A 230,686-nucleotide genomic window follows, 5' to 3' on the forward strand; every position below is an offset into this window, starting at 1 on the left:
ATTCACTACCCCATCTCGGTCTAAAAACACAGCTTGATTCATTTTAACAACTTCTTATCATTTGTATATTTTCCGTAATCTGGTATAGAAACACGATCAAAATCCTTAATAAGGACTTCCAAACTATCCTTAAATTCTGTACCAAACATTGGCAGACCATGCCCTGGTGCAATAAAATTTGGGTTTAGATGTTTAAGTCTTTCAGCCGACTGCTTAGCTTCTTCCCAGTCGGTTGTAAAATAACGAGGTGGGCCTTGCAGATGCTCAGATTGCGTCAAAACATCATATAAGGAATCTTGTTTAACGGTTATAATCGCATCCGCTGATAATAACGCCCGATCACTCTCACGATATAAGGCAATTTGTCCTGGAGAATGACCAGGTGTATGAACCCACTGCCATTCAGTGAAGCCATCTATTGTCCCGTCACTCGGAAGTACCTTTACAAAAGGGGTTAAATCAATGGATTTATATGGAAAAGCACCTGATAATTTTGCGATCATTCCCCCCTCAACTGACGGATCTGGTTTTGCATAGTCCTTCTCCCCACTTAAATAGGGTAACTCAAGCTCATGGCAGAATAGATTAACACTCCAGTGCTTAGCCAGTTCATATGCCGCCCCTACATGATCGAAATGTCCATGTGTTAAAACGATCATTTTAGGAGGATAGGCATCCCCAAACTTCTCAGTTAAAATGGATAAAATATGATCACTTGAACGACTAATCCCACAATCAACTAAAAACCATTCACTTGATTTTTTTGGATCTCCTATAAAATAAACATTTACTATCTTATCAGTAAAACAAAATATATCGTCAGTAATCGCTTGAAAAAAACCGTCATGTGCCGAGGTTAGCGGTAGGGTTGGTTGAGGTTCATTACTTATATTCTTGTTCATTTCATACTCCTTTTGTATCTAAATATGATTTATCTTAGTTTGGCTTGGAACGACAAGACTATTCAATTTACTCATGTCTACAAAGGGAATGGAGGTCTTGTACAAAAAGAAGAGATTTTCATATTAAGTTTTATTTGGAGTATTATTATTAGTGGATTAATCGGATGGAAGCAGGAGAAATAACTGGTAAAGGCGTTCCATTTGGTATTATTGGTAATATTATTGCCGGTTTTATTGGAGCGAACTTAGGAACAGCCCTTTTAGGAAGCTGGGGACCTTCTTTAGGTGGTTTTGCGATTTTACCTGCTTTAGTTGGTGCGATAATCTTAATACTAATTGTAAGTCTTGTATTAAGAGCTATCAAAAAATAAATGAACGACCTCGGCCCTGTTCCGAGATCGTTTTTGCATTTACTCAAGGATGTGCGCTACGATTGTTTAACACGAGTATGACTATTCACACGTTTATAAAGGGGTTGTCAAATTGAAAAGTAAAGGTAAGCTATTAGCCTTTCAAATCATTTGTTTTACATTCTTCTTTGTTTTACTGTTTGGTATATCATCACAAATTTTAGATGTGTTTTTCTCTAATAGAGGGTTTACTCTATTCCTAAGTGCCGTTTTATTTATTGCTACATTTTTGTTTTCCTCACTGCTCACAAAATTCTTAAGTAATAGAATAAGGATGAAACGCAAGTAAAAGTCACATTCTCACATACCTCTTCTCGTATTATCAAAGATAAAAAAGTAGGGAGCAAATCAATGGATTTGCTCCCTACTTCCTTTAATTAACGACTTTCTAAATAGTTATTCAAGTGCTCTTTTACTTTCTCTGGATCAGCCTGTAAAACGTTGTAATGCAGGTAAGTTTAAAGAAAATCTCTTTCAAAGCCGGTTCTTAAGTACTTCAAATTTTCTTGAAATCAATACACTATCCATGGACTTTTAAATGTTTAATCCTATTTTCCACCGGGTAATTTTCTATTATTTAGTAAGTTTAAAAATTATCGGCGGTGAATAATATGGGAAATAAAAGCATGAAAAATAGTATGGATTTGAAGATAACAATTCCTTCTTTTCTTATAGTTGGAGCTGTTAGCCTTATATTTGCACTCTACACAGATGAATCAACAAACAAGCTTAATGCAATTTTCGATTATATTGTCGAGCAATTTCGATGGGGCTACATCTGGTACGGTGCTCTCATAACCATCGCTGCAATATATTTTTCATTTTCAAAATATGGACAAGTTGTCTTGGGTGATCCAAATGAAAAACCACGCTTTACATTGTTTGAATACTCTTCAATCCTAGTCGCTATGGGGCTTGGAGCAACTATTATGAGAACAGGTATGATTCAATGGAGTGAGGTCGCATCTGATCCTCCATTTGGTTTAGAACCAGGTTCAGCAGATGCTGTTCTTGCTGGTAATTCATATAGTATGTTCTTGTGGAGCTTTCAAACATTTGCAATCTTTGTGATGGCCGCTCCGGCCATGGGATATATTCTTCACGTTCGAAAGAAACCTAAGATGCGAATTTCAGAGGCGTGCCGGTGTATATTCGGTGACTCATTTACTGATGGTCTAGGGGGAAAGGTTCTAGATTCACTTTTCTTAGTGAGTATTCTTTCAGGAGCTGCTGTGACATTAGGATTAGGAACACCAATCATTACATATAATTTAGCTGAATTATTTCAAATTGAAGTGTCTTTTTTGTTAACAGTAGTTATTACTCTCATTTGGGTAACTGGATTTACAATCAGTGCATACGTTGGCATTGATAAAGGTATAAAACGTCTAAGTACACTGAATATGTACCTAGCTTGTTCTTTCGCGATTTTTATTATTATTATTGGTCCTGGCATGTTCATTTTAAATTATTTTACTGATTCCATTCGATATTTGTTTTCACATTATATCGATTTTTCCTTTTACACTAACTCATTAACTACTAACAACACCACTCACATTGAAAGTCATACTGTTTTCTGGTTTGCCTATAACGCCACATGGGCAATGTTACATGGTGTCTTTGCAGCCATGATTTCTAAAGGACGAACCATCAAGGAAATGATACTTACTTATTTATTCGCACCCACTTTACTTTCTTGGGCAGCCACTGGTTTGTTAGGCGGTGTTGGAGTTCAACGATTTATAAAAGGCGACTTGGCAGTTCTAGATTTAATTCAGGGCCAGGAACCTGTAGCTGCTGTACCCGCTATTTTAGCTACTCTTCCAATGTCACAAGTTATAATAGTCGTTTTCATCGTCATCGCGGCAATATTCATGGTAACGACACTGGATTCGACCACTTATACAATTGCAACGTATATGTCTGAAAGAGATATGAGTAAAAATACGCCATCAAGACATTTACGAATCTTTGTCTCTCTTATCATTACTGCTTTAGCACTAACCTTATTGAGTGTTGGAGGTCTGGCACCATTAGAGGTTCTTTCAGGACTAATGGGTATTCCGATCATTATCATTCAAATTTTAACGGTGTATGCTGCTAAAAAAATGATGGATCAGGACCACGCATGGTTAACTAACGTTCGCAAGAAAAAGTAATTGGATTATATAACAAAAAGGCTCCAACCGTCTTCAGACAGTTAGGAGCTTTTTGTGCTATTTTAATTCGATGGCATTTCACTCTCATTTATTAATGTATATTCTATTGTATGGGTCCCTTTGGCGAGCACTCTCACGAATGTGCCTTGATCGAGTCTTGTGCTTGGTACTAAATACCACTCGTTTTGTTTCATTGCTTTCATTTATACCTTTCAAGTTATACTTATATCTTCCGTCATCATCTGAAGGGTCATCTTGCACCTCAACATAGACATATTCCTCCGCAATCATTGGATTAAAACGGTCGATGGTTTCTCGAAAGAAAAAGTATAGGCTCGTAATGACAACGACTAAAACTAGACATGAGATAAGGATCTTTTTCATATACACATTTCCTTTCTATAAAGCACTTTTAACAATGCTTTTGTAGTATTGAACGGTGAACACAGCAAATAGTAAGTAGATGAGAATATACGCTACCATACTAATGATGATTGGTGTGAGCATACTTGAAGCCATGAGAACAGAACCTACGTTAAGAGCAAAAGCAGCGTGTACTAACCCAATGACCAGAGGAATCAAATAAACAAAGAGTTGCTTACGGATGATCCCTTTCATCATGTCGTTCACTTGAAATCCAAGTTGTCGTAGTGTTCGATAATGGGCTTTTTCTTGTTCAGCCTCTGTCATTTGTTTAAAGTACAAAATACTTCCCGTTGAAAGGATAAACACAAAGCCTAATAAGCCAACGATGAAAATGAGGAGCCCAAAGGTTTGAATAGATCCCTCGTATGCGGAATAAAAGTCAGTGATATACTGATCACTATCCACATTCGCTAGAAAAATGTCAGAGGCCGTATCTGATTTCTCCGTATCCAATAATTGAAACACATCAAAGGTCAAAAATTCTGTGTACTCTTCCTCCTGTATCGTGTCACTCAATCTCTCAAAGGTTGCTTCAGAAACAAGTAACTGTTCGCCATAAAATCTGTAATTCATCACGTTTTCAAGCATAAACTCAGAGACTGTTAGTCGATTTGCTTCATCGTTTGATGCGTACTGCACGTCTTTCGGAAATGAAATATCTATTCCTTCTATAATAGCCCGCGTATTATAATAGATGGCTTCACCGTCTGGAGGAATCTCAACATCTAATCCTGCCTGCGCCATCTGCTCTGCCGAGAAAAACATAAACGTTCCTAGACGATGTTCTACATTAGAATCCTGCTCCATCCATGTGCCATCAAATCGTATGGCATCTAGTTGATTTTGATCAAATTCAATTTGCTCCTCTTCCAACCCGCTTGAAATGATAACGGCTTCCTCCTGCATATTTTCTACTGCAAAATCAAAAGGCATCGCCAATCTCACATCTTTTTCGGTTGAATAATATAAGGAGTAGGAAAGTGAAATCATTGTAATCGTCATAGCAGATAATACAGTGATTAAGGTTAACGAATTGGCGTGACCTTTCATTCTGTGCATTAATGGCGCTACCGACAAGCTATTATACAAGCCTAGATTTCCATTTTTCTTTTTTCGAAACACATATAATATCCAGCTTATTGTCGTATGGAAGATTAAATAAGTTCCGAGTATGGTACTAGCGAGAACGACTAACATAAGAAACAACAGCATATCTGCATTGTCTACGATTAAGGTAGACACATAATAACCAACCCCTATTAGAACTAATCCTGTTAATCCTAAAATACCTGAAACGATGCTTGGACGTTTGACAAAGTAATCATTTTTATTATTTGCCTGAAACAATTGCAGTAGTGTACTACGATAAACCGTCCATGTAATTTGTACGGATGTGACAGCAATTAGGCACGTAAAAACGACCAGTGTTTGGATGACTGCTTGACCGGAGAAGGATAAGCCAATGACAGCTTCGAAACCTATTAAGTTCATAAACAGTAAAAGAAAGAGTCGTGAGAGCAAAGCTCCAACTAGCAATCCAATGATTAAAGCTCCTAGACCAAGAATCGTGTGTTCCATGATCAGTACCCGAGCGACCCAAGCCTTAGATAAGCCAATTAACTGATACAATCCAATTTCTTGACTACGCCTCCTAATAAAAATATTCGTAGCGTACATCGTAAACACAATGGTAATGAGAATGAGTAATATTCCAGCGACTTGAAAGGCTGTTGAAAAGTTCACGCTAGCTTCAACCATAGTAACAACGGTTTGGTCATTTTGTAGGGTAGAAAAGATAAAATACAAGCTTATGCTGAAAATCATCGCGAAAAAATAGAGGTAATACATTTTGATGTTTTTTCGCATGCTACGGATCACTAATTTCCGTATGGTCATCTCTGATCGCCTCCTCCAAGAACGGCTTGCATGTCTAGAATGTCCTTAAAAAAAGCTTCTCTTGTTTTATCTCCTCGATGTAACTCAGAGAAAATGCGACCATCCTTTAAAAATACAACACGGTTACAATAGCTCGATGCTAACGGATCATGAGTGACCATAACAATTGTCACTTGTCGTGCTTGGTTAATCTCGTGCATGTTCTCTAATAAATTGGAGGCTGCTTTTGAATCAAGCGCACCAGTAGGCTCATCAGCAAACACAATGGAGGGCGAATGAATTAATGCCCGTGCTGCAGAGGTTCGTTGCTTTTGGCCACCTGAAATTTCAGAGGGATACTTATTTGCTAATTCTTGGATATCCAAGATCTCTGCAATGGAGTTAAACTCTGACTCAGCCTCATCTTTGCTAATTTTTGTTAACGAAACAGGTAGTAATATATTTTCTTTTACCGTTAATGTATCAAGTAAATTGTAATCCTGAAAAATAAAGCCTAAATGCTGGCGGCGAATACTTGAAAGTTGGCTATCCTTCATTTTTGATATCTCATGCTCGTTTATGAAAATACGTCCATCCGTAGAGCGATCAATTGTGGCTAACGTGTTCAGAAGCGTTGTCTTACCTGAACCCGAAGGTCCCATGATGCCAACAAACTCACCTTCTGTCACACGAAGATCAATTCCTTTTAAAACTTGCTTGGGCACTTCCCTTTGAACCAAAGGATTTACGTACCCCTTCAGCCATTAAAATAGTTTTAGGTGTCTTATCTATCGTCATTTCTTACACTCCAATCAAGTTGGTATAGACACAGTATAGTTCTTTTCAAACTCTAGGTCGTAAGCTTTAGATGATAAAACAGCTTTGAATGTGATATTTTTGTCACCTAGACAAATAAAAAGTAGTCAGGTAATAACTATCTCCTGACTACTTCGTTATGGTTCACTTTATAATACTGATTGCCTAATCTGTTCAAATGAATTTTTGCGTGTAAATAGTAATGAAATGGATGTGCCTTCGCCAACGGTTGATGTAACATCAATTTGTATATGTAACTTCTTGCTTATTTCTTTTGCAAGATAAAGTCCCATTCCGGTAGCTGTATGCTGTACTCGACCGTTTTCCCCCGTAAAGCCACGATCAAATATACGAGGTAAATCATGTGCTTGAATGCCCGGTCCATCATCTTTAATGGTTATGACGGTGGATTGATTTGCATCTGTTTCCACGTTAATGACGATTGTCCCATTCGTAGGACTGTATTTAATGGCATTTGTTAGAACCTGTCGCATGACAAATCCACCCCACTTTTTATCCGTGAAAGCGGTAGATGTGGTGTTTCCCGTTATATCAATGGCTATATTTTTTTCCATACACCAAGTTGAAAGCTCCCGTATCTCTTCTCTTAGCAAATCGTTCACTTTCAGCTCTTCTGGCAGTAAGTCTGAGTCTGAGTTGGCTAATCGTGAAATATAAAGTTGGCGGTCAAGTAATAAGTGTATCTTAAGCCAAGTTGTATGGAGCCTTTGAGCTAACTCATTTGAACGATGAGCATCTATCGTTATCTTCATCGCTGTAAGGGGTGTTTTCATTTCATGGACCCAAGATACAAGATCATTATGGTCCATTTGTTGCGTTGATTGATCCTCACGTCGTTTTATTTGATCTTGCTCATAAATGTTTTCTAAAAGGTTATACACAATACGGTCAGGAAACTGATAACGAGGAGCAGGCATACGCTCAAACCAGTCATCTCCCAGGTCATCGGAAAGCGCAAGCAAGGATTTATAATAGGAGGTTTCCTTTTTATATCTCCAAATAAAAAAAACAACACAGGTAGTTAGAAACAACACATTCAAATAAACGATTGAGTAAGGTTCAACCTGAATACCCGCATCAAATAGCAGTAAAGCGTTTGTCAGTAGAAGGACTAACCCCATTAAACCAATCCAACTCTTTTTATAAACAAGATAAGCGATAAACAAATCTGACCCTCCTAAAGTGTGACGGCCATATACCCAAGGCCTTTTTTCGTCACAATTCCATCGGCTAAATTTAAAGAGAGGAGCTTTTGGCGTAACCTTGTAATGTTTGCTGTAAGCGTATTGTCATTAATAAATTGATCATCATCCCAAAGCATTCTCATCAATTCATGACGCGAGATAATCTCATTATTTGATTTAATCAATACGGAAAGAATAAAGAATTCATTTTTGGTGAGGTCAATCGTTTTCCCATCCTTATAGATTCCACCCTTTTTTAAGTCAATAATGGCTTGATTCCATTCAATGACATCGGAGGATGCTTCTTCATACGTATAGGTTCGACGAAGGGTAGCCTGAATTTTTGCAAGAAGGACATCCATATGAAAAGGTTTCTGAACATAATCGTCTGCCCCCAAATTCATGGCCATCACCATATCCATTGGATGATCTCTTGATGAAAGAAAGATTATGGGCACTTTGGACACTGCACGTATTTCTCTACACCAATGAAAGCCGTCAAACTTAGGAAGCTGTATATCAATCATGACTAGGTGAGGTTGCTGCTCTACAAAGTCCTCCATTACTTGAGAGAAATCACTTGGGTTACTTACCTCATATGACCACTGACTTAATCCTTCCCTAAGGGCATCTAAGAGAAGAGAGTCATCCTCAATAATAAAGATATTCATATTCATTTGTTAGCCTCCTTCCTACATACTCACGATTTGAATACAATTTGTTTTTGCATGAACAATTAAAAATCCCTACAAAAAAACTGACATCGTAGCCTGTAAAGAATTAATATATGAGCAAGAGTTAAGCTCTCTACAGAGAAGGAGTTAACTTATATAGTAACGCCTTCTATGACGTCTTTTCTCAGATATGCTCTGATTTGTTTTCTATCTCCATCCACGTCTCGGCATACTTTTCCATTTCTTTCATTATAGGTTCAAGCGCAAGGCCCTTTTCTGTTAATGAATATTCAATCCTAACAGGAGTTTCTGGAATAACATTCCGTTTGACGATTCCTTCAGCTTCTAAATCTTTAAGTCGCTCTGAAAGAACTCTGCCGCTGACAGCCATGGAGGATTCAATATTACAAAAGCGCTGAGGTCCAGGTAAGAGCTGATAAATGATTAAGCCAGTCCACCTCTGACTTAGGATTCCCATTGCTTTTTCAAATCTTGGACAAATTGTCGTATCCATTTCAATCACTCCTCACCTCTATTATATACCCGCTCAGCAAAAAATAAATTACTTTTTATAAAAAAGTTACTTGACACCACTAAGTATTAAAAATATAATTACTTACATAAAGTAAGTTACTTACAAGATTTTATTTGAGTAACTAGACATACGTTTTACAACTTTAGAATATATATCGCAGGCGGTGCATCACACATGAGTTTCTTAAAAAAGTTATTTGGCAATGACCAAAAGGAGGAAGTAAACATGGCACAAGAATCATTGAAGATTGGAATTATCTTAGGAAGTACAAGACAAGGACGCGTAAGCCCTCAAGTAGGAGAATGGGTGAAAAAGCTCGCTGACGAACGTGGAGATGCGACGTATGAAATTGTAGATATAGCGGATTATGAGCTTCCGTTCCTTGGTACAACGGATGGAACAGAGCCAGGAATCGCAGCATGGAATGAAAAGCTAGCTAGCCTTGATGGATTTGTTTTCATCGCTCAAGAATACAACCACAGCATCTCAGGTTCATTAAAAAACGCATTGGACTTTGCTCGTGATGCATGGTATAACAAAGCAGCTGGTATCGTCAGCTACGGTTCAACAGGCGGAGCACGTGCAGCAGAGCATCTTCGCGGAATTCTAGGAGAGCTAAAAGTTGCTGATGTACGCACTCATCCTACACTTTCACTATTCTTGGATTTTGAGAATGGGCAGGACTTTAAGCCACAAGATCTTCATCACGCCAACATCACAGGGATGCTTGATGAAGTTAATGAGTGGAGCACAGCGCTAAAAACCATTCGCAAGTAAATTTTGAGGCGATTTCTTATATAAAACAAAGGCGACCTAGACATGTTTAACATGTTCAAGTCGCCTTTTTGTTTACGATAGTCATTTTTCACCTCTGAACAGAACTTATTTCGCCTTGATTTCACAGCAAATTTCTTGGTTTCGTCACCTTGCTCTTGCTAAAGAACTGATCTTTCTTGGTCTTGTCTTATGCTCTTGGTCCAGCTCCGATCTTTCTTACTATTGCCCTCTTCCTCTTGTTACAGCTCCGATCTTTCTTGGTTTCATCCTCTCCTTCTTGCTATAGCTCCGATCTTTCTTGGTTTCGTCCTCTTCCTCTTGTTACAGCTCCGATCTTTCTTGCTATCATCCGCTTCCTCCTGCTCCATCATCAATCTTTCTTGGTTCCACTCTCTCCGTCATATCTATACCTCTTCCCCGCCAACAAACCCCATCCTTTTCACTTCTTGTACTGACTTCAAATAATCAGTTATCCATTCATCTCTTAATTTTTCATTGGATAGCTCTGGCACTCCCGCAATATAGGTGACTACATGATACAGTCGTTCAAGGTTCATTTCGCCGCCAATGAAACAACCTTTGATTGTTTGGTGATCTTCCGTTTCAAGGACAACGAGTGCTCCAATCGTCAGGATTGTGTCAATATCATCTAAATTATAGCGAGTGCTCTTTTTTGTCAGTAACGAAAACTCCATATCATGAATACTCTCCACTCTACCTTGTAGAAGATAGAGAATCGCTTGATCATAAATTCCATATACTCCTGCGGTATTCTCTTTTGAAGGCATAAAGACATCATGATAGAGCTCTGGGTGATCAAAAGGAATTCGTACTGCTAACAATTTCTCTTGGAAAAAATGATCTACGTCTTTGATGGACCAGGGAGGATATTTACGCTGATAGGTTTGATACATCTGAACCTTTTTCATATGGTAGCACTCCTTAATGTCATATATACCCATTATATAACAAAAAGCCTGTATGACAGATATTCGTCATACAGACTTTTGGATTGTTTATAGTTCTTCACCATTTGTTTTTATTACATTTTGGTACCATGCGAAGGAATCCTTCTTAGAACGTTTAAGTGTTCCATTTCCTTCATCGTCTTGGTCTACATAAATGAAGCCATAGCGCTTAGACATTTCTGAAGTCGAGAAGCTGACAAGGTCGATTGGACCCCATGCAGTATAACCCATTAAGTCCACGCCATCTTTTACTGCTTCCTTCATTTGTTCAACGTGCTTGCTTAGGTAATCAATACGATACTGGTCATGGATAGAACCATCTTCTTCCACTTTATCATATGCTCCTAAGCCATTTTCAACGATAAAGAGTGGCTTGCCATAGCGATTATGGAAATCACGCAATGTTACACGTAAGCCTTTTGGATCGATCTGCCAGCCCCAGTCTGATGATTCAAGGTATTGGTTTTTAACTGCACCTTTAACCAAATTACAGCAGTCTCTTCTTGCTCACCCTGTGTTGTAACTGAAATAGACATATAGTAGCTAAACGAGATGAAATCAACTGGATTATTTTTAAGAATTTCATCGTCGCCTTCTTCTTTGTTCACAACGATATCATTATCTGCAAAGTGACGATCCATATAAGCTGGGTATTCCCCTTTTGCATGTACATCTGTAAAGAACAGGTTTAAATCATTATCATGCTGAGCTTTTAGGATATCGTCAGGGTGGTTCGTTACAGGATATGTTTGCATACGAGCCAGCATACAACCTACCTGTGAACCCGGGATGATTTCATGAGCAAGCTTTGTAGCTAATGCACTTGCTATAAACTGATGATGAACAGCTTGATACGCAATTTGGTCGCTTGTTTTTCCTGGAATTTTATCAATAAGCACGCCACCACCCGTGTATGGGCTATGAGTGATTACGTTAATTTCATTAAACGTCAACCAATATTTCACTAGATCCTTATAACGAGTAAATACTGTTTCAGCATATCGTGTATAGAACTCGATGACTTTACGGCTGTACCACCCATTATACTTAAGAGTAAGTCCAAGTGGGGTCTCGTAATGAGACAACGTAACAAGTGGCTCAATGTTATATTTTTTTAATTCATTAAAGACATTTTCGTAGAACTGAAGTCCAAGCTTCGTTCGGCTGTGCATCATCACCATTTGGAAAAATACGGGACCAGTTAATGGATACACGGAACACTTTAAAGCCTAGCTCTGCAAACAGCGCAATATCTTCTTTATAGGTATGATAGAAATCAATCCCAAATCGCTTTGGATACACATCATTGATTTTCCCATCTAATACATCTTGAATATATTCAGAATTCACATCAATTGCAAAGTTTAAACCGCGCTTCTCTTTTGGAATAAATGGGACCATATCTGCAGTTGACAGACCCTTCCCATCTTGGTCAAACGCCCCTTCTACTTGGTTGGCCGCTGTTGCGCCTCCCCATAGAAAATCTGGTTTGAATCCTTTGATTGCTTTAGTCATCTTCTCCACGTCCCTTTCTCTTTCTATATTCTTTGGAGGCTACTGCTCTGCAGCCCCCAAAGTAAATTGATTACTTAACTAATGTTAGTAATTGTTCGCCTTCAAAAATCGGACCAGAATCGTTAATACTTAACACGTCTAAATAATCAGGTGTGTTTGTTACAATGACCATTGTCACCGTTTGGATATTAGCTGCTTTGATTGCTTCACGATCAAATTCAATTAATTTTTGACCAACTTCAATTCGATCTTCTGCTTTTACTAGCGCATTAAAATGCTGACCTTTGAGTGATACTGTATCTATTCCAATATGGATTAGAATCTCTTCCCCATTATCCCCTTTAATACCAATGGCATGCTGTGAATCAGGTAATACCATAACTGTTCCGGATACTGGTGCAACAATATGATTTTCACTTGGTTCAATAGCAATCCCTTTACCCATAATCTCTTGGGCAAATGTCGGGTCAGATAGATCTTTTAAAGGTACTAATTCTCCTTTTAGTGGAGACTTAACAATGGCTCCTTTTCCAGTTACAGCTACTTCTTTTTTCTCTTCTGAAACTGGAGCTTGTGCGACTTCTTCAGGAATGTCGTTAAATCCAAACACTAGAACTAAGATGAATGGAATGACTAAAGATAGAACAAACAAGATAATCGCTATGACGAGCGGTCCTGCAGCTCCGCTAGGATCAGCAAATACTGGAATAGAGAATACACCTACTAGACCACCCAACGCAAATGCCTTAAAGCCGTACCATCCTGCAAAAGCACCCAGAATACCACTTGAAATCATGGCAAAGATAAATGGTTTTTTCAACTTCATATTAACCCCATACATAGCAGGCTCGGTAATACCAATCATTGCGGAAATACCTGAAGATACAGCTAACTGTTTCATTGCTTTGTTTTTTGAACGTACAGCTACACCAAATGACGCTCCTGCTTGAGCTAAGTTACTGATAAACATCATTGGCTGCAGAAATGTATCCGTTCCATTGTTGTTAAGGTTTTGAATAGCAATCGGTACAAACGCATAGTGCATACCAGTCATAATGATCAGTGGCATAAACCCACCAAGTAATAGACCAGCAACAGGGCCAGCGACATCAAATAACCAAACAAATATCGTTGAAAGTCCTTCTCCAAGGTTTGTTCCAAGCGGACCAATTAACCAAAGAGTAATAGGTAGAACAATTAAAAATGTAATCATTGGTGAGAACATTAGTGAAATAACGGATGGAACAACTTTCTTAACAGCATTGTATACGTATTTAAGAAGGAGCACCGCAAGGATAATTGGCACTACACTCGATGAATAATTCAAAACTGGAATCGATATGAAACTTATACCAAACAACGAAAAACTCGTTACGTCTGTAATACCATTTGCCGCATCAATAAATGTTGGATACATTAAAGTACCAAGCGATAATGAGCGCTAGATATTCATTTGTTTTTACCTTACGAGCAGCAGAAACCGCTAGGAAGAATGGTAAGAAGTAGAATACACTGTCCCCAATCGCATTTAAGATTGCGTACGTATCACTAGCATTATTCAACCAAGCCAACTGTCACAAACAACGCAAGGAAACCCTTCAGTAGACCCGCTCCAGCAAGTGCAGGCAAGATTGGTGTAAACACACCAGAGATAAAGTCCATTGTAGCTGAGATGATCCCCTGCTTTTCACCTTTTCTCTCACCGCTACCTGAGCCACCACCTTCAACCATTGGCTCTAATTCAGCAAAAACATCAGAGACTTTGTTCCCAACAATCACTTGGAATTGATCTCCTGAGAACTGCGCACCAAGCACTCCATCAATTCTTTTAATCGATTCAATATCTACTTTTTCTTTATCATTCAGATTGAAGCGAAGGCGTGTAATACAGTGCCATGCTTGGTCTACATTACTTGCACCGCCAATATTCCCAAGAACTTTCTCTGCAATTTCTTTATACTTTGACATGGTAAATCCCCCTTTTTTCCATAAAAAAATACCCAAACAGACGGCCAGTGGCTCGTTCCATTTGGGTAATGCCTGATTACATCAGTAACAATCCGCCGTGATCTATTTAGTTATTTGCCTATTAGTCACACGCCATACATGAAGCGTTAAATAAAGTCGTTCATTTGAAGATAAACTCCAACCATATCGCTTCTCAAGCAAGTTAGAAATCTTCTCAACTGCTTGATATGCCTTTTCATACTTTGTTTTCACTAGTTCTAGAAGGGTTAAATCCACTTCCTCAGACTCCGTTTGATCCTGCTTATATTGCCGGATAAAGAAATAACGGAGATGTGTGATAAATCTAGTGTAATTTAGAGAGTCTTCATCGAGCTTAAGCTGAAAGTGATATTGCACAATCTCAATAATCCGATTAATAACCTCTGTCATTTTTAGTGTTTCTTCAATCTTTGTCTTTTTGGCCTGCTGTCCATTTACAAAATGATAGGTGATAAATGTTTCTTCACTTTTTGGAAGCAGTACATCTAGACGATCAAACACCTGACGAATGGCCGTTTTAGCTGATTCATATTCCTTTGGGTATAGGTTTTTAACTTCCCATCGGTTTGTATCTGCATAATCAATCCGTTCATTTGCTCGCTTTACGGCAAAGTTCAAGTGATCAGCAAGTGTTAAGTATATATTGTTGTTAAATGTAACGCCCAGCTGTGCTTCTGCATTTTTAATAATTTCAACTGAAACATCAAGGACCTCAGAATCAATTTCATCCAATACCTGTAGCAACGGCTTGCGAGTTGACGATTGCTCAGCAACAAACTTGCGACGGATACTCTCCTCAGGAATGGAATCTCCCTTATTCTTTTGATATCCAACGCCAGTGCCCATTACAATCCATTCTACTCCAGATGAATCTTTAACCAGTGCCACATTATTATTGAATGCTTTTGTGAATTTCATGGAATGTCCTCCATATCTCATAACACAACAAAATCCCATCTTAAAAACACATTTTAAAAAGTGTGTTCTTAACATAGGTAATGCCTGATCGAATCAGTAACAATCCTAATATGATGTTGTATCCATACTATACATCCCAATGTAAACGATGTCAATCTCTTTCAAAAAGAATTGTATGTAATAAAAAAGCTGAAAGGATAAAATCCCTTCAGCTACACTCCTTACTGCTTCTCATTCACTTCTCTACTCTTTAATAAGAAGAACGTAATGGCAAAACCAATTGATAATGTTAATATGACTCCGATAATCGCATACCAGAAATAAGGACCGACATACGCTACAAGACTAACGATACTTGATAAGATATACCCATAGATGCGAACACCTAATAAAGCGAAGAATGTAGCACCAATCATACTGGCAACCGTACAAGCAATAAAGGCCTTCCTATGTTTAATCAAAACACCAAACAATGCTGGTTCTGTGATTCCAAGTAAAGCAGATATTGCAGCAGACAAGATGACCGATTTTTCTTTTTTATTTTTCACTTTAAAGAATACCGCAAATGTTGCCCCTGCTATCGCCATATTGGTCATCAAGAACATTGGCATCATCATATCAAAACCGTTGTCCGCGAAGTTTTGTAAGGCAATAGGTGTCATTGCGTGATGCATCCCAAACACAATCGCAATTGGGCGAATCCCACCTACAACAGTGCCCGCAAGTATCGCAGATAAACTAAAGAGCATCTCTATAAATGATGCAAGCAAGCTTCCCATATAAGCGCCTAGCGGACCCGTAACAATTAATGCAAGTGGGATCGCGATAAACAGAGTTACCGTCGGTGTAAAAACGGTTCGAAGTACATTTGGCATATATTTATCCACATACTTTTGGATATAGCTTAACGCCCAGATGGATAAAATAATTGGGATAACGGTTGCACTATAATTAATAACCGGTACCGGTAACCCTATAAAAGTAAACTGACTAATCTCACCTAATTTTGCTGCATCAAGTAGGGATGGATACATAAATCCACCAGCAACCGCAAGAGCGAGATATTGATTGGTTTTAAAGATATTCGCAGCTGATGCCGCTAAGAAAAACGGTAGAAAATAAAAGACTGCGCTTGCAACTAAATCAAGAATGATCACTGCATCACTCTCAGCGTTTAATACCTCAAGAGCAATTAATCCTGCCAATATCCCTTTAATCATCCAAGCTCCAAGCTATCGCTGGAACAATTGGCCCAAATACACCTGAAACAACATCAAGCAACGCACCAAAAAATCCTTTTTTCTTCGTTGATGCCGATTGGCTTTCTTCTGAATTCTCTTCTATATTAAGCTCATTCGTTAAAGCTTCATGGACTTTTTGAACATGTGTACCAATGACAATTTGATATTGATCATTCGTCAGTTGGTCTCCCATTACTCCTTCAAGTGCTTTTATCTCTTCTCTATTTATTTTCGAGAAATCATAAAGATCAAATCGAAGTCTTGTCATACAGTGCCATACTTTTTTAATATTATGTTCTCCGCCTACATACTCAATAATATGTTTGACGTTCTCTTTTTCATTCATACTGCCAAGCCTTCCTTCTGCTCAATTAGATGATCATCTTTACACGCTAATCGTAGCATAAGACCCCATTTTTGAAAACGGTTTATAAAATACCAATATTAATAACAAACGTTGATATATAAAGGTTTATAACGATTATTATACAAATTGGTATGGTAAATATCGAAATTACACATATAAAATCTGACCAAATTGACTGTGTAAATACGGTATGCTTTAATCAAATTAATTAAGAATATCGTTTAGTATTTCAATATAGTATAAACTCATTCGATCGTTTCCATCATTCGGATGTAAAGGAGTATGGATAATGAAGCCTAATCTGATTACAAATGTAGAAGCATTTGTAACAAATCCACAGCGACATAATTTGGTCGTTGTTAAAATTGAAACAAGTGAAGGTGTAACAGGCTACGGGTGCGCAACCTTTCAACAAAGACCACTTCCAGTTCAAATGGTAGTTGAAGAATACCTCAAACCTGTTTTACTAAATCGAGACGCGCATGATATTGAAGATCTATGGCAAATGATGATGGTAAATTCCTATTGGAGAAACGGCCCTATCTTAAATAATGCCATTGCAGGAGTAGATATGGCTCTTTGGGATATTAAAGCAAAGCTAGCCAACATGCCTCTGTATCAATTATTTGGAGGGAAATCTAAAAGCGCTATTGCAACCTATAGTCATGCGGATGGATTAACTCTAGATGAACTTTTTACAAATGTGGACAAGCTTATTCAACGTGGTTTCAAACACATCCGATGTCAGCTCGGATTGTATGGCGGTAAAAATCATGACATGCACCTGCCCCACACATTAATGGAGGGCGAGTACTATGATCCTGACATCTATGTAAAAGATGTAGTACGCATGTTCAAAGCATTGCGAGAAAAATATGGGTATGACATTCATTTTCTACATGATGTACATGAGCGTCTATCACCTAACCAAGCTATTCAGCTCGCTAAAGACTTAGAGCCCTATAAGCTATTTTTCTTGGAAGACATCCTTCCACCTAACCAAAATGAATGGTTAACACAGTTAAGAAGCCAGTGTACAACTCCTATTGCCACAGGAGAATTGTTTAACAATCCAATGGAGTGGAAGGAACTCATTGTAAATAGAAAAATTGATTATATCCGCTGCCACGTCTCACAAATTGGCGGGATCACACAAGCTCTGAAGTTAGCAGCCTTATGTGATACATTTGGAGTACAAATTGCATGGCATGGTCCATCTGATATGACACCAATTGGAGTAGCTGTGAATACTCATCTGAATATCCACCTTCATAATGCAGCCATTCAAGAGGTTCAAGAACCAGGAGACACCATTAAAAAGATGTTTCCACACTCTGTAGAAGTAGAAAATGGATATATTTATCCGATTGAGCGTATTGGCATTGGTGTAGACTTTAATGAAGACATGGCAAAGGAATATCCCGTTGTCTACCGAAAGCACGAATGGACCCAGTCAAGAGTGCCTAACGGAACCATTCATACGCCATAATAAAAGAGCCTGTTCCGAATACAGCAGTATGTGCTGACTTTTGGAATCGGCTCTTTTTTGATAATATAAATGAAAGTAAACGTAACCTTAATTAGGGGGAACCATGACTAAAACTGAGTTTGTTTCGGATGATCTCCTTAGCAAGATCTATCAAAATAAATATCATCCTGGTGAAAAACTTCCGACTGAAAGAGACCTTGCACAACAGTATCAGGTCTCCCGCTATACAATTCGTCACGCGATTAAAAAGCTTCTTAACATAGGGTGTGTTCGTGTTATCCAAGGCTCAGGTATTTTTGTGACGGATACAAAATATAAAAGCCCTCTCATCTACAACTCTTTAACTGAAAAAAAATTTAACGAAATAGAGTCGAAGATCATTCATCTAAAAAAGGTAAAAGCAAACCCTTCACTCGAGAAAACATTTGATTTAAAAAACCAGGAACTTTGGGAATACAAACGCATTCGTATAGTAGATTACCAAAAGGTGCAGATTGAGACGTCTCTTCTCCCTTATGATTTATTCACTGATCTCAACGAGAAAATTTTAGCGAAGTCTGTTCACGACTACGTGCAACAGTGCGGCTACCAGATTTCTCATTTCATTACCACATATAGTGCCGTCTCTGTTACAAAAGATGACGCAGCTCTACTGAACTGTAAAAAAGGTCTACCCGCGATGAAAATTATGAATCGAGGCATATTAGACGATGGTCGAGTATTCGAATATAGTGAACTGATTAACCTTGATTATACTGTTTCGTATTTTACACCGTTTAATAGTCACCACCATCAACAAAGACTGGATTACTAGGTAAGCGTGCATCCGCAGAACCTTCAAAAAACGGTACCCCTATAAAAATAGGAGTACCGTTTTTTTGTTTCTCTAATTATCTTTGACACAACTCATTGGGAGATGAAGATACACTTCTACTTCTACTGCTGCTCCTGAACCGCTCGCCCACCTCGGGCAAGGAATGTAAAGGACAAGAAAGCACCAACACTCATGACAAATATAATTAAACCCATTGGTACGGCGGTTTCCTCACCTGCTATACCAACTAAAGGTGCAGTCGCTGCCCCAATTCCGAATGGAAGTAGGCCAAGTAAGGCAGAGGCACTACCAGCTTGTTCTCCTTTGGTCTCCATTGCCAAGGCAAAAGAGGTTGTTCCAACCATACCAATCATAGATACAAAGAAGAAAATTGGTATCACAATTGAAATAAGCGGCCCGCCAATTAGCGTCATGACGAATAAAAATCCACTTGCGATCATGGAGATTGTTAAGCCTACTCGCAAAAATACCCTCTCTGGTACGATGCCGGCATAGCGTCCAACTAAATGTGTACCAAAAATAATTCCTAATCCATTTACCCCAAATAAAATACTAAACATCTGTGGACTTACTTCATAAATATTTTGATAAACAAACGGTGTACCTGAAACATACGCAAAGATGCCACCTGTCATTAAGCCTTGAGTTAGGGCAAGCCCCATAAACAGGCGATCTTTTAATAAACAAGCGAAAGTTCGTAACGTTTCACGTATGGAGCTAGGTCTACGCTTCTCAACTGGAAGAGATTCCTTAAGCTTGATGGATACTGCTGTCAGGATGAGAATACCTAAAATGCCTAACACGATAAAAACCCAGTTCCATGTTGCGCCTGGTACAAGCAACACAGCTGCCCCAAATACAGGTGCCATGATCGGGAACAGTCCGTTAATTAACATGAGTAGAGAGAAGAACTTGGTTAATTCACGTCCACTAAATAAATCGCGAACGACAGCGCGCGAAATAACAATTCCAGCTGCTGCAGTCAAGCCTTGCAAAAATCTCCCTATGATTAAGAAATAGATATTCGGTGCAAATGCACACGCAAAGGACGCAACTACGTACAAAGCAATAAAAAGCAGCAACGGCTTTTTCCGTCCACGCGCATCACTGAGAGGACCAACCACAAGCTGACCTGCAGCTAAGCCCAAAAGACAGGCTGTTAAACTTAGTTGTACTAATGAAGCTGAAGTATCTAGCCCCCTTGTAATATCCGGAAAGCTCGGTAAATACATATCGATGGTAAGTGGTCCAAACGCCGCCAGCATTCCTAAAAGAAAAGCAAGTCCTATTCGTTTTTTTCCTATTATTTGTTGCTCCAACATAACCCCTTCTCTCTAAAAAAATCATCTATTTATTTTTGTCTATTGATTTTATTTCAGGTGGTGATACACTTAATAAAACAACTTAATAAAGCCATTTTATTAAGTGTGCATGTTCTCCACTACATTCATTTACAAAAAATTGGTATATGTGTCATTGAACTCAGGTATTTTTTGTTTTTTTACTACTTAATGAAAGGTTGTTGTTCATTATGCGTTATTTATCTTTAACTTCTTGGAGTTTAAACCGAATTCTCGGTCCACTACATTGGACAAAGTGGGACCAACATAAAAAAGAAATTGTGACGTCTGTTATTGAGCAGCCTGAGATTCACAGTTTGCTTGATCTCCCTTTCTTGTTAGCTAAAAAAGGCTATCAAGCTATGGAAATTATTCATCCGCACTTTCCTTCTACAGACACAGAGTACCTCAAAGAACTACGTAAAGCTACTGAAAAAGCTGGAATTCGTTTTTATAATTTATTAATTGATTATGGAGACATCACAAATGAAGATCCTATTCGACGAAAACACGATATGGAATTTATAAAAGCTGGATTGATATTGCGGCTGAGGTTGGAGCCGAGCATGTCCGTGTCATCGGTGGAGATGCACAACCAGATAATCCGAAGGCCCTACAGCTTGCCTCTCTTCAGCTAATGGAGCTGTGTGCGTATGCGAAGAAAAAAGGGGTAGGTGTGCTCACCGAAAATTTTCATTCACTCACTTCTACTTCAGCTAATTGTTTGTATCTGTATGAACAGACGGATATCACTGGTTTAATTAGTGACTTTGGAAATTTTAATGGTCCTTCTAAATTCCAGTCACTAAGTGAAACCATTCCAAAAAGCACATCTATTCATGTAAAAGCTCTTACTAATGAGGATGGTAGCATAAATAAACCTGAACTACTTCAATGCTTGGATCTGGTTAATCAATTCAATTATTCAGGCCCTCTAACAATTGTATATGATGGTCCAAATGATATGTGGGATGGTATCGAAGAAGTTCAACAGATTGTACAGAGCTACATCGTATGAACAAAAACATTGTAAAAGAGCTTAACTTAAATAAGGTACGAAGTGTGTTGCAACAACTCAGGATTGCCACAAAACCTCAAATTGCAGAAGCTACAGGTCTAAGTGTTGTCACTATAAATTCTCTTGTAAAAGAGCTCCTAGCTAGTTGTGAATTGTATGAGGATAATATCGTGCCTTCTAATGGTGGTCGACCTGCTTTAACATACCGGTTTAACTTTAATTACAGCTTAGCATTGATTTTGCTTTTTAATGAGAACCATTGGAGAGACGAGGTTGTTGCTTCCATCATTAATTTGAATGGTGACACGTTAATAAAAGAAGATCATCACATACCTGTATTTGATTTACAGTATTTTGAGCAGATTATTGCCAAACTCGTAAATGAGTACCCCACTGTAAAAATAATTGGGATCGGCATTCCAGGACAAGTAGTAGATGGAGAAATCACCGTAAGCAGTCATGAAACTTTAATGGGTGTTAGAATGGCTGATTCGATACAAGAAACATTCGGTCTACCTGTTTTAATAGAGAACGATGTAAATGCAGCAGTAAGTGGCTACTCTGCCTTAGAAGATAAGGGGGAAAGTGACTGCGTCATTGGAATCTACTTTCCTGACAAATATCCACCTGGTGTCGGTATTCATTTGAATGGAACAGTTGTAAAAGGAAAAAACGGCATGGCGGGTGAAATTAAATTCCTTCCTTTAGATGTTAACTGGAACGGTCATTGGGATCCGTCCGAATTTATGAAAGTCACATGCCACGTCATCCAAACACTGAATGCTGTCCTCGCTCCTGATAAAATCGTTTTTTATCAAAATGTCGTGCCTGATGAGCTATGGTGCGCCTCTTGGAGTACCTATCAAACGCAGCATGAGATGGCTTCAGTTCCACAAGTTATTTTATCACGTTCATTTTCTATTGATTTTTATGAGGGTATAAAGGCACTCGCTTTAGAAGAGCTAAATCCTTCACTCTCAATCTAAACACACTCACCGGGGGATTGTATGAGAAAACTTATTTGGATGGCCTGTCTTGCATACCTGCTCACAGGCTTTGGGCACATCATTATTGGATCTGTTCTTGAACCCATGATTCACCATTATGACCTGAGTTATAGTGATGGTGGTCAACTCATTATGAATCAGTTTCTAGGGTTTTTAGTTGGGGTATTACTCGCACCTTTTATTGTAAAAGCAATTGGACGTCGAGCGATACTATTACTTGCACTATCACTTTTCGCTGTATCTCAACTTGCATTATTTTTTCTAATTCCATGGGAGATCCTCTTAATCATTATTCCGTTTGGCGGAGCAGGATTCGGTATGATTGAAACGGTTTTAGCCGGAATGATTATTGGGAAGCTTAAAGAAAAAAAAGCCTCCATTATGGTGCTTACAGAAGTGTTTTTTGGTGTCGGTGCACTTGCCATACCTGCACTTGCTGCTTTTTTTATAGCAAGTGGTCAATGGAATATGATTTTTATGGTAGTTAGTCTAATTGTATTCACTTGCATACTATTATGGATGTTTCTACGGTTCGATGAATATGAGCCTTTATTTAAAAAAGAGCTTGTCGACAAACACGCACCAGCTCCAATAAAGCTATCTTACCCTAAAGTCACGTGGCCTTTAATTGTACTTGGTTCGTTCTTTTTCTTTTTATATGTTGGTGTGGAGATGACATTTCCTAACTATCTTCCATCCATTTTGTCGATGACATCAGATCTCACACCTGCCATTTTAGCCATAAGTATTACCGTTTTTTGGGGAGCCATGACCATTGGACGCTTCATTATGTTCTTTACAATAGAGCGGATCGGTATCAGTCGATTATTTGTGATCACCGTCATTGGTCAGTTAGTTGCACTTGGATTGTTTGCAGCATCCCCCCATTACATCGTTAGCTTTATTGTAATCTTTTTTGCTGGATTATTAATGGGAGGTATCTTCTCACTTGGTTTACTTGTGTTGAATGAAGGCATTCCTGGGCTCGAGGATCGAACAACAAGCTTGTTAATCGCAATGGGCGGATTAGGCGGTGCTTTTTTACCAAGACTGACAGGCAGTTTGCTTGATCAATATCCCATCGAAGTGACTCTTTGGACGTTATTTGGATTTTCTGTATTAATGGCTATTCTTATGCTTCTGATCTTTGGTTTTAGAAAAAGGCTTATCTAAAAAAAGGAGAGTACGATGAAATCCGAAAAAGAAAAAATGCTAGCAGGTACTTTGTACAACCCTCAGGATGATGAGCTACAGGTAGAACACGATAATGCCCGTAAACTCACACGTCAATTTAACCAAGCAATCGAACAAAACGAACGAACAAAACTCATAAAAGAGTTGTTTGGCACCACTGGTCACACTTTGCATATTGAAGGTAACTTTCACTGTGATTATGGCTATAACATTCATGTCGGTGAAAACTTCTTTGCTAACTTTGATTGTGTCTTCTTAGATGTATGTGAAATAAAGATTGGTGACAACTGTATGCTTGCGCCCGGCGTTCATATCTATACAGCAACTCATCCTCTTGATCCAATTGAACGAGCATCAGGTCTTGAATATGGAAAACCAGTCTCTATTGGACATAACGTATGGATGGGTGGCAGAGCCATTATTAATCCGGGTGTCACCATTGGAAACAATGTCGTTGTTGCTTCAGGAGCCGTTGTAACAAAGGATGTACCTGACAACGTAGTGGTTGGCGGGAATCCAGCTAGGGTGATTAAGGTGATTGAAGAAGGTCTTTGAATACGAATAAAGAAGTGGGCATTTTATATGTCCACTTCTTTAGAGTTTCAACAGTTCTATTTAAAGACTAACTAGCGAGTAAATTTGGTTTTTCTCAGTCTCAAAATGGATAAGATTCGATTCATTTTGAATGACCTCCACAATAGCTTCTCCTTTTTGAACTCGTATAGGGGTTGTGCTTCTTATCACACATGGACCACCTAGATAGCTTTTTATTTCACCATAAACCAGCTCATGATCTTCCCATTTTAGTTCTAACTCAAAACCACCTCTAGCTTTTATACCCCGAACCAAACCTTGTGACCATGCTCCAGGGAGTGCTGGAAACAAATGAATTTCTTGATTATGACTTTGTAGGATCATTTCAGCTACAGCTGCAGTACCTCCAAAATTCCCATCGATCTGAAATGGAGGATGATTATCAAATAAATTTGGTAATGTTGAGTGACTCAGTAATGCCACTATGTGTTCGTAAGCACGATCTGATTCACCAAGACGCGCCCACATATTTATGATCCAAGCTCGGCTCCAACCTGTATGACCCCCACCATGCTCAAGTCGATTTTCCAACGTTTTAATCGCTGCATTAGCTAACTCTGGCGTCTTTTCGGGGACGATTTGATTACCTGGGTGCAAGGCAAATAAATGAGAGATGTGACGATGCCCTGGCTCTGCTTCCTCATAATCTTCTAGCCATTCTTGAATTTGTCCATTTTTCCCTATTTTTGTGTCAGGTAACTTCTGCATTAGTTCCTTTAATTCAGTAGCAAATTCATGATCATCATCTAAAATTTCTGTAGCAGAGATACAATTAGTAAAGAGAGCATATAAAATCTGATTATCCATAGATGGACCAACACAAAGTGTGCCTGACTCTCCATTTGGCAGGATATAACGATTTTCAGGAGAAACAGAAGGAGCTGTTACAAGCCTTCCCTTTTCGTCTTGTACTAGGAAATCAACAAAAAATAAAGCCGACTCTTTCATTGTTTCATACGCTTTTTCGAGAAACTGAACATCCCCTGTGAATTGATAATGCTCCCACAGGTGAAAACATAACCACGCAGCTCCAAGTGTCCAGTTGGTCGCTGGCATATACAAATCTTGAGGTGCGGTATCCGCCCAGATATCTGTGTTGTGATGTGCTACAAACCCTCTACATCCATACATAGACTGAGCTGTTTCTCTTCCTGTCACTCTCATTCTTTCAATTAGATCAAATAAAGGTAAGTGACAATCAGATAGATTACATACTTCCGCTGGCCAATAATTCATTTGAGCATTAATATTTATTGTATATTTACTATCCCAAGGAGGTAACATATCCGCATTCCATATACCTTGAAGATTAGCAGGTAGAGAGCCAGGTCTACTTGAAGAAATGAGCAAATATCTACCAAAATGGAAATAGACATTCATTAATCCGTTATCTATCTTTCCATCCTTTATTCGTTGAAGCCTCTGATCTGTCGGTAATGTTCTAAGAGACTTATCGCTATCAAACAATTCAAGATCCATCTTAGAATAAAGAGATTGATAATCTTGAATATGATCTGAGAGCAACTGATCATACGGTTTAAGAATGACTCGATCTATTTGTTCTTGGCACCATTGTTCGGGTTCCTTATGTCTGAAGGTGGTGGCTGCTACAAGAACCAAGGTTAGTGAATGGACTTCATTCACAACCAGTCTATTTCCAATCGTATAAACATGCCCGCCCTCCGGTATAGCTTTTAGTACACTATGAAACGTAATGCCATCTTGTCCCCCAGTAACACCAGTCATACTTATACAATCGTCTGAGCTCGCCACTGATTCATCTAAACATGTTGCTTTTTCTCTATCTAACAATATTTTTAATGAGATTGATCCGGGCTTCGACGCAGTCAATCGCATAATCAGTGATTCATCTGGATTACTAGCAATCACTTCTCTTTTGTATATAATCCCATTAGATTCATAGGTACTGGTTACTACCGCTTTTTTTAGATCAAGCTCTCTTCTATAATTTACGATCTCTTTACTCTTATGCTTAAAATTTAGACGTAATTCTCCTAATGGCTCATAATGGCGTTGTCTAAATGGCACACCTGTTAAAGCTAATTCTGCAAGTTCCTCTGCCTCTTTTAATCGGCCCGCAAACAACAGCTCTCTCACTTTTGGTAGATTCGCTAACGCATCAGGGTTATTTCGATTTCTTTTCCCTCCATACCATACGGAATCTTCGTTTAAATAAATTCTCTCATTAAAGACATCTCCAAACACCATACCTCCTAATTTTCCGTTTCCAATCGGTAATGCTTCATTCCAATCCTTAGCGGGTTGTTCATACCACAGCTTATCTTTTGACATTTAGTAACAATCTCCTTTTCTACTTACCATCATATAAAATTTTTATTCAGTAAACAGTTAAAGTAAAACGCTTTCATTTTAATTTATCTTTATGCTACCATTGTGTAAGTATCAATAAAAGCTTGAATCGGAATATTCAGAAGATAATAGGGGTGATTTCTTGAAAATATGTACGATACAAAAGAACAATGAATTCAGTTTGGGCCTCTATCATAATGAAAAACTTATTGATATAGCTGAGGCACTCCATGACCATCCTAAAGCAGGAATTCCGAAAACAGTTGATGAGCTTTGCAAAGACTTTAGAGGATCACTATCACTTATTCAAGATTATCTAAATTCACTTAAGGATTTAGAACCCTACCAACTATCTGAAGAGCACAGCTCTTTTGGACCGGTTGTATCCAACCCAGAGAAAATTATCTGTGTGGGGCTGAACTACCGCCGTCATGCCGATGAGACCGGCGCGACCTATCCGGAGGTTCCAATCCTTTTTAATAAGTTTAATAATACATTGACTGGCCATAAGCATGAGATTGTCATTCCAGATGTAACAAAACAATTAGACTATGAAGTTGAGCTTGCCATTGTCATAGGCAAAACGGCAAAACAGGTTTCTGAAGATGAGGCGCTCGACTATGTGTTTGGTTATACCGTAGCCAATGATCTGTCTGCTCGTGACCTACAGATGAAAACTCCCCAGTGGCTGCTTGGAAAAACCTGCGATGATTTTAACCCTATAGGTCCTTACTTAGTCACTTCAGATGAAATTGATGATCCACAATCCCTCTCTTTGCAAACAACAGTAAATGGGGAGATTAGACAGGACTCCAACACATCGGATATGATTTTTTCGTGCAAAGAAATAATCAGCCACATCTCGCATCATTTTACATTAAAGCCTGGGGACGTCATTTTAACAGGTACTCCAGAAGGGGTTGTTCTTGGTCTGCCTAAAGAAGAACGCGTCTACTTACAAGAAGGTGACTCCGTTTCTGTCAGCATCGAAAAAGTTGGAACCTTAACCAATACCTTTATAAAAGAATGATTAAAATTAGGCCTGACCATTTCGCCGCATTGGCAAAATGTCAGGTTTTTTCCCAATGTCTGCTTTTTACAGATCATGCTAAGCTTAACGTATCTTTCAAATGAGGGGTGAGGCTTATCGTGTTCACGTAAATCGCTAGTAGGAAAAGCTGTTTAACTGTTGAGTTGTCTGTTCCTTTCCATTTTAAAACTAATTTGCGAAAGTAGGGATGAAAGTTGAAGTCAATCTTCTCCGTATTCATTGCCATGGTGCTCATGTTGAGTGTGTTTACTGCTCCAGTCGAGGCAGAAAATGAAAGCGCTAACATAACGAATGCTAATTTTGCTATGCAAGGTTTTGCGACACTTAATGGCGGTACAACCGGTGGTGCTGGTGGTACAACTGTAACCGTGACAACAGGAGATCAACTACTTGCAGCTTTAAAAAACAAACCAAGTAATACCCCTCTAACGATTTATGTGAATGGTACGATTACCCCATCCAATACATCAGCTAGTAAAATTGACATCAAAGACATAAACGACGTCTCCATTCTAGGTGTGGGAACAAACGGTGAATTTAATGGTATTGGAATTAAAGTATGGCGTGCAAACAATATCATCATTCGAAACTTAAAGATTCATCATGTGAATACAGGTGACAAAGACGCCATCAGTATTGAAGGACCTTCTAAAAACATCTGGGTAGATCACAATGAGCTGTACAATAGCTTAGATGTTCATAAGGATTATTACGACGGGCTTTTTGATGTAAAACGAGATGCTGATTACATCACATTCTCATGGAACTATGTACATGATAGCTGGAAAAGCATGTTGATGGGATCATCTGATTCCGATTCTTTTAATAGAAAAATCACATTCCACAATAACTACTTTGAGAACTTGAACTCTCGTGTCCCTTCTGTGCGCTTTGGTGAAGCCCACATCTTCAGTAACTACTACAGTAATATCGTTGAAACAGGCATTAACTCACGAATGGGAGCAAAGGTACGTATCGAAGAAAATGCCTTTGAGAACGCACGGAATCCAATCACCAGTCGTGACAGCAGACAGATTGGTTATTGGCATTTAATCAATAATACATTTAGTCAATCAACTGGTGACATTCCGACATCTTCAACAATCACCTATAACCCTCCATATAACTACCAAGTTACACCTGTAAGTCAGGTTAAGAATGTTGTACAACAAAACGCTTGGGGTAGGAAAGGTTTCACCATAGTATAAGCTCAAAAGAATAAGCCGTTCTCCCTTTGATTTTGCATAAAGGAGGACGGCTTTTTATCGTTCCATTTGTATGAAGAACTTATATCGATCTGCTCTATAGATTGATTTGACAAGCTCAAATGGCTTTTGATCCTCCATATAGCCTGTGCGATGAAATAAAAGAACAGGGCTCTGTTCCTCAATCTCTAAAATAGATGCTTCTTCTTTAGTTGCTGCGCTTGCCTCAATGGATTGAGTTGCTTTTTTGATTGTTTGCTTTAGTTCTTGTTCCACATACTCATATAACGAGTTCGGAACCCTTTCCTCAATTAAATGAGGGAGAAGGACTACAGGCAAATAAGAAATTTCATAAGCCATTGGAATAGAGTCAGCAAGACGGATTCTTTTGATCTTATAAACCTCCGCGCCCTCATCTAACTCTAATTTACTCGTTATTTCATTTGTTGCTTTAACCCTCTGAAAGCTAAGAATATGGGAGCTTGGTTCCATCCCTCTCGCTTTCATTTCTTCCGAAAAACTAGTTAACCCTTGTAAGGATTGCTCAAGCTTATACTGGGCTACAAACGTACCTTTGCCACGCTCTTTTTCAAGGATTCCTTCACTCGTTAGATTATTAATCGCTTGCCTAACCGTCATCCGACTGATTGAATGCATTTCAGAGAACTCTCGCTCCGAGGGGATCAGATCTCCAGGCTGTAATTGCTTATCTTTAATAAGCTTCTTTATTTCTTCCTCAAGCTGATAATAAATTGGCACATGAGACTTTTTATTAATCATCGTAACGTTACGCCTCCGATTTTTCTTTCACAATGGTTAATGCCTCCTGATCGGCAATAACCGTTACATGCGGGTGTGTCTGTAAAATAGTTGCTGGAATTTGTTCATCTACTTCCCCAAATAGACATTGGTACAAAATCTCTGCCTTATCTATACCACTCACTAGTAACAAGATCTGACTCGCTCTCATGATTGTTGCAATCCCCATTGTAATGGCCTGCGTTGGAACGTCTGACTCCGTTGAGAAATACGTAGCATTAGCCTTACGGGTAGAAGCAGTTAGGTGCACTAGATGGGTCTCTGAATCAAAGCTTGTTCCCGGTTCATTAAATCCTATATGACCATTTTTCCCAATACCTAATACTTGTAAATCCACTCCACCGAGAGTTTGAATGGTTTGATTGTATCTATCTGCTTCATCTTTTAGGTTCACCGCCAAACCATCTGGTAAGTGGGTCTGTGTATGTGGTATACCCACTGGCTTAAAAAGATGTGTGTTCATATAATACGCATAGCTTTGCTGATGATCAGCAGCTTTCCCGACATACTCATCTAAGTTAACTGTATGTACCTGCGTGTAAGATGTCTGATTCAATTGATGGTCTCTGGCAAGATACTTATAGGTGCCAAGCGGAGTTCCACCCGTAGCTAAACCTAAGACAGTTCGTGGATTAGAACAAACGGCTTCACTAATGATCTTAGCAGCCTCCTGACTCATTTGATCATAGTGATCGACCTCAATAATTTTCATCCTTCTTCCTCCATTCTATTATACACAAGCTGACCTCGGCAAAAAGTTAGTAGCACCCCATTATTTTCATTCAGGATCACGATATCGGCATCTTTTCCAACTGCGATACTCCCCTTACGATCATATATATTAAGCTGCTTTGCTGGATTGGTAGAAGCCATTTTTAACGCATCTTCTAGGGAACAATCTGTAAAATCCATCATATTTCTAATTGCTTGATCCATTTGGAGCACGCTCCCAGCAAGCGTTCCATCTGATAGTAGCGCTTTTCCATTCTCCACCTTTACGTCTTGCCCACCAAGATCATACGTCCCGTCTTCTAATCCCTTTGCACGAATTGAGTCCGTAATTAAGATGATCTTCTCGGATGATTTTTGCTTGAGAGATAATTTTATGATTTTAGGATCTACATGAATCCCATCTGCAATAAGCTCTGCATTTAGTTCATCCTTTAAAAAACAAGCTCCCACGACACCAGGCTCACGATGATGCAGACCACTCATTTGATTAAATAAGTGCGTAACCTGTGTTGCTCCGGCTATAACAGACGTCTCTACTTCATCAAAGCTTGCATTTGAGTGCCCAATTGAGGCAACGATGCCTTGTTTCTCGAGATATTTTATGAGCTCGATCCCGCCTTCTTGTTCTGGAGCTAATGTAACCAGCTTTATATGATCTCTCGATATCCGCTGCCATTTTTGAAATAAACTTATATTGGGAGGGATTATGTGCTGCTTCGGTTGCGCTCCTGCCATAACGGGATTGATAAAGGGACCTTCCAAATGAATACCAAGGACTTCTGCTCCATTGGCCTTTTTCTGCTGAATAATGTACTCTCCAGCCTGCTCAAGACTATTAGTAATAGCTTCGACACTTTGAGTCATTGTCGTGGCTAAAAAACTTGTTATTCCCTCTTGCGTTAGCATTCTCGCCATTCTATCGAATGAATCCTGCTTACCGTCCATCGTGTCTGCTCCACCTGCACCATGTGTATGGATATCTATAAAACCTGGAACAGCTTTTACATGTTGTAGGTTGAAATCAACTAGTTCATAAGGTAATTCAGGCGCTTCAAACTGATTCATTGGACCATAGGATTGAATCGAGTCACCAGCTAAAACAAGATAACCGTCCTCTATCAATTGATTTTCTGTATATAGGTCAATGTTTATTATAGCCGTTACTTGTTCCATATAAGCCTCCATAAATATAGTTGTCTATACCAGTTGTATCATTTGAGGTGCCCTTAGTCAAACCAATAAAAGTGTGTAAGAAAATCTCTGTTTCCCAATAACAGCATGTACCCTAAATGGTACGGTTATCAGATCTTAAAAATCGAGAGGGGAACATCATGAATACAAAGAATACGATTTTTAACTTAGTATGTATAAGTACACTGGCACTAACCATCTACCATCCATCAACGGCAGCAGCAGAATCCATTCCATTTCCCTTAAACAAAGAAAACTCGTATAAGTTAGATGGAGACCATTTTCTTCCTTCTTCACTTGATACCATTACGTGGGGGCATTTACCAAACCGAAACTCAGAACCAGTCATGGAGATCACATCAGGAGAAACTCTCACAGTTGATACGGTATCGCACGAAGGTATTTTAGACGATCAAGGTAGAAATCCCATCGAGTATTTCGGTGAACATGGAGTAAGTGAGGACGAGATTCTTGAAGAAGCAAAAACCATTGCTTGGTTCAGATATTGATCACGACTTTGATAACCATGGACCACATGTTGTTACCGGCCCGGTTGCAATTGAAGGGGCTGAACCAGGGGATGTATTAAAAGTCGAGATTCTTTCCCTAACACCACGCGTACCATATGGAGTTATCTCGAACCGTCATTATAAGGGGGCACTTCCTGAAGAATTCCCTGAAAATGATGGACCACAAGAAGGCGCAAGTGCTGACAATCCTGAACTATATAATAATGTTTCACTATTTACACCAATTGAATACATAGATGAGCAATGGTATGGTCAAATTCTAGGTGAGGACGTTCAATTCCCAATTGATCCCTTTATGGGCATGATGGGAGTAGCAACAGACACAGAAGATGAAGTTCACTCTGTCCCTCCGACTCATACTGGCGGGAACATTGATATCAATGATCTGACAGAAGGTTCTACTCTCTATCTACCCATCGAAGTGACGGGTGGTCTTTTTTACACAGGTGATCCTCATTTTGCCCAAGGTGATGGCGAGGTTGCCTTAACAGCCTTAGAAGCATCTCTTCGTACTACCTTCCGTCTTACAGTCTTAAAAAATGGTGACGAATCCATCCCTGGCAACGCCTCAGAATTCACACATCCGTTCGGAGAAACAGATGACTTCTGGATTCCAATAGGACTAGACGAAGATTTGAACGAAGCCATGAAAGACGCTACAAGAAGGTCGATTAATTTTCTTGAAGATGAATTAGGAATGGATCGGGCAAAAGCCTATGCTTATCTAAGTGCAGCAACTGACTACGAGGTCTCTCAAGTTGTTGACCAGACAAAAGGTATACATGGAATGATTAGAAAAGCTGATTTTTCAAATAAACTTGCAAGCATTGATTCCAATCAATCTGAGAATCAAGAGGGTGGATCTCTCCCGAATACCGCAACCAACACAACGATCTGGCTTCTTCTGGGATCAGGACTTTTATTGGCGGGGATTGCCTTTTATTTTTTTACAATCAGACGGAAAACTTCGATAAAATGATCACCGTTATACATGGCAAAAAAGCCCGTTCGATTTGAACGGGCTTTTCTGTGTGAGGATTAGGGTACGTGCAAGCGCATCGCTCCTCTATTCCCGCGCATTCTCAAATTTCCCGCTAATAGCGGCCACTGTGTGATTGTAAGGATGAAAGGTTTACACAGGTATTAACGGTGTAAAGACCTCAAAGTGAATACATTCTCTTGGTACTCCAGCTTGGTGCAAGTATTCTTCCATTTCATTCACAAATGAAACCGGACCACAAATGTAGAACTGTTGAGGCTTGTCATGTACGATTCTTTTTATACAATGTGAGGTTAATACTGCTTCTTCCCCACGCTCCGTATAGCGAAAATCATATTGAAATGAAGAATGATCGAGACATAGCTGCTCCACTTCTTCTCGAAAAACATGAGTGCTCTCATTTCTAGTGGCATGGGTAAATTGAACAGCACGTTCTGGCTGAGCTTGTAATGCACCCTTTGCCATGCTCATTAATGGAGTTACGCCAATACCTGCGCTAAGCAATACGAGTTCATTATTAGAGTTTAGATCGATAGTAAATTCGCCTGCTGGTGCAGTTAGCTCTACAAACGCACCTTCTTCCACTTGATGATGCATATATTCGGACACAGTTCCTTCTCGTTTAATTGATAAGCGAAAATAATCCTTACCAGGCATGTCAGATAAGCTGTATTGACGTAGGTGAGTATACTCATCTTTTTTATTGTAGCCTTTCACTGTCACATACTGCCCTGGCAGAAAATTAGGGAGCTTTTGACCATCCTCAGGTACTAAGTAAAAAGACGTCACTAGGTCACTTTCCTTTTGTTTCTTCTTCACGACAAAACGTCTGTAACCATCCCAACCTCCTTTTTCAGATTGAGCCTCCAGATACATTTCTTTCTCGACTAAAATAAAGATATCCGCAATGATCCCATAAGCAGCTTCCCATGCTTGTAGCAATTCATCAGTCGCTGCATCACCAAGTGTTTCCTTAATAGCATGTATTAGATAATGACCAACAATTGGGTAGTGCTCTGGCTTCACCTGTAGACTGCGGTGTTTTTGTGCAATCTGCCTCACAATAGGAAGCAGAGACTCTAAGTTTTCAATATTAGCAGCTGCAGCATAGAGAGTATTGGCCAATGCCTGCTGCTGTTTCGACTGCTTCTGATTAGATTGATTAAACATGTTTAATAGCTCCGGATGCGCTTTAAATAGATTTGAATAAAAACATTTCGTAATCGATGTTCCATGTTCAGCAAGAACGGGTACACTCGCTTTTATTAATTCAACTTGATTGGTCGTCAAAGAGTTTGTCATAACTCCGTTCACCTCATCTTTTAAAGTTATATTTAAAATACAACTTAATTGTACTAGGAAATGAATGGTAAACAAGCGAATCGAGCAACTCTTCACAAATTCGAGATATCTTTGAGAAAAAAGAGTGAAAATCTATGTGTTATACTACTAACATCATATAAAGAAAGGTGTGATTTTTATTCAATTAACCAATTACACCGACTACTCATTACGGACCCTTCTGTATGTTGGGAGTCTTTCACCAGACGAACGTGCCCAAGTAAAAGACATTGCTGGTGCTTATCAAATTTCACTTAACCATCTCCAAAAAATTGCTTACGACTTAGGTAAACAAGGACTATTAAAAACAACCAGAGGCAAAAACGGCGGTGTTGCACTAGCCGTTCAACCAGAAAGTATTAATATAGGTGCCCTCGTCCGTTCATTAGAGGACTTCGGGATCGTTGAATGTTTTACTAATAAGGACAATTGCTTGATTAGTTGCTCCTGCAAACTAAAATCCGTCCTTCATCAAGCCAAATCTGCTTTTATCTCCGTATTAGACCAATACACATTAGCCGATTTGCTTGAGAACAAGAATGAATTGTATGAGTTATTTAAAGAAGGCCAAACGAAATAAGCTCGTTTTTGATAAACGAGCCTATTTTGATAGGATATGAGCACATGCGGTACGTTTGCGCATGTTTTTATTTTGTTTCGCGCACCAGACCTTCATTCCCGTGCACTTCTTCTAGTTTCCGCGCACCAGACCTTCATTCCCGCGCACTTCTTCCAGTTTCCGCGCATCAAACCTTCATTCCCGCGCACTTATTCTAGTTTCCGCGCATCAGACCTTCATTCCCGCGCACTTCCTCTAGTTTCCGCGCACCAGACCTTCATTCCCGCGCACTTATTCTAGTTTCCGCGCATCAGACCTTCATTCCCGCGCACTTCCTCTAGTTTCCGCGCACCTTACCTCCATTCCCGCGCATTCATTTCATTCATAATAACCTGGTGTCTCGTCGTGGCCCCCGACTGAACTCATACCATTTCTTCTAATTTCATAGGTCCAGTACCAAGAGCCTTTTTCTTCACCCTTTTCCCACGTTTCACGGAAAGTGACATGGTAAACTTCTTGCTCTTTTTCTTCTACAGACACTTCCTGTTTGACATCATACCCTTTTATCTTTCCTGTCCATACCCCTTCTTCCTCAGGGAAATGGTCATAGTATACACCACGAGACTCATGAGCTTCGAGGATGGCTTCTTCTTTTGTAAAAGGCGGTCTTTCTGGTGAAACGAAAGCAAAGATGGTTGTCATAATGACAACTATGACAATTGGAATCACAAGAGTAATTGTTTTACGTGGTAGTTTTAATTTACTACGTTGTCTTAGCCAGAGATCAGTCATACCAAATACTAAAGCAGTTCCACCACCCATTAAAGCTCCTGCTCCATATGTAAAAAGACCAAATGGTAGTCCCAACATCGCATGTAGGCATAAATAGATTAGCCAATGTAGCTTCATTAACTTTGTACTAATAAGCTCTAATACAATTGAAACGAAGCCTCCATAAATAAAAATAACCACACCACTATAGGCAAAATAAATGACGAACCACCCTAAAAAAGTTGAATGCAAATCGTATGGAAATCTTTCACTCTCTATAGTTGTATACCACTGTGCAAGATAAATAGATAACAGACTTGTTGAAAAAAAGGCCGCTAGCAGCTTCCGAACGAACCAAGCCTTTTTGCATCTTTCCCTCACCTCACTCCATTACCATTTTCTTCATATTAACACATGTGATTTATTGAGCAAATTTTTATTATAAATTTCCCTACGAAAAAAGAAATAGACACTCTACATGCCCATCTCTCTCATTTTAATATCGGCGAGAACAACTACACTAACACTAGCCATAATCCCATAGCTACCAAAATCGTCACCACACCCTGTAGCAATGTAGCCATCGTTTGCGCCTTATAGGCATCGGTTACTTTCATGCCAGTGAACTGAGTGACTACCCAGAAGTAGCTATCATTTACATGACTAACGGTCATCGCTCCTGCGCCAATTGCCATGACGACTAAGGCCAGAGGAACCGCTCCTTCAATACCCATTACAGGTAAAAGTGGTGCAACGAGAGATGATGTAATCACAAGAGCTGTTGTTGAGGAGCCTTGGGCTGTCTTCAGTGCTGCTGCGATTAGGAATGGAACAAGTAAGAAAAAGGCACCTGTAAAAATTCCTGCTAGATCTAAGCCTTGGATAAGCTCTTCTACTCCTGAATTACGAATAACTGTTCCAAATGCGCCACCTGCACCTGTTATTAATAGAATCGGCGCAGCATCTACTAGACCTTTCCCCATCCAACCAGTAAGGGTTTCTTCATCGTATTTTGGCAGTAAAGGCAAAGCCGCAATCACGCCACAGAGTAGAGCGATCATTGGGTTTCCAAGAAAGATGAGAAAGGAAACAAAACCACTTTCTGAGCCAACTACTGAGAGGGTTGAACCAATACCTATTAATACAATTGGAAGAATAATAGGTAGGAACGCTGAAAAAGTAGAAGGCATTTTTCCAAAGGAAGCTACCACTTGATCGTAATCAAGATGCTCCTCACCCTCTTCTTCTGGCACTTCAATTTTTGTCGCAACTTTCACAGCCCAAAGATAGCCTACTAGAGTTGCGGGAATCGCCACGATTAATCCGATCAATATAACCGTTCCTAGATAGTTATCAGCACCTATATTTCCAGCTGCTGCAATTGGGCCCGGCGTTGGGGGAACCAATGTGTGTGTGGCATACAAACCTGTCGCAAGAGCAACAGACATGGACGCTACAGCTACCTTTGCCCGTTTGGCTAATGCTTTTCGAAGACTAGATAAAATGATAAATCCTGAATCACAGAACACAGGAATTGAGACGATAAAGCCAATTAAGCTCATGGCGAGTTGAGGCCTTTTGGGTCCCATAATCCTGAGAACGACCTCTGCCATCCTGTAAGCAGCACCAGCTTTTTCTAAGATCACTCCAATAATTGTCCCAAAAACAATGACAAGCCCGATACTCGTCATCAACCCACCAAATCCATCATTAATGCTTTGAATGAGGTCAGTCAGTGGCATACCTGAAGTAAAACCTACAAACAGTGTTCCCAAAAGCAAAGAAAGGAATGGATGAACTTTAAACTTAGTGGTTGCGATTACAATTAGTAAGACACTAGCAGCAATTAAAACGAGTAGTAACATGACAAGCCCCCTAGTGTATAGATTCCAAAAGTAATTATAGCGCTTACATTGTAAATTACAAAAGGAAAGAGGAAATAAGAACAACAATATCATAGGTTGACAATGAAATTATCAGAAAATAAACAGGATCTTCTAGCATTAATACTATTTTATCAGTATGATATTCATATAAACTAGACCTATTTGATCAGTAGAACTTAAGGAGGGAACGCCATGGATCAAAAAATAGAAAACGATTTGATTCACTATGAGCATTCTTTTTCAAGTGATGACACGTCCGAGACGATTGTTTTAATTCATTGCAACGCCGCTGATATGACTGTATTTGACTGGGTTGTTCCTTATCTACGGCAGTCCTTTCATGTGGTACGCTATGATTTGCGTGGATTTGGTCAAAGCGCAAGAGGCACTCATCCTTTATCCCTCGACACATTTGCAAAAGACTTACATTCGTTACTTAAAGAAATCGGTTTAGAAAAGGCTCACATAGCTGGTCTTCAACTTGGTGCATTGATTGCTATTCGATTTGCACATATGTATAAGGATATGGTTAACTCTCTAGTTTTGATGTCAATTCCTTGTTTCCCCCCTGAGTTACTAGAGAAAATTACTACACATCGAATGGCTATAAGGCCTGAGGGAACTGAGATCCCAACGGATTATATTTTAAGGCAGGCAAGCACATTGCCAGCAGGACATCCAGCAATTGAACAAGCGGCCAAAAGCGCTTTAGCTTGTGATGTGAATGTTTGTAAGGAGATTACCCAACTGACCATGATGTCTAATCCACTTGATGAGTTGGCAAACATTTCACAGCCTACTCTCATCATCTCTGGGGCAGAAGATGTATTTTTTCCTTATCACTATCTTCATGCTGTTGTTAGGGGATTTTCTCACTGTCAATCTATCGTTATGCCAAATGCATCGAGTCTAATTGTATTAGATGATCCCAAAATGCTCTCCTCTATTCTTATTTCCTATTTTCAACTAGAATCCTACTCAACAGAACAGACAGATCCATTTTTAACTAGTATGAAGGAAGCCATTCGTTCTTCAGTAACGTCCTTACAGCTACCAGCAGCTAGAGTAAATGCGATCTTGCATATTGAAACAGCCGGTGAATTTACTGTTTTTATAAATGATCAACCTATTCCAGATGGTTGGAACAAACGCTACGCAAAATCTTTGTTGCTTTTCTTTGTCATTCATCCATCAGCTAGTAGAGAGCAAATATGTGACACCTTCTGGCCAGATCTTCCTTTAGCTACAGCTAAAAAGAATCTTCGTGTCTACTTATTACATTTACGTACTTTACTTAATCAAGAACATGAAGAACCTCTACTTGATGTAGGGCGTGAACGTATCTACCTTAAAGGCACCATTAGATGTGATTTGCTTGACCTATTACGTGTAACCAAAGAAGCTTTGCTTGAGCCTAAAACAGATACACGCTTGACGTTAATAGAAAAAATAGAGACTTCTCTTCAAGGCATCCAGTCTCCCGTTTTGTATGAAGAGTGGTACATGACAATTTGGAATGACCTACAGAATCACTGGGTTTCTCTCTTTAGCTGGAGCGCAAAGGAACTTGCTCAACTAGGACATTATGAACTGGCATTACGTCAGCTCCAAACCGCTTTAACAAGTATAAAGGACGAGTATCTCATCGAGACTGCATTAGAAATTGCTTATAAAAGTCAATCCCAACTACTTATCGATCAATGGACAAGAACTCATGACGGATTCTTAAGCAATGAATCGTTAAACTAAAAAAGGTAGTTGCCCACATGTGGACAACTACCTTTTTTCACTCTTACCATCTTATCCACATGTGTATAACCTAAAGCTTCATACCCATGCGACTTTTGTATCGTTTTAAAAGCATCTGACAATCGACACTGACAACACCTTTTAAAGGATATAGTGTCTTAATGAGGAACTGCTCCATCTCCTGTTGATCTGAGAAAATGCCGTGCATATGGAGCTTACTTGGCCCGGACATAAGATATAGGCTGGATACCGCATTTTCATTTTCTAGCTTTTCAGCAACTTCGTCCAAAAATTGTGGTTCCACTTCTACGTTAAAAAAAGCGGAGACCTGAATACCCATTTTTGCAGGGTTCACAACGACTGTGAATTTCTCAATCACTTCATCTTCAACTAAATTCTGAATTCTTATTTGTACAGCAACTCTTGATAAACCAACCCGTTTTCCGATGTCTGTGTACGAAACACGTGAGTTCTCATGTAGCATCGAAATAATCAACTTATCAATTTCATCTAATGAAGAGTTCGGCATTTGATACATATCACTCATGACAATCCCCCGTAACTATTGAAGGTCTAAATGTTCTTTTAACATGGCTCTTATAGTTTGCAAAGAGTCTTCATCCACTCTCACATAACTGATACCATCACTACCACGGAAAGGTTCGCCACTCAATTGAACTGTCTCCACCTTCTCAAGTGATGTTGCATAGCCGTGTAATGATAGAATGTTAGCAAATGAAAGATCTGTTCGTAAGTTACCACCAAGACTCTCAAATAGTTTATCATAATTTTGAATACTGCTTATAGACGCCGCATCATTAATAATTGACTCTATAACCTGTTGCTGCCTCTGACCTCTACCGAAATCTCCACCCGCTTTTGGGTTTTTTCGTTCTCTCGAATAAGCAAGAGCTTCCTCACCATTCAAATGAGATGGTCCCTCTGTAAAATGAAGTGTTTTTCCTTTTTCAGTGAAATCAAACGTAAAGGCAACGTCTACATCAATTCCCCCTAAAGAATCGACAATATCCTTTAGTCCATCAAATTTAGCAATCGCATAGTGATCAATTGGAATTTGTAGAAGGTTCTCCACAGTATCCACTGCCATATCCACACCACCAAACGCGTTGGCATGGGTTATCTTATCTGATTTTCCCTTTCCTACAATTTCAACATAGGAGTCTCTCGGAATACTAGTTAAAATAATCGACTTCTTTTCTCTATTAAAGGTCGCAACTAACATTGCATCTGAACGTGCATGTTCCTCACCTGGTCTTGCATCATCACCCATAATTAACACGGAAAAATTATCTTTACCTACATTAACGGGCTCCGTACGAAGCTCAGACTTTTCACCACGATCTAGCTCACTATAAGACTCAGTAGCTACTTGATTAGCTTTTACATATAAGTATCCAGCTCCTGAACAAATCAACAAAACAGTGAACAGCAAGACAAGACCCGTTATTCTGACCCATCTTCGTTTCTTCCGTTGTACTCTTGTTTTACGTTCCAATTTTAACCCTTCTTTCTATACTAACCACTCGTATTCTAATGTTTAATTCTAATAGTAATAGGAATTATATAATGATAATATAATTGAATACAAAATGGAAGATAGAATTACAAATGGAAATAAAAATCGCTTTATTTCATACTAAAAGAAACCCCCTTCCTTTTAGAAGAGGGTTGTAATACCAGGTCCTGTTTATTCAATTTTCTTCAACTCTACCTCACCAATACCTTCAATCTCGAAAGTAAATGAATTCAAGTTGTCATAAGATGAGATTTGGAAGGTGGTCGAAATGGTTGTGGTTTGATATTGATCACCAAAGTACCACCTGAACAAATCAATTCCATATTGATCACCCGCTGAATCCACAATAACCATCTCCGAAAAGACATGCTCTTGTTCACGATAATCCCCTTCAACTTCAAACTCAAGATATAAAGAGGTTGGATTAGCTGTCGCTTCTTTTATTTTAATTGGTGCTGTTTCATCCACAGCTACATACTGAGCCGGTTCACTATTTCTTCTTTGTTCCATATCATTCATTGAAATAATCCACTCGCCATCGATACTTTCAAAATCTCCATTACTCCATAGATGAATCGATTCTACTTCTAAAGTTGCATTTTTTATGTCAGGTATCGTTTCTTCACCAATATTGTCATACAATGCTTCAATCTGAACAAGTCCATCACTATTATGTAATACGGCTTCTTCGGCACCACCACTAAAATATGAGGTCCCATTCCCCTTACGTGTTTTTGTATCAGGTATGCTTTCTTTTAAGTACGTTCCATCTCCGTTTTTCAGTCGATAATCAAACTCTACTCGCTCAATATCTTTTAACTGCTTTACATCCTCAAACTCCATCTTAATATTCATCCCTAACTTCCGATCGTCATAAAAATGGTCCTCGAGGGTTATTTCAATTCCTTGATCACTTGCTTTGCTACCATCCGTTTGCACATAACCCTCTGAGATGGCCTTATTTACACCTCGATCACCTTGAAACAACTGTGAAAACGAAGCCTGCACATCTTCATTCATTAATATGAATCCAGCCAACACAGCTGCTGCAGCCGAAATAATTGTGCGTCGAACGTATCTTCTCTTTTTACGTTGAGATGATTTTAATTTAATTTCTTTATAGGTATCATCTAATGTAGAACGAACCTTCTCTGGAAGATTAGCCAATGGTTTTCACTCCTTCAAATGTATAGTAGGTATCTCGGAGAATTGCTTTTCCGCGAGAAAGTCTAGATTTAATCGTACCTTCTGGCTCATTAATCATCGTACTGATTTCTTTTGTCGTATAGCCAACGACATAATAAAGAGTAAAAACCAATCGATATTGATCCGATAAGCTATTAAGCGCATCTGCCAATTCTATATCTTTAAACGAATCTGCTGCTTCTAATAGCTGATTTGGGAGATCAAGCACTTGTGTTTTTTGTTTCTTTTTCACTAGACTTGTACATTTATTAAGCAATATTTTGCAAAGCCACGTATGAAAATACTCATTCTTTTTTAGTGTGTGTAGCCGTTCAAATGCCGTTAAAATCGTATCCTGCAAGAGATCTGCTGTGTCTTGCTCATCTTTAACAAATCGAATCGCTGTACGATATAGAACTTCCTCATACTGCTGTATAAGCTGTACAAAGGCATCTCCATCGCCTTTTTTAGCTTTTTTCACCAACCGTTCCATCGCCGTCCTCCATTCCTGTTTTTCTTTTACATTTATTAGACAAACTTGTGGTTCATTTAGTTGCACTTTTTTTGAATTTTTTTATTGTAAACACTTTAGTCATTACTTACAATTATTATACAGAATGTTGAGGAGGGTCATCATGAATATCTATAAAGCTACCATTCATGATCTTGCGCATGTAGCTAGATTATTTAATGCCTATCGCGAGTTTTATCATCAGAAGACTGATTTAATCGGAGCCACTACTTATATTACCGAGCGACTTAATCAAAACGATTCTGTTATTTTTGTAGCCGTTCATGAAGGAGAGCACGTAGGGTTTGTGCAGCTGTATCCAACCTTTTCATCTATTGCAATGCAAAAAGCATTTATTTTAAATGATTTATTTGTCGCAGAAACAGCTCGTAAAAACGGTATTGGTGATTTGTTGCTACATAAAGTAAAAGAATATGCCTTAGCAGAAGATGTGCTGCGGCTTAGTCTAAGCACCGCCATACATAACAAAGCCGCCCAACGATTATATGAAAAACACGGATATGAGCGCGACACTGATTTTTATCATTATCAACTGACGCTTGAGGATTAATGAGCCAAATTAAATAACCTGGCTCCATATAAATATGGAGCCAGGTTGCATAGGTGTTTTTAAGTTTCAAGTATGATTTAGATTAGTCGTTTTTTTCATGTCCTTATATTTCTTATAGGTTTCAAAAACTGTATAGATAACTAGTATGAAGAACACCGGGCTTACGAGACCCGATTGAGATTTAATTCCCTGAAGAGAACATATCAATACAAATAAAAGGAACAAAGAAAACGCAATAATATTTATCCAGAAATATTCTTTATCTAATTTTATCTTTATCGTGTAGATGAGAATTGTCTCAAGTAAGGCAAATATAATGAGAGATACAGCAATATAAAAAGTAGTCAGTGAATCAAATATCATTAAGTTTGGAAAGAAATCTTTAATGGCTAATAATAAGAATAAAGAGTATATGATAATGTGTACTGCCATTATGACTTTTTTCACAGGAACCTCCAATTAAAGAAGATATATACGTAGTTTTAGCTTATCATAAGATACGATATGAACGAAATCTTAATTAAATTGTAGGCAGAAACATTATACAAGTCCGTTGCGCTAAATCCATTTTAACTACTGTCCCTTCCTTCACCTCCAAGATCATCTCTCCAAAACTCATCAGCATCACCATGATTATTTTTTCTGATTTCACTAGGTTTACATCCATATTCATTTTTAAAAGCCGCGTAGAAAAACGTTTTATTTGTATAACCAACTTCATCCAAAATACTATCCAAACTTAATTCCGTTTTAATCAATAATTCATAGGCCAATCTGATACGCTGTTTTTTTAATAACTCGCTGAACGTGTACGACGTTTTCCTTTTGATTAATGTACTTAAATAAGATGAGTTGTAGCCTAGTTTCTTTGCAATATCAGCTAAATTGCAGCCTCTTGTATCCTTTATCATGTATGAGAGAACTTCCATGACGAGATGGGACTGAGTATTAATTGAATTTTGATGCCATTCATAGTCGTACACTCGCAACAATTCAGTAAACAGAATCGTCATATAATGATCAATAATGATTTCTGCGTATTCGTCTTTATCATAATACTCTCCAAGTACAGAAAGCATAATTTGCTTTAAATTTGGATTCTTAGCTGAATGAAATACAATATAGGAATCTCTATTTGTATGTTGATAGATAATATTTGATAAAAATTGAGTGATCACACTTTTCTTTTTTAATTTATCAATAAAGGAATAGGAAAAATAGTTTTCCCTTAATAAAATATTGATAATAATATCATTCTCGTTTGTTTCAAGTACTTTGTGAGGAACTCTTTTATCTAATAAACAAAACTCCCCTTCTAATAAAGCAACGTCCTCTCCCTTAATGATCTGCTTACATTCTCCTTTGTAGACATAGATCAATTCAATATATGAGTGAACATGCATTGGCACTTCGGAATAACGAGTATGCGGAAGAATGGAAAGCTTTTCTTTTTGTATAAATAGTGACTCATCAAATAAAAACACTTTTTTATCATCCGTCGTAACCTTTAATTCTTTTATGTCTGCAGAAGCGGCACGATTCCGTAATTGTTTCTCTTCATCATTCAGTGGAAATAGCATCTTTTCGATTTCGTTTTTTGTTAGCATATGATCACCTCCGTTTAGGAATACATTTGGAATTAAGACCTAATAATCTGTTACTTTTTAATAATCTAACGACATTGTGAAAGCGCTTTAATTAATGTACATTTAGTACGATAAATTCAATGTTTAGAATTTCAAATATGTATAGGCTGGTGATATGGATGGGATTTATTAAACAAGTATTATGCGAATATTTAGATAAACCAATTGGCATTGATCATGATGCACCACGTATTAGTTATACTATCGAGGAAACGGGCCGGTCCATTTTCCAAGAATATTATCAGATACAAACCAGTACTGACGATACATTCTCAGAAATTCTCTCAGACAGTGGTCGGGTGCATTCTTCCAACACAACTCACATAGAGATCCCGAAATTAAAATTAGAATCTTTCACTCGATATTACTATAGAATCAAAGCTTGGACTACTAAAAGTGAAACAGCTTGGACAACAGCACACTGGTTTGAGACCGGTTTCTTATCAACAACCTGGCAGGGAAAATGGATAACGGTTAATATCGATGAACAAGTTCCACAATTTAGAAAAGAATTTGAATCTCGCTCTGATATAAAAAAAGCGAGACTTTATATAACGGCTAGAGGGCTCTATGAAGCCACAATCAATGGTTCTAGGGTAGGAGATTTCTACTTGACTCCTGGTTGGACAAATTACAATGATCGTATCCAATATCAAACATATGACGTAACTGACATGATTAAAAATGAGGGTAACGTTCTTTCTGTTATGCTTGGAAAAGGTTGGTACAGTGGGAATATCGGCTTTAATGGCGGTGAAGACGATTACTACGGAAAAGAACAATCCTTCCTTGCAGAACTTCATATTGTTGATGCTCATGGAGAAAAGACCATTATTACATCTGATTCTAGCTTGGGGTTGGCTTGAAAGCCCCATACTACACTCTGAAATTTATCACGGTGAAGAATACGATGCTCGCTTAGGGCACGACGGGTGGCACGAACATGGGTTTAATCAGGCCCTACATCCTGCTATAGAAGTAGATGCACCTCTTGCCAAAATCGTTGCTCAAGAAAATGAACCAGTAAAAAGACAAGAACTGATCACGCCAATTGAGATCATTCAGACACCAAGAGGGGAAACCGTTCTTGATTTTGGTCAGAATATGGTCGGTTTTGTGCAATTCAAAGTACGAGGGAAAAAGAGTAGTGTGGTTACACTTAAGCATTTTGAGGTCTTAGATTCAGAGGGAAATGTCTACCTAGATAATCTCAGACGAGCAAAGCAAACCGTCACATATACGTTAAACGGTGACCCCGAAGAGACATTTGAACCCAGGTTTACCTTTCAAGGATTCCGTTATGTCCAGTTAGATGGCTTTAATGATGACATACTTGCAGAAGATTTTGTGGGAGTTGTTCTTCATTCAGATATGAGAAAAACCGGTCACTTCTCATGTTCAGATGAGCGAATTAATCAGCTTCATCACAATATTGTATGGGGCCAAAAAGGGAACTTTGTTGATGTACCAACTGATTGTCCTCAAAGAGATGAACGCTTAGGTTGGACTGGTGATGTGCAAATGTTTATTAGCACCTCTTCCTACCTCTATAATGTCGGCTCCTTCTTCACAAAATGGCTCCGAGATTTAAAGAGTGAACAAGGAGTAGACGGCAGTGTTCCATTTGTTATTCCTAATGTACTCGATTCTGAGTCACATTCTTCCGCCGCCTGGGGTGATGCGGCCGTTATTAGCCCATGGGTCTTATACCTAAATTATGGAGATGAACGAATTTTAAGAGATCAGTTTTCGAGTATGAAAGCGTGGGTGGAGTATATTTATAACCAAGGGGAAGATCCTTATTTATGGAATACAGGATTTCACTTTGGTGACTGGGTTGCCCTTGATGCTCAGCCTGGTAGCTATATCGGCGCGACGGATCGCGATTTGATTGCGACAGCTTTTTATGCGTATTCTACTAGTCTGTTAAGTAAGGCTGCCTATGTATTAGGTTATGAAGCTGAGGGCTTACGTTATGAACTATTATATAATGATGTGAAGCAAGCGTTTAATAAAGAATTTGTCACTGAGAATGGTCGTTTATCGGTTTCTACACAAACCTCGCACCTATTAGCACTTCAATTTGATCTAGTTGAAGGCACTGCTAAAAAGCGCACAGAGCAACGGCTTGAGCAATTACTTAAGGATAGTGACTACCATTTGAAAACTGGATTTGTTGGTACTCCGTATCTAAATCTGGTCTTAACAAAAGCTGGAATGGATCAGATCGCTTCGAAACTTCTATTTCAAAATGATTATCCATCCTGGTTGTATCAAGTTGAGAATGGTGCTACAACGATTTGGGAACATTGGGATGGCATAAGGGAAGATGGTAGCTTCTGGAGCGCCGATATGAATTCATTTAATCATTATGCATATGGATCTATAGGAGATTGGCTCTATAGAAAAGTAGCTGGCATTGATTGTGATGAAAGCAAACCAGGCTTTAAGAACATTCATTTTGAACCACATTTTATTAACAAATTGGATTGGGCAGCATCTTCATTATATAGTATGCAAGGCAAAATCACTTCTCGTTGGAAAAAACGTCCGATTCAACCGTTAAGTGGGATATTGAGATTCCAGCAAACACAAGTGGAACATTAAATTTCCCTGTAAATCCATCATTTATTAAGGAGTCCTCTACACCATTAGAAAAAATAGAAGGTGTTCATTTAGTCCGTAAAACCGAAAATGGAACAGTTGCCCATGCGGATTCTGGAAACTATTCGTTTACAATCACTTTAGAGGCATAGTGAGCTTTCATAAAATGCAGAGTCAAATTGGCTCTGCATTTTATGACCTACTTCACTCCTTCAAGCATAATCCCCGACATCCCCGTCACCCGCAGGATATCCCCTTCTTCAAGTGATAGCGTAATGGTGGCGCCTTCCACTTCGTCGCCGATGACTTCATATACTCTTGGTTCTGCTTCTTCTGAGAATAATTCGATAGTTGCGATGCCTGGCATTGTAGGAATGATTTGATAGGTGCCTGGTTCGATATCGAGTCCTACTTCCCAGATGCCCGAAGAAATGGTTGCTGTAAATTCTTTAGGAAATGGTGTAAGCAATAGAATGTCAAATCCATCAAATGATATCGTGTCAGTCTCATCAATTGTTACTGTTATTTCGTAAGGGGCAAAAGGCGGCCCATATAAAATGTCATGAAAAAGTAGTTCCCCTGCTTCATTATGGACGGATACATTTCCAGCAGATCCTCCACCGTCTACAATCGTATATCGGCCGGTCGGAACTTGGAATTCGTGGAACCTTTCATTGTTCTCCATCTCAGCCACGATTTGCTCGCCGTTTGTTAATACTCGCTCTGACTCTTCTTTTTGAGGGACACTCATTCGCTCTAAAATCTCTGCTTTTTCTTCGTGAAGTAATTCGCCATCTTGCTCATAAGCCATCGCTTCATCCGTTTTTTGCTCACAGCCAACCAGGAATAAAAAACAGATGATGCAGAAGATCGCTTTTGGCTTATCCATAAAACTTCTCATAATATTCTAATGTCCCTAGTGGCCCGATGCTTAAATCTTTGCCTTTATAGTTTAATAAAAGCTCGATCCACTCCGTTTGTTGCTTGGCATTCATCTGCTCCAAAGGCACACATAATAAATGGTTGGCTAGATATAAATGGTTTTCAGGTAATGGATGCGATGCGCTTAATTGGCTGTATTGCTTTTGGTCCATCTCAACTTTTAAGTAATCGATTTGCTTCTCGTCGTATGTTTGTTCATGTATAAAATGACCATCTCTTAAATACAGCACTCGATCGGCGTACAAGTCTAAGTTTTTAAGTAAATGAGACGCAACAAATACAAGCTTGTTCTGTCTTTTAAAATCCAAAAGCTGCTTGGAGATGATTGAGACATTTTCGATATCTAAGCCATTCATTACTTCATCTAATAGCATGATAGACGTATCTGCGGCAGCCATCATCGCAAAACATAAGCGTTGACGCATACCTAAAGAATACGTATGTACTTTTTTCTTTACGTAATGATCCATCTTTAAAGCTGCCGTAATTGCTGGCAAATGTTCTCTAGAACCCTTCCACATATCCGCATATAATCTCAGATGGTCTACTCCGCTCAATCCTTCAAATAGTTCACTTTGATCGGGAAAGGTTGCCAATTTCCGATAAATGGCTAGTTCTTGCTTCTCCTTTTGATACGTGTACTGATTGTCAACTGTAACCGAACCGCTAGTTGGTTTGATTGCATTTGAAATGACGTTAAATAATGTTGTTTTTCCGGTTCCATTTGGTGCAACAAGACCAATAATTTCACCTTGTTCGGCTGTTAAAGAAAGATCTATTAATACTTGTTTTTCTTTATACGCAACTGATAGATTTTTTAGCTCAAGCAACTTTCTCACTCCTTTGCTTTTTTATATACGTCCTTTTTTGAATCAGATAGATGAAGAGCCATTGTACAGCCATAAAGATGATTAAAATTATGATAGTAAACGGAAAGTCGATGTAACTGTTGCCTACTTCCGTAGCTACATCACCTGATAAGACACCGGGAATATTAAATAACGTAAAGAGTTGAAGTGCCGGGTGAGTCCATCCCAGAATCATAAATAAATCAGATGTGAAATATAAGCCGATCGCTATAAAAACGGTCGCATACGCATTAGGAACTAGCTTATTTAGTAAAATGGTTAGAAGCAGAACAACACCTGCCACAACAATCAACCCTGCTAATAAGTAAATAAGATACGTACTAGTCGAGATGGCTTCGTAACTTCCATTCAAGTAGATGATTTTAGGATAAATAAAATTGCCTATGCCCGCTAACAAATAACTAACAAAAAATGCTACTCCCACCCCAAGTAATAATAGGGCTAGCAAACTTATAAAATAAACAAACAGCTTACTATGTACTTTTTGAATGGCAGAGATCGGAAAACCCGCGAGAACTGTCTGATGAGATTTTTCATAGACAATGATAGAGCTTGCTAGCACGACAACAAAGGTAAAGAAAATCAGTCCACTTAGCGCGGTAAGAACCTCTACTAGATAGCGACTCGAGCCTAAGCCCTCTTCCATTAAAGGTAGTTGATGCTCTTCAATATAAGATAAAAATGCCTCTTCTTTTTCAATGTCCTCTAATGGCACGATCAATGTTTCAAAAATTCCAACGTTATCCAGCTCATAGTTTCGAAATCTTAACTCATTAACTAAGCGTCCCTGTTCAACGTACTCCTCTAATTCGTTTTCTCGTAGATGCCATCTTTGCATATTCACAGCTGATAACTCTGCTAGCAAATTTTGATAGACTTCTTCTCCTTCCGCCTGATTTGTTAGTTCTTCGGGAAAGAAATCAATGCTTCGTTCAGCGATACCCGACTCTATCTGCTTTTCCAATAATAAGTTCTCCATATTGTCTTGATTATAAGAAAAATAAAACAAGCCAAAGAACAACAAAACGAGCAATGCAAGAAACCAGTTACGTTTATTTAGAAGAAACAACTTCCATTCGAATTTTGCAAATCGCCAAAACATAAGTACCTCCTTTCTCTCCTAGATCAGCTATAAAACCGTTGCTTTGATATGAGCTTACTGATGACTAATAGCAGAGCCTCAACAACAACCACTAACCCTAAAAGGGCAACCATGCCAGTAGTAAATGAAATTGAGTCAGTTAGAAATAAATAATTCATCTCACCCGCAGCCACTTTTCCAAAATCAAAATAGATTTGTGGCAGATAGCCTACGTCTATGCCTAATACAGTATCAGATGTGCGATCTCTGAATAATCGTTCAAAGAGTAAGAGACATGTTGTAACACCCAACACAAGCCACTCTTTTTTGAACAATAAACTAAATACCATATTTATTCTTATAAAGACGAACAATAAAATCGCCAATAAAGCGATCGCTTGAAGCAAGAATGTACTCATAGACTTATACTCATATTGTTCCATCGTCACATCGTTAAATGATTCGAGATAAGGGATTTGCAGAGACAAATCACCGAACCCATTTAAAAGTGTAAGTAAAGCAAGTCCAAAAGCTGACAGACCAACTATTACAGCGAGTGTGTAAAGAAATGCCACTCCACTTTTTATATTCATGGTTGAGTACCAAGCCAATCGGTAAGCCTTGTTTGATTGTAGGATGACGCCGATCGCGTAATAGAATATCACTGCTAAAATAAATGGCTAGGAATAGAATCAGTGGCCCACCCACTAACAACAGATGTTCAAATACTTGGATCGCTGACTTTTGTTCAATCATGGAAAAAGTCAAAGGCAAATCATTATGTAAAAGCGCTTGGTATCGGTGGTATGTATAATACTCAAAATGCATCATATCCATTCTCGGATATGTAGAACCCTCAAACATACTTGGATCAGATGTCACCGTATAAAAAAATAAATCATATTCCATTTTTAATCGCAGATAACGATTCGGATCTCCGTTCTCATAAGCATGAATAAGCTTAGATGAAAGCTGATTATAATATTGGAGTTCAGCATAAAAAGATTTTTTTGTAAACGAATTGAACCCCGTATATCCTTCTCGTAATCTGTAATCCAGCAAAACTTCATTTAGTTGAATGTCTGCTTTTAGTTGTTCATGATCAAGTACATGCACGGTTTGTTTATCTGGCAACATAATCAAACAGTATCCCAATAGAGCGATAAAGAGAAACACAATAAAAAATACGTTCTTTTTGCTCCTTATCATTAAGCCCAATTCATGATGAAACAATGATCGATACATAAAAAACCTCTCTTATCTAGATGACATCCTACAAATAAAACATTTTTATCCATTTTAATTGTACCAAAATACCGTGGGTAAGTATATGAATTTTCGCTTAGTTTAGAAGATTCGCTAATTTCTTATTTGAGATTGGATGATAGTATTGCTCAACACCTAATAAATATGGAAAATATTCATACCATCTTAGAACTTGAAGAGTATGAAATTATTTTACAAGTCAGAAGAGATATAAGCAGGATGATCTGAGGCCCGGTTCTCTGGTTTCATTTTATTTAAATATATAGGTAACATGTATAAAACTCTACTACATCACACATGGTATGTATTAGAGATAGACTAAAATAAAGGTTGTGTTTACATTTCGAGGTGTGTTTTAAATGTTTAGAAAACTAAAACAACAACGTCTTCAGCAGAAAATCGAACAGACATCAAGGGAACCCATTTATTCTTTTGAAGATCTATTAAAAACCTGCGAACTTTCTTCTGATTTTGAAGCTTTTAAGCATCAAAAAGACAGTTCTTTTACTATTTATTATTATGCGTCCATCATTAAACCAGAAATTCTTCATGATGAGGTACTACCTGCTTTAGAGAACAACCCCCATACGTCATTAACAGAATTAAAACAACTAATTCCCATAGAGAATACACTCCTAACAAATTCTATAGAAAAACTAATGGATGGCTTAATGCGTGGGGGTATCTTAATCAAAACGAACCATACATCTGATCTTTTTCTTTTTATACAGCAGAACATGTTGAGAATCGGTCCGTAGCTTTACCAGAAGTAGAGTTCAGTGTTGTTGGTCCTAAAGAAGCTTTTGTTGAATCCCTTCAAATGAATATAAATTTAGTTCGGAAGAGAATTCCAATTCCAGAATTAGTCATTAAAGAACTACTTATTGGTGATTTGAGTAAATCAAGAACAGCCATAATCTATATTCATGGCATTGCAAACAATGAGATCGTACAAACCGTTACTCAGCGCATTAACGACATTCAATTCGATGAAATTGTCGATAGCTCTTTTGTTGCTCAGCTAATCGCAGATGATGCTAATTCTGTATTTCCACAATTAATTGATACCGAGAGACCTGATCGGGTAGCCTCTCTTTTGGCAGAAGGGAAAGTAGCTATTATTCTTGATGGCTCACCTCATGCCCTAACTGGACCTACTTCCTTTGTTGAATTTTTCTCTGCTTTTGAGGATTATTTTTTACCTTGGCCAATCGCTTCTGCTTTTAGACTTATACGTCTATTTGCTATTTTATTTTCTATTCTTTCAACTGCCTTATATGTAGCTGTCTTAACATATCATTATGAAATGATTCCTACAACGTTGCTTAATACTTTAGTTTCTTCTCGAAGTGGGATACCTTTCCCTCCAGTATTTGAAGCAATCATTCTTGAACTTGTAATTGAGCTACTGAGAGAAGCGGGGGCCAGGTTACCAACTAAAATTGGTCAAACAATTGGTATTGTTGGGGGAATCGTAATTGGTACTGCAGCGGTAGATGCCGGGCTGACGAGTAATATCCTTCTTATTATTGTAGCATTGACTGCCTTAGCTTCATTCACTACACCTATTTATCAAATGGGGAATACAATTCGTCTCATTCGATTTCCATTTATTATCGCCGCTCAATGGCTTGGTTTTTTAGGTATTGCTTCTTGTTTTGCTCTTTTTATAAGTCATCTCCTAGCCCTAACATCACTTGGCCATCCTTATTTAGCGCCTGTGTATCCACTTAGAGTACTAGACCTAAAAGACTCCTTTTTTCGACTGCCATTTCATATGCAGAAAAAAAGACCTAAGAGTCTTCGTACTCAAAAACGATCACGTTTTAATAAATCTAATGAAGGAAATCATTTGAAAAAACTAGATATCGAGGAGTAAGGAGCTACATTATGCATCATTTAGATACACCAAATGAGACTAGAATGCTTTCGCCTTTCTTTAGTTTTTTTATTATTATGTCTGTACAAATCAATGTAGGAATTCTTGGATTTGAACGAATTATAACCAAATACTCGGGACATGACGCCTGGATTTCAGTTGTTATCACGGGGTTATTTGTACATTTATTCATTTGGTTAACGTATCAAATTCTAAATAAAAATCAGGGTGATCTTGTTTCTATTCACATCAAAACCTTTGGTGTTTTTATAGGTACAATAATGAATATTTACTTTCTTTGTTACTTCTTTCTACTTAGCTATACAGTGATTCGAACGTATGTTGAGATCATTCAGGTTTGGATGTTCCCTGACGTAAAAGCGTGGGTACTCTCTCTCTTATTGGTAATCTTAAGTTATTCATATGTAACAAGAGGACTGCGTGTTATTACTGGTTTTGCAATCGTAAGTCTTCTAATTACTCTCCCACTTTTATTTGCCAATTATTTTACGTTTCCACACACTCATCCATCTAACCTTTTACCAATAGCTACACACTCTGTTACTGATTTATTTAAGGGTGTAAGGGCAATGACTTTAAACATTCTTGGTTTCTGCGTTCTTTTTATGGTATATCCCTTTCTAAAGAATGCACCAACATCTCAAAAATGGTCTCATCTAGCCATTGTATTTAACATGTCTCTATATCTATTTGCAATCATTCTGACGACCGTTTACTTTAGTGAAAATCAGCTTGAACAAACCATTTGGGCAACAATTACTCTTTGGAAAGTTGTGGACCTCAGTGTAGTAGAACGTTTTGAATATATTGGTGTTTCACTCTGGCTTTTTGTTGTTCTCCCTTCTTTCTGTCTGCTTTTATGGGCGGCAAGTAGACTAACAAAAAGGATGCTTCATTGGAAGCAGCGTACCGGATTGAGACTTATTTCTATCCTTCTGTTTTTCTGTTCATTTTTTTTATTAGGACGTAGTGGAGTAGAATCACTAAACGATTTCACTTCAAACGTTGGATTCTATACCATTTATTTTTATATTCCCTTTCTATTTTTCTCCCAAAAAGTAAGCTCACGTATACAAAATTGGAGGAATGCTAAGTGAAAAAAGGAATGTTTGTCTGTTTTTGGTGTATCTTTTTGATCAGTTGCTCCCCAACTCCAAAAGTAATTGAAGAATTACAATTGATCCAAGCGCTAGGTTATGATTATGTGAGCGAAAGTGAGTTCAGAACTGTAGCTGGTTCACAAATCATTTTACCCGGGGAAGAAGAGCTACCCCAAACAGCTGTGTTTTCTGCGGTAGGAAATACTTCAAGAATCACACGTAAAAAAATGCAAACAGAGTCCTCTAAGCTTTTAGTTTTGGGTCGAGTTAACCTCATTTTGTTTCAGGATGATTTAGCGAAAGAAGGTGTCTTTTATTATTTAGATATTCTACAACGGGATCCCTTAGTTGGTCGTAATGTAAGGCCTGCCGTAGTAGAAGGAAAGGTGTTTGATCTATTATCACAAAACTATAAACTCGACATTACCGTTTATCAATACTTAAACGATCTGATTGAACAAAATGAAAAAGAAATCATTCCTCAAATCACATTGCACACTGTCTTATATGAATATTATAAAGACGGCGTTGATGTAACCTTACCAATGATAAAACAAAATGATAATCGTGCCCAAATAACTGGACTAGCTTTGTTTAAAGATGATCACTATATTCAAAAGCTTAACGTCAGAGAAGCATCATATCTTAAACTTCTTAAAGAGTCTTTTGAGGGAGGCTTTTACCAAATAGATATAGATGAGCATGACTATGTTAGCCTGGAAAATGTAAATGCCGCCCCTGTATACACGGTTAAACAAGACGAATCAGGTCTACATGTCTCAATAGACATTAAAATAACAGGAATTGTAAACGAACAAGGCGACGTTAATGGACCTAATCATTACAATAAAAATGATATCAAGCATTTAGGATCTACACAATTCGAGAAACACATGAACCAATTAATTAAAAAATTCCAGGAATGGAATGTCGACCCTATCGGATTAGGTGCTGTAGCAAGAAGTTCTGTTAGAGACTTTAATATAGACGACTGGCATAAGAACTACCCTACGTTAGATATCAAGGTTAATGTAGATCTTAGTTTTGTAAGTAGCGGAATTACGGAAGAAAACTAATGTTTTTCCACCAAAATAAATGGGAATATTCTAGTATCTTTTATTTTAAGTTTATCGTTAGAAAGGATGACTAGAAGTGCACCCACTCCGCTATTTTAAAAGGACTTTCCACCGTTTAAACAGCTTATCTTATCACCAGGTAAAGTATGAGCTTAAGTCTAATGTATGGCTTATCTGCTTATTTTATGGATTAATCGGTACAGCTATAGCAGGTATCGCTTATTATGCAGACATGCATATGTTATTTGGGTTAGACGCTCCTAATTTTTTTCAAGCTGATTATGAATTAACACGACAAATCGTTAGCTCACTTGTTGCTGGTATTATTACTCTTAATGCCTTCACTTTAAACTCCATTCTGGTCGTGTTAACTAACTTTTCTGGTCAGTTTACCCCAAGAATGCTAACAACATTTATTTCTGATCGACGCACTCAGCATTTACTTGGAATTTTTAACTTATCATTTGTATTTATATTATTAACTTTTTTCTTAATTGATGAGGAAGTAGCTTCTTATTATGCCCTAATTCCTACTCTTACGATTTTAGTGATGTTACTAGCCGTAGTTTCTTTTGTTGTCTTCATTAACCATACAATCAAATGGATGCAGGTTCCAAATATCATGCAAAATATGAAGAATGAGTCTCAACAACAAATTTTGACTACTCTAGTGAAGGATCTCGAGGAGTTTCGAACATCAGAGCCCAAAAGAAATATTGCCGATCAATTAAACGGTGAAGGTATGACAATATCCGCTACTAAATCAGGTTATATCCAAATTGTAGATTACAAACGGTTGATCAAATATGCTCAATCTGTCGATACGGTCATTCGTTTTGAAAAAAGGATTGGTGAGTTTGTTTTAAAGGGGACCCCCCTTCTCACCTATTGGAAGAATGGGAGATTCCCTATTGAGCCTAAAGAAATCAACAAGAGGGTATTTATCGGTTCTAAAAAAACAGAAGTACAAGACATTGAATTTGGTATTAATAAGTTAAAAGAAATTGCTATTAAATCCTTGGGTAATGACGATCCACACACAGCATCTAATGCAATCTTTCAGCTGACCGATCTATTACTATCAATCTCAAAAGTCTCTAGATTTTCATCCTATTTAACAGATTCAAATAATGAATTAAGAGTCATTATAAAAAAAGAGTCATTTGCTTTTTATCTTAACTCAACATTCTCGCATATTACGTTATATGCAAAAGAAGATCCTGTGATCACCAACGATATCTTAGAAGCTATGACTCTACTCGTTCAATCAATTGATAAACAGTACCATGAATGCTCTTGGAAATTCGCTTTAATGGTTGCGAAGGGCTATGCAGCACCTTTCTCATTTGAGTACAATGAACAGAAATTCTATCGTTCCCTGGAGAAGATCTCAGACACAACAGGTCATCAAGATGACTATCAAGCTTTTTTGGATGAGATAAAAGATAGCAAAAGATAAGATACAAAAGGATACAGTCTGATCTGTATCCTTTTTCTTATCGAAAGACTATTAGACAAGCTTCAAAATAGTTTCAGAAAAGGCTGCCGCCTCTTCCGATGGAGATTTTGTAAGGATATAAGTAGATACTGTTGGCAAATCTAGTTTAGGAATCTCGGCTTCCAATATTCTTCCTTCAGCGATCTCTCGCCTTACAGCTGAACGTGGTAAAATTGAGCAGCCAAGTCCTTCTTCAATAAACCTCTTGGCCACATGCACTTGTGATACCTTCATTTCCCGTATACCTGGTAATAACCGTTTACATAAAAGCAATACATCATCCCAATACATGGGGTGATTATGCGTTAATAACACATGCTCCCTGAGCACCTCTTCATAGTCTACGAATGAGCCATTTTCCTCTTCTCGCCCATCGTGCGGCACAACAAAAACCAACTTCTCAGACTGAATTTGCCTGCATGTCACTCCGATCGACTGCACTGGCATACGAGAAATTCCGATGTCCACCTTGCCTTCATCAATTGCCGGACCAATTAACATCGATTCCATTACCTCTACCTTAACTTCAGTATGTGGGTTTTCTTTTATAAAAGCCTTCACCCAATGGGGCAGATAGCTTGTAGCAATTAGAGGAGATACAGCTATCCTTATTTCTTTTTGAAAGCCTTGAACTTTTCTATCCATGTGAACCATTCCTTTATGGTAGGCATCATAAATAGATTCGGCATGTTGCACAAATTCCCGTCCATAATGCGTCAATACTACCTTTCGTCCTGTCCTCTCAAACAGATCCGTACCAACAAGCTTTTCTAGTTGATGAATATGTACAGTCACGGTTGGCTGTGAGACATATAGAGAAGATGCTGCTTTTCTGAAATTCTCATATTGAGCTGCCGCAAGAAAGCTTTCGATCCAGTGAATGTTCATACGTCCTCCCAAATATTGATTAAATATCATAATCAGAATAGGCATAATTATTTATTATTCATAATCATATCATTCTAGTAGAATGAAGAAAATGGATGAAAGGATGATGACTATGCATGCAAAAGGCTTAGAAGGTATTGTGGTTGCAGAAACAAGCATAAGTGATGTGGATGGAAAAAAGGGAGAACTCCTATACCGCGGCTATGATGCAGGGAATCTTGCCCAGATGCAAAGCTTTGAAGAAGTAGCTTACCTACTTTTAAACGGAGGATTGCCAAATCAATCAGAACTAGAGGCTTTTATTTTTGCATTAAAAGAAAAGAGAACGCTCCCAACTGAGGTACAGCACTTACTTCGCTCCTTACCAAAAGAGCTTATGATCATGGATGTCTTAAGAAGCTGCATCTCGAGTTTAAATCCAAAAGCGACGTGGCCTCCAACAAAAGAAGAAGCTATTCAACTAATCGCCCTCTTTCCCACCATTATAGCTTCATGGATACGCCATTCTGCTGGTAAAGTGCCTCTAGAACCAGATCACTCTCTTAATCATGTACAAAATTATTTATATATGATGAGTGGAAATCAGCCTGAGGCGGCGCATGTCTCCGCATTAACCTCCTATCTCATCCTTACAATGGAGCACGGCATGAACGCATCCACCTTTGCAGCCAGAGTTGTCAGCTCAACAGAATCAGATTTGCCTTCCGCTATCTGCGGAGCACTCGGCACGATGAAAGGCCCACTGCACGGCGGCGCACCAACAGGGGTCCTGCAGCTACTTAGTGACGTGCAGTCAGATACAAAAAGCCCTGAAGAAATAGTGCGTGAAAAACTACAGCGAGGCGAAAAGCTCATGGGCTTTGGCCACAGAGTCTATAAAACGACGGACCCTCGTGCGATTGCATTGCGACATGTATTGAAGTCAACAGGAGGCGCAGACCAAGTACTTTCAAACGCTGTTGACATCGAACAGCTCATCACTCAATTACTCGCGGAGTATAAACCAGGACGCAATCTTCACGTTAATGTCGAGTACTATGCTGCAGCTGTCATGGATGCCATTGCCTTTAAACCAGACTGGTTCACCCCAACCTTCTGCGTGAGTCGAATTGTTGGTTGGTGCACCCACGTCATTGAGCAATCAGAGGATAATCGAATATTCCGGCCGCAGCAGGAATACGTCGGAACGAGAAAAAACTAGATAATGATTATAAGTACAGTCCCTGGAGGGGGGACTGTACTTATTTTGATTTTAGAGAGGGGGATCCTGGATTGGTTGGATTGCGATGGTCATCGTTTTGATTCCAAGCTCTATCGTTTCACTTGATCCTCCATCGTTTTGATTCCGGGCTCTATTGTTTCACTTGATCCTCCATCGTTTTGATTCCGGGCTCTATTGTTTCACTTGATCCTCCATCGTTTTGATTCCGAGCTCTATCGTTTCACTTGATCCTCCATCGTTTTGATTCCGAGCTCTATCGTTTCACTTGATCCTCCATCGTTTCGATTCCGGGCTCTATCGGTTCATTTGATCCTCCATTGCCCCGTTCACAACTCATTCCCTCCCCACAAAACCCATCCCCAAACAAAAAAAGCAGCAAACACCACGTGTTCACTGCTTCATCATTTTTAATATGGGCTAGATGGTTCGCTTAGTTCTTGGGCTTGCTCAACGGCTGATTTTTGAGTTGATTCGGATTTGCCTAATTGCTCAATTCCTTCTTTCACTCTTCGGCCATATTCTTCATCTGCCTCAGTTAAATTTCGGATCATTTGCTCCTGCACCTGAGCGTTTGCCTGGCCAATTCCGACCACCAAATTTTTAACCAAGCTCATCTTTTTCCCAGTCTGATAATCGATTATAGGTTTCACCCGCTTGGCCAAAGTTGTTAGGGCGGTCAATTGGTGCTTTAACTACTCGGCCGCTTACTTCGGGCTCGTGGGGTTTGCCATTTCGATCGGCTTCACGTAGGCCTTCCACGGATGGTTCATAGTTAATATGTGGGTTGTGAGAAGGTGGTGTGTCTACATGATAGGCCATTTGCCCGTCTCGTTGATTGGTTGCTACTCGTTTTTTTGGAGCGTTGATAGGAAGCTGCAAATAATTTGCCCCTACTCGGTGACGTTGGGTATCGGAGTAACTAAAGGTTCTTCCTTGCAGCATTTTATCATCAGAAAATTCTAATCCATCGACTAAAACTCCGGTACCAAATGCAGCCTGTTCCACCTCAGCAAAATAATTTTGCGGATTTTTATTTAAAGTCATTTTCCCTACTTTGTGCCATGGAAATTGATCCTTATACCAAAGCTTCGTATCATCAAGTGGATCAAAATCCAAATCTGGATGCTCATGGTCTTCGATGATCTGTACATACAACTCCCATTCAGGGAAATCACCTTTTTCAATCGCATCATACAAATCCTCCGTTGCATGATTAAAGTTTTCAGCTTGAATCTTTTCAGCTACTTCCTGCGTTAAGTTTTTAATTCCTTGCAGTGGTTCCCAATGATACTTAACGAGTACAGCCTCGCCTTCTTCATTGACCCATTTATATGTATTCACACCTGACCCTTGCATTTGTCGGTAATTGGCGGGAATACCCCACGGGGAGAAAAGAAATGTAATCATGTGAGTAGCCTCTGGGCTTTGTGAAATGAAGTCGAAAATTCTACCTGGATCTTGGGTGTTTGTGACTGGGTCTGGTTTGAACGCATGAATCAGATCAGGGAATTTCATTGCGTCTCGGATAAAAAAGATTTTTAGATTGTTCCCCACAAGATCCCAGTTGCCATCTTCGGTATAAAACTTCACGGCAAAGCCTCGAGGATCTCGTAATGTTTCCGGCGAATGAGTGCCATGGGTGACTGTTGAGAAACGAACAAAGACAGGTGTTTGCACGTTTGTATTGGTAAAAACCTTCGCACGAGTGTATTTTGAAATTGGATCATCTCCAACCTTGCCATACGACTCAAAATATCCATGTGCACCAGCTCCACGTCCATGAACTACACGTTCAGGTACTCTCTCGCGGTCGAAGTGACTAATTTTCTCTAAGAAATCATAGTTTTCTAAGGTTGATGGTCCGCGATTTGTGACGGTTTTGATATTTTGGTTATCAACAATCGGCTGACCTTGGCGGTTTGTGAGCGTCTGATCCATTTCATTAGCTGCCTTACGTTGGTCTTGTGAGTCTCCTTCGTGCTGAGCATTAACCTCATTTTTTCCCAAGTGAATAAACCCCTTTTCCTGGTCAATTTTGGATCGCTCTTATTGTTGTCCAGTTTAGGGGTTTATTATTCTTCTACAGCCATTTTTCCATAATAAAATCATCCATGACAAAGCCATTTCCGATCTCTTTGACCTCCGTGCGCACCTTTTTAAAGCCTTTTTTCTCATAAATAGCTATCGTATGCTCATTCTCACGATTAACAGTAAGCCAAATCGAGCTTAAACCTCTGCTTCTGCAAAACTCTTCCAAAAACACAATAACCTCACTTGCATACCCCATGCCTCTAAACTGTTTAAGCAAATATAGTTTACTTAAAAACAACGTACCTTCTTCTTCTTTTACGCCTATATAACCAATTGGGATACCACTTTTAATTACATTAAAGTACTCATACCCCTCACTATGTATTTGACGTTGCACAGCTTCAGTGGATTGAAACTCTTTAATCATATAGTCTACCTGTTCTTTGGTAATAATCCCGATATAATGTTCATTCCAAATGCCAATTGCTAGTTCGGCTAGTGCTCCTATTTCTTCGTCGGTTTGCACCGTAGAAATTTGTATATTCATGCCTTCAGCTCCTTTATAAATAACTCCATTATACGCACTCATAGAAAAAAGAGCTAAATACATAAAGTATCTAGCCCTTAATTTCTTCGTATTGCTGCTGTAATAACTGCTCAATATCAATTGGTTTTCCACTTTTAGACGATTTCCATACAGCTTCTCCCACTGCAATGGAGTAAGCACCCGCCTCTGAACCTGCTAGTATTTCGTAAGGTCTAGTTGGATCTGATCCCAAAAAGATATCCTCTTGAATGAGTGGATCTCCACCTCCGTGCCCGCCATCATTTTTCACAACATGAATAATTTCCTTAGACCCAAACAGTGGATAAAAATCAATCGTTTGTTCAGGAACAGGAAATGGTGTCCGGTCCGGCGAGTGAAACTCTTGTGTTTCGAGTCTTCCTTTTGTTCCATTAATAGCAAGTCTGTATCCTTCATATGGCAAAGAGAAATTGATGGAATAGCTTAATAAAGCACCTTGGTCATATCGTACAGTTGCTGCATACGTATCTTCAATGTCAATTTCATGATCAAAAATACAGGCATCTGGGCGATAATTTGTGTACGCTTCTGTTTTCTGATCACTGATTAAATGATCATCCTCTGTCTCACCACTACCTCGTCCAAACAAGCGTGAATAATAAGAGCACAAGTGCCGCTCACTACAGGTTCCGCAATAACGGTTATCTGTTGGGCTTGGATTTAACTCGCCATCTTTTCCGTAGTAGTTTAATGCACCAAATGAAAAGACCTGATCAGGTTTTTGATCGATCCACCAATTAACCAAATCGAAATGATGCGTAGATTTATGAATGGATAACCCGCCTGAAAATTCTCGCATTCGATTCCACCGTTTAAAGTAACTTGAGCCATGATACGTATCGATGTACCAGTTTAAATCAATGGAAGTAATTCGTCCTAGTTTGCCATCCGCTACCAGCTCTTTAATCTTACGGTGATAAGGGCTGTATCGATAGTTGAAGGCAACTGTAACTGTTCCTTTACTTTTTTCTTCAGCTTCCACAACTCTTTTTGCATCTTTGACTGTTGTGACCATTGGTTTTTCAGTAATGACATCAAGATCATGCTCAAGTCCTCTTACAATATAGTCAACATGAGAATCATCTCTTCCAGTCACAATAATCGTATTGGCTCCTGTTTCTTTAATCATCTCTGCAAACTGTTCATATTGAGAGTAAAAAGGTATTCCAGTGAGTTCTGGGAATTTCTCACGACAAACCGCTTCTCTACGTGGATCAATATCAAGTAGACCAACGATTTGATTTTGTTTTGAGAATTGATAGACAACCGGTTCCATAAACATTTTTAATGCACGATTACTAATTCCGCATACGGCAATTCGTCTCATACTTTAGCCTCCTGTGCTTTTCTCTCAAGTGAATGATGAACTAACTTAAATATCCACATTAAGAATAATGCCGGTACAGCTGCTCCAAAGAATAAAATGAGTCCTGGAACTGTCATGAATAATGCTTGTAGTGCATACAAACCTACAAGAATTAGGATCAAAAAGTGGGGGTGGCCAAATGCGAGGGCAAGTGACGTTTTAATACGGTCAAGACCAGCTACTTCAAAACTTACGTATGTTGGAAATAGAAAGATCACCATAATGGCATATGCAATTCCTAAAGAGATCATACTGTATCGGATTACGACGTATGTCCATTCCATTCCTGTGAATAAAGTAAGATTCCAATAAATCAAAAACCCTACTAACAATAATCCAAAACCTAAGCCATTGGATTTTAGAAATTCAGTTTTATAATTGCTCCAGAACGTTTGAAAAACAGGAATGTCCAAGCTCCCCTGCATCCATTTCTTGCAAACAGTAAAAAGGGAAATTGTAGCTGGCATAAGGCCAAATGCAACCAACCCAACAATAGTAAATAACAACCATAAAAAATTTACATAAGCGAGTTTATAAATAACGGTACTGATTCGATAAAAACTTCCCCAAATTCCTGGCATCTCCATGACCATTCACCCCATTCTAGTTAGGAAATAATGTTTCCAAAATCTCTATAGCTTCTTCTGGCTGCGGACTATATACCGGTATACCAACGATGTGATTATTTTCTAGTAGTACGTCACGTTCCTCTTGTAATAGACTGCTTTCATTCAGGTTTAAAGCTTTGATTTCCTGTGCACCTTCTTCACCTTGAAGATACTCTTCATCCGCAAACCCGATATCAAAGCCTTCTAAATGAATCATTGCCTCGTATTCTACCATCTGCTTAGCGAGTCTTTGTTCCACAATCAAGAGACTTGACTGATGGCTAGCAAGCTCTGTTAATAACCGCTCTGCTATCTCTGGATAGAAAGTGATCTCAGTATCAGTACCCAGATCAAGCTTTGATTCAATCTTCTCTTTCTGCTCATAGATGTCATCAGAAAAAACAATGATTTTAAACTGGTCATCCCCTGATTGACAAGCAGTTAGAGGAATACAGAGAAACACAAACACTATTAATCTATTCACAGCTTTTTTCATCATGTATCCCTCACTCCTGTCATTCATTTATTAATCGAGCCCGCTATAATAAAACCAGTCAAAGTCTGCATGGTTCTGACTTTGAGCGCCATTACTAGTTGCAAAAGGTCCTAAGTAGGCTCCCGTGAATCCTCAGCCAAATCTGTACTAAGGATTCTTCCATCTTCCTCTATCTTCAATTCTACCCATTCATCAGGCTTCTCTCCGTAATAAAAATGATAGGACTGACCATGAGCCTCCACTTTTAAATAAACGATAGATTGTGAATAAGGATTACTTGCTACAACTGTATCCTCACCGTTCTCACGCCTGACTAATCTAACTACAGGAGCATTTTGATCAATGCCTACTTCCAACCTAAATTGATAGTTGTGATTTTGAATGAGCAGCACCCCTGCCGCTTCTTCTTTACTAGCTGGTGTGAACTCAAGAACTGTTGATGCAGAAAAGCTGAGGTGCTGCTGTCTGCGTCCTATAAAACTTGGATTCTTGTACTCAATTGTATTCTCTGGTCTCAAGTTTAATCGTAGATAACCCGGTCTTTCAGACAGTGAGTAAATGGATTCATCAGGTGTACGAAGAAAATTCCAACGAAAATCCAGTTGCTCACTTTCAAATGAATCATAAGCCGGCAAACTTGGCCATAGGTGTTCAGGAAGATCGGGACGTTCCATTTCAAGGTCGATTTTCCCTGTATCCGGACACATAACTGGCCAGTCGTCCTCCCAAATCATCGGTGCTAGGAAGGTCTCTCTACCTAAATTACGATAATGTCCTCCGTACGGTCTAGACGCTAGACATACAAGCCACCAATCACCATTTTGAGTCTCGATTATATCTGCATGCCCTACGTTAGCGATTTCTGAGTTCTTACCTAAATGTCTATGGGTTAAGATTGGATTTCTTTTAGACGATTCATACGGTCCAGTTATGGACTCACTTCTGGCCACCGTCACCGCATGTGTATAGCCAGTTCCGCCTTCAGCGATAATTAGATAATAATAACCATCTTTTTTATATAAATGGGGTGCTTCTTGTGCATGAGCGTTTTTAAGTGCGCCATCCCATATTCCCAGACGTTCTCCAACCAATTTCCCTTGGTTGATATCTAGTTCTTGCAACCAAATTTCATTTTGCTTAAGGTGTTTCTTTCCAGTAGGTGAAAGCCTATTCCCTGTATAGTACACACGTCCATCGTCGTCAAAAAAGAGTGATGGATCGATACCAGGAGCATCCTCTAACCAAACTGGGTCAGACCAAGGTCCTTCAGGATTTTTTGCTGTCACATAAAAATTCCTTCTAGCCCCTTCCCTACTCACAACAAATGTTGTAATCATATAGAACGTTCCCTCATGATAACGGATGGTTGGTGCCCATATTCCACATGAAGGAGGCGTATCCTTCAAATCTAGTTGGGAAGGACGATCTAATACATGACCAAGTTGTTTCCAATTCACAAGGTCTTTACTATGAAAGATTGGTACTCCAGGAAAGAACTCAAAAGTTGATGTAACTAGATAATAATCATCCCCCACCCTACAAATAGAGGGGTCTGGGTAGAATCCTGGAATAATAGGATTTTTAAATGTACTCACACAATCACTCCTTAAAAATATATGATTTTAGCCTTTCATTGATCCAATTAGTGCACCTTTTGCAAAGTACTTTTGTAGGAACGGATAAACCATTAATACAGGGATCGTTGCGACCACGATTACTGCCATTTTCACCGCAATCTCAGGTGGTGGAATATTTGTATACTCTGCTCCGTCATAATTTAATCCAGACGCCAACACAACTACTTGTCTCAGTAATACCTGCACGGGCCACTTAGAAGCATCATTTAGATACAAGATCGCATGCATATACGTATTCCAATACGTCACCGCATAAAATAGTGAAATGGTTGCTATCGCTGGCATTGAACAAGGAAGTACAATACGGAATAACACTCCAAAATCATTACATCCATCTATTTTTGCTGACTCTTCTAAACCAACAGGAAGGTTCATAAAGAAACTTCTAAGAATGATCATATTAAATGCATTTATTGAGACTGGAATAACTAGAGCCAATAATGTATTCATCAGGCCCGTTTGTTGTACGACTAAGAAGGTTGGAATCATCCCCCCATTAAAAAGCATAGTGAAGATAATGAAGAACATAATAAATCTTCTACCTACTAGGTCTCTTCTAGATAACCCATATGCCGTTAAAACGGATAGAAACATGCTCCATGCTGTTCCCCCAACCGTTACACCTATTGAGACAAATAGTGATCTAAGAATCGTATCCGTTGAAAAGATATATCTGTACGCATCTAAACTAAACGTAGTTGGGAAGATCAAGAAACTTCTTTGTGCAATCTCTGCGCTTGTTGCAAATGAGCTGCCGATCACATGCACAAAAGGAAGTACACACAAAAGTGCAATGACTCCGAGAATGAAGGCATTCATGCCTGTAAACAATCGGTTTGATATTGATTTTTCTCCTACCATGGTGTACCTCCTTTCTAATAAACGCCCTCTTCACCGTACTTTTTAGCCAATTTATTGGCTCCAACTACAAGAATAAGGCCGACTATTCCTTTAAAGAAACCAACTGCAGTACTATAACTGAATTGCCCCTGCTGTAGACCCGCTGTAAAAACATACGTATCAAAAATCTCTGCCACTGCACGGTTTGATGAATTTAATAATAGATAGACGTGCTCAAACCCTAACTCTAATACATCACCAATTTTTAATATGAGTAAAATGATGATGACGCTTCTAATAGAGGGCAGTGTAATATGCCAAATCTGTCTTAATCGACTCGCTCCATCAATTTTAGCTGCCTCATATAGCTGTGGATCCACTCCTGCTATTGCAGCTAAGAATATAATGGTTCCCCAACCTGACTCCCGCCAAATGATCTGCAGAATGTACATAGGCCTGAACCATTCTTCACTTAATAGGAAGTTGATTTGACCAAAACCCATCACTCGCAGGATGCTGTTAATGATCCCGCCATCCAACGTCAGCATCACATAACTAATGGATACAATAACTACCCATGACATAAAGTGAGGAATGTAGATAAGTGTTTGAACACTTCTCTTATACAAGTTACTCCGCACTTCATTTAACATCAAAGCTAGTATGATCGGTATTGGGAACGCTATGACTAACTGAAGAATAAATAAGACAATGGTATTCTTAAAAATCATCCAGAAATCAGGATCCTGGAATAATCGTTGAAAATGTTGAAACCCGACCCACTCACTTCCTGAGATACCGAGGTATGGTTTATAATCCTGAAATGCAATGATAAGTCCATACATTGGAAAGTACTTATAGATCAGAAAATAAATGATACCCGGTGCAATCATTAAATAAATGAGTTTGTTTTTCTTTATATTCTTCATTCGTTCCTTACGTCTGGCTGCTTTTAGGTCAATCTTCTGATTAGGCTCTAGTGATACTTGACTAGCCATGATACACCCCTTTCATTTAGAAGGAGCAGTTGATTTCTGCTCCTTCACTGAGTTATCCGTTTATTTCGTTATGAGACTCTGTATACTCATCCATGATGTCCTGACCACCTTGGTTGACCCAATTGTCGACAGCTTTCTCAAATCCTTCTTCATCCATTTGTCCAAGGATATACTGATAAGTTGCGTCATTAATGATCTCTTGTAAACGCTCTCCATTTTGAATATACGCATCTGAGTGCAAACCAATAGATAGATCTTGAATAAGGTAGTTTTCATTGTCTTTTTCTAACTCTGTGGCCTTTGTTTTCGGTTCGTAATCCGAGAAACCTTCATAACGACCACTGCTGTCCGCTTCACCTATTTCAAGTGACAAATATGGTTTGACTTCTCGATCAATTGCTTGTTGATTCTCTGCGATTGATTGAGCCATACCGTCTTCAACGTTGTAATGCTCGCCTTCCACTCCCCATACAAGTAAGTTGGTATTATCTGTTTCCATCAGTTGGTCATAAAAGGATAAGATTCGTTTTAGGTCATCCTCTGTTTCAACTGATGACTTAGGGAACATCAACATGCTGCCATAACCCGGAATCGACCATATTCCATATTCTCCGTGAGGACCTTCCACGTAATTATGAACGTCATATTCCAAATCAGGATTTAATTTTGACGCATCATTGTAAATAGATTCCACATCGCCCATTGAGCCAATGTACATTCCTGCTTTTCCTGTTTTAAACATATCCTGTTGATCAGTTTTGCTTGTAACAGGAAAGTCCTTATTCATATAACCGTTCTCATGAATGTCTCTAAAAAAGTTTAATGTATCAACGTACTCGTCAAACATAAACTCTGGAGTGATCACTCCATCTTTTTCTCCCCAATGGTTAGGTGTTCCGAACCATGAAGAAACAGCTTTAAAGGCTCCATACTCCAAATCACTTCTATCGGTTAAACCTATTGTGTCATCTTGGCCATTTCCATCTGGATCGTCTTCTGTAAATGCACGAACCATTTCAAACACTTCTTCGGTTGTAGTAGGAGCTTCTAAACCTAAATTTTCTGCCCAATCTTTGCGATAGATCATGCCTGACCTAGATAATGGTCTACCTTGATACAGGGAGTAGATTTTATCGTCAATCTTTACATTCTCCATAATTTCAGGCTTAAGCTTTTGTAAATTTTCGAATTCATCTAAATAAGGTCCAATCTCCCAAAATTGATCATCTCGTACAGCACCTTTAAACATGTCAGCATTTTTAATGGAAATAACCTGCGGAAGTGTTCCCGTAGCAAACGCTGCGTTTAACCGTTCATCATAGTTATTATCAGGAACCCATTGAATATCAAGAGTAACTCCCGTCTCCTCTTCAATCATATTTTGAATCTTTTTATCGGGAACTTCAGGAGTATGAAGTGTTGCCATTATAGTGATAGGGTCTGAATCACTCCCTCCTTCCGATGAAGCGCTTTCATTTTGATTACAGGCTGTGAGTCCCAGAATACCTACGCAAACACTTGTTAACACAGCTGCTTTATTTACTTTCTTCACAATAATCATTCCTCACTCTCTATTGGTGGCCATGCCGCTTAGCTTGATTGTAGCTTTTAGGAAATGTATTGAGAATAATCATTGCTTCAGGTGATTTTATATAGGTGGGATAAGTCATTGAGTCCTTACATGGGTTTATGATTACTGCTGTTATTTAGTGATTGATGCCACCAATATCAATTTAATTCATTGTAGGACTCTGTATACTCATCCATTATTATTTGACCGCCTTGATTTTTCCAATTGTCCACAGCTCTCTCAAAGCCTTCTTCATCTAACTGACCTAAAATAAATTGATACGTAGCGTCATTCATTATTTCTTGCAATCTCTCACCATCTCGAACATACGTGTCAGAGTTCAAGCCAATCGACATGTCTTGAATAAGATAGTTCTCATTGTCTTTTTCAAGTTCTGCTGCCTTAATTTTTGGTTCATATTCCGAAAGACCTTCATATCGTCCACTTGTTTCTGCTTCGCCAATTTCTATTGATAAGTAAGGCTTCACTTCTCGATCATTAGCTTGTTGATTCTCCGCTATCGGTCGAGCCATGCCATCTTCGACTGTATAATGCTCACCTTCTACGCCCCAAGTGATTAGGTTTGCAAGTTCTGGTTCCATAAGTTGATCAAAAAATTGAAGAATATGCTTTAAATCTTCTTCTGTTTCTATAGAAGATTTAGGGAATAATAACATTCTGCTATACCCTGGTATAGACCAAATACCATATTCACCATGAGGGCCCTCTACGTAGTTATGAACATCGTATTCTAAATCAGGATTTAGAGCTGAAGCGTCATTGTATAGTGTCTCAACATCTCCCATTGATCCTATATACATTCCTGCTTCTCCTGTTTTAAACATATCCTGTTGATCGGTTTTACTCGTTACTGGAAAGTCTCTATTCATGTATCCATTTTCATGGACTTCTCTAAAAAAGTGTAAGGTATCCATATACTCATCAAACATAAATTCTGGGGTGATCGTTCCATCCTTCTCTCCCCATTGATTTGGTGCTCCAAACCAAGAGGCTACAGCTTTAAATGCCCCATACTGTAGTTCATTTCGATCGGTTAAGCCTATTGTGTCGTCCCTGCCATTTCCATCGGGGTCATCTTCCGTAAATGCACGTAGCATCTCAAAGACCTCATCGGTGGTAGTTGGAGCAGACAAGCCCAATTCATCTGCCCAGTCTTTGCGATAAATGATACCTGATCGAGACAGTGGTCTTCCCTGGTAAAGGGAATAAATTTTATCGTCAAACCTCATATTGTCCATAATCTCTGGTTTGAGATTCTGTAGGTTCTCGAACTCATCTAAATAAGGACCAATTTCCCAGAATTGATCATCTCTAATGGCTTCGTAAAACATCTCTGGATTTGAAATATACAAAACTTGTGGCAAAGTACCTGTAGCAAATGCAGCATTGAGTCGTTCTTCATAGTTATTCTGAGGTACCCATTGAATCTCAAGCTCAGTATCTGTTTTCTCTTCAATCATTTCATGAATTTTTTTGTCTGGTACTTCTGGTGTGTGGAGCACCGCCATAATAGAAACAGGTTGAGATTCTTTCGCGCCATCCGAGGAAGCGCTTTCATTTTGGTTACAACCTAACAGTCCTAGAACCCCAATAAAACAACTTGTACCAACGACCATTCTCTTAGTTTTACTCATAAATTCCTCCCGACTTCGTATTTATTACATGCTAAAGGTCTTTCGGAAACTTATTAAAAGTGTATATCCAAAAAAAGAAATGATAATAATCATTTCTTCAGACTAATGTATCCCTCGTCATGTAAGGGTTTTCATATGGATGTGTGCTAATGATTATTGATTTTATAGTCAGTTATCTCCAATCGTATGATCTTTTCGGTTGGCTGCACGATACTGTCCAGGTGTCATATCTTCCTGTTTTTTAAAAGAACGAATGAAATTTTGGGAATTATTATATTGGAGCTTTTCAGCAATTTCTTTTACTGGTTTTGTTGTTTCCGATAGAAAATGCTTCGCCATCTCAAATCGATAGTACGTAACATATTCACTGAAGGTTTTCCCAGTACTTTGTTTAAAAACAGTGCTCAAATAGTTTGCATTATAATGCAAATACGAGGCACAGGATTCCAAAGTCAGTTGTTTATCATATTGCTCCTGAACAAACATAATCATTCGATCAGCTAATTGTTGATATTGAGACTCGTGAATTGTATGAAAACGATCAAGTAGTGGTGTTAGCAGTTGTTTTTTAAACCATTTCTCTACATCTTCTTTTCGATGAAGCTTCAGAAGCTCCTTGTATAGATCAGACTCCGTTCGATTGTCCAACATGTACTGATACAAACCACTTTCTTGTCTCAATCGGAGTAGTTTAGTGAGTAACTGGTTAAATGAAACCTGATACTCACCTAGATACTCTGCTTTATTAAAGATATTACTAATCCACTGATCAAATAAGGAATTTGCACTCTTGTCATTTCCCTCACGCAAAGCAAGTAATAGCTCACCTTCAATTTTCTTCGGATATTGATATTCAATGATCTTTTTACGTGAACCTGATTTTATATTTTCATAGAATATAATACTATTATTCTCGAATTTTAAACGATGTGCCAAGGCTTCTTTTCCTTCTTGGAGCGCAGATGGAGTGTCAATAAGTTCAGAAAATGGAGCACTTACGCCTATACTTATAGGTAATTTAAGATACTTTTCAATATAAGAATGGATAAGTTCAGTCCACTCATACACATGCTGATCGATATTCTCCTTCTGACCATCCATGCCAACTAATATTAATAACGAATGATCATTCCAAACAGTTGGAAGTCTATGATGCTCATGGATGACCTCCTCTACGATATTTTTAATAGCAAATGTATGCCATTCTTCATGTTGCGCCGCTGTTTCTTCATCATCGGCACTATTATAACGGTCATATCGCAGAACAATCATTGTCATAATGTCCCATGATTCGATCTTCTCATCTAATTTATAAATTTTAACCTTTTCTAAGATCTCATGTTTGTCCAATGTTTTTCCTTCATAAAAGCGAATAAGAAAAAATAATAAGGATTGCTTTAAGTGTTTATTAATATCTTTCTCAAGACCTTTTTTTGATGTGAATAGTTCATTAAGGTGACGTTCAATTTCCACTACATCATCTTTATTCTGTGTGAAAGGTACTGGCTGTGCTTGTCTTGCGAGTTTGAGAAGGTTATTAATTGGCCGATAAAGATTACGACTAATCATCCAGACAGCCACTAAACAAAATAGAATAATACCTGAGACGATTGAAAACGTAAACCACCCAATTGAGTTGGATTCTTTTGTTAATTCACTTATTGATGCACTATAAATATAGGTCCAGTTGTTAGACGATCTAGCGTATGTAAGTACATGTTCTTCTCCATTTAAATTCGTATGATATTGACCTTCGTCTAAATTAGTAGGAAGATTTTCTTCATATCCGATTTCCGTTAAGGTCTTCCCAATGTTCTCAGTATCCTGATCAATGAGAATTTTTCCTTCTTTGTCGAGAACGAACTTAGCTCCTGCTCCACTTTCGTCAGCAATCATGTCCTGTAATGTACACATCGGCACATTGGCAAGCACCATACTGGTTTTGTCGATTGTTTTTTCAGGGAGCTTTTTCACTAAACTAATGGTATAAGGACAGTCTCTATTAATGATGCTACTGCTGAACTCTGCATTATTAAGCAACACCCAACCCATATCATTCTCTATATCCATTAAAGATTGATATTCTAGTTGATCTTGATGCTGATCAAGTCTTTCTAATCCATCATTTTTAACAATCCAGTTCTGATCGGTATTAACCATTATGACCTCTTCAACCTTTGTTCCAAGTGACTGAAGCCTAATAAAATCTCCCTTTATATTGTTTAATAATTTGAAATCTTCAGCTAATAAAGGACGCCTAACCGCTTCGTTAATCGTTGGAGAATCAATTAATACGTCTATCGAATGGCTTACAATTGAAAGAGTCTGCTCTATATTTGAGCGCATTTGTTGAATGAATTCTACATTTTCATTACTCACTTTCTCCTCAACTTGCTTAACAGACTGTTGATAAGAAAAAATACCAACAATAATGACTGGAATAATACTGATAAGTGCTCCATATAAAAGTAATCTTGCTTTAAAGCTATACTTCAATTCATTTCCTCCTTTCATTTCATTTAAAAAGACCTGATAATCAGGTCTTTCGAATACTACTTATTTAATACATCCTGTGCATTAAATAGTGAACGATAGTGTAGATCGTCCGTTGCTATTTGGGTTGACCATGGTTTTCCTTCATTATCTGAAACTGCGTAATACGTACCATATTTACGATTTGACTTTAGGGCAAGCCGAAACAGTTGAACAAGATCCTGCTCAGTTAGTAACGTATGTTGAACTCGAGAATGTTTAAAAATGGCTTCTTTTGGCGTTTCTTTCGGGAATGTACCAATCCTCAAATTGATAACAGAAAGTTGCTTATGCTCTGAGAATAGAAAACCTAATTGCTCTGAAGCAAACTTTAAGACCCCATACAATCCTTTTGATTTGGGTATATCCTCAGTTGTGATCTCTCTTCCCAACAAGGAATGCCCCTCTTCTTCGTAAAAATCCGTTACGTGGTTAGAGCTGGCAAAAACAACCTTAGGTATCTTTTTCTCCGCCGCTGCTTGTAATACATAAAAACTTGAGCGAAAAAAGATATTGGTCATGTGTTCAAACTGCTCTTCCTCTAAACTATTACGTGTATTTGTATTTAAAAGGTTTAACAACGCAGTTGCATTTGGGGGTATTTTATTTAAAAGATCCTCCTTATTTAAAGCATCTGTCTCAACATATTCGATGTTAGAGTGCTTTAAATTAGGGTTCTTTTGATCTAAAATCCTAACGTTATACTCAGTTGCCAAATGCTTTGCAAGTACTTGGCCGATTGTTCCCGCACCACCAACTAGAATAATGGTTTTCATGTTGTGACCCCGTCCTTCCAATCTCCATGTAATCATCCTGTAAACGCTTATTTTCTCTTTCTACAAGACGAACTATACATAAATAGTTTAGCGAAGGTCCTAATGAAAATGACATATCCTAACTATAACATGTTAGCGTTTTCATAACAATTACATGACAGCTCGTTAATTAATGATGCCATGTTCAATAATTTCCACAGTTACTGTAGCATTCAGATCTATAGTTGGATACACATCTTTCCATTTTTTTTTTCCACTCATCATTATAGTAGGCATAAACTTTTCGTCCAATCCCGAGATAATCACAATTCGCTTCCTGAATTTTTTTAAATATTGTATTAGCCTCACTTGTTAACTGCTTAGAAAGCTCGGTGTTTAATTTTTTTACGACCTCTCTTTTATATAAATCATCATCTGGAGATTCAGTAGCGTTGAGATATAGAGTTACGTCTATATCTGCTTTTACACCATCCGGTTCTGTTAAGATGGTTAACACACGGTCCATCTTCCTGACCTCCACTGTAATATCATCATACAATTCATTTTTTATCGAATCATTCACTTTACGAGTAAAACGATGCTCTCCTTTTTTATTTCCGTCGAGTATTAACAATAAGGTCGACTCATCTGTATCTAGTTTGCCCGATAATTTAAGCCCATCAAATAAGCCAACACCAGTGAGCGCTGCTCCATTATTTGAATCCACGATCTTCATCGTAGGAATAATCGCATCTTGACCTTCATCATATAGAATCGTTAACGTGTTCTGTAAATTCACCAACGGAATAATTCCAGTATCAACCCCAGTGGTTAATAAGCCTTTAAGGTAGTCATTAATTAGAGGTACATTTTCCGTTTTAATTTGTAGCATTGGCCCGGCCCTACCTTCTATAATAGCTAAGTTAGCTGTTAATGAACTTAGTGGCGAACGATAATTTACATCTAGTACGGAGTAGATATCTTCTTTCGCTAATTCTTCACTAAGAAGAGTAACTTGGTTTTTCGATGCAAATAGTTCGTTACCTATTTTCTTATCTAATTCCGTCCTACTATCACGCGTATTGTGACCTTCTGCAGAAAGAATGACATTTTGAGTTGGTACCTTCTCATTTGGAAATTCAGTTACAATTGCTACTGTTGTGATAAGCTTACCTGATTCTTCATCTATATCAAATGCTTGGCTTTTAATTAATGTAACGTCTTTTAGTAGTTGTTCATCCAGCATCCTGTTAATGAAAGCAGAAGAAAACTATATAAAGTTAATCTACTCAAAAAACGCATCATTCTATGACCCCTCTATATGTAAGATCCATCTTAAGCTTTTATTTTCTCCTTTTTTTATTGATTCATGCATAAAAAGACCTGAACAGTTACGCGATAGGTACGCATATGTCCAGGTTTTTAAGCATGTATCGTTTAATTATTTACTGTGACAGTCTCATTTGGTTGCTCAAGTACATGTTCAATATATTCTTTTCCCCATGTATACATCGCATCCAAAATTGGGAGTAAGCTTTCTCCATGTGTTGTGAGTGAGTATTCAACTTTTGGCGGGACAACAGGATACACTTCACGGTGTAAAATCTGATGGTCTTCAAGCTCACGCAACTGAGTGACTAGCATTCGTTGTGTAATGCCTGGCATAAGTGCTTTTAACTCACCAAAACGTTTTGTACCTTCCTTACCTAAATGCCAAAGAATCAACATCTTCCATTTTCCACCTATTACAGAAAGAGTTAATTCTTTCTCACAGTTAAATTTCCGCTCACCTAAGTTTGGCATATAGCAAGCCCCCTTTCCTTGAGCATAGCACACAGTATATTTTTTCGCACAATGTTCGATTTATGTGCTATTTTGCATTTTTTGTGGGTTTTGTATGATGAATAAAATGGAGCTGGGTCAACAGTTGGAGAACGCACCAAACGACGATCGATCCTGTTTTATGGATCGGTCGTCGTTTTGGTTTCGAGATATTTGTAAAAGCATGGTTTTTGAGCGAGGGTGTAATTGATCTTATGTTACTTTCGAGTGTCTTTTCTTTTGATCACTAACCTTCTTTTTTACTTAATTTATTATTTAAGTTCTTCGGCAATTTGATCAACAACGAGATCTAGTGCAATTGGAGAGTAATACCCAACCCACAAGGCCGTATCTTTTTCATAAACGTGGTCTTCGGTAACGGCTTTTAAGCCTTTCCATACAGAAGTGTCCATAAATTCCGCTGTTAATTCTGCGTTGGTGTCATCCTGAAGTAAAAAGAAATGATCAGCATCCATCTCAGGCAAGATCTCAATGGAAATCATTGAACTGGTGTCGGTATGATCTTCTGCTAATTCAGGAGGTGTCAGCCCCAAATCATCATATAAAATTGCTGCTGTGCGATGATCGACTGTATGAAGACGAATCATATCGTCTCGTGGACGAATGAGAGCCACTGTCTCTCCACCACCGTTTTAGCAAGTTCCTCTTTAAGTCCACTCACTTTTTCATTGTAATCATCAACAATTTTTTGTGCTTGCTCTTGTTGCCCTAACAACTCTCCCATTTTTAGCTGAACAGTCTTCCAGTCCTCCATACGGTCTAGCACAATTGTATCTGCAATGCTTTCTAATTGATCATGGATCCCTTCTTGAGCGTCAGTTGCAATGATAAGATCAGGTTCTAGGGAAAGAATTTGTTCAATATTAGGCTCTTCATACGTTCCAAGTAATGTCGGATCACCTGGTAAATCGCCAAGATAATCTGGAAGTGCTTGGTCCGTTCCAAGCGTATACCGTTCCAATTGGTTGTGTACCTAATGCCAATAGATGATCTAAATATTGAACATCAAGAACCACTATGTTCTCAGGTATTTGATCAAAGGTTATTTCCCCTTTGAGGTGTTCAATCGTCACTTCACCCTCTGATGAAGATTGAGCTTCAGCTTCATTTTCCTCATCTGTTGTATTTCCGCATGCTCCAAGCAATATAGCAAGACCAAGCTAAAAGATTTATCGTCCATCCTCTTTTTGTTTTAGCATTCATAAAATCGATCTCCTTCACCCTAATTGATATTGATAATCATATCCACTTGTACTACTATAAAGATTCAGCCACCTATCGTCCATGCACATTTCTGTTTTTCCATGTATGATAGCGGAAAAGGAAAGGATATTTCTATGACTTTTAATGACAACATAAAAAACGAACTTTCCTCTTATGTATATAAATTAGAAAGCGTTACCTATTTTGATTCACAAAAAAGTATCATGCAAACTCCGTCTCACCATAGTTTCATTCTATTTAAAGAATCCATTGGACAGATTGAACTAAACGGAACTAACTATTCTATTAATGAGGATTCTGTCTTTTTTTCACATGCCAACAATCATAAAAAGCAGGAGATCCACTTCACAGAACGCCTACAAGGATATCATTTTCAATTTTATTCTTTAATAGATCAAGTGGCCGGAGAGTACAAACAAAGTCCTCTTTCTTGCCCTCAAAAGCTCTATACAACACAACACTCGTTACTACAGACAAAAGCAGAAGAGATCTTCAATCTACAAGACCACGATAAGATGATGGCGAATATCTTATTTCAAAAATGGATCTACACAGTATTTAACGAATTACAAACTGGACAGTCCTTATCTATTGAACAACTCATTCATAAAAGCCGTGAATACATAAACACCCATTACCACTTAGAGATTACACGTGACCAACTTGCTCAAATGACTGGACTGAATGTTGATTATTATTCACGTAAATTTAAGCAATACTTTCAAAAAAGTCCGATCACGTACTTAAATGATGTCCGTCTGTGGCAAGCCAAGCAACGGCTGATTCAAACAAATGAACCAATTCGCTCTATTGCTAAACAAGTAGGGTTCACTGATGAGTTTTATTTTAGTCGAAAATTCAAAACAAAAGAGGGGTACTCCCCTACGTTTTATATAAATAAATTAAAACAATCGAGACGTTTGGCCTCACTTAACCATGTTGTTACTGGTCACTCGCTTGCACTTGGTATTGAGCCTTACGCCGCTATACGGAATCAATCTTTTCCTCTTACTAGCGAAATCGAGCATACCCTTTCAATTGGCAATGAGTATCCTGATTTAGAAAGATTGCTTACTGTTAAGCCTGAACTAATTGTTAGATGTGCACCTGCAGATCAAAAACAAACCAATAAAGACGAGCTGTACCATCATATTGCTCCTACAGTCACTCTATCCTTTCAAGATAGCTTGGAAAAAGAATTTAGATATTATGGCTCGTTTACTTAATAGAGAAAATGAAGCTATGACTTTTTTGGAAACGTATCACACAAAAGTAGAGATGGTTAAGAAACAGATAAAACATAAAGTTGGTAGTGGCAATATTCTTATACTGGGGATAGGAGAAGGTGCAATTTGTGTATATGGACAACGAAATCTTGGCAGTGTTCTATACAACGATTTACACATCTCAAAACCTGCAGGAGTGGAGCAGATCTATCATGTGAAAGAAATCTCCCTTTCCGACTTATGTATGATGAATCCAGACCATATCTTGTTAACCATCTATCGAAACAAAAATAGACTACCAAGTAAACAAGCTATACGTAACCAAATAGTACACGTACAGCAAAGTCCAGAGTGGAACGCACTCAAAGCTGTCCAACAGGACAAGATCTATTCAATTCTTGACACAAATCACTTATACACCAGCTATAACTCCTTCTCACAACATTTATTTCTGAATAAAATGCAGCAGTTATTAACTGAGAGAATCTAATAATAGTCTTAAATGTTCAACAACATCACGCAAATGTCCATGTTCAACATTTACCTACTCACGAATAATAAACGGATAAGCTCTATTCAGAAATTTTTCGTGTAGGAAGGTGAACCATGGCCGTTAACGAGTTACAGATGGAAGAATTAAAGCCTTTTGGCATTTTCACTTGGGAAGAAGCAATAAAAGAACAAGGAACACCCGCCATTAATCTATTAAACGACGATCAATGTCGTTCTTTTCTTACTCAATATATGCATGAAATTAATGCCCCTAACTTACGAGTTACTGCATCATTATTTATGAAACAATATGCACGAATTACCATTGCAGCGGCGCTTTATCAAATAAGCTTAAACAATGCATTTGTATCCTTACCAATTGAAAGCTGCCTGTTTGGTAAAGACCGTAAGCTACATATTAAACAAAACGCATGTGACTGGAACGAATGGGAAGCAGATAACCGCAAAGCCTGGCTGCACAGCGTCCTGCACCCCATGTTTGCTCGGCACTTAACACCCATGATCGTCATGCTGCAGCGAACGTCTAAGCTCTCATCCAAAATCCTTTGGGAAAATGCAGCCGTGCGAATCAATTCTTTTTATCGTCAGTTACTTAAAGAAGAGCTTAGCCAAACCCAATCCGATCACGTTATAGCGGATTTTAATTTCCTAAAAGAAGCAAGCGGAGACCTCTTTCAATTAAAAGAGAATCCACTAGCTCCCTTCTTACATCTAGATACTGAGACCTGTACACGCCGTACCTGCTGTATGTATTATTTAATGGATAAAAATGAATACTGTGGTGTTTGTCCGCTGACCAAAAACCCTTCCTCTTAAAATGAGGAAGGGTTTTTAGCTACATTTTCACTTGTTCATTTCATAACTAGATATCTCAATCAAATTCCCATCAGGATCTCTAATATAAACAGAAAGAATAGGACCTAATGCACCTGTTCTTTTAACAGGACCCAAATAATCGCTACACCATTTTGTTTCAACATTTCAATCAAACTAGATTCACTTTCATTTGTAATGAAACACATATCACTTGAACCAGATAATGGACTTTTGGCTTTTGGATCAATCTCTTGACCAGCTTGATGAAAATTAATCTTCTGCTGTCCAAATTTTGCAGCCTTTCTTCCTTCTCCAAAGGTTTCAATCTCCATACCTAGCACATCTTGATAAAACGCACATGATACCTCAATACTCTTTACTGTTAAAACAAAATGATCCAAACGTAAGATCTTCAAATCGTTCACTCCAATCTATTCACACTTGTTTCGCATCAAAAAGCCTTTGTATTTTCTTTGCGAAGTTTTGGACTGGTCGATGAGGATACCGTTTCAGTAAATCAATTACCTCTTGGATAGACACTTGGTTTAGCCCTTCTTCATCTAAGCGCAGATCGACAATATGATAAAGTGTTACAGCGGCATCCTGCACAATATACTCATCTTCTTTTACAGCAACCTTTTTTAACTGAGTAAGAAGCCAGTTTGTATCACTGTCTGTGTTAATAAAATAAGACAGGGCAGAACTGATTTTACCTATGTTATTTCTAGAAAACACCTTATTACCTTCTTCGTATGTATATTCGATCTGTTCCTCTTCAGATGTATAATCCTGATCAGAGTCAGTTTCACGGTATAGCTTCGTCAGGAATTCATTAAAGGACTCTGCAATGGTTGCTTCAAATTCTAAATCGACATCGATTAAGACAACACACGGATCAATCTTATTCTGCCTATAATCTAAGGCTATCCAAACTGAACCATTACCACTTAGTAAAACAATCTTCTTAGGTAATTCCCACTCATTTATTAAATATGACGATTGTAATACGCCTTCTTCTTGATCTACGCTCAATCCGAATAAGTGTTCAATTGTTAAGCTTTCGTCCTCAGATTCATACGCAAATGGAAATTTGTCAAAATGTAAATAGCCTCCGTTTTGTACTTTTAGAAGTTGAAGATACGCTTTAGGAAAACGGACATTTAACTGCTTTTCTACTTCTTGTACAATTGAATCGGTTAATGGCGAAAGTTCATACTCATCAAATAGATCTGAAGTCCAATATGTTTGTTTCATTTGTCTTCTCCCTTTTTAAAATGAACCGTACCCGTTCTGTTTGCCGAGCTCCCCCTACATCGAATACCCTGTCGACTGAAAAAAGAACTGCGATTGTTGATAATTATACGTAACCCTAGAAAAATCAAATGGTTGAGCATTATTCAAATGAAATATCGTCTCTACAAATAATTTAGGTTCACCCTCTTGTAACCCCAAATACTCTGCTTCTACTTTGGTTAGCGAATTCACATGAAGATACATATCAGAGAACCCAATTTTGTGCCCAAGGGCTTCGCTGATGTAGTCAAAAATTGAATTGGTTGCAATTTCGTTATTCAAATAGGTCACAATTGACTTGTTGTAATAGGATTCCTCTAAGCAGAGCGTTTGCCCGTTGATATAACGAACACGTTTGACGTAATAGACATCCTCATCAAGATCAATATTAAGACTCTCTGCTGCTTCCTGCGTTGGCTTTCTAATGTCCAGTTCGATTACTTTCGCAGTAATCTTATCATCTCGAAGCTCCCCACTAAATCCTTGGTTCGTGAAACGAATATAGCCTTTACGCTTTTGTTTCCTTACAAAAATGCCACTTCCCCTTACTTGATAGACTAATCCCTTTTTCTCCAATAAGCTAATTGCTTTAATAACAGTACTTTTGCTCGCTTGATATTGCCCCATTAACGTTTCAAGTACCGGAAGCTTACTTCCTTGCTCAAGCTCATTTTGACTAATATTCTTTTCTAATTCCTTTGCAATTTCCTCATACTTTAGCATAGACAGTCCTCTTTTTGCTTTTTTGTTCTTGTCCCTAAATCATACCATATAGCCATAGATCAAACATTATTAGGTTATTGATAAATTATAACGGTACAATTATAATGTAAGTGTATAATCAATCATAATTAGGGGGTCTATAGATGAAACAATTACCTAAGGATTTTCTTTGGGGCGGCGCTTTAGCTGCACACCAATTTGAGGGTGGATGGAATCAAGGTGGAAAAGGACCAAGTGTAGTTGATGTGATGACAGCAGGTGCACACGGAGTCCCGAGACGAATTACTGAAACGATTGAAGAGGACGCTTTTTACCCGAACCATGAGGCCATTGATTTTTATCATCGGTATAAAGAGGACGTAGCTCTCTTTGCTGAGATGGGGTTAAAGTGTCTACGTACCTCGATAGGCTGGAGCAGAATTTTTCCTAAAGGTGACGAATCCGAACCAAATGAAGCAGGTATGAAATTCTACGATGATCTTTTTGATGAGTTATTAGCTCATGGCATTGAACCGGTTGTGACGTTGTCTCACTTTGAGATGCCTCTTCATTTAGCTAGAGAATATGGTGGTTTCCGCAATCGTAAAGTGGTTGATTTCTTCGTGAAGTTTGCAGAAGTCTGCTTTGCCCGCTATAAGGATAAAGTAACCTACTGGATGACCTTTAACGAGATTAACAACAAAATGGATGTTGATAATCCGTTGTTCCTTTGGACAAATTCTGGTGTAGCTGTTAAAGAAGGCGAGAATGCTAAAGAAGTTATGTATCAGGCTTGGGCACCATGAATTACTATCAAGTGCATTGGCTGTTGTAAAAGGAAAAGAGATTAACCCTGCCTTCCAAATTGGAGCCATGGTGTCACACGTTCCGATCTACCCGTACTCTTCTAATCCAGATGACATCATGTTAGCGGAAGAATCTATGAGACAGCGATACTTCTTCCCAGATGTACATGTTCGTGGAGCTTACCCAAACTACATACTAAAAGAGTTTGAACGTGAAGGGTACAGCATCCCATTTGAAGAGGGTGATGAGGATATTCTACGTAACGGGACCGTTGATTATTTAGGGTTCAGTTATTACATGTCAACTACAGTTAAAAGTGATGCAAAAGCTGACACAAATAGCATCTTAAACGGCGGACTTCCAAACAGCGTGGACAACCCCTATATCTCTGCAAGTGACTGGGGTTGGACGATTGATCCAGTTGGATTACGATACACTCTAAACCGCTTTTATGATCGCTACCAGATTCCATTATTTATCGTTGAAAATGGCTTTGGTGCAGTGGACCAAGCTGGATGAAGATGGATCGATTCACGATACACAGCGAATTGATTATCTAAAAAATCATATTAAAGAACTTACAAAAGCCGTTACCTATGATGGCGTGGATCTTATGGGGTACACACCTTGGGGGATTATTGACATTGTCTCCTTCACAACAGGTGAAATGAAAAAACGCTATGGTATGATCCATGTTGACCGTGACAACGAGGGAAATGGATCGATGAACCGCTCAAAGAAAGATTCCTTCCACTGGTATAAGAAAGTCATTGAGACAAATGGTGAAGAGATATAAGTTCATGAGAAAAACGCAGGTTGCCCGCTTAGGGTCCTGCGTTTTTTTTACTCTGCCGTATATTTACGAACAGCAGGTAAGATCTTCGTTGCGATGATCTCAATATTTTTCTCAAGCTTTTCTAACGGAACCCCACCAAAGTCCATTTGTGCTACATATCGCTGATGACCAAATACTTCGCGTTGATAAAGGATCTTCTCAATAATTTGCTCAGGACTTCCCACATTCATCACGTTATGTGGATCAGTACCCTGCTCAAACAGAAAGCGTGGGAACCCTTGACCATTGGTACGCTTCATGCCTTCATTGATGTGAGGATAATACTCATCAATCGCCTGTTGAGTCGTCTCTGCTGCATAGAAGAAACCTGCTGTCGCAACTGGTAAAGCTGCCGGATCATGTCCACCTTCTGTTGCAGCCATACGGTACGCATCCACCGTACGTTTAAATGCTTCAACCGGTCCACCCAAATGAGCCAGGAACATCGGAACCCCTGCATAGCCCGCTTTAATAGCACTAGTTGGTGTTCCCCCAACTGCACGCCAGATGGGCAGGCGGCCATTCGTTGGACGTGGAAGAACCTCTGCATTCCGAAGCGGCTTACGGAATTCTCCACTCCAGTTGACTACCTCTTCTTCATTAATCTTACGTAGCAAATCAAACTTCTCTTCAAATAGTTCTTCATAATTGTGTAGGTCATAGCCCAGCAGCTCGTATAAGCCGACACGTGAAGCGCGCCCTGCAACGATCTCTGCACGCCCACCTGACAACAAATCAATTGTAGAAAAATTCTCGTAGACTCGCACAGGGTCTGACGTACTAATAATTGTTGAGCTACTTGCAATCTTAATCTTTTCCGTTGCCTGCGCAATCGCTGATAACACAACCGCATGTGCTTGTGTCGCAAAAAATTCCTGATGACTTTCGCCAACGCTGAAGAAATCAAGACCCGCCTGCTCAGCGAGCTGAGCCAATTTAATAATTTCCTGCAGTCGTTGCTGTACAGGGATTCGCTCACCCGTCCAAGGATTCGCTAAGTGATCCCCCAATGTATATAAACCAAACTCAAACTTGTTAGGATTAATCCGATACTTCTCCATCTAATCACCTCTATCCTTATTATAGAAAGAAAGCTCACCATTTGTAAGTACGCACTTATGAGTGACATTGTATCTAAAAGGATACTGTAAAAAGAGTGTATAAAAGAAAAAAAGCCTGCTGACAGCTTCATTCGTCAGCAAGCCTTCATTTTAATTTCTTTATTCCTTAACCGAGCCTAGTACGATCCCTTTTACAAAATACTTCTGTAAGAAAGGGTAAACCATTATAATTGGCAATGCACCAATAAAGATTTGAGCAGCACGCACGGTTCTTTCAGACATCGCCTTCATCTCATCTGGATTCACGTTCATTTGTGAATAGTCATTCTGTACAATAATGGTTTGTAAAAAAGTCGATAGTGGAAACTTAGATGAATCCGTTAAATAAATCAATCCATCAAACCACGAATTCCATTGACCTACCATCGTAAACAATCCGATCGTTGCAAGAGCTGGCAGTGAGATCGGCAAATAAATACTAAAAAGAATTCTAAAATGACCAGCTCCATCTATTAAAGCGGCTTCCTCCAGAGATTTTGGTACCCCCGTTCGGAAGAAATTCAACATTAGGATAAGATTAAACACGTTTACTGCACCTGGTAGCACCAAAGCCCAAATCGTATTAATTAACCCTAGGTTCTGTACAAGAATATAAGTAGGAATTAATCCTCCATTGAAAAGCATGATGAATACTAAAAAATAGATATAAAACGTTCTCCCTTTAAACTCATGATCTTCTTTAGATAAGGCATAAGCAGCTAAAGTAATGGTTACTAAGCTGACTACTGTACCAAGTACCGTTCTTGAGACTCCATTCCAAAGTGCACGCAAGAAGTTATCGTTCCCTAACGTTTGTTCCCAAGCTGAAATTGTAAAATCTATGGGTAAGAATCGTACTAAATTTGCATTGGTTGAAGCTGGTGCACTAAATGATACAGCTAAAATATGAATCAGAGGAATGATACAAATAATTCCAAGTAAGATTAAAAATCCTGTATTCAATATAGTAAATATTCGATAAGATTTACTCATGTGATTCATACTCATTCCTCCTTAAAAGATACGATAATTTGCGTATTTATAGGCTAGACGATACCCTAGAACGATCAAAATAAAGGCTATAACTGATTTAAAAAGCCCTACAGCAGTCGCATAACTGAAATTTCCTCCCAATAGCCCTTGTCGATAAACATACGTATCAATAATATCGCCTTTATCATAAACCAACGGGTTATATAGATTGAAAATTTGATCAAATCCTGCGTTTAATATGTTCCCTAGAGCGAGAGTAGCAACTACAATAGTAATTGGTAGCAGTGCAGGTAACGTAATGAATAATACTTGTTGAAAACGATTGGCCCCATCCACTACGGCAGCTTCATATAAAGCAGGGTTAATACCTGAAAGTGCTGCCAAAAAAATAATCGCAGAAAACCCAAAGTCCTTCCAAACATCACTTGCAATCACAGTGACACGGAACCAGTCACCATCACCTAGAAAAAAGATAGAGTTTATTCCAAAATAATTAAGAAACTGATTAACTAGTCCTCCATCTACACTTAATAAATCGAGTAAAATACCTCCTAAAATAACCCACGAGAGAAAATGAGGGAGATAAACTAGTGTCTGTATGGATCGTTTAAATGCCGTGACCCTTACTTCATTTAGTAACAATGCAAACGCAATCGGAATAATTAATTGAAAGACAATTTTAAAGCTAGAGATCACTAGTGTATTCCAAATAACCTGCCTACCCTCACTAAACTCAAAGATCTTCCTAAATTGGTCAAAACCTACCCATTCTGACCCTGTAAAGCCGTGCCATGGCTTGTACTCTTGAAAAGCCATTACAATTCCTGCAAGAGGTAAGTAGTTAAAAATAAAGGCAAGAATAATCGCCGGCATTACCAGCACATGTAACGGCCAATTCCGTTTTAAATTCCAAGCACTCTTTTTCCTTTTCTTCTTCTTTTGGTATTTCAATTCATTTTGAGGATTTGTTAATGCGCTCATTAAAACACTCCTTCCATTACCTGTTTCTGAATTCCTGTGGAGTCTTATTGAAATACTTTTTAAATACTTTAATAAAATAGGACGAATCGCTGTACCCAAGAGATTCGGCAACTTTTATAACTCGTTGGTTCGTATGCACAAGGAGATAAACTGCATGCTCCATTTTCAACTGGTGTGTATAATCAGAAAAATTCTCTCCTGAGATTTCTTTAAAAATCTTTGATAGGTAAGCAGAATGAACTTGAAGTTTGTCTGCAGCTCCTTGAAGAGTTGGGTACGAATGAAGGTTTAGCCTGACATATTGCTTAGCACGTTCTACTAAGGTTTCTGATGAAGACTTATTTCCAACTTGCTTTGCTTTCTCAATAGAATGTTTCACTTGATTAATCTGCTCCATGACGTTTGGCCAAAAAGTAAAACAATCTGTAATTTCTACTACAGTTGTGGTTTTTAATTTCATAGATAAACGTTGTTTCAATTTAATAATCTGGTGATTAAGAAGCTCTTTTTTACCATTAAATAGTTCCTCATTTTGAACAATTAGAAGAATGGTAACAGTACAAGGGTCTTCCATTAGCATAATTGGAAACCCAATTGATGAAAGTTCGGATTGAACTTCGTGCTCTATTAAAGCTCCTTCTTTTAGGAGCTCGTTGTAGATTCCTACCCAATAACATTGTGAGTCAATTTTTATAGGGAGTTGGTATTCATCTATTTGTCTTTGAATATGTTCTACTTCAGTCTTATTAACCTTCCAATTTCTTAATAGTATCCCCCCAATAAAAACAGGCTTTTTAGATAGTTCCAAAAGCATATTCTGTCTTTCCGTATCCTGACTTTCTTCTTCCTTCCACTTTTTTAATACACCTTCTACAGAAATCAAGAGTTCCTCGTCCGAGCAAGGTTTAAGTAAGTAATCAACAGCATGAACACGGATCGCCTGCTTAGCGTATTCGAATTCCGCATATCCAGATAAAAGAATTCCTTTAGTGGAGTATTGTCTTTTATTCATTTCAATTAATAGATCAATACCTGATTGACCTGGCATTCTAATGTCGGTAACAACTACGTGAACAATATTAGACTCTAGCAGTTCTAAAGCTTCATTCACTGAAGAGGCCGATAGTATAGTCGTAATACCTAAATCTCCCCAATCTATCGCACTTAAGCCAAGTAAGGTTGCCTCTTCATCATCCACCAATAGAAGTGTATACACGTAAGTGCCCCCTCATTTGTTTGCCTCTAGCACTTGCCATTTAAGTTCAACTTTTAATCCGCCAAGTTCAGATTTACTAAGATAAATGCCCGATTCGTCATCATATTTTTTTTGTAAGCGTTGATGGACGTTGCGAAGCCCATAACTATCTTTTAAAACCTCACCATCCTCCAAATTAAAAGCTAGTTCGTTCATTTCAAGGTCAGAAAGACCTAATCCGTTATCTTCAATTGTAATTAGATATGAATTCTGATTAACCTTTCCTGAAATGCGTATATAACTTTTTCCTGTGACTGATTCAATTCCATGAACAATTGCGTTTTCAACAATAGGCTGAATAAGTAGTCTTGGAATTTCAAGATCATACATATCTTTTGGTACCGAAATTGAATAGGTTAAACATTTCTTTCTTAGTGCATGAATGGATAAGAAATGTTCAACTAAATCTATTTCTTCCTGTAATCTTGTCTTTTCATCTTCAACCCTCGTTCGGTATCTAAAATAGTGTCCTAAATGAAGAGCCATTTTCTCTACAGCTTCTGTTTGCTGAACTTTAGCCATGTTTTTAATATAGAATAGACAGTTGTAAAGAAAATGAGGGTTTATTTGAGCTTGCATTAATTTTAAAAAGGCATCTTGTGAACGAATCTTCTCCACATATACCTGTTCAATTAACGTTTGAATTTGTTGAGCCATTTCATTAAAGCCATGTGTTAGTTTATGGAATTCATTATTATGCTCAGCTGTAATTCTTACGGAATAATCAGCTTGTTTAATCTTGTGTACAGCATGACTTAAATCACGAATTGGGATGTGAATTTCCTTATACAAAAGCCAACCTGAAATGACTCCAAAAAAAATCATGAGTACAACAGATGTATACAGTAAATACCTACTTGTATAAACAGGTTTCAACAACTCATCCAGAGGAAAAAAGTCAATTAAAACCCAATCAAGAGCTTCTGATTGTACATAACTAACTAGATACTGAATTCCATTATGATGAACGTTTAGCGTGCCACTGCTTCCTTGAAGCTGATGATCTATTGATTCTGTTAAAGTAGAATTGGTTCTCTCTGGAGCAATCGTTCCGAAATTGTCATGAAACAAAAAAGCTTCATTATCGTTTGTTGTTACTAATTCATCTAAATGATCTCTTAAACTTTGTGCATATACTCGGGCTTCAATAATCACTTCATTCCCAATGACAACGTTATTTAATGGATATCGTACGTGACGAATAAAGTAATCTTGCTCCCTGCCAGTACTACTCTCTATATAACTCCATGAACTTGATAAATTCTCGGGAGTATCAGGGAAATTAGGCATAGTCGTGATAGCGTTATCATTACTTGGCATATAAATTGTCACATCAACTAAAAGCTTACTTAACTGCTGATAGGTACGGAGTTTTTCAGAGACATTTTCTTTCAAAGCAACTGCTTCAAAAGGACTGTACAATTCAATGTTTCTTAAACTACTAATATCGGAATCGATACTAAGAGCGACAATAAACTGTGAAATTTGATCAAGGTCAGATTCAAACTGATTGACTGATACCTCTAATCGGTTTACGTTACGAGAGTGAATGTCTTCAATAATAACTTGTTCAGTTACATAATTTGAATAGCTATAAATAAGTACTGTCGGTAACAGTAATAAAAGCAGAATAATGACTGCCTTTTGAAACAGTGTTAATCTACTCATCATTAATTCCTCCTCTTGTTAAAAGTTTATCTGAATCGTTGCAAGAGGAGGAGATAAATCTTATTCGCTTTCTTGAATTGTTTTATACCACTCATTTACTTCCGTAGTAATATCATCTCCACCAGAGCTTTTCCATTTATCAACAATATTTTCGAATTCATCAATGGATTGTTCTCCGTAGATCATTTTACTAAATGACTCTGAGAGCATAGTGTCGAGAGTATCTTGCCTTGAGAGCATCGTAGGTGTTGGTGCACCAGTAAACATACTCGCTACCTGTTTATCTGCTCCATCTACAACAATTCTAGCTCCTTCCCAAGCCGCTTCTGGATATTGTAAATACACTTTTTTCTCAAATGGAGTTTCGGGCTCCTGGCCACGTGCAAATTCAGCTAGCGTATTGATGTATAGAGAGGGAATTCTTGCTCCATCAAAAGTAATTGTGTATTTAACAGGATCTATTCTTCCACCCGGAATTTCATCATCCTTATACTTTACATCTTCTTCATCTAAATAATAATCATAGCCTTCAGCAAAACCGTATTCGAATTCATTTCCTTCTACAGGATTCGCAAAGTTCTCAAATAGGTAATTCTGGTAGACAAAAAAGGCTTGGATTTCTTCTTCCGTCGCACTTTCATTTATCATGACAGCACCATTTTGAGACGTGATTCCAGTAGAACGACCCGCTTCACCATTTGGACCAACAGGTATTTCGTATGCTTTATACTCTGCACCATCCACATTATTAAGCAATTCCGCAAGTGGCCAATCAGGCATCCAATGTGGTCCAGCAATGATTCCAGCTCTTCCAGATGTAAATAATTCAGATGCTTTTACTTCATCCCATAGGCCGGATTCAGGATGTATATATCCTTTTTCCATCCACTCCTTAAGTGTTTGTAATCCTTCCTTAACCTCAGGTTGAATGGAACCATTTTCTAGAGTACCATCTTCTGTAAGATTCCACTGATCAGGCATTGCACCATATGCTCCAAATACCCAATCTGTGGTGGACATCCATGTGTTATAAGAGTTTGCAAATCCTGCAGCTAACCCATATGTTTTTTCCCCGGTTCCACTCGGATCTTCATTTACAAATTCATCCATAATCGATTCAATATCTTCCATAGTCTCGGGTCCCTCTAACCCCAATTTGTCTAACCAATCCTGGCGAATGAATAAGACAGTATCTCCATTCATTTCATAATCTAATATAGGGATAGCAAATCTACCTTCTTCCCGTGTATATGGATCCCATGCATGAGGATCTGCTTCCATTGCTTCCTTCCATGCTGATGACGCGTATTTATCAAAGATTTCACCTACTTCAACTACACGACCTGAATCAATTAAATCCTGAGTTATATTACTTCTTAAACTAATAATTGATGGTAACTCTTCATTCGCCGACATACTCAGTTGCAGCTTAGTATCAAAAGTGTCGTCTGGTCCACTTGTTGTCCAAAGGTAATCTAGATCAATATTGAATGTATCTTTCACCCATTTTGTATGCACATTATCTTGAATTGTCTCTCCCTCTTTAAATAAGATGTCTCCAGATATATGTTTAATTAAACTAATTGAAACTGGCTCCTCAAAAGACTCTGGTAGCTCCTCAGCTGATGCAACCGGGTCTAACTTACTTTCTTTTTGAGCAGATTCATTATTACTACATGCAGCCGTTAAAATAAGAATACTACTAAAAAATGAAAGCTTTAAAACCTGACTTCTTTTCATAATTATCCCCCTTTAATGTAAGCCCTTACATAATAGTACTTACTTTTAGAAGCTACGAAAACCCAATTTATTTAAGGTACATATGACTTTATTAATCATACTCTTATAATCAGATTCAATTAAGACTTGCATTTTATTTAACTTACATAAAAAGCCTTAGGTTTCCAATCCCTCAAAAACGGAAATACCTACGTTAGATACATAAGGAGGATATAAAGTTGAATAATCAAGTGAAGCAATGGTTAAATGACCTGACGATAGAAGAAAAAGCGGAGTTATGTAGTGGTAAGGATTTCTGGACAACACAAGCCGTTGAGCGATTAGGCATCCCTTCCATTATGATGACGGACGGCCCACATGGACTGCGTAAGCAGGCTGGTGAATCCGATCACCTAGGTTTAAATGAAAGTGTTCCTGCTACCTGCTTTCCCTCAGCAGTAAGCCTTGCCTCAACGTGGAATCGTGACCTGATCTACGATGTGGGGGTGGCTTTAGGTAAGGAGGCCCGAAAAGAAGAGGTGGCTGTTCTTCTCGGCCCAGGTGCAAATATCAAACGTTCGCCGCTATGCGGTCGCAACTTCGAATACTTTTCGGAGGATCCGTACGTTTCTGCGCAGCTCGCAGCAGCTCATATTAAAGGTGTACAGAGTGAGGGCGTAGGTGCTTCTCTTAAGCACTTTGCTGTAAACAATCAGGAGCACCGCCGCATGAGTGTTGATGCTGTAGTTGATGAACGAACACTGCGCGAGATCTATCTAGCTAGTTTTGAAGGCGCAGTAAAAGAAGCGCAGCCATGGACAGTTATGTGCTCTTATAATCTGGTTAACGGAGAGTATGCCTCAGAGCATAAGCGTTTGTTAACAACAATCCTTCGTGATGAGTGGGGATTTGATGGTCTTGTTGTCTCTGACTGGGGAGCGGTGAATGAACGTGCCGCTGGTGTAGGAGCTGGTATGGATTTAGAGATGCCAACATCAAACGGGGTAGGAACTCAGAAAATCCTTAATGCGATAGAACAGGGTGAGCTTGACGAACAAGCTCTTGATTATGCTGTCACTCGCATTTTGAATTTGGTTGTTAAGTCTTCCTCTCAAAAGGATCTAGTAGATGTTGATATGGATGCACAGCACAGCTTGCACGAAAAGTTGCTAGAGAGGCTGTTGTTCTTTTAAAAAACGAGGGTGACCTGCTTCCTCTTCAAAAGAGTCAGAGCGTTGCCGTGATAGGTGAGCTTGCTAAAAAGCCTCGATATCAAGGCGGAGGAAGTTCTCACATTAATCCGTATCAACTAGATAATGCTTATGATGAGCTCGCGCTTTATGCAGATTCGCTATCTTATGCACAAGGATATGACCTTGAAAAAGATAAAGAGGATGATCAGTTGATTCGTGAGGCAACAGATTGCGCACGAGATGCAGAGGTAGCTATTTTGTTTGTTGGCTTGCCGGATCGCTATGAGTCTGAGGGATTTGATCGAGATCATATGTCTCTACCAACCAACCATGAAGCCTTAATCCACTCTGTTTTAGACGCACAGCCAAACACCATTGTGATTCTAAGCAACGGCTCGCCTGTTGAAATGCCTTGGGTCGATGATATGCCATCTATTATTGAAGGGTACCTAGGTGGACAAGCAGGCGGTGGCGCTGTTGCAGATGTCTTATATGGCGTTGAATCTCCTTCCGGTAAATTAGCTGAGACGTTCCCAGTAAAAGTTGAGGATAACCCATCCTATCTTTATTTCCCGGGAGAAGATGATCGCGTCGAGTATCGAGAGGGGATTTTCGTTGGCTATCGCTACTATGACACCAAAAAGGTCAAACCACTGTTTCCTTTTGGTCATGGGTTAAGCTATACAACGTACTCTTATGAAAACATGACTGTTTCTAGCCATGAACTGAATGATTCAGAAAAAGTTACGGTTACGGTTACGGTTACGGTTACGGTTCAAGTTAAAAATACGGGGTCCGTAAAAGGAAAAGAAATCGTTCAATTATACGTGCACGACAAGCAATCATCTGTTGTTCGACCGGAGAAAGAACTTAAAGCATTTGATAAGGTCGAGCTTGAACCTGGTGAAACAAAAGAGGTTCACCTTGGATTAGATCGTCGTGCCTTTGCCTACTACAATATGGATAAAGAAGACTGGTCAGTAGAAAGCGGAGAATTTGAATTAAGAGTTGGACCATCTTCTGCTGAAATTGCACTTACGGAAACCATCTCAATTACGTCTTCTGAGCCAACAAGTTTTGAAGTGACTCGTAAATCAACGATTGGTGATTTAATGCAGTCTGAACATGCAGACAAGCTGAATCAATGGCTGGAGAGTCATTTTGGCGATAGTCCTTTTACTCCAAATGAAGAAACAGAAGCGAAAAGTGAAGAAGGTGGTTCTGACATGATGAGCGAAATGCTTAAATATATGCCTCTTCGTGCACTAGTGAATTTCCAACCTTCAAAAGAAGCAAATGAAGCACTCGAGCAGTTTATAAAAGAATGTAATCAATCAGAGTAAATAAAAGGGCTAATGATTCGATCCTGAATCATTAGCCCTTTTACCTTTTTCTCTTAAAACATACTCAATGAATACTTTTTCGACATCATTTCCAGCAGTTTGATTCCCGCAATGCTGTTCCCTTTGTCGTCTAATGCAGGTCCACATATGGCAATCCCACATTTCCTCGGAAGGGAGCCCATTACTCCACCCGCAACACCACTTTTAGCAGGAATTCCAACCTTAATCGCAAACTCTCCTGATGCATTATACATTCCACAAGTCACCATAAACGTTTTACATATGCGAGCAATATCCCATGGAATGATCTGTTCACCTGTTACAGGATCTGCTCCATCCATCGCTAAGACACAGCCAACCCGAGCCAAATCCAAACAGTTCATTTCTATTGCACATTGCTTCGTATACAAATCCATTAATTCCTCAACTGGTTCATCAATAACACCATGTTGCTTCATAAAATAACAAAGTGACCGGTTAAGGTGTCCCGTCTCAAGTTCAGATTGAGCAATGATTTGATTATATGTAATAGATGGATTACCTGAGAGCTTCCTAATAAAAGAAAGCAACCGTTGTAACCTATCCTCCACGCTCTCTCCAACAATCATATGTGTAATCGCCAAAGCACCTGCATTAATCATTGGATTTAATGGTTTCGAGGGCTTATTTGTTTCAAGCTTGGCAATTGAATTAAATGGATCTCCTGTTGGCTCTTGACCGACATGATCAAATACATATTCTTCGCCACGGTCCATTAAAGCAAGAGCTAGTGTTAACACCTTCGAGATGCTCTGTAACGTGAAATTTTCAGCTGTATCGCCTGCTGAATAACAGCGCCCATCCGGATAATAGAGTGCCACTGAGAGCTTATCTTCATCAGCGTCGGCAAGAGCCGGTATGTAATCTGCAACCTTCCCATATTTCGTCTGCTGCTTTGCTTCCTCAACTAACGCCTCTAGTTCATTGTTTGATTGACATCTCATTATATCCACTCCAATTTCTACATATGTCTATAGATTAGATTATCCAATAACATTTATTTCTATAAACTCATAGTAGCACTAAAGCCTATATACCATAAATGAATATGATAGATAGGCTCCCGTGCGTGTCATTTATTTCTTAGTTTTTATCCATATTGTAGCTAATAAAAGAAAGTACGGAAGCAATTAATGCACAAGCACCACCAACAAGTGCAAGATATGGCAAGCTTCCATTAGCAACGACCAGTCCACCTAATGCAGATCCAAGCGTTATACCTACGTTAACTGAAACAGGAGTTAAAGAGGATGCAAGGTCTCTTGCTCCAGTAGAATACGCTTCTGCCTTATCCATCAGATACACTTGAATGGTTGCGTTCATCATATAAAGTGTAATAGCCATCAGCATAATACTAATTAAACCTGCGACCGTGAATCCCATCGTAACAAATAAAGAAGCGATAATAAGTGCTTGTACAATAAAGGCATAACGTAAATGACCAATGCCTTTACTGCTTGCAATTTTACCAAGCCAAGAAGTTACTTCCAATCGAAAAAACACCGTATACAAGTAAGACAAGCCCTACTGAATGAGAGGCGATTCCTAGTTCTCCCTCCAAGATCGGGGCAATATACGTGTAAATCGCATATGTTCCAGCAATACTAAACGTCGGAATAAAAAAAGCTATTAAGATCTTTGGATCCTTAAATAAAACAAGCTGTTGCTTAATAGAGCTTCCACCACTCGATTTTAACTTTGGCAGAACAAATAGAGAGATGATAAATGCCACTAAACCAAGTGCCGCTGTGGCCCAAAACGTAAGATGCCAAGAACCTAGCTGCCCAATAAACGTTCCAAGAGGCACACCTAATACATTAGCAATGGTAAATCCAGCAAAGATCAGTGCGATGACAGATGACCTTTTTGCTGCAGGCATTGTATCACTCGCAATGGTCATGGCTAGGGCAGTGAGAACTCCACTAGCAGCAGCTGTAAGAATTCGTGCCGTTAGTAGCACATTAAATGAAGAAGTTAAGGCACTAACTACATTTCCTAAGATAAAGAAACCAATTAAAATTAACATAAGTGGGTATTTTGGAAATCTACTTACCCATCCTGTAAGTAATGGCGTACCCACCGCATAAGCAATTGCAAATCCAGAAACTAATGTGCCCGCTGCAGCTATACTTACATTTAGATCCTGCGCTACCTCTGACAATAATCCTACAATAACAAACTCACTTGTTCCCATTACAAATGTAAGTAATGTTAGAGTAAAAGCCAATATCTTTTGTTGCTTCGTTAATACCATATAAATCTCCACCCCTATATCTATTAATCGGAATATACCGATATATATAAACAAAAAAAGAAATCCCTCATGGATTTCTCGAACTTCTTTACAGCTCTACATCCAAATATTGAACTAACTTCTTAATCGTGTTTTCATTCCTTCTATAGTATGTCCACTGATTATAGCGCACAGACTCAAGCAAACCTGCTCGTTGCATCATTGCCAAATGTTGAGAAACTGTCGACTGGGACGCTTGAACCTTCTCTTGAATATCTCCTACGCAAACCCCTCCTTTATAGTGAACCTCCTTTGGAAGATGAGCTTGTTGTTTTGGAAAATACTTCTCCGGTTCTTTAAGCCATTGCAGAATCTGCAGTCTCTTTTCATTGGAAAGTGCTTTTAATACCTCGATAATTTCCATGGACACATTATATATCGGTTTATTCCGATATTCAACTATATGTTCTTTTATTCCTAAGAGATGTCTGCCGTTCCTCCTCATTTCCTGACTCAATATACTATACAAAGGAGGCATGGAATATGTATTCATATCTAGCAATAGGTGATTCACTCACAACGGGTGTTGGCTCAACAAACGGCGGATTTGTTCTACCTTATCGAAGCATGGCTACCGAGAGACTAGAACAACCGATTTACATCCATCAATTAGCAAAAAGCGGATTAACCTGTGAACAAATCGTTCGCTTAGCATCCAAACATAGAAAACAAATCTATCACGCTAATATCATTACCATAACAGCAGGAGGCAATAACTTTATAGATGCCCTAAAATACATGCAACGAACGGGATCAATGGCGCATTTACCACATACCGCGTCAACTGTGTACCAGTGCTTGTATACACTGATACATCTAATTGAGGAGACGAAAAAAACGAGCACAAAACCCTATATCATCCGAATTTTCAACCTGTACAACCCATTACTAGAAAGCCCTGAGCTCAATCAACTTTTAACTACATTTAACCGTAGCTTATATACATTTGAACAGAATCGTCATGTGCGTGTTGTTGATGTTAGCTCTATTTTTGATCGGCGAAACAATGGATATCTATCAAGAGATGGTGTTCATCCAAACAACCGAGGATACGAGCAAATGGCAGTTGCGGCTTATCGGACGGGGTTTTATCCTTTGTGACCTATATTAAAAAACCCTTAATTTTAATTTTTATTAAGGGCAAAACACGTATAAATTTATGATGTCACACTTGAAGTTGCTCTGATTAAATATAATGACTTAATTTTTGATCTAACCCGTCCTGTTCTCTATAGTAGTTTACTTGTTCCCGTAATCCCTTCACCACAAAAGAGATCATATCCTTTTGCTGACCTTCTAACCTCTCGGGATAGATTAAATAGAAACACACTTTTTCTTTGCGTTCATGCAGCGGTTTCGAGGTAAACGTTTGTGCTGGTGGTAAAGACTATCAAACGCCACAAATTGAAGGGGGACTTGATCAACCAATTTCTTTGATCGGGAGCGCAGCTGCAACGCTTCAAAGTCCGGCTTCCCTTCATCGTCCAGGGCAATAAGTTCGCCATCGAGCATCGTTCCCTCTTCAATCTCATTTTCCAGGAGTTCCGGGTACATCGTTGTAACCTCGTTTCGATGCCTGGTGAAAAGTCTTGTTTTTCCTTCAAAGCGGCTCATGATCATTCTATGGCCATCGTGCTTTAATTCTGTGATGCACTCTATATCGTTATCCGGTGGTTCCGGTAAGGATTGTAACAGCATGGGTGACTTAAACATTAAGTATCCAACTCCTTACTACCATTGTAAAACTTTTATGTGTATTATTTATATGGTAATGATAGGTAGGTTTGATAGAATAAATAGAACGTGTATTATCTAAGTTTTTGCCTATAGTCTGATATTAACATTGAACTTTTCCTGTATAAGTTGATTCAATTTATCTCTTTCTTCTAAAGGGAAATCCTTCGGGAATTTTGGGAACATAACTGTTTTTTTACATTCATTTATGTACATATAAACGTACAAGTCGTCTGTATCCACAATAGAAAACTCAGTCCACTTATATTGTTTTTCATTAATCTCAATAAACTCTTCATTGTATGTAAATGTACGTTTCCCTACAAAATTCTTATGTACATTTTTTTTATAAGAGACTTTTTTTTCTTTTTTTGCAAAAACGTCATCATAACGCTGATACCCAAGGACCGCTATTGAAACTACTGCAAGATTTGCAAAGAATAAATATAGATATTCACCAGGGTACAGTATACCCAAATAGATAGTGAAGATTGCATAACCAACCACAAGTAGAATAGAGAATATTAAACCAATGCGTTTGCGTTTCTTATAATATGGATGGTGCTTTACGAGGTTATCCACCCATCTTTCAAACGCTTCGTTGTCTAATTCATAAGTAAAAATTCCTTTTCCCTCCTAAAGTAGCTACTTTTTTTATCCCTATATATATAGCAACATATTTTGTTTTTATCAACCTTTTTCCACATTTCCCTTACACTTCAAACACTCGATTCATTGCTATTTTTCCGTATAACGCAATCACTTTTCCATTTTTACTCTCCCATTTTTCGTTATGTACAATTGGTATAGAGAATTGGCCCTCCATAAAACGTCATAAGCAAGGATAGCTGATTCGTTTTTATCTCCTCCGGACGATATATCTCTTCATATCTACTGTTGAGTTCCTTTAAATCCATTTTTGACTCCCCTCTTTCATCTATTACAGCATGAATGATTTTAAATTGTTTTCAACCTCTTCTTCCAGGATACCAATATAGGTCAGTGTTACTTTTGGGTGAGAATGGTTAAAGATCATTTGCAGCTCGGCCACATCTTTAAATTGCTTATAATGCCAATAGCCAAACGTCTTTCTCATCGTGTGAGTGCTAATGCCTTCCGGAATGTCGGACATATCCCCGGCTTTAATAGGTTGCCGATATGCTTGGACCCTTGAAATCGGGTTCTCCCCTTTTCGACTAGGGAACAACCAGGAGGATTCCGGAAGAGACTCAACATAAATAGCCAACTCATCATATACATTTGATAAATAGATCGTACGTGGCTTTCTCGTTTTTCCTTCACGGATAACGACCTTTTATTTTCCTTGAACGTCGGCCACTTTTAACCGCAGCAAGTCCCCTACTCTCAAACCCGTATTAATGCCTAAAAGGAAAAGAATATAATCACGCTCTGAACAGTGACGTTTAAACGACCATTTCATGTCCTGGATTAATTCGAGTGATCGTAATGGCTGCACGTTCTTAATTTCGTCTGCTTTTGAATCCACAGAGGATACTCCTTATAGCGTTTTGAATTTAACTTATTTATGTAATTTTTTACCATAGATAAAAAGAAAAAAGGCTAGAATTTAGCCTTTTCCAATGTAACAAAAGAACTAAAATGTAACTTTTGCAATTCACTCAAACTTATCTTTTCTCAATTAATTCACTTGAATAGATATTAATAACTACACGATTAGGGTAAGCATTAAATAAGTTAAAAAATATAGTCAAGGAGTGGTTTTATGAAAAACTTGTTCTTAATGTTATTTTTCTTGTTCTTTGGAATTGTAGGAGGATACTTAGTGCCTTTATTTCTACACGATATAAGTAATTTTCCAATTGAACTACCAGTATGTGTGTTACTAGGGATGGTTCTTTCAATGCAAATTTTGAATTATATGACTCAAAGTGGTTTGTTAGAAAAAATAACAAAAAAAATTACCTAAATCTAGATATTAGGTTTATTAATTACATCAAAAGGAAAGTGGTAAATATGAACTAAAAATTATAAAAGAAGCGAGGTTTTCAAATGAAAGGAAAAATTGTATTTTTATCTACGATTCTAGTTTTTGGATTAGGAGGTTATGGCACAGCTAATGCAGAAGAGAGTGAGAACTTAATTCAGTTAACTCCAGAAGAAATAACTGAATTTCAAGAGTATGGTTTCCACGAAGGACAATTGGTAGAGGGATTGACTCAAGAGCTATATGAAACTTATAAAGGTGCAGAAGTTGAAGCGTTTGATAAAGTAATCTATGAATATATTGAAGATAATGATGGTTCTGTTGAATATGAAGTTGTTACAGAAGAAGTATATGAAAGTAGATCAGCAGAAAATGAGTTTGGGTTACTCAATGAAACAGAAGATTCTGGTTGGATTATCCTTGAACTTACCGTATCTAATGTTGGTGGTGGAGAAAGAATGGTCCAAAATTCGTTTACATTTCAAGGTCATAGTCCTTCTTCGACATTTAGAGATGCTGTATGAATTAGTCACGATCATAATAGTCAGAATAGGTCTGCAGGAACTTCTTTTTGGTATCAAACAGATGTAAGTGGAAGTGGAACGTATGAATTTCAAGAAAATACAAACACCGGAATAGGTATTGCATTTGATTTGCAAAATGAGCCTACAGGATAAAATCACAGAGGGAGTTTTTCTATGCCAGTAGTTGATTCTGGCGCAGCTGATAAAGCTACTGTCTACGGACATTATATTCATACCAATACACCTAGTTGGTTTGAAAATATATCCATAGGTTTTGGTACTTTTAGTGTGTCTGGTGTTAATAGCACGAGTCAAGCTACTGCCCCGTCAGCAACCTGGGATTGGTAAGGGTTGTTACAGCACATTTGAGCTAAATAATAAATACATAAGTGCAATTATGATACTTAATAGTCATGAGTCACACATAACATCATGGAGATAAATTATTATTCTCTTCAAACTCTAAATTCATTGATTTAAGATCTTGTAAGTTAGCTTTTGATTAGCTTGCGTTTGTCGATCAAGCAAATGACCCCTGAACAATACCGGGGTCATCTACTAATTGCATAAGGTTTTTTTAAAAACTGTCTAGATCTTAGGGTACAGTTCACTAAAAGGGTCTTTTTTTAGAAAAACTAAGATTAGTTTAAGGAAATTTTTCGTTTAACTCAGTATAAATCATCCGATTCTTTATGCAATAAATGCAGAGTAAAGTCGTCTCTCACCCCTGCAGCAAAGTATAAAACCCTTATTTAGCCGATTTGAGGAGATAATCAAATAGAGGTCAAGCCTTAACAAGCTTGACCTCTTTTTATTGTGAAGGTTAGATATCAGTGTTCAATTGACTTCTATTCTCATAAATCCAAAGAAACATCTCTTTGTTCATGGTATACAGCTCTTGATCCCTTGAAAAAAATGCCATAAAAATAGACTGAATGCAAAGCATCACACACCAGATCGATGATTTTTCTCTAGGAGTAAGAGGATTATGTTGATGATATTCAGCTACTAACTCACCAACAAACCTTACCCACTTTTCACGTAAATGATTCTGATAAAAAACTTCACTCAATACACTAGTAGCACAATAACACAGATCTAGTATCCTTACGTTACATTCTACTAAATCGAAATCGATCATACCCCTGAATTGATTAGCTTTAAATAATAGATTGTGAATATGTGCGTCTCGGTGTATGAGTTGCTTTGGTAAGGTGTCCGAAATGATTTTAATTTCTCGCTCAAGTTGTTGATAGATTGATAATAGTATCTCTGAATCGTCTACCTTCTCAATCTCCTTTAAGGCAAATCCGTATACTATTTGATATAAGTCTTTGGTAGGGAAATCGGTAGCATAACTCACTGAGCTCATTGCATCGTGTAACGAAGCAATCGTGCTACCTAGAAGTTTAGGAACAATAGGATTATTGATACTTTCTGTTGAACTAAAGGTTTCTCCACTTATATAAGGATATAGAACATAATAGTTGTTTTGGTAGGTGACTACAGACTCATCAGATTGATTTGCGATTGGGACTTGAGCGCGAAAATTGTTGCGATTAAGGTGCTTTAAGAGTTTGTATTCACTTTCAGATGTCTTCAAACTCTGCTTTCTTTTAAGCACAAACTTCTCATTTTCCTCTGTACTAACAAGAGTTGCTCGTTCGGATAAGGCTTCGACATTCCTGACTTTCATATTATAGCTTGATGTAATGTTTTGGATCTCTACTAACCTCACACCATTCCCTCCATACCTTCTTAAAATCTAGTTTTTACGTCCGGATTAGCAAGAACAACATCAGTAAAATGCACAGTGTTTCCGCTTCCAATTGGCGATTGCGCAACAATACCTGCCTTACATTTTTCCGATGTCTTCATCCCAAAATAACGGATTAACTTCCATGTTTCCCCGTCTTCTGAATAGAAAAAGGATACGCAGTTTTTGACTTTACTAATTTTTAAATAGGGTTTTGAAACGACCACTTCTACTGAATTACAATCATCTGACCAACCATCTCTTGTGACAACCGAAACAATCGTTGGTACTTCTCCATCATATTCAAAACAAAGCTTAGCCCAATTCAGCTCATCCTCCATCAGCATCAAGCAGCCTGAATCGTATTGAGTAATCATCTCCACATCAACTTGAGCAATTAGTTCAAAGGATTCAGACACCGTTGTATATAAAAAGGGAGCGGACTTTTTAATGTGATTGCCTGCTGGATCATTAAAGAAATCCGCCCCAAGCCTGCGCTTGAATATGAATCCCTTCTGCCTCTAAAAAAGTCCATGTATCAGGTTCATTCATCCACTCTAATTGTTCCCGTTTTTCTTTGCTAAGTAAGTTTGTCACCTTCACTCGCCTCCTACAGATTTCTCACTAGTACCTATTCGACTAAACTTGAGAATAATCCTACATAGTGGAGGGAGATATATGAATCTGATCATTAATTTATTGCAAACTGTTTTTCAGCTAAATGTTTTCCTAAATATATACCACTGGCAGCAGCCTGAGAGAGTGAACTTGTGATACCTGAGCAATCTCCTATTACATAAAGCCCTTTACAATTTGTTTGGAACTGATCATCCGTTTCAATGATTGGGGAATAAAATTTACCATCGATCCCATATAGAAGTGTATCTCCATCTATCTCTTGACCTACAAAATCTTGCAATCTACAAAGAAACTCTTCCAAGCGTCTTCGTATAGAGTTCAGGAATTTCGTCATGAAGATTTCCACAGTCAGCTTTTAGGGTAGGTCGTATGTGATTCTTCATTAATTGTGAATTATTTGTTGCCTGCTTATTTCTAAAGTCTTCTAAACGTTGTATGACAATCCGATCCCCACCTTTATTAATTTGACCAATCACCTGCTGTGCATAGTCATTCGCCTCTCTCAAAGTAGTAAAATAAGTCGGAGTAAAAAAAGTGAAGTTCAAATTAGAAGTACCTGTTTCTTTTTCTCGGAAATTCTGACCATCTGGCATCACTAATCCCTCTTGATGTTTGCGGATAATTTGGCCTCTTGGGTTCATACAATATGTAGTTGAAGTACGATCTCTATAGGTCATAGCTAATTTTGTTTCAAAAGTACCTTGTAAAATGGACCTCAATTGCGTCTCTTTCATTTCTACTCTCATGCCCAAATCTAGTCTTGTTTTCCCTCGATTCACTCCTAATTCAGAGCACTTTTCATCTAGCCACTCTGTGCCAGACCGTCCGGTAGCCACTACTAGTTTTTGAGAAGAGTAGACACCTTTATCTGTAGATAATGAAAATCCATTCTTCTTTTTTTCTATTTTATCTATATTCACTTCAAATGCCATATCTATCTTAGAACTTATACTCAACACACGATAGAATTCTTGGAAAACTTCGGTTGATAGCTTGCTTCCTAAATGTCTAACTTCAGTTGTTAACATCTGTAAACTGGAGGCTATGGCTTTTTGATCTAGTTTCTCATTTACCGTTGAATATTTAGAGACTTTATCTCCACCAAAGTGACATATTACCTCATCAACTTCTCTTAGTAGTTCCTCATGCCTCTGATTCCCAACTTTCCTGGCCAACTCTCCTCCAAAACCACTTGCATAATTAAATTTACCTTCAGACTTTCCTAAGCCAGCAAACCCAACATATCTATCACAAGTCTCACAATGGCAGACTCCTGTTTGATCAGATGAACAGTTTCTATCAGCCAAAGGTTTTCCCTTTTCAAGAATAAGAATCTTTTGATTGAGATTCGATTCGGCTAGCGTTAATGCGAGAAATAAGCTACTCACCCCTGAGCCTACAATGATGATCTCGTACATATTCTCTCACTCCCCTCTATAGATATTTCCTTCTCTCATTTGATTCTGATTATAACGGTTCTTTAATAAAAGAAAACAAATAAATGGACTTAGGGAGGCACCTAAATGCTCAAAAATTCTATATAGGCGCTCGAAAATACTGAGGCATGGCTCAAAAAAATCATAAATGCTCAAAAATCAATCAACTATGCTTAGAAAAGTAACTGGATTGCTCAAAAATCTCTAAAATGCTCAAATTTCCCTCTTTCGCGCGCAAAAAACAGAGAATCGCTCAACTGGCATTCTCTGCGTACATTTGTACTTGATTTCGGCCTTGTCTCTTAGCTGCATATAATGCTTGATCGGCCTTTTTTAAGAGCTGATGCAAGGTTTCCTTCGCACCCTCACCTGTTTCAGCTACTCCACAACTAATGGTTACCGAGATGGCCGCATCATTCATTAATAGTGGCTTAGATTCCAATTGAAGTCGTAGCTGATTAGCGACTGCCTCTGCTTCTGCTCCGGTGCAGTTATTTAGTCCAATGACAAATTCTTCTCCACCATATCGCGCAAACAGGATCTCTTCTTTTAATTGTTGTTGGCATACATGTACCACATGCTTCAGCAATTGGTCGCCCACATCATGCCCAAAGGTATCATTCACTTTTTTAAAATAATCAACATCCATTAAGATAATAGAATACGGACTTGCGGTCTGCTGCGCTACATTAAATTCATGCTCACATTTTTCGAAAAAAGCTCTACGATTATAGATTTGTGTTAATTCATCATAATAAGCACGATTCTCAAGCTCTAGCTGAAGTCTTTTTAACTCTGTCACCTCAGTGAAAATTAAAAGCAACCCCTTACGATTATTCGCATGCTGCAGTGGTGAAATACGCACCTGATAAATGTAGGGGACTTCTTCAGCTTTTAATTGCACTTCATTGGTTATCCCAGCTGAATCCAACTTAAGTGGAAAGACCTCTCCAGTAAGTCCTATCCATACTTGTTTGAAGTCCATTCCATACATCGACTTATGTATGGAGGGAAACATGCTCTTATACGCTTGATTAAACTCAATTAATCGATGCGACTCATCTAACACAATAACACCATCGTTAATACTGTTAAATATCGCATCCTTTGCAATCGGCATAATCGAAAACATTCTGGTTGAATTAATCGACCATACATACAATAGCGAAGTGAACCATAACACCATTGGCACAGGGTCAATGCCTGGAGGTGTCAGACCTAGTAGGTAAATAAAAGCCGTTACCATTGGCACAAATTGACCAATCAATAAAAATAACAGCTGTGCACGATACACCTTTGCCGTTTCCCTCCAACGTGAGAGCATCAGAAAAAATGCGACAAACATGCTTGCAAAGGTAAAAATGCCATGAATCATATACCATGACCCAATTTCTTGAATGACAAAAGGTGCACCCAAATCAGGGTCAATTTCAAAGACACGATAATGAAGATGGTGGAAATCATTCGTTGCGACCATTACAAAACTAATCACCGAGATCGACAAAAGAGGCAGAACCCACGCTGCCTTTAACTTCATACCTAAATACTTCATTGCAAATAATAAACCAAGTGGTGCAGATATAGGCATCCCAATATAAAGAATGACATTCCAAAACTTTAGCTGTTCAAGGGTTGTTGAAGTCAGACCTAATGCAGAACCAAAACAATAAATGGATATAGCTGCTGTATAGAAAATAAAATAGTAAGCAATATTTGTGTATTGATGCCGCCTTAAAAAGACATACATACACAAATATAGATTAATAACTCCCGAAGTACTAAATAGCGTAATATAAGCGGTTAATTGTGAACTCACTCTTTCAACCCTCATTTACCAAAGCATTTTATTTAAATGTAGCATAAAAGTCCTAGGAAGGTTAGAGGGTATCAAAAAAAAACGACTGAGTTCAACTCAGTCGAGAACAATTTATGTCATGACAGAACTCCACTTAACTACCTTCATCTTCAAGTAATGTTCTAATGCACCTTCATCTTGATTTAATTTATAAAAAAGTGAAAGAGCTACAATCATGACATCCACACACTCTTCTTCTACATCAGCTTTCCCTAACTTTTTATATTCGCTTCCTGGAGCTCCTTTATAAGAAAGCAGAGCTTGTGAAGTTTCACCAACTTCTTCTGATAATTTAAGGACCATTTGCTCTAATGTTTTCTTTTCTTTTGCACTTAATTCTTTTATTCTCGTTAATAATTCTTCCATTAAACAAAACCTACCTTTTTTATTGTTCCTTTTCTCTTTCTCTATGCACAAAACCCATTAATCCATAGTTGGTGAAGTGATGAATGAGAATGGCCATTTCCTTAGGTGATTCTTTTTGTCCATTCACAAGCCAGCTCTCGATCGCATCTATGCTTCCACTCACAACAAGTAGTGGTAGGTATGCTGATACCTTGCCTTGCATATGAAAGTCCTCAATCCACTCTTTCATTATAATATCCTGGGTCAACTCCATAACCTGCTTCTTAAAGGTTGAATCTACATTCTCACTTAAAAGCACCTGACAGAGATCACTTTTATCGGCAACATATTCTAGTATCTTTTCAGTCATTTGTAAGGCTTCTTCTTCTTTATTGAAATTATACTGACTTAACGTTTGGTACATATCTTCAACGACCTCTTCACTTATTTTATCCAGAAGATCGTATTGATCAGTATAGTGTCCATAAAAGGTTGATCGATTGATATCAGCCAAAAGACAGAGCTCCTTAACCGTTACAGAAGAGATTGCTTTTTCTTTTAGTAAATGAATGAGTGAATCCTTCAATACCATACGTGTGTATTTTTTTCGTCTGTCTATTTTTTCGTTCACTTAATCTTCACACCCTTTTTTCCATTTATCCAACACATTACTTGATTATGTATAGTAGAAAACATAATCAAATCAACTGTTTGTTGTTTACCCAACACTGTGTCTATATACTATTATAGGAAATACTCTAGATGTCAATATAGGTGGGGAACAAATTGCTCATTCAAAAAATAATTCAGTATAAGCGTTCCGTTGTACTTTTCTTTGCTGTCATGACGATCATTGCCGTCATCGCACAATTTTTTGTATCGATTAACTATAATATGGTCGATTATTTACCCGAGGAGGCTCCTTCAAGTATTGGACTTGAGGAAATGGAATCAGAATTTACAGCTTCCATTCCAAATACCAGTGTTCTGATAAGGGATGTCTCTGTTCAAGAAGCAATTGAATACAAAGAACAATTAGGCACGATTGATGGCGTATCAGATGTCATGTGGCTTGATGATCTAATGGATACTAGAATTCCTTTAGAAGTTGCTGACTCTAGTATGATTGAATCCTATTATAAGGATGGCCAGGCTCTTATTTCTTTAACGATCGAAACTGGAGCAGAGGTTGATGCGACTAATGCCATTTATGAGCTAATTGGAGAAGAGAATGCGGTTGCAGGTGAAGCTGTAAACACAGCGACTTCTCAGAATATGACTAGCTCAGAAACAATTTATGCAGCTGCTTTATTAATTCCGATTATCGTGATTATTTTAATACTATCCACTAATTCATGGGCCGAACCTATCTTTTTCTTAACCGCTATAGGTGTATCAATCTTAATTAATTTAGGCACAAACGTTTTTCTAGGAGAGATTTCATTTGTTACACAATCTGTGGCTCCAATTCTGCAGTTAGCCGTCTCACTGGATTATGCCGTTTTCTTACTCCATCGATTTTCAGATGAGCTAAAGCTTGGGCATTCTCCGGAAAAAGCAATGTCAATAGCAATGAAAGCTTCTTTCCCGGTTATCTTTGTTAGTGCTCTTACTACTTTTTTTGGATTTATGTCCTTAATGCTAATGGAGTTTGGCATAGGCGCAGATCTTGGTTTAAACCTTGTAAAAGGTATTGTTTTCAGCTTTTTGTCTGTAGTCGTCTTTTTACCTGCTTTAACCCTATACGGTTACAAATGGATTGAAAAAACAAGACATAAAAGCTTAGTTCCAAGCTTTAAAGGGGTTGGCTCAAAAATTCTAAAGTGGCGCATCCCTGCTCTTCTGCTTGTTTTCGCTTTGCTTGTTCCGAGTTTCTTAGCTCAGAGCAGTACGTCTTTCACATATGGGTTAGGAGATTTACCTGAAGATACCCGTACTGGTCAGGATGTACGAGCAATTGAGGAGGCATTTGGTCAATCAACACCGATTGTGTTGTTGGTTCCTAACAATGATGTAGCGAAAGAAGAGGCGTTAGCTCATGAACTGGAAATGCTTCCACATGTAGATTCAGTGATGTCTTACGCTACAGCAGTAGATTCAGCGATTCCTATTGATTTCCTTGATGAATCCATTACAAGTGAGTTTCGCTCTGCTTCTTATAGTCGACTTATGGTGTTTACGAATGCAGGGGTTGAAGGGGACATTCCGTTTCAGCTAGTAGAACAAACAAGGGAGCTAGCCTCTTCTTATTATGGTGATGAAGCTCATAGCTTAGGTGAGAGCGTGACGCTTTATGATATCAAAGAGACGGTAAGCAAGGATAATCAGTTTGTAAACATTATGACCATTGTCACCATAGCGTTTATTCTTCTTTTGACATTCCGGTCTATATCGATACCCATCATATTATTGCTTACCATTCAAGCAGCCGTGTGGATTAATTTATCTGTTCCTTATTTCACAAATGATTCGCTTGTTTTCGTAGGATACTTAATCGTGAGTACAGTACAATTAGCTGCTACTATTGATTATGGGATTTTACTAATGGAAACCTACAAACACCACCGGGAGAAGATGCCAGCATACCAAGCTATGAAAACAGCTTTGGATGAAAAACTGTTCTCCATTACGATATCTGCAGCCATCCTATCAAGTGTTGGCTTCATCCTTTGGTTCACTTCTACCAATCCAACAGTATCCTCCATTGGACTACTGCTAGGACGTGGTGCTGCTCTTGCATTTTTACTGGTCATATTTTTCCTGCCAGCTTTATTGCTTGGTCTCTGATCGGTTCGTTAAAAAGACAACCTATAAAGCTGATTTTTATGAGGAGGAAGACTAAATGAAAAGACTACAATACATGACGTTTGCCACTGTTCTTGTTCTTCAACCAGCTTTGTTTGCTTCAATTGCCTCTGCTGAAGAAGAGACAACAACAGGCTCGATTTCATCAAAAGATGAAGTGGTCTATGCCAACTTAAACAACAGCGGTCAAGTGAATGAACTATACATTGTAAATGCGCTCGAAGTAAATAATGAAGGAAAAATCATTGATTATGGCTCCTATGATAAAGTATTAAACTTAACGACATTAGCAGACATCAACCAAACAGACTCAAACGAGGTAGAAGTAGAGGCCCCTGAAGGAACCTTTTATTATCAAGGAAACCTTTCGAACCAAACCCAACTTCCGTGGGATTTCACCATTTCTTACTCACTCAATGGTGAAAGTCTTAATGCTGAGGAGCTTATAGGCGAAGACGGAGCTTTCGAGCTTGAGATAGATGTGACTCAAAACGAAGAGATTGACCCTGCTTTCTTTGAAAATTACTTGCTTCAGATATCGATCCCGTTGGATAGTAGTATCTTCTCCGGAATTGAAGCGCCTGAAGCAACGATTGCCAATGCAGGACAAAATAAGCAGTTAGCCTTTACTGTCATGCCTGAGGAAGAGGCTTCATATAAAATCACAGCTGATGTTACAAATTTTGAGATGGAAGGCATTGAAATCTCTGCTCTACCTTCCTCCTTTGCTATTGATACACCTGATACCGAAGAGTTAACTGGAGAATTTGATTCCTTAACTGGAGCTATCTCTGACTTAAACGCCGGGCTTGGAGAAGTGAAAAATGGAATAGACGAATTATCTTCTGGCTTAGGTCAGCTTGAGGATGGATCAGCTAGCTACAAAAATGGTGTGAGCGATGCAGCTAACGGTGGAACAGAACTAGTTGCAGCCTCTAGTGACATCCAATCTGGTTTACTTGAGATAAGTGAAGGACTAAATAACAGCGACATTGATATGGACATCGGTCTAGATGAAGACCTTTTTGAGGCACTTGACCAATTTTCAAATGGCATGTCCGAGCTTGGTGACGGGATAGACGAACTTAATACCCACTATCAACAGGCTTATGGAGCCCTAAAAGAAGCAATAAATGAGATTCCAGACCATGATATAAGCGAAGAAGAGATTGAACAGCTTTATATGGATAATCCAGAATCAGAAGCGATCCAACAGCTTGTAGAAACTTATGCAGCTGCACAAAAAGCCAAAGGAACCTTCACTGCTGTACAAGAAGGCTTTGAAGCTGTGCAGCCTGCCTTAGAAGAGATTAGCTCCTCTACAACACAATTAGAGGAAGGGCTCGACACCTTCTCCTCATCTGTACAAGAGGCCATTCAAGAGATTGATCCTGGTGAAGGGCTCAACGAATTAAGCAATGGAATTAAAGAGCTTGCTACTCAATACGGTAGCTTTCACAATGGGCTTAAGGACTACACAAACGGAGTAAGCCAACTGTCAGAAGGGTACGAGGATCTACATTCAGGTATTAGTCGTTCTGCAGATGGATCAGGAGAATTATCAGGAGGCTTATCAGAGATTCGTGATGGTATGAGTGAATTAGAGACGGCTACTTCAGAAATTCCTGAACAGATGCAGCAAGAAATTGATGAGATGATCTCACAATATGATAAATCAGATTTTGAAGCCGTATCATTTGTCTCAGAAGACAATAATGATGTCATTAAAAATGTTCAATTTGTGATTCAGACAGAAAGTATTAAGCCCCCTGAAGAGACAGAAGAAACCACCGAAACAGAAGACGAACCAAGCATTTGGCAACGATTTTTACAATTGTTTGGCTTGGATTAATGTTAGTGAAGGAATGGACATCACGGATATCCATTCCTTCTTTTTGTAGATTTCTCCCTACATGAATTCCGTTTCCTTTTTCAATAGATATTCTGCAAAACCTTCTATACTTCCCACATATCGATCTACACCTTTAACATAATAAAAGGTACTCGTTTGATCCATATTATAGCTTTCCTCAGTAGAAGAATAGACATATACTCGCTTGTCGAGTCCAAGACCTATACCTAGTTCCACATGACTGCTCTTTCCACCAGGAAGCAGAAGGACCACAAAATCAGATTTTTTAACTGCTTCTTTCTCATTCTCTCCAATGGCTGATATCAATTCAATGGACTTTACCCCTTCTACTTCAGTCCAGTCATACGTAAATTCAAACCCTTCTTTTTTCAGCAAGCTCGCAAGCTCTCGAACAAAGTCGATATTTTTTAAACTAGACGCAATATAGAACCTCATAAAATGGACTCCTTACTCTAGTATTTTTCCCATTCTAAATCCTCTTCTAATTCTCTAATTAAGTCTAACAGAATGTTTTGGCTTTTAATGCTCTATGATATTAAATCTCAAAACAAAAAACAGCTGAGGACTCGCTCCTCAGCTGTTTTGGTCATTATAATTATATAACTGAATCCATTGCTTTACCTTTATTTCGATCTTTCTCAGATAGAGGCTTCTTCAAAAGCCCAATCATTAAGCAGGTTACGATCGATCCAAGTAGGATACATCCAATGTATAAGAAAGGATGATTACTTGCTATCGGTATGACAAAGATCCCGCCATGTGGTGCTTGTAGAGATATATTTAGAGCCATACACGCAGCACCACCAATTGCAGCACCTACGATATTCGCAGGAATGATTCGTAATGGATCTGCTGCTGCAAATGGAATTGCACCCTCTGTAATAAAGCTTGCTCCCAATACATAGCTTGCTTTTCCAGCTTCCGCTTCTTGAAGAGTGAAGCGATTTTTGAATAACGTTGTCGCTAGTGCAATCCCGATTGGTGGGACCATACCACCAACCATAAGAGCGGCAGAAGGCTCAAAGATATTCGCTGCAAACATCGCTAAACCAAAGGCTGATGCGGTCTTGTTAATTGGACCGCCCATATCTGATGCCATCATACCAGCTAACAATGCACCTAAGATTGCTGCATTAATACCTGTAAGACCTGTTAACCAGTTTTCTAAGAATACATTGAGTAAGGACATTGGTGTATTTAAGATAAAGAACATAAATGCACCAACAATAAGAGTACTTAATAATGGAACTAATAAAACAGATATTAAGCCTTGGAAGGCCTTTGGTACTCTAGCAAAAGCTCGTCCAATATACAAAGCTGAGAATCCAGCCACAAACCCGGCAAACATCCCGCCAAGGAATCCAGATCCACCAATACTTGCGACCATACCACCGATCATAGCAGGAGCAAGACCTTGCTTATCCGCAATACTGTATCCAATGAACCCAGCCAAAATAGGAACCATTAGAGCGAACGCTGCTTCTCCACCTACTTGACTAAAGAATTCTGCAAAGATATTATACTGATCACTTTGAGGATCAGCTGCATAGATTCCAAACATAAATGAAATGGCAATGAAGATACCACCCACCACTACAAATGGGATCATATAAGATACACCACTCATAATATGCTTATAGAAATTCAAGCCTGACTTCTTCTCAGGTTCAGCATGCGATTCTGAAACATGCTCAGACTGAGGGTCACGAATATCATAGGCGAGTGCTTGGTCAATTAATTGATCAGCATGACTAATCGCCTTTTTTACTGGGACATCAACAAAACGTTTCCCTTTGAATACATCCGTATCCACTTTAACATCATGTGCCACAACAATTGCATCCGCATTCTGAATATCTGATGCTGTTAAACGATTTTCCGGTCCATTGGCACCATTGGTTTGAATTTTAATTTTCATTCCACGTTTGGCTGCTGCTTCTTTTAATGACTCTGCAGCCATATACGTATGCGCAATACCCGTCATGCAAGCGGTGATACCCACTATATATTTTCCTGAATCCTGCTTGTCCGTTTGGTCAGGCTCATCAGATACGTCTTGATTCTTTATAGCGTTTATGACCTCATCCATTGATGTAGCTACTAGTAACTTTGCTCGGAATGCTTCACTCATTAGAAACGTCGAGAGCTTAGATAAAAGAGAGAGATGTTCATTTGATGCATTTTCAGGTGCAGCAATCATAAAGATTAAGTTCGTGTGCTGTCCTCCATAATCTATTCCTTGAAGTGTTCGCCCCATTATGATTGTCGGCTTAGAAACGGATTTTGATTTTGCGTGTGGAATTGCTACTCCATACCCCACAGCTGTAGAAATTTCATTCTCTCTTTTATATATCGCTTTTTTAAAGGCAATAGGATCATTTGTCAGTTGATTCTCAGTCAACTTGTTCACTAATTCATCAATGACAGTATCTTGATCAGTACCTTTGAGATTTAAAATTATATTATCACTAGTAAGAATGTCTACTAATTCCACAAAAACCCCTCCCAGATCATTCTGAAATGCTTAACTGAAATAGTGATGCGCTTGATTCGTTGAATTAAATAGATCCATCTTTTTCTTCACAACTTCTTGTGCAGCCTTACGTGCACTCGGCATGATCATATCAGGCTCATAAGCTGTATCGTTTTCGATTAGGAAGCGACGCATTTCTTTGAAGAAAGCATTCTTCATATCAGTTGAAAGATTAATTTTTGATACTCCATGTAGGTAGGTCTGAGAGATTTCCTCATCTTTGTTATCACTACCACCATGAAGAACAAGAGGGATATCTACATTTTTGTTGATCTCAGCAAGCAGATCTAACTTTAATTCTGGCTGTCTATCGTGTTTGTATTGACCATGGGACGTTCCAATTGCTATAGCCAATGTATCAATTCCAGTTTGTTCTACAAATGTTTTTGCATCATCTACATCTGTATATAAGATGACATCCGCTCCACCTTCAGAGCTTCCTTCATTTGATCCAATTGTTCCTAGTTCAGCTTCAACAGAAACATTGACGCTATGTGCAAGTTTCACTACCTCTTTAGAGATGGCAATGTTATCTTCAAATGATGCGTGAGATGCATCAATCATGACAGACGTAAATCCGTTTCTAATCGCTCTCATAACATCTTCTACAGAACCACCATGGTCAAGATGGATAACCATTGGAACCTTTGCATTTCGGCAGCTCTCACGAACATAAGCAATAAAATCATCACCTAGAAGTTCTACTTCATTTGGGTGGATTTGAATGATAGCTTGGTGCATTTTTCTCTTCAGCAGATTCAATAATAACCCTTACAAATTCACTGTTCGCCACGTTAAATGACCCTACTGCAAACTGATGCTTGTACGCTACCGCTAATAGATCCTTCATATTCATTAACATAATTATCTCTCCTCTTTTGTTTTAAATCTGATTCCAAACGTTTAAAAACTCTTCTTCAGTTGTTGTATGAACCAGTGACCTCACATGTTCAATGTTCTTCGTCTTCTGAAAAAACTCTGTAAATACATATTCATTCCGTTCAACATCTGACGAAGGAATATAGATGATAATCAGCTGTACCTTTTCTGTGCCCCACTGAATGGCTTGTTGATTAATACCAATCATGACGCGTTCCTTATACTCTTTCATTTCGAAATAAGGATGAGGAATGGCGACTAGATTTCCTATAGATGTATAGGACATCGTCTCTCTTCTCATAATGGGCTCATAAAATGATTCTTGTTGACTCACTGTTAATAAGTGATGAATCGCTTCAGAAGGGCTTTGTTCGTTCATCCAGAAAATATTCGCTTGTTCAACTATCATATTTTGAGCTTCTAGAAAGAATCTTATTCTCTTGATATCTGCGCTTTTAAAACTACCCTGTACATTAATAAAATTGGTTTGATCTTGAGAAACATGTGTTAGATCGATCCCAATATATAAATAATGATCTTTAAACACCTGATCTGCTGAATACTTTTCTAGTTTGACTATTTCTAGCTCATCGAAATAAGTAGCGATCTTTGAAGCAAGAAGCTCCGTTCGCTCATATCCTCTTGTGTAAAGAATGATTGTCTTACGCTTCTTTTTGTCCTGCGACTGGATGATTACCTGAATGTGATAGGCCAGATAAGCAATCTCACTATCCTGAATTTCCACGTCAAATTCCTTTTCGATTTGTAAGGCTAAATTTGAAGCGACACTAAACGAGAAGAAATACTCTGCTTTTGTTTCTTTCACAAACGGATTATAGATAAGCAAATTATGTGAAGCTGGATAGATAATCCGATAGATGTGATTGAGTATATTATGTCTATAACGCTGCTCTGAATAGGTTGGCACATGATATATCTGCTCTACTTTGAATAGAATCGACTCGATTTTTTCGACAATCTTTGAATTTCGATTGGATATATCTACATCCTCTAAATCAAGCTGTAACGACATCAAATAATTGACCAGGAAGACAATTTCGTCTTCTGAAAATGTGGTGTACTCATTCATCTGAGTTTGAAACGCTTGGGCCACATCATATTCCTTAAACTCTGTTAACTTCATCAGTTCTTTATCATCAATAACAACCAGACGTTTTTGATTCATTTGATGAATCATTATGAGTAGCTGCACGGTTAACTTTTTATAAATAGTGAATTCGATATTTAACTGATACTTTATGTTCATTTCATCCACTAATCTAAAAACGCTTTCAATTGTCTGTGAATCCACCCATGACTGAAAATGCTGAATAACAAAATCCTTATAGTTTTCTTTTTTCACATGAATAGAAGTGAAAAAGCTCTCAAGTAGGATTCTTTTTTGCATTTCTGTTCCAAGCTAGTTTAATCCCCTTAAACACCCTAGTATCAATTGATACATCAATTCCTAGAGAATAAATGTTTATCGTGAGCTTCTGCATACGACTTCGAATCGTTTGTGGCGAATAATAAAAGGCTTCTGCTAGCTCTTCATAAGTAGTGTATTCATCTCTATTCATTAAGAATTGGATGATTTCAAACTCAAGAATAGCCTCTTCAGGTTCCTTATTTGTTAGATCAACCTCCTCTTGATTTCCTTGGCTATCGTCAGACATCATTGCATATCCTTGAGGAGATGAGACGATGACGATATCACTGAAGTTCTCATTAATATCTTTTATATAATTACGAATGGTTCGATCTGTAACGTTTAACATGTCTGCTAACGTTGCAGCCGATACGTAACCTTGGTTTTGCTTTAATAGAAAGTCAATTAATTGTTTACGTTTTTCATGCAAATCAACCACAACCTTTCTATGACTCAACAATAAGACACCTCTATTGAAAGCGCTATATCAGTAGATTTTCCTACTGCTAGGAAAAAATACACCTTGTTAGTAACAATAGCTCTACCACCAGCTTTTAAAACAAAAAAAAACAAACCAGATAACGGTTTGTTTTTTTATCCTTTATTCGTTTATGGGATCATATTGTCTGCCGCCGCGTACAACTCATACCATTCTTCTCTTGTTAATGGAATGTCTGATCCTGCTGCGGACTCTTGCAGACGACCCGCATTTGTTGTGCCAAGTACCACTTGAATGTTTGCTGGGTGGCGTGTGATCCACGCGACTGCAATGGTGGTTGGAGTGACATCATATTTAGTGGCTAAGCGCTCAAGCACTTTGTTTAATGTAGGAAAACGCTGATGATCACCTACAAAGACCCCATCAAAGAATCCCGTTTGGAATGGCGACCATGCTTGTAGCGAGATATCGTTTAATCGGCAATACTCCAGTGTGCTGCTATCTCTATTGACTGCATTTTCTGTGTTCATATTTAAGGACACACCGGAATCAATTAATGGTGTATGCGCTAAGCTGAATTGAACCTGGTTCACCACTAGTTTTTGATTTAAGCTCTTTTGTAACAGCTCAATTTGCATTGGATTATGATTAGATACACCAAAATGACGTACCTTTCCAGACTCATGTAGTTGATCAAACGCTTCTGCTACTTCTTCTGGTTCCATTAACGGATCTGGACGATGTAGCAACAAAATGTCCAAATAATCCGTTTGCAGTCTTTTTAAGATATTGTCAACGGATGACAGGATATGGTCCTTAGAAAAGTCATAATAACCAGTCGCCCCTCTTCTAATCCCACATTTACTCTGAAGAATCATTTTTTCTCTCACATTTTTATCCATAGAAAGCGCTTTCGAAAACTGTTCTTCACAACTGCCTCCACCATAGATATCTGCATGATCAAAAAAGTTAATACCCGATTCCTGTGCTGTATGAATCAATGTTTCCGTTTCTTTTAGTGTAAGATTGTTAATTCGCATATTGCCCATGATAATATTGGATACATGTAGATCGGTTCCTTTTATGTTAAATGTTTTCAATTTTCGCACCCTCCTATTAATCGCATCTATCTTATGAATAGCATACTAAATTGCAGGGGAACTGTATACTTTTAAGGAGTTAGAGATGATTTATCTCTAACTCCTTTTTCTTATTTTTTAACATGCTTGAGGAATGTCGTAAGTAGCTCATCTAGCTTTTTGTAGTCCTCGAATTCTAGAGATAGATTCTCTACTAATTGTGATGGTATACGTGTCGCTTTTTGTTTTAATGCTTCTCCCTCAGCTGTTAGTGTAATAATAACACTGCGCTCATCCTCAACCGACCGCTTTCTTTTTAAGAGTCCATGACTTTCCATTCGTTTTAACATCGGCGTTAAGGTTCCTGAATCGAGCAATAGCTTTTCTCCTAATTCTTTAACTGTGTTCGCATTTTTTTCCCATAAGACTAGTAACACAAGATATTGTGAATAGGTTACATTTAGTTCCTCTAATAAAGTACGGTACATCTTCATTATTTCACGTTCTGCCGTGTACATCTTAAAGCAGATTTGATTTTCTAGCTTTAGTATCTCGTTATCCACGTTGGTCCCCTTTCCCTATCTATTACTATCTATCATACACAATCCGGCCCATTAATGACAAAATTAAATTTTGCACAATCTAATTGTTGACTAATCAAATTGTGAGCGTTATTATGATTGTAAGCTATTCAGTTTTGCGCAACTTAATTTCAGGGGGTTTTTATTGTGGAAGCTTTATATACAGCAAAAGCAACAGCAGATGGTGGACGTCAAGGGAAGGTAACAAGTAGTGACGGTACGCTTGATCTCACATTGTCCATGCCTAAGTCATTAGGCGGACAAGAAAAAGAAGGATCAACAAACCCAGAGCAACTATTTGCTGCAGGCTATTCTGCTTGCTTCGATAGCGCATTGAATGCCGTTGCCAGACAGTTTAAAAAAAGAATTGAATCTAAGGTTACATCTGAAGTATCTATAGGGAAAGATTCAGAAGGCGGTTTCAAACTTGCAGTTGTTCTTTCCGTTGTAGTTAACGGTGTTTCACTTGAAGAAGCGGAAGAGTTAGTCGAGCAAGCTCATTCATTTTGCCCATACTCAAAAGCAACTAAAGGGAACATAGACGTAGAACTAAAAACATCCTTGTTTTAAGTTGAATAATGTCTAGGAATAAAAAAGGATTAGAGGCACTCTTGCCTCTAATCCTTTTCACATCGACTCTCTTAAAAACTGCTTTGGCGACATTCCAATGTATTTCTTAAAGACATGACTGAAGTACTTGTAATCACTAAACCCAGTAGTCTCAGCAACCTCGTATACAAGCATTTTTTCATTTTGAAGCTTATCAAGTGCTTTTGTAATTCTGTACCTGGTAAGAAATTCGTTGAAACTGTATCCAGTTGTTTCTTTAAGCTTAGTATTAATGCTGACAGTGGAGAGACCAATTTCCTCACTAAGCATGGCTAGAGTGATTTTCTGGTCATAGTACCCTTTAATGTAGCGAACGGCATCTGCGGCATAGGTTGATTCCGCCTCAGAATCCAGTGTAAATTGAAGCAAGTCGTTCATAACTTTTGACTGTTCGTGCTGCTTTTTTTCCTGAACATCTTTCGTTAATTGTTTTAACGATTCACTAAGCTCCTTCAAATCGATTGGCTTCAACAGATAATCCCGAACACCGAGACCAATGGCTTGTTGAGCATAGGTGAATTCACCATAACCTGATAGAATAATGGCTTCATATTGTTGAATGGGCTTCGTTTCCTTCAACATCTGCAAACCATCTTTAAATGGCATTCGAATATCTGTAATCACAATATCAGGCTGTGTCTCAGCAATGATTTGGCAACCCTCTTCTCCATTTTCTGCCGTTCCGACAACTACGCAGCCACTGCTAAGCCAATCCATGCGATAAAGCAGTCCTTTAAGAATCATAGGCTCATCTTCTACTAATACGACCTTTATCATTATTGCCTCACCCCTTATATGGAATTCGCAAAGAAATGACGGTTCCTTCTCCTAATGTTGTCTCTATATCAAGCCCATATTCAGTGCCATACAAAAGCTGAATTAGCTGGTGAGTATTCTTCATTCCGGTATGTTCGGTTTCCTTCAGGTCTCCTGCTAGAATCAACTGCACCAATGCTTGAGTCTCAGGCGACATACCCAAGCCCGTTATCTTTAACTTGAATCAGCATAAGTGTTTCATCAAGTACCTCTATTGTCAGTTCGACTAGCAAATAATGTGTTTCATTTATATTATGCTTTATCGCATTCTCGATTAAAGGTTGAATCATCAGTTTTGGTATATGCGCCTCGTATACGTAGGGCTCTATTTGAATGGAGTAGTTCAGTCTTTTTCCATACCTCATCTTCTGAAGGGAAAAGTAATCTTCAAGATAACTCAAATCCTTCTTCAACGGTACTGTTGTATCTCCAAAATTTGCATTATAACGCATTAGCTTTGCTGTTTTGACAATCATATCCGAAGCATTTTCAGGATCAGCCAATGTTTCATACTTAATCATTTCGAGCACATTAAAAAGAAAATGCGGATTAAACTTTGCTTCAAGATGCTTCATCTCACTTAATCGTCTTTTCTCCATAATTTCTTGATTCTGATCAACCAGAAATTGAATTTCATTTATTTTACTCGTGTATTCTTCATATATAGTCTGTACTTCATCAAAAATATGTTCCTTTTGAAAGTGTTGATTATGATTTTTAGTAGAAATCATCGTAACGAGCGCATCAAAAGGCTGCAGTGACTTTTTTAATATTTTTGGTGTGACAATCCATACTACAAGGATCATCACCAAGCTGCTTACAACCATTGTTAGAAGCCCATAGAATAATAGCAAACGATATGAATTAATCGACGTTAGTGTAATAACTTGAATGTCATTTTCAGAGATGGTTGTACGTGTTTTATAAAAATAATCAGTATCAGATTGTATAAAGTGCCCTTTTTCAAGCTCTAACTTACCAAGAGTCGTTAAAGCAAAGGAATGACTATAAAAGATGACGTTATCAAATGGATCCGTCACAAATAATAGCTGATTATTGGTTGATGGAAGTTGATTCTCAAGAAAAAACATTAGATACCCAATCGTACCATCACTACCCGGTATCGCTGCTGTAAATACATAGGACGCGTCATGGTTCACATCCATAATTCGCTTGTTTAATCGCTCTTCAATCATGCCGTTTTTATTTGCTTTGTTAACCAACTCATTCATAAAAATACTTTGACTCAGCTCCTGCTCGATTCCATCATAATAACTAGTAGCTACGATCTCTTCCTCTTCATTTAGCAGAACAAAGTCAGCGTTCATCTGCTGTTCATTCCTAAAATCATAGAGGATACGGTTTGTTTCATTCCCCCCACTAGCTCCAGATAAAAATGACGTGATGGTTTCGTCTTTAATTAATGAAGACAAGCCAGCCCTATATTCTTCAAATCCTGCTTCAATCTCAGCAGCAACCTGCTCATTTATTTTTTGATTTGGCTTTACGATAGATACATTAAAAATCAGATATAAAGAAATCAAATACACAAAGAGAATAATAGCTATAATGACAACTGCGTATTTTATAAAAGAGCGTTTGATATCATCTTTGATTTTTCTGCGTTCCATATATGCCAACTCCACTATGCCTGTTTAAAAATAGGGCTACCTTGATAGAAAGGCAGCCCAATCACTTTTACAAATTCATTTCTTTTTTACCGGATAGCTTAAAGAACAATAACAGCGATAAAATCGATGTAACAGTTAAGATCGCTGAGTAGGCCGAGGCATTTCCAAAGTTTCCACGAATAACCTCTGAATAGATTGATACAGCCAATGTTTGCGTGTTGCTTGAATACAAGATAATCGATGCACTAAGCTCACCAAGAATGGTAATCCAACTCATAATGGCCCCAGCTAACACACCCGGCATCATCATAGGCACAATAACTTTAAAGAACGTTCGTTTTTCTGATGCACCCAGGCTAATAGCCGCTTCCTCCATACTTGGACTGATCTGACTAACTATGGCCGTACTTGAGCGGATCGTATACGGCATCCGGCGAATAACAAAGGCCAGTACCATAATCAACGCTGTACCAGTTAAGAAAAAAGGTGCATCATTAAAGGCAAATACAAGTGCGATCCCAAGAACAGAGCCTGGAATAACAAATGGCAGCATCGAAATGGTATCTAACATGGACGTAATAACGTTACGCTTACGAACAGTCAGATAGGCAATAAAGATACCAAGCACTACAATGATAGCGATTGCAAATAACCCTAGTTTATAGGTATTGAGGATCATGGAAAGATCCCTATTAAATAAAATGGTTTCATAGTTTTGAAGCGAGAATCTACCTGTGTATACCTGGCCACCCGTTGTCTCCAAGAAAGAAGTGTAGACTACTACTAGTTGCGGTAATATGGATAAAAGGGCAATGATATAAACAGCCCCATGACTCAACACATTTTTGATGCCATAGCTTCTTTTCACTTCCATTGGTTTAAGAGCTGACATCGAGTATGCATACTGGCGTGAGATAATTCGCTGCACAAGAAACAGAGCAATCGTCACGATAATGAAGATAGCGGCAATGGCAGCGGCAAATCCTGCATCTCCACCAACCTCACTCATAAATTGAGTATATATTAAAACAGGGATCGTTCGATACCCTTCACCAATAAGCATCGGTGTCCCAAAATCTGCAATCACACGCATAAATACCAGTAGTGAACTAGCCAATATCGTTGGTGTAATTAACGGTACCACGATTTTCATGACACGCTGAATCCCAGAATACCCAAGACTTTCCGCAGCTTCAATCAATGAATTATCTAAATTCTTAAGCGCTCCTGAGATATAAATAAAGATTAACGGAAATGACTGCAATGTCAGCACAAGCACGATGCCTGCAAATCCATAAATTCCATCATAGTTCATATCAAAGGTGTTATTTAGAAATTTAGTGACGATACCACCTCGGCCTAGCAATTGGATCCACGCATACGCTCCAATAAATGGAGGCGAAATATAGGAAACGATGACGAGAATTTGAATGGTTTTGCTTCCAAAGATCTTCACTCGTCGTAAGATATACGCAAGCGGTAACCCTATTAAAACAGCTAGAAGCGTACTCACAATGGTAACTTTTATACTGTTCCATAAGGTAACCCAATAGAATTTACGTTCAAAGAAATGAGCAAAGTGCTCAAGTGTAAATGTACCTGACCCTGAATCATACACACTTTTATTCAGTACAAGAATGACTGGAAATAAGATAAATAAAGCAAAGAATAGCATGATAAATAAGGTAATAAGGTTCCAACCATTAAGGCTTTTGCGCAGCATATTACTCACCTGCCTTAATCAGTGTCATCTCACTCGCTGCATCAAACACATTAATCAACTTCGGCTTTACCTTCAAATGAACAGCTGTCCCTTCAGGAATAATGGCATGATCCTCTATATTCTGGACCACTTCTACCTTCTCTCCTGATGTTAATGTGATGAAATAATGCGTATTAATGCCTAAAAACATTGTTTTGTCTACTACTCCAGCGATTGCACTTGTATCTGTTGTGACAACAAATTCCTGTGGTCTAACAGAGGCTAGCACTTGCTGACCTACTTTTACCGTATCAACAAGATTATTCAGTTTTTCACGGTAGCCATCATTAAAGACTACGTAGTTTCCATCCTGATGCTTTTCAACTATTCCTTTTACAACATTGGACGTTCCTATAAACTGAGCCACAAATAAATTATTTGGTCGAAGATAGATGTTTTCTGGTTTACCAATCTGTTGAATAATTCCTTTATTCATGACCGCAATCCGATCAGAAATAGCTAACGCTTCTTCTTGATCATGCGTGACATATACAGTAGTAATGCCTACTTCCTGCTGAATCTCCTTAATAGCATTACGCATTTCGACACGAAGCTTCGCATCCAAGTTTGATAACGGCTCATCCATTAACAACACCTTTGGATTAATGACTAATGCCCGCGCCAGAGCTACCCGCTGCTGCTGCCCACCTGAAAGCTTATCAGGCTTCTTCGCATGATGATCCTCAATTCGAACAACCTTCATCATCTCATTGATACGACTCTGCATATTTTTCTTATCAACATTCTGTGCCTTCAGACCAAATGCAATATTTTCTTCTACAGTCATATGAGGAAAGATTGCATAGTTTTGAAAAACCATACCCATCTTTCTTTTATTAACGGGGATCGTATTAATTACTTGATCATCAACCTTAATGGCACCTCCCTCGATAGAGTTAAACCCAATAATCATCCTCAGTAGTGTTGTTTTCCCACAACCTGATGGCCCAAGTAGAGTGAATAATTCACCTGGTTTAATCGTTAATGACAGTCCGTTTATAACGGTATGATCCTCATACTTCTTAACTACTTTATCGATATGAATAGCTACACTCATGGATAATCTCTCCCTTCGTCTCTATAAAAAATAGACATGCAGAGATCCTCTCGTACTCTGCATATCCAGCTGATTAATTCATTGATTGTTCGAGTACATCTACATAACGAGCTGTAATGTCATCCGTGTTTTCGATAATATAATCCTCATCATAATCCTCAAATAAAGAGATCTCATCCTGAGGAGTCATATAATCCGCTACCTCTACACCATCACGCAATGGGCGAACCGTTAGCTCCATACCAGTGCGACTTTGCACTTCTTCAGATAGTACATAATCGATAAACTTCTGAGCGCCCTCTAAATTATCTGTTCCTTTGATAATTTGTACAGACTGACCAGGATAGATAACACCTTCAGTTGGGAACACCACATCAACTGCTGCTCCACTTTGCATGTAATGAATAACCGGATCTTCCCACGTTAGACCAACCACATACTCGCCATCAGCTACACCACGATGCACCTGACCCGAGCTACCCTGAACCTTACCATCAAGATTAGCAAGGAATTCTTCAACAAAATCCCATGCCTCATCAGCCATTGGATCTCCATCTCCCGCTGCATACAGCATCGCTACAAGTGATTGGAAAGCAGAGCTTGAATTAACGGGATCACCAAACGCAATACGTCCCTTTAACTCTGGATTTAAAAGATCCTGAAAGCTATCAATTTGAATATCACCCGCAAGATCTGTATTTACAATAAACACCGTTGGATCCGAAAACGCTTGGAGAGAAAAAGCCTGTTGTATTCTTAAAGCCTTCCATCATAAACTCATCCTCAGGAGAAACGTACTCCTCAAACAAATCCGTCTTATCATGCAGCATCGTCACGTCCGCTGCCCAGAGAATATCCCCCTGCGGATTATTACGCTCCGACTCCACTCGTGTCACAACCTCACCCGTTCCCGCCGAAATCGTCTGCACCTTGATGCCCGTTTCTTTCTCAAAGCTTGGAATGACCGCCTCGTTCAAGTTCTCACTCCGAGTCGTATAGATTACAAGCTCTCCTTCACCAGAACCTGAACTTGAATCCCCACAACCAACCATCAACGCAGCAGCTCCGGCTGTTAATACAACTAATTTAAGCGCTTTCATAATAACCCCTCCTCTTTACTAGCTAGCTCTATCGTATAGCAGAGACCCGGAAGCCGGAATCCTAAAATTGATAAAATATATCTGATATTTGCTAAGCACATAGAAAAAAGCTGACCAAGTTTATCTTAGTCAGCTTTTTTCATTACCTATTACGCCTGCTTCAACAAATGTTTTCCACTTGTTTGATTCGGATCTTGTAACTCCAACACCTCTGCTGTTGTAGCATGAACGTGATCGAGCAGTTCTTGGTTATTCATTAGAAATTGTCCGTATGAAGGTACCATTTCTTTGATCTTTGCATCCCACTCCTGCATGCGCTCTGGGAAACATCGATTTATGACATCAAGCATCACGTGAACAGCTGTTGAGGCACCAGGCGACGCACCGAGCAGTGCGGCGATGGAGCCATCCTCTGCACTAATAACCTCTGTACCAAACTGAAGTGTACCTTTGCCGCCAGCTTCCGTGTCCTTAATAACCTGCACACGTTGACCGGCAATGACTAAGTCCCAATCCTCTGATTTGGCATTTGGAATAAAATCACGTAAATCATTCATGCGTTGTTCTTTAGATAACATCACTTGCTGAATTAAGTATTTTGTCAGTGACATATTTTTTGCTCCCGCAGCAAGCATCGTCACAAGGTTATCCGCTTTTACCGAAGTAAATAGATCCATTACCGAGCCATGCTTCAAGAACTTTGGAGAAAAACCGGCGAACGGCCCAAATAAAAGCATTTTTTGATTTTCAATAAATCGTGTATCCAGGTGAGGCACTGACATTGGTGGAGCACCATTCTTTGCCTTCCCGTACACTTTTGCATGATGCTGCTCGACCACATCCGGATTATTACAGGCCATAAAGATGCCACTTACAGGGAATCCACCAATATGTTTGCCCTCAGGAATACCGGACTTCTGAAGTAGGTGCAAACTTCCTCCCCCGCCTCCAATAAAGACAAACTTAGCCGTATGCGTCTCGGTTGTACCGCTTTCAAGATTACGTACTTTTACTTCCCATAAGCCTGCACTTGTGCGTTTTAAATCTGTCACACTGTGATTATAATGCATATCAACCCCAAGACCCTCTAAATGGTCGAACATCTTATGAGTTAATGCACCAAAATTCACATCTGTGCCAGTGTCGATTTTTGTAGCTGCAATCCGATCCTCTACTGGCCGATCCTTCATCATAAGTGGAATCCATTCCATCAATTTCTCTGGATCCTCAGAGAATTCCATGCCTTTAAACAGAGGGTTGTCTGAAAGCGCTTTAAAACGTTTTTTTAGAAAATCGACGTTTGCTTGCCCTTGTACCATGCTCATATGAGGAAGTGCTTTTATAAATTCCTGTGGCGACTCAATTAGCTTTTGGCTAACAAGATACGACCAAAACTGCATTGAAACTTGAAACTGTTCGTTAATTTTTATTGCTTTACTAATATCCATTGAACCATCAGGCTTTTCGGATGTGTAATTCAGTTCACACAATGCCGCATGCCCTGTTCCCGCATTATTCCATTCATTAGAGCTTTCTTCACCTGCATTTGATAACTTTTCAAAAACCGTCATGTTCCAGTCCGGTGCCAATTCTTTCAACAGTACGCCCAAGGTTGAGCTCATAACCCCAGCACCAATCAATATAACGTCCGTACTATGTTGTGAGTTCGTCATATATTTTCAGTCCTTATACGTTAAGATTCGAAGAAAAATTTTGAATATGTTTCCTGTTCCTATTGTAGCACTAATAAAACAATTTTAAAATATCACCCGCTTTTTTACATAAGTAAAAGTTGGAAAATTAAATGTCTGTATATAATAACAATTCAAATAATTAGGTCGGTTTTCTTACTATATGTAACTAAATTAGATATCGTCCATAGACTTGCTTGTATTTAGCTTGTTCAAAAACATCGATGAGATGTTGATTAGCAAGGATTGAGTGAACGTTCATGGTTGCATCGTTTTGATTTGGTGTTTTATCGTTTCAATTCGTGCTCCATCGCTCCAATTTGGCCTTCTATCGTTTCAATTCGTGCTCCATCGCTCCAATTTGGCCTTCTATCGTTTCAATTCGTGCTCCATCGCTCCAATCCGTCCTTCTATCGTTTCAGTTCATGCTCTATCGCTCCAATTTGGCCTTCTATCGTTTCAATTCGTGCTCCATCGTTTCAATTCGTGCTCCATCGTTTCAATTTGGCCTTCTATCGTTTCAATTCGTGCTCCATCGTTTCAATTTGGCCTTCTATCGTTTCAGTCAATGCTCCATCGTTTCAATTTGGCCTTCTATCGTTTCAATTCGTGCTCCATCGTTTCAATCCATCCTTCTATCGCTCCACTTTCCCCTCCATCACCACAATCACATAACTCCTCCTCTCTCCTCAGGCACAATTTATAGCATCCCCCAATTAAATCCGTTACACTAAAACAACCTAATCTAAAGGAGTGGAAGTATGCAATCAATTACAGGAAAAGTGGCATTAATTACGGGAGCTTGGGCGTGGAATCGGCCGAGCTACTGCTGAGGAGTTTGCTAAAGAAGGCATTCACGTTGGTCTTGTTGGTCGCACGCTTGAGAACCTGCAAAAAGCAGCAGAAGAATTAAAACAGTATGACGTAAAGGTAGCGATTGCTGCGGCAAACATAGAGGATTTAGATTCAATCACAGCGGCAGTCGAGAGCATCCGCGCAGAGCTTGGTCCAATTGATATTCTAGTTAACAATGCTTGGGATCTCGAAGTTCGGTGGTTTTATGGACTTAACGCCAGAAGAATGGACAAATATTATTGATGTGAATGTAAAAGGAGTGTACTACACAACCCGTGCGGTATTACCGGAAATGATCGAGCGCAACACAGGAGATATCATTAATATCTCTTCAACAGCTGGTCAAAAAGGTGCGCCTATTACCAGTGCGTACACAGCATCAAAAGCAGCGGTTATTGGCCTAAGTGAGTCGTTAATGATGGAAGTGCGTAAGAAAAACATCCGAGTTACAACTCTTACACCAAGTACTGTTGCAACAGATATGGCTGTTGAGTTAAATCTAACAGATGGTAACCCTGAAAAAGTGATGCAGGCAGAGGATTTGGCCGAGCTAATGGTTGCTCAGCTTAAACTTCACCCTCGTGTGGTGCTGAAGACTGCTGGCATTTGGTCAAATAATCCGTAAAAAAAAGGAAGTGAACACGTTTCTCCGTGCTCACTTCCTCTTTTTTTAGACTAATTTTCACAGATCAAGGTGTTTGTTTCTGTCCATAATTCGTGGACATCTTTTATTATATAATCCGTATAGGTTGAGAGTGTTGGGAATGTGCCGACACCTGAGAGTACGCCGATTCCATGTAAACAGTGCTTGGAGAAGGCTAGGTCAACATCTGTATCTCCAACGTGAATCACTTCGTTTGGGGATAGATTCATCTTTTGGCAAAATGCGTCCATTGCCTGTCTCTCTGGTTTTTTGTTATATAGATCGGCCGTTCCAATGAAGTCAATATATTCATAGATCCCTAGCTTCTTAAGGGTAGCATTTGTGCTGTAATAATTGTCTGCCGTAATCACACCAAGTCGATATCCTGCTTGTTTTAGTGACTCAAATAGTTTAGGCAAATCGCCAATTGCTTCAATGCGCTCCAATTTGTGTTCGATCTCTTCATCATAAGCTTGGTTCACTTCTTTAAGTACAGATGATTCTGGAACATGAAGAATATCGGCAAAGGCTGCGGCGAAGTCCTTTGTTGTTCCACTTGCTAAAAAGCCATGCTCGCTTACATCGTTTCCATTTAAACCAATGCTTTTAGCCAGTTTTTCCTTCAAATGATCATCATCAGCATGACCAAACGTATCAGCGAGTGAGTCTATGACCTGATACGTGGCATCAATCCACACCGATTCAAATCGAATTAAGGTTCCATCCTTGTCAAATATAATTCCTTTAACAGTCATTTCTAATCAAGCCTCTCTAATACATCGCCCCATGTGTGCAGCGAAGGATTGCGTCTCCCATAATAAACTGGGTTCGTAAACCCAATTAATGTTCCGTCCTGTTTACGAACGGTCACCCGTAACCATGAATATGAATTTGTCTTCCACTGAAATGAGTAAGAATCATTTTTGCCAATTGTTTCATGGACCACTTCCCCATTTTCTACCCATTGAATGATAAGTGGTTCGTTAGTTTGCAAAGTAACCTGCGCATCTCCAGACGGATCTGAGAGGGAGCTTCCCGGAAGATGACCATCTACCTGAAAATCTATTCGTACATTTTCTCGTGCCACAAACACATGTCCCTGTTTTACATTTCTAAGCAATGCGTTTGCGCTATTTTCGTCACTCCAGACATAGGTTCCTGGATCTCCGATAAGTGATGGCAATGTGCTACCTGGATAGGTCTCGTCAGGACGAAGGTGAGAGTCCGAACCCCCAATGCCTGTTATAGTCCAACCATCATTCGTTAATAGATCCCACGTTCGAAGCGCTTCTTCAGTCGCCTGCACGTTATCAGAATAGGTTGGATCATTCCAAACTTCGAAAGTATCTATTAGTGCTAAAGGCGTTTTCGTAAATAACCATTTCCATTCCGTCAGAAACGGATGATTCATGGAGTTGAGTCCACCGGTTTCCTTTGTTTTCTTTAAAATGTCGACTATACCCTCTTCCGTTTCCATAGAAGCCACATCCTGGTCAACATATGGGTATTGCTGAACGCCAAGAATGTTAAAGTGACCTTTTTTGGCTGTTATTTCGATCCCAGGAATCACTAGCAGATCAGGTGAAGGTGTCCATGAAGTAGGAACTAGGTTATGATCTGTAGCTACGAAAAAGTCGAGCCCTTGTTTTTCTGCTTGGTTTACATTGTCTTCACGAGTCATCTGACCGTCGGACGCAATCGTATGCGTATGAAAATCACCTTTATACCATCTTGCGGTTTCTTCTTTTACTTGTTCCCACTGATATTGATTTAATACAAACTCTCCGGTTTCATCGATCCATGTTTCCCCAAAGTCAGCTTTGGCATTCTCATCTGTATTCCGCAGAAGGATAGTAGCTACCTGTTTCTGCGTAACCTCTCGTCCCATTACTTGTACATGTAAGGTCCATTCTCCAGATGGCATAGGTCCTGGCACCGTATTGGGACTTGTTGATTTAGTTGTTTCTCCAACCACAACAGGCTGGATAGTCTTGCCTCCAACATATTGCGCACGAACCTCTTGATTAGCATCCACAAGCTGATATTGCAGCCAGACCTTTTCTTCTAATTCCACTTGAATCATTAATTTTTTATGGTTTCCTTCCTTCCATTCAAAAGGAAAGGCGATGGAGGCTTGATTCTCTTCCTCCATCACAACCGAGCATGTAAAATCAATCATCTTTTTCCCTCCTTACTCGTTCACATCATCCAATGCAGCTTGAGCTTGGTTCTTTGCTTCTGTTAAGGCTTCTTCTGTTGAAATATTCTCTAACTCTACCTTATCAGCTGCAATTTCTAACGCATCAATAATTTTATTTCCAGTTGGATCTATGAATGCAGCTGCCCCAATTTGAGCCTGCTCAAAAGGAATGGTTAAGTATGGATTTGCATCTGCAAACTCCGCGTATTCAGGAACTTCCATTGCTGATTCGCGGACAGGAATATACCCGATTGTCTGAGCCCAGTCTGCCGTTACCTCAGGTGAAGTAAAGTACGACATCCACTGCCAGCCTGCTTCTTTCTCTTCATCAGACAAGGCATCCGGAATCGCCATAACCAATCCATCAATTGTTGGTTGTGCTGGATTTCCGTTCATACCTGGTTGGATTGCCGAATCAATGATCTCAAAATCCAAGTTTCCTTTATCACCCGAAGATCCTGTGTACCCTACAACTGTGCCATTCATTACGTCATCAATTGTGCGATACCAATATTCCCATCCTTGGCCACCAGAATTAATTTTCATTGACCTTTCTTCATGAATGGCTGTACGAATAAACTCCCAAGCTTCAATCCACTCTGGACTATCAATCAACACCTCTGTTCCTTCGTCATTAAGTATCTGACCACCATTACTTTGAGCGATATCAATAAGATTCGGCTCTCCCCACATTGGCGCCCAACCAAAGGAAGCATCTGTTTGTTCAACAATTTTTTTGCCTGCTTCATCTAAGCTTTCCCAAGATGAAAATGCCTCTTCTGCATCGACACAGCTTCCTCAAACAAATCTTGACGATAATACATCACCTGTGTAGTACCATAACCGGGCAAGCCATAATACGTATCATCAAGTCTGACATTTTCCATAAATACAGATAGGAAATCACCCTCGTCATAGATTTCATCAGCAGCCATATATTCATCTAGTGGCGCCAATACTTCTCGTCCTGCTAGATCCATCATTGTTGAATTTTCTAATAGGACAACGGCAGGAGCGGTACTCGCAGCAAGACCTGCTTGTAAATTTTGGTAAGTCTCTGAATAATTTGCTTGAGCCACACCTTTTAGAACAACCTCATCCTGCGACTCATTAAAAGAAGTAATTAGCTCCTCCATTTTGTTACCTGCTTCACTACCTAAGCCATACCAAAATTCAATTTCGATTGTTCCATCTGTTGATCCGCTTCCTTCCGTCGAACACGCTGCAAGTCCTGTACAAAGTGCTATTCCACCTAATAACATACCCATTTGTTTTTTCATTTCACATTACCTCCTACATCTATTTTTTTATCCTTTAACCCCGTTATCACTAATACCTTTCACAAACCATTTTTGTAAAACGATAAATAAGATAATGAGTGGCGCCACAGCAAACACATTTGCTGCCATAATAAGTGGCCACTGACTCGCAAAGGTTCCTTGTGCCGTAAAGAATTGTCTCAGTCCAACTGTAATTAAATACTTTTCCTGACTTGAAACAATTAATGATGGCCATAGATAATTGTTATACATCTGAACGAAGCTAATTAGCGCAACAGTAAAAATCGAGGATTTGGCCATCGGGAACATGATTTTCCACAGAATTTGCCAATCTCCAGCACCATCTGCTCGCGCCGCTTCAATCATCTCCCTTGGCACCTGTAAAAAGGCCTGACGAATCATAAAAATACAGAATACACTGGCAATATTAGAAACGATGATGCCTGACAATGTATCCAATAGACCTAATCGAGCTAAGATCACATAACTAGGTACATATGTAGCTGCTGCCGGGAGCATATAAGAGGCCAGAATTGCCATAAACAATAAATGCTGACCCCAGAATTTCAGCTGTGTAAGTGCATAAGCCAACATGCATGATAAAACTACTTGAAACAACACGATTACAACCGCAGTAAAAATACTGTTCCAGATATATAGGCCAAATGGCGCCATCTCTAAGGCTTCAACAAAATTCTGCCATTGTGGACTTTCCGGAAACCACGTAAGAGGTACAGCAAAGATTTCATCACCGGTTTTTAATGCGCTTAATATCATCCAAATAAATGGAAAAATCATAATTAAACTAATAATGCTAAGCGTCCCGTACAATAAGGCCCGCTTTGGCAGACGCGACCAAGTTGTTCCCTCCATTTTCGGGACCTCCTTAATAGTGAACGTACTTTTTTGTTAATCTAAATTGTAAAGCTGATATGATACCTGTAATTGCAACAAGTAATGTGGCGACCGCTGTTGCTTGTCCCATATTAAATTGTTCAAAAGCAAGCTGATAATAGTAATACAATAATGTACGAGTACTACCTGATGGTCCCCCCTGCGTCATAACTTGGATCTGGTCATAGGCCTGGAGTGCATCAACCGTTGTAATGATGCTAAGAAACAAGGTTGTTGGCGAAACCATTGGCAGGGTGATCGTAACGAATCGTTGCCATGCTGATGTATCTTCTAATTGACTTACTTCATATAGATCTCTTGGAATACGTTGAAGTGCTTCACTATAAAAAATCATCGCCCAAGCCCGCATTTTTCCAAACCGTAACAATAATAATTGCCCAGATCGCAAAAGTTGAGCTTTGCAGCCATGCTGGTTGCGGCAGATTTAACAAGCCAAGTATTTCATTTAATAAGCCTAAATCAGGTTCAAAAATCCACGTCCATACAATAGACATCGCGACCATCGGTGTAATCCAAGGCGAAAACAAAAATGCGCGAAATAACGTGCTTCCTTTCAGCTTACGATGAAGCAAAAGTGCCATTAACAGACCCAAAATTAACGTTGGAATGATCGTCATCACCGTGAAAAGAAAGGTATTATTAAGAGCCTGATAAAAATCGGAACTAGTTAATAGAGACGTATAATTATCCAAGCCTACTACACTGTAACTTGGACTGATATAATCCCAATCTGTAAAACTCAGCCATAGTGACACAGCCATGGGCACAAACCAAAACACAACCAAGGGCAGCATCGGGATTCCAACAAATATTAATAATTTTGTAAAATTAATAGATTGTTTCAATTCAGAATCGCCTCCTCTGTAACAGGATCAAAATAGTGACACTGCTCCTGCTGAAAGGAAATGCGTATCTGGTCCCCGACCTTCAAATGCGCATCACCTGAAACTCTAACGATGATTTTGTCTTCGCCTATACTCACAGTGGCAAACAAATGGATACCGGTTTGCTCCGTGTGTTCTACTGCGGTCTCTATTCCTCCCGTTTTTACAATCTTTATATGCTCCGCCCGTATTCCAATAATGATGTCTTTGTGCTTCTTTTCAGGCATACTCACTTCTAACAAATGTGAGTCATTCACTAACACTCCATTTTCTACAACCTTCCCATACATCACATTCATAGATGGAGCCCCAAGAAAACGAGCCACAAATAAATTAGCTGGCTGATTGTACACATCCATTGGCTTCCCAATTTGTTGAATCAGTCCATCCTTCAACACAACAATTCGATTTGCCATAGTCATGGCTTCTGTCTGATCATGAGTAACATAAATGGTTGTTGTTTTAAGTTGCTTATGTAATCTAATAATCTCAGCCCTCATTTGCACTCGAAGTTTTGCATCTAAGTTTGATAAGGGTTCATCCATTAATAAAATATCCGACTTTCTCAAAACAGCTCGACCAAGTGCTACTCGTTGTCGCTGCCCGCCTGATAGCGCTTTAGGTTTACGCTCCAGCAAATCGGATAAACCAAGCAGGTCCGCAACTGTTTCGACATCTTCTGTTCTTTTTTCTTAGGAACCTTACGCATCTTTAACCCATACGCCAAATTATCAAAAACCGTCATATAAGGAAACAGCGCATAATTCTGAAAAACCATTGCTACCCCACGATCACTTGGTTTAGATTGATTCATGTTGGTACCATTGATTTCAAGGACTCCATCTGTTATGTCCTCAAGCCCTGCAATCATGCGTAATGTAGTTGATTTCCCGCAGCCTGAAGGACCAACAAACACAACAAATTCATGCTCATGAATATCCATTGAAAATTGTTGAACCACGACTTTTTTGTCGTCATATGATTTCTTTAGATTTCTAATCGCAATTTTCCCCACATAATACCTCCTGTTTCATGTGTTTTTATTTGTTTTGTTGTGTGAATATAATTTACCTTAACATATATTTGTGTATTTTTGTTGTATATTGTGTTTAATTTGAGTAAATAACGTAAATACCTGTCCAATAATTTGGATTTTTGTGGACATATGTAACTTTTCCGTTATAAACTAAACAAGAGCCGATTACCCTTGTGGCTTCCGAGGATACTTTTAAGGAATATGGTGATACATACATGCTTGCCCATGAAAGATACCAATTAATATTGGATGAACTAGAACAGCATGACATTGTAAAGGTTGCGGGTTTAACTAAGACGTTTAACGTCTCCACAGAAACCATCAGAAGAGATTTAGAGCATCTAGAAAAAGAAGGAACACTAAAAAGAGTACGCGGGGGTGCAATTCCACTCCCTACAAATATTAAACAAACAAACTTTGTTCTAAGAGAAGAACAATATCAAGAAGAAAAACAATCTATTGCGCAACACGTTTTACAATTTGTTACAGAGGGTCAATGTATTGCACTTGATGTCAGTACCACCAACACCGAAATCGCTCGTATGCTCGCTACACAATTTAAACACCTGACGATTATTACAAATTCCCTGACAATCGCTGAGGAATTAAAAAGCACAAATTTCACCGTCATCCTTCCAGGGGGTGTGCTTCGCAACTCTGAATTGTGTATCGTTGGCGATTCAGCCATTCAATTTATTAACGGATTCCATATCGATTTGTTCTTCATGAGCATCAGTGGCATCTCCCTCACCGAAGGATTAATGGATTATGGCGTAGGAGAATGTGAAATCAAACGAGCAATGTACAAAAACGCAAGACAAGTCTACGCCGTGGCCGATCATAGTAAATTTAACGTCACCGCCATGCTGCGCATCTGTCCTGTTGACGCCATTAATGGCATCATAACGGATGCCCACGTTCAAGCCGAAACACTAAAAGAATTTGAAGAAGCAGGGGTCTTGGTATTTTCAGCTGAAAAGCAATCGGAGAAATAACCATACGAAATCATGCGTCTACGCTATTTTTATAGAAATCTCGACTTTCTGAAGTGAACCGCCTTGCTAAATAAGGCGGGTTCTTGGAGGAGGGAGGGGCTCTCTTGCTATTTAGGCGGGCTTCTTGGTTCTTCTCGCTTTCCTCTTGCTATCACCCCGCTCTTCTTGGCTCTTCCTGCTTTCCTCTTGCTATCACGCCGTGCTTCAGTAGAGTCCATATAATTGTGTAAAAGTAAAAATAAAAAAAAGGCCAATGGCCCATCCTCGTGATACACTATTTTCGCCAAGAAAATCATCAACAGGAGGAATGGGACATGACCCAATTTAATTTTAACGTAGATATGGATGTAATTAAAGAGGAATTAATAGGCTCAAATTTAAATGCGACGATTAAATCTTCGATTATTCTGATTCTCAATCAAATGATGGAACAGGAGCGCGATGAGTATCTGAAATCCAGCTCTTATGAACGCACTGGAGATCGGGTTGATTATCGTAATGGGTACTATGAGAGAGATTATATGCTTTCAATTGGGAAGATCACTCTTAAGGTGCCTCGTTCGCGTAATGGAAAGTTCTCTCCGTCTCTTTTTGAGCGCTATCAACGAACAGATCAAGCACTGATAGCAACGATGGTTGAAATGGTTGTCCAAGGGGTTTCAACACGCAAAGTGACTCAAGCGGTCGTGAAACTGTGCGGAGAAAATGTGTCTAAATCCTTTGTATCAAGTCTAACAGAAAGGTTAGATCCTTTCGTCAAAGAGTGGTCGAGTCGATCTTTAGTTGGAAAAGAATATCCTTATATCTATACTGATGCGCTTTATATTAAGGTACGCGAGTACCAAAAAGTCGTGTCCAAAGCAGTCTACATCGCTGTGGGCGTGAATGAAGATCACAAAAGAGAAATCATTGGTTTTCATATTACACATGATGAAACGAAAGTTGGATGGGAATCTTTCTTCGAAAGTCTTCAATCGCGTGGGCTTTTATCTCCAAAACTCGTGATATCAGATGCCCACAAAGGCTTAAAAGCAGCGATCCACGAAGCATTTACAGGCTCAAGTTGGCAGCGGTGCACCGTTCATTTTAAACGAAATATCTTTAGCGCCCTTCCAAAAAAAGAAACAGAAACGTTTCGCTCATTGATTAAAGATATCTTTACTCGCCAAACTCAAAAAGAAGCACGAGCCCTTTATCAAGAGATCGCATCCAATTACGAAGGACAGAAGAAGTATGAGAACGCGTTAAATAAACTTGAAGAAGGACTTGAAGATGCCATTCAATATATGAGCGAGCAGAAATCGTATCATCCGTTATTGCGAAGCACAAACAACCTAGAGCGGTTGAATTCAGAAGTCCGCCGTCGAGAAGGGGTCATACGTATTTTCCCTAATCAACAATCCGCGTTCCGTTTGATTGGAGCGGTTCTGAAGGATTACGACGAAATGAAGTTGTGTAAGAGAAAGTATTTGCCTGAAACGTAATATGAAATAGAGGAGCCGACGGCTCCTCTATCCTAAACCGATAATGAAAACAAATTATTCATTAAGATCAAGACTTGAAAATAGTGACGAGGTATTTTACACATAAATTAGGACTTGACCCGTGCTTCTTGGCTTTTCCTGCTTTTCTCTTGCTATCATCCCGCTCTTCTTGGTTCTCCCTACTTTCCCCTTGCTATCACGCCACTCTTCTTGGCTCTCCCTGCTTTCCTCTTGCTATCACGCTGGGCTTCTTGGTTCTCCCTACTTTCCTCTTGCTATCACGCCGCTCTTCTTGGCTCTCCCTACGTTCCTCTTGGTGTATACAGTGTCCTTCTTGATAAGCGATGCCTCTCTCTTGTTAACATGCCGCTCTTCTTGGTGTTTGCTGTTTTGTTCCAATTAACAATTGCTGCACACAAAAAAACTTCAAACCCGCCATACATCCAACGGTCTGAAGTCTTTTATGCTTTATTTAATGCCTCAACCCCTCAGCCAACCCCAGCAAAGCCTGCTCATCCTTAATTAAAAAGGACCTTCCCTCCTTCTCTAAAAAACCTTTCTCACAAAACTGATGGATTACATGCAAAAGGTGCCGATACGAAACGCCTAAATAATCGCATACTGTCACATGTTTTTCCTGATATATACCTTGATCGGAAAGTTCGAGAATAAAATGCGCCAATCGATTTTCGAGTGGGAATGCCTGACTCTGCGATGATTTTGTCGCCATAAATGTCGCCTTTTTACTTAAAAAGGTTGTGAGCTCACGGAGAAAGGTAACATCCTCGAGTAATTTGGTGCGGCATTCTTGAAATGGGATAGCAAAGCAAATGGATCTGGCAGCTACTTGAATGCCTTTTGAGTAATAGCTCTCGTGGATCAGCTCCATTTCGCCGATATAATCATGTGGTTTGATAAAATTGATTAATGACACTTTGCCGTTTTGGTGCGTGGTATAGATCTTGGCCTTCCCCTCTACCATATAAAAGAGATAGTCTGGCTTCTTGCCTTCTCGAATAATCCATTCATTTCGCTGATAGTCGTGCACTTCGATATATGTATCGATTGGAAATGAAAAGTGATTTGAAATCGAATGCTCCTTCAAATACTGCTGCTTTTTTTCACCTGAATAAACGTCCATTCGCCACCTCTAAAATGTGAGATATCTCCTATTATTCTTTCTTGTTCCCATGATATCATGCTTATGATATGGATGGAGGAAACAACATGAACACACATCAGTGGATGAGCACGAGGTTTTTTAGCTTCTTTTTGACTTGGGGAATTTTTCTTCCTTATTGGACAGGCTGGTTAGTTCATACAAAGGAATTGTCAGTGACAGATGCTAGTTTCATCATGAGCATGGGCTTGGTTGCTAGAGGTCTTTCAACACTTTTTGCGTTTCCTTATTTATCAGGGAAGTTCAGTAATAAAATCATTTTACAAGGAGCTGGCATTGGTACACTAGTTGCTGTGCTCTGCTATATTCCTGCGCAATCATTTAGTAGTTTATTACTTGTTACCATCTTCTTTCACTTTTTCTATCCACCATTAATGCCTATACTCGACACAGCTGCGGGCACCTTGGTTCAGAACAATCAGTTAAAACATTACGGAAAAAGCAGACAGTGGGGTTCAATTGGATTTGTGTCTGTGGGCATCATCTTGTCTCTCTTCATTGCACTATTGGGAGATGACGTGATTTATTATGCGTTATTACTTGGCGTGGCTGTTTTGGTGTACCTTGGCTTTCGTGAAGCTCCTGCAGTTTTATCACAAAAACCGGCCGCAAATCCAGTGGAGACAAGCGGTTGGCTGAAAATGTTCCATATGAAACATTTTTGGTTGGTACTTCTGATTGTCATTCTGCTACAAGCAGCTCATGCTTCCTATTACAATTACGGCTACTTGTACCTTCAGGAAATCAACGCTCCGGGCTATTTAATTGGTGTAATTATTAACATAGCGGTTCTTGCTGAGATCGTTTTCTTCTCAAACGCTGACCGCTCATTTAAACGGTTTTCGATTGGCTCACTCCTTACCATTGCAGCTTTCGGATCAACGCTACGCTGGATTCTGGTCTTTGCCTTTCCAAACGTTATTATGTTCTCCATTGCACAGGTTCTGCACGCCTGCTCGTTTGCAATGGCGCATTATGCTTTTATGAAATACTTGATTCGAAACGTTCCACCAGCACAAGTTCCCAAAGTACAAGGCCTATACTCCGCGCTTGCACTCAGTTGGAGCACAGCTGTATTCACTTTATTTGGTGGATTTTTATATGAGATTAAACCGGGCTATGCGTTTCTTGGCATGATAGTATGTACGTTGCCAGCTGTGGTGTTGGCGCTTAGGTATCGGAGCATTGAGGTAAAATAAAAAAAGACCCCAAAAACTAGATTCTCACTCTAGCTTTTGGGGTGATTTTTATGCGCTCTCCCCGTAACGTTCTTCTTGTATAGTTTCAAGAGATCTTCCCCTAGTCTCAGGTGCCATTATTACACCAATAATCAGACTAATAACTAGAAAAGCAATCATGATGAACCCTGATGCTTGAAAACCTATGCCCGTAATCATCGCTGGCACAACTAAAGATATCAAACCAACGCCAACTCGAACTAAACAAAACATAAACCCTTGAGCCTGCGCTCTATATTTTGTATGGAATAACTCACTGGCAAACAGGGCGTAAAAGGCCTGGGCACCAAATCCGGCTGCTATACCCCATAATGTTACGAATATCCATAGTTCAACGACACCCATTCCTCCAAGTGTGAGAACAAGCCACGCAACAATACCCATTACGGCACCAATACTAAACAACAGTTTGCGATTCACTTTATCACCAAGCTTTATAAAAACAAGGTACGTTGAGATCACTGTAAAGGTCCAGAGAACACCTTGTAGTAGATTAGCTTGGCTAGCTGTTATTCCGCCTACTGTTTCATAGATATACGGCATAAAATAACCCATTGTGCCAGCTACAAGATTCCAGAAAAAGTAGATTCCAACTAAAAAGATAAGCGCTTTTATATTTGCCTTAACTGTAAACAGATCCTTCATCGAACCTTTTTTAATCAGTTTACCTTCCGCAAGACCCGCCTTCTCTTTTTTCTGTTCTTTCTCCCAGATCGATGACTCATTAATTTGTTGTTGTAGAATCCACGTAATAATGGCTACAACAAATAATTGTGCAAAAATCAACCGGCTTCCTAGCAATCCGAGTGGTGCAAGGGCAACAGATAGAAATAGAGTTATTGCCGGACCAATTGACCAAGCCAACTGACTCCAACCTACCCGTGCTGCTCGTTCCTTAGGTGGTGCTTCTTCTGCGATATAGGTCCAAGCTGCCGGTATTAACGCACCCACTGCAATTCCGACGATAATATAACCAGCTAGTAGCACTGGAAACGAAAAGGAAAAGATGATAAGAAGCATACCTGCCATGTAGATCAGTAAGTCATACTTATAGATGAACTTTCTCCCATAACGGTCTACAAAATAGCCTCCAAGCAAGGCACCAATTGCAGCACCGAAACCGTTTGCACTTAAAGCCCCAAGCAAACCAACCCAAAGATCTGTCAGGTTTAAGTACTCCACCCATAAAGATAATCCTCCAGCTCCTGCTACAATGGCGCCAAGCTTCCAAATAATTAGACATCGCAACCGTAATTGTTGCTTTCATGCTGCTATTTTTTGTCGCCATCCAACCTCTCCTAACTTATGCTAGATAAAAGACTTCCTTAAGTTCTTTTGAAATTGGACTATTGTCTACATTTGTCTCCATAAGTGGTTCCATGTACACCCACCACTTCTGGCAGATCTCTGTTTGTGAAACTTTTTGATAAAGCGCTTCATCAGCTACATGCATGTAGGCAAACAGTTGACCTGTTTCTTCTAATAGAAAAATAGAATATTCACTCACTCCATGAGCTTTTAGCATGTCTTCCATCTCTGGCCACAATTCATCGTGTCTCTTTTTGTACTCTGCATATTGATCTTTATATACCTTCATCACACTTGCCTTACGTATCATGTAAAACCCTCCCTTTTAGATAAGCACTTTATTCCTTGTAAATATAACTATCATTTATAGTAAACGCTTTCAAATTTAATTACTATGACTGCATTAGGGGAATAGATTGTCCTTATTTGTACAAAAAAGATGACCTTCAACTAACGAGGTCATCTTCATTACACCACTAAATGGTCGGCACTTGGCTTGATTACAACAGTCTCGCTTACTTAAAGAAATAATAATGGAAGTAGAAGATGCTCAACAAAAATTAGAAGAATCGAAACAATATCTTCAAGATATTCTTGATTCAGATATTTCATGCGATCATGGTTTTGGTAAAACCAATCAACATTAATCGAAAAAGAGGACCCCGGAAATCCGAGGTCCTCTTTCATCTTTATTTCGTTACTTTTTACGCGTTATCTCCACTTGTCTTACGACGGAATACATACAGTCCACCAAGTGCTGCTGCTGCAAGTCCGCTTAACCAAACCATCATGGATGAATCATTACTTGCGCCACCAAATCCAGTTTGAGGCATTTCTTCAGGCATTGCCTCGCTACCAAATTGGTCAGGCATTTGTGTCTTGATTGCTCCACCTAGTGTTTCACCAATACCAAACATGAATGCATACCCTTCACGGTACGTTTTCACACTTGCTTCATAGTCTTCTTCTACAAACTGGTCAAACGTTTTGATCACTTGTTCTTCATGTGCCCAAACAGCTTCTTGTGCTGCTTCTTCAGGCAGGTTACCTTCTGTTGCTGTAGCTAGGAATGCACCAAAGTCTTGAGAGAACGTTTTAAGATGCTCAATCGCTGCATCACGTGCTTCTTGGTCACCTTCAAGCGTTGCAATAGCTAGATCACTTTGTGCGTTAATGTGGTCTTGCTGCCAAACCGTTTCAAACTGGTCGGCTCCTTCTGCTCCATAAATGCTTTCAATGGCTGCTTTAAAATCAGCTGTGTGCTCATCTTCAGCCCATGTTACAAAGTCAAAGTCATCGGCTTGTGTGTAGCCTTTTTCAAGCTCTAATGATGCAAGTGCAAAGTGCTCACCAGCTAGTTTGTTTAATGTAGCTCTTAGCTCAGCATCTGCTGAATCTACAGAACCTGAGAACATATCAGGGAATTGAGCCACAATCGCTCCAGATAATACTTTACTAATATCAAACATTCTATCGAAACCTTCACGGTAGCTAGTGTACGCTTCCATGTAGTCTCCTGCTGCGTAATGATCAAACGTTGCCTGCACGTCATCTTCATGGGCTACTAGTGCTTCCTCTGCGGCTTCTTTTGGAAGATTCCCTTCTGTTGCCCCATCAAGGAATGTTGAAAATTCATCAGCAAAACCTGCGATGTTATCTTCTGCTTCTTGTTTAGCTGTATCATCACCGTCTTTGACAGCTTTTACGTAATCATCGGTGTATCCATTATGTGATTCAAAGATTCGAACGAATTCGTCTGCACCTTCTTCACCATATAACGGCTCAAGGGCTGTTCCCATATCCTGTACGTTTTCATCTAACGCCCATTCGACTTCTTCCCAATCTGGTGATTCATCATATGCTTTTTGCATGGATGAAACGGCTAGAACAAAGTGCTCCGAAAGTAGATGGTCGAGATCAGCACGAAGATCTGATGCTCCTGAGAATTGGCTTTCTCCTCCGTCTGCGGCTTGTGCGAAAGATGGTATGACTAGTGCTGCGCCAAGTGCAACAGCTGTAAATTTTTTATACATGTGTGTTCTCCCCTTTTCAATGTGGTTAAGATACTAGGGTAACGAGAACTAGGCGAAAGTGGATCACTATTTTTGAAAAAAAAAAGAAAAAAGTTTTAATCTACTTTGGCAACGAAAAATTACTTCATTAATAAATTTTAGCTTCATCATAATTGTCTACATTATCTCTCTCCCCAAAAAAGGACCAGCGTCGTACGCATAGTACGTAGACACTGGTCCTTTTTTCTAATTGCTCAAAGTCTATTCTTCTTTTCTAGATTGTTCAAAGTGATAAAGCGCGCCATACAAGTTAGCATCATTCAAAAAATGGCACGCAACAATATGTGGCGTTGCGACATGAAAGTCATTCACTTTCTTGATCTCGTCGATTGCCTGGTTAATGCGCTCAATTAAAATGGGTTGCGCACTAATCCCACCACCGATGGCGATCAGCTCTGGATCAATGACGTAGTGAAGATTAAGGATTTGAATGGCAATCAAGTTACAATAGGTATCAAATACCTCCATTGCCTGCTCATCGCCGCTGTTAATATACTCAAAAACAGCTTCTCCATCCGTTTCATCCTTTAGGTTCTTGAGCTTGGAGATTTTTTTAACCATCTCAACAGCCGAGCAATCGAGTCCAAAATAACCAACTTCCTTTGTTTCAGGATTAAAACGATGGTTGATATAGCTAACTTCTCCTGCCGATAAGTTCGCCCCTCGATGAAGCTTTCCATCAATAATTATGCCCCCACCGATGGCACTGCCTAATATTAATACAATAGCGTCCTTCTTATCTTTAATACTGCCTAACCAAAGCTCTGCAAGTGCAGCGCACTTTGCATCATTTTCAATCGTGACAGAAAGCTGATATTTATTTTGGATAATCTCTACTAAATTGACTTAATGGAGAAACGGAAAAGATCCTCCATGATAAATAATGCCTGTCTTTGGATCAACCGTGCCCGGACAACTCATTGCAATGCCTTCCAAGCTGATTCAGATCATGTTCTTCGATTACAGAAAAGAGCATTTCGCAAAAGCTATTTAAGTCCTCTTTAGCAATTGGCTTTCTGCCTTTAGACAGGAATTCGCCCTCCAAATTCATTGTTACGTACTTAACAAATGTTCCTCCGATATCAAGGACTAAATACATCTCTCCACAACCCATCTTTCATCCTTATTCTAGTTAAAATCTGGTATTTATTATATTTTTCAAGTGTATATTTCTCATTGTAAGGGAAAAGAAAAGGGAACGACTAATATTTTCGACTAATTTCTACAACTTTCCACTATTTTTAATAGGTTTACGGTAATATGAAATAAGAACTATATTTATCATTATTAGAACCTGCGAAGAATGGAGGCTTTTAGATGCCCGAAGAACAAACAAGGTATTCAAGACTTGCGAATATCACAAAAATGATCAATATGAAGCAGGAGTTACGTGAAGTGTTGGAGCAGGTTACACAGGCAATATCAGAAGAAATTGTCCGCTGTGATTCTGTGGGCATTTATTTGCCACAAAAAGACGGAACCTTCAGAGGATATGTTGGAAAACCCGAGGTCCTTAATGGTTGGACTTTAGATATGCATGTTGTTGATACCGAGTTTGATTTACTGGCTAAAGAAGTGATTGAAACAAAAAAGACTATATATATTCCCGACACTTCAAACGATAATCGACCTGACCCGAGGGCAGTTAAGGGGTTCCAAATTAAATCATTATTAGCCCTTCCAATCTCTTTTGAAGAAGAGTTATTTGGTCTTGTATTTCTATTTGACTACGGCATTCCAATGAACCTTACAGCGAATGAAATACAAACGGTTGAAGCGTATGTAAGTATGGCTGCTGTTGCAATCCAAAATGCAAACAACCTAGCTCATAAAGAACATCTCATTAAAGATAAACAACTGTTGCTTGATGTGACGCGTGAGTTATCCATGTGCTCTTCTTTACAAGAGAGCTTAGATATCTGTTTTTTTCACGTCGCAAAGGTTTTAGATAACTCGAATATTGGCGTTCATTTATTGGATCCGATAGCAGAAAAGAGTGTGAAACCAGCCAAGTTAAGTAAGGATAGTGATTGGACAGAAGAGAACTGGATTAAAACTCACGACAAAATCAAAATTGACCAAAGTAACGACGCAGTGATGCAAGAGGTTTTTGAAACAAAAAAAGCCATTCTTATTCCGGATGTATTTAAGGACACCCGACCTAATCATGATGTCTGTCGCAACTTTGGAATTAAGGGTCTCGCAATGTTCCCCTTGATTTCAATGGGTGAAATTTTGGGTCAAATATCGATCGTGAATCTTGATGATAAGACTTTTTATTACTCAGAATCCGAAACCCAGTTAACACAGTCCATTGTAGACGCTACAGCCTCTACCTTATCTAACCTTATTTATATGGAAAAGCAAGAAATCATTATTGAGAATCGGACTTCGGAAGTTATTGAAAAGAACAAGGAGCTTGAAAGTGTTGTTAGAGAACTTTCTCAGCTTAGTCGTGAAATAGAACTTATTCTTAACTCTGCAGGTGAGGGAATTTTCGGGTTGGATCTGGATCGGAACATTACCTTTTGTAATCCAAGCTTGGCGCGCATATGCTCGGGTACAAAACAGAAGCAGAGCTCATTGGAAAATCAGCAGAGCCCATCATAAGCGGCAAGGAACAACCACTGCAAACATCTGATACAGAATATGATAGCTACTATAAAGATAAGGTCTTTTTTCGAAAGGATCACACAAGCTTCCCAGTTGAATACGTCATTTCCTTTATAAAAGAAGGAAATGAGGTTGTTGGAGAAGTCGTCACATTTAAAGATATAACACAAAGAAAACAGCTGGAAGATAAAATTAAGTACCATGCTTACTTTGACAGCTTAACAGACCTTCCCAATCGCAACCTATTATTAGACAGACTTACTCAAGGGTTAAAGTATGCCAAAGAAAACGGTGAAAAACTGGCCATTCTTTATTTGGACTTAGACCGCTTTAAGCTTGTGAATGATTCACTTGGGCATAGTTATGGGGATCTTATACTAAAGGAAGTTGCCGCCCGTTTAGTCGACTGCGTGCCAAAAGGGGCCACGGTATCACGTCAAGGTGGCGACGAATTTACGATCTTTTTGCCTTCAATTAAAAGTGAAAAAGAAATTGTGAAGGAAATTCAATGTATACATGATGCTTTCTCGCTCCCATTCAAATTATCAAACCAAGAGATGTATGTAAAAACAAGCATAGGCATCAGTCTATATCCTGATAATGGCGAGACAACCGAGCTATTAATTAAAAATGCCGATACAGCCATGTACAAGTCGAAGGATACACCAGGTAACAGCTATCATTTCTTTAGTGAAGGCATGGATACAAGAACTTTTGAAAGCATCCAGCTTGAAAATGAGTTGTACAGAGCGTTAGAAAAAGAAGAATTGGTTCTGTTCTATCAGCCTCAAATCAACTATCAAACAAATAGCATGACAGGTGTTGAAGCATTAATTAGATGGAATCATCCAACAAAGGGACTAATTGCACCAGATTTGTTTATTCCGATTGCTGAAGAGACTGGCTTAATCGTACCGATTGGTGAGTGGGTGCTTCGTGAAGCCTGCAAGCAGCTAAAGGAATGGCATCAAGTGGGCAACCCTTCACTTAAGATGTCCGTTAATTTATCTGTTCAGCAGTTTGAACAAAGTCACTTATTTTCAATTGTACAACAGATACTTGAGGAAACAGATATTTCTCCAGAGTATCTAGTTCTTGAGATTACAGAGAATCTGATTGTAAAAAATACCGAGCTCACCTTAAAAACGATGAAGCAACTAAATGGCTTAGGAATCGATTTAGCCATTGATGACTTTGGCACTGGCTATTCATCTCTAGGCTATTTAAAAAACCTACCAATCTCCACCCTAAAAATCGACAAATCCTTTGTTCAGGACATGTTACGAGATAATGCTGCCATTACAAAAACCATCATTACACTTGCTCACAACCTAAACCTTGAGGTCATTGCCGAAGGGGTAGAGACAAAGGACCAGGCAGATTTTTTAACCTCTATAGATTGCCAGTTGATGCAGGGATATTTTTTCAGTAAACCAGTACAATCGACCGACATTATGATAAAATATTTCCAGTAGTGTTTGAAATTATAACCTAAAGGAGATTGTTATCATGAAAGCAGCTCGCATGGTCTTAGAGTATTTAAAAGGGAATGGCGTTCAACATATTTTTGGTATTCCAGCAGGATCAGTTAATGCATTCTTTGATGAACTTTATGAAATGAGTGAAATAACACCCATCGTAACAAAACACGAAGGAGCCGCATCCTACATGGCTGCAGCGTATGCCAAATATACCGATCACCTAAGTGTTGCGATTGGCTGCAGCGGACCTGGAGGCACAAACCTCGTAACAGGTGCAGCCAATGCCATGCGAGAGCACCTACCAGTCTTATTCATTACTGGCGCTGTTCCTGTGAATACCGTTGGATACAATGCCTCACAGGAATTAGACGCTGAACCTATCTTCCGCCCTGTGACTAAGTATAGTGTCACAGTAAACGAGGCAAAAGATGTGCTGCCAGAACTAGCAAAGGCTTACGAAATGGCAATTTCCGGCGTACCTGGCCCCGTACATATTGCCATCCCAATCGATGTGCAACACGGAGAAGTTGAAACAACACAACTACCTGCTTCACCCGCTCGAGACCAAATCGTTCCTGACTTAAACACAATCAAACAAGTAGCAGACGAGCTTGTTTCACGTGAAAATGGATACATCTTAGTTGGACAAGGTGTACGAAACTCTGTAGAGCAACTAATCGAGCTTGGCAGAACTTTTAAACTGGCCAATCGTTACCACTCCACAAGCAAAAGGCTACATTCCAGATAACCACCCCCTTCTAGTTGGCGTATATGGCTTTGCCGGTCACGAATCTGCCTCACAATTGATAGCAGAAGGCAATGGAAACGTATTGCTAATCGTTGGTTCCAAGCCTAGGAGAAACCGCAACAAATAACTACAACGTCAAACTCACAGAAAATCGCTTCACTGTGCAGTTAGACTTTGATCAAACCGTATTTAACCGCAAATATAAAACAGACCTACCTGTACTAGGAGATATTAATCTCAGCCTATTATTTTTAAATGAAGAACTACGCACAAGAGGACTCACTAAGTCAGAACTTGCGCCTAAAGCTACTGAAACAGTGCAGGACCTTGAAGAGTATAACACCAAAAATGTGCTCTTATCTCTACAAAACTATCTACCAGCCTCAACTAGATATACCATTGATATCGGCGAATTTATGTCCTATGTCATTAATCATATGAAAGTACTAGACTCCGACACCTATGGCATTAACGTTCACTTTGGCGCTATGGGAACTGGAATCGGGTCTGCCATCGGATCAAAACTAGCCGAACCAGAACGCCCCGTTGTCTGTATCACTGGCGATGGCTGCTTTTTCATGCATGGCATGGAGATCCTAACAGCTAAAGAGCATAATCTGCCGATCCTATTTGTCATCATGAATAACGCCCGCTTAGGCATGGTTTATCACGGACATAACTTACAATTTAAACGTACACACCCAACATTCGAACAACAACAAATTAACATTAGTGCAATGGCAGCTGCTATGGATATCCCAAGCTTCCAAGTAAACGATATCGCAGACCTAAATCAAGCCACAATCGACAGCCTAATGAACCTAAACGGACAAGCCGTACTAGAAGTTTCACTCATCGATCAAAACACACCACCAATGGGAGACCGCGTAAAATTCCTCTCTTCTTTTGGAAAGTAAAAATAAGGGAGACGGCATTGATTATGCCTGTCTCCCTGTTTTTATATGGTCTGGAGCTTGGTAAGTCGGTGCAGGACTTGGTGTTGAGCTCCGGTTCTTGCTTAGGCGGACAGGGCTCTTGGTGTTCAGCTCCGTCTCTTGCTTAGGCGGACAGGGCTCTTGGTGTTCAGCTCCGTCTCTTGCTTAGGCGGACAGGGCTCTTGGTGTTCAGCTCCGTCTCTTGCTTAGGCGGACAGGGCTCTTGGTGTTCAGCTCCGTCTCTTGCTTAGGCGGACAGGGCTCTTGGTGTTCAGCTCCGTCTCTTGCTTAGGCGGACAGGGCTCTTGGTGTTCAGCTCCGTCTCTTGCTTAGGCGGACAGGGCTCTTGGTGTTCAGCTCCGGTTCTTGGTAAGCTGGACGGGTCCCGTGGTATCTGGCTTCGGTTCTTGCTAAACTACTTTTCCCTCTGGCTAACCGACTCCTCTTCTTGGACTTCTCTTCCCTCTAGCTATCAGGCTCCTCTTCTTGCTTTTCTACTCTAATTTACTTTTTGTGATCATAAATAGTTTACATTTGTGAATAAGATTCTTTGATAACCTGCAAGATTGCACCCATCGTCCTACCTTTAAATTCATCAGGAACCGCATCTCCGCTTGGATTTTCGTAATAGCAGCCACCCGTGGACTCATCGTACAAATACCCAATGGCGGTTAGAGAGTCTTTAAGTTCTTTAGGTAACGCAGACGCACCCGACTGTTCCGCAAAATAGGATGTCGGATACACCTTAACATCTATGTCCCCCTCACCCGTCCAAACAACAAAAAGATCCGTCTCTTGTTGCACAACCCACTGACCTTTAGAAAATAATGATATTCTCGCCCCATCGAGTGCAGAGATTGCATCTAGATTAACCCCAAAGATGTTGTTGATGATTTGGCGAATTTGCACGCCACCTAGCTCTCCACTGTGCTGTGCCAGATGAGTTGCAATCGCCTCTTCGGATGTGGTTCCAGGAGAGAAAACAGTCCCTCTCGCCTCAGTTGGAAGGATTGGCAGCTTATCCAAGTTGATTTGATAAACCGAAGAGACGATTGACTGGATGTCTGCGCTAGTGATGGGATGATCTAAGGTATGTAGTTGGTGATCCATTGCTTCTGCTTTTTTCATTTGTTGACCTCCGGATATATGGAATAGTTGATGATAAATCATTCTTTTCTCTCGATGATCCTCAGTTAGAACCATTTGGTTTATCCAATTAGTTGCCGCTTAGTGTGAGTTTTTTCTATATAATATCTACCCATATTTTACTACAAAAAAACGAAACAGCTAGCTTTTATCACCCTCAAAACGTTTCCTTGTTAATCTCCACTATTCGAATCTGTTATGATGAGTATAAACCAAGATACAGAGAGGATGTTTTCACGGATGGCTCAACAAAAACCCGCTGAAATTAGTAAGGATGGATCGTTTAAACGTCAAGTTAACCAATTCACGACACCGTTTGGAGACAAGCCAGATGAACTGCCAGTTGAGGCAGGTCGCTATCGTTTGCTGTGGTCGGCGGCTTGCCCGTGGGCACATCGTTCGGTGATTGTGCGCAAGATTCTTGGATTAGAGGATGCGATCAGCTTAGGAACGGTAAGTCCAATGCGGCCGAAAATTGGTCGAGTAGATTGGGAATTCTCCTTAGATGCAGATGGAGTTGATCCTGTGCTTGGAGCCCAATATATCAGCGAAGTCTATCAAAACTCGGATCAAGATTATTCTGGTCGACCAACGGTACCTGCGATTGTCGATGTTCAGTCCAAAAAAGTTGTGAATAATGATTACTTTAAACTCACCAACTATCTTGAAGCCGATTGGAAACCACTGCATAAGAAACAAGCTCCGGACTTATATCCCGAGTCTTTACGTGAAGAGATTGATGCTCTAAACGAAATTATTTTTAATGATGTAAACAACGGTGTCTACAAATGTGGGTTCGCGCACTCTCAGGAATCTTATGAGGCTGCCTATGCGACGCTGTTTACACGTTTGGACGAGTTTGAAAAGCGTCTCTCAACCCAAAGATTTTTACACGGAGACTTCATCACTGATTCAGATGTCAGACTCTACACCACTCTTGTGCGTTTTGATGCGGCTTATTTTACAGCCTTTAATACCAATCGAAACCTGATCCGTGAATTTGAAAACCTGTGGGGTTATGTACGTGATCTCTATCAAACAGGTGGATTTGGCGACACAACTGACTTTGATGCGATCAAAAGGCATTACCACTTGTCGATTACCATTTCACCTGACAAAGCCGAACCAACCATTTTGCCAAAGGGACCAGACCTCGCAATTTGGGTTACAGAGCATAGTCGCGAACAACTAAGTGGTCGGGAAGGAAAATTTCTTATTCACTAGTTAGCTAGTTTGTCGCTTTATGAAGTCTTCGTTAATTCTCACCATAAAAACAGGACTTCAAATCATAAAATGGAATAGTACTTTCATAGAACTGAAAGGAGCTGAGCTTTATGAGGACTCCATTGCCAATTAAAACAAGGCTACTATTTTTTATGATTGTTGCAATTCTTACTTCACTCATTGTTGGATGTTCAGTAGGTACAACCGAGAATGAAGAGAATACGCTAGAAGGCATTGTCGCATTAATAAACGATGATCAGATATTATTAGTAGAAGGCTTAACAAGTGAGGAAGTTAAAGGGTTGACAGAGGTAGAGGTTCTCCATGAATCTGATGGCGCTGCAGCTTATCTTGTATTAGCAGAAGGTGTTGAAAATTTGACGATTGGTGATAAGGTCAAGGTTTGGATTGAAGTCTTAGATGAATCTGCACCTGCCTATGGAAATGCTAGTAAAGTAGAAATTTTAGAAAAAGTTCATTAACTTTAAACTGATTGGTAGTTGATCACAATATGGAAAAGCTAGAGATTCATGATGCCAAAAAAGACATGTACTCGGATATCAAGGATCAACGCCTTGAAGCCTATCACATATACAAGGACCGGCTGCCCGCGGACCATTGGAACGCCTTAGCGCAAAATCTTTCATCAGATGCCGATACGCAAGAGGGTGTGGAGCTAATTGTTGCCACACTAAATGAAAAAGTAGTTGGCAGCGTTGTTCTTTTTCCAGCCAAAACGAGTGCCTATGAATTCATCGATGAGCTAGACTATCCGGAAATTCGTATGCTTGCCGTTGCCAAAGAAGCGCAGGGCCAAGGTGTGGCATCTGCCTTAGTGAAGGAATGCGTGAATCGTGTAAAAGCAAAAGGCTTACCTGCGATTGGCTTGCACACCGGAGAGTTTATGACGGATGCGATTCGTTTGTATGAAGGATTGGGATTCAAACGATTGCCCGAGTTCGACTTTGTTCCGGCGGATGATGGCATTGTTGTGAGGGCGTATTATTTGGAATTAGAATAAAGATAACCCTTGTAGAGTCTTTGATTATGATATCAAAGGCTCTTTTCTCAAGGCCAAACTCGGCGTATTTTCTCCGAGGCATTGGAAGTAATCGGCCTGCCATGACCGAATACAATTGCTTCATAATCCATCTTTCCTAGTTTCCTCTGACTCTCTCTCCCTATTTTTTCATTCTCAAAACCTATCGGGTCCCCGATAGACAAAAGATTTGTACCTATATCACCGGCAAACATCACTTTATCCTCTTTCCATAGAAGAACAATATGCCCTGCACTGTGACCAGGTACGTGAACCACTTTAAATCCACCAACCAATTCAAGGACATCGCCATCTTTGAGGGTTTGATCAATGTGAAAGGACTCAAAACGCTTATTGGGATGCCAAAAAATGCGAAATAACACCCTCTGTAAAAGACCAGGAGCAGCCCTCATAGTCCTAAATCCTCCACCTTCTTCAGCAATCTTCGCATCTGCTTCATGCATATACGTTTTAGCTCCTGTCGCCTTTATAATGGCAGCGGCACTTCCTACATGGTCAAAATGACTATGCGTAAATATGATGTGTCTAAGATCCGATAGGGGGCGACCTAGCTTCCTAATCGCATCAAATAAGACTTTTTCTTTCTTTGGAAAACCACGTCAATTAGTATTAGCTCCGGTCCTGTCTCAACAAGATATACGTTGGCAGAACCTAACGAAATCATGTATATACCATCGTGAATTTTTTTCAAGATACTCTCCTTTTTAAAAATGGTTACGTTTATCATGACATTAATTAAGAATTCAGTAAATTAATTCAAGATTTTCACAATGAGCAAAAAAGCATAGACACTCGTCTATGCTTCTTCCACTTATACTTGCTCCTCAAGATCTTCACCCAATACAATCACTTCTGTATCCAACTCAACATGGAAAGTGTCTTTAACGGTTGCTTTCACCAAATCAATTAGATCTAGATAATCCTTAGATGTTGCTTGATCAATATTGACGATAAACCCAGCATGCTTCTTTGAAACCTCTGCTCCACCAATTCGTGTTCCTTGGAGGTTGCTCTCTTGAATTAATTTGCCGGCAAAATGGCCTGGCGGTCGTTTGAAAACACTGCCACAAGAAGGATATTCAAGGGGCTGCTTTGATTCTCGTGCTTCTGTTAGTGCATCCATTTTGGCCTTAATGACAACCGGATCACCTTGGCTAAGGCCAAACTCTGCCTCCAGAATCACATAGTCGCTTTCCATGAAGATGCTTTCCCTGTAACCTAGGGCCAGGTTCTCCGTTTCGATCGTCAGAATTTCACCATCCTGTGTCATAACGGTCGCTCGATCAAGCACCTCAGAAATCTGCCCTCCATAAGCGCCCGCATTCATGTATAATGCGCCACCGACACTACCCGGGATTCCGCAGGCAAATTCAAGACCAGAAAGCCTGTGCTCCAACGCTTTTCTTGAAGCTTCAATAATGGCTGCTCCAGACTGAACAACCAATCTCTCACCCTCGATAAAAAAGTTCGTCATTTTGCTCATGCCAATGGTCAAACCACGAATGCCGCCATCTTTTATAATGACATTGGATCCGCTGCCTAGAATGGTCAAAGGAATATCCGTTTTTTTTCGGATATCTAGAGCCGCTTTTAGTTCATCTATACTTTCCGGTGTCACAAAAAGATCCGCGTTCCCGCCAAGCTTTGTGTAGACATGATTTCGTAGTGGTTCTGAAAGACATACATTTTCTTGTTTTATATGATTAAGTAGTTCATTATAAATAGATTCATAATTCATTATACTCGCACCCCGTAGTTTAAAATAACTTGATACCTAGTATACAATATGGAAAATGATTTGCTAACGTTCTTTTGAATGATTTTTTTCCTGTATTTTGGCTTATATTTAGTTTAACAGGTTTTTTGGTTTCATACCGTCTTCTACACATCAAAAAAGCTCATCGACGATTCATCGATAAGACATTGATTCAGCTTTCCTTACTAAGGAAGATCATTGCAAACAAAAAATGCGGTCAGAAAGCACCGCATTTTTTATATGAATTGAAATTTTAAATAAACAACCCAACCATTGTACCTGACATCAAGCTAACCAATGTCGCAGCAGCCAAAAGCTTTAGACCAAAGGATGCTACTTGCTTTCCGGTTTTTTCATTGATAGCCTGTGCCGTTCCTGCAACAATCCCCACAGAGCCAACCCCAGCAAATGAAGTCAAGAATACGGAGATAATGCCGGTAGCTTTTGGCGTTAAATCCATGTTTACAAAATCCAGCATGGCAACAAATTCATTAGCGACGAGTTTCGTTCCCATCAAGTTACCTGTCTGCAATAGATCAACTGTAGGAATACCCATCAACCAGGCGAACGGTGCAAAGATATAGCCCAGTAGCTCCTGCAGAGTTAGTCCAATAGTAGCGGCAAACATTCCGTTAAGCATGGCAATGATTCCGATGAAGGCAACTAGCATGGCCGCAACAATTAGAGCAACCTTCCCTCCATCTAGCGCACCGCGACTGATCGCATCAAATAAAGATGATCCTGACTGTTCGCGTAATGCCTTCGTATCAACCTCCAATTGTTCATCGATCTCACGCTTCTCTACAGGTGCAATAATCGAAGCCACAATCAGACCATTAATCATATTTAATAACATAGCCACCAAAACATACCTAGGCTCTAACATCGTAAAGTAGGCACCAATAATAGAAGCAGATACGGAAGCCATCGCTGACGTTGTAACTATAAATACACGGTTTTTTGTCATCGTTGGTAGCTGACTCTTAATCGCAAGCAAAGCCTCAGATTGACCAAAAAAGACACTGTTAACCGCATTAAAGGTCTCTACCTTTGGCAACCCTGTAATCTTAGCCATTAATCCACCAACATACTTAATCGCCACTGGCAGAACCCCAGTAAATGTTAATATAGACAGTAAGGCGGATGTAAATATAATGATCATTAAGACATCAAGGAAAAAAACAGATCCCCCCTCTACAATCATTAAGTCCCCGAGAACAAAGTTAACCCCCTCATTCCCATAAGAAATAACGGTGGAAAAAGCGCCTGAAATTGTCTCTACAATAAAAAGACCTATATCTGTTCTGAACATAAATAAGGTAATAACGACTTGAAGCCCGAGCATAATCGCCACTGACTTATAATTAATCGATTTTTTCTTGTTAGACATTAGAAAAGCAAGTCCTAAAAATACGACCACTCCTAATATCCCAATAAGTATAGACATGGATAAACCCCTTTTAATACAGTATTTGCACAGGCAGAACAGCCCATACACATTAATAAAAATATCCCTGTTAGACTATATCGTAGCCTTCCCCCATGTTTCAAGTGGTCAATGTTAGAATCGGTTCTTATATAAAGAAAATAAAAGGGTACGGAGTGTCTTCTCCATTACCCTTTTGCTCATGGTCTTACACTTATTTGTATTAGAAAATTCAGCTCGTTTTTTTACGTAAAACTACAGTGATGTCTGGTCTGGAGAAGGCACCATACTGATTTTATCGGTTCCCACCTCTATCAATCATATTTAAGAGAAGCATGCTTCTTTCATTTGTTCATTCTCCTATAAAATAATCAATTGACAAAAGTGATTAATATTGTAACCATATTACTGTAAACAAAATTCAACAATTCATACAAAAAGGGGTAACCACATGGCCACGTTCATCATTGATCAAGAAATTATCAGCTCAGAGTCGCTGCCCGCGTTTTCCCTTACTATCAGCGATTCCTTTGTTACTACCATCTACTGTGATACAGATAAACAAACAGAGCTAGCTAAAAACCTAAACACTAATAGCAACATCCCCCTCTTTGACCAAAAAGACGGCTTATACATGCGCCTTACAGTCGAGGACAATGTGGCTTTTTTTCATAAATGGTTTGCACATAGTACAACTCTTCCCGAAATCTTAGTGCAGTTTGAACTACATAGCTGCGCAAAGAAACCATTACATACATGCACCGAATCTGAAATTCGACGCGTATACTTTGCCAAATACTTTTTGAGTGATGCCAAGTCCATGGTTTTTATCGAGCCCATTCATGGTGTAGATATTAAAACCACTCAAACCTTTATCAAAATGCTCGAAAAGATGAGAAGCCACCCTATGCCTATACTCATTTTAGTGTCCAACATGGAACACGCTTTATTACTTGGTGACGTCCCATATAAACTTCAGCAAAACGGACTAAATAAAATCGAGATTGCTGAGGAGAAAGAAGAGATTGCAGAAGAGGAGGCACCTCCTTCTACTACATTTGATCACTTATTCAAAATTCCTGCAAAGGTCGATGACAAAATTATTTTATTTGATCCGCTTGAGATCGATTACATAGAGAGCGAAGATGGAAAAGGAAAAATTGTCATTAATGATGAGTCCTATCTTATGGATTCAACGCTCGCAGAAATCGAGCAAAAATTAAATGTCTATGGATTCTATCGATGCCATCGTTCTTACATTGTGAACCTGCAAAAAGTACGCGAGATCATTACATGGTCAAAAAATGCCTACTCGCTCAGAATCGATAACAGCGTACAATCAACCATCCCATTGTCTCGAACCAAAATCCAGGAGATCCAGGAGAAATTCAGCCTTAAATAGGTACAGTTCAGCGTAAACAGTTGGTACATTAAGCTTATTTTCGGTAGTTTTTAATACAAGTTTGGTACCGTTCACTCTTAATTGGGTACATTTCGGTTGAAATCGAATGCTTCATAAACTCCTACAGGCTATGATGAAAGCAATCAACCGATGGGGGTAATCAAATGACAAACGCAATCGAATTAACCGGAATGAAAAAAGTATTCGGGTCACACACCGCTATTAAGGACGTAACACTTACAGTTAAAAAAGGAGAGATTTTTGGATTACTTGGTCCAAGTGGATCTGGAAAAACAACGACAAATAAAATACTAACGGGCGAACTTTCAGCAACTGCTGGTGACGTAAAAGTACTCGGAATGGATTCAACTAAATTTGGATCAGCTGCTTTCAAATCAAAAATAGGCGTCTTATCTGATAACAGCACATTATACGATCGACTTACAGTACGTGATAATTTAAAACTATTTTGCAAATTATATGGTGCACCACTAAAACAAATCGACGTGATCTTAAAAGAAGTAAATTTACAAGATGAAGGATCGAAAACCGTCTCCAAGTTATCAAAAGGCATGAAGCAACGTGTCCTTTTAGCAAAAGCACTTATTCATAAACCTGACCTTGTTTTTCTTGATGAACCGACATCTGCCCTAGATCCCGGAAACATGACACATATTCACCGTGGATTACAGAGATTAAACGAAGCCGGAACCACCATCTTTTTAACGACTCATAATATGGAGGAAGCTACTGAGTTATGTGATCGTGTTGCTTTCTTACACAATGGAGAGCTGCAGGAAATAGACAGTCCCTCTGCCCTCAGGTATAAATACTCAACACATGCTTTTCATGTAGAAACAGTTACTGGTGAACAATTAGTTATTCAAAACAAGCCAGAGAACGCGGGTCAAATAAACGAGTTAATCACAACAAACCAAATTAAATTTATGCATTCCGACAACCCGTCCCTTGGCCAAATCTTCCTAAAAGTTACCGGAAAGGAGCTAGTCTAATGAATACTCAACGTATAGCTGCCATTTTTGAAAAGGATTATAAAGACTTCATGAAAAATACAGTGTTACTCGTCACGGCCGCCCTTCCCATTGTGATGGCTTTGCTTTATAGCCAGATAGGTGATGGTGAAGCGGCAGTCTTTCTGGTTTATATGATTATTGGCATTACGTTTTCAGCTGTAACATCTAATATGATTATTACCATGATGGCTGAAGAAAATGAAAAGAAAACATTACGTGGTTTAATTCAATCGCCAGCTTCATTTTTCGATATCATTATTGGGAAAAGTCTAGTCACCACCATTGTCACATTTGTAGCACTTGCTATCTCACTCGTGATCACAGGATTTGATCCGTTACTAAACGTCAGGGCAATCATAGGGGTTCTCTTACTATTTATGTTCTTTCTCTTACTTGGAATTGGTATTGGACTGTACGCTAAAAGCGTGGCCTCAACTTACGTGTACATTATGCCCATTATGTTTTTGTTTGGTTTTACACCAATGCTTTTAAACTTGGAGTTCTTTGTAAATAATGAAATCGCCGCTACCATTATTGAATATGTCCCCATCATGCAAGCCATTGGAATCCATGACACCAATTCATGGTTACCACTTGGGGTCATTTCCATATGGGTATTGGTTGCAGCAATAGTAGTGTACATTTGCTTTAAGAAAACAACGACGGATGATTAAACCATCATCACAAATGTATAGAAAAACACACTCCCGCTATGTAGAGTGTGTTTTTCTCTTACTATTTGTCTTCTAATTCAAACTGTAACGCCAAATCCTGTAATTCCTCCGCTACTTGAGAAAGACTGCTGACTGCAGCGGAAATCTCTTGCATGGATGCAAGCTGTTCTTCTGTTGAGGCAGTTACGTTTTCTGAGTTTGCTGCCGTTAGTTCTGCAATCGTTGAGATCTCTTGGAATGTTTGAATAAACTGATTGGTACCTGAGTCTAATTGTTTAGTTTCTTCATAGACATCTTTTATTTCTTCAGACACCCCATCAATGAATTGCTTAACCACACCAAATGTATCGCCAGCATTATTAACGACCTCAATACCTTTTTGAACCTGCTCTGTACTTTCTTGCATTTTCACAGTAGTTTGGTTCGTTTCTTTCTGGATGGATTCAAGGATCTTCTTAATAACCTTTGCCGATTCTGCAGATTGTTCTGCCAGACGACGAACCTGCTCGGCCACAACCGCAAACCCTTTTCCTTGCTCACCTGCCCGAGCGGCTTCAATAGCTGCATTTAAAGCTAATAGATTGGTTTGTTCCGCTATACCAGTAATTTCATCTATCACTTTATTAACCTCAGTAGCTCTATGTCCAAGACCCGTTACACTAGTTGAGAGCTCTTCAACCGTTTGTTTTACCTGCTGCATTTGCTGAATACTACTTGAGATTGCTGTATGCCCATCCTCCACAGCATGAGTGGCTTGAATTGTATTTGTCAGTACTGTTTGTGATCGTTTCGTAACCGATGAGACACTCTCTGTCATCTTTTTCGTAGCCAGGCTTCCTCTTTGAATAAGGTCCCTTTGTCTGTCTACTTTTTGAGCCATCTCTTGTACATCTTCAGATATTTGCTCCGTTGCTTTTGTATTTTCCTCCGCACTTGCAGAGAGCTCTTCTGATGAAGAAGCAACATACTGAGATTTATCCTGCACATGTGAAATCATCGTGGATAACGATTGCCTCATCGTCTCAAACGCGCGACTTAAACGATTGATCTCATTTTTTTGATTGGACGACGCATCAAACGTCACACTTAGGTCTCCCTCACTCATTCGTTCAGCTGACGTTGTTAGCTTTTCAAGTGGTTTCGTGATCGAACGTAATAACATGATGACGATGATCATTCCAATCAGAATAGAAGCTACGGTAACAATTGCTGACGTGACGAGAATAGGATGTGTCGCTTCCCCAACCTCTTTATCTAAAGAAACAGCAACAATCTTCCAGCCTGTCTCTGCATTTGTCACATAGTTTAGCGTTGTAGCCTCACCTTTGTACGTATATCCAAGCCTGCCTTTTTCACTCTCTTGAAAAGTAAGGAATTCACCACTCGCTTCTTCTCCGATTGTTTCAGTAGGGTGAGAGATATAGTGGTTCTCTGCATCAAGTAAAAAGACAAATCCCTCATTCCCAATCGTAATCGTAGAAAGCATATCTGTAATCGCATTTAACGTAATATCAATACCCGCCACTCCCAGTCCATCCTCTGTCGTCTTTGCAATTGTTGTTACGACAGAATCAGTAGAAGCTGATACATAAGGTGGCGTAATGACAATCTGTCCACTTTGTTCTTTTGCTAATTGATACCAAGGACGTACCCGAGGGTCATAATCTGGATCTGCCGGAGGATCAACTGGTGACTGCATAAAATGACCTTGCTCAGTCCCCACAAATGTTAGTTCTACGTTTGATCTAGAATCCTGAAAATCATCTAATAGCACTCTCTGACCTGATGCATCTTCCTCTAAAAAGGTAGACACATCACTCGTATCAGCTAAATAGTCGATGTTCTCTTTCTGAGTCATTATAAAATTAGTAATTGTATGATCAATAATGGCCAGACTCTCTTCGGCAGCACCTTCAAGCTGCTGATCCACATTTTGACTAGCACTATAAAAAGAAATAATAGCAATCATAAGGCTAGGTCCTATCAAAATGAGTAAAAAGGAAAGAATGAGCTTAGTTTTTAAAGAAGTCTCCAGAAATGAAAAGATGTTACGACGTCTGATGTTGTTCATGTGGTGTTTTCCCCTATTCTTAATTTGTCAAATCATTCTGTCTACTTTAGTCAAACAAAGTATTATAATTATCTATCGGATAGCTCACACCCTTTGTGAATGGTGTGTGAGCCGATCATATATAAAAATTTTGTGGCGGCGCTTTCTTTTAACTTTATAGGGTTCAATTAACAAAAAGTGGTTTTATTAAGAGCCCTTAAGGTAATAGAACATTAAAAAAGTAGGAGTGATGATCATGCACTCTCCTGAAAATCAAGAAATAAAAGACGCAAATAAGCCTTCCTATAAGAAACTGCTTGCGGCACTTTTTTTAGGAAAGCTTGTGGCGTATGTTCTTATTTATTATGTGTTTTAGATATTTGGCTAGCTTAGAACCATTCTCCGGAGCTATATAGTAAAATTAAAAGTAAGGATTGAAATGAACTAGAACAGGAGATGAGTTTTTGAAAAAGCGATTGGGTTTTCTTCATGCGCACCATACGAACATCGAACACATAGAAACATGTTTCTCTCCATACGAAGTTGAGTTAGTTCATTTTGTTGATCCTGGTTTATTACTTCAAAAGGACATTAATAAGGTGCTTTCTCAAAATAGAGTAAAAGATCAATTAGAGTGGATTGCTACATGTGAAGTGGATGCCATTGTTGTTACTTGTACAGAATACATAACCATGATAGATGAGAGCATATTCATGATAGAAGTACCTATCATAAAAATCGATGAACCTTTTTTTGACCACATTTGTTGTTCTGAACAACCTCAATTGATGCTATTTACAAATCCGAATACGATTAATGGAACCATAAAACGTCTTAATGATTACGCATATTACCACCACAAACAAGTAAATTGCAAACCACTTATTATTGAAGAATCATTTGACTTACTATTACAAGGTCGCGGAGAGGAATACGAACAAAAGATACTAGAATTCTTACTAAATCATACAAACAAACACGTATCAGTTGGTCAGTTATCAATGGTAGGTGCTGCAAAGGAATATGAGAAACAAACGTCCCAGAAAGTTGATAATCCATTGGATGCATTGCTATCCTTCATCATTAATCAATTAGACATACCCCAAAAAATCAAACAGCACTGATCTCATGTATAACGGGACTAGCCTCCCTTCTTCAATTCCTCCACCAGTTCCTGAAAATGACGAAATGGTGCCCCCATCCAAAGATTGCGGTGGTAGACAAAATAAATTTGCCGTTCGAGCTCTTTGTTTTCGAACTCGATATAGGCAAGATGGTCTTCATTTTCGATTAGTTTCTTGGAGATTAAGGCTACTGCCTTGCCGTAGGATAGCATTTTGATAATCGTTGAGACTGAATCTAGTTGGATCATCTCCATTTGTAGCTTCTGCTCTCTTAGCCATGATTCTGAGAAGTGACCGGTTGAGCTTGAGAGTCTGTGCACAAGTAAGATCTGCTCTTTGAGGTCTACCTTTTCAAAAGAAGGTGCACTTGCAAATGGGTGCGACCGGCTAAAGGCTAATACGATTTTGTCACTCGTGATGGGTTCATACATCAGCTCTTCTTCTTTCTTCCCTGTTTCCATCAATAGACCACAATCAAGCTCCTGTAAAAGGAGTCTTCTTTCTATTTCCGGGGCGGTTTGCACATCTAGTGAGACTTTGATCCTTGGGTATCGTTCAGCCAGCTGATGAATCAACTCTGGCATAAACAACTGAGCTGGCACTCCACTTGCTCCTAAATTGATCGATCCGTTCTCCCCGTTCTTATAATCTTCGACGCTTTTAACTAGTGCTTGGTTCACTTGACTGAGCTGCTTCGCATAATGATGAAGCATTTCCCCTACATCTGTCAGCCTGTATCCTCCTGCATTTGTCCGAAAAAGTTTCACTCCATAGTCTTCTTCAAGCGACTTAATGTGAAAGGAAACCGTTGGTGTAGATAATCCCAAGAGCTTTGCGGTTTGGGTCATTTTTCTTGTTTCTACTAATGAGAGAAAGACCTGTAATTTTTGCAGATTCACTTTATCCTCCTACAGTAGTTTAGATAATTTCTAACGATAGGTAGATCTTATCAGATTCTTTTTAATGAATTGTTAACAGTTCGTTAATCCTTTCTAAATACTTCATCACTACACTTAGAGACGAAGAGAAAAATGAGGAGAGGGTAACATGATCATTCGCTTAGAGGGCATTGAGAAGACATTTGGCCAGGTACAAGCTGTGAAACCAATCAATCTCACCATAAAAGACACCTTTGTTACGATACTCGGTCAATCTGGTTGTGGGAAAACAACGTTACTAAAAATGCTAGTTGGGCTTTCTGAACCATCAGCTGGGGACATCTTTTTCGATGACCGGACGATCTTCTCAAAGGAAAAGAAGATTAATGTGAAGCCAAACAAACGCCAGATTGCGATGGTGTTTCAGGATTTTGGATTATGGCCACACATGAGTGTCTTAGAGAATATTGCCTTTGGCCTTCGCGGAAAAGTATCGAGGAGGGAACGAGTTGATCTAGCTCGTGAGGCCTTGTCAAAAGTGAAACTCGAAGCAAAAGCGAACGTGTTGCCCGGCGATTTGTCTGGTGGTCAACAACAACGTGTTGCGTTGGCACGAGCAATTGCTGTTAATCCCAAACTCATTCTTTTCGATGAAGCACTTAGTGCTCTGGATGCCGTCCTGAGAGATCAAATGCGCGAGGAGATCCTGACGATCGTTCAATCAATTGGCGCACAAGGCATTTTTGTTACACACGATCAAACCGAAGCAATGGCCATGTCAGATAGCATGATTGTCATGGATACGGGAGAGGTTGTTCAAACAGGCTCACCTGAAGACATCTATCACACTCCCGCCAACTCCTTTGTGGCAAATTTCATTGGCAAAACGAATTGGCTAGAGGATCAGAACAGTATGGTTCGTCCAGAGAATGTCTTTCTGCAGCCTCGTAAACACACGATCCTACGATCTGGTGTGGTCGCAAAGAGTATGTATGAAGGTGATCGCTACGTTATTTTTGTTAACACGCATGAACAGCTATGGAAATTCTATGACAATAAGCCTCATCAAGAGGGATCTACAATCAAGCTTTATATTGATGAACATCACATACATTCACTAATGAAACGGGAGGCATAATCATGAAAAAAATGAATCTATTAACCATCGCAGGTGTTTCTGCATCCGTACTACTACTAGGAGCTTGTGGAGCTGATGCTGGTGCGACTGACACCACAACAAGTACGAAAACCGAAGCAGCCTCATCTGAAACAGCTACAACACCAGAGACCTTAACTGTATACTCTGCGGGACCAGAAGGATTAGCTGAGAATATTCAAGCAGCATTTGAAGAAGAGACAGGCATTAAGGTTGAAATGTTCCAAAGCACCACAGGAAAAATCCTCTCTCGCCTAGAAGCAGAATCCAATAATCCAATTGCTGATGTTGTTGTGCTTGCATCGATCCCGTCCATGGAAGGCTTAAAATCAGAAGAGAAATTACAACCCTATGAGCCGGAAAATGCCGATAGCATGAACCCTGAATGGAGTGATTCCGATCATTATTACTACGGGTATAGTGCCTCTGCTCTTGGTGTTGCCTATAACACCAATCAAGTAGATTCTCTAGATGCTGATTGGAATGAGTTTGGCGAATCCGAATGGCAAGGCCGTGTAACCATGCCTGATCCTACTTCCTCTGGATCAGCGGTCGACTTTCTTTATGGACTAACTGATGCTGATGAGAAAGGCTGGGACATCATCCAAGGCTGGATGGACAACGACTTACTAATTGCTGGAGCAAACAAGGAGTCACTCGACGCTGTCATCACTGGAGATAAAGACGTTGTAGTCGCTGCCGTTGATTACATGACCTACAAAGCGAAAGAAAGTGGCGAACCTGTTGATATTTATTATCCAGAGAGTGGTACAGTGATTAGCCCACGTGCAGCAGGTATTGTAGCTGACTCTAGTAATATCGATGCTGCTAAAGCGTACATGGATTTTCTATTATCTGATACAGCTCAAGAGCTTGTTGCTGATGCATACATCCTTCCTGGTAACGAGGAGATTGAATTAAGTAACCGTGCAGTACTAGCCGATATCCCAACTCTTCCATTTGAATTTGACGGGATTGAAGACAAGCAAATCGAAACGTTAAACACCTTCTTATCAATGGACTAATGCGTTAAGAAACTTATTGGAGGAATACATGTGATCTTACGTAGACATGCCCCATTTACAGTGCTATTCCTAATACTGTGTCTCCTAGCAGTAGCACCACTAATTTCAGTCCTCATCTACACCTTTGTGGATGAGGGCTCCCTATCATTTGAATCCATGCGTTATGTTCTAACAACAAATAGCATCATTCAAACGATGCAGAACTCCTTACTACTTGGTGTCTATGTGATTGCGGCTACAACATGTATTGCCCTGCCACTCGCCATCTTCCGAACAAAAACTGCTCTAGTTAAAAGCAATTGGTTGGACATTGTTTTTGTGATCCCGTTTATGACCCCGCCCTATATCGGTTCCATGGGATGGATCTTATTTATGCAGAACAATGGCTATTATGAGCAACTCTTTGGAGGTAAGGCTCCCTTCACCTTCTTTAATGTCGCCGGCATGGTGGTTGTGATGAGTATGCATCTCTATCCTTTTTTGTATCTGATGCTGAAAAATGCGCTTATGCGAATCAATGGATCTTTTCTGGATGCGACCTTAATCTACGGGGGCAATCCCGTCTTCAACTGGATTCGGGTTGTATTACCATTACTCATCTCAAGCTATGTCATGGCAAGTCTGCTCGTATTTATTAAGACATTAGGTGAATTCGGTACACCTGCCACATTTGGAAAACGAATTGGCTATGACGTGTTAACGACTGACATTCATGCGTATCTCTCACGCTGGCCGATCAATATCTCTGCAGCCACGAGCTTATCCTTGGTTTTACTTAGTATTTGTATGGTGATCTGGTATCTGCAAAATATCATTAGTCGAAAATATTCGTATGGCATACATTCCGGTAAGTCTGGAACCACAATGAAACCAAAAGATTCACTATGGATTCGAGTGCTTTCCAGTGGCTATGTGTTCATCATTCTCGGCCTGTCTATTGGTGTCCCGTACTTCTCGATTATTGTGACGTCTCTACTCAAAATACGAGGAGACGGGTTAAATCTCAGTAACCTAACATTCAGTCACTACGCCGACCCATTTACGATTGGCTCGGCTAGCTTCACCGCACTGATGAACAGCATTAACTTTGCCTTCATCGCTTCAACGATTGCTGCCGTGATCGGTTTTAGTGCCGCACTCTTTATACGCGCAGGGCAAAAGAAGTCACAGCAACTCGTTGATTTCACAAGTATTCTCTCTAATATCATTCCGGGTATCGTTTTTGTTGTCGGTCTAATCCTATTTTGGAATACACCGTGGTTTCCATCCACGATTTATAACACAACCTGGATGCCAATTGTGACGTACATTGTCCTGTTCCTGCCGTACTCTGTGCAGTATACAAAGTCTGCCTTATCACAGCTTCATTCGTCCATTCATCAATCAAATGCTGTCTTTGCCCAGAACGAATGGCTGATTCTTATCAAAGTTTGGTTGCCCCTTTTAGGACAGGGCATCCTAGCTGGTTGGGTGATGACATTTATTATTTCCATGCGTGAACTTGTTGGTTCCTTGCTTATTCTTCCGCCGTCCGTTGAAACAAGTGCAACATTCATTTATAGCCAGTTCGAACAAGGAGATGTCGCCAAAGGTATGGCCATGGCCGTTGTGACGGTGCTCCTAACCATCCTTTGTATCTTCATCATTGAATCCTTACAGCGAAGGGCCTTACGAACAAAAATATGATGGATGTAACAATCCTCGGAGGCGTAAAAGAATACGGTAGAAATTGCTTTATCCTAACCGACCACACAACCAACACACGCATTATGCTCGACTGCGGCGTACGTAACGGAACACCTGAAGTCTATCCAGACATCACAGAAGACATCGCCCAATCAATACAAGCCGTCTTTATCTCTCATACACATAACGATCACATCGGAGCCCTGCCCTTGCTCGCGGAAAAAGGCTTTAAAGGAGACGTCTGGATGTCCGAAGCAAGCCTCGAGCAACTAGCCATAATCTTGCCAATATGGCGTCAGAAAAGACCAGACGCTCCAATTGATAACCTGCAATTTCGTGCACTTGCCACGCAAACACGCGGCAAGCAGGTGATTATCACCAAAAACCTAAGCATCACCTGGGGCTATAGCGGACATATGCTAGGCAGCGTTTGGTACATCTTTTTTGTGAATCAGCAAGCCACCTTCTTCTCAGGAGATCTGGCACTGACCTCTCCCCTTTTGGTCACGGACACACCTTTAATACGTTCCTTTGACCTGGCGTTGATTGATAGCGGCCATGCTGCTTACACCATGCCGTACAAAAAAAGTACCAAAAACATCATAGCTCTACTCGCTGACCCATTAGAAAAATATCTCATTCCAATTACGATCTCTGGAAAAGCGTGTGATCTCTTATTCTCTCTTTATCAGCTACTTCCTGATCGCACTTTTTTTATCGATCGACCGTTACACGGCCATCTGCACAGCTACCTGCAGCATCACGAAAACTTACGTAATGAGCGAATTTGTGAACTAGAAGCTATGCTGAGCAGTGATCGCCTGCAGATAGCTAAAAACAAGAAGCAACCAGGTGTTTATCTATTAAAAGGAAAAGCATCCGACTGTACAGTTATTCAAACAGGGATCTATAAAAATGAACACTCTCCCTTTTACAAATCTCACCCGGATCGCGAAGATCTCCAAACACTCGTCCGACAAATCAATGCTAGAAACACGATTTTCTTCCACAGCAAAGAACGAGATTTAGAACTAATTCTAAAAAACCAAACATTGGAGGACGTATCACATGAAAAAAACTAGTATTGTAGCCGCCTTAACATTTGCTTTTCTTACAAGTACAGCCCATCCCGCCCAAGCAGAAAGCCCAATTGATCCAGGCTATGAAGTGAAATTCAACCTCGATCTAGATGCCTTCGCGAATCAAGCTGACATCATAAATGCATTTAATGCCACGCACGATGAAGACGTAAAGGTCTATTACTTTGATACACCTGATCAAACCTTCCGTGATCAAGGATATATTCACCGTCTGCGTGTGTATGCAAGTGATAAGAAAACAAATATCACCTATAAAAAGGTCTTCCCTGGCGTATCCGTACAAGACGCCATTGCAGAAGCAACAGCCAAAGGCTTTCACAACGACATGTCCAACTACAAATTCGAAAACGACCGCAAAGAAGGCACCGATACCTTCTCCATCAGCCGTAAAGAAACATTTAAACAGAACAAAAAACTAACTTTTGATGGCATTGATGTCGACTACGCGATCAACCTTTTCAAAGATGAAGCTCCTAAGAAATATAGTAACTGGGACAATGAAGACTGGTACCAAGAAACCCTGAGTCAAACGATTCCATATGGTCCTGCCCTAGCGAAAACATATGAAGGCCAGTACTTAGGCATCGATGCAGATGTAGAAATCTGGACCTATAAAGGGGATACAATTGCCGAGATCTCAACGAAGGTTAGTGACAAGGAACTAGCTGATTCGATTGAAGAAACCTGGTTGAACGGATTAATAGAAGCTGAGTGGTTGAGTGAGGAGCAGACTTCGAAGACGGGGTTTGTGATGGATAAGTAAACGGAAGAAGAAGGTGTCTCATATAATTAGACACCTTCTACAGGGTTAAAGACAAGGTCAGAGCTGATACTTCCAAAAACGATTGAGCTCGCTATAAGAGGCAGTAAGGACAAGGAATATCTCTTTTTACTAAACTACAGCAGAGATGTGCAAACCATTACTCTGAATGAACCATTGAACGAGCTTTTATCTGATGTAACTCTCCAAAGTACGGGTACGGTCGGGCCTTATGGCGTTATGATACTTACAAAGGTCAAAGCTGAGAAATGATGTATTCTATGCTCAAGTATTAAGAAAAAGAGTATATAAATAAGCCAGGTAAAATCATATGATTTTTACCTGGCTTATTTTAATATGCTTCGCTTGATGATGTGCAGATAAAATAATAACAAGCATTAAACCATATTCTCAACGTCTTAAGACATATCTTAAGTGCGAGATTATAAGATAAAATACCACTAATGAAAGCGCATACAATTTAGCTGATTTTATAAGGAGGCGTGGATATTGGGTGGTAGAAAGAAAAGGAGAAATAATCAAACATTGATATTTTATTTGTTTATTTCGCCTTGGTTGTTTGGATTCTTAGTTCTAGCGGTTGGGCCTATGATTTATTCTTTATACATGTCATTTACTGATTGGCAGATTTTTGGTGGGGCTGAATGGATAGGTTTAGAAAACTATAAGAATTTATTCTTTGATGATCCGCTATTCTGGAAAACGCTTTGGAATACTTTTTATTTTACTTTTTTTGGAGTACCACTAAGTTTAGTATTTGGATACTTACTAGCTGTCTTATTAAATCAAAAAGTTAAATTTATGGGAGTGTTTCGGACGATTTTTTATCTGCCTTCTATTGTTCCAGCTGTAGCAAGCTCTTTATTATGGCTTCTCATTTTCCAAGCCGGAATTTGGTTTAGCAAATGCAGTACTTGATTTTTTTAGTTTACCTACTTCTAATTGGATACTTAGTGAATCAATGGTTAAACCAACCTTAATTATCATGGGGTTATGGGGTGTAGGTGGAGGAATGGTTATTTATTTAGCCGGTCTACAAGGAGTACCACCAAGCCTATATGAAGCTGCTGATATCGATGGAGCTGGTAAGTTCAGAAAGTTTTGGAATGTAACCGTTCCAATGACCTCACACGTTATATTCTTTAATCTAATTATGGGGATTATTGGGTCATTCCAAGTTTTCACTCAAGCATATGTAATGAGTAATGGTGGACCAAACTACGCCTCATTATTTTATGTTCTCTATCTCTATCAGAATGCATTCCAATTCTTTAAGATGGGTTATGCTTCTGCATTAGCGTGGATATTATTCTTAATCATACTTGTATTTACACTTTTACAATTTAAATTCTTTGGTAAGAAGGTCTACTATGAGTACGATGATTAATAGAGGGGGTGAGTAGAGTGGAGAAAGCGGTTTTGAGTACTAATATCAAACCACATAAAAGTTACAAGAAGAGTAGAACGATTGACAGAATAATGATCTACGCGCTTTTAATTGGTTTTTCAATCTTATTTATACTACCGTTCATCTGGTTAATTAGTACCTCCTTAAAAACAGAGTCTCAGGCGATAACATACCCACCTTCCATTTTGCCTTCTCCATTCGATTGGGGCAATTACAAGGAGGTTTTCGAACTTGTCCCGTTTTTAAGGTTTTACATGAATACAATTATCGTTACTGGATTCACAGTCCTTGGAACAATCGTTTCAAGTTCGATTGTAGGTTATGCTTTTGCAAGGATTAAGGGCAGAGGGCGAAACTTTTGGTTTGTTATTTTGCTAAGCACTATGATGCTTCCACCTCAAGTGACAATGATTCCCGTTTACCTTATCTTCTCTAATTTAGGTTGGGTAAATACCTTTTTACCTTTAATCGTCCCTGCATTCTTTGGAAACGCCTTCTTTATATTCTTATTAAGACAGTTCTTTAAAGCCATTCCAAAGGAACTGGAAGAATCCGCAATCATTGATGGCTGCTCGACATTTGGAGTGTTTTGGCGAATTGTCGTTCCGCTATCTAAGCCCGCTTTAATAACTGTTGGGATTCTATCATTTATGGGGAGCTTGGAATGATTTTCTTACTCCTTTAATCTATCTAAATGATACAAGCAAATATACTCTTGCCTTAGGTATTCAACTATTTAATGGCCAACTAAACATGCAATGGGGTCCTATGATGGCTGCTAGTACGATGGTAATATTGCCGCTTGTTCTTATCTTTTTCTTTGCACAAAAGCATTTTATTGAAGGAATTGCTTTATCAGGTATAAAAGGATAAAAAATTAGGGGGAGATTTTATGAAGAGAAAATGGCTAATGGGTCTAGCAGGGACAATGCTAATTACCGGTTTGGTTGGATGTGGAAGTGAATCCGATGGGGATGCCTCCGATAATAAATCCGTTACGTTAAGAATGCTTGCATGGGGGAATGGGCCTGCAGAGCTTGAAGGCGACAAAGAAATTTTAGATGTGTTTGAGGAGGAGAATCCTGGAATAAAGGTTGAACTAATCCATGTACCTTACGATAACGTGAACGAGAAATTTGTAACCATGTCTGCGGGTGGAGACAAGCCTGATGTGACTTGGGTTCGAGATACAGCCTTGCAAAGCTTTGCTAGTCAGAATCTATTAATGGAATTAGATGAGTTGCTTGCAGAAGCAGGATTAAGTGAAGATGAGTGGCTTCCTGGAGCGTGGGAGATGGGGAGATACGAGGATAATGTGTATGCCCTACCTCGGGATTTAATTACTCATCATATTGTGTATAACAAGGATATGTTTGATGAAGCGGGTGTCGACTACCCTGAAGAAGGTTGGACATGGGATGACTTTTTAGAGAAGGCAAAAGACTTAACTGTAGAGGAGAACGGAAAAATAACTCAATTTGGAACTAGTGGATACTATTGGATGGAAGCGTTACTTCAAAATGGTGGAGAAGTATTCAGTATGGATGGAACAGAAGTTCTAATTGATACTCCTGAGTCTGTTGAAGCCATTTCATGGATTCGTGATCTATCTAACTTGCATAAAGTTTCACCAACGGCTACTGAATCTGAAGGCTTAGGCGATCTATTTTTAGCTGGTAGAGCAGCGATGGGTATAGCTGGTCCTTGGCATTGGCGTGCATATGCAGAAGACGGGAATTTTGAATGGGATATTCAAGAAATGCCTGGAGGGAAGGAAGGTAATAAGTCTCAGCTGCTAGGACTTCCAGTTGCCATTGGTTCACAAACCGAACACCCTGAAGAAGCTTGGAAATTACTTGAGTTTCTAACTCATGGAAAAGGACAAGAGATTCAAGCTGATATCGTTGGTGCTTATCCTTCTGTAATTAGTGCAGCCGATACATTTGGAACAAGTCATTATGCACCTGATAATATCGCAATTGTAGCAAAAGCTATGGAAGAAAACACGGTTGTACAGAGCTTTTTCCCTGAAAAATCCGAAGCTCTTACAAATGTTCAGCCGGTCATTGATCAGATCAATAATAAAGATTTAGATGTTGAAGATGAACTCAAGAAGTTGGGTGATAAGCTACGAACGGAATATAATAAAAAATAAAAGTAAGGAAGCCCTTTTATTGGGCCTCCTCCTTTTCTCCCCTATTATGCTTTTGTTCCATTCTATAATTTTTAGGGGAGATTCCAATTTTATTTTTGAATAACTTGGAAAATAACAATGAGTCAGGATAGCCGACTGAACGTGAAATGTCTCCAATTGCATGGTCGGAATCTTTCAGAAGAAGACAAGCTTTCGATAATCGATAATTAACAAGATATTCCTGAATACTTAGACCAATATACGTTTTGAAGAGAGATGTGAGATAGCTTCTATCAAGACCAACAAATCTAGCAATTTGAAAGACTGTAAGTTTATCAGAAAAGTGCATATCGATAAAATCGATGACCATTTTAACATAGTTTTCTTGTTTAGATTCCGTTAGATCAAAGTGAACTTGACGAGGATTTGATTTCGTCAGGTCATCAAGTAATAGATATAAAAGTGCCGTTTGTCTTAATGCAGAGTTCGCTTTAAGCATTTGTGTTATGTGACTAGCAAATGAGGCGTCTTTATCTTGAAAAATGGGTTGTTTTCTTGTTAATGAAGTCTGCTTAATAAAGTGCTTTGCTTGAAGGCCATGAAAACCTACCCAACAATATTGCCATGGGTATTCTACATCTGCTTGATAAAAAGATACGATATCTGGTGGAATTAAAAAACCTTGACCAGCTGAAAGCTCAAACAGTTGATTGTCAATCTTATAAATTCCTTTTCCTTCAAGAACATAATGTATAAGATGGTACTCTCTAATAGCAGGCCCATAAGAATGATAAGGTTTACATTTTTCCTCACCGAAATTATGCAGATACAAATCAAGAAAATGAATGTTCTTAGAAACATAAACCATTTTTTGAGACATAGAGTTAGCTCCTCCTAGTTGTCTTGTTAAATATTTTACCTTATTACTTACTATTAAAAAAGTATCGGAGGTTATTTATGGTTATTTATTCACATAAAGAAGAAGGATTGTTTCATCTCCAATCAAAAGAGATGAGTTACGTATTGTCCATTAACGAAGGTTACCCTGTTCATCTATATTGGGGGGCACGGTTACATGATAATCAGAATCTAATAGATATTGTACAAGATGATGAAAAATACGGGTTAGATCGATTACCACAAGAATACCCTCAGTATGGTACGGGAGATTTTAGACATCCTGCATATTTAGTTCAGCTTGAAGATGGAACAAGGGTTACTGAAGCTCTTTATAAAGGTCATCGTATTTTCAAGGGAAAATCTCCATTAGTAGGTCTTCCATCTGTATATACTGAGAAAGAAAGTGAAGCGGAAACGTTAGAGATTGAACTCTATGATTCATACGCTAGTCTTACCATTTATTTATCGTATACCATTTTTCATGATCGATCTGTTATATGCAGAAATACTAGATTTAAGAACAATGGTACGGAATCATTACGCCTTTGGAGTGCATTAAGTGCAAGTATTGACTTTCCTGAGGGAGATTCATTTGAATCGCTTTATTTATCAGGTGCTTGGGCACGGGAAGGAAATATTGAACGGCGTGCATTAAGTTCTGGTAGCACCATTATTGAAAGTCGTAGAGGGATGAGTAGTCATCAACTTAATCCTTTTATGGCATTGGTTAAGCCCGAGACCAATGAAAATCGGGGTGAGGCATACGGCTTTAGCTTGGTTTATAGTGGTGGTTTTAAAATTGAAGCAGAGGTCAATTCGTTTCAATCGGTAAGGCTGTCTCTAGGAATTAATCCATTTGATTTTAACTGGGTTCTAGAGGTAGGCTCTGAGTTTCAGACGCCTGAGTCCGTGATGGTATTCTCGCAAAGCGGAATCGGTCAAATGTCGCGAACATATCACTCATTATACCGAGAACGTTTATGTAGAGGGAATTTCCGTGATAAAGAGCGACCAATTTTAGTGAATAACTGGGAAGCAACCTACTTTAACTTTGATGAAGATAAGCTACATGCGATCGCTGAAGAAGGAAAGGAAGTTGGAATTGAATTATTTGTGTTAGATGATGGCTGGTTTGGGAAAAGAGACGACGATACCACATCTTTAGGTGATTGGTCTGTTGATCATAGAAAGCTTCCAAATGGTTTAAAGCATTTGGGTGAGAGTATTAACAAAAAGGGTATGGAATTTGGGCTATGGGTTGAACCAGAGATGATATCACCTGAAAGTAACCTTTATAGAGAAAACCCAGATTGGTGTATCCATGTAGAAGGGCGAAGAAGATCAGAACATAGAAGTCAACTCGTCCTGGACTTAACAAGAGAGGATGTTCGGGAGTATTTGTATTCTACTCTAAAAGACTTGTTTCAATCGGCACCCATCCGTTATGTGAAATGGGATATGAATCGTAGTCTTACAGAGATAGGCTCAGCCAACTTATCAAGTGAAAATCAAGCAGAAACAGCACACCGCTATGTACTGGGCCTATATAGTTTATTAGAGCGAATTACATCTGAGTTTCCTGATATTCTATTTGAAAGCTGCTCAAGTGGCGGAGGTAGATTCGATCCAGGTATGCTCCATTACATGCCGCAAACATGGACAAGTGATAATACAGACGCTATTGAACGATTAAAGATTCAATACGGAATAAGCTTAGTCTATCCAATTAGTAGCATTGGTGCTCATGTTTCTACGGTTCCAAATCATCAGGTTCACCGTTTGACACCTCTTGATATACGAGGGGATGTTGCAATGTCTGGTACATTTGGTTATGAACTTGATTTGACAAAACTTACGAATGAAGAGAAACAAAGTGTCAAAGAACAAGTTGCTGCTTATAAAGAAATCCGACCGCTTATTCAATATGGAGATTTTTACCGCTTAAAAAGCCCATTTAATGAAAACGAAACGAGTTGGATGTTTGTGTCGAAAGATCAGAAGGAAGCCATTGTCTTTTTCTTTAGAGTATTGGCAGAGCCTGTACCTATTAGAAAACGAATTAAGTTAAATGGCTTGAACCGTAACTGGCAGTATTTTATTAAAGAACAAAATCGATCTGATTATGGAGATCGCCTCGAACAAATTGGATTGGATATACCTGTAATGAAAGGTGATTTTGTCAGTGTGATCTATTCATTAAAAGCAAAGACATAACCAACAATAAAAATGAGCAGATTATCCATTCAGAACATCCCGATAGAATCAAAACGAACCAACTTTCTTTGTTAATAACTTATATAGACGGGGCTTTCTCTAACTGTAGCTCTTATGAACCTTTACTTAATCTAGCTATAATTTTAGAATACTCTATTAATTAGTTAGGTGGATGAACTTCATGAACGTATTTATAACAGAGTTGAAGGTTAACCAAAAGAAGAACTGCGGTACTTTCTATTTAAGTGGGTTACCGAATGTAAGTTTTCAATTTAGCATAGACGAAAGCGGTTTTACTAAACTAAACCAAGAATTGATTTATGAATAGTAAGTAAAAACCATAGAGAACATAGTATTATTTGAGAAGATAGAAACTGTTTTAAAAGCAATCGTAAATCCCTAATACGTTAATGAATCGAAATAAAAGAAGCACTTGCCTGCAGGCAAGTGCTTCTTTATTAAGTTTCTATATCCGTCTTGCCAGTTGGGGTAAAAATAGGCTCGTCCGACACCGGAGTTGAAGCAAAGAAGAACAGCAATACCATAGTTGCAACTAGTAGTTTATTTAGATTTTTCAATGTCAACACTCCCTAACTGATTTTGTTTTGTATTCATTTGTAAGGCTAATTTAGCATAAGTCAAAGCTTGTCCTAATTGTTCTTTCTCTTCATAATATCGGCTAAGTTCCTCAGCCATTTCACTAGCGTCAAAATATAATTCATGACTTATTAACTGATTTATTCCCTCATTAATCTTTTCTTCATTAATTTGTCCATGGGTTCGTTCTATATATAAGTGATGATAAATAAGACGTTTTGCTTTATATTCAACATTATCATGCCGTTCTAACCAACGATCAACTTCTACTAATAAAGGCATAGCAGACCCTATATCATCAAGTCTTAGATGAACAAATGCTAAATCCGCTTTTGTTTTATTTCCAACCACGGTATGTTCATGGTTTCCAGTTTTTAAAGCCTGTTCAAAATAGGATTGTGCTTCACCTTGTTTGTTTTGTCTCACTCGATTTAATCCTAAACTCCTCAAAATTAATGAATGCACTTTAGGATAATCTTGTGCCTCAATTAGAGCTTTTATATATCTGGCTTCTGCTCGTTCGAAGTTCCCTAATTCAGAATCAATAGCAGCAAGCAATAAATAGCCATTAAGTTCTTTATTACGGTAGCTTTTATCTGTTTTAAATATCGTAATAGCTTGATTCAGATACGATACCGCAAATGTAAATTGATTGATTCGATAATATCCGTTCCCTAAACGCATATAAAATTCAGCACGTTCATAGTGATCTGAAACTTGATCTAAAAGCTTCTCAGCTTGGCCATAAAGCCTTACTGCAGATGTGTATCTTTCTTCATAAAATTCATATTGTCCCTTTAAAAAATAATACATGTACTTTAAGTATGGCTCTGTTTCTGAATGCTCTAAGCCTTGTTCTTGAATAAGTTCATTTGATTGTGGAGTTTGTATTAATAGGTTATATCGAAATAGAAGTAGATTATAATAAGCAATGACTTTATCGTCCGGCTCCATCTCTTGAATCATGCCTTTAAGTTCGTGCTTCAATACAGTTGCTTTTTCAAAATCACTTTGAATCATACAGCTATACCACTCTACGCATTTAGAACCTACTATCACAGCAGGTATTTGACCACTCATAGGCTTTTCTCCCTTCAATCTACTTATTTCTACTACCTATTATATCGGCAAATATTTTACATTTATATACTATTTATGTATTTCCCAATAGGAAGGGCTTTAAAAACGGAGTCCGTCTAAGGATAAGCGAATCAGATATATTGCTCATTGCTCCTGGTATCGAACCTCTGTCAAAATCGGAAGAAATCTGTCAGTAGATAACCAGTAATTGGAGTTAAGACCTAATGAAAGCAGATCTCGCATGTCTCTTTACAGCACCATTACTTATCATCAAACTTATAATTAACCCCCATCCGTAGGCCACCAAATAAAATAGTCGTTGTAATAACCCTCCAATTTCAAAAGGGGTTACAATCATCACAAAAAAACTAACAAACAAAACACTCAGAAGAATACAAGCTACGTACGAGAGCCCTTTTCCTTTATTAAATTTCATTGCATATAATCCAATTGCTGGTCCAATGACCATCATGGACAAAACACTAGGGATGGTATGCCATAGGAAATTAAGATTTGCTGGTATCACACTAAAACCAACACCCACCGCAAAAATAATAAGGCCGACATTTGCTAATTGAACAACTTGGCTCTTATCTACCTGTTGATAGATATAAATTGAACCAATGAGCAAGGCTATACTTGTTAGGAAAAACAAAACATTCACTACGTAAGCGTGAGGTGAACAGAGTTCATATGCTGCTAAAATATAGGTGTCTTTACCACACTCTGTTACACCTAAATCACTCATCGGTTGTTGAATCCAATGATAGGGTGCAGTGGTCGCGCGAATGGCGAATGGTTCATATAAGAAATACGCAATCGCAAAGATCCAGCTGCCTATTCCTAAGGATGCTGAAATTTTCATCATAACCTCCTATCCTACTAATTTCCTTTTTATGATTTAGTTAGGATATATCTTCTATTATATCGTTTTAAACCACTAAATTTAACCATTACGTTCAAACTTTTTAATTCTTATATTATTATGTAGCTGGTAGCGCATTTAAGTATTAAAACACCATGTAAATTGACTTGCGTCCATAACGAGTTAAATATCGAACTCACAAAGAATTGCTTGCTCGTATTCCTGTTTTAATTGAGGTGAACCCCTGAAAGTAGATGCCAGGAGTTTACTAGGTATTACTAGATTTCTAGGCTTAAACAGAATGACTGAAGCTTTTAATATGAGTGTATTAATGAAACAGCCCTTGAAAAATAAAAAGAACACCCGAGAAGAAATCGCGGATGTTCTGATATATTCGTTTATATTGAACTTAGGCTAAGATGGGTAATATTAGATCCCTTGAAGGGAACAAGTCATTTACTTTCTACCCTTTTTAAGCCCCCCCAAAAAAAGTTAGACATGTTTAATTACATAGACCAATTTCCTTACTCAAATAGCGATTCCCCGTTACTCCCTATTACATCCTTATACCAATAAAACGACTTCTTCCGATACCTCTCAAGCGTTCCGTTCCCGTCCTTGTCACGGTCCACATAGACAAAGCCATAGCGCTTTTCCATTTGAGCCGAAGCTGCACTAATTAAATCAATGCATCCCCAAGAAGTGTAGCCGAATACGTCGACTCCATCTTCAATAGCTCGGCCAACTTCTCTTAAATGGCCTTTATGAAAATCAATACGGTAGTCGTCATTAATCGTTAGTGTTCCGTTTTCTTCGATTGGATGGTCCAGTGCACCCATGCCATTTTCAGAGACGAACATTGGGAGTTCATATCGCTCGTAGTAAAAGTTCAGGATATACCTCAATCCCTGTGGATCAATTGGGTAGTTCCATTCTGAATACTCTAGATATGGGTTCTTCAATCCACGATAGAGATTTCCTTGAGCTAGCTCGTATTTGGATGGATCCTTCGCTACGGTTTTGCTATTGTAGTAGCTGAATGAGATAAAGTCGACTGTGTTCTTTAGGCTTTGATTATCATCTTCTGTTATCTCAAGTTTGATGTTGTCACGATCGAATAGACGTTTTGTATAGTAAGGGTACTCTCCTTTGGCATGTACGTGTACAAAGAGTGTGAGTTCCTGTTGTTCTTCCATTGCGTACGTTACGTCATCCGGATGACACGTCATTGGATAGCGTGGTGCCGATGCAACCATACATCCGACCTTGAAGTCTGGGTTGATGTCCCGTGCAATTTTTGTAACTAGTCCGCTTGCAACAAGCTGATGGTGAGCGGCTTGGTACATGTCTTGCTTACTTAATTGATCCCTTGGTGTAAGCACGCCTCCACCAAGTAAAGGCACGTGAGAGGTAACATTGATTTCGTTGAACGTCACCCAGTATGTCACTTTGTCCTTGTAACGTCTGAAAACCGTTTCTGCGTATTTCGCAAACAAGTTGATGAGCCTTCTGCTTCTCCAACCATCGTACGTTTTACTTAGATGTAACGGTGACTCATAGTGTGAGAGGGTAACCAACGGCTCGATATTGTACTTATGACACGTATCAAAGACACGGTCATAGAATGCAAGACCTGCTTCATTTGGAGCATCTTCTTCTCCTGTTGGGTAGATGCGTGTCCACGCAATCGACATCCGGAAGACCTTAAAACCCATTTCAGCCATGAGCTTGATATCCTCTTCGTACCGGTTATAGAAGTCAATTCCTTCTAGTTTCAGGTTGTCTTCTGTTGGTCCGTCTGTGACTGGACCAAATATGCCTTTTGGTAGGACATCCTGGACGGATAATCCTTTCCCGTCCACGTTATAAGCTCCTTCACATTGGTTGGCGGCTGTTGCGCCGCCCCATAAGAAGTCTTTTGGAAATACACTCATGCTTCTCAAACCCCTTCATACTATTATTTTACAGCTGTTAGAATGACCGTATCGTTTGTTGCTTCGTCTGTTTGTCCTTCAACCACATCAAGGTATTGACCGGTATTTGTTACGATAATAGGAGTCGTCAGTTCGTAGCCGGCTTCTGCGATCTTGTCCGCCTCAAATGTAAGAAGCGTCTCTCCTTTTTTCACTTGATCTCCTTCTTTAACAAAGGCTGTATAGAATTGTCCATCTAGCTTAACTGTGTCAATTCCAACATGAATTAATATTTCTAACCCGTCCTTGCTGACTAAACCAATCGCATGTTTTGTTTTAAAAACCATCGCGACTTCTCCATCAAATGGAGCGACTACTTTTCCTTCAGTCGGAGCGATCGCTATTCCTTTACCCATGGCTTCAGTTGCAAAGGCGTCATCATTCACATCTGATAGTTGAATTACACTTCCGTTTAGTGGGCTAAACACTTCTGTTCTCTGATTCATTTTTTCATTAATGCTAACGCTTGGTTTCTCTACTGTTTTCTTTTGTTCATCTCCATCTTGCTTTGTTTTCTCAGCGACCTCTTTAAATAAGATAAGATTTGCGATAAATCCAACAATAATAGCAATAATTAGTGTGATGATAGCGTTATAGAAGTTCCACATTGTTTCTCCACCCATATAAATCGGCAGTGAGAAGATATTAGATGTACCAGCTGAGTACGTTTTGATCCCTGTAATACAGCGTATAGTCCAAGCGACCCCGGCACCAATCATGGTAGCGGCTAGAGTTCTTTTATGTTGCAAGGTAATTCCGTATAACGCAGGTTCGGTAACTCCCATGAAACAAGATAGGCCTGTTGATGTTGCAAGTGTTTTTAACTTTTTATTCTTCGTTCTAACAGCAAATGCGATTACCGCTCCACCTTGAGCCATGTTATATGAAAGTGTTGCAGGTGTAAGAATGGAACCATATCCTACAGCTGCACGTTGTGTTGCTTGAACGGCACCAAGGCTATAATGCATTCCTGTCATAACTAGGAATGGTGCAAAGGTTGCAACTAAAAAGGGTACTAACCAGCTTGCTCTTTCATCTAAAAACGTAAAGCCTTGAGCTAGATACTCCCCAATAACAGCACCAATTGGCCCAAGTACAATTAATCCAATCGGTCCGACAACAAGAATAACAATCATTGGTACAACAAAGATTTTTACAACGTTTGGTGTAATCTTTTGCATAAATCTCTCAACATATGATTGAAGCAATACAATTAAAATTATTGGGATAACAGATGATGAGTATACGGCTAATTTAATTGGTATTCCTAGAAATGCAGCTTCAATTCCTTCTGTTCTAAGTGCTGTTAAGTCAGGGTGAAGAAGAATACCTGCAAACACTAGTGCAAGCAAAGGACTTGTGTTAAATTTCTTCGCTGCCGTAGTAGCGATTAAGAATGGTAGAAAGTAAAAGACGGCGTCGCCCATCAGATTCAGAATGTAGTAGGTCTGAGACTCTGTAGACATCCATCCAAAGTTTGTGCTTAACGCAAGGATCGCTTTAACCATCCCGGAACCAGCTAAAGCACCAACAATCGGGATAAAAATTGCTGCAATCACATCAAGGAGCTTAGCAAAGGCATTTTTATCGTCTTTTTCTGGCTTCTCATCACTGGTCATATTGCCTAGCTTGTTCACTTCATCGAACACGTCTTTGACATGAGGACCCACGATGACCTGAGTTTGTCCTCCCTTTTGTACGCATCCGACAACACCATCCATCTGCTTAATTTTTTCAATGTCAGCCAAACTATCATTTTTCAAGTTAAATCGTAAGCGTGTCACACAGTGGGTTAAGTTCGATACGTTATTCTCCCCACCAACTTGTTCAAGAATCTCTTTTGCGAGTTCTGTATACTTCATGTTCTTCCCTCCAGGATAATTGGTATAAAAAAAACACCTATATAATCATGCATGAAGAAGCATTACAATATGCTCATTCATACAGATCATCTAGGTGTTGCCTGCCTAACAGTTACAATCCATGATCAGATCTTATTTGGTTTTCTCGCATTGTTAAACGATTAATATGAAGAATAAAATATAATTGCTCTTCCGATGTCATCGATACATTCATCTTTGACATAAAATACGCATCTATTTTTAAAATACATTGATAGGTTTCTGCATATTTAGTCTTTACTTGAACGAATAGTTGGTTGTCGTCTTCAGAATCATAACGAACTTGTCCATGAATTCGCTGTAAAAAGTATCGAACATGCGTCACAAAACGACTATAGTTGATCGAGTCTTCTTCAATTTCAATATTGAAATGAAACTTAATAATATTTAGGATATCGAGAATCACTGCATTTTCACTATTTGCTTTCATATCTAAAGTGGAATCGAGATTTTGTCCGTTCACAAAATGAAGTGCAATAAAGCTAGCCTCATCCTCTGTTAACCTGACTTTCTCATAATAATAAATTGTATCCAAGCGCTTTTAATGCGACCTTAAATTCCTTGGGGTAGAATTTTTTGATTTCCCATAGGAATGCATTTCTCATATGCTCTCCTTGTCTATGACGATGGAGCGCATAATTAATGTGGTCGGTTAAGCCAATATAGATACTATCATTAAAAGTAATCTCCAGTTCCTTCTCCGCTTCCTTCACAATGCTATTGGTTAACTCCAGATGATTAATAGGAATCTCACCGACTAGATGTACAAAGCTATCCACCAGTTCTTTCGATTCTAGAGTGAAGATCTTATCTACTTTATCTTGGTCTACTTCATCTCCTCTTTCTTTCTTTCCAAATGCAAGTCCTCTACCAAGCAACACTTTCTCTACAAAATTCTCATCGTGAGCCAAAATAACATTATTGTTAAAGACTTTTTTTATACGCACGATGCCCCCTCCTAAATAAAAAACACCCAAATAACCATAGAAGTATCTCAGAAAAAATACTTATACATACGGCTACCTAGGTGTTGCCTGCTCGATGCAGTTACAATCCTAATTTATTATTTGAGGTAATTGTAAACGCTACAATTTTATTTGTCAATTCTTTTTGCGATGGTAAATTTAGAGATCTAAGAGTTTTTTGTCACGATATAATGGGCTTAGAAAGAACATTCAAGAAATTGATTCAAGGAATAACCACTATATATCATTTAAATGTTTGTTATGATCAACCTAGACAAAACCATCGGAGGAATAGCATGATATCATAATATGGATTTCATACGGTTATCTCTTACTCCTCAACCACATTTCATTCCATGAAATAAGCTTACAAAAGACAGTAGGTTATTTAGTTTGATTCATTCTCACATATGTTTAGTGTGTGGCTATAAAGGCTTAGATGAAGCTCCATATGATATTCTAGGTAACTGCAGCTACGAAATATGTAGTTGTTGTGGTTTTCAATTCGGTGTAGATGATGATGATTACGACGAAAATGGGACAATGTTGACTTCAAAAGAAGAACTGCATACTACATATAGAAAAAGTTGGATTTCAACTGGAGCTAAAGCATTCTCAGATTATTATCCAAAGAAGTGGTTGAATCGAGATGGTTCATTAAAAGACTCTGTACTAACAGCTCAGTTTAAAAATATAGTCATTTAGAATTGATTCTACTCCATTAGCTTTTATAAATTTCTTATTCAAACACGCTCGATTCAATTTCTTTCTCCTCAAGAAACTTCTCGATCTTCGCCTGTTCTTTTCCATTCACAATATCAGGTGTACTGCCTAGCTCTTTTAGGTTATCAATAGTAATTTCTCCATCAATTAATTCATAAATTGTGTCGTCAAACTCAATAAGGTATTGATTTAGCGTTGTGATATAGTCACTGATATGCTCTGACTCATCCTGATACCCATCTGGTAGGGTATTTGCAGAAATATATGCAGAGAAATTCAGATCGTTTTCTAAAAGGAGCAGATTTATTTTTTTGTAGGCTTCAGCCTCGTTCTCATCTAGCTCTTCCTCTGAATCTAGAACCACTTCATATATAAATCTAGCTCTATGCAAATCACCGCTGCTATCTAAATAAGTCTTTAGACTATCCTTTATTTCCTCTTCAGTAATGGATTCATTGGTCTGATCCGATTCTGCAAAGATTTCGATATCTTCTATATCTATAATCTCCGTACTCTCAACCACTTCTGTTTCTGCTTGATTACATCCAGCTAATACGACCAAACCAAATACTCCTAGTAATCCTTTTTTCACATTAACCCTCTCCCTTTTACCATAGCTATATTCCATTTAAGGAGGTGAATGAATAACTTCATAAATGCTCGTGCGATATAGTAGCCGACGACAGCTAACACGGAGCCAATGGCTAATAATCTAATGACTTCATATACTTCAGGCCATCCAAGTGTGTGAAACCCATTTACAAAGCCCATTACCACTAAGATCACCGGTGAGACGAGCATAATTGGAACACCTACAACAAACAGTAAAATAACTGGAGAAAAAATAAGTATAAAGAATAAGCTAGCAATCACTAACATAAAATTCATGACACCTAAGCCCATAATGGATAATACAGCGTTCGAGATACTTTTAATGTTTTTTTGCTCTTCTACTTTTTGTATTGCGTTCTCCGCATTTAGTTCTTTTGCAATCTCTTTAGGATCTCCTAGTTTCCTAGATATGGTGTCCTCGCTCTTCTGATCACTGGCGCCTTCCGCATAATGCAAGGAATAATCCTGAAGAATGTCTTCCTTTTCTTCGTCAGACATGTATTTCAAATTCTTTTTTAATTCGTTTAGAAAGTCACGTTTGTTCATTTTGATCACTCTCCCTGATAAAAAAGTCGATAATATGAGTAAACTCTTTCCATTCTGAGGTCAACGCTCTAAGCTTCTTTTTACCAATGCTAGTGATACGGTAGTATTTCCTAGAAGGTCCATCTGCAGATGCTTGCTGATACGTTGTTACGTATTCTTCTTTGACCAGTCTGCGTAAAATCGGATACACGGTCCCCTCCGTAATATCCATTCGATTTGATATCTTCTTTACTAATGAATAACCATACTCATCATTTTGATTAATGATTAACAAAACGACTAATTCTAATACGCCTTTTTTAAACTGAACATTCATAAATAACCACCATTACTAATTTATGTTTATAGTATATACTTCGGTACTGTGTAATGCAATGTAGTATGGTGAAAATTTCTTATTTTTGAGTAATTTACAAATTTAAGTTGGTTTTAAGACCACTTAAGAGGTATTATTCATTTATTAGCATGTGGTTTATGACACGTGGATGTATTTTGATATAGGTGGTTTAACTAAAACAGAGCTTCTTGAGGATTTCCAACAACACTCCTCTATAATATAGATTCTTAGAATTGGGGAGGTAAGAGGTATGAATTTATTATGTGCATCAGATGAAATAGAAGATTATCAAGTTGAGACTACAGAGTTAAATTACTCCCATCCATTAATTAAGGAAAAAATAACCAATTATTTCATCCAGCTCAAACAGAGATAGAAAAGGCTACAGCCGCTTTTGAGTTTGTTCGAGATGAGATCTCTCATTCCTGGGATATTCAGGGGAGCCGTGTGACATGTATAGCATCAGATGTGTTGTTTTATAAAGAGGGCATCTGTTATGCGAAATCGAACCTTCTCGCAGCCTTATTACGCTCGCAACAAATACCAACGGGCTTCTGTTATCAGAGATTAATGCTGTTTGATACTCCAGAGAAAGGTTATTGTATTCATGCTTTAAATGCGGTTTATTTTACATCACTTAATAAATGGGTAAGGTTAGATGCCCGAGGGAACAAAGAGGGAATTGATGCACAGTTTTCGATGAATAAAGAGTCCTTAGCTTTTTCCATACAGGAGAACCTAGGAGAAAAAGACTACCCTACGATTTATTCAAGACCACATCCTGAAACGTTAGCTGTGTTAGAAAGGCATACGAATGCAATTGAGATGTATAAGCTTTATTTACCCGAGTCTTTATAATTAATCCTGTCTCTTAAATAAATTGAAACCAGAATAAATAATTAGAGCGACATCAATGCCCATGTTCATATTCACTAAGTCCGTCCCGAAAGCGAGAGCATAAACAAGATTTAAACAGATAACGCCTGTACTCATTAGAAAAAGAATAGAGAAGATTATTTTGTCTAATCGGAACTGTTTTCCTAATACATCTATCAATGAAGTCCCTCCTCTTACATTCATTTGTATCCACTTCATCCTGTATTTTAACTGTACCAGAAACCAATTGCTATGGTTCCACGTATTTTATCAAAGCGAGGCGTTTATCAAGAGGTTACTGGTGGAGGTGAAACGAAAAAATAGAAGCACCAACCACATCCATGGTTGATGCTTCTATATCTTTCATTTCTTCCGTCGAATTCCCATCGGCTGATTTGCACCCTCTGGCCATTCGTCTTTCTTAAGCAATGGAAGCTTTGCTATCTTCTCATGAACCGTTGTTGGGAATGGAAGCTGGACGTCCTATACTTTCATCCATACCCATCACCATTTGTTCGCTTGTGGCCACGGTATTCCCTTCGCCATCCTTCATCTCAAACCAAAGGTGCATACGCTTGGAATCCGCGTCCAGGAGTTTGATAACGACCTGTAGGGTTTGACTTTCATGTACTTCAGACACATATTTCAGATGAGCCTCGAGTGTGAAAATGGTGTATGCCAGTTCGGCTCTACCTGCCGCGTCCAATCCAATGTGATCCATGAGGGCATCTAAAGAGAGACTAAACACTTTTGCATAGGCGGCGTCATTCATGTGGCCGTTATAATCGACCCAGTCTGTTTGCACATTTCCTGTCCAGACAGTACTCATTTGCGCACCAACTTTTCAGATGGCCAGAAGCCTTCTTCATCGAGGAGTTCCATTAATTTAATTAAAAAGCGATCTCTGCGCTCTTCTAGCTCTTGAATGTTGCTGTCCCCACTTTGTGTGGCAGTACCTTCAATGACCTTACCTCTTAGTTCTTCTGTAAGTTCAGGAGCAACGAGCCTTGTCCATGGAAGCTTCAAGGCAGGTCCGAATTGTTCAAGCATATGCGCCATGCCTTTTTCTCCACCGGCCAAATGCAGCGTTAAGAAAGGCCCCATGAGAGCCCAACGAAGTCCTGGTCCGTATACTATCGCCGCATCCACTTCTTCTGTTGTGGCTACACCGTCATTGACGATATGAAGGGCCTCTCTCCATATGGCTTCCATTAGTCGATCACCAATGTGACCATCAATTTCACCAGACATGACAAGTGGTTTCATCTTCATACCATCATAGATCTCACGCGCTTTTTCTAATACTGAGCGATCGGTCTTTTTGCCTCCCGCTAGTTCAACTAGAGGGATTAGATAAACTGGGTTAAACGGATGCGCTACGATGATTCTCTCAGGGTGATGGTGACAGTTTTCTTGCAGGACTGACGGCATATAACCCGATGTACTAGAGGCAATTATGGCCGTAGCTGGCGCATGCTCGTCTGCCAAAGAAAGCACTTGTTTCTTTAGCTCTTCTCGTTCAGGTACGTTTTCCTGAACAAGATCCGCGTCCTGCACTGCTTCTTCCAGCGTCTCGACAAATGTAACGTTATCCATTGAAGCGTTATTTGCCATGCCGTAGTCTGTTAAGCTATCCCACACCCCGGTCAAATACTCAATTGTCTTTTCTTCTGCACCGGAAGCTTGGATCAAATGCGCGTACTTTATGTCCGTTAGCTAGGAATCGCGCAATCCACCCGTTTCCAATCACGCCGGTTCCAATAACCGCCATTGTTTTTTGTGTCATAGTAGGAAACCTCTTTCTATTGATTAAACTTTTTAAGTTTTAGTACTTCACGTGCTTCTTGAGGAGTCATTGGCTCAAGATCTACCTCTTTAAGAGCACCTACAGCCTTATCTACTAACTGAGCATTGGTTCCAAGTACACCTTTTTCAAGATATAAGTTATCCTCTAGACCAACTCGAACATTCCCACCAAGCTTTGCGGCTTCAATCACAATTGGTAGCTGCATCCGTCCAATACCAAACGCAGACCATGAAGCACCTTCTACGATTCGATTTCTCATATACTCAATCGTTTCCGCATCTGCTGCTGCACCCCAAGGAATACCTAAGCAGAATTGGTACATTGGGTTCCCATCAATGAGTCCTTCATTAATTAACTGCTCTGCTAATCGAATTTGGCCCGTATCAAAGATCTCCAACTCAGGCTTCACTCCGCTTTGTTGAATTAGTTTCGCATGCTCACGTAACCAGCCTGCCGGGCCAAGATAAATTTGGTCGCCGAAGTTTAAGCTTCCACAGTCCAATGTACAGATCTCAGGAAGTAAAGTTCCTACAGGTTCATGCCTCTCTGCAGGGGTCTGAATATCACTACCTTCTCCTGCCTGATAAGGGTTCTCTGAATCAGGTACGAAATCTCCTCCACCACCTGCTGTGATATTGATAATGACGTCTGTTTCGTGTTCTCGAATGCGTTCGACCACTTCACGGAATAAAGCGAGGTCATGACTGACTACTCCCGTCTTTGGATCACGGACGTGAATATGTGCAATCGCTGCTCCTGCCTTTGCGGATTCAATAGCCGCCTCAGCAATTTCCTTTGGTGTGACCGGTACGTGCGAGCTTTTTGCAGTTGTATCTCCGGCCCCTGTGACCGCAGCTGTGATGATTCGTTTGTTTTTCATGTTTGAGTACCTCCTGAGTGATTTTTTAAATTAGGTTCTTTAAAAGGAACAATGTTTAAGATTTCACCACTATCAAAGAATTCAACTAAATTCTCGACCCAATTATAGTAAGCGACACAATCATCTAGCTGTTGTTTTAACGAGTGGATTCTATCCTGTATTTCAAGAGAGGGTTCCCCTTCAATTGACTGTTCCAACTTCTTTATGCGCTCACGAAGTCCACGTTCAAGAATGACATTTTTCTCGGCAACTTCTTTCCAACTAGTTGTGAAAAGTGAAATGAATGATTGCACATCCTTTTGTTTAGGAGCGTTTGACTCTGCAGTTTTGTTTTCCCCAGTATGAAGCTCGCTCATCCTCTGCATGACCTGACTCATGTTCGTCTCATCCGTGCCTGTAGATTCATTTGACGACTTCGGCTCATCATTCTTATACATACTCTCAAATAAAAGACCTACAGCTGAAGAGAATTCAAACGTGACCATCTCATCTGCGATCTCACTTTCTATCTGCTTTATTTTGCTTACTATTTGTTCATTTGATATCGAGTTCAAAAGTGTCTCCCCTTAACGAAGAACTAAAACCATTCACTACATTATCTTAATTTTGTAATGCCTGATGAAAATTCATACAGTTTGTAAAGTTATTATTGCACAAATTTTATCAAACAGGTCGTTTTTTTTCAACTTTTATCTTTAGGTAGGTGAGAAAACGCACGATATTTTTAGGTGATTGGTTCCATATTCAATCATTTGAAAGAATAATTAATTGTAATAAACAAGAAAACAAATAGAAAGATTATCTAATTTCCATATTGTTTCAAATTCAATCACTAAGGGTATCGACGGGTAAAAGGAGCATAGGGGGTTAAAATGTCATTTCTAAACAGAAAATCACGCCACTTACAATTTCAAAAAGTGTTAGCTGGTATGGTTGTTTTTCCAGTTATTGCGATACTGGGGTTTCTTAATGTGATTCCCGTTTCCACGAGTCTGGCTTGGGTTGCGTTCGTTGCATTCATTGTCTGTTTACTTGTTTTTATAATCTCGTTTAACGGCAAGGCTCCAGTAGATGAAAAGTAGCAAAAGATAAGAATTAAAATGATGAAAGGAGAATTTCACAGTGAAGAAATAGAGGGGAATCTAGAAATGCCAGATATTCATGAGTACCCTTACGTTTTATGAAGATGGTCAATTTTCTATGAATTTCAAGGGAAAGAGAATGACGTATCAGAAGAACGAATACGTGAGGTACAACCAGTGGTAACTGAAATTTTTTAAAGCCTGTCTGAACAGGCTTTTTAGGAATTTACCTTTTTGCAATCGTCCTCCACAACTGAAGCACAGATAAAAACACTCCAAGTCCTAAGAATATAAATTTCAAATTCATCTCCATTCCATAAACAGGTCCCAGAAAAACGAAAAGATGGGGCCATGGCATAAATGTTCCTTGCGTGACCACTTCGGTTAGCGTATATGTAGCGACGATGGCTATTGTCAGTTCAAGGCTCTCTATAAGGGTTAATAATGCAAGTCCAATAAGTTGATAGAAGACAAATAATATAATAAGGTGCGCAATGATTGTTCCATCAAAAAATTCCGCCTCATTCTTCCAACTAATAAAACCTACAAAAAGCAGTAGGACAAATCCATGAAGAGAGACGTACCGACCTATATCTACAAGTACTTTTTTCTGATGGATTGGAACTAATGTGTCTTTTGCTCCGTCCTCATAGAGGCTGCTGTAAAGACTAATTAAATGCAAGCTAGCCATGGGAATGGCTATGCCTTGCAGGAAGGCATATGTTAAATAAGGATCTGAAAAACCTCGCCATATTATCAAAAGTAATGTAAGAAGGTAGCCCACGAGAGGAATGAAATACAATGACCCGAGCAGCTTCAAATCGAATCTAAAGTAATAAAGAACTCTATTCATGACGTACCTCTTTAAGTAAGGCTAAGTATCCGTCCATTAATCGTGGCTTTACTCTACTTCCTTTGTCCGAATTCTCGGAAAATACTCTCACATTAATATGAGTATCTTCATCATCCATCTGAATCACGTCCTCAGAGTAAATAACTTGATCCAACTCCTCTGGTTTCACGCTAATCTCATAAATGATGTCTTTTGCCAGACTCTTTAGTTCTGATGGTGTGCCTTCAAAAAGAACATGCCCTTCCCGAATGATTCCAATATGGGTACAAAGGAACTCAATATCTTCAACGAGATGAGATGAAATAATTACGGTATGGGTTTGACCTAGTTTTTTTAATAGATTGCGAAAGCGAATGCGCTCTTCAATGTCTAAGCCTGCTGTAGGTTCGTCGAATAACAAGACAGAAGGATTCCGCAATAGAAGCTGGGCTATACCTACCCTTCGCCTCATTCCTCCTGATAACGCCTTCATTTTTTTGTGTGTATATACACTTAAGTTTACGTCCTCCACTACTTTATTAATGATGGTAGGAATGTTAATCGGTTTTTCTCCTTGGAGATGGGCTATATGCTCTAACACTTCATAAATTGTTAACTCCGGATAGACCATAAAATCTTGAGACATATACCCGATCACGTCGGTTCGTTTGACATAAGAGCTTCTACTAATAAGATCATCATCTGCATACACGTTACCATCCTGAAAATCTTCTAAACCAGCTAAGACTTTCATTAACGTCGTTTTCCCCGCTCCATTCGGTCCGAGTAACCCGTACACACCAGTAAACGACAACTGAACATCAGTTAGGATGTATTGTTTACGTATGAACTTTGTTAGACCTTTAACTGCTATATTCATTGTGCTTTCATCTCCTCCATCAGGCTAGTAACCTCAATCCAAGTCCATGACTCATCCATATCCGTGTACCACGCATCTAAAAAGGATCTCTTGACATCAATGGATAAGGCGTCAAAATCAGCATAGAGTTGATTAAATGCAGTCTCTAGATCATCATCAAATCCCATTGCATCTACACTAAGTCCTGGCCACTCAACTTCTACGTTTAATTCCCCTCTAATAAATTGGCTTGTCATATTGGTCCACTCAAAAAAGAGTTCTGTATTCCCTCTTTTCGGAATCATTAATTCAATTAAATTTTTCTCGAAATCTTTGCTTGTATTAAAATCAACCACTGAAGTTGTGCTATGTGTTTGATAGATCATGTGGTCTTTCGTCAGAAGAGAATTCAATCCATAGTTAGAAAACACAACTTTTTTCGGGATCTCTTGAATATCGATCGTCATCATTGCTTGCAGCTCATCGATGATTAATTCCCAGTGAGTTAAAACTTCACTCACTCGTTCCTCCATCTTGACCCAATCTGATGGATAGGTAATTTCATAGTCATTATAGGTGAGTTGCTTGGCCTTGCCCTCTTAAAAGAGTGACTGCTTGTGCTTCTCCTTCATAATGGTCACCTTTCAGTTCTAGATTTGTGAATAGGATACGATCAGTCTTCACCTTAAACTCATAGACCTCAGGGGTAAAAAGAGAATCGCTTAATTTAGGATATGAATTCGGCATATATGGATTAGCTTTATCAATGTACATGTGTTCATGAGATCTCTTTGGATACCATGCATAGTTAGCAAGGAGCGTTGTTTTGTTTGCACTATAAGGGATATATGAAGTATCAACCAACTGGTAAGATATTGACAAACTCTCAAACTCTTTTGTCTCACTATAAACCTTTATGATATCTCCCTCTCTTTCGAATAGAACCTCACGATTATCTATGCTAACTGATACTACTGGATAGGCGTGATACAACTGAAAGGTAGGAGTGTTTGTATGTGTCTTATTGAATGTAATAGATGCATCGACTTTATTTTGATTCATATTAATTTGATAGCTTTTAATCTCGTAATCTAAGTCGGTAGGAGCTTCCCTTAGGCTTTGATAATATGAAGTTTCTTCTGTGGCAGCAAAATTGAATGAGTTCTTGCTGAAGTGTAACACTCCATAACCTGAACCTATAGCCAAGACAAATAAAATGAGCGCACTGATCCACGTCGCTCTTTTCTCTCGGTTAACTGAAGTCCACTTAACGGCTAAGAGTAAGATTATGATTGTAAGCAATAAGAACCAAGTCAATAATGTAAGCTCATTTCCAACGTCAAGATTAAACCCTATATAGGAAAGGTAAATTAGATGCATGCTCTCTGGACCAATGCTTAATAGGGGAAACAAATCATTGGCCGATACTTGCGTAAAAAAGTCTCGAAAAATCTCCTGGTTTATCACTCCTGTAAACAACCAAATCATAAGAATCGCGATTATGGCAATCTTTCGTTTTTCAAAAATTATCGCTACCAAGATTCCATAAAAGAAGAGAAGAATGATTGGTCCTAGCATATAAACGATTAAAAAACGCAACAAAGACAGATAAAAAACAGAAAACTCAATTCCAATCAATGCATACACACCTGAGTACATCATAAAAACAAGGAATGTTATACCTAGCTGAAGAACAACGTGAACAAGTAGCAGTGCGCTCATTTTTTCGAGCATGATCTTATAGCCATCTACAAAGATATTCTGTATACCGTACAAGATCTCATTTGAAAATAACCGATAAAAGAAGAGTATGTAAAGGATTGAAACGGCTTGAACAACAACTACAATATCAGCCGGTAGTTGTCCGTAATCTTCTTGATCAAACCATGTGTTTAGATATAAATAGATTCGACTGATAATCAGGATAATAGCCATCAAACTAGCTATTATATATAACTTACTTTTCATTACTTGTCTGAAGTAAAAACGAAACAGATATCTCCAACGCATAAAACACCTACTTATATTGGATAAGAAAATGAGGCATAGCTCCTTCTCTTATGAGTATCCTTCAATTTACACATGGTAAAATAGTCTCAAAATGCTTTGTTCTTTCTTATATTTCTTCATTAAATCCCAAATTCCTCCAACAAAAAAGCCGAAATAGACATCATCGTCTACTTCGGCTTTTCGCTTATAAAACAGCCCTCTAACATTTGATTAGGCTTAGCTCGTCACTCGTTTTTTCCTAATGCTTTTCGTAATAACCTTCTCAATCTCCACAATCACAAACACAATCAGACCCATTAATAAGGGAATGCCCCATTCTGAGAGATCAATTGGTGCCGTTTGAAACACCGTATTCATAAACGGAATATAGGTGAGGCCCAGCTGCAGCACAATGAGAATACCTGCAACTAAAAACACCGCTTTATTTTTAAAGAAATCTTTGTTGAACGCAAAACCGAGTTCACTTCGGCAGTTAAACAAATAAAACAGTTGTGCCATCACAAACATTTGTAAGATGACTGTTTGCAGGTCACTGCCGCTGTAGCCTTGGTTTTGCATAAAGGTGTTCATCCACAACGTTCCGATACCAATCATGATGGAAACGTATGAGATTCTAAACAAATAATATTTTGACAGTAATGATGATTTAGGATCACGAGGCGGCCGGTCCATGGAGCCTTTTTCCAGATGTTCAAAGGCAAGTCCGAGGGAGACGGTAATGGCCACAACCATGTTGACCCAAAGGATTTGAACGGGAGTAAGCGGCATGGTCATCCCTAAAAAGATACTCGCGATTATGAGAATACCTCCCGCACCATTTGTTGGCAGAATAAAGAGGATCGTTTTCTTTACATTATCATAGACCCTTCTACCTTCCTCCACTGCATGAACAATCGTTTGGAAGTTATCATCGGCCAAAACCATCTTCGCAGCGTCCTTGGTCACTTCGGTTCCTTTAATACCCATCGCTACCCCAATGTCTGCACGCTTAAGGGCTGCTGCGTCATTCACGCCATCACCTGTCATCGCACAAATGTGACCAAGCTTCTGCAATGCTTTTACGAGGCGCAGCTTATTCTCTGGGTTGGTTCTTGCAAAGATGTGGGTAGACTCTGCAGCTACCTCTAGCTCTTCGTCGGTCATTTTATCTAATTCGCGACCGGTTAATGCGCGTGTTCCATCACCAATACCAAGTTGTTTGCCAATGGCTTTTGCCGTATCTGCATGGTCTCCGGTAATCATTTTTACTTGAATACCTGCTTTGGTACACGTCTTAACAGCTTGCATGGCTTCTTCTCTAGGTGGATCAATAATTCCTGCGATACCAAGGAAGTTCATGCCTTCATCTAGATCATGATGACCAATGGAATCCATATCTGCAGAAACCTTTTTATAGGCGGCACCTATGACCCGTTCCCCTTCTTTTGCACGAAGGGACATCTGGTCTTCCCAATAAGAAAGGTTGAAATCGGCTTGAGTGTTTTTCTGAACCATTTCAAAAACGCGGTCAGGAGCCCCTTTCACAAAGATAAAACGTTCCTGGTCCACTTCGGCGAGAACCGCCATATACTTATATTCCGAATCAAAAGGAATTTTAGATATGATTTTGTAACTAGGCATCTCCATATCAGACTTGCGGGCAAGTGTTAAAAAGCAGCCATCTGTTGGATCGCCGTCAATTGTCCAATGCCCTGTCTCATTCTGACGTAAATTGGCGTCATTACATATCTGTACACTAGCCAGGAAGCGCCTCAGCACTTCATCTGCATCTTCCGTACGCTGTTCACCATTTAACGTAATGTCGCCATCTGGAGCATAACCTGTGCCAGAAACGTCATATTTCGCTGCTGTTGTCTCAACATTGGTAACCGTCATTTCATTTTTGGTTAGTGTTCCTGTTTTATCTGAACAAATCACTGAAACGGAACCAAGTGTCTCTACAGACGGTAAACTCCGAATAATGGCGTTACGCTTCGCCATACGCTGTACACCTACAGCAAGAATGATCGAAAGAACAGCCGGTAGTCCCTCTGGGATAGCAGCCACTGCTAACGCGATAACAGAAAGCAGCAGTTCACCTGCTGGGAAGTCCCTGATAAAGTAACCGAATAAAAACATCACGACCGCGACACCAACCACAAACAGTGCAATTGTTTTTCCAAATGCACCAATCTGGCGTAATAATGGCGTCTGCAAATCCTCTACATCTGAAATCGCTTGGTTAATCTTGCCAAGTTCTGTTTCTGCACCAATCGCTGTCACAATCCCGACGCCACTGCCCGCAGCGACAGATGTACCTGAAAACGCCATGTTGATTCGGTCATTTAAGACTGTATCTGATTCAAGCACCTTCAATTCTTTGTCTACAGCCGTCGATTCTCCAGTGAGTGCTGACTCTTCAACCCGTAAGTTATGAGCATCCACTAGTCGGAGATCAGCTGGTACTTTGTCGCCGGCACTCAAAATCACCACGTCTCCAACAACCACCTCGGCTGCATCAACTTCCAGACGTTCATTATTTCTTCTTATATTTGCCGTTAAACTAAGTAGCGCTTTGATCCCATTTAACGCTTTTTCCGCTTGATTCTCTTGGAAATAGCCAATAAATGCATTAATTATGGTTACTAGCAAGATGACGCTAGTATCTATGTAATGACCTAACAGAGCGGTAATAACAGCTGCCCCAAGTAGTACATAAATAAGGACATCATTAAAATGGCTTAAGAATTTTTTGATTTTCGATTCTGCTTGTTTCTCGGGAAGTTCATTGCGTCCATCCTTCTCTAAACGCTTCTGGGACTCCTCAGTGGATAATCCTGTTTCTTTCTGTGTACCTAGAGCTTGTTCTATTTCATCTACATCCATGTTATACCACTTGTTCTCCAAATTCCTCACCCCGTTTCACAGATTAATCAATTTCTATTATACACAGAGAAATGTTGGATAATGCATCCATCCACACTCTTCTATAGTATTACTAACTGATTAACATAAAAAGCGTACTTAAGCTGATTGTTTGGAAAAGAGGATGCTGGGATTTGAATTTAATACTCTTCAACCCATACTAAAATCATCCAATGATGATACGATTGATCAGGAAAATTTAGTATAATGTAGCTAGAGGTGAAATGATTGTTAAAACGAAAATTCCTTGCTGCATTGATCACTTTTGTACTATCTACATTATGTATTGCTTTAATGTCTCCTCCTTCTACAATGTTAGGTGACGAAAGACATCTTATTTCTGATTTACACATTAGCGGCTTATACGTGTTGGGTGGTATCCTATTCTACCTTCTACCTGTAACTTTTTTGATTGAATGGATTACATACAAGGCTAGTTTTGCTCGATTCGCGTTATCATTAAATTTACATCTCCTATTCAGTTTTCTAACGGTTTTCTTCTTATTGCTTCTTTTTGTGTTTGCTATGCTTGTGTTCGCCATATACTTTATCACTGATGAATGTCTTAGAATGCTTGATAAAAAGGGTCCACACAAACTAAGCAAATATATGCTTCGTCCATTTAAACGATTGATCTAAGCTTGTCCAAGCTTTGCGAAGATGTCCTTTAATTCATCAATTGTTTTTGGCAGGTAGCTTTGATCTAGTTGAAATTCAAACGCTAATTTATTTTTCACACTTGGTAGGTCTTGAATATACCCCTCCACGTTCAGTTGACCGAGTGAGTGCAAGGTCACTTCAATATAGAACGACTCTTCTACATTTGAGAAAATGACCTTGCCTTTTAATTCTTGATAGACCTCATTCAGCTCTTGATATAGTAAATACACGTTTTTCAATGAGATCCATATACCCGCTTGATGCACGCAATACTTTCCACTTTGGATGGTTAATTCGCTCTCAACCTCATCATAGATATCCTGCACGTCTGTCTCATGATGAGGAATGGTTATTTCAATAATGTTTGGGCTTTCCCCAATTTTAAATGTATGAGCCACTATGTTTAAAACCTCCACGTTGTATAACTCTTTCTAAACACCTGCAGTGATTTGTCCCTTAAACACCGTCATTTCCGGTCTAATACGTCTCGCCACCAGTTCTGCAGAGGATTCGGCTGGAACAAGTATAAAGCTCGCTTCGTCCCCTTTTTTTAGCCACTCTGGTCTGCCTTCTTTCGTTAAGCATGCCTTGGGACACGTAATGTAGTTTAAGCTTTGGGCTAACTCCCATTCGTCACTCCACCTTGAAGCTTCTGCTAGGCGGCTTACTCTTTCGATAAGATCACCATTGCCAAATGGAGACCAAAGGTCAAAGATGTTATCACAACCAACTAATACCTTCACTCCTTGCTCCTCCAAAAATGCTACAGGAGGAAATGGTCTGCTGATCGGTACACTTGTGATAATCGTAATCCCTGCTTTCGCTAACCAATCGGTTGTCTCCTTGAGCTGCTTTGGTGGAATATCTGCTAGACCAAAGGCATGACTTATGAATACGTTCTGCTGCAAATCAGCTTCTATCACTAATTGAGCAAGTCGTTTCATTGTGAAGGTTCCCAAATAATCAGCATCATGTAAATGCAGATCAATGCCTACTTGAAATTCCTTTGCCAATTGAACCATGGTCTGCAATGATTTCTCGATATCGCCGTCCACAGAGGCTGGATCGACTCCTCCTATATAGCGAACCTGATTATATGCTAAAGCTTTCCGTAAAAGCTCGATGGTTTCGTCTTTTAAGAGGCCATGCTGTGGGAAGGCAACGATTTCTACGTCTAGTTTATTCTCAAACGTTTGGATCGCTTTGATGACTTCCTCTAGATTCGTAAGACCAACCTCTGGATAGATATCAACATGCGTCCTTACATGAGTCACACCATTTTGAACATACGTATCAAGCAGTCGTTCTGCTCGTTCCTGTGTTGTTGTGTTCAGGTGTGGGAGGATACTCTTTTCCAATTCAAAGCGTTCAAAAATGGACGTTACTCTTTTCACAGGGCGCCATTTCTCTCCAAGTAATGTCTTATCAAGGTGACAGTGCTTTTCAACTAAGGAAGGTAATAAGAGCAATCCTTTTCCATCCATCTGTGTTTCGGCCTCATCCAGACTATCGCTAGTCGGAAGGACCTCTTCCACCAAGCCATTGACGATCTTCACATGTATAGACTCCGTTTTTGTTCCAACGTAGTGTCCTTCCTCCTGGTGAAAACCTGATTCGATTCTGACGTTTTTGAGCCAATATGAATCATTCATGAGTCTGCCCCTCCTCTAGATCCATCTTATTTACAATCATTTCGCCTTTAAAAAACACAGCTTTTCTCTCTGCACGTCTTGCCACAGCCTCTGCACTACATGTCGCATCAACGAATACGAAATCAGCTGGTGTAACAAGTGTTGGCCAGACCCTGCTTCCTTCCTGGTCAAGAGGTGTTTTATGTCCCGTAATAAAAGTGAGAGCTTGATGTAAGGAGTTCTCATCCTTCTTTCCAAACCGTTCAGCATAAACAGTCGCTTTGTCCAAGCTATCGCCAGTCCCAAATGGAGACCAATGATCGGTAATGCTATCCGCACCTAAAGAGATATTCACTCCTTGTTTGTGAAGAAAAGGTATGGGAATCGTTTTACCTAGAGAGACAGTGGAGGTAATGTCTATTTTCTGTTCATTTAGAATCTGAGCCATCTCTGACAGCTCACTCTCACGAATATCTGCAAGCGCCAGAGCATGACTTATGGTAACGCGTCCTTGCATCTTTGCTTCTTTTGTAAGAGCAGCAAGACGCTTCATCGTAAACAAGCCTAGATGACCGCTATCATGTAGGTGTAAATCGATGCCTGCATCCGCCTGCACAGCTAATTCCATCATGGTCTGTAAGGAATGTTCAATGTCTGTGTCAATGGTTGCAGGATCCACTCCACCAACAAATGAAGCTCCATTTTTTAATGCTTCCTGTACATAAATACGTGCTTGTCCTCTAATCAAGCCTTGCTGTGGGAAGGCTACAATCTCAATATCCGCTTTGTCTTTATAAGTCTCTCTCGCCTCAAGTGTTGCTTCTAACTGATGAAGTCCCTCTATCTGACCGACATTGCAGTGAGTACGAATGGTTGTTGTGCCTGAGTGAATCAGTAATTCAATGAGCTTTTCTGCACGCTCCTTTGTATAGGGTCTTAATTGTGGCAGTAATTGTTCTTCTTCCTGCAAGCGAGTAAAGATCCCACCTGGCGCGTTTGAAGGAGCCTTCCATGGACCACCATAAAACGTCTTATCTAAATGAATATGCATATCTCTAAACGATGGCATGAGTAATAAACCTTTTGCATCAATGTAAGTCACATTCTCTTTTGGTTGTTCTTCTTGTATCTTCACAATAGAACCTGATTCTATTTGAAGAAAGTAACGCTTTGTCTCAGTACCAACGACTTCATCATTCTGATAGATAAAGCCTGTTTCAAGTGAAACATTAAAGATCCAATATGTAGACGTATTCATTTGTACCCTCCTATAGAGCCTTTATCAAATGGTAGCACACCCTGTAAGGATTTCATTATATGAATAAAATGGAGTAAAGTAAGGTTTATCATATAGTAACAATGGTAGAGGATGAATGAGGATGGATATTAAGCAATTACGCTACTTTAAAGAGATCGTCGAGCAAGGAAACATCTCAGCCGCAGCAGAAAAACTATATATGTCTCAGCCCCCTTTGAGCCAGCAATTACGCTCATTGGAACAGGAACTAGACACGCTACTATTTCATCGACATGGACGAAGGCTTGAATTAACAGAGGCTTGGACGTTCTCTCTACCAATACACCATAGAAATCCTGCAGCTGACAGAAGAGGCCAAGCAGAATGTGAAGGATATTGGGGCAGGGTTAACAGGCACACTAAGCATTGGCATTAACACATTTTCTTCGACCGAATTATTGACTAGCATCCAACAATTTTATCAGTTGTATCCGAATGTTCATCTGAAGATCCAACAAAATGAATCCAGTCACCTTTGTCAGCTAGTAAAGGATCGCACGATTGAGATTGCTCTAATCAGACTACCTCTACACTTAAGTGAATTTGACGTTCTTCATGTAAAGGATGAACCCTTTTACTTTGTGACGTCTGACCAAACACCATTACACGATACAATCACATGGCCGCACATCAACGAGTATCCATTAATGTTACCAAGCTCAGAAGGATTAGGCGTGTACTCGTTAATCCGCGAACGCTTGGCCAAACGAGGAATAGATTCAACACTTATAGGGGAATGCTCTGACATTCAGCTACTCACCCAAATGATTGCTCGGAATATGACAAACGCCATTGTTCCTGAGGCCTTTGTGAAGCAGAACACCCATCCGACTATTAAAGCGTTACGAATAGTAGATGACGAACCTTTTATATCACCGGTAGGCTTAATCTGGTTAAAGAATCATAACCTCTCGAAGCCTGCAGAGAGGTTTGTGGATGAGCTTAAGAGATTGATTTAAGGGAAGAAACCAAAGCTCCCGTCATCTCGTATAAAGAACTATTACACTCAATAGAGAGGCGGCTAGATGAATGGCTTCTTTTTCAATGATAAAAAAAGACCACCAATTTCATGTACACGATTCTGACGGGATTGAACTTGCTGATATTCATGCGTTACAAGCAACGCATTTTGAAAAAGGACATGCATTCGTCTACACAAGTCGAACCGATGATCAATCTATTCACGTAGGCATTCAAAAAGGTCGATTGATCTTCGCAGACTATCTACTTCAAGTAGCTGACCGGACATTTTCCCTTCAGGACCATAAAGGAAAATCACTTCTTTATTTTGCAGTATCAGGTGTCATTAACGGGAAGAACATCTATATAGAAGAGGATTGGGATGGTCATATTGAGTTAAAAGTAGAGAAAGAGAAAATTGGCCTAATAATGCCATACACTTTTAGAAAAGGCGCAAAGATCGACATTTTTAATGAAGCGGATCAAGATTTTTACTTGCCGATCCTATCGCTTTTTTATTTTATGTTTCAGATTTATAAAAAAGAGTCCGAGTTTGTAGAGGATTTAATTGAAGAGGCATTAGATCTATGACAGAATGAACTTATTCGTAAGTGAAAGGGAGTTATCATGCCACCAAAACAAGAAGCAGGCCTTACTGCTGCAGGAACATTAACGTTTAAAGACTACAAGAAACATAATGCATATCACACGAGAAAAATAGTCATTAGGTATGCTATTTTTGCTTTTTTGCTGGAATGATTGTATTACCAATATTAGATCGTTCTGCGGCGGATAGCTGGATTTCAATGCTACCTATTCATGTGATTCAATCTTTGATTATTGCAGGTTTTGCAGCTTTATTTTTGAGTGGACTTTTACGATTTCGCATTCGTAGAGAGTACAAAAGTGATCGACTTATTAAAAATGAAATAAGATATATGATTACAAATGATGGAATTAATCAACAAGTAAAAAGTTCAAATTCTCATCTTGAATGGAACGACTTTATTGCAACTTTTGAACATAAGGACATGTTTCGTCTATACATATCTAAACATAAAGCAATTGTTTTACCTAAAAGATATTTTTCTTCAAATGAAGATAGGATCTCTTTTAAACATATCGTTGAAAAAAATATGCCTTCAAAAAAAGTTAAATGGAAATGAGCATACTAAAAAAGGGAGCTATGTTCTCCCCTTTTCTAGCTATATCAATTTGAACGAACGTACATAAGGCATTATCTATACTTCTCTTTTAATTGATCACTACCAAAACCACCAAAAGCCATCATAAAGAGTGGCAGAAAATTAATCACAAAATTTGATCGGCCTTCTAATATAAGAATGTTTGTATGGAAGAAATAATTTAATGCGAAAATGATTAGTTTTGATACTAATAAAAAGGCACCTAATAGAAAGACTGTATCGAAAAAAACCTTCCACTTTGGGTATGCTAATTGCTTACTATCTTGAATCACTTTTTCTTTCAATTCTTCATCACTCCTTAGTAATTCATCAATCGTAATACCAAATAAATCACTCAAATCAATAATGACCTCGATATTTGGATAGTTTTTTCCGGTCTCCCATTTTGAAACAGACTGACGACTCACATGCATTTTTTCAGCAAGCTCTGTTTGGACAAGCCCTTCTTCTCTCTTTCTTGTTTCAATCGTTCACTAAAATTCATGAATCTCATCGCCTTTCCTTAACAATCTCAGTATGGAAGAATGGAGCCGTTCAAGTAAAGCTAGTTGTAGGCGCATCAAGGTGCAACCTCTAGTTGCCACTTACATAATCCATATTTATCAGCGTTTTTTGGGGATATGATCTGTCTATTGTGTATCGCCATTTTTGAAATTATACAATAGCATCACACAACGAACATTCTTAGGAGCTTGGCTCTATATAAACAAAAGCACCGCCAAATGGCGATGCTTTTGTTGAATATAGATGGTTAGGTCACGCAGATTCTTTCTCTTCTTCGTGATCAAATGAAAGACCTTCATCTCTCATATGTCCGTTTGTCACACTAGCTAACGTTTCTGCAGAAGCTGAGATTTCCTCCATAGAGGCACTAAGCTCTTCTGTAACGGCAGCAGCGTTTTGTACAGCTCCGTTCGATTGAACAGCTACTGAAGACACTTCTTTCATTGTGTTCGAAACGTCTTCCATACTACCAGTTAACTCGCCAATAGATTCGGATAGGTCTTGAATAAACTCATCCACTTCTTGCGCGTTTTCATTAATCGTTTGAAAGACTGTTCCCATATCACGATTTAAGCCAATTCCAACTTGAACCGAATCGGCCCCTTTTTGAATCGCTTTAATCGCATCATTGCTGCCCTCTTGAACTTCCACGATAAGCTTTTGAATGTTCGCCGTTGCATCATTTGTTTGTTCAGCAAGCTTGCGGACCTCGTTTGCCACAATGGAAAATCCTCGACCATGCTCCCCTGCTCGCGCTGCTTCAATTGCAGCATTCAGTGCAAGTAGGTTCGTTTGTTTTGAAATACCTGTAATCAACAATAGAATCTGTTCGATTTCTGCTGTTTTCAAGCCCAAAGCTTCGATCTGTTCTCTTGATGACTGAACATCTTTACCGATTAAATCCATTTGTTCAATCGATTGCTTAACCGCTGTATTCCCTTGTTTTGCATTGGTATAGGTAGTACTTGACGCCTCTGCAACGAATTGAGTACTTTCGCTTATTTCTTTTAAGTTAAAGAAAATAAACGAAACGGTTTCATCGATCGACTTAATCGCATCCACTTGATCATTATTGTTTGATGCTAGTTCCTGCATCATTTTCGCAATATCTTCTACACCCGCACTTGTTTCACTTGAGGACACTTGCAGATGATTTGCAGCTTCCGCAGACTGGATTTTCCACTCATCATCACTCGCCACCTCCACTTGTTGGTGTTGGGGTTTCGTGTTTAAAGCATTTAAAAACTGAGCAAAATTGATTTTTTCACCTAAAAGGGACGATCCCTCCTCGACTAAACCTTGCTCCGCTTCTCGTAATGGACGAATCAGCTGTTTGTTAAAAATAAACGCAGTCACTCCAACTAGTACCCATACTAGGACAAGACCAGACCATAGAATGACGTTCCCGCTTAATCCTCCACCAAATAAGACAGTTAACAGCGAGATAAGCATAATGCCCGCCACTGTACCAATCATGAAGGCTTGTAGCTTTTTATGAAGTCTCTTTTTTTCTGTATTCAACCTGGCCAACCTCCTAGCTAATCTTTGCGTCAGATATTCCCACAAACTCAAGCGCTTGATCAATATCAGTGAACGCACGCACCATGTCATACGAACCTGATGTTTTAGACAGTCGGTTTAACTGCATCTTCAATGAAGCACTTGGAGTAATGGTTGCGTTTTTCTCAATTCTAGTTGATAACCATCCCATTAGTTCTCCCCACACAGCACTCACTTCAGGAGATGCAACGGAAGTCACATTACGGTTATCATTAAGGAATTTCTTGATTCCTGGTTTACTAATCTGGCTACGAACAAAATCAGCCTGCTCTTGAGCTTCTGCCGCTGTGCTAGCCATTTCTAGATATTTAAAATAAAACACGTCACCTTCAACTTTGTACTCATAATTTGCCATTTTCTATTCCCCCTGTTGGTTTTCTAAAAAATCTTTAAACACATGTACTGCGTGGATCGCCTTTGGAAATCCTGCATACGCACTACAGTGATTAATTAACTCTAAAATTTCTTCCTTCGACACGCCTACACGAAGCGCTGCATTAAAATGGTAGGTCAAACCTCTGCCATTATCACCTTGCGTAATTAATGAAGAGAGCGTAATAAGCGCGCGTTGCTTTTTATCAAGCGCATCGTCAAGATACACATCACCATATCCAAACTCTAGTGCAAGCTTTGCAAGCCTTGGAGAGAACTCCTCCACTGTTTTCATCGCTTGAATGCCTCTCTCACCAGCTAACTCATCAATCATCTTCCAACCTGCTGCTGCTTTCTCACTCATAAGATCCTCCTTTTACCTAACGTCCAATCGTAGGTGGCCATTCTTCTTTATTGACTAATACTTCAATGACAACAGGACCTGTTATCTCTTTTGATGCATCGTATGCCTCTGCAATCTCTGCTTCTGTCGTACAACGGAAACCGGCGGCTCCCATCGACTCAGCAAACTGAGCTACATTGACACCTTTTGTATAACGAGATCCAAGCGGAGAAACCAAGGTTATTCTTCATACCTTTATCCACCATGTCGAGCATTTCATTATTAAAGACAACAAAGAGTACATGTGCTTCTTCGTCTACAGCTGTCGCAATCTCTGTCCCATGCATAAAGAGACATCCGTCACCTGTAAAACAAACAATTGGCTCATCTGGTCTCGCCACTTTAGCGCCAATCGCAAGACCAATCCCATTACCCATCGCTCCAAACACATCATCAAAGCGGAACGTTCCAGCGACATGAGTAGTAAAGTGCTTAATGGTATAAAAGGAATGACTGCCATCGTCTCCATAGACAAACGCATCATGGGGCAAAAGGTCACGCAGAACTTTTACTGTACGAACGGCCGATAATCGACCAGGCTCTGGATCAGCTTCCTTAGCCGTTTCCTTTTCGGTATACGCACTTAAATCAAGAGCAGGAACCTCCGGGTGTTTGGCTTGCTTCAAGAGCTGTTGCAAATTCACCTTTGCATCACCTTGCACAAAAATCGTGTCACTCTCAAGTGTTTTCCCGACAAAATCTGCATGTCGATCAAAATGAATAACCTTTTTCGGTTCACCACCTACGGTTAAGCCAACGGTCGACATATCACTAAGCTTAGAGCCAATGACAACTAAAAGGTCACTTTCTCTATCCTTCACATATTCAGCAGACGCTTCCGTCCCACCTAATCCAAGTGCACCTAAAGAAAGCGGGTGCGTCTCAACAAATGCTGCTTTTCCTCCTGGCGTTGTTATAACAGGAATCTGCAAGCGCTCAGCAAGCTCTTGAATCGACTCATAGCTTTGAGATAGGTGAGCTCCTTTTCCAAGAAGCATCAGTGGTCTCTCTGCAGCATTTAACGCTTCAATAGCGCGATCGATGTTACCGGAAATCACATCATCCTGAGCAGGCACAGCAAACTCAAACGGCTCAATCTCACTTATTAAAATATCTAGTGGAATGGATAGATGAACAGGTCCCTTTGAACCCGTTAATGCCTGCTCCTCTGCATGTTGTAAGAGCTGCCTCAACATCTCTTTACTCTCAACTTTTGCACTAAACTTTGTCACTGGCTTAAACAGCTCAACCAGATCCGTACCAAACATACTTGAATCTTGCCCAAGCGCCTTTCCAGACAACCCAAGTGGTGGATGACCCGTAATGAATAAAACAGGGGCATGAAACGCAGCAGCCTGAGCCGCAGCCGTAATCATGTTCGTTCCACCAGGACCACTCGTCCCAATTGCTACACCAAGCGATTGGTTCTGCATCGCATAACCTGCCGCCATATATCCAGCTCCACCTTCATGCCGCGCAAGCACAAAGTCAACGCCCTCTTTCTCCATCGCTAGAATAAGTGGAGATATAGGTTTGCCAGGAATACCAAATACCTTGGTGCAACCTTTTTCTTTCATGAAATTAACAATCATAGATGAAACTGTTGCCATTATTGCCCTCCTACTGTGATAAAGTACATGGCGATGTCATTTTCCATGAGTGGAGAACCTATAGCCATTGTGATTTTTTGTCATCATCTTATTTATCGGCAAGTTAGGTTAGACTTTCTAGTTATACAGGAAAATAGGAGGGGTAAAATTATCCTAATTAGGTGTTAAGGGGAATCTCGTCTATACACAACGCTTCTGTTTTCATTTTTGCACTCTATAGAAAGATTTTGATAAAATAGATTCTAATAGAAGCATGGTGAATTTGATTAAAAACGATATGTGATGATGATTCAAAAGTCTCCTCTTTGAACCTTCTACTAAACCACATCCACAACGAACAAAACTCCATTTCTTTTGATAAATAATTCAGTGTTCCAAATAGAGGTGAGCGAATGTGAAGAGAGTGCTACTTATTAAAAATAAACGGTCTTACGCAAAAAAAATCGTAAGCGCGTTGAATCCAAAAGCTGGCTTTACTTTGACACTTCATAATGAAAATAAAGGGCTCAACATAGCCTTTGAGCAAGATTGGGATTTTATCATCTTGGATTGGGACTCATTAAGCAGACCTGGACCAGAAATCTGTAAACAAATACGGTCCGTTAAAACGACCCCGCTTATTATTGTCACTGATCATGTATCCAGCAAAGCCTGCATTGCAGGCTTACAAGCAGGAGCAGATGATTATATAAGAAAACCCTTTGCCAAAAACGAGTTGGTCGAGAGGATGAAAGCCATACTACGAAGAGTAGATGGACTCTATTCAAACACAACAAATGTATTACAATTTAAAGAGCTCCTTGTTGATGCAACACGCAATATGGTAACAAAAGATGGAGAGTCTCTTTCGCTTACTAAGCGGGAGTATGATTTACTTTTATTTCTAATTAAGAATAAAAACAGTATACTCAGCCGAGAAATACTTCTAAATAAGGTTTGGGGATATAACGTAGCTGTCAATTCGAATATCGTAGATTTATACATTGGCTATTTACGAAAAAAACTAACATGCAAAAAGGAAAACAGGTATATTCAAACCATACATGGCAGAGGTTATTCTATGGTTGAATAGAGAATAAAAAGCATTCTATATAGTTTGGAATCATTCACACGAGTAAACCGTTTGCGCGGAAAGTTACTCGTGTTTTTTGTATACATTCATCACTTTTTTTGCCTTGAATTTTGATGTAGTCATAAAAAATTCTTTAACCAATATTTTTTTCACAGGATTTTCACAGAATTAAAATCTATACTTCATAGTAGAGATCAAGTTGAAAATGATTATCAATACCATTTAACATGGCCAATTAAATGATTGAATTCATCATTTTCTACATACATCGTTAATCGCTTAGTCTAGTTCCTTACACAATACATATGGAGCTACCTTTTATTCATAGCTAGTCTAAAACTATATAAAAAGAAGAAAGAGGTCTAGAAAAATGAAAAAATTAAGCTATTTCAAATTGCCAATAATTGCGGCTGTATTTACTTCCATGCTGGTCGCTTGTTCAGATTCAAATAACGAAACAACAACGGAAGAGCAAACAAGTGGTGCTGATACGACTGAAACATCTGAAACAGAAGAGACACCTGAAACCGTTGAAATCACAGATGCTCATGGGACCGTGACCGTTCCTGTAAATCCAGAGAGAACTGTTGCTTTGGATAGTAGAGCATTTGAAACGTTAGCTGACTGGGATATTGAGTTAGCAGCTGCTCCAAAAGACGTTATGCCTGCAGACTCCCCTTATGTAAGTGATGATTCAGTTGAGAATATTGGTAACCACCGTGAACCAAATCTAGAAATTCTCGCAGCAGCAGATCCTGAACTTGTTATTGTCGGTCAACGATTTGCTAACTACTATGAAGACATTAAAGAAATCGTTCCAAACGCTACGGTCATCGATCTTAATTTTGATGTGTCTGAAGAATCTGATTCTCCTGGAGAGAACTTTGTAAATGGTTTTACGGAAAATACACTCGCTTTAGGTCAAATTTTTGATAAAAATGAAGAAGCTGAAGCATTAGAAGCTGAGTTTAATCAAGCGATTGAAGACGTGAAATCTGCATATAACGGAACGGATACAGTGATGAGTGTGATTGTTTCCGGTGGAGATATTAACTTTGCTGCTCCTCATTCTGGACGCGTTTGGGGACCGATGTATGAAATCTTTGATTTTGCGCCAAGCTTTAGAAGTTGAAGGGTCTTCTTCTGATCACCAAGGTGATGATGTTTCTGTCGAGGCGATTGCACAGAGCAACCCTGACTGGCTTCTAATTCTAGATCGTGATGCTGGTGTTTCTGGTGAAGATTCTGCTCCTGCAGAAGACGTTATTGAAGGATCACCTGCCCTGCAAAACACAACGGCTATTTCTGAAGGTCACGTCTTTTATGCACCAACTGACACGTACACAAACGAATCAATCCAAACGTTTATCGAGTTATTTGAAAACCTTGCAAGTGCTTTAAATTAAGTAATGTGAAGGAGCCTGACATCGTGTCAAATCACGGAAAAACCGGGGTTGAGAAAATTTCTCAGCCCCGATTTTATAACCAAAACAAATTATGGACAAAACCTTTTATTTTCGCCATTATCGTTGTAATTATTTTAAGCATCATCTCACTGTTTACTGGGGTTTATGATATATACGGAAAAGAAGACGGACTTCAAATGTTCTTTACAACACGTGTTCCACGGACAGTCGCATTAATTCTTACTGGTGCTGCGATGGCCATGGCGGGACTCGTCATGCAACTGATTACACAAAACCGTTTTGTAGAACCTACCACAACAGGAACGATTGAATGGGCAGGTCTAGGACTTCTTATTGTGTACTTAGTCATTCCTTCCCCTTCTTTAGTTGTCAGGATGCTAGGTGCCATCGTTTTCTCTTTTATCGGAACGATGATCTTCTTTTTATTCTTAAGAAGAGTGAAGCTACGCTCATCTCTCATCGTTCCAATCATTGGGCTTATGCTTGGAGCTGTTGTCTCCGCGGTTTCAACTTTTGTAGGACTCCTTTTTCAAATGACCCAAAACATTGAGAGCTTGGTTTATCGGTTCTTTTGCGGCCGTACAGGTTGGACGATATGAATATTTATGGTTCATCGTGATTATAAGCATTCTCATCTTTATTTGTGCTGACAGGTTGACGCTCGCAGGTCTAGGAGAAGATATCGCCAAAAGTCTTGGCGTAAATTACAATATGATCGTTCTTTTTGGTACGGCTCTTATTTCTATCGCTGTTGGGATTGTTGCGGCGGTCATAGGATACTTGCCTTTTTTGGGTTTAATCGTGCCGAATATTGTTTCGATGTTCAGGGGGGATGATCTAAGGAGTAATTTGCCCTGGGTCTGTGTGATAGGTATGGGAACCATTACGGTATGTGACATCATTTCTCGAACCATTATCAAGCCTTTTGAAGTGTCTGTTTCCCTCATTCTTGGAACAGTAGGTGCCGTGGTATTTATCACGATCTTATTGAGGCAGAGAAGACCAAGGAGGGCCAGATGAATACGTTGGAAGAAAGAAGAAACGAAAATGTTAACGCCAAACTAAAGCTAGAAAATAAAAAGAGATCGGCTAGAGCGTTTCGTTTCAAAAAAGAAGAGAGACGTTATTGGATATTACTATTATCCTTAATCGCTTTAGGCATCCTTGCTTCCTATGGTCTCCTGGTCTATAACAATCCAGTTCCTATCGATTCACCTTCATTCATCCCTGTGACGAAGAGAAGGGTGGTCGCACTTATTGCCATGATTATAGCGGCGATCTGTCAAAGCTTAGCAACCGTGGCCTTCCATTCCATCACAAATAACCGGATCATTACACCTTCCCTTTTAGGTTTTGAATCGCTGTACTCTGTCATACAAACGAGTACCATCTTCTTCTTTGGTGCGGCGGCGTTCATAAACTTTACTGGAATCGGATCGTTTCTGTTTCAAGTTGGGGCGATGGTGTTGATGAGTTTAATCCTTTACGGATGGTTACTTTCCGGGAAATACGGGAACTTGCAGCTTCTTCTTTTAGTTGGCATTATTATTGGGGCAGGACTTAGGTCCGTTTCCACGTTCATGAGAAGAGTCCTTTCTCCTTCAGAGTTCGATATCTTACAGGCTAGACTATTTGGCTCTGTTAATAACGCAGACTCTGATTATTTCCCTGTGGTCATTCCCATAGTAGCCGTAGTTATGTTTCTCGTATTTGCCTACTCAAAAAAATTAAATGCCCTGTCACTCGGCAAAGAGGTCTCTACTACGTTTGGCGTGAATCATCGCTTTAGCATCATTTATATCCTTATCCTAGTTGCGATCTTAATGTCTATTTCAACGGCTTTAATTGGACCGCTTACGTTCTATGGATTCTTAGTGGCTACACTTAGTTATCAAGCCGCACCAACCTATGACCATAGATATATCTTTCCGATGGCTCTAGCAATAGGATTCTTGATCTTAACGGGTGCTTACTTCCTTATGTATCATGTATTTAATGCTCAAGGAGTCGTTTCAATTATCATTGAACTGTTCGGTGGAATCATCTTTTTATATGTCATCTTAAGGAAGAGGTCTTTATGATACAGATTAATGATGTGAGAAAGTCATATAGTAACGAGGAAATAATCGGACCGTTAAATATAGAGATCCCAAAAGCGGGGCTCACTTCTTTAATTGGTCCAAACGGTGCGGGGAAATCGACCACACTCTTAATGATTGGCAGACTCTTAGATATTGATGAAGGACAGATTCAAGTAGCCAATATGGACGTCTCAGCATCAAAATCAAAGGATCTAGCAAAGATCTTAACCATCTTACGACAAGAAAATCACTTTGTCACAAAGCTCACAGTGAGACAACTTGTTGGCTTCGGACGATTTCCCTATTCAAAAGGAAGATTAACGAATGAAGATGAGACCATCGTTTCGAAGTATATTGATTTTCTAGACTTAACTCTTCTAGAAAATAGGTACTTAGATGAGCTTTCCGGCGGCCAAAGACAACGAGCTTATGTCGCAATGGTTTTGTGTCAGGAGACGGAATACGTCCTATTAGACGAACCGTTAAACAATCTTGACGTCGCCCGCTCCGTTCAAATGATGGGGCATCTAAGAGAAGCTGCCAATACACTCGGGAGAACCATTGTCACGGTTATGCATGATATTAACTTCGCCGCAAAATATTCTGACCGAATTTGCGCCATGAAAAAAGGACAAATTGCTGCGTTCGGATCAGTAGACGAAATCATGCAGCCAGAGCTCTTAACTGATATCTTTGAAACACAAATAGAGATTATTCAGGGTCCTTATGGGAAAGTAGCGATTTATTAGTGAATGAGCAACAATACCTTACAGAGTTGATTCTTTCGGAGAGTCTATCTGTAGGGTATTTTTGTGTATAAAAAATGGGGTATCTTTAATCCAATGTTGAAGCAGGCCGTAACCCGGTAATGTGACCTCGTCCTTAATTAGTGTAAACAGTGTATACACTAGTTTGAGATACCTACTCATTGTTGCCATAACGATTTTTCTTACCTAACCACCCATTTGCTTCTCTCCACTTTAGCTTTTTTGCTGCAATCCAACTCACACCATTTTCAATTTCTTTTTCAGGTTGAAAATCAAAGTCATCTGACCAATAAAAGCAGTTCTTTCTTTTTAAAATAATGGCATCATGGATAATTGAGTCATAATTTTCAGGCGTTGGAGTAATATGAATACCTGTCACACCTTCAAAAAGCAATTCAATTGCAGAAAGATCGCTATACTGACGTTGAAATAACAGCTTTACATTCGTATCTAGTTCTCCAGGGACAGTCATAGATAGATTTTCATCAACAAAAGTCCCTGTCCACATATGCATTTCCCTCAAGCATCCATCATGAAAATAACCGAATCTCTCTAGCAAATCATTGATCTCCGACTCCTCTTTCAAATCAATCCAACTCATCTCTAGTATCCTCCAATATATGTTGTCCTCTTATACTAATTCGTCACTAAAAGAATTTACTCCTTTTATACACAAAAATTAAAACCATTTCAGGTAATTTATTTCAAATGTTACCCAGTTCATAACAAGAAACAGAGAATTTGATCAAAATAAAAAGGCCTGTTTTATACAGACCTTTTTTTGAAGCGAGTAAATTATGTTCCATTACTGTGCAGTATACCCACCATCAACAATCAAGCTATTCCCAGTCATATAAGAAGAATCATCAGAAGCCATGAATAATACGGCTTTTGCCATTTCATCAGCTAGACCAAGACGTTTCATTGGTGTCATTCCAGCTAATGTCTGTTTGTCATCTTCCGGAATGATTGGTGTATCAATAAAACCTGGGCATAGTGAATTCACACGGATATTCTTATCTGCATACTCAAGAGCAAGAGAACGAGTTAGGTTAATAACTCCACCCTTTGCTGCGTTATAAGCAGCTGATCCAGGTGAGCCTACCCATCCGTACATAGAAGCCGTATTCACAATCGTACCGCCGCCTGTTTCTAACATTTCACGGATTGATTCACGTGCAACTAAGAAGACACCATCTAAATCAACATTTACCGTATTGCGCCATTCTGAGTACTCTAAATCATGCGATGGATGAACACGGCCAATTCCCGCGTTATTGAAAACAACATCTACCGTGCCAAACGCTTCAACTGTTTGTTTGAAGATATTTGCCACATCTTCTTCACTCGTAATATTTGCTTTTATAAAAAGAGCTTCTGCATTAAGCGTTTTCAATTCCTTTTCAAACGCCTTGCCCTTCTCTTCATTTAAATCAACAAGAACCACTTTGGCTCCTTCTGAAACGAATAATCTTGCAGTGGCTGCCCCAATACCAGATGCACCGCCGGTAATCACTGCTACTTTGTCTTGTAATTTTCCCATCATAATGCCCCCTAGGCTAATCTTATCTGCATAATCCAGACATGTATAATAGATAGTATCTATTATGAGTGCCTAACTTATGTAACTAAATTGTACTACTTTGTTCACAATTAACAATCAGTAGGTTTTCTCAATATGTCTACTACATAGACATATTGATGAAAAGTGTCTAGATTGAAGGAGATTATTCCATGAATCATGAACAGTCATCACAACGACAAAATCGAACCAAAGCACATTTCAGACACGCCTTAATCGAGCTCATCAAGGAAATGGGCTACCATCACGTAACAGTAAAAGACATTGTCGATCATGCGGCCTATAACCGTAGTACATTCTACATTCATTACAAAGACAAACTAGACTTAGCCGAAGATACACTTGTGACGACATTAGCAGGATTAGAAAAGTCTGTCGGTAATTCCTACGTACCCGGGCAAAAAGTGCATACAACCCATCTGAAAAATTCGTCCTTTGATATTGTCACCTACATTTACACCAATCGTGACTTCTTTTCCTTAATTAAATATGAGGATACCTTACCCGGCTTACATACTCGTTTCCCGCAAACCATTCTGAAAATATATCAAGAGCAATTTGAATTTGAGACGATTGATCATGCCCCCGTGAACATGGAATATTTTAAAAAGTACACAGCTTATGGGTTTTATGGATTGTTGAAGTATTGGATTAGAGAGGGTTTTAAGGAAGATCGAGAGACGTTTATTCAAGAAGTGATTGAGTTAACGAAGACGCATATGCATTCGGTGAAGTATGTTGGGGGGAATGAAGAGAAGGGAGACTGAGGATTTTGGAGGAATGCAGTGCTTTAATTTCTTTGATCTGGACAGAAATCCTTTTAGTGTAGTAGATGAGGGGAGGCTTCTCCTTTTCATTCGGAGAGTGTGGAGCGGTTGCAGGGGGAGAATTAGCATAAGAAAAAGGAATCGATCCTCTCAATCAATTCCTTCCCTCTGTACTTGCGCATCCACTCACGAATCCCTTTAATGTCCTCAGGCGTTGTCCGGCAGCATCCACCAACCACCGTAGCTCCAGCTTCAAACCACCGCTTCGTGCTTGCAACAAACGACTCATATGAACCCTCATCACTCCACTGCTTACTATCGGCATCATATGCTTCACCTGAATTTGGATACACAATGATTGGTTTCGACGTGCCCGATTTAACCTCAGTAATCAACGACTCCACAAACTGCGGAGCCGTACAATTGATGCCAACCGCCGCTACTTGCTTCTCTCCCGCTAGCCACTCTGCACAGTCGGCCATTCTTTCTCCACTACTAATATACAACTCATCCTTTGCGCTAAACGAGATCCACGCATACACATCAGGAAATTCCTTTAATATACGAGCAATTGCCTTGGCCTCTACCAAACACGGAATCGTCTCACATGCCAGAACATCCGCACCCGCTTCAATTAAGAGTCTTATTCTCTCTCTATGAAATAAAACGAGCTCCTCTTCGCATAATCCATAGTCTCCGCGATATTCAGAGCCATCGGCAAGATACGCACCGTACGGACCAACCGACGCAGCAACAATCGGTTTTGGACGTCCAAGCTGATTCCCCTCAACACTCCAAAACTCGTCCCGTGCTTCCACCGCAAGATGAACGGATTGCTTAATCAACATAGCAGCTTCAATTTCGCTCAAGCCTCTTTTCCTGTAGCCTTTCACAGTCGCCTGGTAGCTTGCTGTGATTGCACAGTCTGCGCCAGCCTCAAAATAATCCGTATGAACCTGCTTAATCACGCGCGGCTTCTCGAGTAAAATCTTGGCTGACCATAATGGGTCGTTTAAGTCACACCCATAGCGTTCAAGCTCTGTCGCCAGTGCTCCATCTAAAATCATTAGAGGAAAGTCAGTTAAGATATGTTCGATTGGATTCATTTATATGTCCTCCCTCATTTATAAATCTCCATAAAAATAACGCGGTCAGAGATCTCTCTCACAAACTGAAGCTGGTGCGACACAATGAACATCGTGTCGCCTTCATTCACGATCCCAGTGCGTATCAAAAAAACAAAAAAGCCCCTTTCATCAGAAAGAGGCTTTTCATAAAAAAACTTATCTCTCAGAATGAAACATTCTGCAGGAATTAGCACCTTTCATGTCACACATGATGGTTGCCGGACGTCATCAGGCCTGTCCCTCAGTCACTCTAGATAAGATATTCAATTATATGTATTTCACAATGTTATGAAAGAATTAGATATTTGTCAATTGCCATTTTTAAGTTGATCTTTTTTAACTACCTTCTAATATCGCCACCTTGTGAAGACATCGCTTCAAAAATATCCTCATCGGTTAACATTGGTGTGTCACCTACTGTTGTATGCTTCAGCATCCCTGCTGTTGTCGCAAACGTAACAGTTGTTTCAGGTGACAGCTCCTCCAGTTCTCCATGGATAATGCCACTCGTAAAAGCATCTCCCGCCCCAATTCGATCGTGCACGGTAAATCTCAGTATGTTCGAAAAGGTAAATTGTTTGTCCTTGTATAGATAGCCCCGTAACGAGTGTGTTTGATCCTCGTGGATCGTGCGATGCGTACCTGCAATAACTCGAATGGAATAGGCTTCTGCTACAGCTGGAATGAGCTCTTTAAGCTGTTCCGTGCGGTCTGTCTTGTTAGTTTGCATGTTGAGCACATGCAAGGCATCCTTCTCATTCATCATCACGATGTCGGCCTTCGTAAGCAAGTCTTCGTAATACGGCTTTGCTTTTTCATACCCATCTTCACCCCACAGCGAAGGGCGATAGTTACAGTCAAAGACAACGAGTCCACCACTTTCCTTTACAGCTGCTGCAAACCGCCCGATATTCGTTCGAGCTGTATCATTCATAGCAAGGGTAATCCCACAAAAGTGAACAACATCCACGTTTTCCGCTATCTGAGCAAAGTCATAGATCGATTCAGGTGCGGTGTTGAAGCTGCTCTCTAGCCGGTTTGAATATGTCACGCGACTTGGTCTTGGACCAACTCCATTCTCTAGAAAATAGTGACCAAGATACTGCCCCCATCGTACAAGGTAATTCTTAGAGATGCCTAGCTTACCAAGATAGCTTACAGCCGCATCCCCAAGCGGATTGGCAGGTAAAGCTGAAACCAAATACCCAGCATGACCATAATGCGACAAGGCAGACACAACATTAACACCCGTTCCTGAAAACGAGTAATGGAGCGTGTTCGCCTGAGATAACAGCTCAAAGCCAGGAACCTGTAATCGCATCATCACCTCGCCAAAGGCTGCAATCCGCTTACTCATGCTCATCAACCAGCTTTTTAATGGTGATCATCAACTCTTTTACGTCCTCAATGTTCGTGTTACCAGATTCCTTATCAATAATCGATGAATACACATGAGGGATAATTTTCGGCACACCTGCCTCCAGAGCAATACGCAGAATTGCCTCAAAGTTCTCCTTATCAATGCCACCCGTTGGTTCGAGTGCGAATCCTGCTTCTCCACACGCCTTTGCCACGGCACGGTATTCCTCTTCTGTCGTTAATCCTTTCATCGGAAAGTACTTTAATGCATTCCCTCCCATGTCTCGCACAAGGGCGATCGCAGCCTCAACCGGAACAATCGCCTGTTCCTTTTGCTCGGCACTGATGGGTCCTGTTGAGAGATTCACGTAACCTGGCTTACCTGTTGGAGAAACGAGCGCATTAATCCAGCTTTCATTTCCATTTAGATTCGCACGAGTGGCTCCTACAGACGGAAGCACCTGGTTAATATGACTGCCTGAGTAGTGCGTAGAAATCTCAGCCACAACCGCCGCCTGACGATTATCTCCCGCTCCAAGCCCAATGGAGACAGCATCTTCAATCACCTCACCGTACTCCTTCATAGCTTTTACCGCTTCGTCTACGGTTGGGTAATTTTTTGAAAGCACCCCAACGACAACATACCCCTCTGCTGCTTGAAAAATATCCTTCGCATTGTCTATACTGTTTGCTAGTACGTTCAGTGCCACTCGATCTTTATAAAAGCGTTTTGAGAGACTCGACATTTTACTGACCTCCAATAAGCTGACGTATTCTAGATTCCAACACCTGAAGATCATCGCCACTAAGAGGACGAGGATCAATATCAAAGAAGCCTTCCCGCACTCCGTAATCGCGTGTGTAGATCGCGATGTCTCCCTTGCGCAATTTCTCAGCAAGCTGCATGGCATTGACACCTGCCGCACCTTCATCTATCTTGATCCGTGCCCTAAAAATACGACGACCAGCTTCATCCTGGACAATGTCTACCGAGACACCCGCTAGTTCATTTAAAGCGAGAAGGATCTGTAACTCTTCCTTCTCCTGTGCGCTTGTATCCTGCTTTTCTCCAAATTCATCCAAGGCTTGAAGTAAGCCAAAGGTCGTTTCCTTGCCAACCTTCATGCTTCTACCAATACCTTTTAGCTGTACCTTTATCCAATCAATGTACTGCTTCTTCCCTGCAACCAAGCCCGAAGTCGGTCCTTCGATGGCTTTTGAACCACTATAGATCACAAGATCCGAGTAACGAACGTATTTTTGAAGATCCTCTTCTGCCGCCGCATCCACAATGAGCGGAATCCCGTTACGCTTTGCTACTTCCCACGCCTCTTCTACTGGAATCATGTTCTTTTGCACAGCATGATGAGACTTCACGTACACAATGGCTACCGTCTTCTCTGAGATCGCTTCTTCAATGTGATTAGCTGTCCCCTCATTTGCATAGCCTGCCTCAACTAACCTGCCACCACCTAAGTAGATCATCGTTTCAATAGGGGCGCCGTATTGCACATTGTGGCCTTTCAGCATCAGGATTTCGTTGTGTATCAGTGGCTCCTGATGAAGTCGTAAGCTTTTGCGAGTATCTCCCTTTGTAACAAGAGCCGCAATTGATAGGGCAATTCCACTGGATGCAGAGTTGACCACTACCGCATCCTCTGAACCAACAATACCTGCAACATACTGTCCAGCCCTATCCACTAGATCCGCAATCTCTACATACTGCTGTCCACCCTGTGACATCGCCTCCATCACCGTATCTGATGCCGTCGAGGTTCCTAGAATCGTCATTCGACCGCTTGCATTAATCACACGCTTCAACCCGTACTTAGCACTTAATGTATTCGCCACGAGCAAATACCCCCTCTGCCATGATTGTTTTTGTTGAAACTCTCTCTTCTCCTTCAGAATCAACAAGTGTCACCTCTTGGTCCTGAACCGAGAATAATGTTAAGTTCGCTGGCTCTCCCACCTTCATGTGAGCAAGCTCCGGCATCCCGAGCCACCTAGCAGGATTTACAGTGACTCCATCAATGACCTCTTGAAGGGAATAACCGAGTGAAAGAAATTTCGTTAATAGATTCGCCATACTATATACAGGCCCATTAAGTCGATTGCCTCGATAGATATCCGTACTGATCGTATCGAAATGTATCCCATGTGACTTAGCAGCCTCGGCTACCTTAAATGAAAAACTTGCTGTACCGTGCCCGACATCTAGCTGGACACCTCTTGCTATCGCGTCACGCAAAACAGAAAGCGGTTTCATATTATCGTTAAATAAATTATTTTTCTTACCGTTTAGATAATGGGTGATCACATCATTTGCTTCTAATAAGGGAACGATCTCTTCTATGTCCGGAGGACCCGATCCGATATGTACCATCAAAGGTTTTCCTGTCTCTACAGAGAGTTCGCGTGCTACTCGTAACGGCTCTAGACCCGACTCACCAACCACAGACCTGCTGATACGTGCCTTTAATCCAGCAATCAAATCACCATGCGTGCTAATCGCATCCATCACAGCCTGACGATTAATCCAAGCTAAATTTGAAAGCTCATCCACACGCTCCAAGCCAATCCTCGAGATATTTAAAAAAGCAAACACATTGGTCTTGGCGTCTCTAGCACTCGCGAGTAATTCATCAATCCGGTCTGCACCCGTACTCCCCGCATCAACAATTGTTGTTACACCTTGCTTCACACCTATCTCATCAATCTCATCGCCATACGGCTCCAATTCAGGAAACGCATGAACATGTAAATCAATCCACCCACTGGATACATACATCCCCGTGCAGTCGATCACAGCTCCATCGCCTTGACCCGGCTCAGCGATCTCAATAAGTGTTCCTAGATCGATCACCAAATCCATCGGTTCTCCAGTTAGCTTCATCACATTCCGTAACACGATCCGATCTTCCATGGCCTCCACCTTTCTCGCTAAGCCATCTTACTCGCGTTTTAAAGGTTTAACATATCATGGTATGAATTTTCTGTAAACTAATGTAGTTGATAAAAAAACACCGCAGCTAAGGCGGTGTTTCTAGATATTTACTGCTCTAGCATTAACCTCGTTTTCTTCTCCAATTCTTCCTTAGCATGAGCCGTTATATGCTTATTGTGATTATTCATTTGTGTGAGGAACTTGTTCAGGAAATGCTCGTACTGTCCTGTTCTTCCTGCATCATAATGATGTCTGGCCTGTTTTAAGCTATTTTGAAGCTGTGATACAAGTGGCCCCGTTATGTCGCCGGAAGCGATATAGCCCTCAAGCGTTTCCGAGAGCTGCTCATTCAAGTCATGTTGATCTATATCACCAACACGAACGAGACTGAAATCATCGATTGTTCCCCATGCGTTTGCATTTGCTGTTACATTTGCTCCAATTGTTATGTCTCCATCTAATACTAGAATCTCGTTTATTTCAGGTTGATCCCAGTTGTTCCAACCGCGAACCGCTGTATCCTGTCGATACTCTTCTTCTGATGTATGTGCGTAAAGATACATATCTGATTCACTTGCATCTCCACCTTGGATAAACATAGATAAATCATAGTATCCAGGCTCCAAACCAGTGATGCGCTGCTCTATTTTGAAATCAACTTCTTCCTCTGAGTGAAAATGCAACGCATAGCTACCTGTTCTCGCATCGTTTGGGTTATGTTGAAAGCTTGTGTGAGGACGTAGCCCTTCCCCATACGTGATCTCCCACATCGCTCTCTCACTATCTTCAAAACTAGGATTCTTCACAACATTTTCTTGAGTGATTTCGAGATGTGCTTTTACTTGTTGTCCATCTTCTACTGTTCCGTTAATCACATATGATCCCAGTCCACTTTCTAGAGCTTGCTGGAATGCTTCCTCGTCCCAGCTTACTGGTACCTCCTGAGTACTTCGGTCATTAAAGCTGACTGTTACCGTTTCAGGTAACTTTGCTGTTTGACCAAGGCTAATCTGGAGATGAACATCATGTATTCGATCAACCTTTAATTCTGTCACAGCTCCAGTGTAGACATCTTTGAACACATTGATTGATGGTAATGGATGGCCATGATAATCAAACAATCCTTCGTCATCAGCTGACGTTCCACCGTAATATTTGCCTGCATCCTCTGGATCGTAGGTAGCTGCGTAGCTTGATGCCCAACCAGAGCCATGTGTTTCCCTAATATCGTATAGCTCGTCCTCCGTATATCCAGCTTGGATCAATCCAAGCTGGCTCCCAGTAAAACACACCTATACCCGCATCCCCAATACTCGCATCCCCAATACTCGCCACCGCATCAATTGCATCTCTAATTACGTGAGCTTGACCTTGTACGGAGATTGAATAACCCGGAACTTCCTCCGTACCAATCGGATCTCCATTCCGGTCTTCATTTGTATACGAATACGAGACTTCTGCCATCATTACTTTTTTATCGTAGGTCTCCGCTATCTCGTTAAAAATAGTCGTCAGATTCTCTAATGTTCCGTGCCAATTCGGGTACCATGAGCTTGCAAAGACATCATAATCTACATTCTGCTCGTCTAATGTTTGAGCAAAGAATGCGTATCTCCCTTCTCTTTCAGGGTTTGTAAAGTGTAAAGCGATGAGAATATCCTCGTCCACTTCCCTTACCGCCTTACTTCCTTCATTGATCAACGACGTGATATTAGACCAATCATATTCACCGGCCAAGCCCATTTGTTGTTTCATTACCGATCTGAACCATCCCAATGTGTATTCCTTCAGCAAGCATTTCTTCTAAACTATCCTTCGTAAAGTCATATAGCTCAGCTTTTTTCTCTTCAAGACTTAAATTCTCCCATGCTTTAGGGGGGAACTGTTTCCCTGGGTCCGCCCAAAAGTCGGAGTAATGGAAGTCTACTAATAGTTTCATCCCATTTTCTGTGGCTCGTTTTCCAATTTCAATCGCCGTTTCTAGATCATTATTTCCTCCGCCATAGCTGTTCCCTTCAGCATCGTATGGATCATTCCATACACGCACTCGCACGTAATTGGCTCCTGCCTCCTTAAAAGTCTGAAACACATCTTGCTCTTCCCCTTCTTCGTTGTAATAGACCGTTCCGCTATTTTCCATAGCAATCACACTCGATATATCTACCCCTCTAATAAAATCTTCATCTAGTCCCTCTACCTTCTCTACGAATAGTTCGGATTGTACCGGTTCAGAGGCTGCGTTTGCTACGCCAGCCTGTCCACCTATAGTCGGTATACCTAAGACAGCAACAGCTAAACAAGTACCAAACATTCTTTTCATTTGAATCATCATTCACTCTCCTCGTTTCTTTTTTGCGGTCGTTCTTACGAATTCACCCTAATTATAAGCGCTTACATAATGCGAGTACGAAATTCTTCTAAGAATATATGATAATTTGAAACCTCTATGAGAAAGAACCCAGTCATTCCAAGGAATGCTACTGGGTTCTGTTTAACCTAGCTTAGGCTGATCGACTAACGTAATTTCATCTGCCGTCGTTCCCTCAAGCTCTAATATGGTGATCGTATTGTCTTTTTCCTTTAATAACGGCCCAGGTACGTATAAGGTCCGCTGTGGTCCCATGGCATTCCAGTAGCGACCTAAGTTAAACCCGTTAACAAATACATTCCCTTTTATAAAGCCTTCCGTGTCCACAAATGTATCGTGACATTCGCTAGCATCGAAGCTTCCCTGATAGAACTTAGGAAAACGCTCCTCCTTCCCTCCCGCATAATCACTAGGAAGGACATCTAGCTCAATCACATGCATCTTCCAATCAAACCAATATTGCTCCCCTAACCAAAGGTTACGAATGATCCCCTTCTTGTCTGTCAGATGCTTACCGTAATTGGCTCGCCCCATGTTCTCAACAAGGATCTCCAGTGTGTTCATTTCATTTGGGAAGTGTAGCTGAACGGTTTTTTCTTGATCGTTAATGTAGATCGTCTTCTCCAAGCTTCCCGTTTATATACACATAGGCACGGTCACGGATAGGCTCTGTATCTAACGTTAATTCCCCTTTTCGGTTCACTTCCGTTTGATATAAAATAAGCCCGTATGCTTGTCCTGCATCCTCCATGGATAGTGGAACCAAGTGTTCTTTCACAGAGCTTATGTCGTGTAAGGTATCGAATAAACTGACAGACTCCTGTAGTTTGACGGAACCATAAGTTTTTGTTGGAATCTCATTCTCGATGTCTTCCGGTACATCCACGTATTTACGTAAGACATCTTTCACATCTCTGTACTTCTGAGTGATGTCTCCGCTCTCCGTTAACAAGCTGTCATAGTCATAGCTTGTAATGGTTGGATAATACTCGTCATAGTGATTAGCACCATTCATAAAGCCAAAATTCGTGCCCCCGTGGAACATATAGACATTCAACGAGGCGTTGATTTTCATTAAGTCCTCAAACACATTCGCAGCATCTTTTGGATCTCTTGTATGATGCTCGCCTCCCCAATGATCAAACAAGCCGATCCAGAATTCAGCGACCATTTTCGGAGAGCCGGGCTTATACTGTTCTAACGTATGAAACGCTTCCTCTACCCGTGAACCAAAATTCAGCGTCGTTGTTACAACTGGTAACGAGCCTTGTTCGATAAACACTGGCCCATCCGAAGTGAACAGAAACGTATCGATTCCATGCTTTTCGTATTGCCCTTTGAAAAATTCAAGGTACGCTTGATCGTTCCCATACGCACCATATTCATTTTCAATTTGCATCGCAATAACCGGTCCCCCGTACTTACTTAAATGCTTCTCAATCTTTGGAAGAAGTACGTTAAAGTACTCTTCAATATGACGTAAAAACGCTGGATGACTGGAGCGAAGCACCATATCTCCTTCTACTAATAACCACGCAGGCAACCCACCCATCTCCCACTCCGCACAAATGTATGGAGAAGGCCTGACTATTACGTACAAATCTAGCTTCTGAGCCGTTTCAATAAACGTCTCAAGATCTGCGAGACCCGAGAAATGAAACTCTCCCTTTTTAGGCTCATGAACATTCCAAGCAACATAGGTCTCCACTGTATTCAGACCAATTGCCTTCAGCTTGCGGAGGCGGTCCTCCCAGTACTCAGGCACCGTTCGAAAGTAATGAATGGCTCCAGACAACACCTGAAAAGGCTTGCCATCTAACATAAATTCTCCGTTTTGAGCTTGCAACATAATAATAACCTCCTACGATCACTGACTAAGTGGATACAGCTAATATTAACCGCTTTCATTTTATTATAGTATGAATATTTTCCATAGTTATATGAAAATATGAAAGCAATGATCGTAATCGCGGATCAACCTAAGAAGACTACCCCTCACTCGGCAGTCTTCCTGATTGATGCTGATAGCTTTGGCGATAGACCTTCGGTGTCATCCCTTCAATTTTCTTAAAGGTCGCAACAAAGTTACTGACATCATTAAAGCCCACAAGGAAGGCTATGTTTTTAACGAGACAACTGCATACGCCCAATCTGGCCAGAATACCAGATTTTCTTAATTTCTTAACTTTTATTTTACAGTAATTATTTATTTTTTAAAATCTTATCCGTTATAAAATTTGTTATTTCAACTAAAAATAATTCGAATTTGTTCTTAGTATCGTTAATATTCGGTATCAGTGGAATCGCACCAATTCCGGGTAATATAGTTGAACTTTCTTGAAAGTTAATAAATTCGTTTCCTGGATATAAAACATAGGAGCCTAATGATTTATCTATAGCATCTTTGTAGGCGTGCATTTTTACTAGATCATCTTTTTTGCTTGTTTTAGTATCTAATTCATGATATTGATTTAATTTTTCGATCCTATATTTCGCATCAAAATGTATATAATAACCATTTTCTCTTCTAGTACTATCTGAAATAAATATTGTAAAATCAGGTCTTAGTTTTATCGAATATGACTTACCTAAAGTTGTTTGCTTACTAAATTCTTTATTATAGTATAAATTAACTTTTATTTTATTTCTTTGGTATACAAGACAACTATTAGTACCCTTTTTTAAATTAAAATTAATACTTCCATTCTCCTGATACCATACATTGCTTTCTTTATTTTCTGTTCCAAAAATATTCCCTAAAGAGTTCCTAATTATAAAGAAACACCAAATTTCATAAAGTTCATATATAGGTTTAACGTATACGTCACTGGTAATTGCCTCGATTGGATTCCAAGATAATGAAAGCCCACTTTGAAGTCTTAAATCCAACAATAATAAATCTTGATATCCCACTCTATTTTGTAATACTTGTGAATTTGAAGGAAAATATTTAAGCTTACTTACCTTCCTAAAAATATTATTGTTTAAATAGTCTTCTAAAATCGTAAGCCAACTATTTGTTTCACTAATATAAATCTTATAAAGTTTATTTTTACTACTTTTTTTAATAACCAGACGTATCTGACGAACTAGATTATTCACCAGATAGTGTGTTTCTTCTAAGAAATTTTTAACGTATCTGTTTTCTACTGTGTCAATTGATTCCTTACTCTGATCAGAAATTATTTTTTGGGGTGTATATCCCCTAAACTTCTTGTTAAGTGTTCCTCCTACTTGCAAATCCAACACATAAGATTTACTAGTAATACTAGAATAGTCAGAAATATGACCAAACCCAATTGGTTCTAAAATAGATTCCTTATCTATATTAGAGTGAATATTATTAAGGATTATATCAATAGCTAAAGGTAACTCTTTCATTATACTTCTTAATTGTATTACTTTACTAAAAATTATCGAATTTGAATTATCGTTTAATACCTTCGTACTTGTTAACCCGCTAAATTGCATTATTAAATTGCTAGATTCTTCAGCTATATTATTTAATAATTCACTGTATGAATTTTCATAATTTACTTTCTTAGCCGCTACTTCACATAAAAAAGAGTGTCTATTATTTATTGATAAATCTAAGGTACCAACAAAATTTTTAGTATGGAGTTCCCCTAAAACTTCAATAAATTCTTGCTCATTGATTCTTATTTTTCTCCAAATGTTACTTGGGAACAGTTTAATAAAATGATTTACATAGCTATTAGCAAAAGGACTAGAGAAGTCGCTTTCTTCTAAATGTTTTTTTGGAAGTAATATCTTTAATAAATAGGAGGACTCTTCTCTTAGTAATAATGAATGAAACATATTTAGTTTGGGAATATTATATCCTAATGTCGGAAATTCTTCCTCTTTATTTTCCGCCGATAAATAACCAAAAACATTTGGTTTCGAATCCTCTAATTGAATAATAGAACCTTTTTCTCCTGTTATCATCTGAATTTCTAATTGTATGTTAGTATCTTCCCATTTAATAACAAATTGATTTAAAGCCAACATAATTAAGCCCCTAACTAATAAAGGAAGTATAGCCTATATTATTTAATGAAGACCTCATTCTCTCTAATTTTGCAATACTTCTAGGTAAATCAAGATTATTTCTAATTAGTAATGTATCAGTATTAGTATTATATTCTTCGGATGATTCTTTAACTGTTAAGCTAGACTCTAAATCCTCAAAAGTCTCTTTTTTTAGAAATTTAATTAACATTTCTAATACATCACTTAACTGTCTGCGATTGCCATGCAATTTGGGTAAAACCTTTTGTAGAAGAACATTATCCATATAATCAATCCAATCACTATTTGATTGATTATATAATGTTGCGAAGTAAAGATACTCTATAGTTTCTTTAAAGGTTCTATATCCAAAATCAAAGTTCACAATCTTTAATATACTATACATTCCGGAAAGGAGTATCTCCATTTCTCTTTTTGCTAAGTTAAATCCATCTCGATCTCCCCATTTACTTTCTAGATTTTCCAATAAGTTATTTCCTTGATATTCAATTTCTCTATACTCTATGGAAGATTTAAAATGATTAAGGAGTGTGTCTCTATTATATATGACGTCCTCCTCGCCTGGTTTCTGATTAAAGTAGTTCGAAGGATGTTCTGTCTCTAATTCTATAATATGCGCACGGTCTAATACTTTTGGAGAGAACATATAGGTAGTTTCATCTACATTTACTGTACCAACAATGAATATATTGGGTGGAAGTGTAATACTTTTATTATCATCCATGAGCAGTTTTGCACTATCTAATATCTTTTCATCTACATTCTCAGACATTTGAAGTGTCTCTAATATAATAGGTAGATCTGCAAGTTCTATTAAACTAATGCCCTCAGTTTCAGAAGTACTCCGTGCAGCTTCCATCGCTGATAAAAATGAGCTAAAGTATCTTTCTACATGAGATAAATTCATTTCATCTAAAATTATAAAATGCGGGAGATACTTATTTGTTGGATGTAAAGCCCGCAGAAGTAGTTCTAACATAGGGGTCATTACATAAATTGTTTTCCCTTCAGGACCAAAAGGATTAATATAACCAATTAAACTCCTTGTATCAGTCCAGTCTGCGCCTACTGGAATCAGCGCATGTCTTTTTTCAACAGGTATTCTTACAGCTGTTCCTAAATTTATCTTCGTGTATCCATCATCATTAATATGATTCCAGAATACCGGATTAATGCAAATGATTTGAGCACTCATTTCTATTTGAATCTCAAATTCTTTATCATTAATGTGAGCTATAAACACATTTGAATCAATACAGAGTTCTCTAATTTCCTCTTCTGTCTTACTTACTATCCCTCCCTGTTTATTTATATCTATTTGCACCCATGTGTTTACTTTGTAGCTCTTTTTTTCTAAATTTTCTGCTAACCTAAGTGCTAACCGTGTTTTTCCTGTTCCTGAATTACCTGAAAGAACAACAAATGGTTTTGCCAATAAAGATACTATATAATTATCTAAAATTCTCTTTTCCATTAATCATTGTTCTCCTTATTTATATGTTGGTACTAAAGGATTCAGTGTACTCAACATATCTACATATTCTTCATGTTGCATTCTCTCATTTTCTTCTGGTAATTTATTTATTATATAGCAATTTTTTATTAATTGATCTAATGAATACCTTGAAGTGATTCTATATGTGTCTTTTTCGGAGGTCGCTTCTATAACTTGAGCCTCAACCATCCTATGGAAAAAGACGTTCACAATTTGACGTTGGTTATCTTGCTTTATTTGCGATAATCTAAATTGCGGTATATTTTTCACGTTATTTTTAGTGATTTGCCCTCCATTTTGTTTTACTACCATTAAGACTTCATAGAAAGGATGTACTAACTTTCCACCAATTAACTGGTTTAGATTCAATAAATATAATAATAAATACTCACTTCCTAAGATCTTACTCTCTAGAAACGACTTTGCTATTCGAGATAATTCATAACTTTCACCTATTTTGGAGCGAAAAACGCCTAACTCTCTCCCCAATGTATATGCGCTTGACCACTGTTTCTTAGTTCCAATATATTTTTGATGCCCACCCTCAACGTACCTGTCCAACATCTTACCAAACCCTAATATCATTTCTTCTTGAGTTTTAAATTGATTTGCTGTTTGAGTGTATACCCTGAGTAATGCTCTAAACTCTCTCTTTCTCCAGATATCAAAATATAAGCTCTTATTATCTTTCATCTAGAAATCCTCCCTCAATCTTTCTATATGTCAAATAAAATAGTAACAAAATAAGTAAATAAAAACTATTAGTGCAATCCCAGAAATCAACTTTATTTTTATATTTATTGCTCTTTCCTTATTTAAACTGTTGTTAATTAATAATTATTTCATTCCTCTTTCTATACTTCTCACTTCACTTTTAGTCTAGTCTATTATGTTTTTAGCTCACAAAGAAGCCCTGTTTTCAATGGGATCAAATTCCCTTATACTAGCAAATGGTAGCCGGTTGAACACCGGCCTTTTTCTTTTCTCTCAGTCGATACGAATTCCCTTTTATATTAAAGGTTGTTGAATGATGAATGGGGCGATCCAAGATGGCAGTAGCTAACATCTCGTCACCAAATATTTTGCCTCATTCTACATACAATTTGTTTGATGTAACGATCATCGCACCATGTTCGTATCTTTTAGATATGATCTGAAACAACTTATTTGCGCTTAAATCATCAAAGCTAAAATAACCAAGCTCTTCTATGATGAAATCTGGTCGACTATACCTCTTGATAATTCGTTTGATTAACGCATGTCTTTAAGCTTTTTGACACTCAAACATAAAATTATTTGTTGTAATAAACAAGGCATGATGTCTTTGTGTTAATGCTTCATATGCTATAAAATGGCTAGATGAGACTTGCCTACACCAGGTGGTCCCAAAAGTAAAATGTTATCACCGTTATGAATGTACCTACCGGTTAGTACGCCTTTTACTCTTCGTTCATCAATGCTAGGTTGGAAAGTGAAATCGAAATTCATTTCTACTGCAAGCTCTTTAGTAATCTGGTTCATAACACTAGTTTCTTTCTTTCCATGTTATCACTCCTTAATAGTCGTTTTAAATTATAATTACTCTATTAAAATTTTATCGGCATATAAGTAGTTATTTTCAAATAGTATTATTAGTGATTACATAATAAGAATTCTTCAGAAACTTTAATTCCATTTTCCATGCAAATCAAATAGTGGTTCGTATAAGCGTGAGACGCTACACAAACCACTCATTAAGTTAATCACTATAGTTACATGAATGCATTAAGGCCTTCTTTGGAGTAGTGTCTAGTAATTTATTTGATACAAATTCATCATCAAGTTCTTCTTTATACAGAATCATTTTTTCTTCCTCTACTTGCTCTTCATCAATAAATATATTGAATTGTAATGCCATTAAAATTGCAAAGTGTTCAACATTGTAGTAATACATTGATTTATCCACCTTTTAAATTATTCGTTCAAGAAGTTATTAAACCTAATAATGCTTCCGCACTGTCATATCGTTATAAAATTAAGAGAAACGGTAGAAAGGAATGATTTTTTCAAATCATTCCTTTCTCTTTAAATAGGTCATAAATGGCACTAGCCAATCTCTTACTAAATTCAGGAGGGACAGCATTCCCAATCATTTCATAATTTTGAACCATACTACCTGTGAATTCATAACTGTCATCAAAAGTTTGTAGCCTTGCTGCTTCTCGAACTGTTATTGATCTAGCTTGGTTAGGATCTGGATGAATATGTCTTAATCCATCTTTTTTTAAATGTGCAGGTATTGTATTACTCGGTTGATCCCATCTTAGGACATAATATTTATGGATATTTGATGATTTACCCGTTTTCTCGGTATAAAGTTTTTTAAGATTTTCAGTCGAAAGATACTTATTATTGCCCATATTGATATCTTCTGCCAATATCCTGAATATTTCTATATCTCTTCTATTATGATATCTTGGACGATGCCAAGTGTAATCTGTTTCACTGGGAAAATGAGAATATTTCCGGCTACCTAATTTATAATCCTCTTCCGATGGTAATAACGCAGGAAGTTTTCCTATTGCATCTCGAACTGTTTTTATTTTATCTGATTTATATCTATTTAAAACTTCATTGTAGAAGAACCGAAGAGATTTTTGGTTTTCTTCCATGTTACTTCCAAAGTATTTTCTGTTTAACCCTATTAAAATTATTCTCTTTCTTTTTTGTGGAACACCAAACTGAGTCAAATCAAGTAAAGCTTGTTCTTTTATATCTTCAACAATATCAAAACCATACTCATTAAATCCTCTTTTAATTTTATCTACAATATTTTCACCATCTGGAGCTGCTGATAACATCCCCTCAACATTTTCAAACACAATCAACTTAGGGTTATAGACTTTAACTACTTTTAAATAACTTTCGAAAAGATAGTTTCTATAATCATTTTTCATTCCAAATTTATCCTGAATTCTGCCTGCTACTGAATATGCTTGGCAAGGAGGTCCCCCGACAATCACATCTATATCTCTATTATTGACTACAGAATTTAGACCAATATGGGAACCATACTCGTCATCGTTTTTCCATCCATTTATTAATTCTTCAGTTCTTTGGATATCAAAATGAAGAACCCTTTTCTCAGCATCTTGATATTGATATGTCTTTTTCAATCTATTTATTAAAGTATCACACGCATAATTCTTCCACTCAACACTAGCAACTGTATTGTAATGCTTTGCTTTCTCAAAGCCGTCGAGTAGTCCTCCACATCCCACAAATAACTCTAGAGTATTTAATTTAGACAAAATATCACCTTCATATGTTCAGTTCTAAGTTCAATTGTTCTATGTCTTTGACTTTTTTAGTTCCGTTTTTTACATCCTGAAAATGTTGATGTATGGCTTTTGCCAAATTAAAGGATAAAAGAGGTGGAACTGCATTTCCAACCTGTCTGTTCTGTTGTGTTCTCGTACCTAGAAAAACGAAATCGTCTCTAAAAGATTGTAATCTCGCATTCTCTCTAACTGTTGGCACTCTATTATACTTGTAATGAAAATGATTTCTATGGCCAGTATCAATTGTTCGAGAAGGCTTTTTACTGTTATATCTAGTCCAAGCTTCATTAAACTTTCTACTATCACCAACACCAGGAGGCAAATCTTTATGATTACCGCCTTCTGGAACCTGACTAATAACCCATTTAACTTGATCTGTATGCTTACTAGCAACATGATTATAGAGCTTATTACTATTTTTCCTCATGATTTCTTGATATTGCGATTGAGGTTGC

General features: G+C 39.1%; 206 protein-coding genes, 27 pseudogenes and 1 riboswitch (2 of these 234 running past the window's edge). Of the genes and pseudogenes, 76 read left to right on the plus strand and 157 right to left on the minus strand.

All coding sequences use genetic code 11. The features are described 5' to 3' along the window. Both NDM98_RS12470 and NDM98_RS12475 read right to left on the minus strand, forming a co-directional pair. Nucleotides 1-42, minus strand: partial view of a D-glycero-alpha-D-manno-heptose-1,7-bisphosphate 7-phosphatase gene (locus NDM98_RS12470; protein ID WP_251608068.1) — the 5' portion only. The gene continues 492 nt to the left of window position 1, outside the view; only the first 42 of its 534 coding nucleotides appear in the window; the start codon lies at nucleotides 40-42; its stop codon lies off the left edge, out of view. After that, a complete protein-coding gene (locus NDM98_RS12475; protein ID WP_251608071.1) occupies nucleotides 39-902 on the minus strand; it encodes an MBL fold metallo-hydrolase in 864 nt (287 codons plus the stop codon). Before NDM98_RS12475 ends, NDM98_RS12470 begins: the two co-directional genes overlap by 4 nt. 120 nt (nucleotides 903-1,022) lie before the next feature. Here NDM98_RS12475 and NDM98_RS12480 point away from each other — a divergent pair. Both NDM98_RS12480 and NDM98_RS12485 read left to right on the plus strand, forming a co-directional pair. After that, a pseudogene (locus NDM98_RS12480) lies at nucleotides 1,023-1,273 on the plus strand (GlsB/YeaQ/YmgE family stress response membrane protein). A gap of 665 nt (nucleotides 1,274-1,938) precedes the next feature. Then, nucleotides 1,939-3,474, plus strand: coding sequence for a BCCT family transporter (locus NDM98_RS12485; RefSeq protein WP_251608073.1), 1,536 nt, complete (start codon nucleotides 1,939-1,941; stop codon nucleotides 3,472-3,474). Between the two features lie 84 nt (nucleotides 3,475-3,558). Here NDM98_RS12485 and NDM98_RS12490 read toward each other — a convergent pair whose 3' ends face one another. From NDM98_RS12490 to NDM98_RS12515, 6 genes and pseudogenes are all read right to left on the minus strand, one after another. After that, on the minus strand, nucleotides 3,559-3,858 hold the full coding sequence (locus tag NDM98_RS12490; RefSeq protein WP_251608076.1) for a YxeA family protein: 300 nt from the start codon (nucleotides 3,856-3,858) through the stop codon (nucleotides 3,559-3,561). Nucleotides 3,859-3,873: 15 nt separating this feature from the next. Beyond that, the gene (locus tag NDM98_RS12495) at nucleotides 3,874-5,796 is read right to left on the minus strand and encodes an ABC transporter permease (RefSeq protein WP_251608078.1); all 1,923 of its coding nucleotides are present in this window, start codon (nucleotides 5,794-5,796) and stop codon (nucleotides 3,874-3,876) included. Beyond that, nucleotides 5,793-6,573 (minus strand): annotated as a pseudogene (locus NDM98_RS12500) (ABC transporter ATP-binding protein). The gene NDM98_RS12495 and the pseudogene NDM98_RS12500 overlap by 4 nt, the downstream one beginning before the upstream one ends. Nucleotides 6,574-6,740: 167 nt before the next feature. Further along, complete coding sequence (locus NDM98_RS12505; RefSeq protein WP_251608080.1) at nucleotides 6,741-7,778, minus strand: sensor histidine kinase; 1,038 nt, start codon at nucleotides 7,776-7,778, stop codon at nucleotides 6,741-6,743. Between the two features lie 11 nt (nucleotides 7,779-7,789). After that, nucleotides 7,790-8,473: a response regulator transcription factor gene (locus NDM98_RS12510; protein ID WP_285803923.1), complete on the minus strand. Its 684-nt coding sequence runs from the start codon at nucleotides 8,471-8,473 to the stop codon at nucleotides 7,790-7,792. A gap of 181 nt (nucleotides 8,474-8,654) precedes the next feature. Then, nucleotides 8,655-8,984: a winged helix-turn-helix transcriptional regulator gene (locus tag NDM98_RS12515; protein ID WP_251608082.1), complete on the minus strand. Its 330-nt coding sequence runs from the start codon at nucleotides 8,982-8,984 to the stop codon at nucleotides 8,655-8,657. Between the two features lie 195 nt (nucleotides 8,985-9,179). Here NDM98_RS12515 and NDM98_RS12520 point away from each other — a divergent pair, with 195 nt between their 5' ends. Next, complete coding sequence (locus NDM98_RS12520) at nucleotides 9,180-9,782, plus strand: NADPH-dependent FMN reductase (RefSeq protein WP_251608084.1); 603 nt, start codon at nucleotides 9,180-9,182, stop codon at nucleotides 9,780-9,782. 404 nt (nucleotides 9,783-10,186) lie between these two features. Here NDM98_RS12520 and NDM98_RS12525 read toward each other — a convergent pair whose 3' ends face one another. The 8 genes and pseudogenes from NDM98_RS12525 to NDM98_RS12560 all read right to left on the minus strand — a co-directional run bounded on the left by NDM98_RS12525 (nucleotide 10,187) and on the right by NDM98_RS12560 (nucleotide 16,777). Then, nucleotides 10,187-10,711: a hypothetical protein gene (locus NDM98_RS12525; protein ID WP_251608086.1), complete on the minus strand. Its 525-nt coding sequence runs from the start codon at nucleotides 10,709-10,711 to the stop codon at nucleotides 10,187-10,189. A gap of 87 nt (nucleotides 10,712-10,798) precedes the next feature. Continuing rightward, nucleotides 10,799-12,265 (minus strand): annotated as a pseudogene (locus NDM98_RS12530) (glycoside hydrolase family 1 protein). A gap of 70 nt (nucleotides 12,266-12,335) precedes the next feature. Continuing rightward, the gene (locus tag NDM98_RS12535; protein ID WP_251608088.1) at nucleotides 12,336-13,682 is read right to left on the minus strand and encodes a glucose PTS transporter subunit IIA; all 1,347 of its coding nucleotides are present in this window, start codon (nucleotides 13,680-13,682) and stop codon (nucleotides 12,336-12,338) included. After that, nucleotides 13,663-13,827 (minus strand): hypothetical protein, encoded by a 165-nt coding sequence (locus NDM98_RS12540; protein WP_251608090.1) that lies wholly within the window; start codon nucleotides 13,825-13,827, stop codon nucleotides 13,663-13,665. The genes NDM98_RS12535 and NDM98_RS12540 overlap by 20 nt, the downstream gene beginning before the upstream one ends. After that, a complete protein-coding gene (locus tag NDM98_RS12545) occupies nucleotides 13,820-14,233 on the minus strand; it encodes a PTS transporter subunit EIIB (protein WP_251608092.1) in 414 nt (137 codons plus the stop codon). The genes NDM98_RS12540 and NDM98_RS12545 overlap by 8 nt, the downstream gene beginning before the upstream one ends. Nucleotides 14,234-14,335: 102 nt before the next feature. Then, a complete protein-coding gene (locus tag NDM98_RS12550; protein WP_251608095.1) occupies nucleotides 14,336-15,190 on the minus strand; it encodes a PRD domain-containing protein in 855 nt (284 codons plus the stop codon). 221 nt (nucleotides 15,191-15,411) lie between these two features. Next, nucleotides 15,412-16,410, minus strand: a complete 999-nt coding sequence (locus NDM98_RS12555) for a PTS sugar transporter subunit IIC (RefSeq protein WP_251608098.1) — start codon at nucleotides 16,408-16,410, stop codon at nucleotides 15,412-15,414. After that, nucleotides 16,403-16,777 (minus strand): PTS transporter subunit EIIB, encoded by a 375-nt coding sequence (locus NDM98_RS12560; protein WP_251608102.1) that lies wholly within the window; start codon nucleotides 16,775-16,777, stop codon nucleotides 16,403-16,405. The genes NDM98_RS12555 and NDM98_RS12560 overlap by 8 nt, the downstream gene beginning before the upstream one ends. Before the next feature lie 310 nt (nucleotides 16,778-17,087). Here NDM98_RS12560 and NDM98_RS12565 point away from each other — a divergent pair, with 310 nt between their 5' ends. Next, complete coding sequence (locus NDM98_RS12565; RefSeq protein WP_251608105.1) at nucleotides 17,088-18,287, plus strand: enolase C-terminal domain-like protein; 1,200 nt, start codon at nucleotides 17,088-17,090, stop codon at nucleotides 18,285-18,287. 103 nt (nucleotides 18,288-18,390) lie between these two features. Then, nucleotides 18,391-19,101 carry a GntR family transcriptional regulator gene (locus NDM98_RS12570; RefSeq protein ID WP_251608108.1) on the plus strand — a complete coding sequence of 237 codons (711 nt, stop codon included), beginning with the start codon at nucleotides 18,391-18,393 and terminating at the stop codon, nucleotides 19,099-19,101. Between the two features lie 122 nt (nucleotides 19,102-19,223). On the opposite strand, the gene NDM98_RS12575 is transcribed toward NDM98_RS12570, so the two are convergent. Further along, the gene (locus NDM98_RS12575) at nucleotides 19,224-20,444 is read right to left on the minus strand and encodes a multidrug effflux MFS transporter (RefSeq protein WP_251608111.1); all 1,221 of its coding nucleotides are present in this window, start codon (nucleotides 20,442-20,444) and stop codon (nucleotides 19,224-19,226) included. Nucleotides 20,445-20,653: 209 nt separating this feature from the next. Here NDM98_RS12575 and NDM98_RS12580 point away from each other — a divergent pair, with 209 nt between their 5' ends. Genes NDM98_RS12580 through NDM98_RS12600 form a run of 5 tightly spaced genes read left to right on the plus strand, consistent with a single transcriptional unit; the run spans nucleotide 20,654 to nucleotide 24,236 of the window. Then, nucleotides 20,654-21,100, plus strand: coding sequence for an IolE/MocC family protein (locus tag NDM98_RS12580; RefSeq protein WP_251608114.1), 447 nt, complete (start codon nucleotides 20,654-20,656; stop codon nucleotides 21,098-21,100). Nucleotides 21,101-21,138: 38 nt separating this feature from the next. Beyond that, complete coding sequence (locus tag NDM98_RS12585; protein ID WP_251608118.1) at nucleotides 21,139-21,480, plus strand: hypothetical protein; 342 nt, start codon at nucleotides 21,139-21,141, stop codon at nucleotides 21,478-21,480. Further along, on the plus strand, nucleotides 21,477-22,466 hold the full coding sequence (locus NDM98_RS12590; RefSeq protein ID WP_251608121.1) for an ROK family protein: 990 nt from the start codon (nucleotides 21,477-21,479) through the stop codon (nucleotides 22,464-22,466). Before NDM98_RS12585 ends, NDM98_RS12590 begins: the two co-directional genes overlap by 4 nt. A 21-nt stretch (nucleotides 22,467-22,487) precedes the next feature. Beyond that, complete coding sequence (locus NDM98_RS12595; protein WP_251608125.1) at nucleotides 22,488-23,660, plus strand: MFS transporter; 1,173 nt, start codon at nucleotides 22,488-22,490, stop codon at nucleotides 23,658-23,660. 15 nt (nucleotides 23,661-23,675) lie between these two features. After that, nucleotides 23,676-24,236 carry a sugar O-acetyltransferase gene (locus tag NDM98_RS12600; protein WP_251608127.1) on the plus strand — a complete coding sequence of 187 codons (561 nt, stop codon included), beginning with the start codon at nucleotides 23,676-23,678 and terminating at the stop codon, nucleotides 24,234-24,236. Between the two features lie 60 nt (nucleotides 24,237-24,296). On the opposite strand, the gene NDM98_RS12605 is transcribed toward NDM98_RS12600, so the two are convergent. Beyond that, the gene (locus NDM98_RS12605; RefSeq protein ID WP_251608130.1) at nucleotides 24,297-26,588 is read right to left on the minus strand and encodes a glycosyl hydrolase family 95 catalytic domain-containing protein; all 2,292 of its coding nucleotides are present in this window, start codon (nucleotides 26,586-26,588) and stop codon (nucleotides 24,297-24,299) included. Between the two features lie 160 nt (nucleotides 26,589-26,748). On the opposite strand from NDM98_RS12605, the gene NDM98_RS12610 reads away from it, so the two are divergent. Together NDM98_RS12610 and NDM98_RS12615 are read left to right on the plus strand one after the other, a co-directional pair. Further along, nucleotides 26,749-27,636, plus strand: coding sequence for a fumarylacetoacetate hydrolase family protein (locus tag NDM98_RS12610; protein ID WP_251608133.1), 888 nt, complete (start codon nucleotides 26,749-26,751; stop codon nucleotides 27,634-27,636). A gap of 245 nt (nucleotides 27,637-27,881) precedes the next feature. Then, a pseudogene (locus tag NDM98_RS12615) lies at nucleotides 27,882-28,860 on the plus strand (pectate lyase family protein). Nucleotides 28,861-28,919: 59 nt separating this feature from the next. Here the strand turns inward: NDM98_RS12615 and NDM98_RS12620 are convergent. Genes NDM98_RS12620 through nagA form a run of 3 tightly spaced genes read right to left on the minus strand, consistent with a single transcriptional unit; the run spans nucleotide 28,920 to nucleotide 31,586 of the window. Then, nucleotides 28,920-29,642, minus strand: coding sequence for a GntR family transcriptional regulator (locus NDM98_RS12620; protein WP_251608136.1), 723 nt, complete (start codon nucleotides 29,640-29,642; stop codon nucleotides 28,920-28,922). A 7-nt stretch (nucleotides 29,643-29,649) separates the two neighbouring features. Then, nucleotides 29,650-30,393, minus strand: coding sequence for a glucosamine-6-phosphate deaminase (gene nagB, locus NDM98_RS12625; RefSeq protein ID WP_251608140.1), 744 nt, complete (start codon nucleotides 30,391-30,393; stop codon nucleotides 29,650-29,652). Continuing rightward, entirely contained in the window at nucleotides 30,390-31,586 is a 1,197-nt protein-coding gene (gene nagA / locus NDM98_RS12630) for an N-acetylglucosamine-6-phosphate deacetylase (RefSeq protein ID WP_251608143.1), read from the minus strand. The genes nagB and nagA overlap by 4 nt, the downstream gene beginning before the upstream one ends. A gap of 158 nt (nucleotides 31,587-31,744) precedes the next feature. On the opposite strand from nagA, the gene NDM98_RS12635 reads away from it, so the two are divergent. Further along, nucleotides 31,745-32,113, plus strand: coding sequence for a hypothetical protein (locus NDM98_RS12635; protein ID WP_251608147.1), 369 nt, complete (start codon nucleotides 31,745-31,747; stop codon nucleotides 32,111-32,113). Next, nucleotides 32,076-33,113 carry an acetamidase/formamidase family protein gene (locus NDM98_RS12640; protein WP_251608150.1) on the plus strand — a complete coding sequence of 346 codons (1,038 nt, stop codon included), beginning with the start codon at nucleotides 32,076-32,078 and terminating at the stop codon, nucleotides 33,111-33,113. Before NDM98_RS12635 ends, NDM98_RS12640 begins: the two co-directional genes overlap by 38 nt. Before the next feature lie 153 nt (nucleotides 33,114-33,266). Here the strand turns inward: NDM98_RS12640 and hmpA are convergent, their stop codons facing one another. Then, nucleotides 33,267-34,436 carry an NO-inducible flavohemoprotein gene (hmpA, locus tag NDM98_RS12645; RefSeq protein WP_251608154.1) on the minus strand — a complete coding sequence of 390 codons (1,170 nt, stop codon included), beginning with the start codon at nucleotides 34,434-34,436 and terminating at the stop codon, nucleotides 33,267-33,269. 169 nt (nucleotides 34,437-34,605) lie between these two features. On the opposite strand from hmpA, the gene NDM98_RS12650 reads away from it, so the two are divergent. Then, nucleotides 34,606-35,055, plus strand: a complete 450-nt coding sequence (locus NDM98_RS12650; RefSeq protein WP_373370380.1) for an Rrf2 family transcriptional regulator — start codon at nucleotides 34,606-34,608, stop codon at nucleotides 35,053-35,055. A 357-nt stretch (nucleotides 35,056-35,412) separates the two neighbouring features. On the opposite strand, the gene NDM98_RS12655 is transcribed toward NDM98_RS12650, so the two are convergent. Beyond that, complete coding sequence (locus NDM98_RS12655) at nucleotides 35,413-36,186, minus strand: hypothetical protein (protein WP_251608158.1); 774 nt, start codon at nucleotides 36,184-36,186, stop codon at nucleotides 35,413-35,415. A gap of 134 nt (nucleotides 36,187-36,320) precedes the next feature. Continuing rightward, nucleotides 36,321-37,670 carry a GntP family permease gene (locus NDM98_RS12660; RefSeq protein ID WP_251608161.1) on the minus strand — a complete coding sequence of 450 codons (1,350 nt, stop codon included), beginning with the start codon at nucleotides 37,668-37,670 and terminating at the stop codon, nucleotides 36,321-36,323. 213 nt (nucleotides 37,671-37,883) lie between these two features. Here NDM98_RS12660 and NDM98_RS12665 point away from each other — a divergent pair, with 213 nt between their 5' ends. After that, a complete protein-coding gene (locus NDM98_RS12665; protein ID WP_251608164.1) occupies nucleotides 37,884-39,440 on the plus strand; it encodes an alpha/beta hydrolase in 1,557 nt (518 codons plus the stop codon). A 70-nt stretch (nucleotides 39,441-39,510) separates the two neighbouring features. On the opposite strand, the gene chrS is transcribed toward NDM98_RS12665, so the two are convergent. The 4 genes from chrS to NDM98_RS12685 all read right to left on the minus strand — a co-directional run bounded on the left by chrS (nucleotide 39,511) and on the right by NDM98_RS12685 (nucleotide 42,655). Continuing rightward, a complete protein-coding gene (gene chrS / locus NDM98_RS12670) occupies nucleotides 39,511-39,987 on the minus strand; it encodes a chromate efflux transcriptional regulator ChrS (protein WP_251608167.1) in 477 nt (158 codons plus the stop codon). Nucleotides 39,988-40,002: 15 nt separating this feature from the next. After that, on the minus strand, nucleotides 40,003-40,956 hold the full coding sequence (locus tag NDM98_RS12675) for an LCP family glycopolymer transferase (RefSeq protein ID WP_251608170.1): 954 nt from the start codon (nucleotides 40,954-40,956) through the stop codon (nucleotides 40,003-40,005). Nucleotides 40,957-41,148: 192 nt separating this feature from the next. Further along, complete coding sequence (locus NDM98_RS12680) at nucleotides 41,149-42,144, minus strand: DUF4179 domain-containing protein (protein ID WP_251608173.1); 996 nt, start codon at nucleotides 42,142-42,144, stop codon at nucleotides 41,149-41,151. After that, nucleotides 42,137-42,655, minus strand: coding sequence for an RNA polymerase sigma factor (locus tag NDM98_RS12685; RefSeq protein WP_251608175.1), 519 nt, complete (start codon nucleotides 42,653-42,655; stop codon nucleotides 42,137-42,139). Before NDM98_RS12685 ends, NDM98_RS12680 begins: the two co-directional genes overlap by 8 nt. A 142-nt stretch (nucleotides 42,656-42,797) precedes the next feature. On the opposite strand from NDM98_RS12685, the gene NDM98_RS12690 reads away from it, so the two are divergent. Next, nucleotides 42,798-43,244, plus strand: coding sequence for a GNAT family N-acetyltransferase (locus NDM98_RS12690; protein WP_251608177.1), 447 nt, complete (start codon nucleotides 42,798-42,800; stop codon nucleotides 43,242-43,244). A 569-nt stretch (nucleotides 43,245-43,813) separates the two neighbouring features. On the opposite strand, the gene NDM98_RS12695 is transcribed toward NDM98_RS12690, so the two are convergent. Then, the gene (locus NDM98_RS12695; protein ID WP_251608179.1) at nucleotides 43,814-44,851 is read right to left on the minus strand and encodes an AraC family transcriptional regulator; all 1,038 of its coding nucleotides are present in this window, start codon (nucleotides 44,849-44,851) and stop codon (nucleotides 43,814-43,816) included. Nucleotides 44,852-45,009: 158 nt separating this feature from the next. Here NDM98_RS12695 and NDM98_RS12700 point away from each other — a divergent pair, with 158 nt between their 5' ends. Continuing rightward, on the plus strand, nucleotides 45,010-45,756 hold the full coding sequence (locus NDM98_RS12700; protein ID WP_251608181.1) for an alpha-L-rhamnosidase N-terminal domain-containing protein: 747 nt from the start codon (nucleotides 45,010-45,012) through the stop codon (nucleotides 45,754-45,756). Next, nucleotides 45,707-47,497: an alpha-L-rhamnosidase gene (locus tag NDM98_RS12705; RefSeq protein WP_251608183.1), complete on the plus strand. Its 1,791-nt coding sequence runs from the start codon at nucleotides 45,707-45,709 to the stop codon at nucleotides 47,495-47,497. Before NDM98_RS12700 ends, NDM98_RS12705 begins: the two co-directional genes overlap by 50 nt. A 196-nt stretch (nucleotides 47,498-47,693) precedes the next feature. Here NDM98_RS12705 and NDM98_RS12710 read toward each other — a convergent pair whose 3' ends face one another. Genes NDM98_RS12710 through NDM98_RS12730 form a run of 5 tightly spaced genes read right to left on the minus strand, consistent with a single transcriptional unit; the run spans nucleotide 47,694 to nucleotide 51,631 of the window. After that, nucleotides 47,694-48,383, minus strand: coding sequence for a hypothetical protein (locus NDM98_RS12710; RefSeq protein WP_251608185.1), 690 nt, complete (start codon nucleotides 48,381-48,383; stop codon nucleotides 47,694-47,696). After that, on the minus strand, nucleotides 48,376-49,266 hold the full coding sequence (locus NDM98_RS12715) for an ABC transporter ATP-binding protein (RefSeq protein WP_251608187.1): 891 nt from the start codon (nucleotides 49,264-49,266) through the stop codon (nucleotides 48,376-48,378). The genes NDM98_RS12710 and NDM98_RS12715 overlap by 8 nt, the downstream gene beginning before the upstream one ends. Continuing rightward, entirely contained in the window at nucleotides 49,259-50,407 is a 1,149-nt protein-coding gene (locus tag NDM98_RS12720) for a hypothetical protein (RefSeq protein WP_251608190.1), read from the minus strand. The genes NDM98_RS12715 and NDM98_RS12720 overlap by 8 nt, the downstream gene beginning before the upstream one ends. Nucleotides 50,408-50,430: 23 nt before the next feature. Next, nucleotides 50,431-50,874 carry a hypothetical protein gene (locus NDM98_RS12725; protein WP_251608192.1) on the minus strand — a complete coding sequence of 148 codons (444 nt, stop codon included), beginning with the start codon at nucleotides 50,872-50,874 and terminating at the stop codon, nucleotides 50,431-50,433. Nucleotide 50,875: 1 nt separating this feature from the next. Beyond that, nucleotides 50,876-51,631, minus strand: a complete 756-nt coding sequence (locus NDM98_RS12730; RefSeq protein WP_251608195.1) for a hypothetical protein — start codon at nucleotides 51,629-51,631, stop codon at nucleotides 50,876-50,878. Nucleotides 51,632-52,011: 380 nt separating this feature from the next. Here NDM98_RS12730 and NDM98_RS24080 point away from each other — a divergent pair, with 380 nt between their 5' ends. The 5 genes and pseudogenes from NDM98_RS24080 (at nucleotide 52,012) to NDM98_RS12750 (ending at nucleotide 57,187) form a co-directional block, all read left to right on the plus strand. Continuing rightward, nucleotides 52,012-52,410: a hypothetical protein gene (locus NDM98_RS24080; RefSeq protein WP_307728803.1), complete on the plus strand. Its 399-nt coding sequence runs from the start codon at nucleotides 52,012-52,014 to the stop codon at nucleotides 52,408-52,410. A 29-nt stretch (nucleotides 52,411-52,439) separates the two neighbouring features. After that, nucleotides 52,440-53,531, plus strand: a pseudogene (locus NDM98_RS12735) (spore germination protein); the annotation flags it as partial. An 11-nt stretch (nucleotides 53,532-53,542) separates the two neighbouring features. Next, on the plus strand, nucleotides 53,543-54,649 hold the full coding sequence (locus tag NDM98_RS12740; RefSeq protein WP_251608198.1) for a GerAB/ArcD/ProY family transporter: 1,107 nt from the start codon (nucleotides 53,543-53,545) through the stop codon (nucleotides 54,647-54,649). Next, a complete protein-coding gene (locus tag NDM98_RS12745) occupies nucleotides 54,646-55,728 on the plus strand; it encodes a Ger(x)C family spore germination protein (protein ID WP_251608201.1) in 1,083 nt (360 codons plus the stop codon). Before NDM98_RS12740 ends, NDM98_RS12745 begins: the two co-directional genes overlap by 4 nt. A 76-nt stretch (nucleotides 55,729-55,804) precedes the next feature. Beyond that, complete coding sequence (locus tag NDM98_RS12750; RefSeq protein ID WP_251608204.1) at nucleotides 55,805-57,187, plus strand: DUF2254 domain-containing protein; 1,383 nt, start codon at nucleotides 55,805-55,807, stop codon at nucleotides 57,185-57,187. A gap of 51 nt (nucleotides 57,188-57,238) precedes the next feature. Here NDM98_RS12750 and NDM98_RS12755 read toward each other — a convergent pair whose 3' ends face one another. After that, nucleotides 57,239-58,114 carry a LysR family transcriptional regulator gene (locus tag NDM98_RS12755; protein ID WP_251608206.1) on the minus strand — a complete coding sequence of 292 codons (876 nt, stop codon included), beginning with the start codon at nucleotides 58,112-58,114 and terminating at the stop codon, nucleotides 57,239-57,241. A 106-nt stretch (nucleotides 58,115-58,220) separates the two neighbouring features. Here NDM98_RS12755 and NDM98_RS12760 point away from each other — a divergent pair, with 106 nt between their 5' ends. Continuing rightward, the gene (locus NDM98_RS12760; protein ID WP_285804009.1) at nucleotides 58,221-59,315 is read left to right on the plus strand and encodes a citrate synthase/methylcitrate synthase; all 1,095 of its coding nucleotides are present in this window, start codon (nucleotides 58,221-58,223) and stop codon (nucleotides 59,313-59,315) included. 428 nt (nucleotides 59,316-59,743) lie between these two features. On the opposite strand, the pseudogene NDM98_RS12765 reads toward NDM98_RS12760, so the two are convergent. The 17 genes and pseudogenes from NDM98_RS12765 to NDM98_RS12845 form a co-directional block, all read right to left on the minus strand. Then, nucleotides 59,744-61,274: pseudogene (locus NDM98_RS12765) on the minus strand (catalase). A 142-nt stretch (nucleotides 61,275-61,416) separates the two neighbouring features. Next, complete coding sequence (locus NDM98_RS12770) at nucleotides 61,417-61,914, minus strand: GNAT family N-acetyltransferase (protein ID WP_251608208.1); 498 nt, start codon at nucleotides 61,912-61,914, stop codon at nucleotides 61,417-61,419. A gap of 70 nt (nucleotides 61,915-61,984) precedes the next feature. Continuing rightward, nucleotides 61,985-63,280, minus strand: a complete 1,296-nt coding sequence (locus NDM98_RS12775) for a Gfo/Idh/MocA family oxidoreductase (protein ID WP_251608210.1) — start codon at nucleotides 63,278-63,280, stop codon at nucleotides 61,985-61,987. After that, the gene (locus NDM98_RS12780; protein WP_251608212.1) at nucleotides 63,277-63,906 is read right to left on the minus strand and encodes a YesL family protein; all 630 of its coding nucleotides are present in this window, start codon (nucleotides 63,904-63,906) and stop codon (nucleotides 63,277-63,279) included. The genes NDM98_RS12775 and NDM98_RS12780 overlap by 4 nt, the downstream gene beginning before the upstream one ends. 16 nt (nucleotides 63,907-63,922) lie before the next feature. Beyond that, entirely contained in the window at nucleotides 63,923-64,426 is a 504-nt protein-coding gene (locus tag NDM98_RS12785) for a hypothetical protein (protein WP_251608214.1), read from the minus strand. A gap of 27 nt (nucleotides 64,427-64,453) precedes the next feature. Beyond that, nucleotides 64,454-66,018, minus strand: a pseudogene (locus NDM98_RS12790) (glycoside hydrolase family 43 protein). Between the two features lie 27 nt (nucleotides 66,019-66,045). Further along, nucleotides 66,046-66,921: a carbohydrate ABC transporter permease gene (locus NDM98_RS12795; RefSeq protein WP_251608216.1), complete on the minus strand. Its 876-nt coding sequence runs from the start codon at nucleotides 66,919-66,921 to the stop codon at nucleotides 66,046-66,048. Nucleotides 66,922-66,935: 14 nt separating this feature from the next. Next, complete coding sequence (locus NDM98_RS12800) at nucleotides 66,936-67,829, minus strand: ABC transporter permease (RefSeq protein ID WP_373370411.1); 894 nt, start codon at nucleotides 67,827-67,829, stop codon at nucleotides 66,936-66,938. Nucleotides 67,830-67,950: 121 nt separating this feature from the next. Further along, the gene (locus NDM98_RS12805; protein WP_373370381.1) at nucleotides 67,951-69,459 is read right to left on the minus strand and encodes an extracellular solute-binding protein; all 1,509 of its coding nucleotides are present in this window, start codon (nucleotides 69,457-69,459) and stop codon (nucleotides 67,951-67,953) included. A 167-nt stretch (nucleotides 69,460-69,626) separates the two neighbouring features. Beyond that, nucleotides 69,627-71,123, minus strand: a complete 1,497-nt coding sequence (locus tag NDM98_RS12810; protein WP_251608224.1) for an extracellular solute-binding protein — start codon at nucleotides 71,121-71,123, stop codon at nucleotides 69,627-69,629. Nucleotides 71,124-71,291: 168 nt separating this feature from the next. Then, on the minus strand, nucleotides 71,292-73,619 hold the full coding sequence (locus NDM98_RS12815; RefSeq protein ID WP_251608228.1) for an AraC family transcriptional regulator: 2,328 nt from the start codon (nucleotides 73,617-73,619) through the stop codon (nucleotides 71,292-71,294). Nucleotides 73,620-73,675: 56 nt separating this feature from the next. After that, nucleotides 73,676-74,431 (minus strand): NAD-dependent epimerase/dehydratase family protein, encoded by a 756-nt coding sequence (locus NDM98_RS12820; protein ID WP_251608230.1) that lies wholly within the window; start codon nucleotides 74,429-74,431, stop codon nucleotides 73,676-73,678. 184 nt (nucleotides 74,432-74,615) lie between these two features. Continuing rightward, entirely contained in the window at nucleotides 74,616-75,656 is a 1,041-nt protein-coding gene (locus NDM98_RS12825; protein WP_251608233.1) for a Ger(x)C family spore germination protein, read from the minus strand. Nucleotides 75,657-75,847: 191 nt separating this feature from the next. Continuing rightward, nucleotides 75,848-76,213 carry a winged helix-turn-helix transcriptional regulator gene (locus NDM98_RS12830; RefSeq protein WP_251608235.1) on the minus strand — a complete coding sequence of 122 codons (366 nt, stop codon included), beginning with the start codon at nucleotides 76,211-76,213 and terminating at the stop codon, nucleotides 75,848-75,850. 290 nt (nucleotides 76,214-76,503) lie between these two features. Then, nucleotides 76,504-76,866, minus strand: coding sequence for an ABC transporter substrate-binding protein (locus tag NDM98_RS12835; protein WP_251608237.1), 363 nt, complete (start codon nucleotides 76,864-76,866; stop codon nucleotides 76,504-76,506). After that, nucleotides 76,836-77,213, minus strand: a complete 378-nt coding sequence (locus NDM98_RS12840) for an ABC transporter substrate-binding protein (protein ID WP_251608239.1) — start codon at nucleotides 77,211-77,213, stop codon at nucleotides 76,836-76,838. The genes NDM98_RS12835 and NDM98_RS12840 overlap by 31 nt, the downstream gene beginning before the upstream one ends. Beyond that, a complete protein-coding gene (locus NDM98_RS12845) occupies nucleotides 77,149-77,397 on the minus strand; it encodes an ABC transporter substrate-binding protein (RefSeq protein WP_251608241.1) in 249 nt (82 codons plus the stop codon). The genes NDM98_RS12840 and NDM98_RS12845 overlap by 65 nt, the downstream gene beginning before the upstream one ends. A 192-nt stretch (nucleotides 77,398-77,589) precedes the next feature. Here NDM98_RS12845 and NDM98_RS12850 point away from each other — a divergent pair, with 192 nt between their 5' ends. The 3 genes from NDM98_RS12850 to NDM98_RS12860 all read left to right on the plus strand — a co-directional run bounded on the left by NDM98_RS12850 (nucleotide 77,590) and on the right by NDM98_RS12860 (nucleotide 80,031). Continuing rightward, complete coding sequence (locus NDM98_RS12850; protein WP_251608243.1) at nucleotides 77,590-78,702, plus strand: helix-turn-helix domain-containing protein; 1,113 nt, start codon at nucleotides 77,590-77,592, stop codon at nucleotides 78,700-78,702. Beyond that, nucleotides 78,686-79,192 (plus strand): ABC transporter substrate-binding protein, encoded by a 507-nt coding sequence (locus NDM98_RS12855; RefSeq protein WP_251608245.1) that lies wholly within the window; start codon nucleotides 78,686-78,688, stop codon nucleotides 79,190-79,192. The genes NDM98_RS12850 and NDM98_RS12855 overlap by 17 nt, the downstream gene beginning before the upstream one ends. Before the next feature lie 116 nt (nucleotides 79,193-79,308). After that, complete coding sequence (locus tag NDM98_RS12860) at nucleotides 79,309-80,031, plus strand: IucA/IucC family C-terminal-domain containing protein (RefSeq protein ID WP_251608247.1); 723 nt, start codon at nucleotides 79,309-79,311, stop codon at nucleotides 80,029-80,031. A gap of 27 nt (nucleotides 80,032-80,058) precedes the next feature. Here the strand turns inward: NDM98_RS12860 and NDM98_RS12865 are convergent. The 3 genes and pseudogenes from NDM98_RS12865 to NDM98_RS12875 all read right to left on the minus strand — a co-directional run bounded on the left by NDM98_RS12865 (nucleotide 80,059) and on the right by NDM98_RS12875 (nucleotide 82,047). After that, a pseudogene (locus tag NDM98_RS12865) lies at nucleotides 80,059-80,447 on the minus strand (VOC family protein). A gap of 19 nt (nucleotides 80,448-80,466) precedes the next feature. Continuing rightward, nucleotides 80,467-81,285, minus strand: a complete 819-nt coding sequence (locus tag NDM98_RS12870; RefSeq protein WP_251608249.1) for an SMI1/KNR4 family protein — start codon at nucleotides 81,283-81,285, stop codon at nucleotides 80,467-80,469. 54 nt (nucleotides 81,286-81,339) lie between these two features. After that, nucleotides 81,340-82,047: a GntR family transcriptional regulator gene (locus NDM98_RS12875; RefSeq protein WP_251608250.1), complete on the minus strand. Its 708-nt coding sequence runs from the start codon at nucleotides 82,045-82,047 to the stop codon at nucleotides 81,340-81,342. 143 nt (nucleotides 82,048-82,190) lie between these two features. On the opposite strand from NDM98_RS12875, the pseudogene bglA reads away from it, so the two are divergent. After that, nucleotides 82,191-83,629 (plus strand): annotated as a pseudogene (gene bglA, locus NDM98_RS12880) (6-phospho-beta-glucosidase BglA). Nucleotides 83,630-83,676: 47 nt separating this feature from the next. Here the strand turns inward: bglA and NDM98_RS12885 are convergent. The 6 genes from NDM98_RS12885 to NDM98_RS12910 all read right to left on the minus strand — a co-directional run bounded on the left by NDM98_RS12885 (nucleotide 83,677) and on the right by NDM98_RS12910 (nucleotide 91,405). Then, the gene (locus tag NDM98_RS12885) at nucleotides 83,677-84,729 is read right to left on the minus strand and encodes an LLM class flavin-dependent oxidoreductase (protein WP_251608253.1); all 1,053 of its coding nucleotides are present in this window, start codon (nucleotides 84,727-84,729) and stop codon (nucleotides 83,677-83,679) included. Nucleotides 84,730-84,888: 159 nt separating this feature from the next. Next, on the minus strand, nucleotides 84,889-85,770 hold the full coding sequence (locus tag NDM98_RS12890; protein WP_251608255.1) for a carbohydrate ABC transporter permease: 882 nt from the start codon (nucleotides 85,768-85,770) through the stop codon (nucleotides 84,889-84,891). A 12-nt stretch (nucleotides 85,771-85,782) separates the two neighbouring features. Continuing rightward, nucleotides 85,783-86,742 (minus strand): ABC transporter permease, encoded by a 960-nt coding sequence (locus NDM98_RS12895; protein ID WP_251608257.1) that lies wholly within the window; start codon nucleotides 86,740-86,742, stop codon nucleotides 85,783-85,785. 16 nt (nucleotides 86,743-86,758) lie between these two features. Beyond that, nucleotides 86,759-87,958 carry a response regulator transcription factor gene (locus NDM98_RS12900; protein ID WP_251608259.1) on the minus strand — a complete coding sequence of 400 codons (1,200 nt, stop codon included), beginning with the start codon at nucleotides 87,956-87,958 and terminating at the stop codon, nucleotides 86,759-86,761. A gap of 12 nt (nucleotides 87,959-87,970) precedes the next feature. Next, nucleotides 87,971-89,668, minus strand: coding sequence for a sensor histidine kinase (locus tag NDM98_RS12905; protein ID WP_251608261.1), 1,698 nt, complete (start codon nucleotides 89,666-89,668; stop codon nucleotides 87,971-87,973). Nucleotides 89,669-89,725: 57 nt separating this feature from the next. Further along, nucleotides 89,726-91,405: a type 2 periplasmic-binding domain-containing protein gene (locus tag NDM98_RS12910; protein ID WP_251608263.1), complete on the minus strand. Its 1,680-nt coding sequence runs from the start codon at nucleotides 91,403-91,405 to the stop codon at nucleotides 89,726-89,728. A 218-nt stretch (nucleotides 91,406-91,623) separates the two neighbouring features. Between NDM98_RS12910 and NDM98_RS12915 the strand changes: the two are divergent. After that, nucleotides 91,624-93,920, plus strand: a pseudogene (locus NDM98_RS12915) (glycoside hydrolase family 3 C-terminal domain-containing protein). A 53-nt stretch (nucleotides 93,921-93,973) separates the two neighbouring features. Here the strand turns inward: NDM98_RS12915 and glsA are convergent. The 4 genes from glsA to NDM98_RS12930 form a co-directional block, all read right to left on the minus strand. Beyond that, on the minus strand, nucleotides 93,974-94,903 hold the full coding sequence (gene glsA, locus NDM98_RS12920; RefSeq protein WP_251608266.1) for a glutaminase A: 930 nt from the start codon (nucleotides 94,901-94,903) through the stop codon (nucleotides 93,974-93,976). A 139-nt stretch (nucleotides 94,904-95,042) separates the two neighbouring features. After that, nucleotides 95,043-95,450: an MFS transporter gene (locus tag NDM98_RS24085; RefSeq protein ID WP_307728804.1), complete on the minus strand. Its 408-nt coding sequence runs from the start codon at nucleotides 95,448-95,450 to the stop codon at nucleotides 95,043-95,045. Beyond that, complete coding sequence (locus NDM98_RS12925) at nucleotides 95,425-96,213, minus strand: MFS transporter (protein WP_307728805.1); 789 nt, start codon at nucleotides 96,211-96,213, stop codon at nucleotides 95,425-95,427. Before NDM98_RS12925 ends, NDM98_RS24085 begins: the two co-directional genes overlap by 26 nt. Nucleotides 96,214-96,301: 88 nt before the next feature. Further along, nucleotides 96,302-96,616 carry an ArsR/SmtB family transcription factor gene (locus NDM98_RS12930; protein WP_251608268.1) on the minus strand — a complete coding sequence of 105 codons (315 nt, stop codon included), beginning with the start codon at nucleotides 96,614-96,616 and terminating at the stop codon, nucleotides 96,302-96,304. Nucleotides 96,617-96,735: 119 nt separating this feature from the next. Between NDM98_RS12930 and NDM98_RS12935 the strand changes: the two genes are divergently transcribed. Continuing rightward, nucleotides 96,736-97,353, plus strand: a complete 618-nt coding sequence (locus tag NDM98_RS12935) for a GDSL-type esterase/lipase family protein (RefSeq protein ID WP_251608270.1) — start codon at nucleotides 96,736-96,738, stop codon at nucleotides 97,351-97,353. A gap of 213 nt (nucleotides 97,354-97,566) precedes the next feature. On the opposite strand, the gene NDM98_RS12940 is transcribed toward NDM98_RS12935, so the two are convergent. The 3 genes and pseudogenes from NDM98_RS12940 to NDM98_RS12950 form a co-directional block, all read right to left on the minus strand. Continuing rightward, nucleotides 97,567-97,965: an ATP-dependent DNA ligase gene (locus NDM98_RS12940; protein WP_251608272.1), complete on the minus strand. Its 399-nt coding sequence runs from the start codon at nucleotides 97,963-97,965 to the stop codon at nucleotides 97,567-97,569. A 111-nt stretch (nucleotides 97,966-98,076) separates the two neighbouring features. Beyond that, nucleotides 98,077-98,568: a hypothetical protein gene (locus NDM98_RS12945; protein WP_251608274.1), complete on the minus strand. Its 492-nt coding sequence runs from the start codon at nucleotides 98,566-98,568 to the stop codon at nucleotides 98,077-98,079. Nucleotides 98,569-98,926: 358 nt separating this feature from the next. After that, nucleotides 98,927-99,427: pseudogene (locus NDM98_RS12950) on the minus strand (tyrosine-type recombinase/integrase). Between the two features lie 303 nt (nucleotides 99,428-99,730). On the opposite strand from NDM98_RS12950, the gene NDM98_RS12955 reads away from it, so the two are divergent. From NDM98_RS12955 to NDM98_RS12965, 3 genes are all read left to right on the plus strand, one after another. Next, nucleotides 99,731-99,934: a hypothetical protein gene (locus NDM98_RS12955; RefSeq protein ID WP_251608276.1), complete on the plus strand. Its 204-nt coding sequence runs from the start codon at nucleotides 99,731-99,733 to the stop codon at nucleotides 99,932-99,934. Between the two features lie 83 nt (nucleotides 99,935-100,017). Next, nucleotides 100,018-100,476 (plus strand): hypothetical protein, encoded by a 459-nt coding sequence (locus tag NDM98_RS12960; protein ID WP_251608278.1) that lies wholly within the window; start codon nucleotides 100,018-100,020, stop codon nucleotides 100,474-100,476. A 174-nt stretch (nucleotides 100,477-100,650) separates the two neighbouring features. Next, nucleotides 100,651-100,824, plus strand: coding sequence for a hypothetical protein (locus NDM98_RS12965; RefSeq protein WP_251608280.1), 174 nt, complete (start codon nucleotides 100,651-100,653; stop codon nucleotides 100,822-100,824). A 475-nt stretch (nucleotides 100,825-101,299) separates the two neighbouring features. Here the strand turns inward: NDM98_RS12965 and NDM98_RS12970 are convergent, their stop codons facing one another. The 7 genes and pseudogenes from NDM98_RS12970 to NDM98_RS12995 form a co-directional block, all read right to left on the minus strand. Then, nucleotides 101,300-102,214: a phosphotransferase enzyme family protein gene (locus tag NDM98_RS12970; RefSeq protein ID WP_251608283.1), complete on the minus strand. Its 915-nt coding sequence runs from the start codon at nucleotides 102,212-102,214 to the stop codon at nucleotides 101,300-101,302. A gap of 20 nt (nucleotides 102,215-102,234) precedes the next feature. Next, entirely contained in the window at nucleotides 102,235-102,738 is a 504-nt protein-coding gene (locus NDM98_RS12975; RefSeq protein ID WP_308807743.1) for a DUF1349 domain-containing protein, read from the minus strand. Continuing rightward, nucleotides 102,704-102,829: a hypothetical protein gene (locus NDM98_RS24090; protein WP_307728806.1), complete on the minus strand. Its 126-nt coding sequence runs from the start codon at nucleotides 102,827-102,829 to the stop codon at nucleotides 102,704-102,706. The genes NDM98_RS12975 and NDM98_RS24090 overlap by 35 nt, the downstream gene beginning before the upstream one ends. Nucleotides 102,830-102,923: 94 nt before the next feature. Beyond that, nucleotides 102,924-104,289 (minus strand): annotated as a pseudogene (locus tag NDM98_RS12980) (NAD(P)/FAD-dependent oxidoreductase). Between the two features lie 271 nt (nucleotides 104,290-104,560). After that, nucleotides 104,561-106,123 (minus strand): histidine kinase N-terminal 7TM domain-containing diguanylate cyclase, encoded by a 1,563-nt coding sequence (locus NDM98_RS12985; RefSeq protein ID WP_251608286.1) that lies wholly within the window; start codon nucleotides 106,121-106,123, stop codon nucleotides 104,561-104,563. Nucleotides 106,124-106,234: 111 nt separating this feature from the next. Continuing rightward, nucleotides 106,235-106,528 carry a MazG-like family protein gene (locus tag NDM98_RS12990; RefSeq protein WP_251608288.1) on the minus strand — a complete coding sequence of 98 codons (294 nt, stop codon included), beginning with the start codon at nucleotides 106,526-106,528 and terminating at the stop codon, nucleotides 106,235-106,237. A 19-nt stretch (nucleotides 106,529-106,547) separates the two neighbouring features. Then, nucleotides 106,548-107,138 carry a TetR/AcrR family transcriptional regulator gene (locus NDM98_RS12995; RefSeq protein ID WP_251608289.1) on the minus strand — a complete coding sequence of 197 codons (591 nt, stop codon included), beginning with the start codon at nucleotides 107,136-107,138 and terminating at the stop codon, nucleotides 106,548-106,550. Nucleotides 107,139-107,350: 212 nt separating this feature from the next. Here NDM98_RS12995 and NDM98_RS13000 point away from each other — a divergent pair. Both NDM98_RS13000 and NDM98_RS13005 read left to right on the plus strand, forming a co-directional pair. Continuing rightward, nucleotides 107,351-109,349, plus strand: a pseudogene (locus NDM98_RS13000) (efflux RND transporter permease subunit). Further along, entirely contained in the window at nucleotides 109,350-111,164 is a 1,815-nt protein-coding gene (locus NDM98_RS13005) for a coiled-coil domain-containing protein (protein ID WP_251608291.1), read from the plus strand. 57 nt (nucleotides 111,165-111,221) lie between these two features. On the opposite strand, the gene NDM98_RS13010 is transcribed toward NDM98_RS13005, so the two are convergent. The 7 genes and pseudogenes from NDM98_RS13010 to NDM98_RS13040 all read right to left on the minus strand — a co-directional run bounded on the left by NDM98_RS13010 (nucleotide 111,222) and on the right by NDM98_RS13040 (nucleotide 118,107). Then, nucleotides 111,222-111,620 (minus strand): nucleoside 2-deoxyribosyltransferase, encoded by a 399-nt coding sequence (locus tag NDM98_RS13010; RefSeq protein ID WP_251608293.1) that lies wholly within the window; start codon nucleotides 111,618-111,620, stop codon nucleotides 111,222-111,224. Nucleotides 111,621-111,780: 160 nt separating this feature from the next. Next, nucleotides 111,781-113,679, minus strand: coding sequence for a PTS fructose transporter subunit IIABC (locus NDM98_RS13015; RefSeq protein WP_251608295.1), 1,899 nt, complete (start codon nucleotides 113,677-113,679; stop codon nucleotides 111,781-111,783). Nucleotides 113,680-113,709: 30 nt separating this feature from the next. Beyond that, nucleotides 113,710-114,580, minus strand: a pseudogene (locus tag NDM98_RS13020) (ketose-bisphosphate aldolase). A 21-nt stretch (nucleotides 114,581-114,601) separates the two neighbouring features. After that, a complete protein-coding gene (locus tag NDM98_RS13025) occupies nucleotides 114,602-116,005 on the minus strand; it encodes a BglG family transcription antiterminator (RefSeq protein ID WP_251608297.1) in 1,404 nt (467 codons plus the stop codon). Then, the gene (locus NDM98_RS13030) at nucleotides 115,983-116,483 is read right to left on the minus strand and encodes an HTH domain-containing protein (protein ID WP_251608299.1); all 501 of its coding nucleotides are present in this window, start codon (nucleotides 116,481-116,483) and stop codon (nucleotides 115,983-115,985) included. Before NDM98_RS13030 ends, NDM98_RS13025 begins: the two co-directional genes overlap by 23 nt. 152 nt (nucleotides 116,484-116,635) lie before the next feature. Further along, nucleotides 116,636-117,565 (minus strand): aldo/keto reductase, encoded by a 930-nt coding sequence (locus NDM98_RS13035; RefSeq protein ID WP_373370382.1) that lies wholly within the window; start codon nucleotides 117,563-117,565, stop codon nucleotides 116,636-116,638. A 110-nt stretch (nucleotides 117,566-117,675) separates the two neighbouring features. Beyond that, nucleotides 117,676-118,107, minus strand: a complete 432-nt coding sequence (locus NDM98_RS13040) for a MarR family winged helix-turn-helix transcriptional regulator (protein WP_308807721.1) — start codon at nucleotides 118,105-118,107, stop codon at nucleotides 117,676-117,678. Nucleotides 118,108-118,272: 165 nt separating this feature from the next. On the opposite strand from NDM98_RS13040, the gene NDM98_RS13045 reads away from it, so the two are divergent. After that, entirely contained in the window at nucleotides 118,273-118,695 is a 423-nt protein-coding gene (locus NDM98_RS13045; protein WP_251608302.1) for an organic hydroperoxide resistance protein, read from the plus strand. Between the two features lie 57 nt (nucleotides 118,696-118,752). Here the strand turns inward: NDM98_RS13045 and NDM98_RS13050 are convergent, their stop codons facing one another. From NDM98_RS13050 to mqo, 8 genes are all read right to left on the minus strand, one after another. Then, complete coding sequence (locus NDM98_RS13050) at nucleotides 118,753-119,511, minus strand: response regulator transcription factor (RefSeq protein WP_251608305.1); 759 nt, start codon at nucleotides 119,509-119,511, stop codon at nucleotides 118,753-118,755. 7 nt (nucleotides 119,512-119,518) lie between these two features. Then, nucleotides 119,519-119,707: a sensor histidine kinase gene (locus NDM98_RS13055; RefSeq protein WP_251608308.1), complete on the minus strand. Its 189-nt coding sequence runs from the start codon at nucleotides 119,705-119,707 to the stop codon at nucleotides 119,519-119,521. Then, complete coding sequence (locus NDM98_RS13060; RefSeq protein WP_251608311.1) at nucleotides 119,697-121,181, minus strand: sensor histidine kinase; 1,485 nt, start codon at nucleotides 121,179-121,181, stop codon at nucleotides 119,697-119,699. Before NDM98_RS13060 ends, NDM98_RS13055 begins: the two co-directional genes overlap by 11 nt. A 67-nt stretch (nucleotides 121,182-121,248) precedes the next feature. Next, nucleotides 121,249-122,904, minus strand: a complete 1,656-nt coding sequence (locus NDM98_RS13065; protein WP_251608315.1) for an ABC transporter permease — start codon at nucleotides 122,902-122,904, stop codon at nucleotides 121,249-121,251. Between the two features lies 1 nt (nucleotide 122,905). Then, entirely contained in the window at nucleotides 122,906-124,000 is a 1,095-nt protein-coding gene (locus NDM98_RS13070) for an ABC transporter ATP-binding protein (protein WP_251608318.1), read from the minus strand. 73 nt (nucleotides 124,001-124,073) lie between these two features. Then, nucleotides 124,074-124,712, minus strand: coding sequence for an extracellular solute-binding protein (locus tag NDM98_RS13075; protein WP_251608321.1), 639 nt, complete (start codon nucleotides 124,710-124,712; stop codon nucleotides 124,074-124,076). Further along, a complete protein-coding gene (locus NDM98_RS13080; RefSeq protein WP_251608323.1) occupies nucleotides 124,681-125,100 on the minus strand; it encodes a type 2 periplasmic-binding domain-containing protein in 420 nt (139 codons plus the stop codon). The genes NDM98_RS13075 and NDM98_RS13080 overlap by 32 nt, the downstream gene beginning before the upstream one ends. 149 nt (nucleotides 125,101-125,249) lie before the next feature. Continuing rightward, entirely contained in the window at nucleotides 125,250-126,773 is a 1,524-nt protein-coding gene (gene mqo / locus NDM98_RS13085; RefSeq protein ID WP_251608325.1) for a malate dehydrogenase (quinone), read from the minus strand. Nucleotides 126,774-127,552: 779 nt separating this feature from the next. Between mqo and NDM98_RS13090 the strand changes: the two are divergent. After that, nucleotides 127,553-128,271: pseudogene (locus tag NDM98_RS13090) on the plus strand (3-ketoacyl-ACP reductase). 50 nt (nucleotides 128,272-128,321) lie between these two features. On the opposite strand, the gene NDM98_RS13095 reads toward NDM98_RS13090, so the two are convergent. The 8 genes and pseudogenes from NDM98_RS13095 to NDM98_RS13125 all read right to left on the minus strand — a co-directional run bounded on the left by NDM98_RS13095 (nucleotide 128,322) and on the right by NDM98_RS13125 (nucleotide 134,583). Continuing rightward, nucleotides 128,322-129,044, minus strand: a complete 723-nt coding sequence (locus NDM98_RS13095; protein WP_251608327.1) for an HAD family hydrolase — start codon at nucleotides 129,042-129,044, stop codon at nucleotides 128,322-128,324. 2 nt (nucleotides 129,045-129,046) lie between these two features. Then, nucleotides 129,047-130,468, minus strand: a complete 1,422-nt coding sequence (locus NDM98_RS13100) for a CehA/McbA family metallohydrolase (protein WP_251608329.1) — start codon at nucleotides 130,466-130,468, stop codon at nucleotides 129,047-129,049. Between the two features lie 12 nt (nucleotides 130,469-130,480). After that, nucleotides 130,481-131,221 carry an extracellular solute-binding protein gene (locus tag NDM98_RS13105; protein ID WP_251609145.1) on the minus strand — a complete coding sequence of 247 codons (741 nt, stop codon included), beginning with the start codon at nucleotides 131,219-131,221 and terminating at the stop codon, nucleotides 130,481-130,483. Nucleotides 131,222-131,238: 17 nt separating this feature from the next. Beyond that, entirely contained in the window at nucleotides 131,239-131,769 is a 531-nt protein-coding gene (locus NDM98_RS13110; RefSeq protein ID WP_251608331.1) for an ABC transporter substrate-binding protein, read from the minus strand. A gap of 27 nt (nucleotides 131,770-131,796) precedes the next feature. Beyond that, nucleotides 131,797-132,642, minus strand: a complete 846-nt coding sequence (locus tag NDM98_RS13115) for a carbohydrate ABC transporter permease (RefSeq protein WP_251608334.1) — start codon at nucleotides 132,640-132,642, stop codon at nucleotides 131,797-131,799. A gap of 13 nt (nucleotides 132,643-132,655) precedes the next feature. Beyond that, nucleotides 132,656-133,018 (minus strand): carbohydrate ABC transporter permease, encoded by a 363-nt coding sequence (locus NDM98_RS24095; protein ID WP_307728808.1) that lies wholly within the window; start codon nucleotides 133,016-133,018, stop codon nucleotides 132,656-132,658. Continuing rightward, on the minus strand, nucleotides 133,005-133,529 hold the full coding sequence (locus tag NDM98_RS24100; protein ID WP_307728809.1) for a carbohydrate ABC transporter permease: 525 nt from the start codon (nucleotides 133,527-133,529) through the stop codon (nucleotides 133,005-133,007). The genes NDM98_RS24095 and NDM98_RS24100 overlap by 14 nt, the downstream gene beginning before the upstream one ends. Continuing rightward, nucleotides 133,526-134,583: pseudogene (locus NDM98_RS13125) on the minus strand (ABC transporter ATP-binding protein). Before NDM98_RS13125 ends, NDM98_RS24100 begins: the two are co-directional and overlap by 4 nt. Nucleotides 134,584-134,777: 194 nt before the next feature. On the opposite strand from NDM98_RS13125, the gene NDM98_RS13130 reads away from it, so the two are divergent. Next, nucleotides 134,778-135,599 (plus strand): DeoR/GlpR family DNA-binding transcription regulator, encoded by an 822-nt coding sequence (locus NDM98_RS13130; RefSeq protein WP_251608336.1) that lies wholly within the window; start codon nucleotides 134,778-134,780, stop codon nucleotides 135,597-135,599. Between the two features lie 314 nt (nucleotides 135,600-135,913). Continuing rightward, nucleotides 135,914-137,083: an IS256 family transposase gene (locus NDM98_RS13135; RefSeq protein ID WP_251608339.1), complete on the plus strand. Its 1,170-nt coding sequence runs from the start codon at nucleotides 135,914-135,916 to the stop codon at nucleotides 137,081-137,083. 472 nt (nucleotides 137,084-137,555) lie between these two features. On the opposite strand, the gene yeiL is transcribed toward NDM98_RS13135, so the two are convergent. Then, entirely contained in the window at nucleotides 137,556-138,224 is a 669-nt protein-coding gene (gene yeiL / locus NDM98_RS13140) for a transcriptional regulator YeiL (protein WP_251608342.1), read from the minus strand. 86 nt (nucleotides 138,225-138,310) lie between these two features. Here yeiL and NDM98_RS13145 point away from each other — a divergent pair, with 86 nt between their 5' ends. Continuing rightward, on the plus strand, nucleotides 138,311-139,462 hold the full coding sequence (locus NDM98_RS13145; protein ID WP_251608345.1) for an MFS transporter: 1,152 nt from the start codon (nucleotides 138,311-138,313) through the stop codon (nucleotides 139,460-139,462). A 48-nt stretch (nucleotides 139,463-139,510) separates the two neighbouring features. Here the strand turns inward: NDM98_RS13145 and NDM98_RS13150 are convergent. The 4 genes and pseudogenes from NDM98_RS13150 to NDM98_RS13165 all read right to left on the minus strand — a co-directional run bounded on the left by NDM98_RS13150 (nucleotide 139,511) and on the right by NDM98_RS13165 (nucleotide 143,980). Further along, nucleotides 139,511-140,789 (minus strand): annotated as a pseudogene (locus tag NDM98_RS13150) (MFS transporter). Nucleotides 140,790-140,804: 15 nt separating this feature from the next. Then, the gene (gene rhaM / locus NDM98_RS13155; RefSeq protein ID WP_251608348.1) at nucleotides 140,805-141,119 is read right to left on the minus strand and encodes an L-rhamnose mutarotase; all 315 of its coding nucleotides are present in this window, start codon (nucleotides 141,117-141,119) and stop codon (nucleotides 140,805-140,807) included. Nucleotides 141,120-141,513: 394 nt separating this feature from the next. After that, entirely contained in the window at nucleotides 141,514-142,842 is a 1,329-nt protein-coding gene (locus NDM98_RS13160) for a copper amine oxidase (RefSeq protein WP_251608350.1), read from the minus strand. Nucleotides 142,843-143,082: 240 nt separating this feature from the next. Further along, nucleotides 143,083-143,980, minus strand: a pseudogene (locus NDM98_RS13165) (ROK family protein). A gap of 218 nt (nucleotides 143,981-144,198) precedes the next feature. Between NDM98_RS13165 and NDM98_RS13175 the strand changes: the two are divergent. Together NDM98_RS13175 and NDM98_RS13180 are read left to right on the plus strand one after the other, a co-directional pair. Further along, nucleotides 144,199-146,969, plus strand: a pseudogene (locus tag NDM98_RS13175) (EAL domain-containing protein). Nucleotides 146,970-147,003: 34 nt separating this feature from the next. Next, nucleotides 147,004-148,640: pseudogene (locus NDM98_RS13180) on the plus strand (thiamine pyrophosphate-binding protein). 546 nt (nucleotides 148,641-149,186) lie between these two features. Here the strand turns inward: NDM98_RS13180 and NDM98_RS13185 are convergent. Continuing rightward, entirely contained in the window at nucleotides 149,187-149,786 is a 600-nt protein-coding gene (locus tag NDM98_RS13185; protein ID WP_251608356.1) for a hypothetical protein, read from the minus strand. A gap of 258 nt (nucleotides 149,787-150,044) precedes the next feature. Between NDM98_RS13185 and NDM98_RS13190 the strand changes: the two genes are divergently transcribed. The 3 genes from NDM98_RS13190 (at nucleotide 150,045) to NDM98_RS13200 (ending at nucleotide 152,049) form a co-directional block, all read left to right on the plus strand. Next, a complete protein-coding gene (locus tag NDM98_RS13190) occupies nucleotides 150,045-151,028 on the plus strand; it encodes a glutathione S-transferase family protein (protein WP_251608359.1) in 984 nt (327 codons plus the stop codon). Nucleotides 151,029-151,138: 110 nt separating this feature from the next. Beyond that, nucleotides 151,139-151,510, plus strand: coding sequence for a DUF3221 domain-containing protein (locus NDM98_RS13195; protein ID WP_251608362.1), 372 nt, complete (start codon nucleotides 151,139-151,141; stop codon nucleotides 151,508-151,510). Between the two features lie 29 nt (nucleotides 151,511-151,539). Further along, on the plus strand, nucleotides 151,540-152,049 hold the full coding sequence (locus tag NDM98_RS13200) for a GNAT family N-acetyltransferase (RefSeq protein WP_251608365.1): 510 nt from the start codon (nucleotides 151,540-151,542) through the stop codon (nucleotides 152,047-152,049). A gap of 47 nt (nucleotides 152,050-152,096) precedes the next feature. Here NDM98_RS13200 and NDM98_RS13205 read toward each other — a convergent pair whose 3' ends face one another. The 3 genes from NDM98_RS13205 to NDM98_RS13215 all read right to left on the minus strand — a co-directional run bounded on the left by NDM98_RS13205 (nucleotide 152,097) and on the right by NDM98_RS13215 (nucleotide 155,291). After that, entirely contained in the window at nucleotides 152,097-152,648 is a 552-nt protein-coding gene (locus NDM98_RS13205) for an MBL fold metallo-hydrolase (RefSeq protein ID WP_373370412.1), read from the minus strand. A gap of 251 nt (nucleotides 152,649-152,899) precedes the next feature. Next, on the minus strand, nucleotides 152,900-153,826 hold the full coding sequence (murB, locus tag NDM98_RS13210; protein WP_251608368.1) for a UDP-N-acetylmuramate dehydrogenase: 927 nt from the start codon (nucleotides 153,824-153,826) through the stop codon (nucleotides 152,900-152,902). A gap of 271 nt (nucleotides 153,827-154,097) precedes the next feature. Further along, complete coding sequence (locus NDM98_RS13215) at nucleotides 154,098-155,291, minus strand: NupC/NupG family nucleoside CNT transporter (protein ID WP_251608370.1); 1,194 nt, start codon at nucleotides 155,289-155,291, stop codon at nucleotides 154,098-154,100. 430 nt (nucleotides 155,292-155,721) lie between these two features. Here NDM98_RS13215 and NDM98_RS13220 point away from each other — a divergent pair, with 430 nt between their 5' ends. From NDM98_RS13220 to NDM98_RS13230, 3 genes are all read left to right on the plus strand, one after another. After that, a complete protein-coding gene (locus NDM98_RS13220) occupies nucleotides 155,722-156,672 on the plus strand; it encodes a response regulator transcription factor (protein WP_251608372.1) in 951 nt (316 codons plus the stop codon). Between the two features lie 164 nt (nucleotides 156,673-156,836). Next, nucleotides 156,837-157,685 carry an ABC transporter ATP-binding protein gene (locus NDM98_RS13225; protein WP_251608374.1) on the plus strand — a complete coding sequence of 283 codons (849 nt, stop codon included), beginning with the start codon at nucleotides 156,837-156,839 and terminating at the stop codon, nucleotides 157,683-157,685. Continuing rightward, nucleotides 157,685-158,380, plus strand: a complete 696-nt coding sequence (locus NDM98_RS13230) for an ABC transporter permease (RefSeq protein WP_251608377.1) — start codon at nucleotides 157,685-157,687, stop codon at nucleotides 158,378-158,380. Before NDM98_RS13225 ends, NDM98_RS13230 begins: the two co-directional genes overlap by 1 nt. A 61-nt stretch (nucleotides 158,381-158,441) precedes the next feature. Here the strand turns inward: NDM98_RS13230 and NDM98_RS13235 are convergent, their stop codons facing one another. Further along, nucleotides 158,442-160,451 carry a methyl-accepting chemotaxis protein gene (locus tag NDM98_RS13235; protein ID WP_251608378.1) on the minus strand — a complete coding sequence of 670 codons (2,010 nt, stop codon included), beginning with the start codon at nucleotides 160,449-160,451 and terminating at the stop codon, nucleotides 158,442-158,444. 443 nt (nucleotides 160,452-160,894) lie between these two features. Here NDM98_RS13235 and NDM98_RS13240 point away from each other — a divergent pair, with 443 nt between their 5' ends. Continuing rightward, nucleotides 160,895-161,554, plus strand: coding sequence for a hypothetical protein (locus NDM98_RS13240; protein ID WP_251608381.1), 660 nt, complete (start codon nucleotides 160,895-160,897; stop codon nucleotides 161,552-161,554). Between the two features lie 17 nt (nucleotides 161,555-161,571). On the opposite strand, the gene NDM98_RS13245 is transcribed toward NDM98_RS13240, so the two are convergent. Continuing rightward, the gene (locus tag NDM98_RS13245; RefSeq protein ID WP_251608383.1) at nucleotides 161,572-162,453 is read right to left on the minus strand and encodes a LysR family transcriptional regulator; all 882 of its coding nucleotides are present in this window, start codon (nucleotides 162,451-162,453) and stop codon (nucleotides 161,572-161,574) included. 148 nt (nucleotides 162,454-162,601) lie between these two features. On the opposite strand from NDM98_RS13245, the gene NDM98_RS13250 reads away from it, so the two are divergent. From NDM98_RS13250 to NDM98_RS13285, 10 genes are all read left to right on the plus strand, one after another. Then, a complete protein-coding gene (locus NDM98_RS13250) occupies nucleotides 162,602-163,570 on the plus strand; it encodes an ABC transporter ATP-binding protein (protein ID WP_251608386.1) in 969 nt (322 codons plus the stop codon). 2 nt (nucleotides 163,571-163,572) lie between these two features. Then, nucleotides 163,573-164,613 (plus strand): ABC transporter substrate-binding protein, encoded by a 1,041-nt coding sequence (locus NDM98_RS13255; RefSeq protein WP_251608389.1) that lies wholly within the window; start codon nucleotides 163,573-163,575, stop codon nucleotides 164,611-164,613. Between the two features lie 30 nt (nucleotides 164,614-164,643). Next, the gene (locus tag NDM98_RS13260) at nucleotides 164,644-166,299 is read left to right on the plus strand and encodes an ABC transporter permease (RefSeq protein ID WP_251608392.1); all 1,656 of its coding nucleotides are present in this window, start codon (nucleotides 164,644-164,646) and stop codon (nucleotides 166,297-166,299) included. Next, nucleotides 166,296-167,381 carry an MBL fold metallo-hydrolase gene (locus NDM98_RS13265; RefSeq protein ID WP_251608395.1) on the plus strand — a complete coding sequence of 362 codons (1,086 nt, stop codon included), beginning with the start codon at nucleotides 166,296-166,298 and terminating at the stop codon, nucleotides 167,379-167,381. Before NDM98_RS13260 ends, NDM98_RS13265 begins: the two co-directional genes overlap by 4 nt. Beyond that, nucleotides 167,368-168,162 (plus strand): CYTH domain-containing protein, encoded by a 795-nt coding sequence (locus tag NDM98_RS13270; RefSeq protein WP_251608398.1) that lies wholly within the window; start codon nucleotides 167,368-167,370, stop codon nucleotides 168,160-168,162. Before NDM98_RS13265 ends, NDM98_RS13270 begins: the two co-directional genes overlap by 14 nt. Before the next feature lie 93 nt (nucleotides 168,163-168,255). Beyond that, complete coding sequence (locus tag NDM98_RS24680; protein WP_373370413.1) at nucleotides 168,256-168,432, plus strand: Beta-galactosidase C-terminal domain; 177 nt, start codon at nucleotides 168,256-168,258, stop codon at nucleotides 168,430-168,432. A gap of 237 nt (nucleotides 168,433-168,669) precedes the next feature. Next, on the plus strand, nucleotides 168,670-169,098 hold the full coding sequence (locus NDM98_RS24105; protein ID WP_307728810.1) for a carbohydrate ABC transporter permease: 429 nt from the start codon (nucleotides 168,670-168,672) through the stop codon (nucleotides 169,096-169,098). A 43-nt stretch (nucleotides 169,099-169,141) separates the two neighbouring features. Next, nucleotides 169,142-169,567, plus strand: coding sequence for a carbohydrate ABC transporter permease (locus NDM98_RS24110; protein WP_373370383.1), 426 nt, complete (start codon nucleotides 169,142-169,144; stop codon nucleotides 169,565-169,567). A gap of 275 nt (nucleotides 169,568-169,842) precedes the next feature. Continuing rightward, nucleotides 169,843-170,256 carry a carbohydrate ABC transporter permease gene (locus NDM98_RS24115; RefSeq protein WP_307728811.1) on the plus strand — a complete coding sequence of 138 codons (414 nt, stop codon included), beginning with the start codon at nucleotides 169,843-169,845 and terminating at the stop codon, nucleotides 170,254-170,256. A 224-nt stretch (nucleotides 170,257-170,480) separates the two neighbouring features. Further along, nucleotides 170,481-171,743 (plus strand): ABC transporter substrate-binding protein, encoded by a 1,263-nt coding sequence (locus NDM98_RS13285; RefSeq protein ID WP_251608401.1) that lies wholly within the window; start codon nucleotides 170,481-170,483, stop codon nucleotides 171,741-171,743. Nucleotides 171,744-171,759: 16 nt separating this feature from the next. Here the strand turns inward: NDM98_RS13285 and NDM98_RS13290 are convergent, their stop codons facing one another. Next, complete coding sequence (locus NDM98_RS13290) at nucleotides 171,760-172,602, minus strand: AraC family transcriptional regulator (protein WP_251608404.1); 843 nt, start codon at nucleotides 172,600-172,602, stop codon at nucleotides 171,760-171,762. Nucleotides 172,603-172,679: 77 nt separating this feature from the next. Between NDM98_RS13290 and NDM98_RS13295 the strand changes: the two genes are divergently transcribed. Further along, nucleotides 172,680-174,836, plus strand: a complete 2,157-nt coding sequence (locus tag NDM98_RS13295; RefSeq protein ID WP_251608407.1) for an alpha-galactosidase — start codon at nucleotides 172,680-172,682, stop codon at nucleotides 174,834-174,836. Between the two features lie 561 nt (nucleotides 174,837-175,397). On the opposite strand, the gene NDM98_RS13300 is transcribed toward NDM98_RS13295, so the two are convergent. The 6 genes from NDM98_RS13300 to NDM98_RS13325 form a co-directional block, all read right to left on the minus strand. Next, nucleotides 175,398-176,513 carry a Rap family tetratricopeptide repeat protein gene (locus NDM98_RS13300; protein WP_251608410.1) on the minus strand — a complete coding sequence of 372 codons (1,116 nt, stop codon included), beginning with the start codon at nucleotides 176,511-176,513 and terminating at the stop codon, nucleotides 175,398-175,400. A 214-nt stretch (nucleotides 176,514-176,727) separates the two neighbouring features. Then, nucleotides 176,728-177,381 (minus strand): DUF998 domain-containing protein, encoded by a 654-nt coding sequence (locus NDM98_RS13305; protein WP_251608413.1) that lies wholly within the window; start codon nucleotides 177,379-177,381, stop codon nucleotides 176,728-176,730. A 521-nt stretch (nucleotides 177,382-177,902) separates the two neighbouring features. Beyond that, nucleotides 177,903-179,312, minus strand: coding sequence for a glycoside hydrolase family 1 protein (locus NDM98_RS13310; RefSeq protein WP_251608416.1), 1,410 nt, complete (start codon nucleotides 179,310-179,312; stop codon nucleotides 177,903-177,905). Nucleotides 179,313-179,335: 23 nt separating this feature from the next. Then, nucleotides 179,336-181,213 carry a beta-glucoside-specific PTS transporter subunit IIABC gene (locus tag NDM98_RS13315; RefSeq protein WP_251608419.1) on the minus strand — a complete coding sequence of 626 codons (1,878 nt, stop codon included), beginning with the start codon at nucleotides 181,211-181,213 and terminating at the stop codon, nucleotides 179,336-179,338. A 112-nt stretch (nucleotides 181,214-181,325) separates the two neighbouring features. After that, a complete protein-coding gene (locus NDM98_RS13320; protein ID WP_251608422.1) occupies nucleotides 181,326-181,787 on the minus strand; it encodes a PRD domain-containing protein in 462 nt (153 codons plus the stop codon). Then, the gene (locus NDM98_RS13325) at nucleotides 181,765-182,199 is read right to left on the minus strand and encodes a CAT RNA binding domain-containing protein (protein ID WP_251608425.1); all 435 of its coding nucleotides are present in this window, start codon (nucleotides 182,197-182,199) and stop codon (nucleotides 181,765-181,767) included. The genes NDM98_RS13320 and NDM98_RS13325 overlap by 23 nt, the downstream gene beginning before the upstream one ends. Before the next feature lie 411 nt (nucleotides 182,200-182,610). Between NDM98_RS13325 and NDM98_RS13330 the strand changes: the two genes are divergently transcribed. Further along, entirely contained in the window at nucleotides 182,611-182,922 is a 312-nt protein-coding gene (locus tag NDM98_RS13330) for a hypothetical protein (RefSeq protein ID WP_251608428.1), read from the plus strand. A 34-nt stretch (nucleotides 182,923-182,956) separates the two neighbouring features. On the opposite strand, the gene NDM98_RS13335 is transcribed toward NDM98_RS13330, so the two are convergent. The 3 genes from NDM98_RS13335 to NDM98_RS13345 are packed head-to-tail and all read right to left on the minus strand — an operon-like array spanning nucleotide 182,957 to nucleotide 184,414. Beyond that, on the minus strand, nucleotides 182,957-183,532 hold the full coding sequence (locus NDM98_RS13335) for an NDxxF motif lipoprotein (RefSeq protein ID WP_251608431.1): 576 nt from the start codon (nucleotides 183,530-183,532) through the stop codon (nucleotides 182,957-182,959). Continuing rightward, nucleotides 183,529-184,098, minus strand: coding sequence for an HAAS signaling domain-containing protein (locus NDM98_RS13340; RefSeq protein WP_251608434.1), 570 nt, complete (start codon nucleotides 184,096-184,098; stop codon nucleotides 183,529-183,531). The genes NDM98_RS13335 and NDM98_RS13340 overlap by 4 nt, the downstream gene beginning before the upstream one ends. Further along, a complete protein-coding gene (locus tag NDM98_RS13345; RefSeq protein WP_251608437.1) occupies nucleotides 184,085-184,414 on the minus strand; it encodes a PadR family transcriptional regulator in 330 nt (109 codons plus the stop codon). The genes NDM98_RS13340 and NDM98_RS13345 overlap by 14 nt, the downstream gene beginning before the upstream one ends. A gap of 271 nt (nucleotides 184,415-184,685) precedes the next feature. On the opposite strand from NDM98_RS13345, the pseudogene NDM98_RS13350 reads away from it, so the two are divergent. Continuing rightward, a pseudogene (locus tag NDM98_RS13350) lies at nucleotides 184,686-185,293 on the plus strand (transglutaminase-like domain-containing protein). Here the strand turns inward: NDM98_RS13350 and NDM98_RS13355 are convergent. From NDM98_RS13355 to NDM98_RS13375, 5 genes and pseudogenes are all read right to left on the minus strand, one after another. Continuing rightward, the gene (locus NDM98_RS13355) at nucleotides 185,294-185,491 is read right to left on the minus strand and encodes a hypothetical protein (RefSeq protein WP_251608439.1); all 198 of its coding nucleotides are present in this window, start codon (nucleotides 185,489-185,491) and stop codon (nucleotides 185,294-185,296) included. 268 nt (nucleotides 185,492-185,759) lie between these two features. After that, nucleotides 185,760-186,140, minus strand: a complete 381-nt coding sequence (locus NDM98_RS13360; RefSeq protein WP_307728812.1) for a thioesterase family protein — start codon at nucleotides 186,138-186,140, stop codon at nucleotides 185,760-185,762. Then, nucleotides 186,137-187,097 (minus strand): annotated as a pseudogene (locus tag NDM98_RS13365) (3-hydroxyacyl-CoA dehydrogenase NAD-binding domain-containing protein). The gene NDM98_RS13360 and the pseudogene NDM98_RS13365 overlap by 4 nt, the downstream one beginning before the upstream one ends. A gap of 16 nt (nucleotides 187,098-187,113) precedes the next feature. Next, entirely contained in the window at nucleotides 187,114-187,998 is an 885-nt protein-coding gene (locus tag NDM98_RS13370) for a beta-keto acid cleavage family enzyme (RefSeq protein WP_251608441.1), read from the minus strand. After that, nucleotides 187,995-188,552, minus strand: coding sequence for a hypothetical protein (locus tag NDM98_RS13375; RefSeq protein WP_251608443.1), 558 nt, complete (start codon nucleotides 188,550-188,552; stop codon nucleotides 187,995-187,997). Before NDM98_RS13375 ends, NDM98_RS13370 begins: the two co-directional genes overlap by 4 nt. A gap of 318 nt (nucleotides 188,553-188,870) precedes the next feature. Between NDM98_RS13375 and NDM98_RS13380 the strand changes: the two genes are divergently transcribed. Then, nucleotides 188,871-189,080, plus strand: coding sequence for a hypothetical protein (locus tag NDM98_RS13380; RefSeq protein ID WP_251608445.1), 210 nt, complete (start codon nucleotides 188,871-188,873; stop codon nucleotides 189,078-189,080). A 226-nt stretch (nucleotides 189,081-189,306) separates the two neighbouring features. Here NDM98_RS13380 and NDM98_RS13385 read toward each other — a convergent pair whose 3' ends face one another. From NDM98_RS13385 to NDM98_RS13405, 5 genes are all read right to left on the minus strand, one after another. Beyond that, complete coding sequence (locus NDM98_RS13385) at nucleotides 189,307-189,933, minus strand: hypothetical protein (protein WP_251608447.1); 627 nt, start codon at nucleotides 189,931-189,933, stop codon at nucleotides 189,307-189,309. Further along, complete coding sequence (locus NDM98_RS13390; RefSeq protein ID WP_251608449.1) at nucleotides 189,926-190,792, minus strand: ATP-binding cassette domain-containing protein; 867 nt, start codon at nucleotides 190,790-190,792, stop codon at nucleotides 189,926-189,928. Before NDM98_RS13390 ends, NDM98_RS13385 begins: the two co-directional genes overlap by 8 nt. Then, nucleotides 190,789-191,292: a hypothetical protein gene (locus NDM98_RS13395; RefSeq protein WP_251608452.1), complete on the minus strand. Its 504-nt coding sequence runs from the start codon at nucleotides 191,290-191,292 to the stop codon at nucleotides 190,789-190,791. Before NDM98_RS13395 ends, NDM98_RS13390 begins: the two co-directional genes overlap by 4 nt. A gap of 49 nt (nucleotides 191,293-191,341) precedes the next feature. Beyond that, the gene (locus NDM98_RS13400; protein ID WP_251608455.1) at nucleotides 191,342-192,781 is read right to left on the minus strand and encodes an ABC transporter permease; all 1,440 of its coding nucleotides are present in this window, start codon (nucleotides 192,779-192,781) and stop codon (nucleotides 191,342-191,344) included. 216 nt (nucleotides 192,782-192,997) lie between these two features. Next, nucleotides 192,998-195,676 carry a cation-transporting P-type ATPase gene (locus NDM98_RS13405; RefSeq protein ID WP_308807722.1) on the minus strand — a complete coding sequence of 893 codons (2,679 nt, stop codon included), beginning with the start codon at nucleotides 195,674-195,676 and terminating at the stop codon, nucleotides 192,998-193,000. A 237-nt stretch (nucleotides 195,677-195,913) separates the two neighbouring features. Between NDM98_RS13405 and NDM98_RS13410 the strand changes: the two genes are divergently transcribed. Continuing rightward, nucleotides 195,914-196,324: a hypothetical protein gene (locus NDM98_RS13410; RefSeq protein ID WP_251608460.1), complete on the plus strand. Its 411-nt coding sequence runs from the start codon at nucleotides 195,914-195,916 to the stop codon at nucleotides 196,322-196,324. Here the strand turns inward: NDM98_RS13410 and NDM98_RS13415 are convergent. The 3 genes from NDM98_RS13415 to NDM98_RS13425 are packed head-to-tail and all read right to left on the minus strand — an operon-like array spanning nucleotide 196,321 to nucleotide 199,234. Next, on the minus strand, nucleotides 196,321-196,743 hold the full coding sequence (locus tag NDM98_RS13415) for a WapI family immunity protein (RefSeq protein WP_251608462.1): 423 nt from the start codon (nucleotides 196,741-196,743) through the stop codon (nucleotides 196,321-196,323). The two genes, NDM98_RS13410 and NDM98_RS13415, sit on opposite strands and share 4 nt — an antisense overlap. Before the next feature lie 33 nt (nucleotides 196,744-196,776). Beyond that, the gene (locus NDM98_RS13420) at nucleotides 196,777-197,997 is read right to left on the minus strand and encodes an amidohydrolase (protein WP_251608465.1); all 1,221 of its coding nucleotides are present in this window, start codon (nucleotides 197,995-197,997) and stop codon (nucleotides 196,777-196,779) included. Further along, entirely contained in the window at nucleotides 197,990-199,234 is a 1,245-nt protein-coding gene (locus NDM98_RS13425) for an amidohydrolase (protein ID WP_251608468.1), read from the minus strand. The genes NDM98_RS13420 and NDM98_RS13425 overlap by 8 nt, the downstream gene beginning before the upstream one ends. A 121-nt stretch (nucleotides 199,235-199,355) precedes the next feature. Here NDM98_RS13425 and NDM98_RS13430 point away from each other — a divergent pair, with 121 nt between their 5' ends. From NDM98_RS13430 to NDM98_RS13445, 5 genes are all read left to right on the plus strand, one after another. Beyond that, nucleotides 199,356-199,649: a LysR family transcriptional regulator gene (locus NDM98_RS13430; RefSeq protein WP_251608471.1), complete on the plus strand. Its 294-nt coding sequence runs from the start codon at nucleotides 199,356-199,358 to the stop codon at nucleotides 199,647-199,649. Continuing rightward, complete coding sequence (locus NDM98_RS13435) at nucleotides 199,600-200,232, plus strand: LysR family transcriptional regulator substrate-binding protein (protein WP_251608474.1); 633 nt, start codon at nucleotides 199,600-199,602, stop codon at nucleotides 200,230-200,232. Before NDM98_RS13430 ends, NDM98_RS13435 begins: the two co-directional genes overlap by 50 nt. A 70-nt stretch (nucleotides 200,233-200,302) precedes the next feature. Continuing rightward, entirely contained in the window at nucleotides 200,303-200,824 is a 522-nt protein-coding gene (locus tag NDM98_RS13440; RefSeq protein WP_251608477.1) for a hypothetical protein, read from the plus strand. 36 nt (nucleotides 200,825-200,860) lie between these two features. Beyond that, complete coding sequence (locus NDM98_RS23550; protein WP_285803926.1) at nucleotides 200,861-200,992, plus strand: hypothetical protein; 132 nt, start codon at nucleotides 200,861-200,863, stop codon at nucleotides 200,990-200,992. Next, nucleotides 200,989-201,399: a YcxB family protein gene (locus tag NDM98_RS13445; RefSeq protein WP_251608480.1), complete on the plus strand. Its 411-nt coding sequence runs from the start codon at nucleotides 200,989-200,991 to the stop codon at nucleotides 201,397-201,399. Before NDM98_RS23550 ends, NDM98_RS13445 begins: the two co-directional genes overlap by 4 nt. Nucleotides 201,400-201,470: 71 nt before the next feature. On the opposite strand, the pseudogene NDM98_RS13450 reads toward NDM98_RS13445, so the two are convergent. The 6 genes and pseudogenes from NDM98_RS13450 to NDM98_RS13470 form a co-directional block, all read right to left on the minus strand. Next, nucleotides 201,471-201,922, minus strand: a pseudogene (locus tag NDM98_RS13450) (helix-turn-helix domain-containing protein). Between the two features lie 272 nt (nucleotides 201,923-202,194). Beyond that, nucleotides 202,195-203,463: a methyl-accepting chemotaxis protein gene (locus NDM98_RS13455; protein WP_251608483.1), complete on the minus strand. Its 1,269-nt coding sequence runs from the start codon at nucleotides 203,461-203,463 to the stop codon at nucleotides 202,195-202,197. A gap of 13 nt (nucleotides 203,464-203,476) precedes the next feature. Then, nucleotides 203,477-203,857, minus strand: coding sequence for a hypothetical protein (locus tag NDM98_RS13460; RefSeq protein WP_251608485.1), 381 nt, complete (start codon nucleotides 203,855-203,857; stop codon nucleotides 203,477-203,479). A 3-nt stretch (nucleotides 203,858-203,860) separates the two neighbouring features. Continuing rightward, nucleotides 203,861-204,238, minus strand: coding sequence for a carboxymuconolactone decarboxylase family protein (locus NDM98_RS13465; RefSeq protein ID WP_251608487.1), 378 nt, complete (start codon nucleotides 204,236-204,238; stop codon nucleotides 203,861-203,863). 16 nt (nucleotides 204,239-204,254) lie between these two features. After that, entirely contained in the window at nucleotides 204,255-204,392 is a 138-nt protein-coding gene (locus NDM98_RS24120; protein ID WP_307728813.1) for a hypothetical protein, read from the minus strand. A gap of 4 nt (nucleotides 204,393-204,396) precedes the next feature. After that, entirely contained in the window at nucleotides 204,397-205,887 is a 1,491-nt protein-coding gene (locus tag NDM98_RS13470) for a thiamine pyrophosphate-binding protein (protein ID WP_307728814.1), read from the minus strand. Between the two features lie 394 nt (nucleotides 205,888-206,281). On the opposite strand from NDM98_RS13470, the gene NDM98_RS13475 reads away from it, so the two are divergent. The 5 genes and pseudogenes from NDM98_RS13475 (at nucleotide 206,282) to NDM98_RS13495 (ending at nucleotide 211,216) form a co-directional block, all read left to right on the plus strand. Next, on the plus strand, nucleotides 206,282-206,959 hold the full coding sequence (locus tag NDM98_RS13475; RefSeq protein WP_251608488.1) for a response regulator transcription factor: 678 nt from the start codon (nucleotides 206,282-206,284) through the stop codon (nucleotides 206,957-206,959). Between the two features lie 370 nt (nucleotides 206,960-207,329). After that, a pseudogene (locus NDM98_RS13480) lies at nucleotides 207,330-208,365 on the plus strand (siderophore ABC transporter substrate-binding protein). A gap of 23 nt (nucleotides 208,366-208,388) precedes the next feature. After that, a pseudogene (locus NDM98_RS13485) lies at nucleotides 208,389-209,406 on the plus strand (ABC transporter permease). After that, on the plus strand, nucleotides 209,403-210,467 hold the full coding sequence (locus NDM98_RS13490) for an iron chelate uptake ABC transporter family permease subunit (protein WP_251608491.1): 1,065 nt from the start codon (nucleotides 209,403-209,405) through the stop codon (nucleotides 210,465-210,467). Before NDM98_RS13485 ends, NDM98_RS13490 begins: the two are co-directional and overlap by 4 nt. Then, nucleotides 210,464-211,216 (plus strand): iron ABC transporter ATP-binding protein, encoded by a 753-nt coding sequence (locus NDM98_RS13495; RefSeq protein WP_251608493.1) that lies wholly within the window; start codon nucleotides 210,464-210,466, stop codon nucleotides 211,214-211,216. Before NDM98_RS13490 ends, NDM98_RS13495 begins: the two co-directional genes overlap by 4 nt. 172 nt (nucleotides 211,217-211,388) lie before the next feature. Here NDM98_RS13495 and NDM98_RS13500 read toward each other — a convergent pair whose 3' ends face one another. Beyond that, complete coding sequence (locus NDM98_RS13500) at nucleotides 211,389-211,835, minus strand: hypothetical protein (protein ID WP_251608495.1); 447 nt, start codon at nucleotides 211,833-211,835, stop codon at nucleotides 211,389-211,391. Between the two features lie 204 nt (nucleotides 211,836-212,039). Beyond that, nucleotides 212,040-212,777 (minus strand): SDR family NAD(P)-dependent oxidoreductase, encoded by a 738-nt coding sequence (locus tag NDM98_RS13505; protein ID WP_251609149.1) that lies wholly within the window; start codon nucleotides 212,775-212,777, stop codon nucleotides 212,040-212,042. Nucleotides 212,778-212,968: 191 nt separating this feature from the next. Here NDM98_RS13505 and NDM98_RS13510 point away from each other — a divergent pair, with 191 nt between their 5' ends. Further along, entirely contained in the window at nucleotides 212,969-213,583 is a 615-nt protein-coding gene (locus tag NDM98_RS13510) for a TetR/AcrR family transcriptional regulator (protein WP_251608497.1), read from the plus strand. A 122-nt stretch (nucleotides 213,584-213,705) separates the two neighbouring features. Here the strand turns inward: NDM98_RS13510 and mmuM are convergent, their stop codons facing one another. The 17 genes and pseudogenes from mmuM to NDM98_RS13590 form a co-directional block, all read right to left on the minus strand. Further along, nucleotides 213,706-214,689 carry a homocysteine S-methyltransferase gene (gene mmuM, locus NDM98_RS13515; protein WP_251608499.1) on the minus strand — a complete coding sequence of 328 codons (984 nt, stop codon included), beginning with the start codon at nucleotides 214,687-214,689 and terminating at the stop codon, nucleotides 213,706-213,708. A gap of 174 nt (nucleotides 214,690-214,863) precedes the next feature. Next, a riboswitch (SAM riboswitch) is annotated at nucleotides 214,864-214,971 on the minus strand. Nucleotides 214,972-215,050: 79 nt separating this feature from the next. Then, a complete protein-coding gene (locus tag NDM98_RS13520; RefSeq protein WP_251608502.1) occupies nucleotides 215,051-216,067 on the minus strand; it encodes a sugar kinase in 1,017 nt (338 codons plus the stop codon). Beyond that, complete coding sequence (gene dagF, locus NDM98_RS13525; RefSeq protein ID WP_251608505.1) at nucleotides 216,060-216,815, minus strand: 2-dehydro-3-deoxy-phosphogluconate aldolase; 756 nt, start codon at nucleotides 216,813-216,815, stop codon at nucleotides 216,060-216,062. The genes NDM98_RS13520 and dagF overlap by 8 nt, the downstream gene beginning before the upstream one ends. 1 nt (nucleotide 216,816) lies before the next feature. Continuing rightward, nucleotides 216,817-217,920 carry a DgaE family pyridoxal phosphate-dependent ammonia lyase gene (locus NDM98_RS13530; protein ID WP_251608508.1) on the minus strand — a complete coding sequence of 368 codons (1,104 nt, stop codon included), beginning with the start codon at nucleotides 217,918-217,920 and terminating at the stop codon, nucleotides 216,817-216,819. Continuing rightward, the gene (locus NDM98_RS13535) at nucleotides 217,898-218,995 is read right to left on the minus strand and encodes an EF_0837/AHA_3915 family putative deacetylase (protein WP_251608511.1); all 1,098 of its coding nucleotides are present in this window, start codon (nucleotides 218,993-218,995) and stop codon (nucleotides 217,898-217,900) included. The genes NDM98_RS13530 and NDM98_RS13535 overlap by 23 nt, the downstream gene beginning before the upstream one ends. A 128-nt stretch (nucleotides 218,996-219,123) precedes the next feature. Then, nucleotides 219,124-220,071, minus strand: coding sequence for an Ig-like domain-containing protein (locus NDM98_RS13540; protein ID WP_251609151.1), 948 nt, complete (start codon nucleotides 220,069-220,071; stop codon nucleotides 219,124-219,126). Beyond that, nucleotides 220,069-221,348 (minus strand): annotated as a pseudogene (locus NDM98_RS13545) (arabinogalactan endo-1,4-beta-galactosidase); the annotation flags it as partial. The pseudogene NDM98_RS13545 and the gene NDM98_RS13540, both read right to left, overlap by 3 nt. A gap of 159 nt (nucleotides 221,349-221,507) precedes the next feature. Beyond that, a complete protein-coding gene (locus NDM98_RS24125; protein WP_307728815.1) occupies nucleotides 221,508-222,011 on the minus strand; it encodes a beta galactosidase jelly roll domain-containing protein in 504 nt (167 codons plus the stop codon). After that, nucleotides 221,989-223,233: a glycoside hydrolase family 35 protein gene (locus tag NDM98_RS13550; protein WP_307728816.1), complete on the minus strand. Its 1,245-nt coding sequence runs from the start codon at nucleotides 223,231-223,233 to the stop codon at nucleotides 221,989-221,991. Before NDM98_RS13550 ends, NDM98_RS24125 begins: the two co-directional genes overlap by 23 nt. Nucleotides 223,234-223,372: 139 nt before the next feature. Further along, nucleotides 223,373-223,534, minus strand: coding sequence for a helix-turn-helix domain-containing protein (locus NDM98_RS13555; protein ID WP_285803927.1), 162 nt, complete (start codon nucleotides 223,532-223,534; stop codon nucleotides 223,373-223,375). 52 nt (nucleotides 223,535-223,586) lie between these two features. Continuing rightward, nucleotides 223,587-225,395, minus strand: a complete 1,809-nt coding sequence (locus tag NDM98_RS13560; protein ID WP_251608517.1) for a DUF2357 domain-containing protein — start codon at nucleotides 225,393-225,395, stop codon at nucleotides 223,587-223,589. 10 nt (nucleotides 225,396-225,405) lie between these two features. After that, entirely contained in the window at nucleotides 225,406-226,890 is a 1,485-nt protein-coding gene (locus tag NDM98_RS13565; protein ID WP_251608520.1) for a DUF8727 domain-containing protein, read from the minus strand. A 15-nt stretch (nucleotides 226,891-226,905) separates the two neighbouring features. Then, entirely contained in the window at nucleotides 226,906-227,604 is a 699-nt protein-coding gene (locus tag NDM98_RS13570) for a hypothetical protein (protein ID WP_251608523.1), read from the minus strand. Nucleotides 227,605-227,854: 250 nt separating this feature from the next. Further along, nucleotides 227,855-228,396, minus strand: a pseudogene (locus NDM98_RS24835) (ATP-binding protein); the annotation flags it as partial. Between the two features lie 253 nt (nucleotides 228,397-228,649). Beyond that, nucleotides 228,650-228,844, minus strand: coding sequence for a hypothetical protein (locus NDM98_RS13580; RefSeq protein WP_251608526.1), 195 nt, complete (start codon nucleotides 228,842-228,844; stop codon nucleotides 228,650-228,652). Between the two features lie 112 nt (nucleotides 228,845-228,956). Continuing rightward, a complete protein-coding gene (locus tag NDM98_RS13585; protein ID WP_251608529.1) occupies nucleotides 228,957-230,201 on the minus strand; it encodes a DNA cytosine methyltransferase in 1,245 nt (414 codons plus the stop codon). Nucleotides 230,202-230,211: 10 nt separating this feature from the next. Then, nucleotides 230,212-230,686, minus strand: partial view of a DNA cytosine methyltransferase gene (locus tag NDM98_RS13590; RefSeq protein WP_251608532.1) — the end only. The gene runs 659 nt beyond the window's last position; the window shows 475 of its 1,134 coding nt (coding positions 660-1,134); its start codon lies off the right edge, out of view; its stop codon occupies nucleotides 230,212-230,214.

The sequence above is a fragment of the Alkalicoccobacillus plakortidis genome, assembly GCF_023703085.1.
In the GTDB taxonomy this organism is placed as follows: domain Bacteria; phylum Bacillota; class Bacilli; order Bacillales; family Bacillaceae_D; genus Alkalicoccobacillus; species Alkalicoccobacillus plakortidis.

Coding starts and splice junctions, on each gene's coding strand:
- NDM98_RS12825 (WP_251608233.1), bottom strand. CDS start 75,656: ATGCTGGATGAACAACTACTAAAAGACGTTACATTAATTAAAAGCCAA.
- NDM98_RS13145 (WP_251608345.1), top strand. CDS start 138,311: ATGAACACACATCAGTGGATGAGCACGAGGTTTTTTAGCTTCTTTTTG.
- NDM98_RS12560 (WP_251608102.1), bottom strand. CDS start 16,777: ATGAATGAAAAAGAGAACGTCAAACATATTATTGAGTATGTAGGCGGA.
- NDM98_RS13025 (WP_251608297.1), bottom strand. CDS start 116,005: ATGCAAAAAAGAATCCTACTTGAGAGCTTTTTCACTTCTATTCATGTG.
- yeiL (WP_251608342.1), bottom strand. CDS start 138,224: ATGGACGTTTATTCAGGTGAAAAAAAGCAGCAGTATTTGAAGGAGCAT.
- NDM98_RS13430 (WP_251608471.1), top strand. CDS start 199,356: ATGGATATTAAGCAATTACGCTACTTTAAAGAGATCGTCGAGCAAGGA.
- mmuM (WP_251608499.1), bottom strand. CDS start 214,689: ATGAATCCAATCGAACATATCTTAACTGACTTTCCTCTAATGATTTTA.
- NDM98_RS12605 (WP_251608130.1), bottom strand. CDS start 26,588: ATGTCAAAAGATAAGCTGTGGTATGAACAACCCGCTAAGGATTGGAAT.
- NDM98_RS13290 (WP_251608404.1), bottom strand. CDS start 172,602: ATGTCTCAAAAAATGGTTTATGTTTCTAAGAACATTCATTTTCTTGAT.
- NDM98_RS12810 (WP_251608224.1), bottom strand. CDS start 71,123: ATGAGTAAAACTAAGAGAATGGTCGTTGGTACAAGTTGTTTTATTGGG.
- NDM98_RS13255 (WP_251608389.1), top strand. CDS start 163,573: ATGAAAAAAATGAATCTATTAACCATCGCAGGTGTTTCTGCATCCGTA.
- NDM98_RS13505 (WP_251609149.1), bottom strand. CDS start 212,777: ATGGGAAAATTACAAGACAAAGTAGCAGTGATTACCGGCGGTGCATCT.
- NDM98_RS13295 (WP_251608407.1), top strand. CDS start 172,680: ATGGTTATTTATTCACATAAAGAAGAAGGATTGTTTCATCTCCAATCA.
- NDM98_RS13160 (WP_251608350.1), bottom strand. CDS start 142,842: ATGTATAAAAAATTTACAGCTGTTGCACTTGGCGCAGCACTAGTCATA.
- NDM98_RS12795 (WP_251608216.1), bottom strand. CDS start 66,921: ATGGTAGGAGAAAAATCAATATCAAACCGATTGTTTACAGGCATGAAT.
- NDM98_RS13500 (WP_251608495.1), bottom strand. CDS start 211,835: ATGAGTTGGATTGATTTGAAAGAGGAGTCGGAGATCAATGATTTGCTA.
- NDM98_RS12780 (WP_251608212.1), bottom strand. CDS start 63,906: ATGGAGATGCCAGGAATTTGGGGAAGTTTTTATCGAATCAGTACCGTT.
- NDM98_RS13385 (WP_251608447.1), bottom strand. CDS start 189,933: ATGAATAGAGTTCTTTATTACTTTAGATTCGATTTGAAGCTGCTCGGG.
- NDM98_RS13550 (WP_307728816.1), bottom strand. CDS start 223,233: ATGTTGCAAGCTCAAAACGGAGAATTTATGTTAGATGGCAAGCCTTTT.
- NDM98_RS12565 (WP_251608105.1), top strand. CDS start 17,088: ATGAAGCCTAATCTGATTACAAATGTAGAAGCATTTGTAACAAATCCA.
- NDM98_RS12580 (WP_251608114.1), top strand. CDS start 20,654: ATGCGTTATTTATCTTTAACTTCTTGGAGTTTAAACCGAATTCTCGGT.
- NDM98_RS13195 (WP_251608362.1), top strand. CDS start 151,139: ATGAGGACTCCATTGCCAATTAAAACAAGGCTACTATTTTTTATGATT.
- NDM98_RS13340 (WP_251608434.1), bottom strand. CDS start 184,098: ATGAACAAACGTGACTTTCTAAACGAATTAAAAAAGAATTTGAAATAC.
- NDM98_RS13005 (WP_251608291.1), top strand. CDS start 109,350: ATGAAAAGACTACAATACATGACGTTTGCCACTGTTCTTGTTCTTCAA.
- NDM98_RS13200 (WP_251608365.1), top strand. CDS start 151,540: ATGGAAAAGCTAGAGATTCATGATGCCAAAAAAGACATGTACTCGGAT.
- NDM98_RS12925 (WP_307728805.1), bottom strand. CDS start 96,213: ATGGTATTAACGAAGCAACAAAAGATATTGGCTTTTACTCTAACATTA.
- NDM98_RS13460 (WP_251608485.1), bottom strand. CDS start 203,857: ATGGCAAATTATGAGTACAAAGTTGAAGGTGACGTGTTTTATTTTAAA.
- NDM98_RS12930 (WP_251608268.1), bottom strand. CDS start 96,616: ATGGAAATTATCGAGGTATTAAAAGCACTTTCCAATGAAAAGAGACTG.
- NDM98_RS13560 (WP_251608517.1), bottom strand. CDS start 225,395: ATGTTGGCTTTAAATCAATTTGTTATTAAATGGGAAGATACTAACATA.
- NDM98_RS12775 (WP_251608210.1), bottom strand. CDS start 63,280: ATGAGACGAATTGCCGTATGCGGAATTAGTAATCGTGCATTAAAAATG.
- NDM98_RS12635 (WP_251608147.1), top strand. CDS start 31,745: ATGAATACAAAGAATACGATTTTTAACTTAGTATGTATAAGTACACTG.
- NDM98_RS12535 (WP_251608088.1), bottom strand. CDS start 13,682: ATGTATCCAACATTTATTGATGCGGCAAATGGTATTACAGACGTAACG.
- NDM98_RS13010 (WP_251608293.1), bottom strand. CDS start 111,620: ATGAGGTTCTATATTGCGTCTAGTTTAAAAAATATCGACTTTGTTCGA.
- rhaM (WP_251608348.1), bottom strand. CDS start 141,119: ATGATACGTAAGGCAAGTGTGATGAAGGTATATAAAGATCAATATGCA.
- NDM98_RS12990 (WP_251608288.1), bottom strand. CDS start 106,528: ATGGAAGAATTATTAACGAGAATAAAAGAATTAAGTGCAAAAGAAAAG.
- NDM98_RS13050 (WP_251608305.1), bottom strand. CDS start 119,511: ATGATAAAGGTCGTATTAGTAGAAGATGAGCCTATGATTCTTAAAGGA.
- NDM98_RS12895 (WP_251608257.1), bottom strand. CDS start 86,742: ATGAGCGCATTAACAAATCCTCAAAATGAATTGAAATACCAAAAGAAG.
- NDM98_RS13380 (WP_251608445.1), top strand. CDS start 188,871: ATGTCATTTCTAAACAGAAAATCACGCCACTTACAATTTCAAAAAGTG.
- mqo (WP_251608325.1), bottom strand. CDS start 126,773: ATGACGAACTCACAACATAGTACGGACGTTATATTGATTGGTGCTGGG.
- NDM98_RS12905 (WP_251608261.1), bottom strand. CDS start 89,668: ATGATGAGTAGATTAACACTGTTTCAAAAGGCAGTCATTATTCTGCTT.
- NDM98_RS12710 (WP_251608185.1), bottom strand. CDS start 48,383: ATGGATAAGCCAAAAGCGATCTTCTGCATCATCTGTTTTTTATTCCTG.
- NDM98_RS12785 (WP_251608214.1), bottom strand. CDS start 64,426: ATGATGAAAAAAGCTGTGAATAGATTAATAGTGTTTGTGTTTCTCTGT.
- NDM98_RS12555 (WP_251608098.1), bottom strand. CDS start 16,410: ATGATTAAAGGGATATTGGCAGGATTAATTGCTCTTGAGGTATTAAAC.
- NDM98_RS12705 (WP_251608183.1), top strand. CDS start 45,707: ATGGAGAAAAGACCATTATTACATCTGATTCTAGCTTGGGGTTGGCTT.
- NDM98_RS13510 (WP_251608497.1), top strand. CDS start 212,969: ATGAATCATGAACAGTCATCACAACGACAAAATCGAACCAAAGCACAT.
- NDM98_RS24120 (WP_307728813.1), bottom strand. CDS start 204,392: ATGGGAGCCGCCGGTTTCCGTTGTACGACAGAAGCAGAGATTGCAGAG.
- NDM98_RS12485 (WP_251608073.1), top strand. CDS start 1,939: ATGAAAAATAGTATGGATTTGAAGATAACAATTCCTTCTTTTCTTATA.
- NDM98_RS13100 (WP_251608329.1), bottom strand. CDS start 130,468: ATGATTGATTTTACATGCTCGGTTGTGATGGAGGAAGAGAATCAAGCC.
- NDM98_RS13440 (WP_251608477.1), top strand. CDS start 200,303: ATGGCTTCTTTTTCAATGATAAAAAAAGACCACCAATTTCATGTACAC.
- NDM98_RS12755 (WP_251608206.1), bottom strand. CDS start 58,114: ATGAACATTCACTGGATCGAAAGCTTTCTTGCGGCAGCTCAATATGAG.
- NDM98_RS12940 (WP_251608272.1), bottom strand. CDS start 97,965: ATGTTTAAGTCACCCATGCTGTTACAATCCTTACCGGAACCACCGGAT.
- NDM98_RS13190 (WP_251608359.1), top strand. CDS start 150,045: ATGGCTCAACAAAAACCCGCTGAAATTAGTAAGGATGGATCGTTTAAA.
- NDM98_RS13055 (WP_251608308.1), bottom strand. CDS start 119,707: ATGTCGCCTGAGACTCAAGCATTGGTGCAGTTGATTCTAGCAGGAGAC.
- NDM98_RS12935 (WP_251608270.1), top strand. CDS start 96,736: ATGTATTCATATCTAGCAATAGGTGATTCACTCACAACGGGTGTTGGC.
- NDM98_RS12690 (WP_251608177.1), top strand. CDS start 42,798: ATGAATATCTATAAAGCTACCATTCATGATCTTGCGCATGTAGCTAGA.
- NDM98_RS12870 (WP_251608249.1), bottom strand. CDS start 81,285: ATGAAACAAACATATTGGACTTCAGATCTATTTGATGAGTATGAACTT.
- NDM98_RS13060 (WP_251608311.1), bottom strand. CDS start 121,181: ATGGAACGCAGAAAAATCAAAGATGATATCAAACGCTCTTTTATAAAA.
- NDM98_RS12515 (WP_251608082.1), bottom strand. CDS start 8,984: ATGGATACGACAATTTGTCCAAGATTTGAAAAAGCAATGGGAATCCTA.
- NDM98_RS13265 (WP_251608395.1), top strand. CDS start 166,296: ATGATGGATGTAACAATCCTCGGAGGCGTAAAAGAATACGGTAGAAAT.
- glsA (WP_251608266.1), bottom strand. CDS start 94,903: ATGAGATGTCAATCAAACAATGAACTAGAGGCGTTAGTTGAGGAAGCA.
- NDM98_RS12720 (WP_251608190.1), bottom strand. CDS start 50,407: ATGTTTTGGCGATTTGCAAAATTCGAATGGAAGTTGTTTCTTCTAAAT.
- NDM98_RS13300 (WP_251608410.1), bottom strand. CDS start 176,513: ATGAGTGGTCAAATACCTGCTGTGATAGTAGGTTCTAAATGCGTAGAG.
- NDM98_RS12490 (WP_251608076.1), bottom strand. CDS start 3,858: ATGAAAAAGATCCTTATCTCATGTCTAGTTTTAGTCGTTGTCATTACG.
- NDM98_RS12600 (WP_251608127.1), top strand. CDS start 23,676: ATGAAATCCGAAAAAGAAAAAATGCTAGCAGGTACTTTGTACAACCCT.
- dagF (WP_251608505.1), bottom strand. CDS start 216,815: ATGTCGAGTCTCTCAAAACGCTTTTATAAAGATCGAGTGGCACTGAAC.
- NDM98_RS13315 (WP_251608419.1), bottom strand. CDS start 181,213: ATGAAGTATACAGAACTCGCAAAAGAGATTCTTGAACAAGTTGGTGGG.
- NDM98_RS12730 (WP_251608195.1), bottom strand. CDS start 51,631: ATGTATCGATCATTGTTTCATCATGAATTGGGCTTAATGATAAGGAGC.
- NDM98_RS12665 (WP_251608164.1), top strand. CDS start 37,884: ATGGATCAAAAAATAGAAAACGATTTGATTCACTATGAGCATTCTTTT.
- NDM98_RS13580 (WP_251608526.1), bottom strand. CDS start 228,844: ATGTATTACTACAATGTTGAACACTTTGCAATTTTAATGGCATTACAA.
- NDM98_RS13345 (WP_251608437.1), bottom strand. CDS start 184,414: ATGAATGTTCAGTTTAAAAAAGGCGTATTAGAATTAGTCGTTTTGTTA.
- NDM98_RS12830 (WP_251608235.1), bottom strand. CDS start 76,213: ATGCCAAACTTAGGTGAGCGGAAATTTAACTGTGAGAAAGAATTAACT.
- NDM98_RS13495 (WP_251608493.1), top strand. CDS start 210,464: ATGATACAGATTAATGATGTGAGAAAGTCATATAGTAACGAGGAAATA.
- NDM98_RS13230 (WP_251608377.1), top strand. CDS start 157,685: ATGAATACTCAACGTATAGCTGCCATTTTTGAAAAGGATTATAAAGAC.
- NDM98_RS12855 (WP_251608245.1), top strand. CDS start 78,686: ATGGCTCGTTTACTTAATAGAGAAAATGAAGCTATGACTTTTTTGGAA.
- NDM98_RS12570 (WP_251608108.1), top strand. CDS start 18,391: ATGACTAAAACTGAGTTTGTTTCGGATGATCTCCTTAGCAAGATCTAT.
- NDM98_RS13420 (WP_251608465.1), bottom strand. CDS start 197,997: ATGAATGATTCATATTGGCTCAAAAACGTCAGAATCGAATCAGGTTTT.
- NDM98_RS12805 (WP_373370381.1), bottom strand. CDS start 69,459: ATGATTATTGTGAAGAAAGTAAATAAAGCAGCTGTGTTAACAAGTGTT.
- NDM98_RS12595 (WP_251608125.1), top strand. CDS start 22,488: ATGAGAAAACTTATTTGGATGGCCTGTCTTGCATACCTGCTCACAGGC.
- NDM98_RS12620 (WP_251608136.1), bottom strand. CDS start 29,642: ATGATTAATAAAAAGTCTCATGTGCCAATTTATTATCAGCTTGAGGAA.
- NDM98_RS13360 (WP_307728812.1), bottom strand. CDS start 186,140: ATGAGTACTGTCTGGACAGGAAATGTGCAAACAGACTGGGTCGATTAT.
- NDM98_RS12885 (WP_251608253.1), bottom strand. CDS start 84,729: ATGGAGAAGTATCGGATTAATCCTAACAAGTTTGAGTTTGGTTTATAT.
- NDM98_RS12510 (WP_285803923.1), bottom strand. CDS start 8,473: ATGAATATGAATATCTTTATTATTGAGGATGACTCTCTTCTCTTAGAT.
- NDM98_RS12695 (WP_251608179.1), bottom strand. CDS start 44,851: ATGCTAACAAAAAACGAAATCGAAAAGATGCTATTTCCACTGAATGAT.
- NDM98_RS13110 (WP_251608331.1), bottom strand. CDS start 131,769: ATGAAAAAACAAATGGGTATGTTATTAGGTGGAATAGCACTTTGTACA.
- NDM98_RS13070 (WP_251608318.1), bottom strand. CDS start 124,000: ATGAGTGTAGCTATTCATATCGATAAAGTAGTTAAGAAGTATGAGGAT.
- NDM98_RS12965 (WP_251608280.1), top strand. CDS start 100,651: ATGCCAGTAGTTGATTCTGGCGCAGCTGATAAAGCTACTGTCTACGGA.
- NDM98_RS13535 (WP_251608511.1), bottom strand. CDS start 218,995: ATGGAAGATCGGATCGTGTTACGGAATGTGATGAAGCTAACTGGAGAA.
- NDM98_RS12495 (WP_251608078.1), bottom strand. CDS start 5,796: ATGACCATACGGAAATTAGTGATCCGTAGCATGCGAAAAAACATCAAA.
- NDM98_RS13520 (WP_251608502.1), bottom strand. CDS start 216,067: ATGAGTAAGCGGATTGCAGCCTTTGGCGAGGTGATGATGCGATTACAG.
- NDM98_RS13215 (WP_251608370.1), bottom strand. CDS start 155,291: ATGTCTATACTTATTGGGATATTAGGAGTGGTCGTATTTTTAGGACTT.
- NDM98_RS13565 (WP_251608520.1), bottom strand. CDS start 226,890: ATGGAAAAGAGAATTTTAGATAATTATATAGTATCTTTATTGGCAAAA.
- chrS (WP_251608167.1), bottom strand. CDS start 39,987: ATGAGTGATATGTATCAAATGCCGAACTCTTCATTAGATGAAATTGAT.
- NDM98_RS13465 (WP_251608487.1), bottom strand. CDS start 204,238: ATGAGTGAGAAAGCAGCAGCAGGTTGGAAGATGATTGATGAGTTAGCT.
- NDM98_RS12475 (WP_251608071.1), bottom strand. CDS start 902: ATGAACAAGAATATAAGTAATGAACCTCAACCAACCCTACCGCTAACC.
- NDM98_RS12955 (WP_251608276.1), top strand. CDS start 99,731: ATGAAAAACTTGTTCTTAATGTTATTTTTCTTGTTCTTTGGAATTGTA.
- murB (WP_251608368.1), bottom strand. CDS start 153,826: ATGAATTATGAATCTATTTATAATGAACTACTTAATCATATAAAACAA.
- NDM98_RS24080 (WP_307728803.1), top strand. CDS start 52,012: ATGTTTAGAAAACTAAAACAACAACGTCTTCAGCAGAAAATCGAACAG.
- NDM98_RS13115 (WP_251608334.1), bottom strand. CDS start 132,642: ATGGAGGGAACAACTTGGTCGCGTCTGCCAAAGCGGGCCTTATTGTAC.
- NDM98_RS12910 (WP_251608263.1), bottom strand. CDS start 91,405: ATGAAAAGAAGTCAGGTTTTAAAGCTTTCATTTTTTAGTAGTATTCTT.
- NDM98_RS13470 (WP_307728814.1), bottom strand. CDS start 205,887: ATGGCAACAGTTTCATCTATGATTGTTAATTTCATGAAAGAAAAAGGT.
- NDM98_RS24095 (WP_307728808.1), bottom strand. CDS start 133,018: ATGATTTTTTATAGTGAAGCACTTCAACGTATTCCAAGAGATCTATAT.
- NDM98_RS12875 (WP_251608250.1), bottom strand. CDS start 82,047: ATGCTAAAGTATGAGGAAATTGCAAAGGAATTAGAAAAGAATATTAGT.
- NDM98_RS13390 (WP_251608449.1), bottom strand. CDS start 190,792: ATGAATATAGCAGTTAAAGGTCTAACAAAGTTCATACGTAAACAATAC.
- NDM98_RS12575 (WP_251608111.1), bottom strand. CDS start 20,444: ATGTTGGAGCAACAAATAATAGGAAAAAAACGAATAGGACTTGCTTTT.
- NDM98_RS12525 (WP_251608086.1), bottom strand. CDS start 10,711: ATGAAAAAGGTTCAGATGTATCAAACCTATCAGCGTAAATATCCTCCC.
- nagA (WP_251608143.1), bottom strand. CDS start 31,586: ATGGAACAAGTAACGGCTATAATAAACATTGACCTATATACAGAAAAT.
- NDM98_RS13425 (WP_251608468.1), bottom strand. CDS start 199,234: ATGAATACGTCTACATATTGGATCTTTAATGTTTCACTTGAAACAGGC.
- NDM98_RS13065 (WP_251608315.1), bottom strand. CDS start 122,904: ATGCTGCGCAAAAGCCTTAATGGTTGGAACCTTATTACCTTATTTATC.
- NDM98_RS13095 (WP_251608327.1), bottom strand. CDS start 129,044: ATGACTGTTAAAGGAATTATATTTGACAAGGATGGAACCTTAATTCGA.
- NDM98_RS13080 (WP_251608323.1), bottom strand. CDS start 125,100: ATGAAAGCGCTTAAATTAGTTGTATTAACAGCCGGAGCTGCTGCGTTG.
- NDM98_RS13490 (WP_251608491.1), top strand. CDS start 209,403: ATGAATACGTTGGAAGAAAGAAGAAACGAAAATGTTAACGCCAAACTA.
- NDM98_RS13285 (WP_251608401.1), top strand. CDS start 170,481: ATGAAGAGAAAATGGCTAATGGGTCTAGCAGGGACAATGCTAATTACC.
- NDM98_RS13310 (WP_251608416.1), bottom strand. CDS start 179,312: ATGAGTGTATTTCCAAAAGACTTCTTATGGGGCGGCGCAACAGCCGCC.
- NDM98_RS12850 (WP_251608243.1), top strand. CDS start 77,590: ATGACTTTTAATGACAACATAAAAAACGAACTTTCCTCTTATGTATAT.
- nagB (WP_251608140.1), bottom strand. CDS start 30,393: ATGAAAATTATTGAGGTCGATCACTATGATCAAATGAGTCAGGAGGCT.
- NDM98_RS12700 (WP_251608181.1), top strand. CDS start 45,010: ATGGGATTTATTAAACAAGTATTATGCGAATATTTAGATAAACCAATT.
- NDM98_RS13400 (WP_251608455.1), bottom strand. CDS start 192,781: ATGCGTTGGAGATATCTGTTTCGTTTTTACTTCAGACAAGTAATGAAA.
- NDM98_RS13220 (WP_251608372.1), top strand. CDS start 155,722: ATGGCCACGTTCATCATTGATCAAGAAATTATCAGCTCAGAGTCGCTG.
- NDM98_RS13185 (WP_251608356.1), bottom strand. CDS start 149,786: ATGAAAAAAGCAGAAGCAATGGATCACCAACTACATACCTTAGATCAT.
- NDM98_RS13270 (WP_251608398.1), top strand. CDS start 167,368: ATGAAAAAAACTAGTATTGTAGCCGCCTTAACATTTGCTTTTCTTACA.
- NDM98_RS13445 (WP_251608480.1), top strand. CDS start 200,989: ATGATTGTATTACCAATATTAGATCGTTCTGCGGCGGATAGCTGGATT.
- NDM98_RS12860 (WP_251608247.1), top strand. CDS start 79,309: ATGGCCGTTAACGAGTTACAGATGGAAGAATTAAAGCCTTTTGGCATT.
- NDM98_RS13570 (WP_251608523.1), bottom strand. CDS start 227,604: ATGAAAGATAATAAGAGCTTATATTTTGATATCTGGAGAAAGAGAGAG.
- NDM98_RS12740 (WP_251608198.1), top strand. CDS start 53,543: ATGCATCATTTAGATACACCAAATGAGACTAGAATGCTTTCGCCTTTC.
- NDM98_RS12520 (WP_251608084.1), top strand. CDS start 9,180: ATGAGTTTCTTAAAAAAGTTATTTGGCAATGACCAAAAGGAGGAAGTA.
- NDM98_RS13370 (WP_251608441.1), bottom strand. CDS start 187,998: ATGAAAAACAAACGAATCATCACAGCTGCGGTCACAGGGGCCGGAGAT.
- NDM98_RS12760 (WP_285804009.1), top strand. CDS start 58,221: ATGACTATGCATGCAAAAGGCTTAGAAGGTATTGTGGTTGCAGAAACA.
- NDM98_RS13235 (WP_251608378.1), bottom strand. CDS start 160,451: ATGAACAACATCAGACGTCGTAACATCTTTTCATTTCTGGAGACTTCT.
- NDM98_RS12545 (WP_251608092.1), bottom strand. CDS start 14,233: ATGTCAAAGTATAAAGAAATTGCAGAGAAAGTTCTTGGGAATATTGGC.
- NDM98_RS23550 (WP_285803926.1), top strand. CDS start 200,861: ATGCCACCAAAACAAGAAGCAGGCCTTACTGCTGCAGGAACATTAACG.
- NDM98_RS12890 (WP_251608255.1), bottom strand. CDS start 85,770: ATGAATCACATGAGTAAATCTTATCGAATATTTACTATATTGAATACA.
- NDM98_RS24115 (WP_307728811.1), top strand. CDS start 169,843: ATGAATACAATTATCGTTACTGGATTCACAGTCCTTGGAACAATCGTT.
- NDM98_RS12550 (WP_251608095.1), bottom strand. CDS start 15,190: ATGAAATTCACAAAAGCATTCAATAATAATGTGGCACTGGTTAAAGAT.
- NDM98_RS12800 (WP_373370411.1), bottom strand. CDS start 67,829: ATGAAGAATATAAAGAAAAACAAACTCATTTATTTAATGATTGCACCG.
- hmpA (WP_251608154.1), bottom strand. CDS start 34,436: ATGACAAACTCTTTGACGACCAATCAAGTTGAATTAATAAAAGCGAGT.
- NDM98_RS13225 (WP_251608374.1), top strand. CDS start 156,837: ATGACAAACGCAATCGAATTAACCGGAATGAAAAAAGTATTCGGGTCA.
- NDM98_RS24110 (WP_373370383.1), top strand. CDS start 169,142: ATGGTTAAACCAACCTTAATTATCATGGGGTTATGGGGTGTAGGTGGA.
- NDM98_RS12820 (WP_251608230.1), bottom strand. CDS start 74,431: ATGAAAACCATTATTCTAGTTGGTGGTGCGGGAACAATCGGCCAAGTA.
- NDM98_RS13305 (WP_251608413.1), bottom strand. CDS start 177,381: ATGATGAAAATTTCAGCATCCTTAGGAATAGGCAGCTGGATCTTTGCG.
- NDM98_RS12685 (WP_251608175.1), bottom strand. CDS start 42,655: ATGGAACGGTTGGTGAAAAAAGCTAAAAAAGGCGATGGAGATGCCTTT.
- NDM98_RS12590 (WP_251608121.1), top strand. CDS start 21,477: ATGAACAAAAACATTGTAAAAGAGCTTAACTTAAATAAGGTACGAAGT.
- NDM98_RS13135 (WP_251608339.1), top strand. CDS start 135,914: ATGACCCAATTTAATTTTAACGTAGATATGGATGTAATTAAAGAGGAA.
- NDM98_RS12770 (WP_251608208.1), bottom strand. CDS start 61,914: ATGAATATACAAATTTCTACGGTGCAAACCGACGAAGAAATAGGAGCA.
- NDM98_RS13250 (WP_251608386.1), top strand. CDS start 162,602: ATGATCATTCGCTTAGAGGGCATTGAGAAGACATTTGGCCAGGTACAA.
- NDM98_RS12960 (WP_251608278.1), top strand. CDS start 100,018: ATGAAAGGAAAAATTGTATTTTTATCTACGATTCTAGTTTTTGGATTA.
- NDM98_RS12660 (WP_251608161.1), bottom strand. CDS start 37,670: ATGTTACTACTCGTTTTAATTGCTGCTAGTGTCTTACTAATTGTAATC.